Source organism: Gordonia sp. Swx-4 (genome assembly GCF_030316175.1).
GTDB lineage: Bacteria > Actinomycetota > Actinomycetes > Mycobacteriales > Mycobacteriaceae > Gordonia > Gordonia alkanivorans.
In genome coordinates this window covers 4,424,863-4,654,466 of record NZ_CP128197.1, presented here as the reverse complement: position 1 = coordinate 4,654,466, position 229,604 = coordinate 4,424,863, and the positions used below count along the sequence as shown (strand labels likewise).

General features: G+C 66.5%; 197 protein-coding genes, 17 pseudogenes and 1 riboswitch (2 of these 215 only partly in view). Of the genes and pseudogenes, 122 read left to right on the top strand and 92 right to left on the bottom strand.

All coding sequences use genetic code 11. The features are described from left to right. Both PWF70_RS21100 and PWF70_RS21095 read left to right on the top strand, forming a co-directional pair. Positions 1-511, top strand: partial view of a tyrosine-protein phosphatase gene (locus tag PWF70_RS21100; protein ID WP_006359845.1) — the 3' portion only. It extends 239 nt beyond the left edge of the window; 511 of the gene's 750 nt are visible here — the last part of the coding sequence; its start codon lies off the left edge, out of view; the stop codon is at positions 509-511. 134 nt (positions 512-645) lie between these two features. Next, on the top strand, positions 646-990 hold the full coding sequence (locus tag PWF70_RS21095) for a DUF2470 domain-containing protein (protein ID WP_230461847.1): 345 nt from the start codon (positions 646-648) through the stop codon (positions 988-990). Here the strand turns inward: PWF70_RS21095 and PWF70_RS21090 are convergent, their stop codons facing one another. The 6 genes from PWF70_RS21090 to PWF70_RS21065 form a co-directional block, all read right to left on the bottom strand. Next, the gene (locus tag PWF70_RS21090) at positions 991-2,229 is read right to left on the bottom strand and encodes an acetyl-CoA C-acetyltransferase (protein ID WP_035752876.1); all 1,239 of its coding nucleotides are present in this window, start codon (positions 2,227-2,229) and stop codon (positions 991-993) included. Beyond that, positions 2,226-3,923, bottom strand: a complete 1,698-nt coding sequence (locus PWF70_RS21085) for an AMP-binding protein (RefSeq protein WP_006359842.1) — start codon at positions 3,921-3,923, stop codon at positions 2,226-2,228. The genes PWF70_RS21090 and PWF70_RS21085 overlap by 4 nt, the downstream gene beginning before the upstream one ends. Beyond that, entirely contained in the window at positions 3,920-4,792 is an 873-nt protein-coding gene (locus tag PWF70_RS21080) for an alpha/beta fold hydrolase (protein ID WP_006359841.1), read from the bottom strand. The genes PWF70_RS21085 and PWF70_RS21080 overlap by 4 nt, the downstream gene beginning before the upstream one ends. After that, a complete protein-coding gene (locus tag PWF70_RS21075; RefSeq protein WP_006359840.1) occupies positions 4,789-5,523 on the bottom strand; it encodes a hypothetical protein in 735 nt (244 codons plus the stop codon). Before PWF70_RS21075 ends, PWF70_RS21080 begins: the two co-directional genes overlap by 4 nt. Further along, a complete protein-coding gene (locus tag PWF70_RS21070; RefSeq protein WP_006359839.1) occupies positions 5,520-6,713 on the bottom strand; it encodes an acyl-CoA dehydrogenase family protein in 1,194 nt (397 codons plus the stop codon). Before PWF70_RS21070 ends, PWF70_RS21075 begins: the two co-directional genes overlap by 4 nt. A gap of 83 nt (positions 6,714-6,796) precedes the next feature. Then, a complete protein-coding gene (locus tag PWF70_RS21065; RefSeq protein WP_035752851.1) occupies positions 6,797-7,420 on the bottom strand; it encodes a TetR/AcrR family transcriptional regulator in 624 nt (207 codons plus the stop codon). Between the two features lie 119 nt (positions 7,421-7,539). Here PWF70_RS21065 and PWF70_RS21060 point away from each other — a divergent pair, with 119 nt between their 5' ends. Together PWF70_RS21060 and PWF70_RS21055 are read left to right on the top strand one after the other, a co-directional pair. Then, the gene (locus PWF70_RS21060) at positions 7,540-8,028 is read left to right on the top strand and encodes a nuclear transport factor 2 family protein (protein ID WP_006359837.1); all 489 of its coding nucleotides are present in this window, start codon (positions 7,540-7,542) and stop codon (positions 8,026-8,028) included. A gap of 54 nt (positions 8,029-8,082) precedes the next feature. Then, complete coding sequence (locus tag PWF70_RS21055) at positions 8,083-8,895, top strand: mycofactocin-coupled SDR family oxidoreductase (RefSeq protein ID WP_006359836.1); 813 nt, start codon at positions 8,083-8,085, stop codon at positions 8,893-8,895. 15 nt (positions 8,896-8,910) lie between these two features. Here the strand turns inward: PWF70_RS21055 and PWF70_RS21050 are convergent, their stop codons facing one another. Next, complete coding sequence (locus tag PWF70_RS21050; RefSeq protein ID WP_042375221.1) at positions 8,911-9,918, bottom strand: LacI family DNA-binding transcriptional regulator; 1,008 nt, start codon at positions 9,916-9,918, stop codon at positions 8,911-8,913. A gap of 135 nt (positions 9,919-10,053) precedes the next feature. Between PWF70_RS21050 and PWF70_RS21045 the strand changes: the two genes are divergently transcribed. Together PWF70_RS21045 and PWF70_RS21040 are read left to right on the top strand one after the other, a co-directional pair. Then, complete coding sequence (locus tag PWF70_RS21045; RefSeq protein WP_286352768.1) at positions 10,054-11,226, top strand: acyl-CoA dehydrogenase family protein; 1,173 nt, start codon at positions 10,054-10,056, stop codon at positions 11,224-11,226. Continuing rightward, on the top strand, positions 11,223-12,359 hold the full coding sequence (locus PWF70_RS21040; RefSeq protein ID WP_006358184.1) for a CaiB/BaiF CoA transferase family protein: 1,137 nt from the start codon (positions 11,223-11,225) through the stop codon (positions 12,357-12,359). Before PWF70_RS21045 ends, PWF70_RS21040 begins: the two co-directional genes overlap by 4 nt. A gap of 94 nt (positions 12,360-12,453) precedes the next feature. Here PWF70_RS21040 and PWF70_RS21035 read toward each other — a convergent pair. Next, positions 12,454-12,987, bottom strand: a pseudogene (locus PWF70_RS21035) (hypothetical protein); the annotation flags it as partial. A 47-nt stretch (positions 12,988-13,034) separates the two neighbouring features. Then, positions 13,035-14,027 (bottom strand): isopenicillin N synthase family dioxygenase, encoded by a 993-nt coding sequence (locus tag PWF70_RS21030; RefSeq protein WP_006358182.1) that lies wholly within the window; start codon positions 14,025-14,027, stop codon positions 13,035-13,037. Positions 14,028-14,194: 167 nt separating this feature from the next. On the opposite strand from PWF70_RS21030, the gene PWF70_RS21025 reads away from it, so the two are divergent. Continuing rightward, a complete protein-coding gene (locus tag PWF70_RS21025; protein WP_006358181.1) occupies positions 14,195-14,878 on the top strand; it encodes a GAF and ANTAR domain-containing protein in 684 nt (227 codons plus the stop codon). Between the two features lie 24 nt (positions 14,879-14,902). Here the strand turns inward: PWF70_RS21025 and PWF70_RS21020 are convergent, their stop codons facing one another. Then, on the bottom strand, positions 14,903-15,349 hold the full coding sequence (locus tag PWF70_RS21020) for an STAS domain-containing protein (protein ID WP_006358180.1): 447 nt from the start codon (positions 15,347-15,349) through the stop codon (positions 14,903-14,905). Positions 15,350-15,769: 420 nt separating this feature from the next. On the opposite strand from PWF70_RS21020, the gene PWF70_RS21015 reads away from it, so the two are divergent. Then, on the top strand, positions 15,770-16,576 hold the full coding sequence (locus tag PWF70_RS21015; RefSeq protein WP_006358179.1) for a SigB/SigF/SigG family RNA polymerase sigma factor: 807 nt from the start codon (positions 15,770-15,772) through the stop codon (positions 16,574-16,576). A gap of 73 nt (positions 16,577-16,649) precedes the next feature. Here PWF70_RS21015 and PWF70_RS21010 read toward each other — a convergent pair whose 3' ends face one another. Beyond that, positions 16,650-17,828, bottom strand: coding sequence for a zinc-dependent alcohol dehydrogenase (locus PWF70_RS21010; RefSeq protein WP_006358178.1), 1,179 nt, complete (start codon positions 17,826-17,828; stop codon positions 16,650-16,652). A gap of 1 nt (position 17,829) precedes the next feature. Next, positions 17,830-18,264, bottom strand: coding sequence for a hypothetical protein (locus PWF70_RS21005; protein ID WP_006358177.1), 435 nt, complete (start codon positions 18,262-18,264; stop codon positions 17,830-17,832). Positions 18,265-18,562: 298 nt separating this feature from the next. On the opposite strand from PWF70_RS21005, the gene PWF70_RS21000 reads away from it, so the two are divergent. After that, positions 18,563-18,988: an anti-sigma factor gene (locus PWF70_RS21000; protein ID WP_006358176.1), complete on the top strand. Its 426-nt coding sequence runs from the start codon at positions 18,563-18,565 to the stop codon at positions 18,986-18,988. A gap of 9 nt (positions 18,989-18,997) precedes the next feature. Here the strand turns inward: PWF70_RS21000 and PWF70_RS20995 are convergent, their stop codons facing one another. The 5 genes from PWF70_RS20995 to PWF70_RS20975 form a co-directional block, all read right to left on the bottom strand. Then, positions 18,998-19,903: a glycosyltransferase family 2 protein gene (locus PWF70_RS20995; RefSeq protein WP_042375273.1), complete on the bottom strand. Its 906-nt coding sequence runs from the start codon at positions 19,901-19,903 to the stop codon at positions 18,998-19,000. After that, complete coding sequence (locus PWF70_RS20990; protein WP_006358174.1) at positions 19,900-20,877, bottom strand: hypothetical protein; 978 nt, start codon at positions 20,875-20,877, stop codon at positions 19,900-19,902. Before PWF70_RS20990 ends, PWF70_RS20995 begins: the two co-directional genes overlap by 4 nt. Further along, entirely contained in the window at positions 20,874-21,983 is a 1,110-nt protein-coding gene (locus PWF70_RS20985; protein ID WP_006358173.1) for a glycosyltransferase family 4 protein, read from the bottom strand. Before PWF70_RS20985 ends, PWF70_RS20990 begins: the two co-directional genes overlap by 4 nt. Then, complete coding sequence (locus tag PWF70_RS20980; protein WP_006358172.1) at positions 21,976-23,142, bottom strand: glycosyltransferase family protein; 1,167 nt, start codon at positions 23,140-23,142, stop codon at positions 21,976-21,978. Before PWF70_RS20980 ends, PWF70_RS20985 begins: the two co-directional genes overlap by 8 nt. A gap of 153 nt (positions 23,143-23,295) precedes the next feature. After that, positions 23,296-23,943, bottom strand: a complete 648-nt coding sequence (locus PWF70_RS20975; protein WP_006358171.1) for a PAS and ANTAR domain-containing protein — start codon at positions 23,941-23,943, stop codon at positions 23,296-23,298. A 294-nt stretch (positions 23,944-24,237) separates the two neighbouring features. Between PWF70_RS20975 and PWF70_RS20970 the strand changes: the two genes are divergently transcribed. From PWF70_RS20970 to PWF70_RS20950, 5 genes are all read left to right on the top strand, one after another. Further along, positions 24,238-25,101, top strand: coding sequence for an SDR family oxidoreductase (locus PWF70_RS20970; RefSeq protein WP_006358170.1), 864 nt, complete (start codon positions 24,238-24,240; stop codon positions 25,099-25,101). Between the two features lie 266 nt (positions 25,102-25,367). Beyond that, on the top strand, positions 25,368-26,513 hold the full coding sequence (locus PWF70_RS20965) for a CynX/NimT family MFS transporter (RefSeq protein WP_006358169.1): 1,146 nt from the start codon (positions 25,368-25,370) through the stop codon (positions 26,511-26,513). A gap of 56 nt (positions 26,514-26,569) precedes the next feature. After that, a complete protein-coding gene (locus PWF70_RS20960) occupies positions 26,570-27,922 on the top strand; it encodes a hydroxysqualene dehydroxylase (protein WP_006358168.1) in 1,353 nt (450 codons plus the stop codon). A gap of 13 nt (positions 27,923-27,935) precedes the next feature. Then, positions 27,936-28,724 (top strand): PaaI family thioesterase, encoded by a 789-nt coding sequence (locus tag PWF70_RS20955; RefSeq protein WP_006358167.1) that lies wholly within the window; start codon positions 27,936-27,938, stop codon positions 28,722-28,724. Positions 28,725-28,974: 250 nt separating this feature from the next. Beyond that, positions 28,975-29,913, top strand: a complete 939-nt coding sequence (locus PWF70_RS20950) for a phytanoyl-CoA dioxygenase family protein (RefSeq protein ID WP_006358166.1) — start codon at positions 28,975-28,977, stop codon at positions 29,911-29,913. Between the two features lie 66 nt (positions 29,914-29,979). On the opposite strand, the gene PWF70_RS20945 is transcribed toward PWF70_RS20950, so the two are convergent. The 3 genes from PWF70_RS20945 to PWF70_RS20935 are packed head-to-tail and all read right to left on the bottom strand — an operon-like array spanning position 29,980 to position 32,980. Beyond that, positions 29,980-31,119: a CoA transferase gene (locus tag PWF70_RS20945; protein ID WP_006358165.1), complete on the bottom strand. Its 1,140-nt coding sequence runs from the start codon at positions 31,117-31,119 to the stop codon at positions 29,980-29,982. A 33-nt stretch (positions 31,120-31,152) separates the two neighbouring features. Then, positions 31,153-32,172 (bottom strand): MaoC family dehydratase, encoded by a 1,020-nt coding sequence (locus PWF70_RS20940; protein ID WP_006358164.1) that lies wholly within the window; start codon positions 32,170-32,172, stop codon positions 31,153-31,155. Beyond that, a complete protein-coding gene (locus PWF70_RS20935) occupies positions 32,165-32,980 on the bottom strand; it encodes an HpcH/HpaI aldolase/citrate lyase family protein (protein WP_081790077.1) in 816 nt (271 codons plus the stop codon). The genes PWF70_RS20940 and PWF70_RS20935 overlap by 8 nt, the downstream gene beginning before the upstream one ends. A 202-nt stretch (positions 32,981-33,182) precedes the next feature. Between PWF70_RS20935 and PWF70_RS20930 the strand changes: the two genes are divergently transcribed. Then, positions 33,183-34,334 carry an acyl-CoA dehydrogenase family protein gene (locus tag PWF70_RS20930; RefSeq protein WP_042375229.1) on the top strand — a complete coding sequence of 384 codons (1,152 nt, stop codon included), beginning with the start codon at positions 33,183-33,185 and terminating at the stop codon, positions 34,332-34,334. 46 nt (positions 34,335-34,380) lie between these two features. Further along, complete coding sequence (locus PWF70_RS20925) at positions 34,381-35,124, top strand: GntR family transcriptional regulator (RefSeq protein ID WP_006358161.1); 744 nt, start codon at positions 34,381-34,383, stop codon at positions 35,122-35,124. A 72-nt stretch (positions 35,125-35,196) separates the two neighbouring features. Here PWF70_RS20925 and PWF70_RS20920 read toward each other — a convergent pair whose 3' ends face one another. After that, a complete protein-coding gene (locus tag PWF70_RS20920; protein WP_006358160.1) occupies positions 35,197-36,675 on the bottom strand; it encodes an MFS transporter in 1,479 nt (492 codons plus the stop codon). 95 nt (positions 36,676-36,770) lie between these two features. Here PWF70_RS20920 and PWF70_RS20915 point away from each other — a divergent pair, with 95 nt between their 5' ends. Next, positions 36,771-37,274, top strand: a complete 504-nt coding sequence (locus tag PWF70_RS20915) for a MarR family transcriptional regulator (RefSeq protein WP_006358159.1) — start codon at positions 36,771-36,773, stop codon at positions 37,272-37,274. Then, the gene (locus PWF70_RS20910; protein ID WP_006358158.1) at positions 37,271-38,143 is read left to right on the top strand and encodes an SDR family oxidoreductase; all 873 of its coding nucleotides are present in this window, start codon (positions 37,271-37,273) and stop codon (positions 38,141-38,143) included. The genes PWF70_RS20915 and PWF70_RS20910 overlap by 4 nt, the downstream gene beginning before the upstream one ends. A 43-nt stretch (positions 38,144-38,186) precedes the next feature. Here the strand turns inward: PWF70_RS20910 and PWF70_RS20905 are convergent, their stop codons facing one another. The 7 genes and pseudogenes from PWF70_RS20905 to PWF70_RS20875 all read right to left on the bottom strand — a co-directional run bounded on the left by PWF70_RS20905 (position 38,187) and on the right by PWF70_RS20875 (position 44,183). After that, positions 38,187-38,603, bottom strand: coding sequence for a carboxymuconolactone decarboxylase family protein (locus tag PWF70_RS20905; RefSeq protein ID WP_006358157.1), 417 nt, complete (start codon positions 38,601-38,603; stop codon positions 38,187-38,189). A 43-nt stretch (positions 38,604-38,646) separates the two neighbouring features. After that, positions 38,647-39,435: an IclR family transcriptional regulator gene (locus PWF70_RS20900; protein WP_006358156.1), complete on the bottom strand. Its 789-nt coding sequence runs from the start codon at positions 39,433-39,435 to the stop codon at positions 38,647-38,649. A 50-nt stretch (positions 39,436-39,485) separates the two neighbouring features. Further along, entirely contained in the window at positions 39,486-40,346 is an 861-nt protein-coding gene (locus tag PWF70_RS20895) for a carbon-nitrogen hydrolase family protein (protein WP_006358155.1), read from the bottom strand. Further along, positions 40,343-41,347 (bottom strand): LLM class flavin-dependent oxidoreductase, encoded by a 1,005-nt coding sequence (locus PWF70_RS20890; protein WP_006358154.1) that lies wholly within the window; start codon positions 41,345-41,347, stop codon positions 40,343-40,345. The genes PWF70_RS20895 and PWF70_RS20890 overlap by 4 nt, the downstream gene beginning before the upstream one ends. A 1-nt stretch (position 41,348) precedes the next feature. Beyond that, entirely contained in the window at positions 41,349-41,975 is a 627-nt protein-coding gene (locus tag PWF70_RS20885; RefSeq protein ID WP_269320238.1) for an amidohydrolase family protein, read from the bottom strand. After that, a pseudogene (locus PWF70_RS20880) lies at positions 41,923-42,762 on the bottom strand (amidohydrolase family protein); the annotation flags it as partial. The pseudogene PWF70_RS20880 and the gene PWF70_RS20885, both read right to left, overlap by 53 nt. A 62-nt stretch (positions 42,763-42,824) precedes the next feature. Then, entirely contained in the window at positions 42,825-44,183 is a 1,359-nt protein-coding gene (locus PWF70_RS20875; RefSeq protein ID WP_006358152.1) for an aminotransferase class III-fold pyridoxal phosphate-dependent enzyme, read from the bottom strand. 346 nt (positions 44,184-44,529) lie between these two features. Between PWF70_RS20875 and PWF70_RS20870 the strand changes: the two genes are divergently transcribed. Genes PWF70_RS20870 through PWF70_RS20860 form a run of 3 tightly spaced genes read left to right on the top strand, consistent with a single transcriptional unit; the run spans position 44,530 to position 46,933 of the window. Next, complete coding sequence (locus PWF70_RS20870; protein ID WP_006358151.1) at positions 44,530-45,372, top strand: substrate-binding periplasmic protein; 843 nt, start codon at positions 44,530-44,532, stop codon at positions 45,370-45,372. 24 nt (positions 45,373-45,396) lie between these two features. Further along, complete coding sequence (locus PWF70_RS20865) at positions 45,397-46,053, top strand: amino acid ABC transporter permease (protein ID WP_006358150.1); 657 nt, start codon at positions 45,397-45,399, stop codon at positions 46,051-46,053. Positions 46,054-46,102: 49 nt separating this feature from the next. Beyond that, complete coding sequence (locus tag PWF70_RS20860) at positions 46,103-46,933, top strand: amino acid ABC transporter ATP-binding protein (protein WP_006358149.1); 831 nt, start codon at positions 46,103-46,105, stop codon at positions 46,931-46,933. A gap of 116 nt (positions 46,934-47,049) precedes the next feature. On the opposite strand, the gene PWF70_RS20855 is transcribed toward PWF70_RS20860, so the two are convergent. Then, positions 47,050-47,922 (bottom strand): siderophore-interacting protein, encoded by an 873-nt coding sequence (locus PWF70_RS20855; RefSeq protein WP_006358148.1) that lies wholly within the window; start codon positions 47,920-47,922, stop codon positions 47,050-47,052. Positions 47,923-48,028: 106 nt separating this feature from the next. Here PWF70_RS20855 and PWF70_RS20850 point away from each other — a divergent pair, with 106 nt between their 5' ends. Together PWF70_RS20850 and PWF70_RS20845 are read left to right on the top strand one after the other, a co-directional pair. Further along, positions 48,029-49,102: an enoyl-CoA hydratase/isomerase family protein gene (locus PWF70_RS20850; RefSeq protein ID WP_006358147.1), complete on the top strand. Its 1,074-nt coding sequence runs from the start codon at positions 48,029-48,031 to the stop codon at positions 49,100-49,102. Between the two features lie 30 nt (positions 49,103-49,132). Further along, positions 49,133-49,909: an enoyl-CoA hydratase gene (locus PWF70_RS20845; protein WP_006358146.1), complete on the top strand. Its 777-nt coding sequence runs from the start codon at positions 49,133-49,135 to the stop codon at positions 49,907-49,909. A gap of 91 nt (positions 49,910-50,000) precedes the next feature. Here the strand turns inward: PWF70_RS20845 and PWF70_RS20840 are convergent, their stop codons facing one another. Continuing rightward, positions 50,001-50,891 carry a LysR substrate-binding domain-containing protein gene (locus PWF70_RS20840; protein WP_006358145.1) on the bottom strand — a complete coding sequence of 297 codons (891 nt, stop codon included), beginning with the start codon at positions 50,889-50,891 and terminating at the stop codon, positions 50,001-50,003. A gap of 90 nt (positions 50,892-50,981) precedes the next feature. On the opposite strand from PWF70_RS20840, the gene PWF70_RS20835 reads away from it, so the two are divergent. The 4 genes from PWF70_RS20835 to PWF70_RS20820 are packed head-to-tail and all read left to right on the top strand — an operon-like array spanning position 50,982 to position 54,441. Then, complete coding sequence (locus tag PWF70_RS20835; RefSeq protein ID WP_006358144.1) at positions 50,982-52,217, top strand: acetyl-CoA C-acetyltransferase; 1,236 nt, start codon at positions 50,982-50,984, stop codon at positions 52,215-52,217. Next, positions 52,214-52,999 carry a 3-oxoadipate enol-lactonase gene (pcaD, locus tag PWF70_RS20830; RefSeq protein ID WP_006358143.1) on the top strand — a complete coding sequence of 262 codons (786 nt, stop codon included), beginning with the start codon at positions 52,214-52,216 and terminating at the stop codon, positions 52,997-52,999. The genes PWF70_RS20835 and pcaD overlap by 4 nt, the downstream gene beginning before the upstream one ends. Further along, on the top strand, positions 52,996-53,778 hold the full coding sequence (locus PWF70_RS20825) for a CoA transferase subunit A (RefSeq protein WP_006358142.1): 783 nt from the start codon (positions 52,996-52,998) through the stop codon (positions 53,776-53,778). The genes pcaD and PWF70_RS20825 overlap by 4 nt, the downstream gene beginning before the upstream one ends. Positions 53,779-53,787: 9 nt before the next feature. Beyond that, entirely contained in the window at positions 53,788-54,441 is a 654-nt protein-coding gene (locus tag PWF70_RS20820; RefSeq protein ID WP_006358141.1) for a 3-oxoacid CoA-transferase subunit B, read from the top strand. A gap of 55 nt (positions 54,442-54,496) precedes the next feature. Here the strand turns inward: PWF70_RS20820 and PWF70_RS20815 are convergent, their stop codons facing one another. From PWF70_RS20815 to benA, 4 genes are read right to left on the bottom strand one after another with little or no spacing between them, the layout of a single operon-like run. Continuing rightward, positions 54,497-57,181 (bottom strand): helix-turn-helix transcriptional regulator, encoded by a 2,685-nt coding sequence (locus tag PWF70_RS20815; RefSeq protein WP_006358140.1) that lies wholly within the window; start codon positions 57,179-57,181, stop codon positions 54,497-54,499. Between the two features lie 43 nt (positions 57,182-57,224). Further along, complete coding sequence (gene benC, locus PWF70_RS20810) at positions 57,225-60,038, bottom strand: benzoate 1,2-dioxygenase electron transfer component BenC (protein ID WP_006358139.1); 2,814 nt, start codon at positions 60,036-60,038, stop codon at positions 57,225-57,227. A 54-nt stretch (positions 60,039-60,092) separates the two neighbouring features. Next, positions 60,093-60,632, bottom strand: a complete 540-nt coding sequence (gene benB / locus PWF70_RS20805) for a benzoate 1,2-dioxygenase small subunit (RefSeq protein WP_006358138.1) — start codon at positions 60,630-60,632, stop codon at positions 60,093-60,095. Positions 60,633-60,643: 11 nt separating this feature from the next. Beyond that, positions 60,644-62,038 (bottom strand): benzoate 1,2-dioxygenase large subunit, encoded by a 1,395-nt coding sequence (gene benA, locus PWF70_RS20800; protein ID WP_075863657.1) that lies wholly within the window; start codon positions 62,036-62,038, stop codon positions 60,644-60,646. Positions 62,039-62,265: 227 nt separating this feature from the next. On the opposite strand from benA, the gene PWF70_RS20795 reads away from it, so the two are divergent. The 4 genes from PWF70_RS20795 (at position 62,266) to catC (ending at position 65,524) form a co-directional block, all read left to right on the top strand. Continuing rightward, positions 62,266-63,213 carry a LysR family transcriptional regulator gene (locus PWF70_RS20795; protein WP_006358136.1) on the top strand — a complete coding sequence of 316 codons (948 nt, stop codon included), beginning with the start codon at positions 62,266-62,268 and terminating at the stop codon, positions 63,211-63,213. Further along, complete coding sequence (locus PWF70_RS20790; protein ID WP_006358135.1) at positions 63,210-64,313, top strand: mandelate racemase/muconate lactonizing enzyme family protein; 1,104 nt, start codon at positions 63,210-63,212, stop codon at positions 64,311-64,313. The genes PWF70_RS20795 and PWF70_RS20790 overlap by 4 nt, the downstream gene beginning before the upstream one ends. 63 nt (positions 64,314-64,376) lie before the next feature. Then, the gene (gene catA, locus PWF70_RS20785) at positions 64,377-65,243 is read left to right on the top strand and encodes a catechol 1,2-dioxygenase (protein ID WP_006358134.1); all 867 of its coding nucleotides are present in this window, start codon (positions 64,377-64,379) and stop codon (positions 65,241-65,243) included. Next, positions 65,243-65,524, top strand: a complete 282-nt coding sequence (gene catC, locus PWF70_RS20780; protein WP_006358133.1) for a muconolactone Delta-isomerase — start codon at positions 65,243-65,245, stop codon at positions 65,522-65,524. Before catA ends, catC begins: the two co-directional genes overlap by 1 nt. A gap of 66 nt (positions 65,525-65,590) precedes the next feature. Here the strand turns inward: catC and PWF70_RS20775 are convergent, their stop codons facing one another. Both PWF70_RS20775 and PWF70_RS20770 read right to left on the bottom strand, forming a co-directional pair. Then, positions 65,591-66,466, bottom strand: coding sequence for an alpha/beta fold hydrolase (locus tag PWF70_RS20775; RefSeq protein WP_006358132.1), 876 nt, complete (start codon positions 66,464-66,466; stop codon positions 65,591-65,593). Between the two features lie 21 nt (positions 66,467-66,487). Continuing rightward, positions 66,488-67,663: a metallophosphoesterase gene (locus PWF70_RS20770; protein WP_042378483.1), complete on the bottom strand. Its 1,176-nt coding sequence runs from the start codon at positions 67,661-67,663 to the stop codon at positions 66,488-66,490. 116 nt (positions 67,664-67,779) lie between these two features. Here PWF70_RS20770 and PWF70_RS20765 point away from each other — a divergent pair. The 17 genes and pseudogenes from PWF70_RS20765 to PWF70_RS20680 all read left to right on the top strand — a co-directional run. Beyond that, positions 67,780-68,364 (top strand): annotated as a pseudogene (locus PWF70_RS20765) (sulfurtransferase); the annotation flags it as partial. Beyond that, positions 68,276-68,500: pseudogene (locus PWF70_RS20760) on the top strand (integrase core domain-containing protein); the annotation flags it as partial. The pseudogenes PWF70_RS20765 and PWF70_RS20760, both read left to right, overlap by 89 nt. Before the next feature lie 59 nt (positions 68,501-68,559). Further along, positions 68,560-69,762, top strand: a pseudogene (locus PWF70_RS20755) (NAD(P)/FAD-dependent oxidoreductase). A gap of 134 nt (positions 69,763-69,896) precedes the next feature. Further along, on the top strand, positions 69,897-70,964 hold the full coding sequence (locus PWF70_RS20750) for a BtrH N-terminal domain-containing protein (RefSeq protein ID WP_006358127.1): 1,068 nt from the start codon (positions 69,897-69,899) through the stop codon (positions 70,962-70,964). Between the two features lie 77 nt (positions 70,965-71,041). Then, positions 71,042-71,266: pseudogene (locus PWF70_RS20745) on the top strand (ATP-binding protein); the annotation flags it as partial. Between the two features lie 406 nt (positions 71,267-71,672). After that, complete coding sequence (locus PWF70_RS20740; protein ID WP_006359633.1) at positions 71,673-72,380, top strand: MlaE family ABC transporter permease; 708 nt, start codon at positions 71,673-71,675, stop codon at positions 72,378-72,380. A gap of 10 nt (positions 72,381-72,390) precedes the next feature. Beyond that, positions 72,391-73,254: an ABC transporter permease gene (locus PWF70_RS20735; RefSeq protein ID WP_006359632.1), complete on the top strand. Its 864-nt coding sequence runs from the start codon at positions 72,391-72,393 to the stop codon at positions 73,252-73,254. 8 nt (positions 73,255-73,262) lie between these two features. After that, positions 73,263-74,297 carry an MlaD family protein gene (locus PWF70_RS20730; RefSeq protein ID WP_040004233.1) on the top strand — a complete coding sequence of 345 codons (1,035 nt, stop codon included), beginning with the start codon at positions 73,263-73,265 and terminating at the stop codon, positions 74,295-74,297. Then, on the top strand, positions 74,298-75,302 hold the full coding sequence (locus tag PWF70_RS20725; protein WP_006359630.1) for an MlaD family protein: 1,005 nt from the start codon (positions 74,298-74,300) through the stop codon (positions 75,300-75,302). After that, a pseudogene (locus PWF70_RS24155) lies at positions 75,299-76,293 on the top strand (MlaD family protein). The gene PWF70_RS20725 and the pseudogene PWF70_RS24155 overlap by 4 nt, the downstream one beginning before the upstream one ends. After that, positions 76,287-77,336, top strand: a complete 1,050-nt coding sequence (locus PWF70_RS20710) for an MlaD family protein (RefSeq protein ID WP_035756044.1) — start codon at positions 76,287-76,289, stop codon at positions 77,334-77,336. The pseudogene PWF70_RS24155 and the gene PWF70_RS20710 overlap by 7 nt, the downstream one beginning before the upstream one ends. A 32-nt stretch (positions 77,337-77,368) precedes the next feature. After that, entirely contained in the window at positions 77,369-78,373 is a 1,005-nt protein-coding gene (locus tag PWF70_RS20705; RefSeq protein ID WP_230461845.1) for an MlaD family protein, read from the top strand. Between the two features lie 211 nt (positions 78,374-78,584). Beyond that, positions 78,585-79,331, top strand: a complete 747-nt coding sequence (locus PWF70_RS20700) for an Mce/MlaD family protein (RefSeq protein WP_286352766.1) — start codon at positions 78,585-78,587, stop codon at positions 79,329-79,331. Positions 79,332-79,380: 49 nt separating this feature from the next. Continuing rightward, positions 79,381-80,067, top strand: a complete 687-nt coding sequence (locus tag PWF70_RS20695) for a hypothetical protein (RefSeq protein ID WP_231381059.1) — start codon at positions 79,381-79,383, stop codon at positions 80,065-80,067. A 460-nt stretch (positions 80,068-80,527) separates the two neighbouring features. After that, the gene (locus PWF70_RS20690; protein ID WP_004023647.1) at positions 80,528-80,809 is read left to right on the top strand and encodes a transposase; all 282 of its coding nucleotides are present in this window, start codon (positions 80,528-80,530) and stop codon (positions 80,807-80,809) included. A gap of 113 nt (positions 80,810-80,922) precedes the next feature. Further along, the gene (locus tag PWF70_RS20685) at positions 80,923-81,093 is read left to right on the top strand and encodes an IS3 family transposase (RefSeq protein ID WP_155225535.1); all 171 of its coding nucleotides are present in this window, start codon (positions 80,923-80,925) and stop codon (positions 81,091-81,093) included. Positions 81,094-81,138: 45 nt separating this feature from the next. Then, positions 81,139-81,396, top strand: a pseudogene (locus tag PWF70_RS20680) (helix-turn-helix domain-containing protein); the annotation flags it as partial. Positions 81,397-81,400: 4 nt separating this feature from the next. Here PWF70_RS20680 and PWF70_RS20675 read toward each other — a convergent pair. Further along, a protein-coding gene (locus tag PWF70_RS20675) for an IS3 family transposase (RefSeq protein ID WP_155225059.1) occupies positions 81,401-82,701 on the bottom strand; the annotation gives its coding sequence in 2 pieces (ribosomal slippage) (positions 81,401-82,428 and positions 82,428-82,701; 1,302 coding nt in all). 86 nt (positions 82,702-82,787) lie between these two features. On the opposite strand from PWF70_RS20675, the gene PWF70_RS20670 reads away from it, so the two are divergent. Together PWF70_RS20670 and PWF70_RS20665 are read left to right on the top strand one after the other, a co-directional pair. Continuing rightward, on the top strand, positions 82,788-83,801 hold the full coding sequence (locus PWF70_RS20670; RefSeq protein ID WP_502876437.1) for a Mu transposase domain-containing protein: 1,014 nt from the start codon (positions 82,788-82,790) through the stop codon (positions 83,799-83,801). A 6-nt stretch (positions 83,802-83,807) separates the two neighbouring features. After that, a complete protein-coding gene (locus tag PWF70_RS20665) occupies positions 83,808-83,957 on the top strand; it encodes a hypothetical protein (RefSeq protein WP_230461843.1) in 150 nt (49 codons plus the stop codon). Positions 83,958-83,966: 9 nt separating this feature from the next. On the opposite strand, the pseudogene PWF70_RS20660 reads toward PWF70_RS20665, so the two are convergent. Beyond that, positions 83,967-85,133, bottom strand: a pseudogene (locus tag PWF70_RS20660) (IS3 family transposase). A 360-nt stretch (positions 85,134-85,493) separates the two neighbouring features. Here PWF70_RS20660 and istA (PWF70_RS20655) point away from each other — a divergent pair. The 3 genes from istA (PWF70_RS20655) (at position 85,494) to PWF70_RS20645 (ending at position 88,385) form a co-directional block, all read left to right on the top strand. Continuing rightward, complete coding sequence (gene istA, locus PWF70_RS20655) at positions 85,494-87,005, top strand: IS21 family transposase (protein ID WP_075863973.1); 1,512 nt, start codon at positions 85,494-85,496, stop codon at positions 87,003-87,005. Then, positions 87,002-87,787 (top strand): IS21-like element helper ATPase IstB, encoded by a 786-nt coding sequence (istB, locus tag PWF70_RS20650; protein WP_006361228.1) that lies wholly within the window; start codon positions 87,002-87,004, stop codon positions 87,785-87,787. Before istA (PWF70_RS20655) ends, istB (PWF70_RS20650) begins: the two co-directional genes overlap by 4 nt. A gap of 73 nt (positions 87,788-87,860) precedes the next feature. Next, on the top strand, positions 87,861-88,385 hold the full coding sequence (locus tag PWF70_RS20645) for an integrase core domain-containing protein (protein WP_196222016.1): 525 nt from the start codon (positions 87,861-87,863) through the stop codon (positions 88,383-88,385). Between the two features lie 267 nt (positions 88,386-88,652). Here PWF70_RS20645 and PWF70_RS20640 read toward each other — a convergent pair whose 3' ends face one another. Next, positions 88,653-91,757: an MMPL/RND family transporter gene (locus tag PWF70_RS20640; RefSeq protein WP_502876449.1), complete on the bottom strand. Its 3,105-nt coding sequence runs from the start codon at positions 91,755-91,757 to the stop codon at positions 88,653-88,655. A 42-nt stretch (positions 91,758-91,799) separates the two neighbouring features. Beyond that, positions 91,800-92,141, bottom strand: coding sequence for a DUF4873 domain-containing protein (locus PWF70_RS20635; protein WP_006361213.1), 342 nt, complete (start codon positions 92,139-92,141; stop codon positions 91,800-91,802). A 133-nt stretch (positions 92,142-92,274) separates the two neighbouring features. Between PWF70_RS20635 and PWF70_RS20630 the strand changes: the two are divergent. The 6 genes and pseudogenes from PWF70_RS20630 (at position 92,275) to PWF70_RS20605 (ending at position 98,656) form a co-directional block, all read left to right on the top strand. Beyond that, positions 92,275-93,242: pseudogene (locus tag PWF70_RS20630) on the top strand (AurF N-oxygenase family protein). Positions 93,243-93,400: 158 nt separating this feature from the next. Then, positions 93,401-94,924, top strand: coding sequence for a flavin-containing monooxygenase (locus PWF70_RS20625; protein WP_006361211.1), 1,524 nt, complete (start codon positions 93,401-93,403; stop codon positions 94,922-94,924). A 39-nt stretch (positions 94,925-94,963) separates the two neighbouring features. Next, entirely contained in the window at positions 94,964-95,833 is an 870-nt protein-coding gene (locus tag PWF70_RS20620; protein ID WP_286352763.1) for an SDR family NAD(P)-dependent oxidoreductase, read from the top strand. After that, the gene (locus PWF70_RS20615) at positions 95,830-96,900 is read left to right on the top strand and encodes a ferredoxin--NADP reductase (RefSeq protein WP_035756060.1); all 1,071 of its coding nucleotides are present in this window, start codon (positions 95,830-95,832) and stop codon (positions 96,898-96,900) included. Before PWF70_RS20620 ends, PWF70_RS20615 begins: the two co-directional genes overlap by 4 nt. A gap of 4 nt (positions 96,901-96,904) precedes the next feature. After that, complete coding sequence (locus PWF70_RS20610) at positions 96,905-97,822, top strand: alpha/beta fold hydrolase (RefSeq protein ID WP_286352990.1); 918 nt, start codon at positions 96,905-96,907, stop codon at positions 97,820-97,822. A gap of 81 nt (positions 97,823-97,903) precedes the next feature. Then, complete coding sequence (locus PWF70_RS20605) at positions 97,904-98,656, top strand: TetR/AcrR family transcriptional regulator (RefSeq protein WP_035755987.1); 753 nt, start codon at positions 97,904-97,906, stop codon at positions 98,654-98,656. Positions 98,657-98,855: 199 nt separating this feature from the next. Here the strand turns inward: PWF70_RS20605 and PWF70_RS24150 are convergent, their stop codons facing one another. The 3 genes from PWF70_RS24150 to PWF70_RS20590 form a co-directional block, all read right to left on the bottom strand. Continuing rightward, a complete protein-coding gene (locus tag PWF70_RS24150) occupies positions 98,856-99,221 on the bottom strand; it encodes a DoxX-related protein (protein WP_316042977.1) in 366 nt (121 codons plus the stop codon). A 531-nt stretch (positions 99,222-99,752) separates the two neighbouring features. After that, entirely contained in the window at positions 99,753-100,667 is a 915-nt protein-coding gene (locus tag PWF70_RS20595; RefSeq protein WP_006359124.1) for a metal-dependent hydrolase, read from the bottom strand. Between the two features lie 590 nt (positions 100,668-101,257). Beyond that, positions 101,258-102,808, bottom strand: a complete 1,551-nt coding sequence (locus tag PWF70_RS20590; RefSeq protein WP_042378920.1) for a flavin-containing monooxygenase — start codon at positions 102,806-102,808, stop codon at positions 101,258-101,260. Positions 102,809-102,947: 139 nt separating this feature from the next. Here PWF70_RS20590 and PWF70_RS20585 point away from each other — a divergent pair, with 139 nt between their 5' ends. Beyond that, entirely contained in the window at positions 102,948-103,940 is a 993-nt protein-coding gene (locus tag PWF70_RS20585) for an IS481 family transposase (RefSeq protein WP_155225357.1), read from the top strand. A gap of 266 nt (positions 103,941-104,206) precedes the next feature. Here the strand turns inward: PWF70_RS20585 and PWF70_RS20580 are convergent, their stop codons facing one another. Together PWF70_RS20580 and PWF70_RS20575 are read right to left on the bottom strand one after the other, a co-directional pair. Continuing rightward, on the bottom strand, positions 104,207-105,721 hold the full coding sequence (locus tag PWF70_RS20580) for a 4Fe-4S binding protein (RefSeq protein ID WP_042378911.1): 1,515 nt from the start codon (positions 105,719-105,721) through the stop codon (positions 104,207-104,209). 31 nt (positions 105,722-105,752) lie between these two features. After that, the gene (locus PWF70_RS20575) at positions 105,753-106,793 is read right to left on the bottom strand and encodes an AurF N-oxygenase family protein (protein WP_006359127.1); all 1,041 of its coding nucleotides are present in this window, start codon (positions 106,791-106,793) and stop codon (positions 105,753-105,755) included. Between the two features lie 406 nt (positions 106,794-107,199). Between PWF70_RS20575 and PWF70_RS20570 the strand changes: the two genes are divergently transcribed. The 5 genes and pseudogenes from PWF70_RS20570 to PWF70_RS20550 form a co-directional block, all read left to right on the top strand. Further along, positions 107,200-107,694, top strand: a complete 495-nt coding sequence (locus tag PWF70_RS20570) for a MarR family winged helix-turn-helix transcriptional regulator (RefSeq protein ID WP_230461842.1) — start codon at positions 107,200-107,202, stop codon at positions 107,692-107,694. Continuing rightward, positions 107,695-109,324 (top strand): annotated as a pseudogene (locus PWF70_RS20565) (MDR family MFS transporter). A 202-nt stretch (positions 109,325-109,526) separates the two neighbouring features. After that, a pseudogene (locus PWF70_RS20560) lies at positions 109,527-109,805 on the top strand (IS3-like element ISPfr13 family transposase); the annotation flags it as partial. Positions 109,806-110,018: 213 nt separating this feature from the next. Continuing rightward, complete coding sequence (locus PWF70_RS20555; protein WP_286352762.1) at positions 110,019-111,068, top strand: IS110 family RNA-guided transposase; 1,050 nt, start codon at positions 110,019-110,021, stop codon at positions 111,066-111,068. Positions 111,069-111,082: 14 nt separating this feature from the next. After that, a pseudogene (locus PWF70_RS20550) lies at positions 111,083-112,095 on the top strand (IS3 family transposase); the annotation flags it as partial. Here the strand turns inward: PWF70_RS20550 and PWF70_RS20545 are convergent. Continuing rightward, on the bottom strand, positions 112,035-112,805 hold the full coding sequence (locus PWF70_RS20545) for an IS3 family transposase (protein ID WP_230461841.1): 771 nt from the start codon (positions 112,803-112,805) through the stop codon (positions 112,035-112,037). The pseudogene PWF70_RS20550 and the gene PWF70_RS20545 overlap by 61 nt on opposite strands. A gap of 29 nt (positions 112,806-112,834) precedes the next feature. Further along, complete coding sequence (locus PWF70_RS20540) at positions 112,835-113,116, bottom strand: transposase (RefSeq protein ID WP_004023647.1); 282 nt, start codon at positions 113,114-113,116, stop codon at positions 112,835-112,837. Between the two features lie 141 nt (positions 113,117-113,257). Here PWF70_RS20540 and PWF70_RS20535 point away from each other — a divergent pair. The 3 genes and pseudogenes from PWF70_RS20535 to istB (PWF70_RS20525) form a co-directional block, all read left to right on the top strand. Continuing rightward, positions 113,258-113,857, top strand: a pseudogene (locus tag PWF70_RS20535) (transposase); the annotation flags it as partial. 280 nt (positions 113,858-114,137) lie between these two features. Beyond that, positions 114,138-115,648, top strand: a pseudogene (gene istA, locus PWF70_RS20530) (IS21 family transposase). After that, on the top strand, positions 115,645-116,430 hold the full coding sequence (gene istB, locus PWF70_RS20525; protein ID WP_006361228.1) for an IS21-like element helper ATPase IstB: 786 nt from the start codon (positions 115,645-115,647) through the stop codon (positions 116,428-116,430). The pseudogene istA (PWF70_RS20530) and the gene istB (PWF70_RS20525) overlap by 4 nt, the downstream one beginning before the upstream one ends. Before the next feature lie 284 nt (positions 116,431-116,714). Here istB (PWF70_RS20525) and PWF70_RS20520 read toward each other — a convergent pair whose 3' ends face one another. The 3 genes and pseudogenes from PWF70_RS20520 to PWF70_RS20510 form a co-directional block, all read right to left on the bottom strand. After that, positions 116,715-117,080 (bottom strand): helix-turn-helix domain-containing protein, encoded by a 366-nt coding sequence (locus tag PWF70_RS20520; protein WP_006359780.1) that lies wholly within the window; start codon positions 117,078-117,080, stop codon positions 116,715-116,717. Next, on the bottom strand, positions 117,080-117,481 hold the full coding sequence (locus PWF70_RS20515) for a hypothetical protein (protein WP_006359781.1): 402 nt from the start codon (positions 117,479-117,481) through the stop codon (positions 117,080-117,082). Before PWF70_RS20515 ends, PWF70_RS20520 begins: the two co-directional genes overlap by 1 nt. A gap of 190 nt (positions 117,482-117,671) precedes the next feature. After that, positions 117,672-118,124 (bottom strand): annotated as a pseudogene (locus PWF70_RS20510) (HNH endonuclease); the annotation flags it as partial. Between the two features lie 262 nt (positions 118,125-118,386). Between PWF70_RS20510 and PWF70_RS20505 the strand changes: the two are divergent. Beyond that, positions 118,387-119,460, top strand: a complete 1,074-nt coding sequence (locus PWF70_RS20505) for an ADP-ribosylglycohydrolase family protein (RefSeq protein ID WP_006359783.1) — start codon at positions 118,387-118,389, stop codon at positions 119,458-119,460. 54 nt (positions 119,461-119,514) lie between these two features. Here the strand turns inward: PWF70_RS20505 and PWF70_RS20500 are convergent, their stop codons facing one another. After that, complete coding sequence (locus tag PWF70_RS20500; protein WP_006359784.1) at positions 119,515-120,222, bottom strand: type 1 glutamine amidotransferase; 708 nt, start codon at positions 120,220-120,222, stop codon at positions 119,515-119,517. Between the two features lie 58 nt (positions 120,223-120,280). On the opposite strand from PWF70_RS20500, the gene PWF70_RS20495 reads away from it, so the two are divergent. Beyond that, positions 120,281-120,640: a hypothetical protein gene (locus PWF70_RS20495; protein ID WP_006359785.1), complete on the top strand. Its 360-nt coding sequence runs from the start codon at positions 120,281-120,283 to the stop codon at positions 120,638-120,640. 103 nt (positions 120,641-120,743) lie between these two features. Continuing rightward, entirely contained in the window at positions 120,744-121,484 is a 741-nt protein-coding gene (locus PWF70_RS20490; protein ID WP_231380961.1) for a TspO-related membrane protein, read from the top strand. Here PWF70_RS20490 and PWF70_RS20485 read toward each other — a convergent pair. The 6 genes from PWF70_RS20485 to PWF70_RS20460 form a co-directional block, all read right to left on the bottom strand. Continuing rightward, positions 121,481-122,212, bottom strand: coding sequence for a mycothiol-dependent nitroreductase Rv2466c family protein (locus PWF70_RS20485; protein ID WP_035754509.1), 732 nt, complete (start codon positions 122,210-122,212; stop codon positions 121,481-121,483). The two genes, PWF70_RS20490 and PWF70_RS20485, sit on opposite strands and share 4 nt — an antisense overlap. 75 nt (positions 122,213-122,287) lie before the next feature. Further along, positions 122,288-124,528 (bottom strand): NADP-dependent isocitrate dehydrogenase, encoded by a 2,241-nt coding sequence (locus PWF70_RS20480; RefSeq protein WP_035754511.1) that lies wholly within the window; start codon positions 124,526-124,528, stop codon positions 122,288-122,290. A gap of 220 nt (positions 124,529-124,748) precedes the next feature. Then, positions 124,749-126,416 (bottom strand): SulP family inorganic anion transporter, encoded by a 1,668-nt coding sequence (locus PWF70_RS20475; protein WP_006359788.1) that lies wholly within the window; start codon positions 126,414-126,416, stop codon positions 124,749-124,751. Further along, on the bottom strand, positions 126,413-126,778 hold the full coding sequence (locus PWF70_RS20470) for an ArsR/SmtB family transcription factor (RefSeq protein ID WP_005198129.1): 366 nt from the start codon (positions 126,776-126,778) through the stop codon (positions 126,413-126,415). The genes PWF70_RS20475 and PWF70_RS20470 overlap by 4 nt, the downstream gene beginning before the upstream one ends. 151 nt (positions 126,779-126,929) lie before the next feature. Beyond that, positions 126,930-129,155, bottom strand: coding sequence for a catalase/peroxidase HPI (gene katG, locus PWF70_RS20465; protein ID WP_006359789.1), 2,226 nt, complete (start codon positions 129,153-129,155; stop codon positions 126,930-126,932). 49 nt (positions 129,156-129,204) lie between these two features. Then, positions 129,205-129,636, bottom strand: coding sequence for a Fur family transcriptional regulator (locus PWF70_RS20460; RefSeq protein ID WP_006359790.1), 432 nt, complete (start codon positions 129,634-129,636; stop codon positions 129,205-129,207). A gap of 193 nt (positions 129,637-129,829) precedes the next feature. On the opposite strand from PWF70_RS20460, the gene PWF70_RS20455 reads away from it, so the two are divergent. After that, positions 129,830-130,573: an alpha/beta fold hydrolase gene (locus tag PWF70_RS20455; RefSeq protein ID WP_035754652.1), complete on the top strand. Its 744-nt coding sequence runs from the start codon at positions 129,830-129,832 to the stop codon at positions 130,571-130,573. 33 nt (positions 130,574-130,606) lie between these two features. Here PWF70_RS20455 and PWF70_RS20450 read toward each other — a convergent pair whose 3' ends face one another. From PWF70_RS20450 to PWF70_RS20440, 3 genes are all read right to left on the bottom strand, one after another. Next, positions 130,607-131,071, bottom strand: coding sequence for a cupin domain-containing protein (locus tag PWF70_RS20450; RefSeq protein ID WP_006359792.1), 465 nt, complete (start codon positions 131,069-131,071; stop codon positions 130,607-130,609). A gap of 209 nt (positions 131,072-131,280) precedes the next feature. Further along, on the bottom strand, positions 131,281-132,297 hold the full coding sequence (locus PWF70_RS20445; RefSeq protein ID WP_035754513.1) for a hypothetical protein: 1,017 nt from the start codon (positions 132,295-132,297) through the stop codon (positions 131,281-131,283). A gap of 259 nt (positions 132,298-132,556) precedes the next feature. After that, positions 132,557-133,402, bottom strand: a complete 846-nt coding sequence (locus tag PWF70_RS20440; protein WP_005198135.1) for a 3-hydroxybutyryl-CoA dehydrogenase — start codon at positions 133,400-133,402, stop codon at positions 132,557-132,559. A gap of 203 nt (positions 133,403-133,605) precedes the next feature. Here PWF70_RS20440 and PWF70_RS20435 point away from each other — a divergent pair, with 203 nt between their 5' ends. The 3 genes from PWF70_RS20435 to PWF70_RS20425 all read left to right on the top strand — a co-directional run bounded on the left by PWF70_RS20435 (position 133,606) and on the right by PWF70_RS20425 (position 140,693). Next, positions 133,606-134,826: an alpha/beta hydrolase gene (locus tag PWF70_RS20435; RefSeq protein WP_139319402.1), complete on the top strand. Its 1,221-nt coding sequence runs from the start codon at positions 133,606-133,608 to the stop codon at positions 134,824-134,826. Positions 134,827-135,001: 175 nt separating this feature from the next. Next, positions 135,002-139,264: a non-ribosomal peptide synthetase gene (locus tag PWF70_RS20430; protein ID WP_006359795.1), complete on the top strand. Its 4,263-nt coding sequence runs from the start codon at positions 135,002-135,004 to the stop codon at positions 139,262-139,264. Between the two features lie 79 nt (positions 139,265-139,343). Further along, a complete protein-coding gene (locus PWF70_RS20425; RefSeq protein WP_230461839.1) occupies positions 139,344-140,693 on the top strand; it encodes a sensor histidine kinase in 1,350 nt (449 codons plus the stop codon). Here PWF70_RS20425 and PWF70_RS20420 read toward each other — a convergent pair. The 3 genes from PWF70_RS20420 to PWF70_RS20410 are packed head-to-tail and all read right to left on the bottom strand — an operon-like array spanning position 140,654 to position 142,830. Continuing rightward, entirely contained in the window at positions 140,654-141,343 is a 690-nt protein-coding gene (locus PWF70_RS20420; RefSeq protein ID WP_035754655.1) for a response regulator transcription factor, read from the bottom strand. The genes PWF70_RS20425 and PWF70_RS20420 overlap by 40 nt on opposite strands. Positions 141,344-141,401: 58 nt before the next feature. Next, positions 141,402-141,881 (bottom strand): DUF2231 domain-containing protein, encoded by a 480-nt coding sequence (locus PWF70_RS20415; protein ID WP_286352761.1) that lies wholly within the window; start codon positions 141,879-141,881, stop codon positions 141,402-141,404. Between the two features lie 52 nt (positions 141,882-141,933). Then, positions 141,934-142,830 carry an MBL fold metallo-hydrolase gene (locus tag PWF70_RS20410; RefSeq protein ID WP_035754517.1) on the bottom strand — a complete coding sequence of 299 codons (897 nt, stop codon included), beginning with the start codon at positions 142,828-142,830 and terminating at the stop codon, positions 141,934-141,936. Between the two features lie 92 nt (positions 142,831-142,922). Here PWF70_RS20410 and PWF70_RS20405 point away from each other — a divergent pair, with 92 nt between their 5' ends. Next, positions 142,923-143,696: a DUF427 domain-containing protein gene (locus tag PWF70_RS20405; protein WP_035754519.1), complete on the top strand. Its 774-nt coding sequence runs from the start codon at positions 142,923-142,925 to the stop codon at positions 143,694-143,696. Here PWF70_RS20405 and PWF70_RS20400 read toward each other — a convergent pair whose 3' ends face one another. Together PWF70_RS20400 and PWF70_RS20395 are read right to left on the bottom strand one after the other, a co-directional pair. After that, positions 143,697-144,296 carry a mycothiol-dependent nitroreductase Rv2466c family protein gene (locus PWF70_RS20400; protein ID WP_006359801.1) on the bottom strand — a complete coding sequence of 200 codons (600 nt, stop codon included), beginning with the start codon at positions 144,294-144,296 and terminating at the stop codon, positions 143,697-143,699. A 43-nt stretch (positions 144,297-144,339) separates the two neighbouring features. Then, positions 144,340-145,578, bottom strand: coding sequence for a cytochrome P450 (locus tag PWF70_RS20395; RefSeq protein WP_006359802.1), 1,239 nt, complete (start codon positions 145,576-145,578; stop codon positions 144,340-144,342). Positions 145,579-145,694: 116 nt separating this feature from the next. Here PWF70_RS20395 and PWF70_RS20390 point away from each other — a divergent pair, with 116 nt between their 5' ends. Next, positions 145,695-146,081: a DUF2784 domain-containing protein gene (locus tag PWF70_RS20390; protein ID WP_006359803.1), complete on the top strand. Its 387-nt coding sequence runs from the start codon at positions 145,695-145,697 to the stop codon at positions 146,079-146,081. A gap of 55 nt (positions 146,082-146,136) precedes the next feature. Here PWF70_RS20390 and PWF70_RS20385 read toward each other — a convergent pair whose 3' ends face one another. Next, a complete protein-coding gene (locus PWF70_RS20385) occupies positions 146,137-147,378 on the bottom strand; it encodes an esterase/lipase family protein (RefSeq protein WP_035754521.1) in 1,242 nt (413 codons plus the stop codon). A 407-nt stretch (positions 147,379-147,785) separates the two neighbouring features. Here PWF70_RS20385 and clpB point away from each other — a divergent pair, with 407 nt between their 5' ends. Together clpB and PWF70_RS20375 are read left to right on the top strand one after the other, a co-directional pair. Then, a complete protein-coding gene (clpB, locus tag PWF70_RS20380; RefSeq protein ID WP_006359805.1) occupies positions 147,786-150,338 on the top strand; it encodes an ATP-dependent chaperone ClpB in 2,553 nt (850 codons plus the stop codon). Positions 150,339-150,496: 158 nt separating this feature from the next. Further along, a complete protein-coding gene (locus PWF70_RS20375) occupies positions 150,497-151,588 on the top strand; it encodes a GIY-YIG nuclease family protein (RefSeq protein WP_006359806.1) in 1,092 nt (363 codons plus the stop codon). Positions 151,589-151,748: 160 nt separating this feature from the next. Here PWF70_RS20375 and sigK read toward each other — a convergent pair whose 3' ends face one another. Next, on the bottom strand, positions 151,749-152,309 hold the full coding sequence (gene sigK / locus PWF70_RS20370) for an ECF RNA polymerase sigma factor SigK (RefSeq protein ID WP_006359807.1): 561 nt from the start codon (positions 152,307-152,309) through the stop codon (positions 151,749-151,751). Positions 152,310-152,532: 223 nt separating this feature from the next. Here sigK and PWF70_RS20365 point away from each other — a divergent pair, with 223 nt between their 5' ends. The 10 genes from PWF70_RS20365 (at position 152,533) to PWF70_RS20320 (ending at position 163,467) form a co-directional block, all read left to right on the top strand. After that, a complete protein-coding gene (locus PWF70_RS20365) occupies positions 152,533-153,126 on the top strand; it encodes a DNA-3-methyladenine glycosylase I (protein WP_006359808.1) in 594 nt (197 codons plus the stop codon). A gap of 30 nt (positions 153,127-153,156) precedes the next feature. Then, on the top strand, positions 153,157-153,903 hold the full coding sequence (locus PWF70_RS20360) for a maleate cis-trans isomerase family protein (protein WP_006359809.1): 747 nt from the start codon (positions 153,157-153,159) through the stop codon (positions 153,901-153,903). Further along, positions 153,900-154,292: a PPOX class F420-dependent oxidoreductase gene (locus PWF70_RS20355; RefSeq protein WP_006359810.1), complete on the top strand. Its 393-nt coding sequence runs from the start codon at positions 153,900-153,902 to the stop codon at positions 154,290-154,292. The genes PWF70_RS20360 and PWF70_RS20355 overlap by 4 nt, the downstream gene beginning before the upstream one ends. Before the next feature lie 250 nt (positions 154,293-154,542). Continuing rightward, positions 154,543-154,641 carry a potassium-transporting ATPase subunit F gene (locus PWF70_RS20350; RefSeq protein WP_081474355.1) on the top strand — a complete coding sequence of 33 codons (99 nt, stop codon included), beginning with the start codon at positions 154,543-154,545 and terminating at the stop codon, positions 154,639-154,641. 6 nt (positions 154,642-154,647) lie between these two features. Continuing rightward, positions 154,648-156,456 (top strand): potassium-transporting ATPase subunit KdpA, encoded by a 1,809-nt coding sequence (gene kdpA / locus PWF70_RS20345; protein ID WP_286352760.1) that lies wholly within the window; start codon positions 154,648-154,650, stop codon positions 156,454-156,456. Then, positions 156,453-158,594, top strand: a complete 2,142-nt coding sequence (gene kdpB, locus PWF70_RS20340; protein ID WP_006359812.1) for a potassium-transporting ATPase subunit KdpB — start codon at positions 156,453-156,455, stop codon at positions 158,592-158,594. The genes kdpA and kdpB overlap by 4 nt, the downstream gene beginning before the upstream one ends. A 5-nt stretch (positions 158,595-158,599) precedes the next feature. After that, positions 158,600-159,235: a potassium-transporting ATPase subunit C gene (locus PWF70_RS20335; protein WP_006359813.1), complete on the top strand. Its 636-nt coding sequence runs from the start codon at positions 158,600-158,602 to the stop codon at positions 159,233-159,235. Between the two features lie 19 nt (positions 159,236-159,254). Beyond that, entirely contained in the window at positions 159,255-161,840 is a 2,586-nt protein-coding gene (locus PWF70_RS20330; protein ID WP_081474356.1) for a DUF4118 domain-containing protein, read from the top strand. Continuing rightward, entirely contained in the window at positions 161,837-162,535 is a 699-nt protein-coding gene (locus tag PWF70_RS20325) for a response regulator (protein WP_035754527.1), read from the top strand. Before PWF70_RS20330 ends, PWF70_RS20325 begins: the two co-directional genes overlap by 4 nt. Continuing rightward, positions 162,532-163,467, top strand: coding sequence for an aminoglycoside phosphotransferase family protein (locus PWF70_RS20320; RefSeq protein ID WP_035754529.1), 936 nt, complete (start codon positions 162,532-162,534; stop codon positions 163,465-163,467). The genes PWF70_RS20325 and PWF70_RS20320 overlap by 4 nt, the downstream gene beginning before the upstream one ends. Before the next feature lie 3 nt (positions 163,468-163,470). On the opposite strand, the gene PWF70_RS20315 is transcribed toward PWF70_RS20320, so the two are convergent. Then, positions 163,471-164,196, bottom strand: a complete 726-nt coding sequence (locus PWF70_RS20315) for a maleate cis-trans isomerase family protein (protein ID WP_035754657.1) — start codon at positions 164,194-164,196, stop codon at positions 163,471-163,473. Positions 164,197-164,255: 59 nt separating this feature from the next. On the opposite strand from PWF70_RS20315, the gene PWF70_RS20310 reads away from it, so the two are divergent. The 4 genes from PWF70_RS20310 to PWF70_RS20295 all read left to right on the top strand — a co-directional run bounded on the left by PWF70_RS20310 (position 164,256) and on the right by PWF70_RS20295 (position 168,490). Next, a complete protein-coding gene (locus tag PWF70_RS20310) occupies positions 164,256-165,662 on the top strand; it encodes an amidase (RefSeq protein ID WP_035754531.1) in 1,407 nt (468 codons plus the stop codon). Then, positions 165,659-166,171, top strand: coding sequence for a DUF3830 family protein (locus PWF70_RS20305; RefSeq protein WP_035754533.1), 513 nt, complete (start codon positions 165,659-165,661; stop codon positions 166,169-166,171). Before PWF70_RS20310 ends, PWF70_RS20305 begins: the two co-directional genes overlap by 4 nt. A 10-nt stretch (positions 166,172-166,181) precedes the next feature. Next, positions 166,182-166,970, top strand: a complete 789-nt coding sequence (locus tag PWF70_RS20300; protein WP_081724860.1) for a GntR family transcriptional regulator — start codon at positions 166,182-166,184, stop codon at positions 166,968-166,970. Between the two features lie 125 nt (positions 166,971-167,095). Next, entirely contained in the window at positions 167,096-168,490 is a 1,395-nt protein-coding gene (locus PWF70_RS20295) for an MFS transporter (RefSeq protein ID WP_035754538.1), read from the top strand. Here PWF70_RS20295 and PWF70_RS20290 read toward each other — a convergent pair. Genes PWF70_RS20290 through PWF70_RS20265 form a run of 6 tightly spaced genes read right to left on the bottom strand, consistent with a single transcriptional unit; the run spans position 168,487 to position 178,128 of the window. Continuing rightward, a complete protein-coding gene (locus PWF70_RS20290) occupies positions 168,487-169,698 on the bottom strand; it encodes a M20 family metallopeptidase (RefSeq protein ID WP_035754539.1) in 1,212 nt (403 codons plus the stop codon). The two genes, PWF70_RS20295 and PWF70_RS20290, sit on opposite strands and share 4 nt — an antisense overlap. Beyond that, entirely contained in the window at positions 169,695-170,945 is a 1,251-nt protein-coding gene (locus tag PWF70_RS20285; protein ID WP_035754541.1) for an aminotransferase-like domain-containing protein, read from the bottom strand. Before PWF70_RS20285 ends, PWF70_RS20290 begins: the two co-directional genes overlap by 4 nt. A gap of 48 nt (positions 170,946-170,993) precedes the next feature. Next, positions 170,994-172,187: a M24 family metallopeptidase gene (locus PWF70_RS20280; RefSeq protein WP_042378519.1), complete on the bottom strand. Its 1,194-nt coding sequence runs from the start codon at positions 172,185-172,187 to the stop codon at positions 170,994-170,996. A gap of 58 nt (positions 172,188-172,245) precedes the next feature. Continuing rightward, a complete protein-coding gene (locus PWF70_RS20275; protein WP_042378521.1) occupies positions 172,246-173,751 on the bottom strand; it encodes an NAD-dependent succinate-semialdehyde dehydrogenase in 1,506 nt (501 codons plus the stop codon). Next, entirely contained in the window at positions 173,748-176,837 is a 3,090-nt protein-coding gene (locus tag PWF70_RS20270; RefSeq protein ID WP_155225529.1) for an FAD-binding and (Fe-S)-binding domain-containing protein, read from the bottom strand. The genes PWF70_RS20275 and PWF70_RS20270 overlap by 4 nt, the downstream gene beginning before the upstream one ends. After that, entirely contained in the window at positions 176,821-178,128 is a 1,308-nt protein-coding gene (locus PWF70_RS20265; protein ID WP_006360984.1) for an aspartate aminotransferase family protein, read from the bottom strand. Before PWF70_RS20265 ends, PWF70_RS20270 begins: the two co-directional genes overlap by 17 nt. An 87-nt stretch (positions 178,129-178,215) precedes the next feature. On the opposite strand from PWF70_RS20265, the gene PWF70_RS20260 reads away from it, so the two are divergent. The 4 genes from PWF70_RS20260 to PWF70_RS20245 all read left to right on the top strand — a co-directional run bounded on the left by PWF70_RS20260 (position 178,216) and on the right by PWF70_RS20245 (position 181,546). Continuing rightward, the gene (locus tag PWF70_RS20260) at positions 178,216-179,229 is read left to right on the top strand and encodes a D-2-hydroxyacid dehydrogenase (RefSeq protein ID WP_279941109.1); all 1,014 of its coding nucleotides are present in this window, start codon (positions 178,216-178,218) and stop codon (positions 179,227-179,229) included. A gap of 37 nt (positions 179,230-179,266) precedes the next feature. Next, positions 179,267-180,187 (top strand): TtfA family protein, encoded by a 921-nt coding sequence (locus PWF70_RS20255; RefSeq protein ID WP_006360986.1) that lies wholly within the window; start codon positions 179,267-179,269, stop codon positions 180,185-180,187. 98 nt (positions 180,188-180,285) lie between these two features. Next, positions 180,286-180,867, top strand: a complete 582-nt coding sequence (pyrE, locus tag PWF70_RS20250; protein ID WP_006360987.1) for an orotate phosphoribosyltransferase — start codon at positions 180,286-180,288, stop codon at positions 180,865-180,867. Next, entirely contained in the window at positions 180,860-181,546 is a 687-nt protein-coding gene (locus PWF70_RS20245; protein WP_006360988.1) for a TrmH family RNA methyltransferase, read from the top strand. Before pyrE ends, PWF70_RS20245 begins: the two co-directional genes overlap by 8 nt. 4 nt (positions 181,547-181,550) lie before the next feature. On the opposite strand, the gene PWF70_RS20240 is transcribed toward PWF70_RS20245, so the two are convergent. Both PWF70_RS20240 and PWF70_RS20235 read right to left on the bottom strand, forming a co-directional pair. Continuing rightward, positions 181,551-182,282, bottom strand: coding sequence for a VTT domain-containing protein (locus PWF70_RS20240; protein ID WP_006360989.1), 732 nt, complete (start codon positions 182,280-182,282; stop codon positions 181,551-181,553). Between the two features lie 76 nt (positions 182,283-182,358). Next, the gene (locus tag PWF70_RS20235; protein ID WP_279941108.1) at positions 182,359-183,339 is read right to left on the bottom strand and encodes a DUF368 domain-containing protein; all 981 of its coding nucleotides are present in this window, start codon (positions 183,337-183,339) and stop codon (positions 182,359-182,361) included. Between the two features lie 186 nt (positions 183,340-183,525). On the opposite strand from PWF70_RS20235, the gene fbaA reads away from it, so the two are divergent. Continuing rightward, positions 183,526-184,563, top strand: a complete 1,038-nt coding sequence (gene fbaA / locus PWF70_RS20230) for a class II fructose-bisphosphate aldolase (protein ID WP_006360991.1) — start codon at positions 183,526-183,528, stop codon at positions 184,561-184,563. Positions 184,564-184,693: 130 nt separating this feature from the next. Here fbaA and PWF70_RS20225 read toward each other — a convergent pair whose 3' ends face one another. Next, on the bottom strand, positions 184,694-185,014 hold the full coding sequence (locus tag PWF70_RS20225) for a hypothetical protein (protein WP_006360992.1): 321 nt from the start codon (positions 185,012-185,014) through the stop codon (positions 184,694-184,696). Next, entirely contained in the window at positions 185,011-187,089 is a 2,079-nt protein-coding gene (locus PWF70_RS20220; RefSeq protein ID WP_279941107.1) for an Rv0361 family membrane protein, read from the bottom strand. Before PWF70_RS20220 ends, PWF70_RS20225 begins: the two co-directional genes overlap by 4 nt. 168 nt (positions 187,090-187,257) lie before the next feature. Between PWF70_RS20220 and PWF70_RS20215 the strand changes: the two genes are divergently transcribed. The 5 genes from PWF70_RS20215 to PWF70_RS20195 all read left to right on the top strand — a co-directional run bounded on the left by PWF70_RS20215 (position 187,258) and on the right by PWF70_RS20195 (position 192,197). Beyond that, positions 187,258-187,704, top strand: a complete 447-nt coding sequence (locus PWF70_RS20215; RefSeq protein ID WP_006360994.1) for a DUF3151 domain-containing protein — start codon at positions 187,258-187,260, stop codon at positions 187,702-187,704. A gap of 19 nt (positions 187,705-187,723) precedes the next feature. After that, positions 187,724-188,845, top strand: coding sequence for an FUSC family protein (locus tag PWF70_RS20210; RefSeq protein WP_006360995.1), 1,122 nt, complete (start codon positions 187,724-187,726; stop codon positions 188,843-188,845). A 52-nt stretch (positions 188,846-188,897) separates the two neighbouring features. After that, complete coding sequence (locus PWF70_RS20205) at positions 188,898-189,809, top strand: cation diffusion facilitator family transporter (protein WP_035754561.1); 912 nt, start codon at positions 188,898-188,900, stop codon at positions 189,807-189,809. A 48-nt stretch (positions 189,810-189,857) separates the two neighbouring features. Then, complete coding sequence (locus PWF70_RS20200) at positions 189,858-190,685, top strand: polysaccharide deacetylase family protein (RefSeq protein WP_035754563.1); 828 nt, start codon at positions 189,858-189,860, stop codon at positions 190,683-190,685. A gap of 108 nt (positions 190,686-190,793) precedes the next feature. Beyond that, positions 190,794-192,197 carry an MFS transporter gene (locus PWF70_RS20195; protein WP_035754565.1) on the top strand — a complete coding sequence of 468 codons (1,404 nt, stop codon included), beginning with the start codon at positions 190,794-190,796 and terminating at the stop codon, positions 192,195-192,197. A 12-nt stretch (positions 192,198-192,209) separates the two neighbouring features. Here PWF70_RS20195 and PWF70_RS20190 read toward each other — a convergent pair whose 3' ends face one another. Then, a complete protein-coding gene (locus PWF70_RS20190) occupies positions 192,210-192,866 on the bottom strand; it encodes an aldehyde dehydrogenase family protein (protein WP_035754567.1) in 657 nt (218 codons plus the stop codon). A gap of 91 nt (positions 192,867-192,957) precedes the next feature. On the opposite strand from PWF70_RS20190, the gene PWF70_RS20185 reads away from it, so the two are divergent. Continuing rightward, complete coding sequence (locus PWF70_RS20185; RefSeq protein WP_006361000.1) at positions 192,958-194,244, top strand: adenylosuccinate synthase; 1,287 nt, start codon at positions 192,958-192,960, stop codon at positions 194,242-194,244. Between the two features lie 308 nt (positions 194,245-194,552). On the opposite strand, the gene PWF70_RS20180 is transcribed toward PWF70_RS20185, so the two are convergent. Next, complete coding sequence (locus PWF70_RS20180) at positions 194,553-195,959, bottom strand: carotenoid oxygenase family protein (RefSeq protein ID WP_035754664.1); 1,407 nt, start codon at positions 195,957-195,959, stop codon at positions 194,553-194,555. Between the two features lie 148 nt (positions 195,960-196,107). Between PWF70_RS20180 and PWF70_RS20175 the strand changes: the two genes are divergently transcribed. Continuing rightward, positions 196,108-197,736 (top strand): adenylate/guanylate cyclase domain-containing protein, encoded by a 1,629-nt coding sequence (locus PWF70_RS20175; RefSeq protein ID WP_006361002.1) that lies wholly within the window; start codon positions 196,108-196,110, stop codon positions 197,734-197,736. 4 nt (positions 197,737-197,740) lie between these two features. On the opposite strand, the gene PWF70_RS20170 is transcribed toward PWF70_RS20175, so the two are convergent. Both PWF70_RS20170 and PWF70_RS20165 read right to left on the bottom strand, forming a co-directional pair. Continuing rightward, a complete protein-coding gene (locus tag PWF70_RS20170) occupies positions 197,741-198,133 on the bottom strand; it encodes a hypothetical protein (protein ID WP_006361003.1) in 393 nt (130 codons plus the stop codon). A 119-nt stretch (positions 198,134-198,252) separates the two neighbouring features. Then, positions 198,253-199,845, bottom strand: coding sequence for a Na+/H+ antiporter (locus tag PWF70_RS20165; protein WP_006361004.1), 1,593 nt, complete (start codon positions 199,843-199,845; stop codon positions 198,253-198,255). A gap of 44 nt (positions 199,846-199,889) precedes the next feature. Here PWF70_RS20165 and PWF70_RS20160 point away from each other — a divergent pair, with 44 nt between their 5' ends. The 4 genes and pseudogenes from PWF70_RS20160 (at position 199,890) to PWF70_RS20145 (ending at position 203,457) form a co-directional block, all read left to right on the top strand. Then, the gene (locus tag PWF70_RS20160) at positions 199,890-200,252 is read left to right on the top strand and encodes a UBP-type zinc finger domain-containing protein (RefSeq protein WP_040004425.1); all 363 of its coding nucleotides are present in this window, start codon (positions 199,890-199,892) and stop codon (positions 200,250-200,252) included. Positions 200,253-200,326: 74 nt separating this feature from the next. Then, a pseudogene (gene purT, locus PWF70_RS20155) lies at positions 200,327-202,013 on the top strand (formate-dependent phosphoribosylglycinamide formyltransferase). Between the two features lie 15 nt (positions 202,014-202,028). Further along, positions 202,029-202,508 (top strand): DUF456 domain-containing protein, encoded by a 480-nt coding sequence (locus tag PWF70_RS20150; RefSeq protein ID WP_006357054.1) that lies wholly within the window; start codon positions 202,029-202,031, stop codon positions 202,506-202,508. A gap of 46 nt (positions 202,509-202,554) precedes the next feature. Continuing rightward, a complete protein-coding gene (locus PWF70_RS20145) occupies positions 202,555-203,457 on the top strand; it encodes an LLM class flavin-dependent oxidoreductase (protein ID WP_006357053.1) in 903 nt (300 codons plus the stop codon). A 70-nt stretch (positions 203,458-203,527) separates the two neighbouring features. Here PWF70_RS20145 and PWF70_RS20140 read toward each other — a convergent pair whose 3' ends face one another. After that, positions 203,528-205,009, bottom strand: a complete 1,482-nt coding sequence (locus tag PWF70_RS20140; protein ID WP_281430803.1) for an MFS transporter — start codon at positions 205,007-205,009, stop codon at positions 203,528-203,530. A gap of 280 nt (positions 205,010-205,289) precedes the next feature. Here PWF70_RS20140 and PWF70_RS20135 point away from each other — a divergent pair, with 280 nt between their 5' ends. Both PWF70_RS20135 and PWF70_RS20130 read left to right on the top strand, forming a co-directional pair. After that, positions 205,290-206,306 (top strand): Lrp/AsnC family transcriptional regulator, encoded by a 1,017-nt coding sequence (locus PWF70_RS20135; protein ID WP_081474296.1) that lies wholly within the window; start codon positions 205,290-205,292, stop codon positions 206,304-206,306. Between the two features lie 77 nt (positions 206,307-206,383). Further along, on the top strand, positions 206,384-207,700 hold the full coding sequence (locus PWF70_RS20130) for a ClC family H(+)/Cl(-) exchange transporter (protein ID WP_006357050.1): 1,317 nt from the start codon (positions 206,384-206,386) through the stop codon (positions 207,698-207,700). Here PWF70_RS20130 and PWF70_RS20125 read toward each other — a convergent pair. The 3 genes from PWF70_RS20125 to PWF70_RS20115 are packed head-to-tail and all read right to left on the bottom strand — an operon-like array spanning position 207,697 to position 210,703. Then, positions 207,697-208,527, bottom strand: coding sequence for an ABC transporter ATP-binding protein (locus tag PWF70_RS20125; protein ID WP_006357049.1), 831 nt, complete (start codon positions 208,525-208,527; stop codon positions 207,697-207,699). The genes PWF70_RS20130 and PWF70_RS20125 overlap by 4 nt on opposite strands. After that, the gene (locus PWF70_RS20120; protein ID WP_155225525.1) at positions 208,524-209,663 is read right to left on the bottom strand and encodes a FecCD family ABC transporter permease; all 1,140 of its coding nucleotides are present in this window, start codon (positions 209,661-209,663) and stop codon (positions 208,524-208,526) included. The genes PWF70_RS20125 and PWF70_RS20120 overlap by 4 nt, the downstream gene beginning before the upstream one ends. Next, entirely contained in the window at positions 209,660-210,703 is a 1,044-nt protein-coding gene (locus PWF70_RS20115) for a FecCD family ABC transporter permease (protein ID WP_006357047.1), read from the bottom strand. Before PWF70_RS20115 ends, PWF70_RS20120 begins: the two co-directional genes overlap by 4 nt. Positions 210,704-210,876: 173 nt before the next feature. On the opposite strand from PWF70_RS20115, the gene PWF70_RS20110 reads away from it, so the two are divergent. Further along, positions 210,877-211,383, top strand: a complete 507-nt coding sequence (locus PWF70_RS20110; protein ID WP_006357046.1) for a hypothetical protein — start codon at positions 210,877-210,879, stop codon at positions 211,381-211,383. Positions 211,384-211,458: 75 nt separating this feature from the next. On the opposite strand, the gene PWF70_RS20105 is transcribed toward PWF70_RS20110, so the two are convergent. Both PWF70_RS20105 and PWF70_RS20100 read right to left on the bottom strand, forming a co-directional pair. Then, the gene (locus PWF70_RS20105) at positions 211,459-212,856 is read right to left on the bottom strand and encodes an FAD-dependent oxidoreductase (protein WP_006357045.1); all 1,398 of its coding nucleotides are present in this window, start codon (positions 212,854-212,856) and stop codon (positions 211,459-211,461) included. Between the two features lie 190 nt (positions 212,857-213,046). Beyond that, positions 213,047-214,072: an ABC transporter substrate-binding protein gene (locus tag PWF70_RS20100; RefSeq protein ID WP_035754573.1), complete on the bottom strand. Its 1,026-nt coding sequence runs from the start codon at positions 214,070-214,072 to the stop codon at positions 213,047-213,049. 134 nt (positions 214,073-214,206) lie between these two features. Here PWF70_RS20100 and PWF70_RS20095 point away from each other — a divergent pair, with 134 nt between their 5' ends. Genes PWF70_RS20095 through PWF70_RS20085 form a run of 3 tightly spaced genes read left to right on the top strand, consistent with a single transcriptional unit; the run spans position 214,207 to position 216,421 of the window. Next, positions 214,207-214,797 (top strand): Rv0361 family membrane protein, encoded by a 591-nt coding sequence (locus PWF70_RS20095; protein WP_042378017.1) that lies wholly within the window; start codon positions 214,207-214,209, stop codon positions 214,795-214,797. Continuing rightward, on the top strand, positions 214,794-215,207 hold the full coding sequence (locus tag PWF70_RS20090; protein WP_006357042.1) for a rhodanese-like domain-containing protein: 414 nt from the start codon (positions 214,794-214,796) through the stop codon (positions 215,205-215,207). Before PWF70_RS20095 ends, PWF70_RS20090 begins: the two co-directional genes overlap by 4 nt. Further along, positions 215,171-216,421 (top strand): O-succinylhomoserine sulfhydrylase, encoded by a 1,251-nt coding sequence (locus PWF70_RS20085; protein ID WP_006357041.1) that lies wholly within the window; start codon positions 215,171-215,173, stop codon positions 216,419-216,421. The genes PWF70_RS20090 and PWF70_RS20085 overlap by 37 nt, the downstream gene beginning before the upstream one ends. A gap of 32 nt (positions 216,422-216,453) precedes the next feature. On the opposite strand, the gene PWF70_RS20080 is transcribed toward PWF70_RS20085, so the two are convergent. Together PWF70_RS20080 and PWF70_RS20075 are read right to left on the bottom strand one after the other, a co-directional pair. Further along, entirely contained in the window at positions 216,454-217,989 is a 1,536-nt protein-coding gene (locus PWF70_RS20080) for an MFS transporter (RefSeq protein ID WP_035754577.1), read from the bottom strand. 101 nt (positions 217,990-218,090) lie between these two features. Next, the gene (locus PWF70_RS20075) at positions 218,091-219,170 is read right to left on the bottom strand and encodes an isochorismate synthase (protein WP_035754670.1); all 1,080 of its coding nucleotides are present in this window, start codon (positions 219,168-219,170) and stop codon (positions 218,091-218,093) included. A gap of 112 nt (positions 219,171-219,282) precedes the next feature. Beyond that, a riboswitch (SAM riboswitch) is annotated at positions 219,283-219,397 on the top strand. 17 nt (positions 219,398-219,414) lie between these two features. On the opposite strand from PWF70_RS20075, the gene PWF70_RS20070 reads away from it, so the two are divergent. Then, entirely contained in the window at positions 219,415-220,767 is a 1,353-nt protein-coding gene (locus PWF70_RS20070) for an aminotransferase class V-fold PLP-dependent enzyme (RefSeq protein ID WP_042378019.1), read from the top strand. Continuing rightward, positions 220,764-221,216, top strand: coding sequence for a hypothetical protein (locus PWF70_RS20065; protein WP_042378020.1), 453 nt, complete (start codon positions 220,764-220,766; stop codon positions 221,214-221,216). The genes PWF70_RS20070 and PWF70_RS20065 overlap by 4 nt, the downstream gene beginning before the upstream one ends. Before the next feature lie 195 nt (positions 221,217-221,411). Here PWF70_RS20065 and PWF70_RS20060 read toward each other — a convergent pair whose 3' ends face one another. Beyond that, the gene (locus tag PWF70_RS20060; RefSeq protein ID WP_006357037.1) at positions 221,412-221,924 is read right to left on the bottom strand and encodes an inorganic diphosphatase; all 513 of its coding nucleotides are present in this window, start codon (positions 221,922-221,924) and stop codon (positions 221,412-221,414) included. A gap of 188 nt (positions 221,925-222,112) precedes the next feature. Between PWF70_RS20060 and dacB the strand changes: the two genes are divergently transcribed. The 3 genes from dacB to tilS are packed head-to-tail and all read left to right on the top strand — an operon-like array spanning position 222,113 to position 225,533. Continuing rightward, entirely contained in the window at positions 222,113-223,513 is a 1,401-nt protein-coding gene (dacB, locus tag PWF70_RS20055; RefSeq protein ID WP_483154548.1) for a D-alanyl-D-alanine carboxypeptidase/D-alanyl-D-alanine endopeptidase, read from the top strand. Then, positions 223,510-224,598 (top strand): Rv3626c family coenzyme F420 biosynthesis-associated protein, encoded by a 1,089-nt coding sequence (locus PWF70_RS20050; protein ID WP_286352759.1) that lies wholly within the window; start codon positions 223,510-223,512, stop codon positions 224,596-224,598. Before dacB ends, PWF70_RS20050 begins: the two co-directional genes overlap by 4 nt. Next, on the top strand, positions 224,577-225,533 hold the full coding sequence (tilS, locus tag PWF70_RS20045) for a tRNA lysidine(34) synthetase TilS (protein ID WP_042378022.1): 957 nt from the start codon (positions 224,577-224,579) through the stop codon (positions 225,531-225,533). Before PWF70_RS20050 ends, tilS begins: the two co-directional genes overlap by 22 nt. A gap of 27 nt (positions 225,534-225,560) precedes the next feature. Here the strand turns inward: tilS and PWF70_RS20040 are convergent, their stop codons facing one another. Next, on the bottom strand, positions 225,561-226,283 hold the full coding sequence (locus PWF70_RS20040; RefSeq protein WP_196222014.1) for a DUF8020 domain-containing protein: 723 nt from the start codon (positions 226,281-226,283) through the stop codon (positions 225,561-225,563). Positions 226,284-226,599: 316 nt separating this feature from the next. Between PWF70_RS20040 and hpt the strand changes: the two genes are divergently transcribed. After that, complete coding sequence (hpt, locus tag PWF70_RS20035) at positions 226,600-227,163, top strand: hypoxanthine phosphoribosyltransferase (RefSeq protein ID WP_042378024.1); 564 nt, start codon at positions 226,600-226,602, stop codon at positions 227,161-227,163. A gap of 180 nt (positions 227,164-227,343) precedes the next feature. Then, positions 227,344-229,604, top strand: partial view of an ATP-dependent zinc metalloprotease FtsH gene (ftsH, locus tag PWF70_RS20030; protein ID WP_286352758.1) — the 5' portion only. The gene runs 151 nt beyond the window's last position; 2,261 of the gene's 2,412 nt are visible here — the first part of the coding sequence; the start codon lies at positions 227,344-227,346; the stop codon falls past the right edge of the window.

Below are 229,604 nucleotides of genomic sequence, written 5' to 3'. Positions count from 1 at the left end.
GGTGACGTGGCCGGCCGAGGTGCGGTTGGTGCACCGGCAGGTGTCCTCGGGGGCCCGCATTGACCGCCTCGCCGACACCGCGCTGACCGACATCTACACCGCCATGATGCAAACCGGCGGGGATCGGCTGACGGCGGCCCTCAACGCTTTCGACCCGGCCGGCCCGACCCTTGTCCACTGCGCGGCCGGTAAGGACCGCACGGGCGTGATCGTTGCGATCGCCGAACTCCTCGCCGGTGTCGAGGAAGCCGCGATCGTCGCCGATTATCAGCGGACCGAGCAGAACATCACCGGGGTCCTGGCGCGCCTGCAGCACCGCGACCGGGTACCGAGAGGCATGTCGCTCGATGCACCGATCCTGCGCACGCCGCGGGAGGCGATCGATCTCGTCGTCGACGCCGTGACCGGGCACCGGGGTGGCCCGTGGGGCTGGTTCGAGGCGAACGGCGGCGACGTCGGGCATTTCGAGGGCTGGGTGACGCGATTCGCGCCCGGCGCAGCACCCGGGTAGGACGATTCCGCAGTCGGCCCGTCGGGCGTCAAGGGGTGGGCGCCCGACGGGCCTGGCGGAGAAACGTCGGGGTGGTGCATTTCTCCGCGAGGCGTATGCCCGACGCTCAGCCGCGTCAAACACTCGAGATACCAATGAAGATCCAACGAATCGGAAAGCAGGTCCATATGCCCGGTCACGACGACGCACGGCCGTTCCCCGAGGACGTTGTCGCGGGAGTGCTCGCGCACATGAACGGCGACCACGCCGACGACTCGCTGGTCATCTGCAAGGCACTCGGCGAACGGCCGGATGCGATCGCTGCGGTGATGACCGGCTTCGACGACCGGGTCGCGATCTTCGACGTCACGGTCCCCGAAGGCGCCGTGGAGATGCGGTTCGAGTGGGATCGTCCCGTGAACGACCGGACCGACGTGCGGAAGGCCGTCGTGGCGATGTTCCGGGACGCGCAGGCCCGGCTCGGTATCAACCCGGCCTGATCACACCCGCTCGAAGATCGCGGTGAGCCCCTGCCCGCCGCCGATGCACATGGTCTCCAGGCCGAAACGTGCCTCACGACGGTCGAGTTCACGCAGCAGAGTCGTCAGAATCCGCACGCCCGTCGCGCCGACCGGATGACCGAGCGAGATTCCCGAACCGTTGACGTTGGTGCGCTCGAGATCGGCGTCGGTGAACTTCCACTCGCGGGTGACGGCCAGAGCCTGAGCAGCGAAGGCCTCGTTGAGTTCGATGAGGTCGATGTCGGAGAGGTCGAGGCCTGCGCGGATGAGTGCCTTGGCGGTGGACGGGACGGGGCCGATGCCCATCACCTCGGGTCCGACACCGGCGACCGCCCACGTGACCAGGCGCGCGAGGGGCTTGAGTCCGAGGCGTTCGGCGTTCGCACGCGTGGTCACCAGCGTGGCTGCGGCTCCGTCGTTCTGGCCGCTGGCGTTGCCTGCGGTGACGGTCGCGTCTGGATCGGACTTGCCCATGATCGGCCGGAGACGAGCCAGCGACTCCAGCGTGGTGTCGGCCCGGGGATGTTCGTCGCGGTCGACGATCTTGTCGTCGCCTTTGCGCTGCGGAACCGACACGGGGACGATCTCTTCCGCGAACTTGCCGCTGTCGATGGCGGCCACGGCGCGGCGATGCGATTCGGCGGCGAGCGCGTCCTGCTCCTGACGCGGGATCGAGTATTCGCGCCGAAGGTTCTCCGCGGTCTCAAGCATCCCGCCGGGAACCGGATGGTTCTTTCCGCCCGACGTGACGCGGCCACGCGCCAGGCGATCGTGCAGAGTTGCCGGCGCACCCTTGGCGCCCCACCGCATCGACTCGGTGTAATACTCTGCGCGACTCATGGATTCGACGCCACCGGCAATAACCAGGTCGGCGACCCCGGTCTGGATGCGCATCGCGGCGTCGAGAACCGCCTGCAGGCCCGAGCCGCAGCGGCGGTCGAGCTGCGATCCCGGCACGGTGATGGGGAGTCCCGCGTCGAGTGCGGCGACGCGCCCGATCGCCGGCGCCTCACCGTTCGGATAGCACTGACCGAAGATCACGTCGTCGATGCTCGACGGATCGATCTCGGTGCGTCGCAACAGCTCCGAGAGAACAGTCGCAGCCAGCTCGGTGGCGGGTACGTCGACGAACGATCCGCCGTACCGTCCCACGGGAGTGCGGAGCGGCTCACAGATGACGACGTCGTCGGCTGCGGGTGGTGGCGTGGTGACGGTCATGCGGGTGTTCCTTTGCGGTAGTCCACTTCCTGGCCGGACCATCGCTGCGCCCACTCGCGCAGTTCGACGGCCCGGATCTTGGTTCCGTTGCCGCCCAACGTGGTCGGCATCCGCTCGATGACGTGTACGGCTGCGGGCACTTTGAATGCGGCCAGGCGATCACGGCACCAGGTCTTCAACGACGAGGCGTCGAGGTCTGCGCCGTCATCGACCGGAACGACGAAGGCCACGGCCTCGGTGTAACCACCCGAACCGCTGATCCCCACGACCTTCGCGGTCTGTACGTTCTCGTGTTCGGCGAGGCGGTGCTCGATCTCGGCCGGGTCGACGAGGAAACCCCGCAGCCGCAGGACATCTCCCATGCGGCACACGTAGCGGAATCCGCCGGTGTCGAGTGCGCGTGCGAGATCGCCGCTGCGGAACCAGCCGTCCGCGGTGAACGCACGCGCGGCGGCATCCGGGTTGCCGAGATATGCGTCGACGACGTTGGGGCCGCGGAACTGCAGCTCACCCTCCTCGCCGGTGGCCAGGACACGGTCATCGAGCGGATCGACGACGCGTACCTCGATGGCGGACTCGACCGGACGGCCACCGCCGTTCCAGCGCACCGACTCCGGGTCGTCGGACGACCAGAGCAGCGCGAGGGCGAAGACCTCCGACGAGCCGAAGACGCCGGTCGTCTCGGCTTCGGCCTCGTCGCGTACCCAACGCGCGATGTCGTGGGAGCGGCCGAGGAAGTCGGCGATGCCCAGCCACCGCAACGTGGTCAAATCCGTTCGCCGGCCCTCATGCCAGGTGTCGTACAGGCGCCCGAAAAGATCGTCACCGCCGACGATGTGGGTGACACGCAGCGACTCCACCCTCTCCAGGGTGGCCGCGGCGTCGAAGACGGGCTCCATCAGGATGGCTGCGCCACCCGCGAGACCGGCCATGGCAGTGCTGAATCCGAAGACACCGGACACCGGAAGGACGCCGAGGATCACGTCGCCCTCGCGGACCCCCATGATCACGGAGTCGGCATGCGCATGCCGGACCACGGCCGAATCCCGGTGTGCGGCGAGCTTCGGTGTCCCGGTCGAGCCGGAGGTCGTGAACGCGACCGCGAGCTCGCCGGTGTCTGCGGCACGGTCGCCCGCCGAAGTCCAAGCCGTCGTCGACGGGGTCGCAGGTGCGGAAACGCCGGTGGTGTCGCCGCTTCCGGCGATCCAGGCCCCGGCGCCGAGGTCGAAGTCGGCCGCCGCTGCCCGTGGAGTCAGAGGCCCGGGAACGACCGCGATCGCCGGGACGGGGTCGGCCGTCGAGCTCGCCTCGCGCAGGGTGCCGAAGACGTCGAGTCCGTGGAACTCCGCGGGGACGGCGACCACCGCCGGTCGCGCCGAGGTGAGGATGTGCATGACCTCACCGACGTTGTACCGGGTGTTGACCCCGATGACATGCGCGCCGAGAGCTGATGCGGCGAACTGCCAGACCAGCGCGTCGGACCAGTTGGGCAGGTACACCGCCAGGCACTGGCCGCGGCGGACGCCGATGCGGGACAGCTCTTCCCGCAGCTGGTCGACACGGCGGCCGAGGTCGGCTCGGGTGAGGGTGATGACCTCGCCGCCGGCGACGTCCATCGCGACCGGACTGTCGGGGGACTCGTGGACGAGATCGGCGAGCATCCCGGCGAGCGTGGGATGGGTCGTGACGGTCATGACACGGCCTCCGGGGTGCGGGTGCCGGCCGGCAGGGATCGGAGCCAGGCGTCAGCGCGGGCACCGAAGTCGGGGAGCTCTTCCATCGGGTAGTGGCCGTACCCGGCCAGCTCGGTGAACTGCGCACGCGGACCGTCGAGTTCGTTGATCTCGTCGGCGGCGCGACGGACGGCGTCGACGCTGATCCACGGGTCGTCGGCGCCGCAGATCAGATGCAGCCCACAGGTGAGGTCGGTGAGCCGGTCGCGGACGTCGTGGCTGCCCCAGCCGATGAGGTCCGACGACGAGATCTCCGGGTCCTCGCGTTTGTGCATGAGGCCGATGAGATGTGCCTGTGCGGCGGGTACCGCCCGCCCGACGGACGCGAGACTGCCGAGGTACGTGCGCTCCGCACGCGCCGGTCCGGCCACATCCTCGAGTTCGCGTCGCAGGCCGGCGATCTTGACCCGGCCAGGCCCGGTCTCGGCGGCCATCGCGACGGCCCCGGCGAGCGGATAATCGGGCCGCGTCGCCAGTTCCAGTGTGAGTTTCCCGCCGATGGAGCAGCCGATCACAAAAGGACGCTCGATGCCCAGCTGCTGCAGGACGTCGGTCAACCAGTCCGCGTAGTCGACGAGGTTGGTGATCGGGCCCGTCGGGCAGGGTTCGGAACGGCCGTGGCCCGGCAGGTCCGGCACGACGACGCGGTACCCGCAGTCGGCGATGTCCTGTGCGGCACGGCGCCATTGGACGCCGCTCTGCCCCGCGGTGTGGATGCACAGCACGGTCGGGGTGTCGCCGTTGCATTCCCGGGGGGACGTGGAACCAGCGGTGACGATCTCGACGAACGCCAGGGCGCCTTGGATCTCGAGGTAGCGTGCCTCGATCATGAGTGCACCTCCCGTGCCAATGCGCGCGCGTTCTGGATGATCGCGTGCAACGGCTTGGTCAATCTCAGGTACTCGTAACCGTTTCCGGCGGAGGAGAACTCTCCTCGGAGAGCGCGGCGCATGAAGTCGTCCGAGTCGGACAGCAGGAGATCCACCCAGGTGGCGGGGGAGGTCTCGAAGGTGAAGGTGGCACCCAGCGGGGCGCGCCGTGTGACGTCGATGACCTGTCCCTTGTAGATGCGGAGGTGCACCTCGCGCTCGCCGCACCGCAGTCCGACGGTGCCGTCCCAGGTGGAGACCGACGAGGTGAACGCGGCGTCCCGGTGCAGGCGAGCGCGCAGTAGCTCACCCCACTCGACCGAGCAGAAGTCGAGGGAGGGCACCGACTCGGGACTGGCCTCGGTACGCCATGTCTCCGTGCCGGATTCGCGAACGCGTCCGGCGTCGTCGACCAGGCGGACCTCCCGGTCGATCCCGTCGGCACCGACTCTGGTCACCACGGTGGTCGCATGGACGTGGTCGGATTCCGCGATGGGGGCGGTTGCCGACCAGGTGATGGCGACACGTTCCGCGCACGGAACCGCGTCGGTCAGATACTCGGCGACGACCATCCCGAAAGACTGTGAACGAGAGGGGATGCGGAGTCCGTGACGGTCGAGGACATCGGCGACCAGACGGGTTCGGGTGGAGGTGCGGACTCCGACGCGGAGCGAGGCGATGGCGGTGGTCATGACCCGGCCCTGCCCAGCAGCTCGTCGGAGATGATCCGCATCTGGATCTCGCTGGTGCCCTCGAAGATCTTGGTGAGACGTGCGTCGCGCCAATGTCGTTCGACCTGGAAATCGGTGGTGTAGCCGGCGCCACCATGGATCTGGACGGCCTCACTCGTCACCCGTTCGGCCATCTCGGTGGCGACGAGCTTGCACATCGACGCCTCGAGCGAGCACCGCCGGCCGGTGTCGATGTCGGTGGCGACCGAGTACATGAGTTGCCGCGCCGCCTCGATGTCTGCGGCCATCGTGGCGATCTTGAAACGCAGGTGCTGGAAGTCCGCGAGTTCGTGGCCGAACTGCTTGCGGGTGTGCATGTAGGCGATGGAGTCCTCGAGTGCGGCGCGGGCCAGGCCGATGGCACGGGCGGCGGTGTGGGCACGCCCGACCTCCAGTCCGCTGACCGCGAGGTAGAAGCCCTTGCCCTCCTCGCCGAGCATCCGGTCGGCCGGGATGCGGAAGTCGTCGAAGGACAGTTCCCAGGTGCTCCAACCGAAGTAGCCGATCTTGCGGACCTTGGTGCCGGAGATGCCCTCGGGGAACTCGCCGCGTTCCTTCTCGACGAGGAAGGCGCTGATACCGCGGTGGGGCTTGGCCGGGTCCTTGTTCGGATCGGTGCGGGCGAACAGGACCAGGTAGTCGGCCTCGTCGGCGTAGGTGCACCACATCTTGGTGCCGTTGACGACCCACTCGTCGCCGTCGCGTGTCGCCCGGCACGAGATGTTGGCGACGTCCGACCCCGCCTCCGCCTCGGAAAGTGCATACGCGCCCAGGTATTCGCCGCGCGCCACGCGGGGCAGCATCGCGGCCTCCTGCTCAGGAGTGAAACCGCCGCCCATGCCGTTGCCGCGCGCCAGCAGGCCGGACACGCTCATCCACGCACGTGAGAGTTCCTCGGCGACAAGGCAGTACTCGAAGACTCCGAGGCCGAGGCCCCCGTACTCCTCCGGGATCATGATGCCGAAGAACCCGACCTCGGCCATCGCCTTCTTGAGCGTGTCGGGAATGGTGCCCTGGACGGGGTCGAGTTCGTTGGCAACCGGCAGGACCTGCTTCATCGCGAAGTCGCGGGCGAGGTCGCGGATCGCGATGCGCTCCTCGGTCAGGTAGCGCGGGCTGTCGGTCCGGGGCTGTGACGGCCGATGGGTCATGGCCTTCTCCTAGTGAATGCGGGCCGGAGTGATCGGGTCGGCCTGATCGCTCGTTAACGGTCGTTCACCATTTGGGCACCGGGTCAGGCCCGGGTCAATGGGTTGAGCGGGGTCCGGTATCCGACGAGGTTGAGTGCGTACTGCCCGTAGTCGTCGGCGACCTGGGTTGCGGTCCGGGGGCCGTCCGGTCGGAACCACACCGGGATGCCGGCGCACATCAGCAGTACGGCCGTAACCGCCTGATGGACTCTGTCGACGTGGAAAAGTCCCTGTTCGACCGCCCTTTCGGCGATGTCGACGAACTGCTGCTCCTGGGCGTCGCGGGACCCGACCACCCGCTTGCGATCGATCTCGCCCAGATAGCGCAGCTCCGTGTTCGCGACAAGGCACTCGCGCGGTCTCTGGGCGGTGTACAGCGCATGGGCGACGACCGCCGCGCGCCACTGTTCGGCGGGATCCTTGCCGGCCCGGCGGATCGCGTTGCGGGTCGCGGTGAACTGTTCGTCGCTCGCGGTTCGCAGGATCTCGACCAGCAGATCGGACTTGTTCTCGAAATGGTTGTAGACGTTGGCGGCGCTACAACCTGCACGATTGCCGATGGTTCGCATCGTCGCACCGTGAAAACCGGCCGTGTAGAACTCGTCGAGCGCGGCGTCGAGGATGCGGTCGCGGGATGCTGCGGTCGGCGAAGGCGATCGGGTGTTCATGTGCACAGACTAGGGCGATGCGGTTTCACCAGCAATGATGAAGGCAGGCCGCTCGATTGACCTGCCTATATCTCGCGCTTATGGTGTGGATCACGTGAACGAATGTTAATGGAGGAATCATGACCACCGAGTCCGAGCTGGCGTCGCGGCTCACCCGTCTGGAAGACATCGAGGCCATCCGCACGCTCGACGCCCGGTACTGCCGCCACCTCGACGACGGCAACTGGGACGAATTGATCGCACTGTTCACCGAAGACGGGGAGTTCGACGGCTTGTCGAACCCGCGGGGCAAGGCCGAGATGCGGGCGTTCTTCGCCGGCCTGGCCGACGGTGGCCTCACCTCGTTCTGGCACTTCATCACGAACCTCGAGATCGACATCGACGGTGACATGGCGACGGCGCGATCGTTCCTCTGGCAGCCGTGCGTTCTCGACGGCGTCGCCTCGATCGCCGCGGGCCGATACACCGACACGCTGGTCAAGCAGGACGGGCACTGGTTGTACCGGGTCAAGAAGGTCCGCTTCCACTTCTTCGGACCCCTCGCCGATGGCTGGGACGAGAACCTTTTCGCCCTCGAGTCCGCCCGCGCGGCCGCCGTCAATCCGTAGAGTCGCGCCGAGGGGGCCCGATCGGGTTCCGGCATCCGGCGGACAGGGAGTGGCATGGGACGGCTGGCAGACAAGGTCGCGTTCATCACCGGCGTTGCCCGGGGGCAGGGGCGGGCGCACGCGGTGCGAATGGCCTCGGAAGGGGCGCACATCGTCGGCGTCGACGTCGCCGGACCACTGCCGGGTGTGCCCTACGACTCGGCGACCGAGGATGATCTCGCCGAGACCCGGCGACTCGTCGAAGATCTGGGCGCCAAGGCGATTCTGACCCGGTGCGACACCCGCGATCTGGACGGACTCCGCGCGGCGGTCGGCGAGGGGGTGGAAGCACTCGGCGGACTCGACGTCGTGGTCGCCAACGCGGGGATCTGTATCCCCGAGACCTGGGACGAGGTGTCCCCGGAGAGCTTTCGCGACACCATGGACATCAACGTGACCGGCGTGTGGAACACGGTTACCGCGGCGGCTCCCCACCTCATCGACCGCGGCGGGGGATCGGTCATCCTGATCAGCTCCCTGGCGGGGAAGAAGCTGCAGCCGTTCATGGTCCACTACACGACAAGCAAACACGCCCTGGTCGGGATGTCGCGCGCCTTCGCTGCGGAGTTGGGGCAGTACGACATCCGCGTCAACACCGTGCATCCGGGTGCGGTCATCACGCCGATGGGCTCGGGCCGCATGGTCGAGCGGATCGAGGAGACCAACAAGGCCAACCCGCGCCTCGCCGGTATGGGGATGACCTTCCTGAACCAGTTCGCCGCAGAGGCGGGCGAGGTCGCGAACGCGGTGGCCTTCCTCGCGTCGGACGAGTCGAAATTCATCACCGCAGAGGAGATCTCGATCGACGGCGGCGCACAGCACTTCTAGCTGCTCCCGCGACTTCTAGGTGGTGCCGCGGACCACCAGCTCGACCGGCAGACGTCGCGACTCCACGTCACGTCCCGCCGTCAGATCCAAGAGTCCACGGACCGCGGTCTGGCCGATCTCCAGGGCGGGGGAGTGGATCGTCGTGAGCGGTACGGGAAGCTGCGCGGCGATCGGGATGTCGTTGTAGCCCACGAGTGCCAAGTCCTCGGGGATTCGCAGCCCGAGGTCGCGAGCGACGCCGAGGACGCCGACGGCGATGGTGTCGGACACCGCGAAGATCGCTCTCGGCCGGTCCGGTGCGTCGAGCAGAATCCGCCCCGCCTCGGTGCCCCCGCGCACCTCGAAACTGGACGGAACGATCCGATGGTCGGGGAGCTCGATCCCCGCCGCGGCGGTCTCGGACCGGAAGCCGGCCAGCCGATCCGTCGCCGTCGTGGCGTGGGCGGGGCCGGCGATCACCGCGAGGTCGGTGTACCCGCGATCGATCAGATGGCGTGCGGCAAGCGCGCCGCCGCGCACGTCGTCGCCGCCGACGAACGGGAGCCCGGCATCGGCGTGCCGGGTCAGCGTCATCATCGGCACGTCCCCGACGCGCAGGGACGCGATGAATTCCTTGCCCGGTCGGTGCAGCCCGCTGAGCAGGAGGCCGTCGACCTGACGTCCCACGAGCAGTTCGATGGCCGCGCGCTGGGCTTCCGGGTCGTCGGGCGGGCTGGACAGCAGCACCGAGTAGCCGGCCCGCGTCGCTTCCTCCTCGATGCCCTGATAGGTGGTGGCGACCACGCCGTCGGTCAGGCGGGTCATCACGACGCCGAGCGTGGTGGTCTTGCGGGTCCGCAGACTCGCCGCCCAGAGATTGCGCTGGTAGCCCAGCTCATCGGCGACCTCGCGAACCCGCAGTGCCGACTCCGACCAGCCGTCGGCGGGTTCGGACTGTCGCAGCACCCGAGACGCCGTCGACACGTGGACACCCGCAGCTTTCGCGATCTCCTTGAGGGTCGGCGTTCGCTGACCTCCGGCCACGCTGGTCCCCCATCCTGTCGGTAGCACTGTTGACGCTGCGCGTTCGAGCACCTACGGTAGCTCATGCAAACGTTCTCGCAAACGTTCTCGCTGAACTTGTACCATCAGTTGCAGGCCCGACCCCCGGAGGTTCCGATGTCCCGACCCAGCACCCTGGCGCAGCTCTTCGCCCTGGACTCGTTGCTCGACGCCGACGAGATCGCGATCCGCGATACCGTCCGTGACTTCGCCAATGCGCGTCTGCGGCCGCATATCGGCGACTGGTTCGAGAACGCCGAGCTGCCGGCGCGGGAGATCGCCAGGGAACTGGGCCAGATCGGTGCGCTCGGCATGCACCTGGAGGGCTACGGTTGCCCGGGCATGAGCGCGACCGCCTACGGCCTGGCCTGCCTCGAACTCGAGGCCGTGGACTCCGGTATCCGCAGCCTCGTGTCGGTGCAGGGCTCGCTCGCGATGTTCTCCATCCACCATTGGGGCTCGGAGGAGCAGAAGAACGAGTGGCTGCCGCGGATGGCTGCCGGTGAGGCGATCGGTTGCTTCGGCCTGACCGAACCCGATTTCGGCTCCAACCCGTCCGGCATGCGCACCAACGCCAAGCGTGACGGCGACGACTGGCTGCTCAACGGCACCAAGATGTGGATCACCAACGGCTCGATCGCCGACGTCGCGGTCGTCTGGGCCCAGACCGACGAGGGTATCCGCGGCTTCGTCGTCCCCACCGACACGCCTGGCTTCTCCGCGCCGGAGATCCACAAGAAGATGTCGCTGCGCGCGTCGGTGACCTCCGAGCTCGTGTTCGACAACGTCCGCTTGCCCGGTTCGGCGATGCTCCCGAAGGCCCAGGGCCTGAGCGGGCCGCTGACCGGCCTCGGCGAGGCCCGCTTCGGCATCATCTTCGGTGCGATCGGCGCTGCCCGCGATTGCCTCGAGACCGCCATCGACTACTCGCAGTCGCGCGAGGTCTTCGACAAGCCGCTCGCCGGTTACCAGATCACCCAGACCAAGATCGCCGACATGGCACTCGAGGTCGGCAAGGGGCACCTGCTGGCCTACCATCTGGGTCGTCTGAAGGACCGCGGTGAGATCCGCCCGGAGCAGATCAGCACCGGCAAGCTCAACAACACCCGCGAGGCCATCAAGATCGCCCGTGAATGCCGAACCATCTTGGGCGCCAACGGCATCACGCTCGAGTACCCGGTCATCCGGCATGCCAACAACCTCGAGTCCGTCCTCACCTACGAGGGCACCTCCGAGGTCCACCAGCTCACCATCGGCCGCGCCCTCACCGGCGAAGCCGCCTTCCGGTGAGCGAGCGCGCGGCTCTCGACGGACTCGTCGTCGCCGACTTCGGCCGGGTCCTCGCCGGGCCATACGCGACGATGCTGCTGGCAGACCTGGGTGCCGAGGTCATCAAGATCGAACGACCTGGGATCGGCGACGACACCCGGTCGTGGGGTCCGCCCTGGGTGGGCGAGGCGTCGTCGTACTTCCTGTCGGTCAATCGCAACAAGCGGTCCGTGGCGATCGACCTCTCCGATCCCGCGGGACTCGAGGAGGCACGACGCCTCGTCGATCGGGCCGACGTCGTCGTCGAGAACTTCATGCCGGGCACGATGGATCGCCTCGGACTCGGTTACGACGCCGTCGCCGATCGCCGGCCGGACATCGTCTACTGCTCGGTGACAGGATTCGGCGGGAACAACCAGCTGCCCGGTTACGACCTGCTGATCCAGGCGGTCGGCGGACTGATGAGCATCACCGGTCCCGACCCGCAGACGCCGACCAAGGTGGGCGTCGCGGTCGTCGACGTCATCACGGGATTGCATGCGGCCGTGGGCATCCTGTCCGCGTTGCGGCACCGCGACCGGACCGGGCAAGGACAGCGCATCGAGGTGAACCTGTTGTCGTCGCTGATCTCGGCGCTGGCCAACCAGTCGTCGGGCTACGTGGCGGCAGGCGTGGTTCCGACAGCGATGGGCAACCGGCATCCCAGCATCGCGCCCTACGAGGTGTTCCAGACCGCGGATCGTCCGTTCGTGCTGGCCGTCGGCAACGACCGCCAGTTCGCCGGGCTGTGCGAGGTCCTCGGACGCCCGGACCTACCCGCCGACGAGCGGTATGCGACGAACAGTGCGCGGGTGGCGAATCGGGAGAAGCTGGCGGCGATCCTGAACGAGGCGCTGTCAACGGCGAGCGCGGATCACTGGTTCGACGCACTCACCGCGCGGCGGGTGCCGTGTGGCCCGCTCAACGACATCGCCGACGCCATCGCGCTGGCCGAACGTCTCGGTCTCGATCCGGTTGTGGAGATCGACGATCCGCGCCGGGACTCACCGTTCCGATCGGTGGCCAACCCGATCCGGATGAGCGTCACTCCGCCGAGGTACCGGTCGGCACCACCGCTGCTCGACGAGCACGCCACGGTGTCGGACCTGGTCTGACTCACGCCACAAAACCCACCCTTTTGCGGTCTTTCCACCCTGACAGGACGCGGGGAGGTCTTGCCGAAAAAGGCTGGGTTTGCAGGGTTTACGGCTAGGCGGTGGCCAGCTCGCGGCTCTCGGCGAGTTCGCGGTACGCGCTCACGACGGCGTCGAGCTGGGCCTGCGAATGCCTGCCGAGCCCGCATTAGGTGGAGATCCCGAAGTCGGGCAGGAACTCCGAGACGATCGCGGCACGCTTCCGCGCGACGGTCGCGGCGTGGATGGCGTCGATCGGACGGGTCACGTGTCGCGACAGCCCATTCGCGACGGTGACGATGGCCGACGCGTCGCGCGGCAGGATGTGGCGTCCCGCGCGCGCGGCGGCCTCGGCATCCGGCGGATCACCCATGAACGGCGACGCCCCGAACTTCGAGTCGCCGTAGCACAGATGGAAGGTGAGTTCGGCGCCGTCGGGGATCCACGACGCCAGGCGTGCGATCGCCGCGAAGATCGCCTCATGCCCCGCATAAGGATTGGGGAACCAGCCCTCGACGGTGACCAGCTCGGTCGGCAGATCCCACTGGACGGCGAGGTCGGTCGCCGGGATGAGGGAGAAGAGCTTCTCGACGCTCGCCTGTAGCGCACGGGTGCACGGCGTCGAGCAGACAGTTCTGCTCAGCCCGACCGAAAGGCTCAGTACGCCGAAACAGGCTGGGACGGGATGATTCCGTGATGCAACTCGGCAACATCGGGATGGGCGCGGGTGCGCGACTTCCAGGCGTTCTCACCGTAGGTGCTGAAGATCGGGTTGTCCGGATCGGTTTCGACGCCGCGCGACGCTGTCGCCAGTTCGGGCGGGAGGTCGATGATCGGGATGACCTCATCGAGCGCGGGATTGAGGAAGAACGGGATCGAGACCCGGTCGGTCCCGGGGCGGGGTGCGCGGACCCGATGCCGGGTCGCACGGAGGTAGCCCCCGGTCGCGACCTCGAGCAGTTCGCCGATGTTGACTATGAACGCGCCCTCGACGGGCGGGACCTCCACCCAGCTGCCTGCAGCTGTCTCGACCTCCAGGCCCTCGGAGCCGGGTTCGACCAGCAGCAGGGTCAGTACTCCCGAGTCCTTGTGGGCGCCGACGCCCTGGGCGCTGTCGGCGGTCCCCGGGTAGCGAACGACCTTGATCAGGGTCGCCGGCAGTTCGGCGAACGCCGCGTCGAAGAAGGATTCCGGGGCGCCGAGCGACACCGACCAGTGCCGCAGCAACCGCAACCCGACTTCCGACAGCGCAGCACCCCAATCCTCGAAGGCGGTGCGGAAGCCGGCAGGCGACGAAGGCCAGAGATTCGGTCCCTGCAGCCTCCAGTAGCCCTCTGCGCCGGGGATGACCGCGCGTTCGGGGCCGATGTCGATCTGCTCGCGCCAATCCACCTTGCCGTTGGTCAGTTCACCACCGAGCCGCGAGTACCCGCGGAACTGTGGGCTCTGGAGCTGACTGATCTCGTTCTTGGCCTCGTCGGGCAGTGCGAAGAACTCGCGTGCCAGCCGCATGACCTCGGTGAGCGACTCGCCCGGCACCCCGTGGCCGGTCAGGTAGAAGAACCCGTGGTCGTGAGCGGCTTCCCGAAGCGCAGCACGGAAGGTCGCGGGGGCGGTGTCCGCGTCGCCGAGGTCGAGGATGGGGAGCATGGTGCAGAGCCTGCCAGAGCGTCGTACGCGGGAGGAACGTCGTTCAGGGACCGTGAAACCCCGTTCATGAGGTTTGCAGGCGCTACGTTGGTATTCGGGTCTGGGGCAGTGCGGCGGTGTCGACCCGGGCTCGCTACGTGGTCGGCCGCCTCGAGAGGAGTTCGATCGTGACCGAAGCGACCGACAATGTTCATCTCCGCATCGCGGAGCTGGCACGAGGGCTGCACGGCGACGAAGCCGACGACGAACAGGTGGCCAAGACGATCGTGGCCGGTGCGGTGGCCGAGATCCCCGGAGCCCAGTACGCCGGACTCACGGTCGCCACCGACCGGCGCTCCATCGAATCGTTCGGGGCAACCCACGAGATCGCGGAGATCCACGACCGGATCCAGGCCGATGTCGGAGAGGGGCCCTGCCTGTCGGCAGCCCTGCACGACCGGGTGGTCCGCGTCGACGATCTCCAGAACGACGAGCGGTGGCCGAAATACCGGAGCCGGGCGATGGGCGAGGTGCCGATCCGATCCGTGTTGTCGTTCCAGCTCTTCGCCAATCGCAACAAGATCGGGGCGCTCAACCTCTTCGCGGACGAACCGAATGTCTTCGACCTGCACGCCGAGGACATCGGCGTCGTGTACGCGACCCATGCCGCGCTGGCCTGGAACACCATCAAGAAGGACCAGCAGTTCAACAGCGCTCTGGCCAATCGTGACGTGATCGGGCAGGCGAAGGGCATCCTGATGGAGCGTTTCGACATCGATGCGCTGGCAGCGTTCGATCTCCTGAAGAAGCTGTCCCAGGAGTCGAACACCAAACTGGTGGAGATAGCACGGCAGATCACCCTCAAGAGGTGACCTGCCGGCGCGCTGCGTCGAGTTCTACTCGGAGACCGCGAACTCTGTTGTGCTGGGGCCGATCTCGCCTTCGGTGAGCGTGCGGCCGGCCTCGTCGACGGTCTCGAAGACGCGAACCCGGCCGGCCATCCCGCAGAGTTCGAGGGGGCGGCTGACAGTTCGTTCGCCGACCAGGACGACTGGAGTAGAGCGCTTCGCGGCATCGTCGACGAAGGTCTGCAGCAGTACGAGTCCGACCGTGCCGAAGAAGTTGACCGCGGAGAAGTCCAGGACGACGCCGTGGATACGATCGCGCGCGACGCGATCGAGCGCAGCAGCGAAGTCCGCCGCCGTCTCGCGGTCGACGCTGCCGGAAAAGCGCTGTACACAATACGATTTCGCGCAATCGAAACGTCGCGGTGACGTGCGCTCAGGGGAGCCGGTGCCGACGTCGAACGCCGAACGGAAAACGGTGGATGTGGTGAGCGGCATGAGGTGGTCTCATCTCAGTGGAAGCGTTTGCAGGGGCGATCTGTTGTGGACCGAACCCGGCGAGTGCCCGCTGGTGTTCGAGCGGAACCCAAGTTCACGATCGTCCTGAACGGAGATAAGCCGTGATGTCGCGTGAGTCGAGGGACCTTGGGTGCCCACTCGCTCTTTAGTGCGCGGCTCCGACCTGAACCGCACCCCTACCCTACGGGTCCTTCGGATGCCGAACAAGACCGACTCGGGTCACGGTAGAAAGTCGTCAAGAAATCCCGCATTGTGAGACGCCGAAAGTGGACGTGTGGCGAAGAACATGATTGTCTAGTACCTGATGCGCGTCGAGTCGCGTGCGCGGCATCAATCCATGCTAGATGGGGCAGCAGTCAGCCCATCGGTCGCAAGATCTGAACGTCTGGGTGGTGACAAATGGCGACACAACGCGCCGAGCACGACGATTACAGCGACGTCCTCCCGATACTGCGAGAGATTCGCAGTGAACGCGACGACGACCTACGTGCCAAGAAACGCGACGAAGTGATCGAGCGGTGCCTACCGCTCGCGGATCACGTCGCACGCCGGTTCTCCGATCGTGGTGAACCGGTTGATGATCTGCGCCAGGTTGCGCGGATCGGTCTCATGCATGCGGTCGACAGATTCGATGTCGATCGTGGCAACAATTTCCTCGCTTTTGCCGTCCCGACGGTCATGGGCGAGGTCAAGAGGTATTTCCGTGACAGCACGTGGTCGATCAGAGTGCCACGTCGTGCGCAGGAGGCCTCGCTCAACATCGCGAAGGCCAGCGAGGAACTCCTGCAGTCCCTCGGACGGTCGCCGCGGCCGAGCGAGATCGCCGAGCACCTCGGACTACCGGTCGGCGAGGTCATCGAAGGGATGGTCGCGCGGTCCGCATACACCGCGAGTTCCATTGACGCCGAAGCTGGTTCGTCCACGGACGGCTGGACTCTCGCGGACACGCTGGGCGACGAAGACGAGCGCCTGGACATAGTCGAGGAGTTCGTCACGCTACAGCCGGCGCTTGCTCGACTCACCGAACGCGAACGAACGATCCTCACCCTGCGGTTCTTCCGTTCGATGTCCCAGAGTGAGATCGCTCGCCAGATCGGGATCTCCCAGATGCACGTGTCGCGGCTCCTCACCCGGATCCTCGAAACTCTGCGTGAAGAGGTCGCCGACGACGAGGAGTACGAGGAGCCGCTGCTCAAGCACGCGTGAGACGCTGCCGGGCCACGTATGCGGTCACCGAGGGCCCATGCCGGGAGCACCTGGCATGGGCCCTCGATCCCGCTCAGGGCTTCAGGATGACCTTCACCATGCCGTCGGCCTTGCGCTGGAACTTGTCGTACGCCTCCGGCGCCTGATCGAGCGGTAGTTCGTGAGTGGCAAAGGTGTCCACTCCGAGCGGGTCGGCGTCGGTGAGCAGCGGGAGGATGTCGTCGGCCCACCGCTTCACGTTGGCCTGTCCCATGTGCAGCCGGATCTGCTTGTCGAACATGGTCAGCAGCGGCAGCGGGTCGGCCATACCGCCGTACACGCCCGACAGTGAGATCGTCCCGCCGCGTTTGACGATGTCGATTGCGGAGTAGAGGGCGCCGAGCCGGTCGACTCCCGCCTCCGACATGGCCTTGCGGGCAATCGGATCGGGGAGCAGCCCGACGACGGTCTGCATCGCCTTGTTCAGGGGTGACCCGTGGGCCTCCATGCCGACGGCGTCGATGACGGAGTCGGTGCCGAGGCCGCCGGTGAGGTCGCGGATCGCCTCTCCGACGTCGTCGACCTCGTCGAAGTTCACCGTCTCGATGCCGCGACCCTGTGCGCGCCGGATGCGTTCTGGCACACGGTCGACGCCGATGACCCGAGCTCCCTTGTGGGAGGCGATGCGCGCGGCCATGTCGCCGATCGGGCCGAGTCCGAGAACGGTGACCGTTCCGCCGCTGGGGATCTCGGCGTACTCGACCGCCTGCCAGGCCGTCGGTAGGACGTCGGACAGATACACGTATCGTGAGTCCGGATTCTCGGGCGGGACCTTGATGTGGGTGAATTGTGCCTGCGGCACACGGAGATACTCTGCCTGGCCCCCCGGCACCGAACCGTAGAGCTGCGAGTAGCCGAAGAGCGCCGCGCCCATGCCCTGTTCTTTCACGCGGGTCGTCGAACACTGGGTCATGAGTCCGTCGTTGCAGAATTGACATGCGCCGCACGAGATCTGGAACGGGATGACGACGCGGTCCCCGACCCGGAGGTCGCCGGTGTCCGAACCGACCTCCTCGACGATACCCATCGGCTCATGGCCGAGGATGTCGCCGGCGTTCATGAACGGGCCGAGTACTTCGTAGAGGTGTAGATCGGAACCGCAGATGTTGGTCGAAGTGACCTTGATGATGGCGTCCGTGGGTTCGATGATCTTGGGGTCGGGCACGGTCTCCACCGAGACATTGCGTTTTCCCTGCCAGGTCACTGCGCGCATTTCAGGCCTTTCCGTCGTGGTGTCGGTCTGCGGAGCGTTCGTCACGCGCTCGTTCGTGCTTGCCGGTGTGGTCGACCGGGAAGCCGTGGTAGCGCTCCTCGTACCGCTCGGCTTCCTCTGCGGTCGTCTCCGGCTGGATCGGATCCTGATGTGCGCGTTCGCCGTCGCGACCCGCACGTCGGCGTAGGAGCACTCGGCTGCCGACTAGGAGGCCGACGGCGAAAATGCCGGCGATGACTGCGCCGAGAGCGAGCCACACGGTCGCGTCCCGGTCGCTCGCCCCGGCCGCGATCGCGGTGCCGCCGAGCACCAACATGAGTCCGAGGCAGGCGAACCCGAGAAGGCCGATGGCCTTCAGGCCGCGTGACTTCCGTGCCGGTCGGCGTGCGATTGCTTCACGCGAGGCGACCTCGCGTTCCGGTGTGAGATCTGGCATAGCCGCCCCTTCGCCAGGTGGTGTGAACTCGGTTGGGATGCCGATCGGGTACCGCAGAGGCGTCCGCCTGAAACGTCAGACCCGTCCGCACCCGGCGTCGTTGCAGCTGAGAGCGCTGCAACGTAGCTGTTGGCGGTGTCGATCCGGAAGGTGCTCTGCTAACGTTGCGAGTCGTGCTGTTGGCGCATGGGGGAGTCGTGCAAATGGAAATACGCAGTTTGGACGACGTCAGCGTGGGGCATTCATGAGCGGTCCGATAAGAATCCACTCAAGACGACGTGCGAAGAAGACTCATTTGATGACCGACTCTGACGCCACATCCCAGCTGTCGATCGATGGCAGTCTGCCGACGGTCCTGCGGGTCCCGGCAGCCACCGACCGCCTTGCGTTGGTGCGTGCTCTGGTGGAGACGGCTCTGTACATCGACGACTGGTCGCTCGACGACGTGATCGACGCAAAGGTCGCGGTGGACGAGATCTGCTCGCAGATGATCTCCGCGGCCGCCGAGGAATCTTCCCTGGAGATAGTCCTGCACCTCGCCTCCAACGGGGTGGTCGGGGAGGTCCGGGGTGAACTCGTGAACGACGTCGAACTGGACGAGTCGACCTTTGGATGGCGCATCGTCCAGACCGTCACCGACACGCATTCCATCAGGTACGCCGACGCTGCGCCCGGAGAGGACGCCCGGAGGGTGACCATCGGATTCTCGAAGTTCCGGGAGTAGCCGCGATCGTCAGCCGGGTAGCGCCTCCGTAGCTGTCCGGCGCCAGTCGTCAGCGGTGTCGTCGTAGCGGATGAGGCCCATCTGCGCGAAGCCGTCCAGCCATCCCTCCATTGGCCATGAGCCCCACCGCCGGTGGAACGTCCGCGCATTGCGGAGGATGTCCTCGAGATGCTCGACGGGGGGATTCGACACCGGGTGATACTGGTGATACGCATCGGCGGCGCCGACCCAGGCGATCCGAAACCCGTTGCGCGCGGCGCACATCGCGAAGTCGGTGTCCTCGCCGCCGTAGCCGCGGTAACCGGTGTGGAATCCCCCGATCTCGAGCCAGTCGGAGACGTGAACCGCGAAGGACAGAGACCAGAACAGCGTCATCGCCGACGACAGTTGCGTCTGGCACGGACCCGGAGCGGGTCGTGCCGGATGGGGATCGAGAAAGCGGTGAAGTTCGCGCGGATCGAAGGTCGGCTGGTCATGCGGCAGGTAGGTCACGGGCCCGCAGTAGAGGAGTCGCAGTTCCGGTGTCGCGGCACAGGAACGGAGATAGCGTTCGATCATGACCGGTCCGGGGATGCAGTCGACGTCCAGGAACACCAGCAGTGTCGCGCCGGCCTCGATCGCGGTGCGGGCACCGGTGTTTCGGGCGTGGGCGAGCGGCAGCGTGCTGGGCTCGTCGCCGATGTGGACCACCCGCATCGGATGCCCCGGTGGCGCCGATTCCGTGACGACGGTGTCGACGCCGGGGTCGTTCATGGCGACGATGACGTGGACGGCGGGACGCACCGTCGAGTACTCGAATGCCTCGAGCTGACGGCGCAGATGCCGGTGGCGTCCCGACACGATGGTGATCACCGCGACGGTTTCGGAGCCGGGGCCGTCGGAGATGCCGTGATCGGAGGCCGGTCCGGTCGTCATCGGGCCACCGCTGCGACAACGCGGGCCGCGCGCTCGGCGGCGCCGGCGGTCTGCCATCGCGACCACATCGGTGCCGAGTCATCGACCGACTCCACGATGGCCCGCCAACGGTCGACGTCGGGCCACGTCGAGGCGACGAGCGCGAGCTCGGACCTCGCGAGGGTGTTCGCGGTGGCTCGCTGTTCGGCGAACGGACGATCCTCCGGCATCACGACCGCGGGGCGTCCGGCCGTGGCGGCATCCGCCACACTTCCCTGGCCTGCACCGATGACGGCGAGGCGGGCGCTGCACAGGAACGGCCACGGGTCTTCGACCCAGGTTCCGAAGGCCGGTCCGAGACCGACCACCTTCAGGTCGGGGAGTGCCTCGGCCAGGCCGGTTGCGGGATGCGATGTTCCCGGATCGCCGCCTGCGCCGGTGAGGACCAGGACGTCGGCGGCGAAGGTCGGATGGCAGACCTGCGGGCGTCCGTCGAATCGGGAGATCCCACCGGTGAAGACGGTCTTGGGGAGGTGCTCGGTCAGCCAGTCCGGCCGATACAGGTCGCCGGGCCAGGGCGCGATGATCGCGTCGGCGGCGCGGTAGGCGAGCTGGTGGGGTAGATCGTCACGCGCACCGGGCATCGCCATGACCACGACGGGCACACCCAGTAGCCGGAGGAACAGGGTGACCTCGACCGACACGTCGACGACCATCGCATCCGGCCGACGGGTCCCGACGAAGTCCGCAATCCGGGCCATCCGGTTGCGCAGCCCCGCGTCACGGCTGGGTGCCCAGTGCAGCAGTCCGCCCGCGTCGACGTCGGTGGGGGCGGGATCGGCGTCGTCCCGGTCGAGGGTGATCACCTCGCTGAAGGCGGGGTCGGTCAGTTCGGCGCTGGTCAGCGCGACGACGTCGGTCTGAAGGTGAGCGGCGATCGCGGCGGACCGGGAACAGTGTCCGCGGCCTTGGTGGTGGACGTAGTAGCCGATCATGCCGGGCACGCCTCCGCAGTCGCCGGGGTGTTCCGGCGTTCCCGGTCGTCCACCATCTCGGTGTAGATGCCGGTGTACCGGTCGATCATCGCGGTGTCGGAGCAGTGCTCCTCGGCGCGTCGGCGTACCTCGCGCCGGTCGAGGGTGAACGCCTTCTCGGCGGCCTCGGCGAGTGCGTCGACGTCGTCGCCCGGAACGAGCACGCCGGCGGTGTCGCCGACGATCTCGGGGATGCCGCCGCGGGCGAATCCGGCCACCGGTGTTCCGCAGGCGAGGGATTCGGCGACGACGAGCCCGTACGGTTCGTTCCACACCGGCGTCACGAGGGCGGCGCCGGCGGAACCGACCAGCCGGGCGAGTTCGTTCTGGTGAAGATGACCCTCGTAGCGGACGCGGTCACCGAGGAACGGGGCGACGCGGTCGCGGAAGTAATGTTCGTCGCTGATCGGTCCGGCGAGCCGCAATCGGCGGCCGGTGATGCGGGCGGCCTCGATCGCGAGATGGGCGCCCTTCTCGGGGACGAACCGGCCGAACCACACCAGGTCGTCTCCGCCGGTGCCGATCGGCCAGTGGTCCAGCTGGACACCGTTGTGCACCACCGGTATCGAGCCGAGAACATGCGACCACGCCTGTGCGGTGTGCCGGCTGACCGCGACGCACCGGGTCTCCGGTGCCAGTGCCAGCGCCGACTCGAGCCAGGGCGTGGGTGGGGTGTGCAGCGTGGTGACCATCGGCGTCTCCACCGATGGGCCCATCGCGACCGGCAGATGATGCAGGCTGTGATTGTGGATCACGTCGAAGTCGCCGGGGTTCCGGGTGAACGAGAGCATCAGCGACAGGTAGGCGTGGTGGTCTTGCAGCACCTCGATCGGCGGCATCGACACATCCGAACGAGCGGCGGCCGACGGCTCGAACAGCTCGGCGCGCAGGCGATCCGAGTCAACCGGCAGGTCGCTTCCGGCGCCGGCGAACAACGTGACCTCGTGGCCGGCCACGGTCAGCGCCCGGGTCAGGTGCCAGACATGGGCCTCGAGGCCGCCGGCGAACGGCTGCGCTATCGGGAATCTGCTGGACGCGACGACTGCGATTCGCAGCGGCTCACGCATCCAGCACTCGCGTGTAGAGGCCGGCGTGCGCCTGGGCGATCGTCGACCGTTGCGTGCGGCGGTCGCGCCACATCGCCGGTGCCGGTCGAGCGGAATATGCCTGGGAGAGTGCGGCAACCAGTGACTCCGGATCGAATCGGTCTTCGGCGAAGTCATAGGTGAAGCACTCCTGCTGCTGGTCATAGAACCCGCAGCTCGGCGCAATCACCGAGGTGCCGAGGTCGTGGCAGGCCTCCAGCCAGCCCGAGTGGGTTCCGAACCGGTAGGGCAGGACCGATGTCGAGATGTTGGCGAGGTAGTCCCACAGCTGATCGTCGGTGTAGTACTCGTGTACCAGAACCCGGGCGTACGGGTGGCGCGACAACGCGAGAGCTGTGGTGCCGAAGTCCGGGTTGTACCAGTGATTCCCGGGGACGAAGACCTCGTCGTGGAGGTTGATCTGGATCGTCATGTCCGGGTAGTCGGATGCTGCCTCCAGCAGCGTCATGATGACGGGGAGCGGGTCCATGTTGGCGCGCAAGCTCTTGGCGTGCACACCCACGATGAACTCGTCGGTCTGTGTCTCCCGCGGGACGAACCGGGCAGGCGGAACGACATGCGGATGCGGGAGCACGGTGGCGGACCGGGCCCAGCGCTGCGCGATCTGTTCGGCCGCACCCGGGGTCAGGGTGATGACCTCGTCGGCGGCCGGGACGAGGAGGTCGAGGACCTCTTCGTGGGCGCCGGGTTCCGGATGGTGCGGGTTGCGGAGGTCGTGCAGCGTGTAGACCAGCGGCTTGTTGTGCCGGTCGAGCTCGGTGAGTATGTCGGCCATCACCGACGGTTCGACGGCGTCGAAGCCGAAGTGGATGTGGAACACGTCGAATTCGTTGTGGTGCTCGGCAATCCACCGCGGATCCAGCATCAGCGGCGGCCACCAGCGACCGGGGACCTCAGCGCCGCCCGCGGGCACCGGATCGGGAAGTCGGGTCACCGACACGGAACCGGTGTCGAGAACGCTGACCGATCCGTTCACCGGTGAGAGGTGCCTCACGTAGACGTGCGACTGAGGGACGGAAGCCACCCGGATGTGTGCGGTACTCGTTCGCGTCGTCCGTGAGCTGTCCACCATCTCGAGGGTTGCCGCACCGCCGAGTTCCCCGCCAAGCCGTCCGTTCACTGTTCCATCCGTTCACTTTGTGACATGAACGGCTGTGTGCTCAACCGGGTCTGCTGGATGCGGCGTACACGCCGCAGAACTGCCGCAAATGGGCACGTCGTGTGCAGATACCCCGGTTGGGGGGTCGTGAAACCACGACGCGCCGCGCGGAACTCAGTTCTCGTTCTGGTGAGCGTTCAGGAGCAGGTGGTCGAAGGATTGGCGCACGGGATCGGGTAGCACCACGTACCTGTGCACGCCCGACACGATGTTCTTGGCCAGCTCGTTGACCTTGACGTTGGCAGTCTGGGACCGCCAGCGCATCACCTCGAAGGCGCGTTCAGGACTGACTCCGTAGGCCATCGAGATCATGCCCTTGGCCTGCTCGATCACACCTTGGTTCTCGCGGAACCGCGCGACGTGCTCGTCGACCTGGAATTTGACCGTCTCTTCGTCGTAACCGGTCAGATCGAGGTAGAAGCCCTCGGCGCCGATCGGTTGGCCGTTGTCGTCGATGATCTGCTGTGAGACCACGGCGACATGATGGACCGTGCCGGAGAGGTCGATGATGCGGTGGCGGCTGGAGAACGGCGTGCGTCGGCTCAGCATCGTCGCGACCATCTCGTCGAACGCATGGCGGTCGTCGGGGTGTTTGTGCCCGGCCAGCAGTTCGGTCGTCGGGGTGACCTCGCCCGGCTCGTAACCGTGCATCTCCGCAACCTCGTCGGACCACCACCATTCCTCGGTGTCGAAGAGGAACCGGAAGCTGCCGACATGCCGTATGCGGGAATCATCGGCAGAAATGTTGTCGATCTTTGGCACGGTCACCCCTAGGACTTCAATAAAAGGCACGCGAAAACAGCACGCCGACGGTCTCGGGCGAAATATGAGCTTACCTGGGATCCGCTGGACGCGAGAAGCGACCCGCGTCGTGCTGCGGCCAGGTGGCCCTGCTTCGAGAAATGGCAGTTCAGAGGCGTGGTTTCGGCGATCTGATCGGCTGGTAGCCAGTCAGCTCGAGCAGGAGATCCCCGACGGGAATCCCTGAACCCGATTCACGTGTGCGATGTGGAGGAGCCAGGGTTTCGACTCCGTCGCAGCGGGCAACCGACGACCATGACCGATCAGGAGAACTCCCCGCACGAAGCGAAGACCATTCCCTACCCGGGTGAGACCGGCGATATGCCCGATCGTCCGCGCGACGAGATGACCGAGTACCGCGGCCGTGATCTGCTCGCGGGTAAGACTGCGCTGATCACCGGTGGCGACTCGGGTATCGGCCGAGCGACCGCCATCGCGTTCGCCAAGGAGGGCGCCGACGTCGCGATCGCCTATCTCGAAGAGGACGAGGATGCGCGGCACACCGTCGAACTCATCGAGGCCGAAGGACGCAAGGCGCGGGCGTACCGCGGGGATCTGGGTGACCCGGGACATTGTGCCGAGGTCGTCGAGCGAACCGTTTCCGAACTCGGCGGCCTGAACATCCTGGTGAACAACGTCGCCTACCAGCAGGTGGTCGACGACTTCCTGGAGGTCGACCCCGAACAGTGGTATCGCACGTTCGACGTGAACATCCACAGCTTCTTCCACACCACCCGCGCCGCCGTGCCTCATCTGACCGGTGGCGGCGTCATCATCAACACCTCGTCGATCAACGGCTTGCGCGGCAACGACAGCCTCATCGACTACTCGGCGACCAAGGGTGCGGTCCTGGCGTTGACGTACTCCCTCGCACAGTCGCTGATGGAGAGGAAGATTCGCGTCAACTGCGTCGCGCCCGGACCGGTGTGGACCCCGCTGATCCCGGCGACGATGCCGGCTGACGCCGTCAAGGACTTCGGGACCCAGGCGCCGATGGGTCGCGCCGCACAGCCCGACGAGATAGCCCCGTCGTATGTCTTCTTCGCGGCCGATCAGCTGTCGTCGTATTACACGGGTGAGGTGCTGGCTCCGATCGGTGGCGAAACGCTCCCCGGCTGAGGAGGTTCGTCGTCAGCGAGCGGTTCGAACGGGAGGAAGGCTCGTTGTAGTTGGCCTACCGCGAGGAACATCGTCGTTCGCGGTGTCCCCTGACCGCCCATGATGTTGTCGTTGCGTGCACGCACCACCGCCGGGACGGGTCGAATGTTAGGTTGCGTAACGATGTCGGTTCCGTCTGTTCCCCGTTCCGCCGCGATCGCGCGGTCCAGGTGATTTCGTCGCGCACGACGCGCCCCCACGAGACGAACGAACGGACCACCGCCGGCGTGATCATCACCGCCGTCGGCGTGATGCTGGTGGCGGCGAACCTCCGTCCCGCCGTGGTGTCGGTGGGGCCGCTGATCGGGACCATCTCCGCCGACGCCGGATTCAGCAGCGCGGTGGCGGGTCTGCTCACCGCGCTGCCCGTCCTGTTCTTCGGCATCTCGGCCCCCGTCGCGCCGCGGCTGGCGAACCGGTTCGGCATCGAACGGGTCATCTTCGGCGCCCTGCTCGTGCTGATCCTCGGCATCGTCGTGCGCCTTGTGCCGTCGTCGATCGCCCTGTTCCTCGGGTCTGCGGTCATCGGCGCTGCCATCGGCACATGCAACGTCGTCCTGCCGGCACTCATCAAGAGGGACTTCGCGCATCGGTCGGGGTTGATGACCGGCTTCTACTCGATGACGCTCTCCGGCGGTGCAGCGGTCGCCTCGGGGGTGAGCGTCCCGATCAACGATGCGCTGGGCGGGGATTGGCGTCTCGCGCTCGCTTCCTGGGGACTTCTCACGCTGGTCGCGGTGGTCGTGTGGGTCCCGCAGCTGTCGTACGTGCACCGGGTGACCGCGGCGACCCCGACGTCGTCGTTGTTGCGGAATCCGATCGCGTGGGCGGTGACCGTCTTCATGGGCACGCAGTCGCTGATCTTCTACACCTTCGTGGCGTGGTTGCCGCAGTATCTGGTCGACGAGAACGGGATGACGCCGGTGGGGGCGGGTGCCGTCGTCGCGTCCGCACAGGTGGTGGCCCTCATCATGTCCTTGGTCGCGCCGATCGTCGCCGGACGGTTCGACGACCAGCGCGCGGTCACCTTCGTGGTGCTCGCCGTCTGTGCGATCGGCTTCATCGGACTGATCGCCACCGACGTGTGGCCGGGGTTCTGGGCGGCGTGCGTGATGGTCGGTCCGGGCGCTTCCATCAGCCTGTCCCTGCTCTTCATGGTTCTTCGCAGCACGGGATCGAAGCAGACCGGCCAGGTGTCCGGGATGGCGCAGTCGGTGGGCTACCTCGCGGCCGCGGTCGGGCCGATCCTGATCGGCCTGATCAATGACATGACCGGTTCGTGGACGGTGGCGATGGCCGTGCTCTCACTTGCCCTGGTGCCGCAGGCCGTCGCAGCCCTCGGCGCGGCCAGGAACGTCAAGATGACGTCCTGAGACGAAGGTGGAGAATCATCTCACGCCGGTGAACGCCGGCGGCTACGCTGTGGCGCATGCATTGCGTGGTCGTTGGTGGGGGACTCGCCGGTCTGGCGTCGGCGGTATGGCTCGCGGAGGCGGGGCAACGGGTGACGCTGCTCGAGCGGCGCGGTTCACTCGGTGGTCGGACCATCTCGATGCCGCTCGCCGCGGTGGACGACGTGCCCGACAACGGCCAGCACGTCTTTGCCAGCGGATACGAGCACCTCATGCGGTACCTCGAGAGTGTCGGTACACGCGAACATGTCGAATTCCCCGGCCACATGACCATGCGGATGCGGGGCGGCGCCACCCGGAGGTCGGCTTTCGGCGGACTGACCGGCCTGCGAGCGGCGCTCGGCGACCTCCCCGGCGTCACCGGGCTCGACCGACTTCGTACCGCCCTCGCCCAGGCCCGGCTGATCCGGCACGCGTTCCGGCAACCCGAATGGCTCGACGAGGTGACCGCCGACGAGTGGTTCCGTCGCATCGGCATGCCGCAGTCGGCGCGCGATGCACTCTGGGACGGCATCGTCATCGGCCTCACCGGCGACAAGACCGAGATCTCGTCGGCGAAGGTTCCGGCCGACCTGCTCGTGACCGGTGCTCGCCGTGCGATCGCGACGCGCACGCCGGTCTCCATCGGATTCCCGACCGTGGACCTCGACACCCTCTTCATCGCCGGAGCGGAAAAGCGTTTCGCCGACGCGGGCGTGGACGTCCGGCATCGCGCCGTGGTCTCGTCGATCGACGTCACCGACCGCGCCGTCACCGGGGTGACGCTCGCCGACGGGGAGAAGGTCGCGGCCGACGCCGTCATCTGCGCGGTGCCCGTGTGGAGCGTGAAGGGACTGCTCGATCAGGTCCCGGGACACGAGCGGATCTATGAAGCCGTCGATAACCTCACCCCCGTACCGATCGTGAGCGTCAACCTCTACCTCGACCGATCGATCGGGATGACCGACTGGGGCGAGATCCTTCATGGCGGAGAGGGAGTGCTGGAACAGGTCTGGGACCGCCAGCGCATGCACGGGCGGGAGCCGAAAGACAATTGGTTCTACTCGACGACGGTGTCGGCGTCGTATGACCTGATCGGCAAGACCAACGCCGAGATCACCGACATCCAGATGGACATGCTGCGCAAGTACTACCCGCAGGCCGCGGACGCACAAGTGATCCACAGCCACGTCGTCCGGATGTCCAAGTCGACGTTCGCCCAGCGCCCCGGGACCGCGGGAATCCGCCCGGACCAGCGCACCGCTGTCGACGGCCTGGCCCTCGCCGGCGACTGGACCAGGACCGACTGGACCACCACGATGGAGGGCGCCTGCCAGAGCGCATCGCGTGCCGTCGACGTGATCCTGGAGTACGCGAACTCCGAACGCTGAGTAAGTTCGTTCCATGCCGACGACTTCGTCTGTCTTCCACATCGGTGGCCCCGAGGTCATGCTGCGGATCAGTGGGCGCGCCGTGTCCGCCGAACGCGGCGAGGCCCGCATCGAGACCGGGCCGTGGCTCGCCGACCCCGCCGCCGGCGTCAACCGGGCGGCGCTTGCCGTCGCCCTCGACGACGTGACCGGATACGTGGTCGATGCGGGCAGCCCCGACGGACGCTGGCCGGTGTCCCTCGGAATCCGCATGGACTTCGTCGCCGACCCGCCCCTCGACGGGACGCCGTTGACCGTCACCGGCGAGATCGTCGCGCGTGACGAGCGGGGTGCGATGACCACGGGAACGGTGTCCGATCCGTCCGGTCGCCCGCTCGCGACGGTCGTCCAGCGCTCGCATCTCGTCGACGCCCCGACGGTCCCGGGGGCACATGCGACTGCCGAGGTCCTCGACGCGCCTGTGAGTCCGGTGCGCGAGCAGTTGGGTCTCGTGTCCACCGCCGCCGACGTGCTCACCATGGCCCCGACGGCCCTGTCGGCCAACGGCATGGGCAGCGTGCACGGTGGAATCCTCATCTGCGCTTCCGAACTCGCCGCGATGTCCTCGGTCGAGGCGAACGGGCAGCTGCGCACCACCAGCATCGACATCACCTACGTGCGTCCGTGCAATGCCGCCGACACCACCACGTTCACCTCGGAGACCCTGCATCGCGGACGAAGTCTCTCGGTCGTCCGGGTCGTGTCGGCGAATTCGTCGGGCAAGCCCTCGTCGATCGCGACCGTGGTCCTGCAACACGTCTGAGATACACCCCCCAACTCGGGGTTTCGCAAGCGGCATACCAGCATGGTTGCGGGGGACCGCATTTCCCTGGCAAGGTGCACTCATACGGCCTGATCAGGCGCGTGCAGCTGATCGCGCGCCCCGTGCAGCCGTACCGTCTCGCGGTCCGCCGTCCTGTGATGCGGACTCGCGCACAACACAATCACCTTGCCTGCCGCCGGATGTTTGTGCCCGAGCGGCCTGCCGGATGAGGGAAAGGATCGAATCGATCGTGGTAACTCAAACAGCAAACCAGAACACTCAGATCACAAAAACCGAAATCCCGAAGAACGGCGATCAGGCGCGCGGCGTCGACGTGTACCGGACCCGTCTCGCCCACCGCAGCCAGATCGAACCGCGCCCTCACAACACCGTGTGGGGCAGCATGGGGAACCCGGGACCGTTGTCGGCCCCCGAGCTGCGTCATTACGCCGACCGCGGGTACCACACCGAGAACAAGGTCCTGTCGGCCGCGGATATCGACGCATGCCTCCGCGAGGTCTCCGACATCACCGACCGTCTCGGGGAGGACGACCGGGTGATCCGCGAATCCTCCAGCGGAGACGTACGTTCGCTGTTCGCGGTTCACAAGCTCAGCGACCTCATCGCCGAGATCTGCGATCGTGATGCGATTCGCGGTGTCGCAGAACAGATCCTGGACGACGAGGTTACGATCCACCAGAGTCGGATCAACCTGAAGCCGGGCTTCGCCGGAGGACCTTTCTACTGGCACTCCGACTTCGAGACCTGGCACGCCGAGGACGGGATGCCGGCACCACGAGCACTCAGCGTCTCGCTGGCGCTCACCCCGAACCTGTCCACCAACGGCCCGTTGATGATCATCCCCGGGTCGCATCGCCGCTTCGTCAGCTGCGTCGGCGCGACTCCCGATGGTTACCACCGGGAATCACTGACCTCGTACCGGCCGCCGTTCGGCACGCCGGAAGAGGAGGATGTCGCAACCCTCGCCGACGAGCTCGGGATCGACACGATCACCGGACCGGCGGGTTCGGCGCTCTACTTCGACTCCAACTGCCTGCACGCCTCGGCCGGCAACATCACGCCGTACCCGCGGAGCAACCTCTTCGTCGTGTTCAACGCGAAGGCGAATGCCCTGCAGGAACCGTTCGGCGGCACCGCACCACGGCCGGACCACCTCGCGCACAGGTGACCTGAACACAGTGCGGGATCAGTGCCGGAAAACGGCACTGATCCCGCACTCTGTCTGTTGGGGGCGTCAGAATCCCGCCGACGATCCCAGCTCCGGGGCGGGTCCGGCGAAGTAGTGCTCACCGTCGAACCGGGCCGGGAGGCCGGCAGCGAGGTACGTGCCGATGCCCGGTTGGTACAGCTCGGTGAACAGCGGATTCTGCTGCAGCACACCTGATTCGACGACCTCGTCGAATGTTCGATAGCGCTCCGACAACACCGCGCTCTTCGACAGGGCCTCGTCGACCTCGGCGGCGGAGTGGCGTGCGAACCACGCGGCGAACAGTGGGGTGAGGACCCCACGATGGATGTACCGGTCGGCTTCGGTGGTGAAGTCGGCACCGAGGGCCTTCTCGATCGCCGCCACCGCGTCGCCGGTCTCGGTCATCGCGACCAGGTCCCGGAAGTGACGCGGGGTGAGGGCGACGAGCATGAACCGGCCGCCGTCGGCAGTGACGAAATCCGTTCCGTACGTGCCGTAGACGTCGTTCCCGGTCGCCGGCCGGCTGCCGACGCCGAGTTGCGGTTCGGTGAGGTAGCCGAGCGTTCCCGCGATCGCCAGGGCGGTGTCCTCCAGCGGCAGCGTGATCTGGGCGCCGGCGCCGGTCTGATCGCGGCGTCGGACGGCGGCGGTGATCGCAAGTGCTGCATACAAGCCGCAGGCGACATCCCACGCGGGCAGGGCATGGTTGACCACACCCGCGTAGTCGGTGGGACCGGTGATCGCCGGGAAACCCAGCGCCGCGTTGACCGTGTAGTCGACGCCGGGCGTGCCGTCGGTACGACCGAGGAGTTCCAGGGAGATGACGTCGGATCGCTTGGCCGAGAGGGTTTCGTGACTCATCCACGCCCGGCCACCGGCGTTGGTGACGAGGATGCCGCCACCGGGACCGCTCTCGGTGACGAGGTCCTGGATCAGCTTCTGTCCCTCGGGTTCCCGGAAGTTCGCGGTCACCGACTTCTTGCCGCGGTTGAGGCCGGTCCAGTAGATGGAGTTGCCGTCGTCGGTGACCGGCCAGCGGTTGGTGTCGGCCGCGCCGCCGATGGGGTCGACGCGGATCACCTCGGCGCCGAGCTGCGACAGTGTCAGACCGCACAGAGGTGATGCGACAAAGCTCGACACCTCCACGATGCGGAGACCCTTGAGGGGGCGGGTGTTGGTGCTCATGGGCGAAAGATCCTCCGGAAAGTGTGTTTCGGGTCAGGCCATCAGGACGTGGTAGCGCCAGTCGAGGACGTCGCGGTCCTCGGCTGACTGGTCGTCACCGTCGCCATGGGCGACGACCTTCGACCGGAGCCGCAGGACTCCACCGCCTCCGGCCAGCGGCGTCGCTTCCTCGACGTGGATCTCCGAACTCAGGGTGTCGCCCTCCCGGACGGGTCCGGTGTGATCGCAGGAGTCCCACGCCACCACTGTGACCAGGTTCGGCAGCGCCCGATTGGCCTGTGACAGAGCGAGTCCGATGGTGTGGCCGCCGTAGACCAGGCGTCCGCCGGCCGCCTTGCCGGCCACTCGCTCGTCGTGGTGGGTGGCCGCGATGTTCAGCGACAGGCGAGCGAGTTCCGGTGCGCTGGAGACGACGTCGGAGCTCGAACGGTAGACGCGTCCGGCCAGGTCGGGGGAGAAGTGCTGGCCGCCGACCGATGACCGGAAGGTGGCCAGATCCCAGCCGGGCAACGCCGGTTCGGCGTCGTCGCCGGGCCCGACGGTGCTCAGATCGTCGGCGTGCACGGTGCGGCCGGGGTCGGCATCCGGGGACAGCGGCAGCATCGCGCAGCGGTAGAAGTCGAGGACCGTCGCGCCGTTCTGGTCGGTGGTGATCATGTGCAGCGCGGCCAGACCGGTCGGGGCGCGGCCGGGCTTGGACTTGTTCTCCCGTAGCCCGACGACCTCGGTCACGGTGGTGAGCGTGTCGCCGATCTTCGGGTAGCTCAGGAAACGCAGCCCGCGGTAGAAGAGGTTGGCCTTGACATGGTGGGTGGCCAGCGTCGACTGCCCGATCGCGACGTCGGTGACGAGTCCGGGATGTGCGAGTGTGCCCTCGCCCAGGACGCGGCCCGCCAGATGTGCGTCCAGCGAAAGCCTCAGTCGGTCACCGAGAATCGCCTGATGGGAGGCGGCGAGACCGGAGGTGAGCGTCAGGGACGGAGCGTCGTCGAAGACCTGTCCGTGCGTCAGTTCGTCGAAGTAGGGTCCGCCGACGGCGATGGCTTCACTCATCGACTGCTCCCTTCGCGAGGACGCGGCGAGCGGAGACGGCAAGCGCCTCGTCGAGCATCCGGCCGTCGAGTTCGGCGGCACCGGCACCTGCGGCCGCAGCCTTCTCCAGCGCCTCGAGCACGCGTCGCGCATCCTCGATGGCGTCCGCGTCCGGGGTGAAGATCTCGATGGCGCTTGCCAACTGGGCCGGGTGGATCACCCAGGTGCCGTCGAAGCCGAGGTCGCGGACCCAACGCTTCGCGTCGCGGAAGGTGTCGTCGTCGGCGATGGTCAGGTGCGGGCCGTCGATCACGTCGACGCCGGCGGCGCGGGCGGCCAGCAGCACCGAGTCCTGAACCACGTGCCAGGTCTGCATCGGCAGGCCCGACGACCGGCCGAGTGACGCGCCGAGATCGGCGTAACCGATGAGGACGGCGTCGAGGCGGTCGGTTGCCCCGCAGATCGCTCCGGCATCGCGAATCCCGCGCGGGGTCTCGAGCAGGGCCTGGAGGCGGACAGCCGAATCGCCGAGCTGCTTGTCGGCCTCCTTCAGATCGTTCGGGGTGTCGGCCTTGGGGAGCACCACCGAGGTCAGGTTCGGCATCTGCGCGCACGCGGACAGGTCCTCCGCGGCCCACGGGGTGTCGATGGCGTTGATGCGCAGCGAGACCGCCCGATCGCCACCGAACTCGGCGACGAGTTCAGCAGCGGCCGCACGGGCCGAGTCCTTGTTGGCCGGGGTGACCGCGTCCTCGAGGTCGAGGACCACCTCGTCGGCGATGGAGGCCAGCGCCTTGCGTGCCTTGCGGTCGTCGGAGGCCGGAGCCACCAGAACGCCTCGTCTTCTCTGCACCATTGCTCCCAAATGATCGTGACAACCCGGCTGTCGGGTATCAAATGTGCGGCCAAAGTGTGCCGTCACGGTTGTATCAGACCTGGATGTCTGTTGGAAAGGTTGACATAGGTACGGCGGATAGACAAAATGGCCGTACAAATCAACCGGACCACGATGATCACAGGTGAGCCCCTCCATGAGCACGCTGTCAGCCGAAGAATCCTTCCTCGTCGAGACCGTTCGGTCCTTCGTCGACCGCGAGGTCAAGCCGACCGTGCAGGACGTCGAGCACGCCAATGAGTACCCCGAGAAGTGGATCGAGCAGATGAAGCAGATCGGGATCTACGGCCTGGCCGTGCCCGAGGAGTACGGCGGCTCGCCGGTGTCGATGCCCTGCTATGCGCGGGTGACCCAGGAACTCGCCCGGGGCTGGATGAGCCTCGCGGGAGCGATGGGCGGTCACACCGTTGTCGCCAAGCTGCTGACGCTGTTCGGCACCGAGGAGCAGAAGCAGAACTACCTGCCGCGGATGGCCACGGGCGAGATGCGGGCGACGATGGCGCTGACCGAGCCCGGCGGTGGTTCCGACCTGCAGGCGATGTCGACCGTGGCCAAGGAGGACGGCGACGAGCTGGTCATCAGTGGCGCGAAGACCTGGATCAGCAACGCGCGACGCTCCGGGCTCATCGCCCTGCTGTGCAAGACCGATCCGGCGGCACAGCCGCGGCATAAGGGCATCTCGATCGTCCTCGTCGAACACGGTCCCGGACTGACGGTCTCACGCGACCTGCCCAAGCTGGGCTACAAGGGCGTGGAGAGTTGTGAACTCTCCTTCGACGGGTACCGCGCACCCAAGTCGGCGATCCTCGGCACCGTGCCCGGCAAGGGTTTCGGACAGATGATGAAGGGGTTGGAGACCGGCCGCATCCAGGTCGCCTGTCGCGCACTGGGTGTGGCGACGGCCGCTCTCGAGGACTCGCTGGCCTACGCACAGCAGCGCGAATCCTTCGGCCAGCCGATCTGGAAACACCAGTCGATCGGCAACTACCTCGCCGACATGGCGACCAAGCTGACCGCGGCCCGCCAGCTCACCTGGCACGCGGCCGACCAGTACGACAAGGGCGAACGCTGCGACATGGAGGCCGGTATGGCCAAGCTGTACGCCTCCGAGGTCGCGATGGAGATCGCCCTCAACGCCGTTCGCATCCACGGCGGCTACGGTTACTCCACCGAGTTCGACGTCGAACGGTACTTCCGCGACGCACCGCTGATGATCGTCGGCGAGGGCACCAACGAGATCCAGCGCAACGTGATCGCCGCGCAGCTCGTGGCACGGGGCGGTATCTGACGGCGTCGTCTCGTCAGCGGAAGCGGTACTCGAACAGGGGAGTGGGATGAGCGAGGTCGGGCAGTCCGAGCCGGCGTACAAGGTGCTGGCCGCCGAACTGCGCTCGCACATCGCGCAGGGGCGCTACAAGGGCGGCGTCCGGCTGCCCACCGAGTCCGAGCTGTCGCAGGAGTACGGGCTGAGCAGGCAGACGGTGCGCCGGGCCTTCCTCGAACTGGTCACCGAGGGTTCGGTCTACCGCGTGCCCGGTCGAGGGACCTTCGCGACCGAGAACGCCGGTCAGTATCTTCGGCAGCTCGGTTCGATCGACGATCTGATGAACCTCTCGACCGACACCGAGATGCAGGTCCTCGAATCACCCTCGCGTCGAGTCGATCTCGAAGCGGCCGGGCGCCTGCGACTCGATACCGATGTTGTCTACCGGATCGTGTTCCAGCGATTCCACGACGGTGTGCCGTTCGTGGTCACCACCGTGTCGTGGCCCGAGTCGGTGGCCCGGCTGGTGATCGACGCGCCCGAGGTGAAGTCCGGGGCGACAAGCGATCACACGATGATCGGCCTGCTCGAACCCCACCTGCAGTATCCGATCGAGGAGTGCGCGCAGTCGATCACGGCCACCACCGCAGACGCTGACACCGCTCGGCGTCTCGGTTGTCCGGAGGGGCACGCCGTGCTGCGCGTCGACCGGCTCTACACCGACTCGCGGGGGCGGGCCGTCGAACTCGCGGTGAGCTACTTCCTCCCCGAGCACTACACGTATCGGGTGACGCTGCGCCGTAGCGGACTCTGAGGAAATGTCCGAAACACGAAGCGGCCCGGCAGTTCTCGTCGACTGCCGGGCCACTTCGCGCGGTGGGGAGGGTCAGTGCCCGGCACGCAACGGCTGCTCCTCGACGAGGCCCGAGGCCTTGCCCCTGGTGGGGATCAGCAGGGTGATCGCCACGCCGATGAAGGCTGCGGCGGCCGCGATCAGGAAGCACCAGGTGAATGTCGACTCGTCGGGAACCTCGGTGCCACCCAGCGAGATGGTTGCGCTGGCGAGGATGAGGGCCATGACGGCGGAGGCGACGGTGGTGCCCAGCGAGCGCATCAAGCCGTTCAGCCCGACGGCCGCGCCGGCCTCGGTGGGCGGCACCGAACCCATGATCAGGGTCGGCATGGCCGCGTAGCCGATGCCCACGCCGATGGCGCAGATGATCGAGGCCAGCATCAGCTTCCACGCCGCGTCCATGAGGAAGAAGGCGAAGATGTAGCCGATGCCGAGGATGCTCGCGCCGATGGCGAGGGTGAACTTGGCGCCGATCCGGTTGATCAGCAGACCCGACAGCGGGGCGAAGAACATCATCATCAGACCGCCGGGGGCCATCCACAGACCTGCGGCCAGGATCGACTGTCCCAGGCCGTATCCGGTCGCCTCGGGCAGACGGAAGAGCATCGGCAGGATGATCGACTGCGCCATCATGCCGAAGCCGATGGCGGCCGCCGCGATGTTCGTCAGCAGCACGGCGGGGCGGGCCGAGGTGCGGAGATCGACCAGCGGCTCCTTCTGGCGGAGTTCGAAGAATCCCCAGGCGACGAGAACGGCGATACCGCCGATGCCCAGGCCGAGAGTGCTGCCCGAGGTCCAGCCCCAGTCGTTGGCCTTCGACACCGCGATGAGGAAGGCGGAAAGACCTATGGCCAGGCCGATGGCGCCGGGGATGTCGAGACGTCCGCCGGCGGAGTTGTTCACGCGGGGGACCAGGACGAGGACGGCGATCACGATGAGCACGCCGAGCCCGGTGGCGACGTAGAAGAGGGCGTGCCAGTCCCAGGTCTCGACGATCCAGGCCGACAGCGGCAGGCCGATGGCGCCGCCGACGCCGAGGGTCGCCGACATCGCGGCCACGGCCATGGACGTGATGCGCGGCGGGGTGATCTCACGGATCAGGCTCATGCCGACCGGGATGAAGCCCATGGCCAGACCCTGGACGCCGCGACCGATGATCAGCGGGATCAGGGAGTCGCCGAGTGCGCAGAGCAGCGAACCCAGCGTGAGCAGTACGGCGCTGGCGAGCAGCACGCGCTGCTTGCCGAACATGTCGCCGAGGCGGCCGGCGATGGGCATCGCGACGGCTGCCGCGAGCAGGGTGGCGGTGATGACCCAGGAAGCGTTGCCGATCGAGGTCCCGAGGAGACGTGGCAGATCGGGCTGGATCGGGATGATCAGTGTCTGCATCAGCGAGGCGACGAGGCCGCCGAAGCAGAGCACCACGACGCTGCCGATGGCGCCCGCGGGTGCCTTGTCGGCCGCGACTGCGACCTGGTCGTCGGCAGGCGCCCGACCTTGTACGTGGCTCATTTTTGAGACCTCCTTCGAGGTATGCAGCATACATATGTAACGTACATAGGCAAACCGGACAGTAGATTGTCCTGGTCGAATGTGATGGAGGAGTCATGCCCGAGGACCACACGCCGTGGCAATCGCCGGTACATCGTGACCTGGCGGCTGAATTGCTGCGCATGTCCCGGCGCCGAAGTCTCGTCCATCCGTCGGTGGGACTGGAGAAGTCGGCCTTCGCCATCCTGTGGGTTCTGTCCGACGGCCGGCCGCGCACGCTTCGTGAACTGACCGAGGAACTCGAACTCGAACAATCAACGGTCAACCGTCAGGTGAATGCCGCGATCAAGCACGGCTACCTCGAGCGCTTCGAGGTCGCGGACTCGGTCTCGAAGCTGATCCGCCCGACCGAGGAGGGCCGCGAGGCCTTCAAACGTGACGGATTGCTGCGGGCGCAGCGACTCGAGCAGGTCTTCGCCGACCTCGGGCCGGGCAGTCCGGAGGGGCTCCTCCACGAATTGCGGGCATTCAACGACGCCTATGAACGGACGCAGGACCGGCACGGTGCCGGCCGGCGTGACAAGAAGAGCGAACAGAGATTCAGGAGAGGGCTGATATGACCAGTGGGGGCGGCACGTACGCGGTGACCGGATCGGCGTCGGGGATGGGTGCGGCGGTTGCCGAATCCCTCCGGGCGGAGGGGCACACGGTGATCGGCGTCGATCTGCGGGATGCAGATGTCGTCGCCGACCTGTCGACCGCGGCCGGTCGGCGCGCGGCTGCCGACGAGGTCCTCGCCAAGGCGGGCGGCAAGCTCGACGGTGCGGTCCTCGCCGCCGGTATGGGGCCGAGTAAGGGGCGCGAGCGGATGATCACCGAGGTCAACGTCCTCGGCGTCACCGACCTGCTGACCGCCTGGCGTCCCGCTCTCGCCGCGGCCGACAAGGCGAAAGTCGTTGTTTTCGGCTCTAATTCGACGACCGTGACCCCGCTGGTGCCGCGCGGTGCGGTCCGGCGCCTCATCAACGGCGACACCGCGGGCGCGACCCGGCAGATCCTCCGGCGCCGCGGTGTCACCGCGCCGGTCGCGTACGCGGCGTCGAAGGTCGCGGTCACCCAGTGGGTCCGTTGGCAGGGCACCAAGCCGGAGTGGGCGGGCGAGGGCATCCGGGTCAACGTGATCGCACCCGGCCCGGTGATGACACCCCTGCTCCAGTCGCAGCTCGACAGCCCGCAGGCCAAGAGCGTGAAGTCGTTCCCGGTGCCCGTGCGCGAATACGGGACCCCGGAGCAACTCGCCGCGTGGGTGATGATCATGCTGTCCCCGGCCGCAGACTTCATGGCCGGCACTGTCATCACCGTCGACGGTGGGACCGAGGCCCTGATGCGTACCCGGGACTGGCCCAAGCCGCTGCCGGTGCGCGGGATGCCCAAGCTGCTGTGGAAGATGTACCGCGCACCGAAGGACGGGCAGGTAGCCCAGTACTGATCGCGGTGGTCAGTACTGGGCGGGAACCTACCCGGCTCGGGCTTCAGTCGGCCTGGTCGGCGGCGTCGAGTTCGCGGAGTACACGCTCCGCGTTGCGGAAGGCCTCGAGAGCAGCTGGTACACCGACATATACGGCGGTCTGCAGGAGTGCTTCCTGGATCTCCTCGTCGGTGACCCCGTTGGCACGTGCACCGCGCACGTGCGTCGAGAACTCGGTCTGCCGGTTGAGGGCGGTCAGCATGACCAGGTTCAGCAGGCTCCGCGTTCGGCGGTCGAGGCCCTCGCGGGTCCAGATGCCGCCCCAGCAGTACTCGGTGACGAGATCCTGCATGGGCTGACCGAACTCGGTCACCGCCGACAGTGCCTTGTCCACGTAGGCGTCACCGAGGACGGTCTTGCGCATCGCCAGGCCGGCGTCGTAGAGCTCCGAATGTGGTGCGGTGGTCGAGGTCGTTGTCATGAGTAATCTCCTTGATCAAACGGTTGGGATGGGAAAAGCGTTGTCACAGAGCGGGACCCAGCTGAGTACCCGGCGGCGTCCGGGCGAGCACCCGTTCGATGTCCTGCGCGGTGTGACGGAGTTGTTCGGCGATCTCGGGAACCCGTTCCGGGGTCAGCCGATAGGCGGGGCCTCCCACCCAGATCGCGTAGGGCACGGTGCCGTTGACCCGAACCGGGCAGGCAACCGAGGCGGCCCCCGGCTCGAGCTCGTCGCGGGAGGACGCGTAACCCCGGTCCGCGGTCACCGCGAGTTCCTCGAGGAAGCCGTCAAGATCTCTCCCGCGTGAGGAATCCCGGAACTGCGGATCGGATTCGAGGTCCTGACGCACCGCCGCGGGATCACCGAGCGAGAGGAAGACCTTGCCGGTCGAGGTCGACCACGCCGGTTGCATGCGCGGCACCGCACGACGTCCGAGCCCGATGTTGTGCGGCGAGGCAGTCTGGGCGAGCACCATCACGGTGTTGGTGCCCTTGACCGCCTGGTCGAGTCCGCACGTTTCCATCGCCTGCGTGGCGAGCGTTTCCAGCAATCGGTTCACGTACGACAGCGCGGTGTCCCGGTCCGACGTCGGGCTGAGCATGAGCAGCACCGACAGGGACATGTGGAAGCGCTTCGTGTCCTCGTTGAGGACCACCCAGTCCTCGGCTGCCAGTGACAGCAGAATCCGGTGGCAGGTCGCCTTGGGGATGTCGGTGAGTCGGGCGACCCCGGACAGGCCGATGCCGTTCGGACTCGCGGCGACGGTCTGCAGGACGCGGAGAGTCTTCTGTACCAGCCCGGCATCGGCCACGGGTTCTCCTCAGATCGGTGTGATTGCAGGGGAAGCGGGAGTCGTAGGTGTCATTTGTATAGGGCAAACCGCCGATCGCGCAGGAAAGGACGGCTGAACGCTCGCTTGGCCGGGAGCTGACCCAGGTCGATGTCACCGACCACCAGCTCGTCACCACCGTTGTCCTCGGCCGTCGCCACCGTCTCCCCGTCGGGGCCGTAGATGGAGCTACCGCCGAAGTACTCCTTGGGTCCTTCGGCGCCGATGCGGTTGCTCGCCAGCACGTACATGCAGTTGAAGACCGCATGCGCCTTCAGCTCCAGGTCGAACGTCTCACGCGAGTACCCGTTGCCGGAGGCGATCGGGATGCCGAGCACGGTGGCGCCCTGTACGGCTGCGGTCCGGGCGAGTTCGGGGAAGTGCCGTTCGTAGCAGATGATCGTCGACACCGGGATACCGTCGGCGTCGACGACCTCGGGTGACTTGTCACCCGGACGGAAGTACGACTTCTCCGGGAAATTGAACGACAGCGGCAGATGCGACTTGCGGTAATCGAGGCGGCGTTCACCGCCGACGAAGACGGTCGCGGTGTTGTAGTAGACGCCGGCGGCCGCGGTCTTCTCGAAGATGGACGACACGATGGTCATCCCGTGCTCGCGCGACTTCTCCGCCACCATCGTGTTGCTGGGGCCGTCGAGCGGCTCACCGTAGACCAGGTAGTCGGGATCGACGGGCATGGGCGCCACGAAGGGGACCGAGAACAGTTCCGGCAGTTGCAGGACCTTGACCCCGCGGGCCGCCGCCTGGTCGATCAGATCGGCGACGACGGCGAGGTTGGCCTCCCGATCGGCGGTCGGCCGGAGCTGCAGGACGCCGGCGGTGACGATGCCGGGGGTGGTCTCTTCGGTGCGGGTCTTGTCGGGGGTGGTCATGCGGAAACCTTTGCGAGAGAACGGACAGTGTCAACAGGGATGGCGCCAAGCGGGAACATCACGGGCACTCGGACCCCGGCCGCGCGGTATTCGTCGATCATGTCGGCGGTCTGTGCGGTGGTGCCGTAGGCGGTGACGCGACGGACGAGGTCGTCGGGGACGAGCGGCATGGCCTTGCGGATGTCTTCCGGACGTGCCGGCCAGCCCGCGATCTCCTTGAGGCGGTCGACGAGTCCGGGTTCGACGCCGCAGTGGGAACCGATGTGCGGCTGCTGCATCAGGTACATGGTGAGGAACGCCTTGACCGCGTCCTTGGCATCTTCGGGGTTGGTGTCGTCGATCGAGCAGCAGATGATCTGGGTGATGTCGAGATCCTTGGTGAGCGTGCTGCGTTCGCGTCCGCGCTGCAGCGCGTTCACCGCCTCTCGGGTGTAGCTCGTCGGCATCAGGAAGTCGAGGTAGACGCCGTCGGCGAGCTCTCCGGACAGTTCGAGCATCTTCGGGCCGACCGGACCGGTGTAGATGGGAATGTCGACCGGCCGGTTCTCGGCGTACATCCGGTCGAAGCGGATCTTGTCCATCGAGAAGTGCTCGCCCTGGAGCGTCACCTCCTCGTTGGCGAAGAGCGACCGGCAGATCGAGATGAACTCGCGCATCGTGCCCAGCGGCTTGCGGATGGGGGCACCGACCTTCGAAGCGATCGGCTCCCACCAGGCGCCGACGCCGAGAATGATTCGGCCGGGCGCGATCTCGTCGAGCGTCTTGAACGTGACCGCAGTGAGCGCCGGATTGCGGGTCTTGTTGTTGATGACACCCGAACCGATCCGGACCTGATGGGTGCGGTCGGCGAGCAGGGACATGATGCTGATCGCGTCCCGGGTCAAGCGGCCTTCGGCCACCCACAGGCTGTCGAAGCCTGCTTCGTCGGCGACGTCGGCGATGGCCTTCGTCTCGTCCAGAGTGAAACGTTCACCGAGGTGAACTCCAAGGGGAATGGTCACATCACACCTCACAGTCGATGGGTCGGAATGATTCGGATCGGTTGGCGGGGAGAGGAATCGGTGCTCGTTCGCTCAGCGACGTCCGCGATTGGTAGCGACCGTGCCCGTACATCTCCACCAGTTCGCCGTCGCGGACGATCTGCTCTCCGCGCGAGAAGACTTGGCGCGGAGCTCCGCTGACCGACATGCCCTCGTAGAGGGTGTATCCGGCCCGGGACCGGTGTCGGTCGGCCGAGATGGTGTGCTCGGCCTGCGGATCCCAGATGACCACGTCGGCATCGGAACCGGGCGCGATGGTGCCCTTGCGGGGGTAGAGACCGAACGTTTTGGCCGGGTTGGTCGACGTCATGTCGACGAATCGGTTCAGGTCGAAACGTCCTCGCGCGACCCCCTGTTCGTAGAGAACCATGAGGCGTTCCTCGGCCCCCCGGGACTCCCGGCGGCACGTTCGGGAAGTAGCCGCGCCCCTGTGGTTTCTGCGGAGGCAGGTCCTCGGGCTGGTCCATCGTGTAGGTCGCGTGATCGGTGCCGACCGATCCCAGGACTCCGGTGGCCAGGGCGTTCCACAGCGGCTCTTGGTGCCTGCTCTCCCGGATGGGAGGCGAGCAGATGTACTTGGCCGCCTCATAATCCGCGTGTGAGTAGTCCTCGTACCCGGTCACGAGATAGTGCGGGCACGTCTCGCCGAACACGGGGCGTCCGCGATTCTGCAGGGCCTGGATCTCGTTCACGCCGTCGGCCGAGGACACGTGGACGATGAACAGCGGTGTGTCCACCCACTCGGCGATGGTCGCCGCTCGGACGATCGCCTCGCGCTCGGCGGCGGCCGGATGGCCGTGCATGTGGTGGTGCTCCTCGGTCAGGCCCTGTTCGACGAGCGCCTCGACCGCAGCATTGACCATGTGACCGTTCTCGGCGTGCACCATGGGCAGGACGCCGAGTGCTCTGGCCTCGGTGAACCCGCGGATGAGCACATCGTCGGGCACCATCAGTCCGGTGTAGGCCATGAAGAACTTCCAGCTGGTGGCACCGAACTCCTCGGTCAGGTGCCGCAACTGATCGAACGAGTCGTCAGAGTTCGCTGTCGCCGGCACCATCAGGTGGAAACCGAAATCGATCATCGAACCTTGTTCCGCGGCTTGCCGGCGACGGTGGAAGGCGTCGATCAGGCTCTCGCCGGGGAGGCCGCGGACGAAGTCCACGAACGTCGTGGTTCCGCCGGCCGCCGACGCGGCGCTGCCGGTCTTGAAGTCGTCCGCGGTTCGGGTGGTGCCCTTGAGGTTGTGGTGCTCGAAATGTGTGTGTGTGTCGATGCCACCCGGCAGGATGTAGTGCCCCTCGGCATCGATGACGCGATCTGCGGTCCACCCGTCGTCGGTGCCCAAGGCGACGATCTTGCCGTCGGCGATCAGCACGTCGGCGCGGAAGGTGTCCGCAGCGGTCACCACGTGGCCGCCACGGATGATGAGACTCCCTGTCACCGAACCACTCCCACGGCTTCGTCGGCGTGGACGAGTGCCTCGTCGAGGATCGACAGCGCGAGGTCGATCTCGTCCGCGGTGATGATCAGTGGCGGGGCGAGTCGGATGACGCTGTCCTGGCGGCCGATCCACAGACCGCGTTCCTTGGCAGCCTTCACGACGGCGAGGCCGGGGGCGGACTGCTCGGGGGTTCCCTTGAACGGGATCAGCGGCGATCCGTCGGCCCCGACGAGATCGATACCCCACATCAGGCCGAGGCCCCGAATGCCGCCGACGCTGGGATGGCGTTGCGTCAGCTCCTCCAGCCCACGCTGCAGGCGCGCGCCCTGGGTAGCCGCGTTCTCCACCACGCCTTCGGATTTCATGATCTCGATGGACGCGACGGCGCTGCCGCAGGCGAGCGGATGACCGGCGTAGGTGAGTCCTGCCGGCAGGGCGATGTCGCGGAGGACGTCACGGATGTGTGCGCCCACGATCGTGGCACCGAGCGGAACGTAGCCGGAGTTGATGCCCTTGGCGGTGGTGAGGATGTCGGGCACGACGTCGAACTGCTCGATGCCGAACCAGGTACCGAGTCGGCCGAACCCGACCATCACCTCGTCGCAGATCAAGAGGATCCCGTGCCGATCGCACACCTCGCGAATGGATTTGAGGTAACCGGGCGGGGGAACGATGGGCCCGTTTGTGCCGGTGACGGTCTCCATGATCACCGCAGCGACGCTGCCGGGGTTCTCGTACTGGAGGACCTCTTCGAGATGAGCAGCGGAGTAGCGGGGGTCGTCCACGTTTCCCCCACCCGGTACATAAGGATCGAGCATGCGCACGACACCCGGCGTGGTCAGGGGTTCCAACCCCCAGCGTCGCGAATCGCCGGTCAGTGTCATCGCTCCGGCACTGGCACCGTGGTACGAGCGGTATCGGGCCACGACCTTGTGCCGGCCGGTCACCGCACGGGCGATGGCGATGGCGGCTTCGTTGGCCGCGGCGCCGCCCGTGGTGAAGAAGCTTGAGGTGAGGTTCCCGGGGGTGAGTGCGTCGAGTTCGAGAGCCAGCCGGCTGCGCGCCTCGTTGGCGAATGTGGGTCCGATGAAGCAGGACTTGCGGGCCTGCTCGGTGATCGCCTCGACCAGCCGCGGATGTTGGTGCCCGAGATTGAGATTCACGAGCTGTGACAGGAAGTCGAGGTACCTGTTGCCGTTGCTGTCGACGAACCAACAGCCGGCGGCGTCGACGACGGTGATCGGGTCCGGGCCCGACTGCTTCGACCACGAGGTGAGCACGTGGTCGCGGTGGGCGCGGGCGATCCAGTCCGTTCCTTTCTCCGTCGAGGGCGTGAGCGTGCCGTTGCTCGTCATGGGTTCCTCCAAAGTGGGATTTGGTTCATCCAGTGAACCGGTGTCTCAGTGGGATGTGAGCAGCTTCGCCTGGCTCGGTTTCGGCCTTGTTACACAGCCGTTTCCATTCCGTTCGGAGTGAACATCACTGCCGCGCAATTACTTCTGCGGATGCTCTGACCTGCTGCGACTGGCTCGAAACCCAGTGTTCACATTCGGGCAACCTCCGCTAAACGACCGGAACGTTGACTCATTCACCGAACCGAGATCACGCTCAGTGAACCGAACCTGAGGTGGTCTTCTTCGGCTGTTCCCTCTCTCGTCCCGGTGACCCCGGGGCGATCCCTTTCGACAGAAGGACAACGCGATGAGAAAGCTGCCTTTCCGTGCCCTGGTGACCGTCTTCGGAGGCGTTCTGGCGCTCAGTGCCTGCGCGGCGACCGACGAGGGCAACGATGACGTGGTGACCGTGGCGACGTCGGCCAACTACGCGCCGTTCACCATGGTCGAGACCTCCGGGGACCTGACCGGCTACGCGATCGACATCGCGGAGGAGATGGGTGAGCGCATGGGCGCCACGGTCAAGTTCGAGAAGGTCGACTACAAGTCCCTGCTGCAGGGTGTCACCACCGGTCGCTACGACATGTCCGACGGTTCGGTGGTGTTCACCGAGGAGCGGGCGAAGCAACTCGACTACACCCACCCGGTCGCGTCCAGCGGATCGGTGGCGATGATCCGGTCCGCCGACAAGGCGAAGATCACCGGTCTCGACTCCTCGCTGGCCGGCGTGCGGATCGGCGCCGTCGACGGCAGTGTCCAGCAGCAATGGGCGCTGGCGAACAAGGCCGACCTCGGCTACTCCGATCTCGTCGCGTACGCGGGACCGTCGCAGGCGATCCTGGACCTGAAGAACGGTCGCATCGACGCGATCGTCTACGACACCATCAACGCGCTGTACTACGCCCAGAAGAACCCGGCCGACGGCGTCGCCCCGGTCGGCGATTCGGTCAACCCCTCGATCGTGGCCGCGACCACCAAGAAGGGCAACACCGATCTGCTCGACCGCGTCAACAAGGCCCTGACCGAGATGTACTCCGACGGGACCATCGGATCGCTGCAGGAGGAGTGGTTCGGTCAGGCACTCCCGACCCCGACGTCACTGGATGCGGCCGATCCGTTCCCGCTCGCGCCCACCAAGTCGGACCGGTAGTCCGCGGACCGGGTTGGTGACGACATGACATTCGACGCACAGGTATGGGGTGAGTACCTCGGTGCGCTCCTGGACAGCCTGTGGGCGACCATCTGGCTGTTCCTCGGGAGCATGGCGATCGGTACGGTCGGCGGCGCACTGCTCGCCTTGATGCGCACCACCCCGGTATGGCCGGTGCGCGCCGTATCCATCGCCTTCACCTGGGTCTTCCGTGGCCTTCCGCCGCTGGTGATCCTGTTCTTCACGTACTTCGGACTGCCGGCACTCGGTGTGGCGCTGACGCCGATGGCCGCGGGAATCCTGGGCCTCGGCCTGACCGCCGCGGCCTACACCGCGGAGATCTTCCGCAGTGGGTTGTCCGCGGTCGACCGCGGACAATGGGAGGCCGCGCAGGCCCTGGCGATGACTCCGACGCACTACATGTGGCGGGTCATCGCACCCCAGGCCTTCCGGGTCAGCATCCCGCCCTATTTCAGCAACGCCATCACCGCGCTCAAGGCGACGTCACTCGCGAGCACCATCACGGTCGCCGAGATCACCGGAACCGCGAACAGGTTGATCAGCACCACCTTTCAGCCGCTGGAGATCCTGACGATCGTCGCGATCATCTACCTGCTGCTGAACACGGTGCTGGTGTTGTTGCAGTTCCTGTTCGAGCGTGCGTTCGCACTGAAGTCATGAGCACGGTGGTCACGAGCACCGGAATCATGCGAGCCGAAGGAGTCCTGGCATGACTACACCCATCATCGAGATCTCCGGTCTCCGTAAGAGTTACGGAGACCGCGAGATCCTCCACGGCGTCGATCTCACCGTGAACCAGGGCGAGGTGGTCGCCCTGATCGGGCCGTCGGGCGCGGCGAAGACAACTCTGCTCCGTTGCCTGAACCTGCTCGAGACGCCGAGTGCGGGGGCCATCGACATCCTGGGCAAACGTGTCTCCGGACCGGATGCGAAGGGACGGCAGAAGCACCTCCGCGGACGCGAGCTCCGCGAGTTGCGTCGCGATGTGGGCATGGTATTCCAGTCCTTCAACCTCTTTCCGCACATGAGTGTGATCGAGAACGTCATGGACTCGCCGGTGAAGTCGCTGGGACAGCCGCGGGCGGAGGTACGTGCCCGAGCGATCGAACTGCTGGAGGAGGTCGGCCTCGGGGACCGAATCGACGCCTACCCCGGCCAGCTCTCCGGTGGGCAGAAGCAACGTGTGGCCATGGCGCGGACGCTCGCCATGCAACCGCGCGTGGTCCTTTTCGACGAGGTCACCTCAGCGGTCGATCCGGAGATGAAGGCCGAGATTCTGCTGGTCATGAAAAGGCTTGCCACGAAGGGGCTCACGATGATCAGCGTGACGCACGAAATGGGATTCGCCGAGCAGGTCTCCGATCGGGTCGTCTTCATGGAACAGGGGCAGATCGTCGCCCAGGGCGGCCCGGAGCTCATCGCCAAGCCGCCCACCGCGCGACTGGCCCGATTCGTCAACGCAGTCGTCGATCCGGTCGGTGTGGCGATCGCCCAGGACCAGGACCAGGACCAGGACGAGGGCCCGTCCGAACAGCGTTAGACGGCTGCCTCGTTCGCGCGGTCGGACATCGCCAGGTGGTGTCGGTCGTCGAAGCGAATGGTGAACGCCGCCAGCACAACTCCTACGACGACCACGCCGAGCGTGGCGGTTCCGCGCTAGAGTCCGACGCGCTCGAGCGCCTCGTCGAACTCCTCGGATGCTTCTTTCTCGGTCTTGCCGTCGGCGAGTGCCTGCCGGTACACCGCGAACAGTTCGGTGCTGCGTTCGGAATAGCGTCGGGTCCAGCGTTCGCTGTCCTGTCGCCAGTAGCCGATCACGTCGTAGGACTCCCGACCCCACCGCAGCTCGCTGCGCAGGTGCTTGCGGACCGCTCGTGACTCCGAGGCCTCCCCGGCGAACCAGCAGTATCCGGCGGTGTCCGGGAGGTCCAGGGTTGCGACTGTCTCGGCCAACCGGCTCGGCGTCCGTCCGTTGCCGCCGATCAGCGTGACCATCTCGACCTCGCGGTCGGGTAGGTAGGCGAGGTCGGTCGGCGACGGCACCTCGGCCACCACGGTCAGGCCGTCGGTCGACGGGAGTTCTTCGACGATCCGCGCGAGCGCGGGGAGTCCGGCGAGGTCGGCGGCCAGCACGAGTCGGCTGGTCTGGACCGGCGGAGTGAACCAGCTGCGGGCGTGCGTCATGACGACGTCGTGGCCGGGTTCGGTGCGCTGGGCCCAGGTGGTCGCCGGCCCTGCGGCGTGGATGACGAAATCGACGACGACGGTTCCCGCCACCGGGTCAGCGGCGCGGATCGAGTAGTTGCGCCCATCCGGCGCGGGAACGGTCTCGTAGTAGGCCCAGACTCCGTCCCGGCATTCCATGTCCGGCGTCGAGCGCTGCGACTCGAAAGGGAAGTAGATACCCACCGCCTCGTCGGCGACGCCGGGCAGTCCCAGGCCGGCCAGGTCATCGACGTCGAACGTCAGACGTCGCAGGTTGGGCGTCAGGTCGTCGACCCCGCGGACGCGTGCTCTCGAGTAGCCCATGAGGCCACCCTAACCTCACTACCGCCGAACACCCGGGGTCTGGCCTCTGTTACTAGGATATGCAACCATCTGTGGAGGCCTGTCGGTGTGGAGAGGAGTTTCGATCGTGTCGGAACAATCAGTGCTGGTCCCGTCTGTCCTGACGGAGGAGAACGGGTCGGCGCGGTCGCTGATCCTCAACCGTCCGAAGTCGATCAATGCGATCGATCACGAGATGGCCACCGAGATCGCGGAGCGACTCGACGAATGGGCAGGTGACGACTCGGTCGCGGCCGTCGTTCTCTACGGCGCCGGCGAGCGTGGACTGTGCGCGGGCGGCGACATCGTCGCGATCCACCGCGACGCCTCGGCGCTCAGCGGCAATCCCGACTCAACCGACATCGACGCCGAGAACTCGCCGTCGGCGAGGTTCTGGTTCGACGAGTACCGCTTGAACGCGGCGATCTCGAGCTACCCCAAGAGTTACGTCGCGATCATGGACGGCATCGTGATGGGCGGCGGTGTCGGCGTCTCCGCACACGGCAACGTGCGCATTGTGACCGACCGGACCCGTCTGGCCATGCCCGAGGTCGGCATCGGCTTCGTCCCCGATGTCGGTGGTACGCACCTGCTCTCGCGTGTTCCGGACGGACTCGGCCTGTATGCCGGCCTCACCGCGGCCCACCTCCGTGGTGCCGACGCGATCGCGATGGGGCTCGCCGACCACTTCGTCCCCTCCGAGTCGCTGCCCGCGTTCATCGAGGCCATCGGGGCCTCCGGCGTCGACGCCGCGATCGCTGAGTACGCCACCGAGGCTCCCGAGTCCGAGCTCGCCGCCCAGCGTGGGTGGATCTCCGAAGCCTTTGCCGCCGAGACCATCTCGGGGATCATCGAGCGTTGCCACGTGGTCGGTACGGAGGCGGCGACCAAGACTGCCGACACCATCGCGGCCAAGAGCCCCACTGCGCTCGCGGTCACGCTGCGGTCGCTGCGCGAGGCCGCGAACGACGCGACCCTCGAGGACACCCTGGTCCGCGAATACCGCGTCTCCCTCCGGTGCCTCCTGCATCCCGACATGGCCGAGGGCATCCGCGCACAGGTCATCGACAAGGACCGCAACCCGAGTTGGGCAGAATTCTCGGAGGCGGACGTCGACGCGTTCTTCGCGCCGCTGCCGCACGACCTGACGTTCTCTGCCTGACCGACCACCTCAACCGGAAGAAGGAAGCACGTGACCGAATACCAGACCATCCTCGTCGAACGCCGCGGCCGGGTCGGCATCATCACCCTCAACCGCCCGAAGGCGCTCAACGCCCTCAACTCCGAGCTCATGAACGAAGTGGTCGGCGTCGTCAAGGAATTCGACGTCGACGAGGCCATCGGTGCCATCGTCATCACCGGTTCCGAGAAGGCGTTCGCCGCCGGCGCGGACATCAAGGAGATGTCCACCAAGACCTACGCCGAGGTCGCGAACCAGCAGTTCTTCGGCGCCTGGGACGAGCTGGCACGCACCCGCACCCCGATCGTCGCCGCGGTCACCGGCTACGCCCTCGGCGGCGGCTGCGAACTCGCCATGCTCTGTGACTTCATCATCGCCGGCGACAACGCCGTCTTCGGTCAGCCGGAGATCAACCTCGGCGTCATCCCGGGCATCGGTGGCTCGCAGCGCCTCACCCGCGCCGTCGGCAAGGCCAAGGCGATGGACATGATCCTCACCGGCCGCAACATGAAGGTCGACGAGGCCGAGCGTGCGGGCCTCGTGTCGCGCGTCTTCCCCAAGGAAGAAGCCCTCGCCAAGGCCATCGAGATCGCCGAGGTCATCGCCTCCAAGTCGCTCATCGCGTCGGCCCTCGCCAAGGAAGCCGTCAACCGCGCCTTCGAGTCGGGCCTGACCGAGGGCGTCCGCGCCGAGCGGGGCCTCTTCTACTCGACCTTCGCCACCGACGACCAGACCGAGGGCATGGCCGCCTTCGTCGAGAAGCGGGACCCGAACTTCACGCACCGCTGATCCCTGAAACACCAGCAATCCCACCCTTTTTCGGTATTCCCACCCCCGTCGCGCACGGCGGGAATACGGAAAAAGGGTGGGATTGCGGCGTTCAGGAGAGCGTGCGCAACACCGCCACCGCCCGTTCGATGAGCGGGGTTCGACGAGCCGCCGCGTAGGCGGCCGCCAGAGCCACCTGGTCGATCGGTGCGGACAGGGGCCGGTAGACGACGCCGGCCACGCCGAGCGCCGAGGTCGGTTCGGGCACGATCGCCACTCCGAGTCCGGCCGCGACCAGAGTCACGAGCGTCGACGTCTCCTCGACCTCGTGTCGGATGCGCGGCACGAAACCCGCGCGCTCGGACGCGGCCGCCAGCACCCCGGCGAGCACCGACCGCCCCCCGCCGACGTGTGAGATGAAGTCCTCGCCGCGGAGCCGGCCGATCTCCACCGCCTCGTCCTCGGGGGTGTCGGCGAGCGGATGATCGGCGGGCAGAGCGACGATCAGCCGGTCCCGTCGGATCGATTCGACGTGGAGGCCCGGGGTCTCCACCGGCATGCGCAACAGGGCGAGGTCGATGTCGCCCGACGCCAGAGCCGCCAGCTGTTCCGATGCCAGCATCTCGCCCCGGACGCTCACGTCCACGTCGGGCAACACCTCACGCAGCGCGCGCACGAACTGGGGGAGCAGGGAGTAGGTCGCCGAACCTACGCAGCCGATCGCGAGATTGCCCTGCCGGCCGTCGGCGATGCGCTGCGCGCGACGGGCGGCGGCGTCGACCGAGTCGAGGATCGCCTCGACCTGACGCAGATAGTCCTGGCCTGCGGCGGTCAGCTCGACGCGCCGTGTGGAACGGACGAGCAGGGCCACGCCGAGTTCGTCCTCGAGCTGTTTGATCTGCTGGGAGAGCGGCGGCTGGGCGATGTGCAGCCGCTGTGCCGCCCGACCGAAGTGCAACTCCTCGGCGACCGCGCGGAAGTAGCGCAGGTGGCGTAGCTCCATGTGCTCATCGTACCGATTGATATTCCTGAGATATCAAAAACCGGCAAATGGATACTTCTCCATATAGCCGCAGGTCTCTACGCTGGACGCATGGCAACTTCGAGTACCCCGGACACCGACATCGTCATCTGTTCACCCCTGCGCACCCCGGTGGGTCGTATGGGTGGCGCACTGTCGTCCGTGCCGGTCACGCGCCTCGCCACCGATCTGCTCAAGGAGCTGACCGCGCGGACCGGGCTCGGCGAGGGCGACATCGACGACGTCATCCTGGGCCAGGGGTACGCGAGCGGGGAATCCCCTGCGCTCGGCCGGATCGCCGCACTCGACGCGGGGCTGGGTGTCGGTGTCCCGGGTATGCAGATCGACCGCCGATGCGGATCGGGCCTGCAGGCAGTGCTCACGGCGGCGTCGTCGGTGGCGACCGGCGGTGCGCGACTCGTGGTCGCCGGTGGAGCCGAGTCGATGTCGAACGTCGAGCACTACGCGCTCGGGCTCCGTTCCGGGATCAAGCAGGGCGGCGTCGAGCTGATGGATCGCCTCGACCGAGGTCGACTCACCGCCGGCGGTGAATCCCATCCGGTACCCGGCGGGATGATCGAGACCGCCGAGAATCTCCGCTCGGAGTACGGGATCTCCCGCGCCGATCAGGACGAGTACGCCGCCCGGTCGCATCACCGTGCCGTCGCGGCTCACGAGGCGGGCCGGTTCGACGACGAACTCGTCCCGGTCACCATCCCCGGCCGCCGGGGGAAACCCGACACCGTCGTCGATCGGGATGAGCATCCGCGTGCCGATGCCACCGCGGACTCGCTCGGCAAGCTGCGTCCCATCCGTCTCAAGGTCGACGCGGACGCCACGGTCACCGCGGGCAACGCGTCCGGACAGAACGACGGCGCCGCCATGTGCGTGGTGACCACCCGTGCGGAAGCGGCCCGTCGTGGACTGGAACCCCTTCTCGCCCTGCGTTCCTGGGCCGGGACCGGCTGCCAACCCGAGACGATGGGCGTCGGTCCGGTGAGCGCGACGGCAGCCGCCCTCGACCGTGCCGGCCTCACCCTCGACGAGATCGACCTGATCGAACTCAACGAGGCGTTCGCCGCACAGGTACTGGCCTGCCTCGACGAATGGAAGATCGACCCCGGTGACGAACGACTGAACCCCAACGGTTCCGGTATCTCCCTGGGTCATCCGATCGGCGCGACCGGCGCCCGCATCCTCGCGACCGCAGCCCACGAGGCGCGCCGTCGTGAGGCGCGATACGTCCTGGAGACCATGTGCATCGGCGGCGGTCAGGGTCTCGCCGCGATCTTCGAGGCCACCCGATGAGCGCCCGCGCCTCCGCCCCGGTGCAGGTACACGCCGTCGTCTCCGGACGCGCCGACGGTCCCGCGGTCGTGCTGTCGAACTCGCTCGGATCGACACATCGCATGTGGGACGCACAGCTGTCCGCACTCGAGGAGCGGTTCCGGGTCGTCCGCTACGACACCCGCGGCCACGGGCAGTCCCCGGTCCCGCAGGGGCCGTACACGATCGACGATCTCGCCGACGACGTCATCGCACTACTCGACCGCCTCGACATCGACCGTGCGCATCTCGTCGGCCTCTCGCTCGGCGGCATGACCATGATGCGCGTCGCCGCCCGGAATCCCGAGCGGGTCGACCGGCTGGCCGTACTCTGCACGGGCGCACAGCTCCCGCCGCGAGATGCGTGGCTCGACCGGGCCGCCGCGGTGCGGGCGAACGGTACCAAGGCCGTTGCCGAATCCGTCGTCCAGCGCTGGTTCACCCCGGAGTACCTGAGTACCTACGGCAGTTCACGGAAGTTCCACGAGGACATGGTGGCCGCGACCCCGGCCGAGGGTTACGCGGCATGCTGTGAGGTGATCGCCGCAATGGATCTGCGGGACGACCTGCCGTCCATCGCCGCACCGACGCTGGCCGTCGCCGGCGTCGACGACCCGGCCACTCCGCCGTCGAAGCTGCAGGAGATCGCCGACAACGTCCAGCAGGGGCGACTGCTCGTCGTGCCCGACTCGGCGCACCTGGCCAACGCCCAGCAGCCCGACATCATCAATCCCGCACTCACCGAACATCTGGAGCAGCAATGAGTTACGACAAGCGCGCCGCGTCGGCCGCGGAGGCCGTCGCCGACATCCCCGACGGCGCCAGCCTCGCCGTCGGCGGTTTCGGTCTCGCCGGTATCCCCGGCTTCCTCATCGACGCCCTCCTCGAGCAGGGCGCGAAGAACCTGACCATCGTGTCCAACAACTGTGGCGTCGACGGTGCGGGTCTCGGTCTGTTGCTGGAAGCGCGTCGCATCGACAAGGTGATCGCCTCCTACATCGGCGAGAACAAGGAGTTCGGCAGGCAGTTCCTCGCCGGCGAGGTCACCGTCGAACTCACCCCGCAGGGCACCCTGGCCGAACGTATGCGCGCAGGCGGCAGCGGGATCGGTGCGTTCTTCACCCCGACCGGGGTGGGAACACTCGTCGAAGAAGGCGGTCTGCCCTGGCGGTACAACGCCGACGGCACCATCGCCGAGGCCTCCCCGCCCAAGGAGGTCCGGACCTTCAACGGCAAGCCGATGGTCCTCGAGGAAGCCATCGTCACCGACTACGCCCTGGTGCGCGCCGCCGTCGTCGACACGGCCGGGAACTGCCGATTCCACGCTGCCGCACGTAATTTCAACCCTCCCGCGGCCATGTCGGGTCGCACGACGATCGTCGAGGCGGAGAAGGTCGTCGAAGTGGGCGAACTCGGGCCCGACGAGATCCACCTGCCCGGCATCTTCGTCAAGCGCATCGTCGAACTGACACCGGAAGAGGCCTCGCGCAAGGGAATCGAGAAGCGCACCATCCGCGAGCGCCCGACCGCTGCGACCGTATAGGAGACCACCATGACCTGGACACGGAACGAGATGGCTGCCCGCGCGGCGAAAGAGCTCACCCGCGGTGACTACGTCAACCTGGGAATCGGGCTGCCGACGCTGATCCCCGACCACATGCCCGACGACTCGGGTATCTTCCTGCACGCGGAGAACGGAATCCTCGGGGTCGGCCCCTTCCCGTACGACGACGAGGTCGATCCCGACCTGATCAACGCGGGCAAGCAGACCGTGTCGGTGCTGCCCGGCGCATCGTATTTCGACTCCGCCACCAGTTTCGCGATGATCCGAGGCGGGCACGTCGACGTGGCCGTCCTCGGTGGGATGCAGGTGGCGATGAACGGTGACCTCGCCAACTGGATGGTGCCCGGCGCGCTCGTGAAGGGGATCGGCGGCGCCATGGACCTCGTCAACGGGGCCGGCAAGGTGATCGTGCTGATGGAGCACGTCACCAAGAAGGGGGAGCCGAAGCTGCTCGAGCACTGCGCCCTGCCGCTGACCGGCCGGAGCGTGGTGAGCCGCGTCATCACCGACCTGGGCGTGTTCGACGTCGCCGGAACGGGTTTCGAGGTCGTGGAACTGGCTCCCGGTGTCGACTTCGCCACGGTCGTCGAGAAGACCGGTGCCCCGGTCACCGATCGCACCGCGGTGCACGCCGCGGTCTGAGGCAGGTACGCAGCGGTCGACCGAACCTGCGATCGAGGTCGGAGATGGCGGTCTCTCAACGGCGCGAGGCCGCCAGCTCCGACCGTGACCGCAGTCCGAGCTTCGCGTAGATCCGGGTCAGGTGGTACTGCACGGTCTTGGGCGAGATGAACAGTTCGGCAGCCACCTCACGGTTGGAGAGCCCACGCGCCACGAGCGTGGTCACCGCCTCCTCCTGCGGGGTGAGCTCGGCGACGTCTTTCGCGGCGTGGGCATTCTCGACGCGTGAGACCGCCAGGCCGCCGGCCTTCAACTCGCGGTCGCAGCGCTCCACGTAGGTCGTCGCGCCCAGCGAGACGTACAGATCGCGGGCGGTCCCGATGACGGCGTCGGCGGCGCGTCGTTTGCCTGCCCGTCGCAACGTCTGGCCGTACGCGAAATTGACCCGCGCCTGGTCGTAGCGGAGCCCGAGGCCGTCGAGGAGTTGGATGCCATCCTCGAAAGTTCGACGCGCACCGTGTATGTCGCCGGTGGCACCGAGGAACCGTCCGCGCGCGTACTTCATCCGGGCGGCCGACGAGCGGTGCCCGCGTTCCTCCGACCGTTTCTCGTAGTCCCGGAGCAGGTCGTCGGCCGCGTCGTATTGACCCTCCAGGACAAGGGCATTCCCCAGTACGTCCACCCAGGGCCACAGGCCGGGTTCGGACAGCGCGGGGACGCTCTCGGACATTGTTCTCAGCGGTGCGAGGATGCGCCGGACCTTTCCGTAATCCGCCGCGGCCTCGGCGAGCTGAGCACGTGCCAGCATGTCCGGGATGCGCATGATCTCGTAATCGCCCGCAGAGGTGGTGTTCTCGGCGACACTGCGGTGAGCTGCCTCCCAGTTGCCCCGCAGCGAATGGATCTGGCTCGCCGTCCAGTTCAGCAGCGGCGTCGTCAGCGCGATGCCACTGGAACGTGCCAGCCCATGGCCGGCTTCCACGTTGCGCATGGCCTCGTCCCAGTCGCCGGTGAGGAACTGCACCCGTGCCAGCCAGGCCACCGCCCACATCGAGATCCGCGTGGAACCGCCCAACTGTGCCATCGACACGGCGGTCTCGAGATTGGTTCGGGCGGCGTCGATCTCGTCGAGTCCCAGCTGCAACCACCCGCGACCCATGATCGCGCGCTGCGCCTGCGCGCCGTACCGGATCTGTTCGGAGACCGAATCGTACTCGGCGCGGGCGGCGTCGGGATGCCCCGACCACGCCAATCCGAGCCCACGGATGACCGCGGCCTCCACGCGGGCCGCCGACCCGCTCCCGGCCATCGTGATCGCCCGATCGGCCCAGGTCACCAACTCGGCGCCCTGGCACCGTACGAGGTTGTGCAGCACGTGGCGCTGGGCGATCAGGGCGGCCACGTCGGGTTCACGATCGACGTTGACGATGTCCCAGGCGCGGTCGAGGCGCAGCTGCGCTTCCGCCGAGCGTCCCCGCAGGATGGCCAGGTACGCCAGCGTCGCATTGCGCAGCGGTGTCTCGCGCAAGCTCTCCACCGTCGGGACCAAGGCGCCGGCACCGGTGCAATCGCCCGCGGCGAGAAGCGAATCGACCGCGAGGGTCACTCGGGTGTCGCGCTCGAGCGGATCGGGCGTGAGCCGGCCCGACTGGCGGTAGAGACCGGCGGCCTCCGCCCATGCGCCGTCGGCACCGCGCATGCGGGCGAGATCGGCCAGGTCGTCGGCGAGACCGGCATCGGCGGTCGGGGTGGCGGCCACCCGGTGATGGAGCCGGCGCGCCGGATCGACGACCACGTCGGCCGCCCGTCGGTGCGCAGCGCCCACGGCCTTCATCCCCAGGACCTCGAGGATCGCGGCGCGCACCAGGGGGGTGACGATCCGGGGCTGCACCTCGGCGGGCGTCAGCGCTCCGTCGGAGGTGACCAGTCCGGTGCGTCGCGCGTCGTCGATCGCCGCCAGCGGGTCCTCGACGCCGGCGAGGGCCAGGGCGGTCGAGAGTGGTTCGGCGACATCGAGTATCGCGAGCGCCTCGATGAGCGCGCCGGCGGGCGTGCCAGACTCCGGGAGTCGCTCGCGCACCGCACGGACGACGTGTGCGGGGGCCGGGAGTTGGGCGTCACTGCGTGCCCAGGTCCCGGCCGGTACCTCGTCGAGCAGGGCCACGATGTCTCGTGGATTGCCCGACGTGTGCCGGGTCAGTTCCGCCCGCATCGCGGGATGGAGCACGATGCCGCGCTGTCCGGCGAGATCCGCGGTGCCCTGTGCATCGACCCCCTCGAGTCGCAGCTCGTCGAAGGCCTGTCCGGCGAGGCGGGTACCGGGCCGAGCTGTCGTCACGACGACGAGGATGCGACGTGTCCGGTGCTCCCGGATCAGCGTCACCAACGCTTGGAGCGACTCTTCGTCGGCGAGGTCGGCGTCGTCGACGGCCACGAGCACCGGGACATCCGACGCCGTCGCCTCGAGTAGGGCGTCCACGAGATCGCCGGCGCGATCCGGCTCGACCTGCTGGTCCTGGAGAAGTTGACGGATCAGCGAACCCGGAGTGGCGGCCTGCCAGGGCGAGACCCGTGCCCACAACGTGGTGCCGGCGTCCGGGGACGCCAGGTGGTACTGGACGAGGTGGGTGAGGAGGGTCGACTTGCCGCAACCCGGATTCCCGGAGATGGCGATCAGTTCCGCCCCGGATACGGTGCGGAGCCGCGTCGACAACACGTCGATCTCGCGGTCCCGCCCGACACATGCGGCAGTGACCATCATCGCTCCATGGTAGGTAACCGTGGACGCCGGTGGCCTCGGGTTCCTATCCCTGGTCGCCGCCCGCGACCGGCAGGACCGTGCCGGTGATGTACGACGCCTCGTCCGACGCCAGGAAGCAGATCGCCGCGGCCTGCTCGTCGAGCGTCCCGTATCGGTTCATCAGGGACGACGCCTTGGTCTGATCGATGTGGGCCTGATACCACCGCGCCTCGGTCTCGTTCCGCGGCTCGGGGGTGCCGCGGGAGATCCGGCGGGGCGGGGCCTCGGTGCCACCGGGCGCAGCGGCCACCACGCGGACACCGGCGTCAGCGTATTCCATCGCCAGCGACGCGGTCATCGCGTTGACGGCGCCCTTGGCGGCCGAGTAGGGGATGCGATGGATTCCGCGGGTCGCGGCGGAGGAGACGTTGACGATCACCCCGCCGCCGTTGTCGATCATCGACGGCAGAACAGCTCGGCACGAGTACAGCGTGGTCATCAGGGACCGGTCGATCTCCGCCCGGATCTGTGCGTCGGTGAACTCGGTGAACGGTTTGAAGTTGATCGCCCCGCCGACGTTGTTGATCAGCACGTCGACCCGGCCGTAGGAGGCGATGGCCCGGCGGACCACCGACTCGGCGCCGTCGTAGGACTCCAGGTCCGCGATCGCCGACACCGCCCCGGGACCGGTCGACTCGAGGTCACGCGCGACCTCCTCGACGAGGTCCGACCGGTCGGCCAGGACGACCGTTCCGTCTTCGGCGCTGATCCGGCGCGCGGCCTGTTCACCGATTCCCTGTGCGGCGCCGGTGATCACCACGACCTTGCCGGCGAAGCGGCCGGGGGTGACGAAACGCGGGCGGCGCGAGGCCATCTCGTCGGCCATCGCACGACGCATCGTCTGCTTGGACCGTTCGGCATGAGCGGCGATCAGCTCCCGGGCGGCGTCGTGGTCGCCGGATTCGAAGGCCGACACGATGTCGAGATGGTCCTGTGCGCACAGCGGGTGGCACCACGTCGCGTTGCGCAGCACCTCGGTCATCCGGCCCTTCACCCCGAGGGCCTTGTAGGCCTCGAGCAGGTGGTCGTTGCCCGTGAGCGTGAACAGGTAGTCGTGGAAGGCGGCGTTGGTCTCGGTGTACTGGGCGGCATCGACGAACCGGTCCCCGTCGACGTAGGGCACGGTGGCATCGGCGAGCAACCGGTAGCCGGTCAGCTGCTTGGTGTTCAGGCGGCCGAAGGTCAGTTCCAGCGCGCCCAGTTCGAGCGCGGCACGCGCCTCGAACAGGGCGTCCGACTCGTGGATGGCCGGGTGTTCCTCGCCGATCTGATAACCCTGCGAACCGACCACGGTCGGAGCGGTGACGGGTTCGGCGGAATCGGTGTCGTCGTGCGGGGTTCCGGTGACCGGCGCGGGAGTGGGATCGGAAGCGTGTAGCTGGGTGAGGTCCGACGCCGCGAACATCTCCTGCCCGGCGATCGTGCGCACGGTCCCGGTCGCGTCCGACACCGTCGGCCGGATCGCGCCGTCATCGGGATCGAGGTCCGGGCCGCCGATCCCGCCGCGCCACATCTGTTGTCCGGCAACGCGTACGAGCGAGTCGTCGTCGGGGGTGCCGGATTGGGGTCCCGGCCGGCTGTCGAGTTCGGCAGCCGGCAGCGTCAGCTGTCCCGCGACCGCGCGGGCGTCGGATGCGAATAGGAGCTCTTCCACCGCCGCACGACCAGTCGCCGCCGCCACGACGACCGGAGCGGACTCGTCGGTCTCGGCCCCGACGACCTCGTCCTCCGCGGCGGCCGTAGGCTTGGCGGCCAGCGCGAACTTCTCGTAGTAGAAGCCGGTCGGTTCGATCCCGGCCTGCGCGACGTGCTTGCGCACGGCCTCGACCATGGGCGGCGGACCGCAGAGGTAGATCGCGACGTCGCCGTCGTAGAGATGAGCCGGTTCGATCAGGCTCATCACATAACCCTTGTTGGTCGCCGAGCTGGCCGGGTCCGAGACACAGTGGTCCCAGGTGAAGCCCGGCATCTTGTCGGCGAAGTACTCGATCTCGTCGGTCGCGACCAGGTCGGTGTCGGTGGAGACACCGTAGATCAGGTGTACCTTCCGACGGCTGTTGTCGGCGTGCAGCTTTCGCAGCATCGACAGGATCGGGGCCAGGCCGGTGCCGCCGGCCAGCAACAGCACCGGGCGGGTGGCCTCGCGAAGGAAGAACGAACCGTGCGGCCCGGTGAAGCTGATCTCCTCGCCCCGGTTGGCGCGGTCGGTCAGATACGTCGACATCGCCCCGCCCGGGGTGAGCTTGATCAGGAAGACCAGTTGGTCCTCGTGTGGCCCGTTGGCGAAGGAGTACGACCGCCGGATGGGATTCCCATCGCCGTCATCGCTACCCGGAACCTCGATGTTCACGTACTGGCCGGGAAGGAACGCCAACTGTCCGCGGTTCTCGATCCGGATCTCCAGGCGCATCGTCGACTCCGAGAGACGATCGAGCCCGACGACGGTGCCGGTGAACCTCGAGGCCTGTGTCTTCGCGACGTCCGAGGTGGCCGCGATCTGCAGCACCAGATCGGATTTCGGCTTCATGCAGCACGGCAGCGCAAAACCCTGTGCCGATTCGTCGTCGGAGAGCGCATCCTCGATGTAGGTGCCGCCGTCGTAGTCGCCGGACTCGCAGAACGCCTTACATGTTCCGCAGGCGCCGTCGCGACAGTCGAGCGGGATGTTGATGCGCTGCCGGTAGGAGGCGTCGGCGACGGTCTGATCCTCGCGGCAGGTGACGAATCGGGTGACCCCGTCCTCGAAGGACAGCGCCACCTGATGGGTGTTCGCGGTGCCGGCGGCGGCGCCGGCCTCTGCATCGGTGGTGACAGTCATGGACGGGATCCTCTTGATCGGCGTTTGGGGTGGTCGGGGCTGGTGAGGTGAAGGTCAGAAGTGGTACACGTCCACCACGTGGTGGATGTAGTCGTTCTTCAGCACGATCGTCTTGCGCCGGATCATCGGGCGTTCACCGGAGAAGTCGATGGTGTAGAACGAGGTCCCGTAGTACGGGTCGACCGTGTTGTACCGGAAATACATCGTGTGCCAATTGAATCGGACGTCGACGAGGTCGCCGCGCCGTTCGATCACCTCGACGTTGCTGATGTTGTGGCTGGTGCGCGGTTCGGGAAGTGAGGTCGCCGAGGACCTCTCGGTACGAATCCGGAACACCCGGTCCTCGAGGCCGCCCTTGTTGCCGTAGTAGATGAGCGAGATCTCGCGCTGCGGGTCCTCGGTCAGGCGATCGTTGTCGTCCCAGGCGGGCATCCAGTACACGACGTCGTCGGCATAACAGTCGAGCCACTTCTCGAACTCGCGGTCGTCGAGATAGCGCGCCTCGCGATAGAGGAACTGCTCGATCATGTTCTGCGTGATCAGTTTCCCGCCGGCGTCCGTCCCTGTTGCGGCGGTGTTCTCGGTGGTCGTCATCCCGTTCCCCTTCAGTGCTTCTCGGCTGCTGTGGTCGCGGATTCCTCTTCGGCGGCCACCGCAGCGCGCATCGTCTCGAGCCAGTAACTGTGCTGGACGGGGTAGAGGCCCTCGTCCTCGTTCTTGACTCCGGCGGAGATGACGCCGGTCATGCCCAGCGACTCGGCGACCTCGTCCGGTCCGGTCAGCCAGTGCTGCGCTCCTCGGCTCATGTCGTTCCACGGAGCAGCCTGCGCGCGGAAGGTGAGTTGGCAGGAGCGGAACTCCTCGAGATCGTCGGGGGTGGCCATGCCCGACGCGTTGAAGAAGTCCTCGTACTGGCGGATACGGTGCGCGCGTGCGGAGTCGCCGCTCTCACCCTTGGGGGCGATGCAGTAGATGGTGACCTCGGTCTTGTCCGGCGCGATCGGCCGGAAGTGACGGATCTGGGTCGAGAACTGGTCCATCAGATAGACGTTCGGGTACAGGCACAGGTTGCGCGAACCCTTCACCATGAACTCGCCCTTGGCATCGCCGTGGGTCTTCTTGAGGTCGTCCATCTTGTCCCAGAGCGGCCGATCCTGCGGATTGGCCGCCCAGGTCCACAGGCAGAGATGGCCATTGGGGTACGACCAGTAACCGCCACCGGACTTGCCCCATCCGCCGGCATCGAGTGCCCTGGTGTCGTTCTTGGACTCGCCGGTGCCGCGCCGCGAGGTGGTGGCGGCGTAGTTCCAGTGGGTCGCGGTGACGTGGTAGCCGTCGGCGCCGTTCTCCGCCTGGACCTTCCAGTTCCCGTCGTAGGTGTAGGTGGACGAACCGCGCAGCACCTCGAGGCCGTCCGGCGACTGGTCCACCAGCATGTCGATGACCAGGCGGGTGTCGCCGAGATGATCGTCGAGCGATTGCACGTCGTCGTTCAGGCTCCCGAACAGGAAGCCGCGGTAGCTGTCGAAGCGTGCGACCTTGGTGAGGTTGTGTGAGCCGTTGACGTCGAAGGTGTCGGGGTAGCCCGCGCCCTCGGGGTCCTTGACCTTCAGCAGGGTGCCGTCGTTGCGGAAGGTCCATCCGTGGAACGGGCAGGTGAGGGTCATCCGGTTGTCGGTCTTGCGGCGGCAGATCATCGCCCCGCGGTGGGCGCAGGCGTTGATGAGGCAGTGCAGCTCGCCGCTCTTGTCCCGGGTGATGACCACGGGTTGCCGGCCGATGTAGGTGGTGAAGTAGTCGCCGGGGTTGGGCACCTGACTCTCGTGGGCCAGGTAGATCCAGTTGCCCTCGAAGATGTGCTTCATCTCCAGCTCGAAGATGTCCTCGTCGGTGAAGATCCGACGGTTGGCGCGATAGACGCCGGCCTCGCGGTCGTCGACGACCGCGTCGCCGAGGACAGAGTTCACGTGGTGAAGATGTTCCGTTACGGACGCGGTCATGTGCTGTACCTCCAGATTTTGGCTGCTCGTTGCACTGTCGCACCCACGTGGTGCCGATCACACTAGGGCAATGGCCAGTCCTGACCAAGCATCCGATTGATAAACAGCTGCGATCAATGCGGTCTGCAAATGTCTTTGTCTTGTATGTATTCGACCTTTACCGTGTAATGCGTGGTCGCGGTCACACTTGATGACCGGCGACGGGGTTCTACGAGAAAAGACGAGTCATGGAGCTGAGGCACCTGCGCTACTTCGCAGCCGTCGCCGAGACCTGCCACTTCGGGCAGGCCGCGGCGACTCTGCACGTGGCCCAGCCGGCTCTGTCCTACGCCATCCGTCAGCTCGAGGCGGAACTCGACGTCACGCTGTTCGTGCGCACCACGCGCCAGGTGTCTCTGACCCCTGCGGGCGCATATCTCAAGGAGCAGGCCGAGCGCGTCCTGGCCGGCGTCGACGATGCCGTCGACGGGGTTCGGCGGATAGCGGCGGGGCGGAGCGGCCTGGTGCGTCTCGGTCTCACCGGAATCGCCGCGTTCTCTCATCTGCCCCGTATCGCTCGCATCGTCAAGCGTGAACTACCGGACGTCGACCTCGACATCCGAGCCGACATGCTGACACCGGGGCAGTGCAACGCTCTGCGCGCCGGTGCGATCGATCTCGGCATCCTCCGTCCGCCGGCGACCGGGGAAGACATCGAGTCCCGGGTGATCGACGTCGAACAGCTGGTGCTCGCCGCCTCGATCGATCACCGGCTCGCCATCGAGCCCGTGGTGTCGGTGGCGGACCTTCGAAGTGAGTCGTTCGTGATGTACGACAGCCGGGACTCGGCGGTCAATGACGCGGTGGTGAAGGCTTGTCGCGCAGCCGGATTCGTTCCCCGGCGGGCGTATCAGGCATCCGGTACCCCGGTGTTGCTCGCGCTGGTGGCCGCCGGACTCGGGGTTGCCGTCCTGCCGGCCTCCGTACGAGCCCTCCCGCTGGACGGGCTCGTCGTCCGCGACCTCGCCGACGCCGACACCGTGGAGGTCGCACTGGCCTGGAAAACCGGTGTCGAGAACCCGGTGGTCGGCGCGGTCGCCGATGTCATCGCATCCGCTTTCGCAACCGGTTCGGCCGACGCCGACCCGCGCGACCTCGACGCTCAGCTCAGTGCCCAGTTTGGAGATGAAAGATGAAGATCACCCGAGTGGACGCGATTCCATTCGCGATCCCGTACGTGAAACCGCTGAGGTTCGCCTCGGGCGAGGTGCACGTGGCCAATCACGTGCTGGTCCGTGTACACACCGACACCGGCGTGGTCGGCGTCGCGGAAGCGCCGCCTCGGCCGTTCACCTACGGAGAGACCCAGGACGGCATCATCACCGTCGTCAACACGATCTTCGCCCCGGCGATCGTCGGACTCACGCTGCTCGAACGTGAGGTGGTCGCCGCCCGGCTGGCGCGGACGATCGGCAACCCGGCTGCCAAATCAGCTGTCGACATGGCGATCTGGGATGCGTTGGGCAAGACCCTGGGGCTTCCCGTGGGCGACATGCTCGGCGGGTTCACCGACCGGTTGCGCGTCAGCCACATGCTCGGTTTCGCCGAGCCCGCGAAGATGGTCGCCGAGGCCGAGAAGATGGTCGAGACCTACGGCATCCGAACCTTCAAGGTGAAGGTCGGCAGGCACCCGGTGGGCCTCGACACCGCCGTGGTCCGGGCATTGCGCGAACGGTTCGGCGCCGAGATCGAGCTCTACGTCGACGGCAACCGCGGCTGGACCGCCGCGGAGTCGGCCCGAGCCATGAAGGAGATGTCCGACCTCGACCTGCTGTTCGCCGAAGAACTCTGCGACGCAGCCGATGTGATGGGCCGACGCTGGCTCGTGGAGCAACTCGACGTCCCGTTCATCGCCGACGAGTCGGTGCCCACGTCGGCCGACGTCACCCGGGAGATCCTCGGACGCTCCGCCACCGCGATCAGCATCAAGACCGCGCGGACCGGCTTCACCACCTCGCGCCGGACCCACCACCTCGCCGAGGGGCTCGGCATCCCGGTGGTCATGGGCAACCAGGTCGACGGTCAGGTCGGCACAGCGTGCGCGCTCGCCTTCGGCAGTGCCTTCGAACTGACCTCGCGCTACGCGGGCGAGCTGTCGAACTTCCTCGACATGAGCGACGACCTGCTGACCGAGCCCCTGCAGATCCGAGACGGCCACCTGTGTCGGTCCACGGCTCCGGGTATCGGCTTCGAGATCGACCCGGACAAACTCGAACGCTACCGAACCGACAACTGAAAACCCCGTCACCACAGATCGTTTCGTGGCAGCCCCACGAGCAAGAGTACAAGGAGAACCGACATGACCACCACCGAGCACCCGAACGAGGTCGCGACCGCTGCTGCCTCCGGCGCATCCGCCACCGAGCGTTTCCACGCCGACAAGTCGCCCTTCGAGGCAGTCAAGGACACCCCGCCGGAGCGCGTGGCCACGCTGATCAACGAGGTCCTCGCGGGGGTTCACGAGACCATCCGCAAGCACAAGGTCACCTACGACGAGTACAACGCCCTCAAGGCGTGGCTCATCAACGTCGGCGAGGACGGCGAATGGCCGCTGTTCCTCGACGTCTGGGTCGAGCACGTCGTCGAGGACGTCGCTACCGAGCACCGGGAGGGCAACAAGGGCAGCATCGAGGGTCCCTACTACGTCCCGAACGCCCCCGAGCAGGGCTCCAAGGGAGCAGTGCCGATGCGTGAGGACGAGAAGGGCGATCCGCTGTTGTGGAACGGCCAGGTCCGCTCGTGCGACGGCACCCCGCTCGCCGGCGCCAAGGTCGAGCTGTGGCACGCCGACGACGACGGTTTCTACTCGCAGTTCGCTCCCGGCATCCCGGAGTGGAACCTGCGCGCCACCTTCACCACCGACGACCAGGGCAACTTCGAGATCACCACGATTCGCCCGGCGCCGTACATGATCCCGACGGACGGCTCGTGCGGAAAGATGATCTCGGCGGCCGGTTGGCACCCGTGGCGTCCCGCCCACCTGCACCTCAAGGTGTCGGCGCCCGGCCACGAGCAGCTCACCGCGCAGCTGTACTTCCCCGGCGATGCCCACAACGACGACGACGTCGCCAGCGCGGTGAAGCCCGAGCTGATCCTCGATCCCCAGGACGACGGCAAGGGCGGCTACACGGTCGCTTACGACTTCGTCCTCGATCCGGAGAAGTGATGCTGTTCCACGTTCGGATGGACGTCAACATCCCCGACGATCTCGACCCGGACGTACGGGCAGACACCGTCGTCCGGGAGAAGGCGTACTCCCAGGATCTGCAGCGTTCCGGCAAGTGGCCGCACATCTGGCGCATCGTCGGTGAGTACTCGAACTACTCGATCTTCGACGTCGAGTCCAACGACGAGCTGCACATGCTCCTGTCGGGTCTCCCGTTGTTCCCGTACATGGACATCAAGGTGACACCGCTCGCGACGCACCCGTCGGACGTCAACGCCTGACGCAGACGCAAACCGCCCGCGACGGTCGTCGCGGGCGGTGTCGCGCCTCGTTCACGGGTTTGCGACTCACCTGCCGGTCAGCGTGGACAGCATCGCAGCCCAGTGCCGAAACGGGACAAGATGTCCTTCACCGGGGTACACGGAAAGCTCGGCATCCGGGAGTCGACCTGCGAGCCACTCTCCGACGGCGGGGATTGCCGTCGTATCGTCAGCGCCGTACCAGAGGTGAACTGGTGCGGAAACCTCGGAGAGACGAAAGTCCCAGGGGCCGACGAACGCGACGTTGTCCCACGCGATCGAATCGGGACCCTGCTTCATCGCCTCGGCGAAGGATTCGAAGAGCGCCCGACGGACCGGGGCCTCGGTGATGACCGCCGGATCGCTGGCGCCCCACATCCATTCGACCCAGGGCGCATCGGGATCGGTTCGCACGGACACCATTGCGTCGAGTAGTTCCCGGTTTCCGTCCAGGAAGATCTGGGCGGCACGTCCGGGGTCTCCCGGGAGATGGGAAAGTGCCTGGATGTCGTTGTCGTTGAGTTGCTCACGTACGCTTGGTATTTCGAGGGCGGGCCCGGGGCAGCCGGACAAACCGACACGTCGTACCCGAGCGGGTAGCGCTGCCGCTGTGGCCAGCGCGAACGGACCGCCGCCCGACCAGCCGAATACCGCGAACCGGTCCAGGTCAAGATGATCCGCCAGCGCCTCGGCATCTCGGGCGACGGCCGAGAGGCCGATGGGTGCCGGATCGGACAACCCGTATCCGGGACGATCGAAACTGACGACCCGGACGCCCCGCTGCCGGGACATCTCGTCGCCGAATGTGAGTTCGAGGCGGGAGCCCGGCGTTCCGTGGAAGTGGACGATCGTCGGTGCGCTCGCCTCACCCACTGTCCGTGCACGTACGCCTCGCCCGCCGACATCCACCGTGAACTCGGTCATCGTGCGAGCGTACGCGCAACGTCACGGTGTCGCCCGTAGCGTGAACATGGTGATCTCCGGCGGCGCGAGAACTCGCACCGGCGGATCCCACGCGCCGGCACCGCGGGTCGTGTACAGCACGGTGTTCCCGATCCGATCCAGGCCGAGGACCGAAGGCTGTTGCAACGGAACGAGATAGCGGATCGGCCACATCTGCCCACCGTGGGTGTGGCCGGAGAACTGGAGCTCGACGCCGAGGTCGGAGGCCTCGACGGCCTGCTTGGGCTGATGGGCGAGGAGCAGGACGAAGTCGTCGGGCGACGAACCCTCTAGCGCTGCAGTGAGATCCGGCTCGTACGGGTCCGGTGCGGTGGCATCGTGCACGCCGGCGAGCTGGATGGTCGCGCCGTCGACGGTCAGCGGGACCCGCGAGTTCCGCAGCGTCCGTATGCCGTATTCCTCCCACACGTCGAGCCATCTGCCGCCGTCGTCGGAGTAGTACTCGTGGTTTCCGCTGACGCCGAACACCCCGAGCGGTGCGCGGAGATCGGCGAGCGGTTCCAGGGTGTCGCGGACGTAGGGGATCGTGCCGTCGGTGAGGTCTCCGACCAGCAACACCAGATCGGGGTTCTGCGCGTTGATCTCGTCGACGACGCGCCGGGTGAACGAGGCATCGCGCGCGGGCCCGACGTGGAGGTCGGAGACCACGGCGATGCGGAGTCCGTCGAACTGCGGTGGCAGGCCGTCGAATGTCGCGCTGACCTCGGTCACCTGTGGCCGGGACGCCTCGAAGACGCCATACCCGGTGACCCCGAGCGCCACGACTACCACGGCCGCTGTCGCGATCCGCATGCGGTGCAGTCTGCGCGCGGCCGCGTCGGTCGTCTCGTCTGTCCCGGTCCGGCGTCGTCGAATCCGGCGAATGATGTTCGCCCCGAACGAGATCAGTCCGATGATCGCCAGGCCGAGGAACAGGTAGAAGACCATGCCGATCCAGATGAGGCCCACCGAGCCGATCGGCCGCGCCCACGACGGGTCCAGCGATCGGCCACTGGCGAACCCGATGACCGCCAGTGCCCACATCACGGTGAGCGCGACGTCGGCGACGCCCGACCACGGTCGGGGGAGTGCGGTGGCGCGGACGATCCGGCGGTGCAGCCAGAAGGTGATCAGACCGAAGAAGACCGCCGGAACCAGCACGGCCAGGAACAGCGCCACCAAAGGCCCCCTGTGAATCGCGGAGAGTCGTCCGCAGGTGCGGACCGCCTCATTCTCGCATCGCGGCCGACAGGCCTTCGCCGGGGTGTGGAGCGAGCGTCGATAGGCTGACCGACATGAGCGATGTACTCGTCACCCCGCTCGACCTGGCCGAGATGCTGCTCGGGACGCCGCCGGTGGTCCTCGACGTACGGTGGCAACTCGGCGACTTCGACGGTCGCGAGGCCTACCGGGACGGCCACATCCCCGGCGCGGTGTACGCCGACCTCGACACCGAACTCGCCGCACCACCGTCCGGAGCCGTCGGGGGCCGACACCCCATCCCCGCGATCGAGGACCTCCAGGCCGCCGCGCGGAGCTGGGGGATCACCGACGGCGTCCCGGTCGTGGTCTACGACGACTCGGGCAACCTGGCCGCGGCCCGTGCATGGTGGTTGCTGCGCTGGGCCGGGCTCGCCGACGTGCGACTGCTCGACGGTGGTCTCGCCGCCTGGACCGCCGAGGGCCTGCGCACGACGACCGGCGACGGCGGACGGCCCCGCGCCGGAAAGGTCACGCTGACCGGCGGGAACCTCCCGCTCGCCACGATCGACGACGTCGCATCCGGTACCGCGAGGGGGAGCCTGCGGCGACAACGCGGCGATGGAGAGTTTCTTCGCGCTTCTGCAACGCAACGTCCTCGACCGCCAGCGCTGGGACACCCGTGAACAGCTGAGGATCGCGATCGTAACCTGGATCGAACGGACCTACCACCGCCGGCGCCGCCAATCCCGCCTGGGCCGGTTGACGCCAGTCGAGTTCGAAGCAATGATCAACACCGCCGCTACCGCGGCATGACACCCCAACAGTCACCTATCCGTGCAGCAGGCCCTCCGCCTCACCCCGAAATCGAGAACATGACAATGCAGCGAACCATTATCGTCGGGGCTAGCCACGCCGGCGCCCAGCTCGCGGCCAGCCTGCGCCAGGAAAAGTGGAGCGACGAGATCGTCCTCATTGGAGACGAGTCGGCCCTGCCCTACCATCGCCCTCCGCTGTCGAAGGCCTACCTCGCGGACCGCAGCACCCTCGCCGACCTCGCGATCCGCAGCCCCGACTTCTACGCCAAGCAGCGCATCCATCTCCTCAATGCAACAGTAGAGAAGGTTGACCGCGCGGCTGGTCATGTGATCCTACATAACGGCGACGCCCTACCCTACGACAAGCTCGCGCTGTGCACCGGTGCCCGCCCTCGACGACTTCTCACCCCGGGAGCCGACCTGGCCGGGGTCTATTACCTACGCACTGCGGCCGACTGTCGCCAGGATCCGGGTGGCCGCCAGCCCCGGTTGTCACGCCGTGATCGTCGGGGGTGGCTACATCGGTCTCGAGACGGCGGCCTCGTTGCGAGCGCTGGGTCTGGAGGTCACCGTGCTCGAAGCGACCGGCCGCGTCCTCGAGCGTGTCACCGCGCCCGAGGTGTCGGCGTTCTTCGACCGGATCCATCGGGAAAAGGCGTCAACATCAGAACGGACGCGCTGGTGGAGGCCCTGTCCGGCGTCGGCAGGGTCCGGGAGGTGGCCCTGGCCGATGGTGAATCAATTCCTGCCGACCTTGTCATCGTCGGCATCGGTATTGAGCCGAACACCGATTTGGCCGCCGCCGCAGGTCTGGCCGTGGACAACGGCATCGTTATCGATGACCAAGCACGCACTAGCGCCCCCGATATCGTGGCCGCCGGTGACTGCGCCATTCACAACATGGCCCGATACGGCCGCCGCATACGCCTAGAGTCCGTGCCGAGCGCGGGCGAACAGGCCAAGGTAGCCGCTGCGACAATTTGCGGCAAACAGAGGAAAATTGCCGCGCTTCCATGGTTCTGGTCGGATCAATACCACCACAAACTCCAGATTGCCGGTCTTAATTCGGGGTATGACGAAACCGTCCTGCGCGGCGATCCGACCCGTGACGGCGACTTCACCTGCTTCTACCTGCGCGCCGGCGAACTCCTCGCCGCCGACTGCATCAACCGCCCGCGGGACTTCATGTTCAGCAAACGGGCCATCGCCCAGAAACTCCCCACCGACCGAACCAAACTGAGCTCACCAATAGCGGTATGACCCTGTACTCGCTGATTCGCGAGCACGATGAGAAGGTAATAACGGCGAGCATCAACGAAACCTTCAGCGTCGTACGCCGTCAAATACCTGCCAGCCCAACCAAACCCTGATCGACTGAGCCGTGAGGAGTACGGATGCGACGCCCAACCGTGATCGAGGACTACCCACACCGGATGGGGGGACACTGTGGTTCGGGCGCAATGCGCGATCTTCTGCACTGGCACGGTTTGGGATGGGATGGCCCACCCGATGAAGGCCTGGTGTTTGCCCTCGGTGGCGCTCTGGGACTGTCCTACCTCCGATCGAACGACCTCGTCCCACCGCTCTACCTGGTAGGACGAGGCGCCGACTTCGAGATCGATCTACCCCGCCGCCTCGGTGCACAGGTCCAAATCCTTACCACCGACGATCCCGAGGAAGGATGGTCGTGGATCCGCGACGAGATCGACGCAGGCAGGCCTAGCCTCGTTTGGGGCGACATCGCTGAGCTGCCATACCTGCGGGTCCAATTACAGATGAGTCGACACGACATCGTGATTATCGGCTACGACGAGGCCAAAGAGATCGCCTACGTCGTAGACAATGACCGCGCCGAGGTGCAACAGGTCTCACTCGAGGCGCTGGCCCGCGCGCGATCCTCGACATCATTTCCACAACCGACACGACACTGCACGTACCGCATCGCGTGGTCAAAAGAACTGCCAGACCTAGCGCAGGTGGCCGCGGAAGCGTTTCGCCAGTCCGCCGCCAGTATGCGACACCCGTCACAGCCAGGAATCGTCGACCTGACGGCACAGGCCGCAGGGGACGAAGGCCTCGCGGCGGCCGCTCAACTTGCAGCCGACATTCCGACCTGGACCGACCTCCCCGTAGACCAGCTCGAGATATTCCTGTTCAGCCTGAGCGCCTTCATCGAAAAAGCAGGAACCGGCGGAGGACTGTTCCGCCGGTTGCTCGCCGACGGATGCGCCGACATCGCACGATTAACAGGAGATCCCGCCACAGCAGATCTCGCCGTGGCCGCCGACCGTTGTGCACAGGCATGGACCGACACCGCTCGTGCGGGGGTCCAACGCGACATCGACGCGCACGCTCGCGCGGAAACAGTGGCCATGTCGGCCGGCCGTATGCCAGAGCTCGAACTGAACCTAGTCGAGTCCCTTGAGTCCGCTTCGAGCTCGCTGAGTGCAATAGCACGCTGACCTCAGTACTATTCCGCACACACCCCGGTGCGTATGGCCCTGGACTATTCTGCCCGAGCACATTGCGCACACGCGGATCCGATAATCTCTACGACCTGGTCTCCGACCGGGCAATCGCCGGCAAACCGCTGATCCTGACCAGCAACAGAGCGCCCAAAGACTGGTACCCCCTGTTTCCCAATCCGGTCGTCGCCGAATCACTGCTCGACCGGCTCATCAACACCAGCCACCAGATCCTTATGGACGGCCCGTCCTACCGCCCCCGTAAACGACCCGGACCGCCCGCCAAGAAGACCACCTGACCCCGACCGACCTGCTCAGCTACGCTGGCCCCAAGCACGCTCGAGCATGGGGAATTACCTGACGGAGACCCCTGAGGAATTACGTGACCGTCGACAAATAACGAACTCGGAGCAGACCTGCGAGCCCCGCAGAGCCACTGCCGCACATAGGGACGGGCCGGACGCGTCATCGAGGGTCAACAGGGCCGGTGTTCCGTCGTGCCGGCTGGTCAATTCGGGCAGAAGTATCCAAACCGCGAATGGGGTACTGCAAGTACCTGGTACTGTGCGAACACCCATCGCGGAGGGCTGTTCAGCAAGGTGAAGGAGAATCAGTATCGCTACGGAACTTGCTGGTCGTGCGACAGACAGTCTTGCGACCTTCGGAAACACGATTGCCCTCGCCGGCCAGGCATTACGGTGGGCCGTGCACGACATTGTCACCGGACGGTTTCCTTTCCGGGAGGTCGTTGTACAGACCTGGTTCGTCATCACCGTCACGACGTTGCCGGCGATCCTGGTGGCGATTCCGTTCGGCGTTATCGTCTCGGTGCAGGTCGGAAGTCTGACCCAGCAGGTCGGGGCCACGTCCATCGCCGGCGCCGCTGGTGGACTCGGGATCATTCAGCAGGGGGCACCGATCGTCACAGCCCTTCTGCTCGGTGGTGCGGCAGGGTCAGCCATCGCCTCTGACCTCGGCGCACGCACCGTCCGTGAAGAAATCGATGCCATGGAAACTCTTGGACTCAACCCGACCCGTCGAGTCGTCGCACCGCGGTTCGTTGCGGTTCTCATCGTCGCTCCAATGTTGTGCATGCTGATCGTGTTTACCGGTCTCGTGGCCGGCTACATCCTGAGCGTCAACGTCCAGGGCATCACGCCCGGAAGTTACGTCGCCTCGTTCGCCTCGTTCGCCTCGTCGGCGGACATCCTGGTGGCACTGATCAAGTCATTGGTGTTCGGTCTCGTGGTCGTGGCGATCGCATGTCACCGGGGTCTGTCCACGAAAGGCGGCCCGAAGGGTGTGGCCCAATCTGTCAACGCCACCGTGGTCCTGGGGGTGGTGGCGTGCTTCGTCATCAACGTGGTCATCACCCAGCTGACAATCATGTTCGTCCCGCAGACCATCGGATGACGGAGAACACGTGACCGCAGTACCATCCACCCGTTTCACTTCGGTCACTCGTCCGATCGTGCGTTCTGTGACGCCCCTCGCCGAAGTCCCCGCACAACTCGGGCACATCACCACGTTCATCATCGACACCGTCGCAGGAATTCGTCACGTCGCGACCACCTATCGACGACAGACGCTCTTGTACATACAGGAGTTTGCCTGGGGACGAGGCGCTGTTCTGGTCGGCGGGGGTACCGCAGTCGTGCTGGTCATTCTCGGAATGGCTGTCGGGGCATCTATCGGCATCCAGGGTTACGCCTCGCTGGACCTGGTGGGGATGGGGTCTCTTACCGGGTTCATCTCGTCATACGCCAACACTCGGGAGTTGGCACCGATGATCGCTGCGATCGGCTTTGCGGCCCAGGCCGGCTGTCGCCTCACTGCGGAGATCGGTTCGATGCGCATCGCCGAAGAGATCGACGCACTCGAATCGATGGCGGTGCGGCCGATTCCATACGTCGTCAGCACACGCGTGGTCGCAGCGATCACCACCATCATCCCGCTCTACATCGTGACGCTGATACTAAGTTTCGCCGCGGCCAAGCTGGTCGTCATCCTGCTACACGGCCAGTCAGGTGGCACCTACGACTTCTATTTCAATGCGTTCCTCAAACCGCAGGATCTGGCGTTCTCAGTCATCAAGGTCCTGATTTTCGTAGTTTCGGTCGTCATCATCCACAGCTACCAGGGTTTCTACGCCACCGGTGGAGCAGAAGGCGTCGGCCGCGCGTCTGGTCGAGCGATCCGCAGCAGTCTCATCGTCATTGTTGTGGAGGACATGATCTTGACCCTGCTGATGTGGGGCTTCGATTCGGGCGTCAGGATTTCGGGCTAGGGGTTGAAGTGGCTGTTTATAAAGATCCGTCAGGGCGCGCGCCCTCAATAACAAATTTGACACTGCGTGGGATTGGGGTCCTCGTCGTAGTGGTGGTTGCGGCCTATTTTCTGGTGTCAAACGCAACCGGAAAATTTGAAGATAACAAGACAGTGACGATCACCACCGACGCGATTGGTGACGGGTTGAAGGGCGGATCGGAGGTGAAGTATCGGGGCCTCACGGTGGGCAAGGTGTCCTCGGTGTCGGTGCGCGACCAAAGCACGTCTGTGAAAATTGAGCTCACCGGAGCGAACGACGACATCCGGTTGCGTCAGGGCTTGGCGGTGAATTACACGTCCGCCAGCGCGCTGGGGCCGACGGCACTGGATATTGTCGACCCCGGGCAGGGAGCGCTCATCCGTGATGGCGGCAGTGTCTATGTGAGCAAGCAGCAGTCCGAACAAACGTCGGTCTCGACCCTGATTCGAAAACTTTCCAAGCTGGTCAATGCTCTCGATCAGCCGGCGTTCAATTCTGTGGTGAAGTTTGTCGTCGACGATTCCCAAACGTTTGCCGACGCCGGCAAACTCATGTTCCAGATCGCACAGCTCACTCGGGACGTTCAACAGCGGCCAGTGGGCCAGGATTTGGCGATCGCGGCAGACGTGTCCGAGGGTGTTGCCGACTTCATGAAGCCGTTCATTCCGGGCATCCTCATAAACGTCGACATCGCTGACTTCTTCGCCACCGACGAGGCCATCAAACAGACCAAGGGCAACCTCAACGACACCGGCGAGGTCCTGTTCGGCGCACTCGGAGGACTGTTGAACAAAAACTACCCGGCGTTGAGTTCACTACTGGACGTCGGCCTCGATCTGGCGAGGCCAGTCGCCAGATCGGCCTCGGGGCTCGCGCGGACCGTTTACACCATCCCGCAGATCCTGGACAGCATCGACAAGGCCACGCCGCAGGTCGGCGAGCGAGTACAACTTCAGGTCGCCCTGGTAGTGCAGACGTCACCTGCGCTGCAGAGCGCGCTTGCAGTAGGAGGACCGAGGTAGATGAAGCTCAAGTCGTTAACTCCCACCATCATCAAGATCGTCGCGTTCGCCGCAGTCATCGGCGTTCTCACCTACGTGATCATCGCCATCCTCCAACCCAGCTCGGATGGACCGAGTTCTGAACGATCAGCGGTCTTCTCCGATGCCTCCGGGCTCAAACCTCGCGACGGTGTGCGGCTGGCTGGAGTCAAGGTCGGTTATGTGACGGCGATCGACCTGAACGGGCCCACGGCGGTCGTTCATTTCCAACTGAACGACGACATCACGATCACATCGAAAACCACCGCCGCCGTGCGTTATCAGAATCTTCTCGGACAGCGATATGTCGAATTGATCGGTGCGGCACAGGGGAAGACACAGGGGGAACTCACACAGGTGGCGCTCGACAAGACCATTCCCTCATTTGATGTGTCCACCTTGTTCAACGGATTCAAGCCGGTGTTCGACACGCTTAATGCCGACGAGATCAATGAACTGCAGTCCAATTTATTGCGCGTTGCTCAAGGTGATGGAAGGGGCATATCGCCTGTTCTGAAGCAGATCGCCAACATCACCGCCTACGGGAACCAGCGGTCTGAGATCATCACGAATATTGTGACGAGTCTCGGCCAGGTCTCCGACCAGCTCGAAGGCCGCTCGGCGGAGATGGTCGAACTCGTCGACAAGCTGGGATCGATCGTCGACGCCTTCAGCCGCGTGAGTGACCGGCTGCGAGAGTCGCTACGCGAGGTCAACCGGTCCATGTCGAAGACGGTCCTCACCGGCGAGCAACTCGAGTCAACGTACGACCAGAGTTTCGCGGCGATCTATCAGCGTCTGGCGCGAGAACCCGGGGAGTTAGAGGGTCTACTCAACGGTGCGGTGCTGCTCAAGCCCCTTATGGACTCGCTCACCGCTGCGACGACCTCCACGCCGAGCGAGGCGCAATGTTCGAAAGGTCTCCTGCCCCTGCCGGATACAGCGCAGATTGCGCTTATGGGGCAACGATTGGTGGTGTGTAAGTGAGGTTGTTCAATCGAAATCGATCGCATCACCAGCCCGAACGCAGACGCGACCTCATCGTCGCCGGTGTGGTGGTGGTGACCGTGGTGGTCGGTCTGGTCATCGCCGGGGCCGTGTATATCGCACCGCCCGGTCAAAAGGTGTACTCGGCCCATCTGGTCAACACCGGCGGGCTGGAGTCGGGTGATCAGGTGCGTATAGCGGGGATAAGACAAGGGAGGGTGTCGTCGGTGGACCTCACGGGAACGGTTATCACAGTCAAATTTCGACTCGACGACTCGGTGTCAGTCCGTTCGGATGCTACCGCAGCGGTTCGCCTGATCACGCCGATCGGCGGGCGAGTTCTCGATCTGGACCCAGGGTCAGGACCGACCGCGCTGTCGGGGGCCATCCCCTTGTTCAGACATCGAGTACCTACGACATCTCCAACACGCTCGAGACGACGACGCCGGTGTTCCGTGATGTGAACGGCGTCGATCTCCGTCAAACTGCGGCGCTGCTGCAGAATGCGTTCTCCGACGGCAACACAGACATTCCCGACGCACTGAGGAACACCAGCAGTCTGATGGACCTCCTAGAGCGACAGTACGGTCAGCTCGACAAAACGGTCGCTCTATCGGATGAATACGTCAAAGCTTTCGCCGACCAAAAACAGGTGCTAGTCGACTTTCTCCGTCAACTCAGCTTCCTGGCCAGGACGCTGGGACCTGATATCCAGAACGTCCGCGACGGGTTCGACTATCTCAGGCGTCTGTTCAAACTCCTGACGAGGCCGCTCGTGGCGTACCGCGATGGCATCGAACCGTCCGTGCAACAGTTCAAGACGCTCCTGGACAAGGTGTCGACAGAGATGCCGGGCTACTCCAATGCCCTGACACAGATCGATCAGATCACTCAGCGCCTCGGCGTCCTCCTCCAGGCGCCGGTCGGTGCGCCGGCCACCACAGAACCAGAGGTTCGTGTGTGCATTCCGAGTGGTGACGACAAATGCTGACCACCTGGGTCCGAAGACTGCTGCTCCTGATCGCCGTGGTGGTGGTGGTCATCGCTGGTATCGGGATAGGCCGGACAGCGTCCGACGACACGCGCGCCCTGTGCGCAGAGTTCACCGATGCATCGGGCCTCTTCGAAGGCAACGCAGTCGCCATGCTCGGCAAGAAGGTGGGCAGCGTCGTCGGGGTGCACCAGAATAAAGGTCAGTCCGGTGTGAGGATCGACATGCGGGTCGACAAGAGCGTGCCGCTGTCTGCCGACGTCGGCGCGACTCTGGTGTCGACATCCATCGTGACCGAACGTCAGATCGAGTTCACCAAGCCGTACTCCGGTGGAGCCCGATACGAGACGAATCAGTGCATTCCGTTGAGTAAGACGAGAACCCCGCTGGGAATCAGTCAGACGCTCGACTCGATCAGCGACTTGTCCGAGGACCTGGTCAAGGACAACGGCAGAAACACCGACGCCGTCCTGCAGTCCCTCAAGCTCGTTTCCCGCAATCTGGAAGGGACCCAGGGTGACGTGGCCGGGATCATCAAGGACTCTGCCACGCTCATCAACGACCCGGCCAAGCGGGATGGACAGGTTCGCAGGATCGTCGGGAACCTCGCAACACTGACGGGGGTGGCAGCCGAGAACGACAAAGAGGTGACCGCCCTCTTCGACAACTTCGTGGGTGCCATCAATGTCATCGTCGCGTTCGGCCAGACGTTCGGCGCGGCAGTCGAGTACGCGGGGACGTTCGTACCGATCCTCTCGCGGCTCGCAACGGATTTCGGGCCCCCAATATTCGCGATCGGTGATGCTGCCGTTCCGCTCATCGCCGGCATGGGAGAGCAGCCGGACATGGTGGCAGCGGTCGCAGCCCGCACGGCAGACCTCATCATGAAACACCCCGATGCCAAGTCGATCGTGCAGGCGTTCGCAGTGTCGCTGCCTTTGCGAAGCCTCGTCAGTGGCTGCGCCGCGCCGGTGGCAAACGGCGTCTGCGGGCCCGGCGATGCATCAAGGACGATCGCCGGGATGATGGGGGGAGGGGCCTGATGATCTCAGTCAACCGGGCACGCCTCGGACCCATGGTGATCGCACTGATGGCAGCGATGGTGTTCGTGACGTCGTGTGGGATCAACGCTGACAATCCGCCGACCATAGGAACCTCTGATGGCAACGGCTACGACATCCAGATGGAGTTCACCAGCGCACTCAATCTGCCGGCCCTCGCAAAAGTCCTCTCAGAGGGGCTCAGCGTCGGAACCGTCGAGAATGTCACGTACGAGAACGGGCATGCGGTCGTCAAAGCTCGCATCGATAACAAGACTCAGCTGCCGGCCGAATCGCGAGCCGAGCTGCGTCAGGACACTCTCCTTGGTGAGATCTACGTTTCCATCCTTCCCCCAGCCGAGCCGTCGACGGGTGCCTTGCTGCGGTCGGGTTCGGTGATCCCGCTGGCACGGACCGAGCCGGCAGCGAATGTCGAGGACGTCATGCGTGGGATGGCGAATGTTCTCGGCGGCGGTGAACTCGACAAGATCCACACCGCGATCTCGACATTGAACACCTCGTTCCCCAAGGATCCGCAGGAATTCGACGCCCTGTATCGGACAACGCTGGAGACCGTTTCGGAGGTCTCCTCGAACACTGACAAGCTCGACGTGGTGTTGAGGTCGGCTGATCGGACTCTGAAGGTGATTTTGGCTGATCCGTCGGGAATCGACCGGATGCTGGCTAAGGGCGGAACCAACTTCTATGGCCTCGGCTACTCCCTGATCGACGTCGCGTTACTCATCGCCAACTTGCGTACATTTGCTACGGCCGCGGGCAGGATCGTGGATCCGGAGTACTCACGCATCAAGGAGTCGGTGGCCGCGATCGCCCCGGTGATCGCGTCGATCGCCAACTCCGACATTTACTCGAAGTCCGTCACGGAGCAGGCAACGCGCGTCATCCGCGACAAACTCATTCCATTCGTGGGGTCGCCTGACATCAACCTCTCGGACATCTCCATCGATGGTCGGGACCTGGCGCGGCGTGACGCCGAATCGTTCATTACCGTGTTGAAATCGATCGGAATGATGCCGTGAACCGCAGCAGCAGCACGCTCATATCGATGGTGGCTTTGGCCGTCGTGTTCGTCGCAGGGCTCGGCTACCTCGTCGTCGGCGTGGCACGCGTCAACCCCACCCGCTCCGAGTACTCGTTAACCGCCTTCATCGACAGCTCAGGCGGTCTACTGGACACGTCGCCGGTGATGGTGCGGGGATACCCGTCGGAAAGGTGGCCTCCATCAACGTCGTGGATTCGGCACTTAAGGTCGAGATGGCGATCGATTCCGATCACAAGATCCCCCAGGACAGCGTGATGTCGATCCTGAATCTGTCGATCGCGGGGGAACAGTACATCAACTTCGTGCCCGGGGGCACGGCCACCGGCGGGTACTTTGACAACGGAGACGTGGTGCCCGCTGAGGCGGTGCACGTGTCGCAATCGGTGCCCCAGGTGTTGCCGAAGATGGCTGCGGTGGCAGATGGGCTCGACCCGGCTTCGATCGAGTCCATCAACAAGACCGTCGCCGAGGCCGTCGCAGGACGGCAGGGAGACCTCGACATGATCGGCGACATGATGCACCGTCTAGTCGATTTCGTCGGCAAAGATGGGTCCGTCCGGGTGACCGCGGACAACGCCGAGTTCCTGCTCGGCCTCATGTCCAATGTCGGGGACGTCCTCAGTACGGCAGCTGTGCGTACCCCTGACGCCGTGAACGGATTGGCGCGAATTCAGCGGGCGTTCATCGAGTTCACAACCACCTCGTACGACAAGTGGCCTCCCGTGTTGAAGCTTGTGGACAAGCTCAGTGGCTATATCCAGATCCTGCAGCCTGATCTGGTGACGATCACCCGGGCGGTGAAACCGGCGACAGAGAAGGTCGCGGACACATACGTCGACTTCGGATCGATCGGCGACCTCCTCGCCCGAACCTTCCCGACGTCGCGACCAGGTCGCGCCGAGGTCCCCATCACCGTGTCGCAATCACCAAGATGACGGCTTGTCCGCAAGCGACTGTCACCAGCAAGTACACAGAAGGCCCCAGATGACAAATGACGAGCAGACCAGACCGCCTACTGAGGCCACTGAGGTCGAGGGCGGCGCGGCAGCAGCGACGACGGATGGCGATCTGCTGGTGGACGAAAACGCCAAAACCGCTTCCGTAGCCGCGACGGGGGTTGACGACAGCGACGTCGACCCCCCCTCGCCGAGTGGGCGTCGCTGGTCAGTATGGCCGCGATCACGTGCTGCCGTGGTCGTTTCGGCCGTGATCGTGGTGCTCGCTGTGCTGGTCGGCGTGTTCGCCTACCTCTACCTCGAGGCCGACGACGCGAAGTCGGTATTGGAAAACGACGCCGCGCAACGGGCTGCGGCGGCGGAGGCCGCCTCGGATTACACGACCAAGTCCCTGACCTACAGCTATCAGAACACCGACGCCTTTTTTGCGGCGGTCAAGGAGAACGCAGGTGAGGCGCTCGTCAAGCGTTACGACGAGGTTCGACCGACGCTGACGCAGATCATGCAGCAGGCCCAGGTGCAGGCGTCGGGACGCGTGCTGGCCACCAGCGTCACTGGTGAAACCGACGGCGAGTACACGGTGATGGTCTTCGCGAGCCAGAAGACGCAGAACGTGCAGAACCCGCAACCGAGTGAACTGCCGACGTTGTTGAAGGTGGTCGTGTCGAAAACGGCTGGGGGCTGGCAGATCCAGGACTATGGCCCAGCTGAATAAGACTGAGACTGCCTGCTCCGCAGAAGGAGTTCCCATGAAGAACACGATGCAGGACGGTCACCTTTGACGGTGACGTCGATTCTCCGCCACGTCGCGACCGAATGACGCCGTAAGACAAGGTGATCACCTACGGGCGGAAACGAACCGGCTCGAGCCGTACTGGTCCCTTGAGGGACGATGCGGGTCAACTGACCAATGCTCTTGGGTAGCACCGGTGTTGGCGACGATGACCGTGTCGCCACTTTGCTGTGGAACCTCTTGGAGGCGCGTACGCTGCAGTTCCGTTCAAGGTGCCGTCCTGCGCACCCTGAACGTTGCGGTTGTCTCAGTGTCCGACTTGAGCTCATCGGCGAACCACGCTGAGGACCGGCGGGCCATTGGCGTGTCCCCCGTGAACCGGTCCGGGTGGTTCTAGAGTCCTGATTGCCCCGTTGAGGGCGGAGAAGGGACGATGAGGATCATGGCGGGACGGAAGCGTCACTCGGCCGAGGACATCGTGCGCAAGTTGCGCCGAGCCGATGAACTGGCGGCGGAGGGCAAGAACGGCGAGGAGATCGCCGCCGACCTCGAGGTATCGGCGGCCACCTTGTACAACTGGCGCCGCCAGTACGGCGGCATGGACGCTGATGCTGCCAAAGAGCTCAAGGAGCTGCGCGAGCAGAACGGCCGGCTCAAGCGGCTGCTCGCCGACGCCGAGTTGGAGAAAGACGCGCTGCGGGAGATCGCCAAGGGAAAATTCTGAGCCCAACCGCCAAACGCGCCGCGATCGACATGCTCAAAGACGTGAAGAGCGTGTCAGAACGTATGGCGTGCAGGGTTGTTGGGCTCTCTCGGTCTGCCTACCGCCGTGTGCCGTTGGCGCAAACTCCGGCCGACCCGGACGCTGGCCTGCGTGCACAGCTACGCACCTACGCCCGCAAGCACCCTAGGCACGGGTTCCGGCGGGCGTGGGCACACCTGCGGTTCGACGACGGCATCGAGGTGAACAAGAAGAAGGTGCACCTGTTGACGACGCCTGAAAACTGACCCCCTGACGACGGGTGAATTTTGACCCCCCGTCTTGTTAGGAGGGTGATTTCAGTGGAGCAGTGGGCGGAGATCCGCCGTTTGCATCGCAGCGAGGGTGTGCCGATCAAGGAGATCGCGCGTCGGTTGGGGGTGGCGCGAAATACGGTCCGGGCGGCGTTGGCCTCAGATACGGCCCCGAGCTACTCGCGGCCGTCGAAGGGGTCGGCGGTGGATGCGTTCGAACCGCAGATCCGCGCGTTGTTGCGGGAGTATCCGACGATGCCGGCGACGGTGATCGCACAGCGGATTGGGTGGTCGAGGTGAATCACCCTAGGTTCTGTGCCGCCTCCAATGTGGGCTGGTCCTCGGGGCCGAGGCCAGAGTAGTGGAGCGTTTCGAACTCGGTCGGGGGTATCTGGCCGATACTCGAGTGCAGCCTGCTGTTGTTGTACCAGTCGACCCAACCGGCGGTCGCGAACTCGACGTCGGAGACGGTCTTGTACGGACCGGAGTGGAAGATCGTGGTCCGGATGCACTCTGTCTTGTACAAGCCGTTCACCGACTCGGCCAGCGCGTTATCGTAGGCGTCCCCGACCGTTCCGATCGACGCGGCGATGTCTTCCAGGCGCAGACGCTCAGTCAGTGTAACCGATGTGTACTGACTACCGGCATCCGAATGATGAATCAGCTCAGCAGCTTTCACCGGATGCCCTTCCCGATTCCGCTGCCACAGTGCCATCCGAAGCGGGACCGTCACCAGCTCCACTGTCTTCGATGTCGATGCGTGCCACGCCACGATTCGGCGCGAGAACACGTCGATGATGAACACCACGTACACCCACCCAGCCCATGTCCGGCAGTACGTGAAATCGGTCACCCAGACCCGGTTGGGTTCGGCGGCACTGAACTGTCGGTTCAGCAGGTCCTCCGCGCGTACACCATCAGCGGATCTGACGGTCGTGCGGACTCCCTTGGACCTTCGAATTCCATTGTGGCCTAACACTTTCATCGCTCGATCAACGGCGCCATAGGACACCCCAGGCAGGGTTGTCCGGTGCAGATGGGCGCGCATCTTCACCCGCCCGTAGAGGCCCTCCGGAGTCATCTTCCGCCGGCCGTCGTCATCGGTGCGCCAGACGACATTGCGCACCGCCTCGACGACGTGAGCGTCGGAGACGGTCCGTGCGGCAGGTGCCCGGGTTCGCCACGCCCGGTAGGTTCGTGCGGCAACCATGCAGCCCTGCTCCCGCAAGACCCGGCAGATCGACTCGACCGCAAAACCGTTGGCGCGCATCTGATCAATGAACGCCACGATCATCGGTTGCGGGGGTCGAGTTCCCCCGCGAAGAAAGTTGTCGCCGCTTTCAAAATGGCGACGTCTTCGCGTAACTGCTTGTTCTCCGCCTTGAGTCGCTTGATCTCGGCGGACTCCTTCGAGGTGGTCCCCGCGCGGGCGCCGGCATCGACCTGTGCCTGCACTGCCCACCGACGTACCGTCTCCCCGCCGACACCGACCTGCTTGGCGATCGCTTCGGCAGCGGCAGTCAACGACGTGTACTCGCCGCCGTGCACCTCCAGCAACCGCAAGGCCCTCGAACGGACCTCCGGATCGATTTTCTTAGGCATGAGCTCATCCTTCCTGACTCAGAAGGAAGCGGCATCAAACCAGGGGTGGTTCAAGGTCGTTGACGGTCCTCAAGGATCGGGTGCGGGTGATTCGCCCGGAGTTCCGCGGGGTGGATCCCGCTGATCGGGTGATCTATCAACCCGGCGGGTGCTCGCAATGGGATCTGTGGTTCCCCGACTACCGAATCCCGGTGGGCCACAACCAGTTGTCGATGTTGCCGGTGTTGGTGATGACGTTGGCGTTCTCCCGGTACCGCTCGGCGGTGATGATCCCCTCCCGCCAGGGCGGAGACATCCTCGCCGGGATGTGGTTGCTGCTGTCGCAGCTGGGTGCGGTGACCCGCAAGCTGGTGTGGGACCGCGAATCCGCGATCGGCGGCAAGGGCAAGCCCACGGCGCTGGCGGCAGGATTCGTGGGCAGTCTGGGCACTCGACTCGAGCTGGCACCACCGTGCGATCCCGAATACAAGGGCATGGTCGAACGCAACAACCGGTTCTTCGAGACCTCATTTCTGCCGGGCCGCCATTTCGCCTCGCCAGCCGACTTCACCGCCCAGTTCGATCGTTGGCTGGCCGATTACGCCAACACCCGGGTGGTGCGCTCGATTGGTGATCGACGCCCCTGTGACGTGCTCACCGAGGACCTGGCGCAGATGGCGACGCTGCCGCCGAGCGCACCACAAGTCGGGTTGAGCACTCGGGTGCGGCTGGGCCGCGACTACTACGTGCGCGTGGCCGGCAACGACTACTCGGTGCACCCCTCAGTGATCGGCCGGTTTGTCGACATCACCGCCGATCTACACCGGGTGCGGATCGCGTGCGGCGAGGTCACCGTCGCCGACCATGACCGCAGCTGGGCCAACCACGTCACCATCGCCGACGCACAGCACGTGCGGGCGGCTAAAGAATTGCGCCGCGACTACCGCAACCAACAGCTGCAGAACCGGGCCCGCAATGCCGCGCGCGTACGCACCCACCCCGACGGCCACGAGGTGCCCATCAGAGCGCTACCCGACTACGACGACCTGTTCGGGGTGCACTTCGCCACCCCGCCACCAGGCGGACTCACACCCACCGCATCCACTATCACTGAAGGATGAAACACCATGTCTGACAATTCGATCGGCAAACATATCGAGTTCGCCGCACGGGCGTTGAAGATGCCCACCATCCGCCGCTGCTGGGCCGAGCTGGCTGAGCGGGCACGCGCCGAGAACTGGACCCACGAGCAATGGGCCTGGTGCACGGATAGGTGACAGGGTTAGTCACGCGGCCTGAGGGGCCTCGTGGTTGATGATGGTCTCGAATTCAATGGGGGTCAATCTGCCGAGGCGGTCCTGTCGTCTGCGGCGGTGGTAGGTCCGTTCGATCCAGTGCACGATGGCGGCCCGGAGCTCGTCTCTGGTGGCCCAGGATCGACGGTCGAGGACGTTGTTCTGTAGCAGCGAGAAGAAGCTCTCCATCGCCGCGTTGTCACCACACGCACCGACCCTGCCCATCGACCCGAGCATGCCGTGCCGGGTGATGGCCTTCTGCATCTTCTTCGAACGAAATTGAGACCCTCTATCGCTGTGCAGAACGCAGCCGGCCACGTCCCCTCGCCTGGCGACAGCGCTGTTCAGGGCGGCCACGGCCAGGCGGGACTTCATTCTCGAGTCGATCGAGTACCCGACGATCCGGCCCGAGTAGACGTCCTTGATCGCGCACAGGTACAGCTTGCCCTCGGCCGTCCAGTGCTCGGTGATGTCGGTCAGCCACAGCTCGTTGGGGCCGGGCGCGGTGAAGTCTCTCTTGACGAGATCGTCGTGTACAGGCGGGCCGGCCTTGCGGTGCTTGCCGCGGCCTCTCTTGCTGATGGTGCTGGTCCAGCCGCCGGCGGAGCAGATCCGCCACGCCGTCCGCCGGCACATCTTCTCGCCTGCGGCTTCGGCCTCGTCGGCGAGGTAGCGGTAGCCGAACTCCGGGTCTTCGCGGTGGGCGTCGAACAGGGCGTTGGCCCGGTACGCCTCGGCGAGCCTCGGCGTCGGTGATCGGGTTCTTGCGCCACCGGTAGTAGGGCTGGCGAGCGATCTTGAGTACCCGACACGCCACCGTGACGGGGATGCCGTCAGCGGCCAGCTCACTCACGAGCGGGTACCACCTTTTCCCGGCAGATTCGCTTGGGACAGGTACGCCGCCGCCCGGCGTAAGACCTCGTTCTCCTGTTCAAGCAGGCGCACACGCCGCTTGGCCTCGCGCAGCTCACGCGATTCGGCCGACGTGGTGCCGGGCTTGATCCCGGCCTCCACGTCGGCCTTGCGGATCCACTTGTTCAGGGTCATCGGGTGGATACCGAAGTCGGCAGCGATCTGTTCGAGAGTCACACCGTCTTCACGGTTCTGGGCGACGCGGACAACGTCGTCGCGGAACTCCTGGGGATAGGGCTTGGGCACAGCTGGCATCCTTCCAGGCCGCCCGGCAGGGCAAGCCAGATCAGATGTCACCTACTCGTGCACCAGCCCCAAATTCAACCGTCGATAAAGGGTCAGTTTTCAGCCGCCGTTGACAGCACCGGCTGTGGAAGGAGGAGGGCCTGCAAGTCCGGCGGGCGCCGCGGCGTAAACGGGCCGGGCAATCCTCGGTGCCGATTGTCCATGGCCATGAGAAAGTCCCCACTGGTGGCCAGGTCGAGGTCCCCGCTGGTGGCCAGATAAAAGTCCCCACCCTGTGTTCGTCGTGTCGACCCGGAACTGAGGGCCCAGGCGATGACGGTGAAGGTGCCAACCGATCACCATCACCGCCTGGGAGTTCCATTGAAGTCTGCGAAGGACCGTATGGACATCATTTCTGCTTACCGAGAACTCGGAAGCTATCGCGCCGCAGCCGAGGTGTGCGGCACCACCCACAAGACCGTCAAACGTGTGGTCGACCGGTTCGAGGCCGACGATCAACCACCCGATCGCAAGGAACGGGCCCGCAACTACGACACCGTCGCCGAGCTGGTCGCCGAGAGAGTCGAGCGGTCACACGGCCGGATCACCGCCAAACGTCTGCTACCAGTAGCGCGAGCGGCGGGCTATGCAGGCTCGGCCCGCAACTTCCGTCGTCTCGTCGCCCAGGAGAAAACACAGTGGCGCCGTGATCACCATCGTGGGCGTCGCCCGGCAGTGTGGGCTCCGGGTGACTACCTGGTCATCGATTGGGCCGTGATCGGCGGCCTGCACATGTTCTGCGCGGTGTTGGCGTTCTCACGCTGGCGGTTCGTTCGGTTCGCCACCAATGAAACATCCACCACCACACTCGGATTCATCGCTGAAGCCTTTGAGGAGATCGGTGGAGTACCCAACAAGGTACTCGCTGATCGGATGGGCTGCCTCAAAGGTGGAGTCGTCGCCAACGTCGTCGTACCCACCCCCTCGTATGTGCGGTTTGCCACCCACTACGGGTTCGCCCCGGATTTCTGTCACGGCGCCGATCCGGAATCGAAAGGGATCGTGGAGAACCTCTGCGGGTACGCGCAGTCAGATCTGGCGCAACCGTTGTGGACCGAAGCCAAGATCGCCGCTGGTCGTGACGACGTGCAGCTGGATGTGCACGCAGCGAACCGGGCCGCGCGGGACTGGTGTGTCGAGGTCAACACCCGCCGCCACAGCGACACACTGTGCGTGCCTGCTGAGCAACTCGATGTGGAACGAGAAGTGCTGTCGACGTTGCCATCTCTGCGGGCCCAAGTCGGCCCACCGCCGGTCACCCGAAAGGTCGATCGCCTCTCATGTATCCGGTACGCCTCGGCCCGCTACTCGGTACCCAACCGGCTCATCGGCACCACCGTGACCCTCATCCAGGACGGTGAACGGCTCCTGATCGCCGAACCCGCCTCAGGCGAGGTGATCGCCGAACATCTGCTGGCCGCACCCGGAGAGGTCGTCCTCAACGATGACCACTACGGCGGGCCACGCACACCGCCCAGTCGTGCACCACGACCCAAAACCGCAGCAGAGAAGCAGTTCTGCGCTCTCGGTGAGGTTGCTGAGCAGTTCCTGGTCGGTGCCGCCGCGATCGGTAACACCCGCCTAAGCGGTGAACTCGACGACATCCTCGGGCTCGTCACCTCCCACGGCCACGAACAGGTGCTCACCGCCCTGACCAGGGCGGTGGCATTCCGACGGTTCAAGGCCGCCGATGTGCGTTCGATCCTCGATGCCGGAGCCGGCACCCCCAACCCGCGACCGGCCGGCACAGCACTGCTCGGGCACCTGCCTACCGCGCCCACCCGCTCGCTGGATGCCTACAAGCTCGGCGCCGGCGACAAGGAGGTGTCATGACCACCACAACATCGACATCAGTTGCACCAACAGTGCCGCCACTACCGGCCGACCTCGACCAAGCGCTACGCCGATTGAAGCTCGCCTCGATCCGCCGCACCGCACCCGAGGTACTGCTCACCGCGAAAACCCAGCGATGGACACCCGAAGAAGTGCTGCGGACCCTGGTCGAAGCCGAGATCGCCGCTCGTGATGCCTCCAACATCCGCAACCGACTCAAAGCTGCCGGGTTCCCGGTCACCAAAACCCTGGAATCGTTCGACGTGGCCGCATCCTCCATCCCGGCCAACACCTTCGAATACCTATCCTCACTGGAATGGGTTCGAGCCCAACACAATCTGGCCTTGATCGGCCCAGCCGGGACTGGCAAGAGTCACACCCTGATCGGGCTGGGGATCGCCGCAGTACACGCCGGACACAAAGTGCGGTACTTCACCGCCGCCGACCTCGTGGAGACCCTGTATCGCGGACTGGCCGACAACACCGTCGGCAAAACCATCGACACCCTGCTACGCCAAGATCTGCTCATCCTCGACGAGATCGGATTCGCACCACTCGACGACACCGGCACCCAACTACTGTTCCGGCTCGTCGCCGGCGCCTACGAACGCCGCTCTCTCGCGATCGCCAGCCACTGGCCCTTCGAACAATGGGGACGATTCCTGCCCGAACACACCACCGCCGCCAGCATCCTCGACCGGCTCCTACACCACGCCACCATCGTCATCACCGACGGCGACTCCTACCGCATGACACACCGAACGGAGGTACCACCCACCTAGAACATCCCGCACAGGGTGGGGACTTTTACCTGGCCACCAGCGGGGACATCAAACTGGCCGTTGACACCCGATCGTGGCAGCGGATGCACCGAAAGTGGTGTGGGCATTGGACTTTCAATTCGACTCGACCGTGGATGGCAAGAAGGTCAAGATCGCATCAATGGTCGATGAACACACCCGGATGTCGTTGCTCAACATCGTGGATCGCTCGATCACCGCCGACCGGTTGATCGAGGAACTGGAGAAGACATTCGCGATCTGGGGTGGCCCACCCATGGTGCTACGCATGGACAATGGCCCTGAGTTCATCTCAGAAGCCCTCCAGACGTTCTGTGCAGGGTCGGTAGGCATCTCCTACATTCCGCCCGGCACGCCGTGGAACAACGGGTTCATCGAGTCGTTCAACAACCGGTTGCGCGACGAGTGCCTGAACCGCAACTGCTGGCCCACCCTGCTCGAAGCCCGGGTGGTGATCGGCGACTTCAAAGACGACCACAACCACCGGCACCGCCATTCGGCGCTGGGCTACCAGACCCCGGCCGAGTACGCTGCCCGATGCACCCACCAGCACCACCCCGTGGGCTGCGAGATCGACTGACCGACAGCTAGAAGAAACCTGGCTCTAGAACTGCCTGGACCGGTTATCGGGGACCTGCCACCATCATCACTGATAGTTTCCTGGTGCCGTTGGTGGCAACCGGTCCCGCCGAGCATCGCACCCTGGATGTGGATCTTTCGTCGATTAGTCTGGTCGCCTGCGGTGGTGCGCCGGTGCGGCAAGTCGTTAATCGAGGGATTCGCCGACAGGTTCGTGCATGCAAATCCAAGCGTGGGGGATGACGGAAACCTCGCCGCTCGCCGCCGGTCAGTCGACCGTCACCCGGTGTCGCACCCGAAGCCCGCCCTCGGTGGAATCCGGCTCACCGGCCGGGCGGTGCACCCTCCCTGGCCACCAGCTCGCCTCGCCGAACAATGCTGCCAGCGCAGGGACGACAATCGTGCGGACGAGAAAGGTGTCCAGGAGTAACCCGATACCGATGATGAAGCCGATCTGCACCATCACGTCGATCGATCCCAGCATGAGTCCGAACATGCTCGCCGCGAAGATCAAACCGGCCGAGGTGATGACCGAGCCGGTGTATGCGACGGTGCGTAGAACTCCGAGCCGGATATTGGCCGTCGATTCCTCTCTGAGCCGGGAAACCAACAGCATGTTGTAGTCGGCCCCCACTGCAACCAGGACGATAAAGGACACCAGCGGGACGGGCCACGCTATTTCATTGCCGAAAATGTGTTGCAGAACTAGGACACCGATGCCCAGAGCGGCTGCGTAGTTGAGAACGACAGTGGCCAGTAGATAGATCGGTGCGACGATCGCCCTGAGTAAGAGCATTAGGATCAGGCCGACTATCAGGAGCGTTCCGAATCCGAGTAACTTGAAATCGTACGCCAGAAGTCGTTGGATGTCGGCGTTGATCGCCGGGAACCCGGCGACAGATGCGCGCGCACCCTGCAGCGTGGTGTTCGGCATGGCGTCCTCGGCCACCTTCGACAGACTGTTCGCCAACGTCATGGCATCCGCGGTATACGGATCGTAGGCGGTCTGCACTACAAAGCGAGCAGTCTTGCCATCCGGCGAGATGAACTGGCGCGCCACTTGGCTGAACTGTTGATCCTTGAACGCGTCGGCGGGTAGGTAGAACCCCGTTGCCGAGTCAGTGTTGCCGATGTCCCGGGCGGGCGCGCGTAGCTGGGCGGCCACTTGAGACAGGCCCGCCAGCAGCTGTACGTTGCTGTCCACCAATGCGCTCACACCGCCGGACAGCTGTCGGGCCCCGTCGGCGAGCGCTCGGACGCCCGTCTGGAGCTGTGACAACCGACTGCCGAGGTCCTGGCCGTTGATCGTCTGCAGAGCGGAGTCGAGGACGTTCAATGAGCTCTGCAACTGCGCGAGGTCCGCCGTTCCCGGGCCCTCGACTCCACCGAGCTGGGTAGCGAAGTCCGCGATACGACCGAGGGACTGGTTGTCGGCCAATGCGCGGATGTCCGAGGTCTGTGTCTGCAAGGCCGAACACTGCGGGATCTGGACGCACCAGGGAGCATCGAGTGCACTCAACGCCGGTGCGACGGCGTCGGCAGCCGACTGTGCTTGTCGTGCCACTCGAGACAGCTCGGGAGCTTGTTGGGAGAATTCATCAAGTGCGGGCGCCGCAGCAGCCAGCTGATCGACGAGCGGACGATACTGGCTGAGCTGCTCGCCGGCCGACGAGGCCTGCTCGAGCAACCCCGACAGCGGCGCGAGGTTGGTGGTGACCTGCTCGTTCAGCAGAGCAAGACCGTCGGCGAGTTGTGATGACCCGGTCTTTAGTAGGTCCAGGTCGCCCTTCCGTGACTGTGCGTCATCGGTCTGTTCGGTGATACCACTACCGATCTGGTCGTTCTGCCATGACAACTCAGCCTGCTCGAGCTTCTCGCCCGTCGGGCGGGTCACCCCGATGACGCGGGTGACGCCGGGCGTCTGCGCGACGCGCGACGCCATCTGTTCAAGATCGGCCAGTCCCTGGCCGGTGCGCATGTCTTTGTTCGACTCCACCAGAAGGAATTCGGAGATGATGGTGTCTTTGGGAAAGTGCCGGTTCAGCAGCGCGTATCCCTCGTTGCTTCCGGTGTCCGGCGGCTGACCTTCCCGATCGTCATAGGTGATTGTCATGGTGGTCGCGATGAGGCCGAGAGCGATCAGTGCCACCAGGCTCACCGCGAGCAGCGGGACCGGCCGCCGGATCACCCCCGTTCCCACCCGATGCCAGTACCGTCTGGTGAGGTCACGACGAGGTAGACCCGCGCCACGCTTTGCCGCGAACGACAGCACGGGGGGCAGCAAAGTGACGGTTGCCAGGAAGCCGAAGGCGATAGAGATCGCGCACGCCGGGCCGAGCGTGTTGAACACGCTGAGTTTGGCGAACGCCATCGCTAAGAAAGCAAAGGCAACTGTCGCTGCGGACGCGAGCACCACGCGACCGATCGTTGCGGTGGCGTTCGCAATGGCCACGTCAGGGGTATCGCCCGCCCGGATGCCCTCGTGATACCGGCTTATGAGGAATACGGAGTAGTCGACTCCGGCGCCGAAGATGATTACCGTCATGAACATCGAGGTGAATTGAGACACGGGCATGCCCAATTCGCCCAGACCCGAGAGCACCCCGCGGCCCACTGCCAGGCTCATGCCGACCACCAGCAGCGGCATGAGAGCGGTGAAGATCGATCGGTAGACGATCAGCAGGATCCCGGCGATCAACAGCACCGTGGCGAGCGTGATCACGACCAGATCGGTCTCACCCACCGCGAGCTGGTCGGTGAACGTGGCAGGTGGACCGGTCACCCGAACAATTGTGTCGGTACCACTGAAGATTTCGTTCGCGGTGTCACGGACCGCTTCCACGGCGTTGGCAGCGTCCGGTCCGCCCAACGTCCCGGTGACACCGATAGGCAGATACCACGCCTTCTTGTCTTTGCTCAGCGCCTGACTCTCCGTGAGCGGGTCGCCGAGCAGGTCGCGGACTGCGATGACGTGTTCCGTGTCCGCACGCAGTGCGGTCACCAATTCGTCATACCTGGCGCGGGTGGTGTCCGAGAAACCCCTGTCGTTCTCCATGGCGACGAAGACGGTGGTCTTGGCCCCCTTCTCATTGAACGCCTCACCCATCCGGTCGAGCGTCTGAAATGACGGTACGCCCGCGGGTATCGGGTCCACCGACTGCTGTCGGATCACGGACTCCAGCTGCGGGAATAGCACCGCTAAGCCGACCGCAACCACGACCCAGACCGACGCCACGAATCCCTTGCGCCGCAGCGTGAACCAGGCGACCTTTTCCAGTTGAGCGCTGTATTCACCGGTGCCGGCAGAACGCCTTGATGGACGGTTGTGAACGATCGACGACCTGGCCACGTACGAATTTCCTCTCGGACTCATTGGATTGGGGGAACGCCCCACAGGCGGCTCCGTGCGGGTCGGTCAGCTGTGATGTTCACTCTCTGCTATCGACTCCACGTCTTCGAGCGTGGTGGGGATGTGGTACGGCGGCCTGCTCGTGCCCGTAATGCGATAGCGGTCCCAGAAATCAGGATCGCCCACGACGCACTCGGCGCGGCCCTCTGGTGTCACGAAGACAGCAACCGTGCGCCTGCCCGCGAGGAGGGCGTCGAGCGCATCATTTTTGTCGATCCTGCCGTACCAGGTGTACAAGCCGTTGAGGGGCTGGAAATAGCCTTTGATTTTCACCCGGACAGCAATCTCCTTGCCGCGGCACACCAAGGTGCCCTCGCCGGAGTAGTCGAGATCGTGGTCGTCAGACACGTAAAGCTCACTTTCTTCACATCAAGCGTTGACAAAAGAACACACTGGCAGTGACACTAGCAGTATCGGGTACCCAGAGTATCGGGTATAGAGACGAGACTCAGCTCGGCCCGGAACACAACGGAGGTGTCACATGACCGTTCAGAATGTTGAGATCAAGCCCGACGTTTCGACGGAAGGGGTGTCGCGCGTCAGTGCCCGCAAGCCCGTCGACATGCAAAGGTCTGCCGGCCGACTCCTGCGGGCGGCGGCCGAAAAGTTCTACGACGCGGAGATCGACATCGATTGGGACTCGCCCTGGGAGGAGGGAAAGTACTTCCTGCCCGAGCATCGTGTCTCGCTCTACGGCACCAAGCTGTGGGAGAAAATGAGCGATGAGCAGAAGGTGGAACTCGGGCGCCATGAAATTGTCAGCATTCTCAGCTTCGGTATCTACGCAGAGAATCTGCTCAGCTCAGCGCTGCTCCGAATGTCTGCCAAAGGTGCCCTGACAGATCAAAGGGCCCTCTACGCCCTTAACGAGATCGGCGACGAGGCACGTCACTCGACGATGTTTGCCCGGTTGATCAACAAGACGGGACTGGCGCCGTACAAGTTGCCGAAGGGATTCTTGGGCTTCGCGAAGATTCTGCATTTTGTGCCTCTCGGCCCGTCTGTATCCGGCGCGACATTGCTCATCGAAGAGATACTCGACCGCGCTCAGCGTGAGGCGATGAATGACCCGAAAATGCAGCCGCAGCTGCGCCAGCTCATGAAGATCCACGTTCTCGAAGAGGCCCGCCACATCACCTTCGCGCGGCTGGAAATGGTGGAGGGATGCAGCGTCGCGGACGCATCTCGCGCGCTTGGCATCGAGGCACGCTGGCGGTCATTGCGAACTTTGCGTACCCGTTGCTCATCAATCCGAAGGTGTACCCCGCTGTCGGAATCAACCGTCTGCGCGGGCTGTGGGCGCAGCAGACGAGCCCGAACTATCGCGTCAATTTGCAGTTCATGTCCGAGCCTATGATCCGGTTCTTCCACGAGGCCGGGATGATGGAGGGGAAATTCACGATGGCGATGTGGCGCGCAACGCGCAGCCTGCCCGACGATCTGCGCTAACACCCTCAGCCTGGCCCCCTCGGCCACTCGCCAACCCTCGACCCCACGTTCGGATGTCTCCGTTCGCGGGCTCGGGTGGATGACATTCTCACACCTGCGACGCGTTCCCGCGCCGTGCAGGTCCGTCTGCTGTATTTGATCAGGGAGCTTTTCACTCAATGCCGTCCTCCAACACCAAGCGCGCGGCGCGCGCCGCCACGGCGACAGACCCGGGAATAGCCGAGCCTATAATCACCAAGGTACTCATCATCGGCAGCGGATTTTCTGGGCTCGGTATGGCCGTGCAGCTCCGCCGGCGCGGGTATAGCGATTTCATCGTGCTGGAAAAGGCCGACTCTGTCGGTGGAACCTGGCGCGACAACACCTATCCAGGATGCGCATGCGACGTGCCGTCACTGATGTACTCCTACTCGTTCGAGAGCCGCGGTAGTTGGTCGAAGGTGTGGTCTTCGCAGCCCGAAATCGAGCAGTACCTGAAAGAGATCTCCGACAAGCGTGGTGTCACTCAGAAGATCCATTTTGGGCAGAAGTTGGTCTCCGGATACTGGAGCGAGTCCGAATCTCGGTGGCACCTGCGTACCGAGTCGGGCCGGGAGTACATCGCGCAGTACGTCGTGTCCGGTGTCGGCGCTCTGCACATCCCGAACTATCCGAACATCCCCGGAATCGATGAGTTCGCCGGCCAGGCATTCCATTCGGCAAAGTGGGACCACACGGTGGATCTCCAGGGCAAGCGGGTGGCCGTCATTGGCACCGGTGCCAGCGCGATTCAGTTCGTGCCATTCGTGCAGAAGGAGGCCGGCACACTCACGGTCTTCCAGCGAACCCCGGCTTGGGTACTTCCACGCAAGAACTTCGCGGTGCCGACGGCACTTCGGACCGTGCTCAGCAAGATCCCTATCACACGCCGCCTCGCTCGGTGGTCGGTCTACTGGGGCGCAGAGAGCCTGGCCTTCGGGCTCAACGGCCACTCCAACCTTATGCGACCAATCGAAAAAGTGGCGAAATGGAACATCGAGCGTTCTATCGCCGACCCTGAGCTACGCAGAAAGCTGATGCCGTCCTACCGCATCGGATGCAAACGCATCCTGGGATCGAACGACTACTACCCTGCACTCGCCGCGCCCAACACGACAGTGATCAGTGATCGGATTGAAAAGGTCACCGCGGATTCTATCGTCACCGCTGACGGCGTGTCACATCCTGTAGATGTGATCATTTACGCCACAGGGTTCCATGTCACAGACGGATTCGATCAACTCGCGCTCAAGGGCGCCCGGGGCGAAGACTTGCCGTCGCACTGGCACCGGACGGGCATCAACACCCACCTCGGCATCACCACCGAGGGCTTCCCGAACCTGTTCTTCCTGCTTGGACCTAACACAGGTCTTGGACACAACTCTGTGGTGTTCATGATCGAGCAGCAGATCAAGTACATCATGAAGGCCATCGACGCCGTCGACAGTCGCGGAGCGCAGCGTGTAGATGTGCGGCCCGAGGTTCAAGAACACTTCAACAAGAACATTCAGCACAAGCTCGCCAAGGGGGTATGGACCAACGGCGGGTGTACGAGCTGGTATCTGGACTCGCAGGGTGTCAACCGTACGGTGTGGCCCGGGTTCACCTGGCAGTACTGGCGAGCGACGAAGGACTTCAAGCCCGCCGAGTACGAGATCGCCTGACAACCCAGCCGTAGGTCATCGAGAAGTGAGTATTCAACAGTGAGTAGTTCGACAACAGATAACTATGCGAACCAGGTCGCAGTCGTCACGGGAGCCGCCTCAGGGATCGGCCGGTCCCTTGCCCTCCAATTGGCCGGACGCGGGGCCAGCCTTTCCTTGTCCGACGTCGACGAGGTGCATCTCGCGGAGACGGCGGCTATGTGCCGTACCGCGCATCGGGCGAAAGTCGAGACCGCCGTGTTGGACGTGGCAGATCGTGCCGCGGTCCAGGATTACGCCGAAAGCGTCCAGTCATCTTTCGGGTGCGTGAACATGGTGTTCAACAACGCCGGCGTCGCCCTCGGCGCCGACGTTGTTGACATGTCTTGGGAGGACTTTGACTGGCTGATGGGTATCAACTTCGGTGGTGTCGTCAATGGGACGAAGGCGTTCCTGCCTTATCTGATCGCCTCCGGTGATGGTCATCTGGTGAATACCTCCAGCGTCTTCGGTCTGGTCGGTATTCCCAGTCAAAGTGCTTACAACGCCGCCAAGTTCGGTGTGCGTGGCTTCACCGAAGCGCTTCGCCAAGAGATGAAGATCAGTCGGCATCCGGTCACAGTGACATGCGTTCACCCCGGCGGCGTCAAGACAAATATCGTCAATAACGCTCGGGGTGTATCCGATATGGGGGCAGATACCGCCACCATTGCCACAATGTTCAACAGCATCGCCAGGACCACTCCGGAGAAAGCGGCGTCCACCATCCTCAAGGGAATGGACAAGAAGAAGCCCCGAGTGCTGATCGGCGCAGACGCACGGGGCTTCGACTTTGTCGCACGCGTTGTGGGTCCGCGCTACCAGGACATCTCTGCGCCTATCACCCGCGCGGGCTACGCCTTCGCTCGCAAGCGGGGAATCATCAAATGACCGTCGAGCAGGAGAATCGGCCGGGCACCACCGCGCGATCGCGGACGCTGACCGTGTCGGAGGTCGTGCAAGAGACCAAGGACTCGGTGAGCATCGCCTTCGAAGTGCCTGACGAGATCGTCGACGATTTCAAGCATCTACCCGGGCAGTTCATTACGCTGAAGATCCCGTCCGACCAGACGGGCCACGTCGCACGATGCTATTCGCTGAGCAGTTCACCTCATGTCGATGACTTCCGCCTCGAGATCGGGGTGAAGCGCACCGCTGGGGGATACGCGTCAAACTGGTTGTGCGACAACGTCTCCGTCGGCATGGAAATGACCGTACTGACGCCGTCGGGAAAGTTTACCGCTAAGAGCCTCGACGTCGACATGCTTTTCTTCGCCGGCGGAAGCGGCATCACGCCGATCCTGTCGCTGGTGAAGTCGGCACTGGTGTCGGGCAGTGGGGAAGTCGTCCTGTTCTACGCGAACCTTGACGCCGATTCGATCATGTACGAGCGCCAGCTTCAGCAGATCAGATCCGAATTCCCCGAGCGGTTCACTTTGGTCGACTGGCTTGAGTCGGAGAACGGGATCCCCACATCCGAGGCTGTCGAGAAGATTATTCGTGATCACAAGGGATCGGTGATCTTCACCTGCGGCCCTTCCCCCTTCATGGATCTGGTGGAAAGGTCTGCCACCGCGTGTGGAGTGGACCATTCGGATGTACATCGGGAGGTGTTCCAGTCGCTGGCGGGTGACCCGTTCGACACCGCCACACTGCGTCGACTCAGTGACGATGAGGGTGTAGCTACCGCCACGGTTTACCTCAACGGAGAGTGCATCACCACGGAGTGGCCACGTAACACGCCGCTGCTCGATGTGCTGCTCTCACGAGGGCACAACGCCCCGTACTCGTGTCGAGAGGGCGCATGCAGCGCGTGTGTGTGCAAGCTCATCGAGGGTGATGTCGACATGGTGCAGAACAACATCCTCGTCGACGATGACATTGAGGACGGTGAGCGACTCGCGTGCCAGGCACTTCCGCTCACCGACGCTGTGACGGTGAGCTTCGATGACCTCTGACTCGATGACCTCTGACTCTTCGGGAGCTGGCCTGTTGTCGCCGCGGTCGCGGGAGGTTCTCTCTAGTGACGGCACAAGGCTGTTCGTTGAGGAGTACGGGCTGGGTGATGATGCGCCGCTGTTGGTGTTCAGCCACGGGTGGGCTTGCCAGGGTCGGTTCTGGAGACCTCAGATCGAACACTTCGCCAACACACACCGTGTGGTGGTATATGACCAACGAGGACATGGCTGGAGTGACCGGGGTCGCGCCCCCTTCTCTTCGTCGTTGCTCGGCGACGATCTCGAGGCGGTCTTGCGCGCGGTCGTCACGTCGAGTCGTAAGGCCTTGGTGTCCGGTCACAGTATGGGCGGGATGTCCATCATGGGTTGGGCTGCCGAGCACCCGGAGTCGGTGCCCCTCCTAGCCCGTGGTGCCGTCTTGGCGAGCACTGGACCCTCCCAGTTGGTTAGCCGATCGACGTTAATAAGGTCGCCACGTCGACTCCGCGCCACACTGGAGCGAGCCTTCGCAGCCGGGCTCGCCATCGCGGGACCGGAGATGCTTGACACTCGTTTCAACCGACGGTTGGTAAAATACGGGACGATGGGCCCGCACGCGTCGGCCGACGTTGTAGCGGAGTGTTCCGACATAGTGCTGCGTTGCCCCCCTGCGGTGCGGGGAATGTGGGGCAAGGTCCTGGCCTCCATTGACGTCAGCAAAGGAGTCGACTCACTTGCGGTTCCGATGACAGTGATCGTGGGCTCTGCCGACAAGTTGACACCCGAGGTTCATTCCATTGATCTCGCCGAACGCCTGCAGCAGCGCGGTCGGTTGCACGATTTCGTGGTGTTGCCGCAGATCGGTCACATGATCAACATGGAGGCACCGAACGATTTCAACGAAGCAGCGGCGCGATTGGACGCAGCCACGGTAGAAAGTTGACTCCTGAACCGTATCTATGACCGAATGCACATGAGCTGATGATCGCTTGGGGGAGGGACTTCCGGTATTGTTACTCCTAGAATGTCAGTCGTCCGCCGAGTTTCCTCCGCGCCATCTCAGGTGCAGCGCCGGGTGATGGATGCCCGTAGCACTCGTTGGGATGAACACCGAGTCGCGGTACGCGCACAGCTGGTCGACGCGGCCATCCGGATCATCGAACGCTATGGCGCAAGCGTCAGCATGGACGACATCGCTGCGGAGGCCGGCGTATCTAAGCCGAAGCTGTACCGCTACTTCGGCGACAAAGCGGGCTTGAACGGGGCGGTGGCGGCAAAACTCGGTGCGTTGATGTGGGAGTCGGCGCAAGTCACAATCTTTGCTGAGCAAGATCATGCGTCTGTTGACGATATGATTCGCTCGTCGGTCCAGTCCTACGTCGCGCTGGTTGGGAAACACCCCGTGGTCGTCAGGTTCCTTATGGCGAATCACTTGTTTCAGTACTCCGGATCGGGAGATGGCGGAGTTGCTGACCAACTGAGGTCGGTGATGGAGGCCGTCGCCGACCGGTTCACTGAAAGTCTGCAGCGTGTTCACGCAGATGCCTCGATCATTCCCTTGGCCGTGGCGTCCATTCTGGGTTCTGGACTATCGGCGACTCAGTGGTGGATCGACAACGGTCGTGAGCAAGGGGTAGACGACAAGTTCTTCGCCGCACACCTATCGGAGACAACGTGGGGAATAATCAACGGCGCGGCCGCAACCGTAGGCGTTGCCTTCTCACCTGATCTGCCATTTAGCCATCCCGGTTTCGCGTCCCGCCTCGAGATGAACTGACCCGCGTTTGCAGCTAGTTGCTGGCCCAGTGTGCCGCTGGCTCTGGATGTAATTCCGCCGCCGGCACCCCCGGTACGCAGCCATCGGACTACTCACGCCACAAGCTTTTCCCTCTTCGCCGAGGCGCCCCTGCACGTCAGCGAACTCGACGAGTAATCCTTTCATGGCACTGCATTAGAGTGAATGTCGGCGGTCACTGTCAGGCTTGCACGACTCGCCTGCCGAGGAACCCGACATATGCGACCACCCCAATCAAACCGTAAACGCGGGACCGGCTGTTGGAGAGGGCGAGGCCGATCAGGGTCTCACTTGCACCATTCGCGTAAGTCCATTCACGCGTGTTCTCGGGAAATGCAAGCTTGGTGATCGATTCAAAAGCCTGCGGAACAACAAAGTGCGCCAACCCTGTTCCCGCCATTCCCAAACCGATCAATTTCGGCAACACCGACGTCGTCGCCTTTCCGGTCTTGTAGGCGGTTTTCGCTGTCACCACCGCCGGACTCCTAGACGCAACGGCCGCAGCCACATGCGTTGCCTTCGACTTCTGCTTTTCAGCAATTTTCAATTGCCGCACCTTTCGTCGCAATCATAATCTGAGCCCAGCCGGAATTGCGGCCGATCCACACCCGACGTGACCGCTCGGGTGTCAGTAATCTAAAACCCCCCGCCCACCCCGGTGGGCTAGCCCACCACCAGCGCGATTCAGACCTCCCTTTTCAGTGCGGCCTCGTTGAATCCAGAGGAGTGAATCGCCCGGCTTGAAAAGCTCGATTAGGCGGTATCCGGCTTCTGCTGGGACCGGATTTCACGATGGTCGGTGATCGTCGGGTTCGACCAGTAGGCGGTCTCGGATTCGATGGGTGGACGTTCGATCTTGCCGCGTAGGCGGCGATGGTTGAGTCATTCGATGCTAAGTGCTCCGGCCCCGGGAAGGCCCCATAAGAGACGAAACCCTGATCCCGTCCATGCCCGACTTCAACCCTCCCGTGCCATCAGGAAATAGCCAGCCAGTGAGGTTATCTCGATCAACGAGCACCCGACGATTTCGCCGAGAAGATGGTTTCCTTGCCGTGTTGACCCGAAAGGAGGCCTCAGCTCAGCGCCGCTTGCTTGCACCAACAAGGTGGTCCGCCAAAATACCTTGGTCACCGAACAGCTCCGATCCCCAGGTCTCGAGCAAGTGCACTGTGGGGTTGTCGCTGGGATGGAACCCGCGCCGTGTGTAGGTTCCCAACTCACGCAACACATCTCGGTTTATCCACGGGTTGGTGCGCATAGCCGCCACGCTGCGTAGAACACGAGCGGGGTTGTACGTGGCGCGATCGGTGAGCATCGACGCCAGCGTGGACACGGTCACGAGCCCCAGGAACGTGATGTGGATGCCACGCATCGTGCCAATACGCAGAGCTTCACTGCCACCGATGGCTCGGTAGACGTCGAACGCCACCGCTTTGTGCTCGACCTCCTCGTAGGCGTGCCACAGCAAAAGCCCTCGCATTTCGTCCGAGGTGAGCAGACTGCGCGCCTCAGGATTCGTGAGAAGCAGAGAGGCCAGGGTCGCCGTGTAATGCTCGAGGCCTGCGGTCATGGCCAACGAATATTTATGTGGCGCATGGCGATAGATCATCGCCAACGCCCGCTTGGTGAGGCGGTCATTGAGCCTTGTGGGGTAACCCATCTCCTGGAGACGCTCGTTGATCTCTCGGTGCTCGCGTCCGTGTGTCGCCTCTTGGCCGATGAACCCGTCGACTTGAGCCCGCAACGTCGGATCGGTGATCTCATCCTTGTAGTACTTGACTGACCGGATGAAAAAGTCCTCGCCTTCGGGGAAGACGGACGACAGCATGGATACGACGTGACTCATTATCAGGTCGTCGGAGACATAGTGCCGGTTCATAGCGCCCTGCGGATAGGAGAACTTTATCCGCCGCGCACGTATGGGCGTCCCCGCCTTGGTGTCGGCCACCCCCGCGTCGTCGACGGACGAAATAGCGCGTTCGTTCCCGTTCATGCTGACCTCCGGTCGTGCCGCGAACCAGAGTATGTGTTGGCGGTCACAAGTATATCCGAGTATCGGTCTGCATGGACGTGTTGTCAATGGTCGAGCAGCCCCATTCAGCCCCGAAGTGAGTACCGCGCGGGGGGCGCTCAGGCAGGCCCCTCGGCTTTACCTACGCCCGTCCACCTACGCCCGGACCCCCGATCGGGCGATCCCGATGCCAGATCTGCACGCTGCGTTGCAGGCAATGCGCGCGGACATCGCCTGTGGAGAGGAGATCGCTTGAGGACGATCTCAGGGAGCCGCATACCGCTATCCGCGCTCGGTCGCGCCGGCGATCACCGATAAGCAGCACCACCGGTGCGATCTTGCAGTTACCGCCTCACCACACCCCGGCCCCACCCAAACAAGTGGTGGTTGCGGAGCAGCGATTGAGCGCCTGAGGATGAGTGCAGTGCAATGACGAAGCCGACGATCATCGCCAGTGCACCGATCCGCGTCGAACCCGACGGCGACCCGTCGTGAAGACGTCGTCGAAGTCCATGGGCGCAGGTTACGCACTTCCTTTAGGCTCGGGCGGGGGTTGCCTTGCGGTGTCGTCCTCAGGCGCGAATGGCGGTGCCGCTCGGGCTCGGTGTGGCCGGGCGGTCCCCGGCTCGGGCGAACCGCAGGACGTCGTCGGCGACGTCGCCGCGGAGCAGTCGACGGTCGGTGTAGTAGCTCATGGACATGACCCACGGGGCCTTCAGTCCTTGCTTTGGGAACGTGTCCAGCGATCGCTGAACGTAACCGGCAGCGAAGTCGAGCAGCGGACGGGTCTGCATCGACGGATCGGCGACCGCCCACACACTGTCGTATCCGTGAGAGTCCATGTAAGCCAGCAACTTACAGAAGTATTTACAGAGCAGGCCGATCTTTAGCGTCCAGGACGCATTCGTGTAGCCGACGGCGAGTGCGAAATTAGGTACGCCGGACAGCATCATGCCCCGATACACAACTGAGTCGGTCAACGATACGACGCGACCGTCGACGCTGAGTTCGACACCGCCGATGAGCTTCATGTTGAGGCCAGTCGCGGTGACTATGATATCTGCTTCTAGTTCTTCTCCGCTCGCGAGCAGAACACCGGTCTCGGTGAACCTGTCAATGCGGTCGGTGACGATCGACGCCTTGCCGGATCGAATGGTGCGGAACAGGTCGGAGTCGGGCACCACGCACAGCCGCTGATCCCACGGGTTGTAGGGCGGATTGAAATGAGTATCCACGGGATACCCCTTGGGAAGCTGGAACTGATTGATCTTACGGATCGCCCGGCGGGCCAGGCTAGGGAAGCGTACGGATAGATCGAAGGCCAGCCGCTGCTGGGCGACGTTCTTCTCGCGCGTGAGTGCATATCCACGCTTGTCGCCCAACACCTTCCGGAGGAAGTTCGCGATGACGTCCTCGCGTGGTAGCGGGACGATGTAGGTGGGCGTTCGCTGCAGCATCGTCACATGAGCGGCGCGCTCGGCCATCGCCGGCAACAGCGTCACCGCCGTTGCGCCGCTACCGATCACGACGACACGTTTGTCTGTGTAGTCCAGATCCTCCGGCCAGTGCTGTGGATGGACGATCTGTCCCTGAAAGCGTTCGCGCCCGGCGAAGTCCGGAGTGAAGCCCTCGTCGTAGTCGTAGTATCCGGAGCCGCAGAAGATCCAGCGCGCACTGATATGGATCCGTTCGCCGCTGTCGGCACGGTCGATGGACACCAGCCATCGCGCGTCGTCGGAGGCCCAGGACGCCGATACCACCCGGTGCTCGTACCGGATGTGATCGGACAGACCGTTCTCGTCAATCGTCTCGTGCAGATAGTCAAGGATCCGAGGGGCGTCCGCGATGGCCTGCTTGTCGGTCCACGGCTTGAACTCGTAGCCGAAGGTCTGCAAATCGGAATCCGACCGAACCCCCGGATATCGGAAGAGGTCCCACGTCCCGCCGGGAGCGCTCCGGGCTTCGACGACGGTAAACGTCTTCGCTGGGTGTTCGGTCCGCAGATACCGCGCAGCTCCGATGCCCGATATGCCGGCACCGATGATGAGGACGTCGACGCGGTCGGTGGTCGTTAAGGTCACGTGGGCTCCTTTGGTTGCTGATGCTGACACAGTGTCCAGCATGCACCGTGTCTAGCTGTACTGCCCAGGCAGGTTGGTTGAGGGATTGCGACGACACGCGGTAGTGGGTCGTTGAACAGCGAAGGTCTCCCGTCGTGAAGTGGAGCTGCTACGACACACACTTCACAACCGGGAGACCTTCGTGGTTCACGCTAACGCACCTTTGACCCCCAAGGGCCGACTACTGCTGGCCCGTCGCATCGTCGATGACGGCTGGCCCATCGTCAGGGCAGCCGAACACTTCAACGTTTCGTGGCCGACCGCCAAACGCTGGGCCACTCGCTATGTCGAGATGGGCCCAGAGGGCATGTACGACCGCTCGAGTCGTCCTCATCGCAGTCCGAACCGCACCCCCGAGCCGATCAAACGCAAGATCGTGGCCCTGCGGTGGCGTCAGCGCCTCTCACCCCAGGCGATCGGCTCCCGACTGTCGATGCCGGCCTCGACCGTGCACGCGGTGCTGGTCCGATGCCGGCTCAACCGGCTCTCCCACATCGACATCCGCACTGGGGAAGTGATCCGCCGCTACGAGCACCCTCATCCGGGCTCGATGATCCACGTCGACGTCAAGAAACTCGGCAACATCCCCGTCGGTGGCGGCTGGCGGTTCGTCGGACGCGCCAAAGGACGCAAGAATCGGCAGGCCACGCCGGGAACCCGCCGGAGCAAGCACCACAACGAACTACTCGGACATGCCTTCGTGCACACCGTCATCGACGATCACTCTCGCGTCGCCTATGCCGAGATCCATGACGACGAAACCGCTGTCACCGCAGCCGGAGTCCTTCAGCGAGCCGTGGGCTGGTTCGCGGCCCGCGGCGTCACTGTCGAACGAGTCTTGTCCGACAACGGTGGCTGCTACCGCTCAGCGTTGTGGAAGCGCACCTGCACCGAGCTCGGAGTCACGGCGAAGTACACACGCCCCTACCGGCCGCAAACCAACGGCAAGATCGAACGGTTCCACCGGACCATGGCCGCCGAATGGGCTTTCGCCCGGCACTACCGGTCCGAACAAGCCCGACGCGCAGCGTTGCCAGGATGGTTGCACACCTACAATCACCACCGGCAACACTCCGCCATCGGCCGGAACGTTCCCTTCAGCCGCTTGACCAACGTCCCTGGGCAGTACATCTAGCCACTGGTTTCACCGGGTTGGATGCACCACGTCGGCTGATCGGCGAGGTCGCGGCGGTGTTCTTTCCTCCGGAACGGGTCCGGGTCAGTGCCCAGGTTTACTTCTCGTGTTCGTGGTACGGGGCGGCACCGAGATCAAGAACGGGCCAGCGTTGTCGGGTCCAGCGTTGTCGGGTACGGACCTGAGTCGGTCCGGGATGATCTGCCACCGCACCAAATTCTCAAGGCCAAATCCTCAAGAAAGCGCCGTCCAGAGAATGCGGACCACTAGTGCAGACGTCGGCCGGATTCGAGGTCGGCGAGCAATGACGAGACGGTCTCGGCGGAGTCGGTCTTGTTGGTGCCGATGAATCCCGACGGTCCGCGTTTGATCCAGCCGGTCACGTACATTCCCGTCACCGGATCCGCTCCTGACAGCACACGGCCTTCGGCATTCGGGATGACCCCGCGTGCATCGTCGAAGGGCAGGCCCGGCACCGCGATCCCGCGATAACCGACCGAGGTCAGGATGAGTCCGGCATCGAGCACCGACGTCTCGCCCGTGGTTTCGATCCCGGCCGCGACGCCCGCATCGTCGATCACCGGACGGTTGCGGCCGATCCTCAATCCACAAGCCCGGCCATCCTGCCCGGCAATGACTTCCAGCGGCGAACTGAAGAACGCCAACCGGATTCGACGGCCCTTCGGCGCGGGACGGGCAGCGCATTCGGCGAGGAGATCGAGCTTGGCCCGCAGCGTCATGTCGAGGTCGTGCGCCGCAGGTGATGCCTTGTCGAGATCAGCCGGATCGACGGTGACGGCAACGCCGGAATCCACCAAGCCGATCATCTCGGGCAGGGTGAACGCCGCATGTAGGGGGCCGCGCCGACCCATCACGACGATCTCGCGTACGTTTGACCGCCGCAGTTCGGCCAACGCGGCCTGAGAGATCGAGGTCTCGGCGAGCGATTCGGGATCCGCCACGAGGATCCGCGCGACATCGAGGGCGACGTTGCCGTTGCCAACGACCACAGCACGTTCGGTGGAGAGATCGACGTCGAGGTCGGTAAAATCAGGATGGCCGTTGTACCAACCGACGAACGATGTGGCGCTCGAGACGCCGACGTGGTCGATGCCGGGCAGCGTGAGTGGCTTGTCGGTGGGTGCGCCGCCCGCCCAGATCACTCCCTGGTGACGCGAGCGCAGCTCGGCGAGGGTGATGTCACGCCCCACCTCGGTGTGCAGCAGGATCTCCAGGCGCGGGTTGCGGGCGATGTCGTCGAACAGTCGCATCACCTTCCGGGTGTTCAGGTGATCGGGGGCGACACCGAATCGCACCAACCCGAACGGCCGGTCGAGGCGCTCGTACATGGTGACCGAAATCTGCGGCTGACGTAGCAGTTCGTCGGCGGCGTACATCGCCGACGGCCCGGATCCGACGATGCCGATCGACACACGCTCGTCGACGGCGAGCTGATGGGGATGGCCGATGGGTGCGAGCGGCAACCGACGCGACGGGTCCACCGGAAAGCGAGCGGTCCAGTCGGCGGGGTGTTGATACTGAGCGGCGTTAACCTTGGCAAATCTTTCCTGCCCGACTGGCAGACGGTGGCTTGGAAAAATCGCACCGACGGGGCATGCGCTCACGCAAGCACCACAATCGACGCAGGTCGCGGGATCGATGTATAGCATTTCGGCGATGCCGAAATCCGGTTCTTCGGGCGTTGGATGGATGCAGTTGACGGGGCACGCGTATACGCATGACGCGTCCCCACAACACGCCTGGGTGATGACGTGGGACATGGTCTCGGTGAATACCCGCGCTCCGTGCCGCTCAGGCCGAGGTGTAGATGGGTTCGCTGCGGAAACGCGAAGGGCGACCGCTGATTCCGAGTGCACGCCACAACATGCGCGCCACCGGATTCATCAAGCCACTCTGCTCGCCGAGCATGCGGACGTCACCGAAGGTGTTTCTCAGGAACCGCTTCGATTCGGGGGACCGCCAGAAGCTGTCCTTCATGACCTCGCCGGGGATGTCGAATCGCTTGGCGAAGCTGCGCGGCGGAACGATGATGGCGTTGCACAGGACGCGCATTATGATGGGCAACATCAACGACATCATGAACCGCTGGAACCGGCCGCGCTGTGGGACCTGTTCGCGGATCAGGTGATGCGCGAAGGATATGTGGCGTGCCTCTTCGGCGACATGGAGCTGCATCACCGCCGCCATCGTTGGATGAAGGTTGGCGCGCGTGCGCAGAAAATCCTTCTGGATGTGATCGATCGGTTCTTCGCCGCCGAGCACCCCCAAGAAGAAGAGAGTAGGAAATACCGTCGACAGCAGCGGGACAAATGGCGAGATGAGGCGGAAGCCCACCTTCGCTCCCGGCACATCCATCCCAGTGCGATTGACGAACTCCTGGAACATCAGAGTGTGGTTGCACTCTTCCTTGCATTCATGCGTCGTATACCGGAATTCACGTGCCCCGTTGGGGAGCTTAAAGCTGTATTGCATGAGCCCGCGGATGAGAATTGATTCGAACTGCAGTCCGACCTTGGCAACGTTGGCCTGCCGCCACATGCCGATCTCGATCTGCTTCTCCTGCGGAAGCTGCTGATACCACGGATGTCGGCCGATTGGGTCGACCTCAGGTGAAAGGATCCACCGCGGGTCATTGTCGATGATCGCCATGTCCGGCGCGTCCCAGTCGATGTCGATGTAGGGATCGAAGTTGCGGTGGACAGACGCCGCGGACAAGTCGTCGAGAACCTGGACGTAATCGTGATCGGTACCGGTCTTGTCGTGCTCGGGCACGTACCGTGCCGGGGCGGGCTTGCGGGTGTCCGGAGAGGTTGGTGTCAATGCACTTGTCATCGTCGCTCCTTCGGGTGGCGCCGGATCGGACCACAGCGATACTTCCCTTTCCAGATTATTTCGACGACCCACTATTTGTCAACATTCGATGTCACGTTTGGGGCCGTGTGATGCCTGGTCGGCGCAGCCGCTGACGGGGGTGCCGCCGAGGTATCCGGTACGGAGCCCGTTGTGTCAGTGATGTACCTCGATGCGCTGGTGTCAAGGTCGAAGATGGTGCGCATGTACGAATAAGCACGCACACGATATTGGCCCCGACAGGGGCTGGTGGCATGTGCTGGGATCTGGATCCAGCCGTGACCAATCGAGTACAGGCAATGCTCGTTTTGGCCGGAAGTGGTGCGGGCCACACTAGTTGATTTCAGCATGCAACTTATGTAAGTTGTGTAACGCAATCATCTATTGAGTGGAGAAGGTGGTCATGGCGGTCTCAGCGCGAACAGCGATCGAGCTGATTGACGAGCTGTATCTGATGGGGCGTGCGTTCCGCGGGGCGGTGGCGGACGAGAGTCCGATCCTGCCAGGTGGTCTCGGTGTGCTCATGGCACTGGAGGCACGAGGACAGTGTCGCCAGAACGAGTTGGCATCGGATCTGTGCATCAGCCAGTCGGCGCTGAGTCGGCACGTGACCGAGTTGGTCGCCGAGGGATACGTCGCCCGCCGTCCAGATCCCGGTGACGGGCGGGCCACGCAGTTGCTGACGACGAGTGCAGGTCGCGAGCTCCTCGATCGAACGAGGGCTGCGCGTGCCGAGTCGTTACAGAACGCACTCGACGACTGGGACCAAGCAGACGCGCATGCGGCCAGCAGCGCCTTTCGCAAACTCAGAGCTTCATTGACCAGATACGCGCACCGGGCCGATCGGCCGGTACAATCTAAAATCACAGTAAAAGGGGTCTAGATGTCAAGTTCAACCGAGGCGGTGGCGAAGCCAGATCCATACGCGATTCGCACCGGGAAATCCTCGAGGCGATGGCCGGGTTGCTCGCAGCGTTGTTCACCGCTCTGCTGAGCACAACGATCGTCGCGACCGCCCTGCCGACGATCATCGCCGATCTGAAGGGGTCGCAGACGGCTTACGCCTGGGTCATCACCACCGCCTTGCTCGCCAACGCGGCGTCCACGCCGATCTGGGGCAAGCTGGCCGACATCTTCAGCAAGAAGATGCTTGTCCAAAGCTCGATCATCATCATCTTCGTGGTCGGCTCGATCATCGCCGGCGTGGCTCACAATGTGCCGATTCTCCTCGCGGCGCGCGTTGTCCAGGGCATCGGCATGGGCGGGCTCACCGCGCTGGTCGTGGCGATCATCGGCAGCATCGTGTCTCCCCGTGAGCGTGGCCGGTACTCCGGGTACATGGGCGCCACGATGGCGGTGGCTTTGTCCGGCGGACCAATTCTGGGCGGCGTCATCGTCGACAGCCCACTGGGCTGGCGCTGGTGTTTTTTCGTCTGCGTACCACTGGCAGTGATCGCGTTCTTCCTCCTCCAGAAGACCATCCGCATCAAGACCGAGCGCGCCGAGAACATCTCCATCGACTGGCTGGGAGCCACTCTGCTCACCGCAGGCGTCTCCGTGCTGTTGATCTGGGTCTCGTTCGCGGGCAAAGCCGGATACTACGACTGGGTCTCTCAGGAGTCCGCGATGTACGTCGGTGGCGGACTGCTCCTGCTGGCAGGCACCGTGCTGGTGGAATCGCGAGTCACAGCGCCGATCATCCCGCTCAAGATCGTGACCGAACGCACCACCGACTCGCCATCATCGCGTCCATCGCAGTGGGACTGGGGGTGTTCGGTTCGACGACGTTCCTGGGACAGTACTTCCAGACCGCGCGCGGTTTCTCGCCGACGATCGCCGGAGTTCTCTCGATTCCGCTTGTCATCGGAATGCTGATCGCGTCGGTGGGATCGGGGCAACTGATCACCCGATTCGGGAAGTGGAAGGTGTTCATGGTGACCGGTTCGTCCCTCCTCATCGCCGGCTTCGCACTGCTGGGGACGATCGACCACGCGACCAGTCTGTGGTGGGTGAGTATCTTCATCCTGATCGTCGGGCTCGGCACGGGCATGTTGATGCAGAACCTCGTGCTGGTGGTTCAAAACACGGTCAGCGTCCAGAACATCGGCGCGGCGTCGAGCAACGTCGCGTTCTTCCGGACCTTCGGCGGCGCAATCGGCGTCTCGGTCCTCGGGTCGGTCCTGGCCACTCGCGTGACGGATCTCTCATCGGGCGGCCTTGCTCGGCTCGGGATCACAGGTGGCTCCGCCGGCGGCAACCTCGACATCGACTCACTGCCGGACCCGGTGGAATCGATCATCCGAGTCGCTTACGGTGACGCAACAGGGCGGATCTTCCTGATCGCAGCTGCGGCAGCGGTGGTGGCGCTGATTGCCGTGTCGCTCCTGCCCAACCGGCCGCTGCGTCGGACGATCGACCTCGACTCGACACCTGACGGGACCCAATCCGAACCGTTCGGCGACTCCGAGTCAGCCGATCGAGACGACAACGATCGCGCAACCGACAAGGTCTGACCGGACGTCAACAACCGGGCATCCGTGCACACGCTGTTTCACGGGTGCCCGGTTGTCTCGTTTGAGGAGTTCCCTATTCCTAAGCTAAGTGGGTCCACTGCCATAAAATGGTAGGGATGGGGCTGGGGGTCGGAGGTTCGGAGGACCATTGAATCACCCCAGCTTTGATGCCGCTTCCTTCTGAGTCAGGAAGGATGAGCATATGCCTAAGAAAATCGATCCGGAGGTCCGTTCGAGGGCCTTACGGTTGCTGGAGGCGCACGGCGGGGAGTACACGTCGTTGACTGCCGCGGCAGAGGCGATCGCCAAGCAGGTCGGCGTCGGCGGGGAGACGGTACGTCGGTGGGCCGTACAAGCCCAGGTCGATGCCGGCGCCCGCGCGGGGACCACCTCGAAGGAGTCCGCCGAAATCAAGCGACTCAAGGCGGAGAACAAGCAGTTACGCGAAGACGTCGCCATTTTGAAAGCGGCGACAACTTTCTTCGCGTCAATGCCATCCTGAGTAGGCCCGGCGGGATTCGCTCGTTTCTTTGCTGCCCCAGCTTCTGTTGGTGGCTTATCCCGATGTGCGGTCCTGCCGGGTCCCGGACGGTCGTCCGCGTGGCTTGATAGAAGCGTGCCGCTGGTGCCCGATTGAGGCGTGCCCAACGACGACTGCCGGTACCTCGTTCACCCCATCGATCGGAGTCCTCAGTTGATCGTTATCGGAGTCGACGCCCACAAGTCCACTCATACCTTTGTCGCAGTCGACGAGGTCGGACGCAAGCTCGCAGAGCTGACCGCAAAGGCCACTACCGACGGGCACTTGTCCGCCATCGAGTGGGCCACACAATGGCCTCAGCTCCAGTTCGCGCTCGAAGACTGCCGCCACGTCACCCGCCGATTGGAGGCCGATCTGCTCAATCGCGGGCATGCTGTGGTCCGGGTCAAGACCCAACTAATGGCTTTACACCGACGCAGCGCCCGCGAGCCGGGCAAGTCCGATCCGATCGACGCACACGCCGTCGCGATGGCTGCACTGCGCGAGCCGAACCTGCCGATCGCACGTTTGGACGGCCCCGCCCGGGAAGTCAAACTGCTCAGCGATCACCGGCACGATTTGGTCTGCGAGAGAACAAAACTCATCAGCAGGCTACGCTGGCACCTGCACGAGCTCGACCCCGAACTTCACGTCCCTCTCCGAGGGATCCGGCATTACCGTGTGATGGACGAGCTCGCCGACCGGCTTACGCATTTCACCGGCGTGGTTGCCCAGATCGCTGGAGAACTCCTCAGCCGATGCCGGCAGATGACCCGCCAGATCAACGACCTCGAACGCCAGATCCGCGACCGCGTCCGGGTTCTGGCTCCGTCGTTGCTCGCAATTCCAGGCTGTGGGGTTCTTTCCGCGGCGGTCATCATCGGTGAGACTGCCGGAGCGCACCGCTTCCACTCCAAAGACGCCTACGCAAAGTTCAACGGTACGGCCCCGATCCCGGTGTGGTCGGCGCAGGAGCGGGTGCGTCTCAATCGCGGTGGCAACCGTACAGTCAACGCCGCCTTGCACGCCATCGCCATCACACAGGTCGCACGCGGCGGCCTCGGCAAAGCCTATGTGGCCAAACTGCAGGCTGCGGGCAAGACCCGACGCGAGGCGCTACGACTGCTTCGTCGCCGTATCTCCGATCGCGTGTTCCAGGTCCTGCGTGCCGATGAATCCGAACTCGGGAATACCGCAAAAGGACCGTTCGCGGTGGCGGCTTGACATAGAAGCATCGGGGAACTCGACCCCCGCAACCGATGATCGTGGCGTTCATAGACCAGATGCGCGCCAACGGTTTTGCGGTCGAGTCGATCTGCCGGGTCTTGCGGGAGCAGGGCTGCACGATTGCCGCACGAACCTACCGGGCATGGCGAACCCGGGCACCTGCCGCACGGACCGTCTCTGATGCCCACGTCGTCGATGCGGTGCGCAATGTCGTCTGGCGCACCGATGACGACGGCCGGCGGAAGATGACTCCGGAGGGCCTCTACGGGCGGGTGAAGATGCGCGCCCATCTGCACCGGACAACCCTGCCTGGGGTGTCCTATGGCGCCGTTGATCGAGCGATGAAAGTGTTAGGCCACAACGGGATTCGAAGGTCCAAGGGAGTCCGCACGACCGTCAGATCCGCTGATGGTGTACGCGCGGAGGACCTGCTGAACCGACAGTTCAGTGCCGCCGAACCCAACCGGGTCTGGGTGACCGATTTCACCTACTGCCGGACATGGGCTGGGTGGGTGTACGTGGTGTTCATCATCGACGTGTTCTCGCGCCGAATCGTGGCGTGGCACGCATCGACATCGAAGACAGTGGAGCTGGTGACGGTCCCGCTTCGGATGGCACTGTGGCAGCGGAATCGGGAAGGGCATCCGTGAAAGCTGCTGAGCTGATTCATCATTCGGATGCCGGTAGTCAGTACACATCGGTTACACTGACTGAGCGTCTGCGCCTGGAAGACATCGCCGCGTCGATCGGAACGGTCGGGGACGCCTACGATAACGCGCTGGCCGAGTCGGTGAACGGCTTGTACAAGACAGAGTGCATCCGGACCACGATCTTCCACTCCGGTCCGTACAAGACCGTCTCCGACGTCGAGTTCGCGACCGCCGGTTGGGTCGACTGGTACAACAACAGCAGGTTGCACTCGAGCATCGGCCAGATTCCCCCGACCGAGTTCGAAACGCTCCACTACTCTGGCCTCGGCCCCGAGGACCAGCCCAAATTGGAGGCGGCACAGAACCTAGGGTGATTCACCACCCGGGCTTCGAGCAGGGTGGGCCAGCAGTTGCGGTTCAGGCACTCGTCGCGCAACCGGTTGTTGAACGACTCGATGAACCCGTTGTTCCACGGCGTGCCGGGCGGAATGTAGGAGATGCCTACCGACCCTGCACAGAACGTCTGGAGGGCTTCTGAGATGAACTCAGGGCCATTGTCCATGCGTAGCCCCATGGGTGGGCCACCCCAGATCGCGAATGTCTTCTCCAGTTCCTCGATCAACCGGTCGGCGGTGATCGAGCGATCCACGATGTTGAGCAACGACATCCGGGTGTGTTCATCGACCATTGATGCGATCTTGACCTTCTTGCCATCCACGGTCGAGTCGAATTGAAAGTCCAATGCCCACACCACTTTCGGTGCATCCGCTGCCACGATCGGCACCGAGGATTGCCCGGCCCGTTTACGCCGCGGCGCCCGCCGGACTTGCAGGCCCTCCTCCTTCCACAGCCGGTGCACCTTCTTCTTGTTCACCTCGATGCCGTCGTCGAACCGCAGGTGTGCCCACGCCCGCCGGAACCCGTGCCTAGGGTGCTTGCGGGCGTAGGTGCGTAGCTGTGCACGCAGGCCAGCGTCCGGGTCGGCCGGAGTTTGCGCCAACGGCACACGGCGGTAGGCAGACCGAGAGAGCCCAACAACCCTGCACGCCATACGTTCTGACACGCTCTTCACGTCTTTGAGCATGTCGATCGCGGCGCGTTTGGCGGTTGGGCTCAGAATTTTCCCTTGGCGATCTCCCGCAGCGCGTCTTTCTCCAACTCGGCGTCGGCGAGCAGCCGCTTGAGCCGGCCGTTCTGCTCGCGCAGCTCCTTGAGCTCTTTGGCAGCATCAGCGTCCATGCCGCCGTACTGGCGGCGCCAGTTGTACAAGGTGGCCGCCGATACCTCGAGGTCGGCGGCGATCTCCTCGCCGTTCTTGCCCTCCGCCGCCAGTTCATCGGCTCGGCGCAACTTGCGCACGATGTCCTCGGCCGAGTGACGCTTCCGTCCCGCCATGATCCTCATCGTCCCTTCTCCGCCCTCAACGGGGCAATCAGGACTCTAGAACCACCCGGACCGGTTCACGGGGGACACGCCACTGACGAACGTGCGCAAGTGTGTGACGTTCTTAGCGACGAGCAGTTCACCGATTTGTCGATGTGCCAAACATATTGGCGTGCTTTTGATTCCGATATGATCCCGTGCTCGCAGAGCACGTTCTACCGGATTGCCAAGGCCGAACGGATGGTGGGAGATCGGCGTCGTGGCCGGCACAGTGGCAGCCCGTCGCGTCGAACACCGCGGGTCGCGGCAACCCGGCCAGGACAGCTGTGGTCGTGGGACGTCACCGAACTCAAAGGCCCGCAACGGCAACGATTCAAGCTGTATCTGGCGATCGATGTGTTTTCGCGATCTCCCGTCGCCTGGCGCATCGAGTACGTCGAGACCATAGCGTCAGCGGTGGACATGTTCGCCGCCGCGTTCACCACCTATGGACCGCCGCAGGTGTTGCATGCCGACAACGGTGCGATCATGCGCTCACGAGATCTGCTTGATGTGTTGGAGGCGGTCCACACCCAGGCCTCGTTCTCGCGGCCCCGGGTCAGCGATGACAACCCGTTCTCCGAATCCCTGTTCAAGACGATCAAATATGACCTGTTCTGCCCCGACCGGTTCGACAGCATCGACGACGCCCGACAGTGGACCGCGGAGTTCATGCACCGTTACGCCACTGAGCACCGCCACAGCGGGTTGGCCTGGCACACCCCGGCCTCGGTGTTCGACGGCACCGCTGCCCGACAACAGCAACACCGTCAAGCAATCCTCGACCGCAGGTACCAGGCCAACCCGTCACGCTTTCGGCATCCACCTCGTGTCCATGGCCATGAGAAAGTCCCCACTGGTGGCCAGGTCGAGGTCCCCGCTGGTGGCCAGATAAAAGTCCCCACCCTGTGTTCGTCGTGTCGACCCGGAACTGAGGGCCCAGGCGATGACGGTGAAGGTGCCAACCGATCACCATCACCGCCTGGGAGTTCCATTGAAGTCTGCGAAGGACCGTATGGACATCATTTCTGCTTACCGAGAACTCGGAAGCTATCGCGCCGCAGCCGAGGTGTGCGGCACCACCCACAAGACCGTCAAACGTGTGGTCGACCGGTTCGAGGCCGACGATCAACCACCCGATCGCAAGGAACGGGCCCGCAACTACGACACCGTCGCCGAGCTGGTCGCCGAGAGAGTCGAGCGGTCACACGGCCGGATCACCGCCAAACGTCTGCTACCAGTAGCGCGAGCGGCGGGCTATGCAGGCTCGGCCCGCAACTTCCGTCGTCTCGTCGCCCAGGAGAAAACACAGTGGCGCCGTGATCACCATCGTGGGCGTCGCCCGGCAGTGTGGGCTCCGGGTGACTACCTGGTCATCGATTGGGCCGTGATCGGCGGCCTGCACATGTTCTGCGCGGTGTTGGCGTTCTCACGCTGGCGGTTCGTTCGGTTCGCCACCAATGAAACATCCACCACCACACTCGGATTCATCGCTGAAGCCTTTGAGGAGATCGGTGGAGTACCCAACAAGGTACTCGCTGATCGGATGGGCTGCCTCAAAGGTGGAGTCGTCGCCAACGTCGTCGTACCCACCCCCTCGTATGTGCGGTTTGCCACCCACTACGGGTTCGCCCCGGATTTCTGTCACGGCGCCGATCCGGAATCGAAAGGGATCGTGGAGAACCTCTGCGGGTACGCGCAGTCAGATCTGGCGCAACCGTTGTGGACCGAAGCCAAGATCGCCGCTGGTCGTGACGACGTGCAGCTGGATGTGCACGCAGCGAACCGGGCCGCGCGGGACTGGTGTGTCGAGGTCAACACCCGCCGCCACAGCGACACACTGTGCGTGCCTGCTGAGCAACTCGATGTGGAACGAGAAGTGCTGTCGACGTTGCCATCTCTGCGGGCCCAAGTCGGCCCACCGCCGGTCACCCGAAAGGTCGATCGCCTCTCATGTATCCGGTACGCCTCGGCCCGCTACTCGGTACCCAACCGGCTCATCGGCACCACCGTGACCCTCATCCAGGACGGTGAACGGCTCCTGATCGCCGAACCCGCCTCAGGCGAGGTGATCGCCGAACATCTGCTGGCCGCACCCGGAGAGGTCGTCCTCAACGATGACCACTACGGCGGGCCACGCACACCGCCCAGTCGTGCACCACGACCCAAAACCGCAGCAGAGAAGCAGTTCTGCGCTCTCGGTGAGGTTGCTGAGCAGTTCCTGGTCGGTGCCGCCGCGATCGGTAACACCCGCCTAAGCGGTGAACTCGACGACATCCTCGGGCTCGTCACCTCCCACGGCCACGAACAGGTGCTCACCGCCCTGACCAGGGCGGTGGCATTCCGACGGTTCAAGGCCGCCGATGTGCGTTCGATCCTCGATGCCGGAGCCGGCACCCCAACCCGCGACCGGCCGGCACAGCACTGCTCGGGCACCTGCCTACCGCGCCCACCCGCTCGCTGGATGCCTACAAGCTCGGCGCCGGCGACAAGGAGGTGTCATGACCACCACAACATCGACATCAGTTGCACCAACAGTGCCGCCACTACCGGCCGACCTCGACCAAGCGCTACGCCGATTGAAGCTCGCCTCGATCCGCCGCACCGCACCCGAGGTACTGCTCACCGCGAAAACCCAGCGATGGACACCCGAAGAAGTGCTGCGGACCCTGGTCGAAGCCGAGATCGCCGCTCGTGATGCCTCCAACATCCGCAACCGACTCAAAGCTGCCGGGTTCCCGGTCACCAAAACCCTGGAATCGTTCGACGTGGCCGCATCCTCCATCCCGGCCAACACCTTCGAATACCTATCCTCACTGGAATGGGTTCGAGCCCAACACAATCTGGCCTTGATCGGCCCAGCCGGGACTGGCAAGAGTCACACCCTGATCGGGCTGGGGATCGCCGCAGTACACGCCGGACACAAAGTGCGGTACTTCACCGCCGCCGACCTCGTGGAGACCCTGTATCGCGGACTGGCCGACAACACCGTCGGCAAAACCATCGACACCCTGCTACGCCAAGATCTGCTCATCCTCGACGAGATCGGATTCGCACCACTCGACGACACCGGCACCCAACTACTGTTCCGGCTCGTCGCCGGCGCCTACGAACGCCGCTCTCTCGCGATCGCCAGCCACTGGCCCTTCGAACAATGGGGACGATTCCTGCCCGAACACACCACCGCCGCCAGCATCCTCGACCGGCTCCTACACCACGCCACCATCGTCATCACCGACGGCGACTCCTACCGCATGACACACCGAACGGAGGTACCACCCACCTAGAACATCCCGCACAGGGTGGGGACTTTTACCTGGCCACCAGCGGGGACATCAAACTGGCCGTTGACAACTCCTCGTGAGCAAACCTCGCCAGAGCAACAGCCACCTCAATGTCCGAGCGGTCCGGGAGCGTGCCACTCGCGATTCTCCGTACAAGCAGGTGGTCCATCACCCGCTTCTGGCGGACGGTGCCTTTCCACGGGTCACGGCCGGGCACCGTGCGGTCGGTCCAGAAATCGACCGACCTCATCAGCTACCGGCCGCCGATCCCGGCCTGTTCACGGCCCTCATGCCCCGTCGACCAGCTGTGCAGGCAGCGCGACCTCGACGGTGCGGTCACCGAGACGGGCGGTGATGGTGACGTCGGTGGCGCCGGCGGCGGCCAGGTAGTTGGCCAGCGTCGACAGCAACAGGTCCTCACGTGCCTCCAACCCCGACACCGCAGCCTGCTTGATACCCATCCGCTGGGCCAGCTCGGTCTGGGTCAGCTGCGCAGCCTGCCTGATCGCCGCCAACCCCATCGCATGCGCCCGGTCGGCCTGGGCCATCTCCGCGCGGATCGTCTCGACCCGCGCCGCGGTATCGGGATCGGCCAACAGCTCCGCGATCCGCTCATTGCCGCGCCGGAACGTGGCCCGCTTCTCCTCACTCATCAGCCCTCACCTCTCTCAGTCTCGGTTTGCCGTTTCCACGCCTCGATCGCGACATCCGCGCGCGGTCCGACGCTGTCGTAGAACACATCACCCATGCGCGCCTTGTCCCCGGAAAACAGGGCCACCACCACATGCGCGTCGTCGGGAAACCACACGATCAGCCGCACCGCCACACCCTCGCGATACGGGTGCGACACCCGCCACACCACATACCGCTTCGACTGCCGCACCCGCTTGAGCGTCGCCGATTCCACCACCGGCGGCTCCTCGAGGTCAGCGAGCACCTGCAACTCCGCCAGCAGCAGATCCAGCCGCAGCCGATCCACGGCATTGCCCGCCGCAGCCGACTCCTCCAGCCGGGTCAGGAAGTCGTCGAACTCGCTCGACCAGTCGATCAACACACGCTAGATATTACTCCAAAGCAATATCGCTCACAAGCGATACGGCCAGGCCTCTGGCCTACACAAGTCACGATGCCCCCGGCTCCATTCCCCACCCTGGCTACCAACCTGTCTCACGACAAGGCTGGCAGCCAGCGTGCAAAGGTGAGCGGGAACGGAACTGGTGCGCGGGGAATCGCTTACACACCGTGGACTGAGTGACGTTGGCGTGGATGTCGACGCGACTGTCATCAGTCAGGTGGTGGGACAGGGTGTCGAGGGATCGGTCGTCGCAGGCGGGGAGGCCATCCTGATCGTCGGCGATGGTGTTTCCGATCGTCTGCGCATGTTTCTGTATTTCACGCCTCGACCTTGCCCAGCGTGCCGAGGCGGTCGGCGATGCGGGCGGCGCGGGTGGCGACTGCGGGCGGGAATCCCATCTCGATCAACAGTTTCTTGGTGGTCGACCCGGCTTTTCCGCAACGCCCAGCGAGTCGAGAGTCGCTGCGTGGGTGGCGATCTGGTGGCCGGCGACGTTGCGGATCAGTCGCCAGAACTCCAACTGTGCGTACGTCGTGCGGCCGGTGGGGTCGTCGGAGGGCGCGGTGATCTCGACGAGTTGGTCGAAGTGTGCGTCGAGTGACGTGGTGTCGGTGTCGATCATGACGGCAGCCGTCCCTCTCATGGAGGTAATGCGGTTGGTTGGGACCGTCGTCGACTACTGCTGTGTCATCGAATTCCTGTGTCTTCAGTTGTACCCCGGGGGTCTGACAAACCTGCGGACCGGCTCCGCCAACCGATCTGATCGGCAAAGGGATCCCACTACGGGAAACGAGACGTAGGCCTCAATCGAACCACCGGCCTGCGAACATCGTCGACCCGTGTGAACATGGTTGGAATTACTCGGGAAAGCGCAGGTGACGCCGATGAAAGAACGGTTTGTCGGTTGCATCGTGGGGGGTGCGGTCGGCGACGCACTCGGGGGATCGGTCGAATTCATGTCGCGCTCGGCGATCATGGAGCGGTTCGGCCAGACGGGCATCACTTCCTACGCGCCGGCATACGGCGGAACCGGAACCATCACCGACGACACCCAGATGACCCTTTTCACGGCCGAGGGACTGCTGCGCGCGTGGCTACGGGATTGCGACGGCGGGATCTCGTGCTTTGCGGCGTCGACGGCCCGCGCCTACCTGCGCTGGTTCATGACACAGGGGGAGCACCCCCGGCACGGCGTGCTGCCGATGGGCGAGCGCGCCAGCTGGCTGACCGAGCACCGGGAGCTCCACAGCCAGCGCGCCCCCGGCACGACCTGCCTGAGTACGCTGCGTTCCACGACGCGGCCGGGCACTCCGGCAGACAATGACAGCAAGGGCTGCGGCGGGGTCATGCGTGCCGCGCCGGTCGGGTTGTTCGCCGCTCGCGCGGAGTGGTCAGCGATGGGAACCTTCGATCTCGGAACCGCGATCGCCGCGCTGACCCACGGGCACCCGTCGGGCTCGCTGACCGGCGGTGTCCTCGCCCTGATGGTCCGTGAGCTCGCCGAAGGTGCCCCTCTCGAGGACGCGCTCGCCGCGGCAAAGAACATCCTCCGGACCAAACCCGAGCACGAGGAGACCCTGGCCGCCGTCGAACTCGCCGAGCGGCTCGCCGGTGAAGACGTCGCGCCGGAGGAAGCGATCTCCCGACTCGGCGAGGGTTGGGTGGCCGAGGAAGCGCTCGCGATCTCGATCTATTGCGCGCTCGTCGCAGGCGATTTCGAGCAGGCCATCGTGCTCGCGGTGAACCACGACGGTGATTCGGACTCGACCGGGGCGATCACCGGCAACCTGCTCGGCGCGCGCGAAGGGGCCGGCGTCATCCCGGAACGCTGGCTCGAGCAGCTTGAACTACGCGACGTCATCACCGAGGTGGCGACCGACCTGTACGAGTTCACCGACTGGGAGCTCGACGCCCCGGGCGTCGCCGACAAGTACGTGGGACTTCAGCCGACGGGCTGATTCGAGAGTCTGAGGCCGCCGCCTTCGTGGCTCGTCGCTAACGCTCCTCGCACCTCAGGCAGCAGTGATGCTGATCCCGGCGTGCTCGAGGAATCGTTCGACGAGTCGGTCGCAGCGGGCTGCGGTCTCGGGTGCGGCAGAATCGATCTCAACGGCGAGGGCCCGGGTGTCGATCTTCCCATCGTCGCTGCCCGACCGGGCGCTTGTGAATCCCTTGCGCCACCCGGAGAAGCAGTCCGGTGTGATCTCCGGGTGGAACTGCACGCCCAGATGTGGGCCGGAGACGTAGGCCTGCACCCCCGCGTCGTTGACCGCGATCACCTCGGCGACATCGGACACGGTGATGGTGTCGTGGTGGAATTCCATCCACGGGCCCGCTTCGACCAGATCGGGACGGGTGGTGCTGACGGTGACGAATCCGTGCTCGGGACGCGTGCTCGGCGCCACCGAACCGCCGAGAGTTCGCGCGAGGATCTGGGCGCCGAAGCAGATACCGAAGATCGGGATCTGTCGGCCGACCGTGTGGGAGAGGTACCGCAGTTCGGGTTCGACCCACGGCAGTGCGGCGTCGAAGGCCGAATCCGGGGAGCCGGTCACGCATACCAGGTCGAATCCGGTTGACGGGGGCGGGGGCCCGTCCTCGACGTCGTGGATGACGACGTCGAATCCGCGGTCGACGAAGGCGGGCAGCAACGAACCGAGCACCGTTTCGCGCCACTCCGGCCGCACACCGTGAACCAGTGCGAGAACCCTGCCGCCCACTTGAACTCCTTCCGAACATCTGTGTCCGGTCAGGTTAGTCGTTCGCGCGGCCGAGAAGATGCTCGGGGCGGCCGCCGCAGCGGTCCTGTTCGCCACCTACTTCTTTGCACTCATCGTGATCCTGCTGATCTCGGCTCGCGGTCCGCTGATCCGGCACACGCGCAAGGTCCTGCCCATCGCGTTCATCACGGCGATCGTCGGCGACCTCGTGGAGGTCGTCGGCGCCTGGTACCCGCTGGTGCTGTTCCCCGGCCGGTTGATGACGGGCGCGTCGGTGGCGCTGAGCACCGGTGCGGCGGCGGCGATGATGGTCGCCGACCGAGGTGAGAAGGGCCGTGCGTTCATGGCGACCGGCTCGCTCATCGGTGCCGGTACCGGTCTCATCGCGGGGATCCTCATCGCCGTGTATCTGCCCTGACAGTTGGTGACGGTCTACGCCATCCACGCGGTCGCGATGACGATCTGTCCCGAGTTCCTGTTCGCCGGATTGCGGGCGGCACCGGACCTCCTTGCGCCGGACCATGACCCGGTTCCAGCTATCGTCGAGCCAGGGTTCGCGGACGTACCGTCGGCACGCACCGGTGATCTCGACGTGGTGGTCGAGGAGTCCCGATCCCGCGACCCCGGTGCGTACCTCGTGGGGGCGCTCGGTGTCCGTCGTCTTCGCGCTCGCAGTGGTGTGGAAAGGTGCGACGGGGACCGCAGATCCGCGGCGTCTCCTCATCGATCTCGAGATCGCCTTCGCGGGCGCGGCCATCTGGATTCTGGTGTCCGCGGCGGAGTGGACGTGGGTCACCCCGATCGTGTTGACCGTCATGACGGTGGTGCTGCTCGACGCCGCGCGCATCGCGGCGCGTCCCGCCGACGACGCGGCGCCCGGCTGGTTGCGCGTGCTCGCCCGCATCCTGGTCGGAATCTACGCCGCGTGGGCCACCGCAGCGGTGTTCCAGAACTGGGCGGCTGCGATCGGCGCCGACCTCGCCGATCCGCAGTCCCTCGGCTGGCAGCTCACGATTCTCATCGTGTGTGCTCTCTTCGGTCTCGCGGTCACCGCCGTGGTCGGTTCCGTGCTCGTCGCCTACCCGCTCACGCTGATCTGGGCGTTCCTCGGCATCCTGGCCACGGCGCAGGGCGAGACGACCGGCATCGTGGGCGTTGCCATCGCAACGATCGTCGCGCTGGTGGTCACCACGGGTGTCGTGTTCGTGTCGCGGCGTCGAGGTGCTGGTGCCGTCTCGACTCCAAAGCCGGTCCGGCACTAGTCTTCGCGGGTCCGGCGGCTGCCGGCGTGCCAGTCCTCCTGCTCGGGCGTCTCGTCGTCGGTCACGCCGAAGGCGCGGAGTTGCGGCTTCTCCCGCAGGCTTCGCTTGAGTTCGGCGAAGCCCGGGAAGCTCGCCAGGCCGATCACGTGGTCCCACAGGGTGACCGCGTCCTCGTCGCTCGGCAGGCGGCTGATGACCGGGCCGAAGAACGCCACACCGCTCGGCGGCTGGAAGTGGATGATCGGCGTTCCGACGTCGCGTCCGGTCAGGGCGAGTGCCTCGTCGGTCTCGGCCTGGATCTCCGCGTCGAAGCCGGTGTCCTCCAACGCGTCGACGTGATGGGTGGGTAACCCGAGCTCTTCCAGTACCGGGGTGAGAAAGCCGACCGTGCCGCGGTGGTCGGTGTTGTCGACCGTGTACGTGCCGGTGTGTTGCTCGAAGAACTGCGTCCCGAGGGCCGTGTAGAACGGGTCGATGGCGGCGCGGCCGTGTTCACGTCGGATGCTGGCGGCGACGCGGAGCAGCCGGAGACCGGCGGTGTGCCCGGCCTCGTACTCGGGCGGGAAATGCGCGGCGTAGTCGATGTGTGAGTTCAGCAGCCGAAGCGAGATGAACCGCCAGTCGACGCTGTAGTCGCGCTGCGCCTGGACCTTGCGAACCCATTTGCTCGTCATCCACGCGAATGGGCACACGGGATCGAAATAAAAGTTGATGTCGGCGTCGGCCATGGTGCCGACGGTAGTCACGAAAAACGCCCCGGGTGAACGGATCACCCGGGGCGTTCTCGATTCGTACGGTGAGGACTAGATGTCGAGCGAAGCGAGCGCCTCGTTGAAGGTCTTGCTCGGACGCATGACCGACGCGGTCTTGTCCCAGTCCGGGTAGTAGTAACCGCCGATGTCGACCTGCTGGCCCTGGACGGAGTTCAGCTCCTCGACGATCTTCTCCTCGTTCGCGGCGAGGGTCTCGGCCAGCGGCGCGAACTGCTTGGCCAGCTCGGTGTCCTCGGTCTGGCCGGCCAGCTCCTGGGCCCAGTACAGGGCGAGGTAGAACTGGCTGCCGCGATTGTCGAGCTCACCGGTCTTGCGCGACGGGCCCTTGTCGTTCTCGAGCAGCTTGCCGGTCGCGGCGTCGAGCGCCTTGGCCAGGATCACCGCACGCTGGTCGTCGAACTTCTTGCCCACGTCCTCGAGGCTCACCGCGAGGGCGAGGAACTCACCCAGCGAGTCCCAGCGCAGGTGGTTCTCCTCGATGAGCTGCTTGACGTGCTTCGGTGCCGAACCGCCCGCACCGGTCTCGTAGAGACCGCCGCCGGCCATCAGCGGCACGATCGACAGCATCTTCGCGCTGGTGCCGAGCTCCAGGATCGGGAAGAGGTCGGTGAGGTAATCGCGGAGGATGTTGCCGGTGGCCGAGATGGTGTCCAGGCCGCGGACGACGCGCTCGAGGGTGTACCGCATGGCGCGGACCTGCGACATGATCTGGATGTCCAGGCCCTCGGTGTCGTGCTCGGGAAGGTACTTGTGCACCTTCTTGATCAGCTCGTTCTCGTGCGGGCGGTACGGGTCGAGCCAGAACAGGACCGGCATGCCCGAGTCGCGGCAGCGGTTGACGGCCAACTTGATCCAGTCCTGGATCGGGGCGTCCTTCACGATGCAGAGACGCCAGATGTCACCCTCTTCGACGGTCTGGGTCAGCAGGACCTCACCGGTCTCGATGTCGGTGATGTTGGCGGTGCCGCCGACCGGGACCTCGAAGGTCTTGTCGTGCGAGCCGTACTCCTCGGCCTTCTGCGCCATCAGGCCGACGTTGGGAACGGTGCCCATCGTCGTGGGATCGAACTGCCCGTTGGTCTTACAGAAGTTGATCATCTCCTGGTAGATGCGGGAGAAGGTCGACTCCGGGTTGACCGCCTTGGTGTCCTTGAGGCGGCCGTCGGCGCCGTACATCTTGCCGCCGGCGCGGATCATCGCGGGCATCGACGCGTCGACGATGACGTCGCTGGGGGAGTGGAAGTTCGAGATGCCGCGGGCCGAGTCGACCATCGCCAGCTCGGGACGGTGCTCGTGGCACTTGTGCAGGTCGTCGATGATCTCCTCGCGCTGGGCGCTCGGGAGCGACTCGATCTTGCTGTAGAGATCCGACAGGCCGTTGTTGACGTTGACGCCGAGCTCGTCGAACAGTTCGCCGTGCTTCTCGAAGGCGTCGCGGTAGAAGACCTTCACCGCGTGGCCGAAGACGATGGGGTGCGAGACGCGCATCATCGTCGCCTTGACGTGGAGCGAGAACATGACGCCGGTCTTGTAGGCGTCCTCGATCTGCTCTTCGTAGAACTTGATGAGCGCCTTCTTGCTCATGAACATGCTGTCGATGACGTCGCCGTCGGTGATGTCGACCTCGGGCTTGAGAACCAGGGTCTCGCTGCCGTCGTCCGGGATGAGTTCCATCTTGACCTTGCGGTCGCCCTCGACGGTCATCGACTTCTCGCCGTGGTAGAAATCGCCCTCGCGCATGTGCGCGACGTGGGTACGCGACGCCATCGACCACTCGCCCATGCTGTGCGGGTGCTTGCGCGCGTACTCCTTCACGGCCTTCGGCGCGCGGCGATCGGAATTGCCCTCACGCAGAACCGGGTTGACCGCGCTGCCCAGGCACTTGGTGTACCGGTCGCGGATCGCCTGCTCTTCCTCGTTCTTCGGGTTGCCGGGGAATTCGGGAAGGTCGTAGCCCTTTTCCCGGAGTTCCTTGATCGCGGCGAGGAGCTGCGGCACCGAGGCACTGATGTTGGGGAGCTTGATGATGTTGGTGTCGGGATCCTGGGTGAGCTTGCCCAGTTCGCCGAGGTTGTCGGTGACTTTCTGATCTTCGGGGAGGAGATCGGAGAACTCGGCGAGGATGCGCGCTGCGACCGAGATGTCGCTGGTCTCGACTTCGATGCCGGCCGCTCCGGCGAACGTGCGCACCACCGGTAAAAACGCGTGGGTGGCGAGCATGGGGGCTTCGTCGGTCAACGTGTAGATGATGGTCGGCTTCTGGGTGCTCATGCCTGATGTTCTCGATTCTGTCTGTATTAACCGGTGTCGCCGGCGACCTTGTGAGTCAGGCTTCACCGATACCACGCTTGCGGTGTGCTTGTGTGACAACTACTCCCCGATTCTGCCCCCTGTGATCAGCCTCGCGTTCAGGGGCCTCGGGTCTTGTGGTTTGATGCCGCCGGAGACGGGTCGTCCCGGTGCTCTTGAAACCAGCGTCGATGCAGGTAGTTCACATCCTCTCGCGTTCGACGTGACTTCGCGCGTGGGCGATGGCCTCGTCGAGGGTGTCGACGAGATGGTTGTCGTGGCGCAGGGAGTCGACGACGCCGACACCTTCGAGCAGCGCGAGGTGCTCGGGTTGCACCCCCTTGATGATCACGGTGACGCCGCGCTTCTCGAGATCGGCCACGATCTCGGCGAGCGAGCGGGCGCCGGTGGCGTCGAGCATGCCGAGGTGCGACATCCGGATGATGACGACCGACACCGACTCGTTGCGGTCGGCGCCCGCGGAGATGGTGGTCGAGATCTTCTCGGCAGCGCCGAAGAACATCGCGCCGTCGAGCCGGAGCAGGGCGATGCGCTCGTCGCCGGGTTGCGCGGGACCCGGCAGCGGCTCGCGGGTCACGCTCGCCCGCTGGGCGACCTGGCGCAGCGCGAAGAACGCCGCTACGACGATGCCGATCTCGACGGCCTCGATGAGGTCGAGCGTCACGGTGATGATCGCGGTGACGACGAAGATCAGGGCGTCCGAGCGGGTCGACCGCAGGATCGCGCGGACGGTCCCGACGGATACCATGCGGAACGACGTCACCATGAGCACGCCGGCGAGCGCGGCGAGCGGGATCTCCGACACCGGGCCGGTGGCCAGGTAGACGACGCCCAGGAGCAACAGCGAGTGCACGATCGCGGCGACGCGGGTGCGGGCGCCGGACCGGACGTTGACCGCCGTGCGGGCGATCGCGCCCGTCGCGGGCATGCCGCCGAAGAGACCCGACGCGATCGACGCCAGGCCCTGCCCGGACAGCTCGCGGTCGGGTTCGTACGGGCCGGTGGGCGACATGGTCGCCGCGACCCGAGCCGAGAGCAACGACTCGATGGCCGCGAGCGCGGCGATCGCCACCGCCGCGCTGAACATCGCCCGCAGTGCCTCGGAGTCGACGTGCGGGATGGAGGGCGCGGGCAGCGACGACGGCAGTTGCCCGATCGTCGCCACGTCGAAGACATCGGTGAAGTAGACGATCAGGGTGACCGCGATGACCGCGGTGAGAGATTCGGGAATGGAAGCATGGACACGCGGCAGCACCACCATGATCACCGCGACCATCGCGACGACGGTCAGCGTGGACCAGGCCTGCGACCAGTCGGCGTGGACGACGACGTCGATCGCGGCGTTCAGGGTCCGCATGCCCGCCGGGGCTGCCGTGTTGAACGCGGCCGGCACCTGTTGCAGGAAGATGATTGCCGCGATGCCGAGGGTGAAGCCCTCGATGACCGGCCACGGGATGAATGTCACGGCGCGTCCGAGTCCGAGTACGCCTGCGATCAGCACCAGCAAGCCCGCGAGGACGGTGACCATGGCGATGCTGCTCAGGCCGTGTTCGGCGACGATCGGCGCCAGGATCACCGCCATCGCGCCGGTGGGCCCGGACACCTGGACGTGCGAGCCGCCGAAGACCGCGGCGACGAGACCGGCGACGACCGCGGTGATCAGGCCCGCGGCGGCGCCGACGCCGGAGCTGATGCCGAAGGCGAGCGCCAGGGGGAGGGCGACGATGCCCACGGTCACGCCGGCGAGGATGTCGGTCTTCCAGCTCCGGGGGAGGTCGGCGTAATCGCTGCGTCGGGGGGCGAAGCCCTTGATCCGGGCGAGCGTGCCGGTGACGGCGTCGGTACTCACCGGCGGGTCACCGGTGGAAGTGACGAGATGGCGTCGAGGTGCTCACGCTGAGCGTCGAGGGTGTCTATCAGGAACGTGCGCGCGATGACCAGGAGATCGGAGATCTTCGGGTGGGCGAGTTCGTAGAAGACGGCGTTGCCGACGCGGTTGGCGGTGACCACCCGGTGCCGCTTGAGGACGCCCAGATGCTGCGACAGCAGCGTCGGCTCGAGGTCGGTGGCGGCGAGGAGTTCACTGACCGGCGTCGGATCACCGTTGGCGCTGAGCACCTCGAGGACCCGGATGCGAGCGGGGTGCGCGAGGGCCTTGAACAAGTTGGCCTTGATCTCGTACAGCGGCTTGTCGGGGCCGGGATCGGTCACGGGTCACTCCAACGGCGGTCGGTAGGCAGGCAGTGCCAGTTGATGACTTGACGGATTGAGAAATTCATCAATCCATACTATAGCTCGTCCCTGAACACGGAAGCACCCCGCGGCCCTGGTCCGCGGGGTGCCCCCGATCGATCAGGCTGGATCAGCCCAGATCGAAACGATCGTTCTCGGCAACCTTCACCCACGCCTTGACGAAGTCGTTGACGAACTTCTCGGCGTTGTCGTCCTGAGCGTAGACCTCCGACAGCGCGCGCAGTTGCGAGTGCGAACCGAAGGACAGGTCGGCGGCGGTCGCCGTCCACTTGGTCGCGCCCGACGAGCGGTCGACGACCTCGTAGACGTTCTCGTCGGTGCCCGACTTCCACTCGTAGTCCATGCTGACGACGTTGCGGAAGAAGTCGTTGGACAGCACGCCCGGGCGATCGGTGAACACGCCGTGCTTGGAGCCGCCGTAGTTCACGTCGAGGGCACGGAGTCCGCCGATCAGCACGGTGAGCTCCGGAGCGGTGAGGCCGAGCATGTAGGCGCGCTCGAGCAGCAGCTGCTCCAGCGGGGCCTTCTCACCGCCACGGCTGTAGTTGCGGAAGCCGTCGGCCGCGGGCTCGAGCACCTCGAACGAGTCCACGTCGGTCTCCTCCTGCGAGGCGTCCGTGCGACCCGGGGTGAACGGTACGGTGACCGGGAAACCGGCGGCCTCGGCGGCCTTCTCCACGGCGGCGGCGCCACCGAGGATGATCAGATCGGCCACCGACACCTTCTTGCCGCCGGACGCCGAGTCGTTGAAGTCCTTCTGGATCTGCTCGTAGACCGGCAGGGCCTTGGCGAGTTCGCTCGGCTCGTTGACCTCCCAGTTCTTGATCGGTTCGAGACGGATGCGTGCACCGTTCGCGCCGCCGCGCTTGTCGGTGCTGCGGAAGCTCGCCGCCGACGCCCACGCGGTCTTGAGCAGCTGGGAGGGCGATAGCGCCTCGAGCAGCTTGCCCTTCAGCGACGCGATGTCGGAGTCGTCGACGAGCTCGTGGTCGACGGCCGGCACCGGGTCCTGCCAGATCTGCGGCTCGGCAACCCACGGTCCGAGGTAGCGGGTGACCGGCCCCAGGTCGCGGTGGAGCAGCTTGTACCAGGCCTTGGCGAAGGCCACCTCGAGTTCCTCGGGATGGTCGAGCCAGCGGCGGGTGATGTCGGCGTAGATCGGCGACTCGCGCAGGGCCACGTCGGTGACCAGCATCGTGGGTGCACGTCCCGGTCCGCCGAACGGATCGGGGATCGTGCCGGCTCCCGCACCGTCCTTGGCGACGTACTGCCATGCGCCTGCGGGACTCTTCTGCAGCTCCCACTCGTAGCCGTAGAGGATCTCGAGGAAGCTGTTGTCCCACTGGGTCGGCGTGTTGGTCCAGACGACCTCCAGACCCGAGGTGATGGTGTCCTCCGCCTTGCCGCTGCCGTAGCTGGACTTCCAGCCCAGGCCCTGCTGCTCGATCGGTGCGGCCTCGGGCTCGGGGCCCACGAGATCGGCGTCGCCGGCACCGTGGGTCTTGCCGAAGCTGTGGCCGCCGACGATGAGGGCTGCGGTCTCCTCGTCGTTCATCGCCATCCGGGCGAAGGTCTCCTGGATGTCGTAGGCGGCCGCGATCGGGTCCGGCTTGCCCTCGGGCCCTTCGGGATTGACGTAGATCAGGCCCATGGTGGTGGCGCCGAACGGCTTTGCCAGTTCGCGTTCACCGGAGTAGCGCTTGTCGGTGCCGAGCCACTGGTCCTCGGGGCCCCAGAAGACCTCTTCCGGCTCCCAGATGTCCTCGCGACCGAAACCGAAGCCAAAGGTCTTGAAGCCCATGGATTCCAGCGCGACGTTGCCGGCGAAGACCAGCAGGTCCGCCCACGAGAGCTTGTTGCCGTACTTCTGCTTGATCGGCCACAGCAGGCGTCGGGCCTTGTCGAGGTTGGCGTTGTCCGGCCAGCTGTTGAGCGGGGCGAAGCGCTGCGCACCCTGACCGCCGCCACCGCGGCCGTCGAAGATGCGGTAGGTGCCGGCGGCGTGCCAGCTCATGCGGATGAACAGGCCGCCGTAGTGGCCGTAGTCGGCGGGCCACCAGTCCTGCGACTGGGTCATCAGCGAGACGAGGTCGGCCTTGAGTGCCTCGACGTCGAGCTTCGCGAATTCCTTCTTGTAGTCGAAGTCCTCGCCCAGCGGGTTGGACAGCGGGGAATGCGCATGCAGGACCGACAGATCGATCTGCTCGGGCCACCAGTCCTTGTTGGTCAGCGGCGCATGCGCTTTGGGCTCCGGCGACGGGATCGCCGGGTTCTCGCTCTCGCTGTTGCTCCGGGTGTCTTCTGCGGAATTCGGTGGGCGGCTGTCGGAGGTCACGACATTCCTTTCGATGGTGGAACCGATTGGGCTGCGATCACGGGCGTGATCAAATCGGGGCTGAACTGACGCAATCCGGGCAGAGTCCCCAGTAGATGACCTCAGCTTCGTCGAGGACGAAACCGTGATCGTGGGAGGCGGTGAGGCACGGTGCCTCGCCGACCGCGCAGTCGACGTCCTCGACGGTTCCGCAAGAGCGACAGACGACGTGGTGATGGTTGTCGCCGGTGCGGAATTCGTAGAGCGACACCGAACCCGACGGTTGGATCCGCCGGATGAGACCGGTTTCGGTCAGCGCCCGCAGGACGTCGTAGACGGCCTGGCGGGACACGTTGGGCAGCGTCTGGCGAACGATGCCGTAGATGGTCTCGGTGTCGGTGTGGGGATGTTCGTCGACGGCATGCATGACCGTCACCCGTGGTTGGGTGACTCGAAGGTCCGCGGCCCGGAGTTGCTGGGCATAGTCCGATGTCGATGCCACGCGACCACCTTAGGCACACCGTCTACGCGTTCACGTCGTTTTTCTGGATCTGATCAAAACTCCGTGGGAACAGCGGATTGACGGGTCAGCTGAGAGGGAGCGTGACGCGGTCGTCGTACACGACCACGGGAGACGCAGGGCCGCTGCCGGAATGGTGACAGTAGCTGTCCTAGAGGCCTGGCAGCCTCGTGACGTGACGACGAATGAGAGCAACCCACCCATCATCCTGATCGCCGGACATTGGCTGGGGGCGTGGGCATGGGACGAGGTACTGGAACACCTGACCGCGGCGAGTCGGCGGGCCATTCCGATGACGCTTCCCGGCCTCGACGAGCAGGACTGCGGACGGGCCTCCAGGACGCTCGACGACCAGGCGAAGGCGATCGGACAGACGCTCCTCGGAGCAGGGGCATCCGAGTCCGTGCCGGTGGTGATCGTGGCGCACAGCGGGGCAAACGCGCCGGTGAGTCTGGTGCTCGATCGGCGGCCGGAACTCATACGCCGCGTGGTCTGGGTTGACAGCGGTCCCGTCGCGTCGGGGAGCGTGTTCGCCCCGGATGCGCCGGAGGATCTGGACGAGCTTTCGCTGCCGCCCTTCGATGTACTCGGGGAGCAGGCGAGCTTCGAGGGGCTGAGCACCGAAGCGCTCCAGCGATTTCGGGCCAGGGCCGTTCCGGAACCCGGGCTCGTGCTCCGGCAGCGGGTGGAGCTCACCAACGACGCGCGTCTGGCGGTCCCGACCACTCTGGTGTGCTGCTCGATCCCGAGCGCGCGGATAACGGAGCTGGCCGACGCGGGTCACCCGATGTTCGCCGAGGTGTCGAGGCTCGAGCAGGTCGACTTCGTCGACCTGCCGACCGGGCACTGGCCCATGTGGAGCCGACCCGGCGACCTGGCGCACATCATCACCGAGGCGGCGGGTCTCCCGGTCGGTTGAGTTCGGTGCGTCGGAATGCTACGGCGCGAACGTCTACGGCTGCGCGCAGGCCGGTGCGTCGGCGTCCTCCGACAACGGCTTGCCGGGCGGCATCACGTAGAGGACGTCGAGGATCACCGGAACGGTGCCGAGGTTGGTGCCCTCGTGGGTGTTGACCTTCCCGCCGGGCTCTTCGATGATCTGGCCCGCCCGGTAGACGACCGGCTTGCAGTCCGCTCCCGGGTGGGTGAGAGTGCCCTGCCGGACGAAGCCGTAGATCTGGGCGTCGTGGTAGTGCCAGCCGGTGGTGCCGCCGGGGGCGATGGTGATCTCGCGGACCTCGACGTGAGCGCCCTGGGGGATGAACGGCAGCAGTCCGGCAGGGATGTCGGTGTGGGCGAGGGTGACCGCTGAGATCCCCGACGAGGGAGTCGCATTCGCGAGGGCCGGCCCGAGGAGGCCGGGCGTGAGGAGCGTGGCCGCGGCGAGGGCGGTGATTGTTGCGGTGCGGAAGGTCATCGCGCGAGATTACGACGCGACTGGGCGCGTGAGCTGCGATTTCGACGAATCGGTCGCGATTCTTCGCTCACTTCGTCCGTTCGCGCTCACGCGATATCGATGAGCGCGAACGGATCCCGTGATCGCGACGTCAGACGCGCGCGGTGCGGACACACGACGACGGCCGCCATCCGAAAAGGATGACGGCCGTCGTGTTGTCTTGTGCCAGATCAGCTGTCGATGCCGACCAGTTCCTTGGCGAGCTCGGCGAAACGGATCTCGATGGCCGAGACCACCCGCTGGCGGTTCTTGTGGGTCTCCTCGTAGGCGAGGGTCACCCGCAGATCGGCCGGCGTGGTGAGGTCCTTGACCGCGGCCACGGCATCGCCGACGTTGAGGTCGGTGTAGCCCTCGATCGGCAGGTCCTCGGCCTCGACAGTCCCGGTGATCGCGCGGAGCTGGTGGAGTGCGTCCGCGGCACCCTTGGCGCCGTTGTCGCGGGCACTCTCCTCGACAGCCTCGAGGGCTGCGTCGCGTCCGGCGGCGACGGTCTTCGAGACAGCGGTGCCCGCGTTCTCGATGGCGTCACCGGCGCGTGAGGCGGCAACCGCGGCGTCGTCTACGGCGCTCGCGAAGCGGCTGCGTACCAGCGCGACCGGATCGGGGATCTGTCGGGCGAAGTCGGCGGTCCGGTCGATGGCCCACGAGGCGCCGTTGGCCGGTGCGGCGAGCGCACGCGCGGCGAGTCCGCTGACCCACTGGGTCGGGCCACGACGCAGTGCGGTCGGCCCGCCCAATGCTTCTTCGGCGAGAACGGTGGTCAGCCAGTCGGCCGTCGCGGTGTGGGCGACGATCAGCTTCTCGGCGAGATCGACGAGTGCCTTGTCCTCCTGACCGGTGGCGAGGGCCTTGAGGTACGTCGAACGTGCGAGGAGTCGCTGCTCGAGGGCGAGATCGTCGAGGAGTGCCTCGTCCAGCGGCTGGGCCTGCTCGACGACGGTCTTGGCCAGGGCGCCGACCCGGCCGATCACGGGACGGATCACGTCGACGAGTCCCCCGCGTTCGCGGAGGGCTTCCTCGATCGCGACGGCGCGCAGCCGGGCGTTCTCGGCGTTCTCGGCGAGCTCCTTGCGGATCGCGTCGGTCCGGGCCTGGGCCTGACGCGTCTCGGCGATCTGGATCTCGGTGTGGGTCATCGCGAGGATTGCACGAAGTTGCTGGTGGACGGTGGTGGTCGAAACAGTCATTCGGTCTCGCTCCCTTCTCATCCGCGACGGGATGTGTACGTCCAGAGTGTTGCCACGACGACCGGGTACGTAACCTCCCTCTCGATATCCGCCGCAGTGTTGATCCGAAAACTGTTATGCCACAGTCGCCTACGTGGTTGGTGAGGTGGGTCACAGCCGGGTTTCGTGCACCGGGGGAAAAGCGCGAAGACGACAAAACGCCCCCGGTCGACGCATGGTGCGTCGTCGGGGGCGTTCTGCCGGGATCGTCCCGGCTCGATCAGTAGGAGTAGAAGCCGCGTCCGGACTTGCGGCCCAGGTGACCGGCGTCGACCATGCGGCGCAGCAGTGCGGGCGGCGCGAAGTGCGGCTCGGCGAACTCGTCGTACAGCGACTCGGCGGCGGCAAGGGTGATGTCGAGGCCGATGGTGTCGACGAGGGTCAGCGGTCCCATCGGGTAGCCGCAACCGCCCTTCATTGCGGTGTCGATGTCCTCGGCCGAGGCGTAGCCGGAGTCGTACATCCGGATGGCCTGACAGAGGTATGGGATGAGCAGAGCGTTGACGATGAAGCCCGAACGGTCGCCGGCGTTGACCGGGTTCTTGCCCAGAACGTCCTTCACATAGGTGCTGACCGCTTCGGCGGTCTCCGGCGAGGTGACCAGGGTCGAGATGATCTCCACCAGCGGCATCACCGGGACCGGGTTGAAGAAGTGGACACCCACGACGCGCTCGGGACGCTTGGTCGCGGTGGCGACCTTGATGATCGGGATCGACGAGGTGTTGGTGGCCAAGATGGTGTTCTCGCCGACGGCCTCGTCGAGGCGCGCGAAGATGTCGCGCTTGAGCTGCTCGTTCTCGGGAGCGGCCTCGATGACCAGGTCGCGGTCGGCGAGGTCGGCGTAGTCGAGGCTGACGCGCAGACGGCCGAGCGCGGCGTCGGCGTCCTCCTGGCTGAGCTTGTTCTTGCTGACGGCGCGGGCCAGGGACTTCTCGACGCGCGCACGCGCGGCGTCGGCGAACTCCTGCTTGACCTCGATGATGACGACATCGCTGCCGGACTTCGCGCACACCTCCGCGATGCCAGCTCCCATGGTGCCGCCGCCGATGACGCCGATGTTCTGCACAGTAAAACCTCCGAGTCGAGTTACACGACAAACGGTAGTACGTCGGTTGGGTCCGGCGGAGTCGAGGTCACCCGCGCCCTCGGCCTGACTCGCCCCGCGGACCTGGACGATCGACCAAGCGGTTCCCGTGCGCAATCCCACGTGTTTACGATGACGGAGCGCGGGGCCGTCGGCCCCGGTGCACGCCGAGGTGGGAGTTCCGTATGAAGCGCAAGTCGGGGAATGACGTCACCAGGCCTTCGTGGCTCGTCGCTTTCGCTCCTCGCACCTCAGGCAGCTGGGGGCCGGGCGCTTTCGCTCCTCGCACCTCAGGCAGCTGGGGGCCGGGCGCTTTCGCTCCTCGCACCTCAGGCGGCAGGGCGTCGGTGGGCATCGCGATCTTCTCGGTGTTCGCCGTGGTCGTCGGCCTGCTGGGTATCGGAGCCGGTACCGCGGAGGCCCGCACGCTCGACGGCGTCCGGTACGCACAGGCGAGTCCCGGAGCGCCCTACCGGCAGACCTGGACGTCGCCACGGAATTTCGTCGCCTCGGTGTGGTCTCCGTCGATGCAGACGCAGGTCCCGCTGCTGGTACAGACCCCGGCGAACGGCCACCAGGCCGCACCGGTGATGTACATGCTGAACGGGTCGTCGGGCGGCGAGGAGAACGACGACTGGACCCACGCCACCGACGCGAACGCCTTCTACGCCAACAAGAACGTCTGGACCGTGACCCCGATCGGCGGCGCGGCGACCTACTACGCCAACTGGCGGCGCGTGGACCCGGCGGCGAACTTCCGATACCAGGTGAAGACGTCGCGACCGCTGCGCTGGGAGACGTTCCTGACCTCCGAACTGCCTGCGACGTTCGAGGGGAGGCACGGCGGATACAGCTTCGGGCGGTCGCGTGGCATCGCCGGGATCTCGATGTCCGGCAACTCGGTGATCCGCCTCGCGGAGAATCATCCCGGTCTGTACCGCGCGGTGGGTGCCTACTCGGGCTGTGCCGAGACCGCGACGCCCACCGGGCAGCTCTTGCTGAGGAATGTCGCTTTCGTTCCTTACGGAGCCGACGCGACGAACATGTACGGGCTGCCGGGCGACCCCGAATGGGCTGCGCAGGACCCCGTTGTCAACGCATACAAGCTGGCTCGTCGCACGCCGGCACTGTGGATCTCTGCGGCCACCGGCCTGCCGGGCGGGCACGACAACCCGGCCGACCGCTCGGTCCGCGGGGACGTCGGAAAGCTTGCTGCGCAGGTGACGGCCGGCGGCTTCAGCGAGGCCGCCGCCCGGAGCTGCACGGTCACCCTGGCTCAGCGGCTTGCGGCCCTTCGTATCCCGGCTGTCGTACGGTTCCCGGCGGTCGGGACCCACTCGTGGGGTTACTGGCAGGACCAGATGCACCAGTCCTGGCCCATGTTCGCCAGGGCGCTGGGGGCGTGAACTGCCTGCAGATGCGACGACAGGGCAGGCCGCGTACCTCGTACTTCAGCCGCCTTTCAACTTTCCGGGACTACGTTCGAGATGTGGACCCGGCTGAGCAGCACCGCCGACGATCGCCCGTCGAGGACCCGTCCCGGGGCGAACGGCGATGACGGCGACGCGACGTGCGTTGTGGATGTCCCAGGTCCTTCAACCGGACGTCTCTCACGTCATCGCATTCGGGCTCACCCTGCGTGGGCCGCTCGACGTCCCGCGTCTGGTCGAGACGACTCGTGCGGTACTCGAACACGTCGGGTGGGATGACGTACACATCCCGGCGGGATTCTCCCCGGCCGAGCCCACTACGCCGGATGGCGGTGTCGCCGAACCACTCCGGCGTGCGAACTCCTCACTCGAGTCGATGGTGAGTGTCGATCTCTCCCGGTCCGCTGATCCGGAAGCCGAAAGCGAGAGCCGCGCACAGCAGTTCATCGACGACGCCGACGGCGCAGACCTCACGATGCCGTTGTTCCGCAGTGAGCTGCACCGGCTGGCCGAGGATCGGCACCGATGGGTGATACGTGTCCACCACGTGCTGACCGACGGTGCCGGGGTCTTGCGGGTCATGGGTCATGTCGCCGATGTGTACGGCGGCTCGGCCTCGGCGGCCGATCTTCCGGTGTCAGACCCCGTTCAGCTGGCGGCCGACGAGGACCGGTACGCCGTGTCGCGCCGTCGGGAATCCGATGCGCAACATTGGAAATCCGTTCTCGCCGGACATGAACCGTCGTTGCTGTCTGCAGTGCCCGCGCGGATGACGTCGGAGATCACCCGCGTGACACGACGATTGACGAGTCCACGATCCGCCCGGTCGGAGGAGCTCATCGCGGCGCTGGCCGGTTTGTGCGCGCGGCTCCTCGACACTCCCGACGTGGGGCTCGCGCTCCCGGTCGCGGCGCGTACGTCGGCGGTGCGTCGAATCGCGGTGCAGCCGCTGTCGAATGTGGTGCCGCTCGCCCTGGGCGGGATCGGTGACCTCACGGCCGCGGAGTCGGTCGAAGCAGTGTCGTCGGCAGTGATCGACGTGTTGCGGCACCAGCTCTACTCGCGTGAGGACATGCTTCGTGACAGCCCGCGATCCGCCGCTGTCGGGGTGGTGGTCAACCTGTTGCCCTCGTTCTCCCCGCCGGTCGTCGACGGTCTCCACTGGTCCCTGGAGGTGATGCGGACCGGCCCGGTCGGTGACGTGGCGGTGACGATGCACCCTGCCGATCAGCTCGGGCACCGGGCGGTCACCTGGGAAGCGCCGGCGGTGAGCTTCGACGCTGCGGCACTGGACACTCTTGCCGCGCGATACGACAACTTCCTGACGGCCCTGGTTCGCGAGATCGACGACGAAGCGCCGATCCCCGACGACGCGGTCTTCCTGGAGGGGGAGTGGGATCGCTTCCGACGTCGCAACGGACCGCCGGCACCGCCTTTCAGCCCGACGGCAGCGTTGTTCGCCGACTACTGTGCAGCCGATCCGTCGGCGCCCGCGCTCGTCGACGGCGACATCGAGTGGTCACGCTCCGAGCTCGCGGAACGGGTTGGTCGCGGTGCGCGGCGGCTCGCGGCGGCGGGCGTGCGGGCAGGGGACCCGGTCGTCGTCGCCGTGGAGCGGTCGGCGGCCTCGGTGGTCGCCTTCTGGTCGGTACTGTTGGCCGGCGGCGCCTGGGTACCGCTGGGAGATCCGACGGCCCCGGAGGCGCGAACGCAGACGCTCCTCGCCCGCAGCGGAGCACGGGTCGGGGTGTGTGACCCGGGGGTGGTCGTCGACGGCGGTGTCCGCTGGGTCGACTTGACCGAAGAAGGGGACACCGCAACAACTTCCGTCGACACCCGCGAGTGGAGACCGCCGGGGCTCGACCGCGGTCCCGACGACACGGCGTACATTCTCTTCACCTCGGGTTCGACCGGGCGCCCGAAAGGTGTGGTCATGCCGCACCGCGGGATCCCCGCCCTGGTCGCCGAGATCCGGGAGTCGTATGCGCTGACCTCCCGGTCACGGGTGCTGCACGTCTCGTCCCCGACGTTCGACACCGGCTTCGTCGAGATGCTGTCCGCCGTCGCGACCGGCGCGACACTGATCGTCGCGCCGGCGTCGACCCGCGGCGGCGATCCTCTCGCCGAGCTCATTCGGCGAGCGGGCGTAACCCACATCATCATGACGCCGTCGGTACTCGACACCCTGCCGGTCGACCTCGCGGACGGGCTCACCCAGGTGATCGTCGGCGGTGAGGCCCTGCCGCCCCGACTGGTGGACAGCTGGAGTGGACGTGTGCCCATGCGGAATGCGTACGGTCCCACGGAAACCCGGTGCAGTATCAACATCTCCCGGCCACTGTCGCCGGACGGTGAGATCACCGTGGGCCCGCCGATGGTCGGGGTGACCGAGTCGGTACTGGACCGGCGCGGCCGACCTCAGCCGCCGGGCGCACTCGGCACTCTGTACTGTGCGGGAACGCAATTGGCCGACGGATACCTGGACGACCCCGAGCAGACCGCCGAGGCATTCGTCGAATGCACCATCTCCGACGATACGGTCATGTACCGAACCGGTGACATCGCCACCTGGACCGACGCCGGTGACCTGCGCATCCTCGGCCGGCGTGACGGCCAGGTCAAGTTGCGCGGTCTCCGGATTGAACTCGGCGAGATCGACGCGGCACTCATGCGCTGTGCAGGAGTCCGACGCTGCGCCACGACGTTTCGCGATCTGCCGGCGGGGATTCCCGGGATCGTGTCGTTCGTGGTCCCCGACGACACCTCCCGCCCTCCTGGTTCGCGTGCGCTTCGCCGGGAGCTGGCGCGGATGCTGCCGTCGTACATGGTGCCGACCATGGTCGTCGTCCTCGACGAGATGCCTCGTGCAGCCACCGGAAAGCTGAGTATCGCCGCGCTGCGGGACATCCCGTTGCCGGTCAACGCGCCGTCGCGGGAGGCGGCGGGCCCCCACGAAGCGCTGCTGGTGAAAGTGGTCGGGGAAGTGCTGGGAATCGAATCGGTGGACCCGATGATGGGTTTCGTGGAACAGGGCGGCGACTCGCTGGCCGTCGTGCGGGTGGCTCAGAGACTCGCAGAGGCAGGACACCCGGAGATCGGACCGAACGACGTGTTGACCGCGCCCGATCTCGCGTCCCTCGGCGAATTGATGACGGCGGCGACGACACCGGTGCGCGATGAATCGGCGGGCGACGCGACCGCCGAGCGTTCTCTGACGCCCGCCGAGCTGACCGTGGTGCGCGAGCCGGGTCACCCGTTCGCGCAACTGATCTGCGTCGCCTGGGTCCCAGCGTCATGGGCGCGGCCGGGCACACAGGAGACAACGGCGCTCATCGGCGCCCTCCTCGAACGCCACCCCGCTCTGCGCTCGGTGTATCCCGACACCGCCGCGGGCCCGGTTCGGCGGACGACGGGCCGCGACGTCGTCGACGCGGTCGTGGACCTGGCCGACGTGGTCGAGGTGCCGGATCGGGAGCGGCTGCGCGCAGAGGCGAAAGAGATGGCGGCCGGCCTCGATGTGCGGGTCGCGCCGCCGATCGCGGTGCGTCTTCTCGTCGGTTCGGACGGCGACGTCATGGCCGCGGTCGCGGTGATGCATCACATAGCGGTGGACGGGCGCTCGCTCGGGGTGCTCGCCCGCGACGCCGAGACACTGATGACGGGCGGGGCTCTGGCGCCGGAGAGTGCGTCGTTCGCGCTGGAGACCACGACGCCGCCGGGCGCCGACGAGGACGACCTCGAGCTGCACAATTTCTGGAAGGAATTGCTGGTGCAGCAGAGCGATTCGGTCTTCGAGTGGAACGGGGTCGACCCGGCGTCGCGGAGGAACGATGTCGCGGTCCGACGGCGTGTGTTGATAGACGCCGACACCTATGCCCGTTTCCGGAGCCGGGCGGCGGCCGAACACCTGACGCCGTTCGAAGCCTTCGGCGAGGTGGTGGCCACGGCATTGGCGAACATCACCGGTCAACTCCGAGTCCTGGCCGCGACAACGGTGTCGAAACGGCCCGCGGGTGCGGAGGACGTGGTGGGCAATCATGTGCTCGCGGTCATCACCCCGCTGTCGGCCGGTGATGACCGCGACGCCGCGGTCACGTTGCGACGCACCTGCATTCGAGCCGCGACGGCACCCATGGAGGACGTCCTGGATCTCGCCGGCCGAACCGTCGACGCCGACAATCTGTTTCCCGTACCCGTCCTGCTCGGCTGGACGCCGGTGATCTCGCCCCCGTCGGCAGGGGGAACCCTCTACGCGTTGCCGCCGCGTCGTACCCGGTGGCTGCTGCAGGTGGAGGGATGCCCGACGTCGGCCGGTGAACTCGAGATCGGTGTCACCGGCGCGGCTCAGGCGCTGGGGGCCGAACGGGCCGAGCGGGTGCTGGCGGAGGTCAGTGAGTGCCTACGTCGATGGTGAGATGAGTGCGACCGTGCCACAGCATGACCTGTTCGGGCTCAGATGGCGCAGTGTTCGACTGCGGCTGACGGTTGTCGGGGTGGCGACCCTCTTCGTGGCCTTGGCGGTCGCCGGCGGTCTGGTGTTGATCGTCGTCTACCGATCGCTGACGGACGCCGCCGATGAAGCGACGTCGACGCGGAGCCAGGAGATCGTCGATGCCCTCGCGCGGGGCGGTATCGGAGCGGTGCCACCGACGGAGCTGGAGCCGACCGACTCGATCGGCGTGGTGCAGGTCCTCGCCCGGGACGGGACCGTCCTCGCGGCCAGTCATGAACGGCAGCGGGTACGTCCGCTGGTGACCCCGGTCGACGCAGGAGTGCGGCGGACCGTGAACGACGCGACATTTCCGGGCGACGGCACCGAGTTCCGCGCCGTCGTCCGGGGTGTGACGACGCCGGACGGGACGGTGCTGAACGTCGTGGTCGGCGCCGGCGAAGGACACCTCCACGCGACGGTGTGGACGGTCTTCGGGGTGTTGTGCGTGGTGTTTCCGAGCATTCTCGTCGTGGCGGCCGTGACGACCTACCAGCTCGTCGGTCGCGCGTTGCGGCCGGTCGAGGCGATTCGCGCCGAGGTCGCGGAGATCTCGCGATCAGGCGTCGCGCGGCGCGTTCCGGTCGCCGACACCGACGACGAGATCGCCACCCTGGCGGTGACGATGAACGAGATGCTGGATGCGCTGGCCTTCGCTCGCGAACAACAGATCAGATTCGTCGGCGACTCCTCACATGAGCTGCGTAGTCCGCTGGTCACGATTCTGGGGTTGCTCGAACTCGCCGTCCGGACAGGTGAACCGATCGACTCCGGGACGGTGTCCACTCTTCTCCTGCCCGAGGCACACCGGTTGCGCGACCTCGTCGACGATCTTCTCCTGCTGGCGCGCGCCGACGAGTACGGACTCCGGCCGTCGCTCGACGAAGTGGATCTCGACGACATCGTCAACGACGAGGTCACCCGTCTCGATCTCACGACCGATCTCGACATCTCGGCGACCGTGCTGCCGGTCCGGGCGATCGGCGATCGTGATCAGCTCGGTCGCGTCGTACGGAATCTGTGCGACAACGCAGTTCGTCACGCCCGTTCCGCGGTTGCGGTGACGATGGCCGTCGAGCCGGATCGGGTGACGGTGAGGGTCGCCGATGACGGGCCCGGCATCCCCGCCGACGATCGTGCGCGTGTATTCGGCCGCTTCGTCCGGCTCGACGATTCACGAGATCGTCGCGGAGGTAGCGGACTCGGGCTCTCGATCGTGGACGAGATCGTTCGTGCGCATCACGGCACCGTCACCGTCTCCGACACCGACGGCGGGGGTTGCTCCATCGAGGTGTCGCTACCGCTCCGGGCGGATCAGGTCGACGGGTCACCGCCGTTGTCGGCGAGTCGGTAACCGGCGCCGCGTACCGTTTCGATGGAGCGGCAGCCGAAGGGCGTGTCGATGTGCCGTCGGAGATAGCCCACGTACACCTCCACGATGTTGTCGTCGCCGCGGTAGTGCTCGTCCCACACGGACTGCAGGATGTCGTCCTTGCTGACCACGTCGCCCTTGTGCCGCATCAGGTATTCGAGGACCGCGAACTCGCGGGCGGTCACGCGAATCGGTGTCTCCCCGCGTCGGACCTCCCGTCTCGCCGGGTCGAGGGAGAGCGAGCCGGCCTGCAGGACGGTGGGTCGTTCCGGGGCGCCGCGTCGTGCGAGCGCACGCAGTCGCGCGGACAGGACGACGAAGGAGAACGGTTTGACCATGTAGTCATCGGCGCCGAGGTCGAAGGCGTCGGCCTCGTCGTACTCGCCGTCCTTGGCGGTCAGCATGAGAACCGGCGTCCACACGCTGCGGTGCCGTAGCTCTCGGACGAGTTCGTAGCCGTTGCGCCCCGGCATCATGATGTCGCTGACGATGACGTCGTAGGTTCGGGCACAGGCGGATTCGACACCCTCCACTCCGTCGGCGGCCGTGTCGACGGCCCAGCCTTCGGCTTGCAGGGTCCGACGCAGGGTCTCGGCCGCCCGCGGATCGTCCTCGACGACCAGTACGCGCATGTGTTCCAGTATCTGCCCGGAGTCGGCGGGGTCGAGGAGATTCACACGTTCGTGCGTGTCAGGACCAGACCGACCTGGCACCGGATTCCCCGGTTCGGAACACGATGTACAGCGAACCGAGCGCCACCACGACCAGTGCGACCCCGAGAGCAACTGCCACTGCCCGCTGCGAGAGCTTGGACGACGCCGGGATTCTCGCGTGAACGGCGGTTGTCACCCGCTCGTTGTGCAGCGCCCACCAGACGACGGCGAGCGCGAACAGCGGCCCCACCCAATAGATCACCTGCTCGCCGAATCCGGCATGGCGTTCGATTGCCGCGCTGGGGCCGACCTGCTCCTCCAGTGATTCCCCGGCACTGGTGGTGAGCGGAAGGGCGATCAGCGCGACGAGAGCCACCAGGGGAGTGAGGGTCCCCAGGCGGGCGCGAGCGGCGGGCCAGCACACCGCGGCGATCGCCATGAGCGCGCTGAGCGGCACCAGCACGACGACGATGTGTACGAGCAGGGGGTGGAGAGGCAATCCGTTGATGGTGTTCACGCAGTGACGGTAGGCCCGCGATGTTGAAGGGCAGCTGAATCTGTCGGGCAGGTCACCTCCGGTGGAATGACCCGTCGTCGCTGCGCGCGACCTGTCCGTGCCGGATGAGGCGCTCGAGATGGAGCCCGGCCGTACGGCGCTCGACCGCGTTGACGAACGGCATCTGCACATGCGGCCGGTACACGAGACGGTACTCGACGATCTCGTCGAGTGGCCGGGGCCGGTCGAGGAACGCCAGCAGGCGTTCCTCACGGCGGTGGATGACGCCCTCGTACGCAGTCAGGCGTTCCCGGAAGTCCTTGGCGCCCTCCACGACTCCCTTCTGATGGAAGGTTCCGTACCAGCGGGCGTCGACCTCGCGGACGCGCGCGAGGGAGGCCAGGTAGTCGTCGACGCTGCTGCCGACGTCGCCGTACATGGGTCCGAAGGACGTGAGGTCGATGTCGGCGATGTAGAAGAAGCCCGTCGGTTCCACGAGTACACCGCAGTGTCCGCGCGTGTGGCCGGGCAGGTGGACGACCGTCGCGGTGAGGTCGCCGAGGTCGAAGACATGACCGTCGCCTACACCCTCTGCCTCCGGGAAGCCGGGCGGGAGCGCGAAGGTGTCCCCGATCTGGGCGTCGACCGCGGCGCGTTCGTCCGGCGTGAGTCCGTAGCCGTCGAGGAGGACCTGAAGTGAGCGGACTCCGCCGACCTCGTCGTGGTGCGCGTACTTGGCGGTGTCGAAGTGGCGCAGTCCGGCGATGTGGTCCTCATGGGCGTGGCTGATCATGACCGCATCCGCGCCGACGGGGTCGTGATCGACGTCGAGGGAGGGATCGAGGACCAGCGTCGCCTCGCTGCCGTGCACGACGACGGTGTTGCCGCGAGGGAACGCTCCGCCGCCGGCCGGCGCCAGCACCGTGACTTCGTCGAAGCGGGTTTCGGTGAAGCTCGGCGCAGTGGTCACCTCGTCTGCCTACCCGCGCGCCGAGCGAACTGTCAACGGTGGTCGCCGCCCGGGCCCTGGCGAATCGACACGAGCCGGAGGACCATCGGTCCATGGCCACGTCACTGGATGAAGTCACGAAGTCTCAGGTGGATCTGCTGCGGTGGACGGACATGCGCCGTCGGGTCCGAGCATTCGTCGACGGCCAGGCGGTCGTCGATTCCGCCGCCCCGATCCAGGTGTGGGAGCCACACCGGGTGGTCGGGTGCTACGCGGTACCGTCCGCCGACATCGAGGGCCTGCTCGAACACCACCGACCGACGATGCCGCCCGCCGAGCACCCGCCGATCCTGACCCCGGCGCATCCGTTCGCGCTGCACACCGCGTCGGGCGCGACGTACGACATCGTTGCCGACGGGCGGATGCTCGCCGGGGCCGCCTTCCGGCTCGACGACCCCGATCTCGCCGACTATGTGCTACTTGACTGGGACGCGTTCGACGAATGGCGTGAGGAGGAACAGACCGTCATGGGGCACGCCCATGACCCGTACCAACGGATCGATTGCCTGCCCACCAGCAGACGCGTCGTCGTACGGATCGGGGACACGGTACTGGCCGAGAGCCGGAATCCCACGCTGCTGCTGGAGACGCACCTGCCGCCGCGGCATTACATCCCGCGGCAGGATGTCCGGATGGACGTTCTCCAGCGCTCCGACACCGTCACCGTGTGCGCCTACAAAGGTCAGGCGACGTACTGGTCGGCACTCGTCGGCGACGAGATCGTCCCCGACATCGCGTGGACCTACACCGATCCGCTGCACGACGCCGAGCCCGTGCGGGACCTCATCTGCTTCTACGACGAGCGGGTCGACCTGGAGATCCGCTGATCACGAGAACGTCGGCGGACCGGCCGGTCGCTTCAACTGGGCGAAGGTCGGGGTCCCCGCGAGGGTGACGAGCGAGGAGTAGAGCGCCTCGGCCTCGTCGCCGGTCGGGAGGTCGGCGAGCACGGGACCGAAGAAGAAGGTGCCGTCGATGCCGAGGATCGGGCTGCCGCCGTCCTCACCGAGAGCATCCTGACCGCGCTGGTGGGATTCACGCACCGCGGTGTCGAACGACTCGTCGTCCATGGCGTCGGCCAGTTCGGCGGGGAGTCCTGCCGCGGTCAGCACCTCGGCGACGACACCGGGTGTCATCTCGTCGCCGGCGTGGTGGATTCGCTTGCCGAGCGCTGTGTAGAGCGGGTCGATCGCGTCTGCGCCGGCTTTCGCGGTCGCAGCTGCGATAACGCGACCCAGACGGCGAGCCGTCTCGAGTCGGCGGTGCTGTTCGTCGGAGTCGGGTTCCTCGTTCTCGTTGAGGATCGCGAGGCTCATGAGATGCCAGTCGACGTCGGCACCGTGGGCGGCCGCGCGGTCACGGAGCCATCGTGACGCCGCCCAGGCGAACGGACACACCGGATCGAAGTAGAAGTCGAAGTGGGTCATGGACGTGCGTGTACCCAGTTCGGCCGGGTTCGATGCGTGCGGCTCAGCGCAGCGAGTAGCGGATCGGCAGGTGCTTGAGTCCGCCGACGAACACGGTCGCGGCCAACTCGGGCTCGCCGGCGAACTCGATCGAGTCCAGACGTGGGATCAGTTCGCTGAACAGGCTTCTCATCTCCATCCGGGCCAGCGCTGCGCCGAGACAGAAATGCACGCCGTAACCGAAGGCCAGGTGTCTGTTCGGGAAGCGCCCGACGTCGAAGGTGAACGGGTCGTCGAAGATCTCTTCGTCCCGGTTTGCCGAAGTGTAAGCGAGATAGACGGATTCGCCCTTGCTGATGGGTACGCCACGCACCGTGGTGTCCGCGGCGGCGGTGCGCATGAACTCCTTGACCGGAGTGGTCCAACGGATCATCTCCTCGACCGCGGTTCCGATGAGGTCGGGCTCGCGGCGGAGACGGTCGAGTTCGCCGGGGTTCTCGATGAGTGCGCGCAGACCTCCGGAGATCGCGTCCTTGGTGGTGTCGTGGCCGGCGCTGGCGACGATCACGTAATAGGAGGCGGTGTCGACGTCGGAGAGAGGCTCACCGTCGATGCGGCCGTTGGCGATTGCCGACGCCAGGTCGCCGGTGGGATTCGCGCGTCGGGAGGCGGTCAGCGTGCTGAAGTAGTTGAAGAAGTCGAGCAGGGTGGCCATCCGCTCCTCGAGCGTGGCGCCGCGCTGGTACTCCTTGTCGTCGGCGCCGAACATCTCCTGGGTGAGCTGGTGCATTCGAGGGAAGTCCTCTTCGGGCAGTCCCAGCAACGACAGGATCACGTACAGCGGGAAGTGGATGGCGATGTCCTCGACGAAGTCACACTCCGGACCGATCTCAACCATCTTGTCGACGTAACGCTTCGCCAGTGCGTCCACCTGTACTTGCAACTCGCGCAACGCGTTCGGCCGGAACCAATCCTGACCGATCGCGCGCACCTTCTTGTGGTGTGGGTCGTCCATGTGGATCAGGGTGCGCAACCCGGCGCCGGACTCGAGCTGCGACCTGGCGAAGTCATCGGCCACGGCGGTTACCAGCACCGGGCGCGGTTCGCTTAGCCACAGGTTGTTGTCGCGCTCGATGTCCATGATGTCGGCGTGCTTGGTGATCGCGTAGAAGGGCCGGTACGGAGCCTTGTCGACGTAGGCGACCGGGTTGTGCGCTCGAAGGTAGGTCATCGCCGCGTGCAGTCGCGGCTCGTCGGCGTAGGCCGTCGGATCGGCGAATACGTTGGCGGCCTCGTCGGTCATGCTCGCGCTCACCGTTGGCGTCCTTCCGTCGAACGGGTGCTTCTCGCTTCGAGTGTCCGATATCGGCGGGTTCCAGATCGGCAGATTGGTGAACCCGATCGATTTACGCTGGACATATGCCTTATCGGGTCCTGGCCGACGGCATCGCGGTCCTGCATCTGATGTTCCTGCTGTACGTCATGTTCGGCGGGTTCATCGCCTGGCGGTGGCCGCGCACCATCGCGCTGCACCTGGTCGCGGTCGGGTGGGGGATGGCGTCGGTGGTCGTCGGTCTGGAGTGCCCGCTCACCGACGCCGAGAACTGGGCGCGGCGTCGGGCCGGGGAGGCCGGATTGCCGCCGACAGGATTCATCGACAACTACCTGACCGGGGTGATCTACCCGGATTCGGCACTCGGGTTGGTTCGTGGGTTGGTCGCTGCACTGGTTGTCGTGTCGTGGGTGGGGTTGTGGTGGCGAGTGCGGACCGGCTCGCGCCGTCGCAGAATCTCGACTTCGGGGTAGGGGCGCCACCTGCAACCGGCGCTAGTGGGGCGAGGTCGCGATCGTGCGGGGCGGGTCAGTCGGTGCCCGGCGGTAGCGCACGCCGAGGCCTCAACAGGGGCAGCATCCACTCGTAGACGGCGTCATCGTTGAGCAAGGTGAAGTGATGGGCGCCGCCGACGTGGAGTCCATCATCGATCTCGAATCCGAGGTGTCGCCTCCGATCTCGACCGCCGCCGCTGTTCGTCATCACCAATCCGTCGCCGACGATGCGGCCGAAGGGGTGGTCGGGTCGCCGGGTCACGGTCGCTGTCACGTAAAGGTGTCGCGCCCCCTGCATGAGCGGCGGATAGTCGACGGCCGGCTGCCTAAAGGCGTCGGGATCGGTGTCGCGCCAATGATCTTCGGCGATCGCCCCGTGGAAGAGATCGCGAACGCCGGCACTGCGACGACCGAGGAGAGTGCCGAACGGGCGGCTGGTCGGCCGCAGGCGCAGGGCAGCAGTCGCCCAGTGAACCCCTCGTGCCAACGGTGCGCCGAGGTGCGGCGTCCCGAGGCATACGGTCTGTCGAACCAGCTTGGGCCAGTACGGGTCGACGGCCTGATGGCACGCACTGCGGATCACCAGGCCGCCCATCGAGTGGCCGATGAGGGTCAGGTCGGTCACCGGTACCGGCCACGACAACACGAGATCGTCGAGTAGCTGGGCGAGACGGCGGCCGTTGTCACTGATGTGTAGTCCCGAGTTGTACCGGATCATGACCTCGGTGCTGCCGAGGTCATCGGCGAGGCGCGCGCCGTAAGTGGGCTTGCCTCCGCGCTCCCACGCGAACTCGGTCTCCATGAGCCCGTGCAGAAACACCGTGAGGTGTCCGGTGGCCCGGGGGAAGGCCGTGGCCAGGTCGCCCGGGGTGATCGGAACGACGGCGCCGTCGACCCGGACGGCGATCTCCGGAGCCAGCGGTGACCGCTCGGCGGTCAGTTGATCACCGATCAACCCGTCGAGGATGCCGATGGCCGTGGCGCCCCGCTTGGTCTCGGACGGAACGCCGGAGTTGTGAACCGTCAGCGACTCGGCGAGGTCGCCGGCCACGTCGACGGTCGATGTGATCGCCGAGTAGACGGACGTGCTGATCGCGTCATGTATCACCTGGGCCGGACGGACCCTCGTTCCCCACGCCACGCGCAGACCGGCGAACACGGTGTCGGCGACGGATGAGTGGACGGCCGCGATGCCCGAGACCGCTTTGTTCAGCTCGTCGCGGCCCAGTGCCGCCAGTGCCGGCAGTTCGCGGGCGGGGGCGGAATCCACAGACATGATTTCAGTGTACGTGTGTCCACTGAAAGCTGGGTCCGGAACGCCGCGGTTTCGGTCACCCGGGACGGTTGAACGGACTGCTGCTCATCCATCCGGCGACGACGGCAAGGCGGGTGAGGCGCGTGCGAGTTCTCCGGGCTCATCCGACTCGATCGTTCTGGCGGTCAGTCCGGGGCGCGACCCACGAATGCGATGGCCTGACATCCCCCGCGGCGCAAAAGCGCGACCTCGACGACACCCGCGCTACTTCCGGCTAGCGCTTCGGGCGGGAAGCGGCGACTCTGGTAGGAGTGGCGCAGATCACAAAATAGAAAGCCATGAGCGGAATGGACTCAACTTTGTTGGCGTTGCATCCTCCGTATGGCTCATACTTGAGCCTGTTGGACTAAAGAGAAAGGTGCACGCGAGTGGACAGCTTCACCCCCACCACGAAGACACAGCAGGCATTGAGCGCTGCTGTGCAGGCGGCGGCCAGTGCTGGCAACCCCGACGTGCGACCGGCCCACATCCTGGTGGCGTTGCTCGATCAGTCCGACGGCATCGCGTCGCCGCTGCTCAAGGCAGTGGGCGTTGACCCGTCGAACATTCGTGCGCAGGCCCAGATGCTGGTCGACCGCATGCCGACGGTGGCCCAGGCCAGTGCCACCCCCCAGCTCTCCCGCGAATCGATCGCGGCGGTCAGCGCAGCTCAGCAACTGGCCGGTGAGCTCGGCGACGAGTACGTCTCGACCGAGCACATCGTCGTCGGTCTGGCGACCGGTGACTCCGATGTCGCCAAGTTGCTGCACAACGCCGGAGCAACCCCGCAGGCCCTGCGCGATGCGTTCGTCGCAGTCCGCGGGAGCAGGCGTGTCACGAGCGAGGACCCGGAGTCGACGTACCAGGCACTCGAGAAGTACTCGACCGACCTGACGGCAGCCGCCCGCGAGGGCAAACTCGACCCGGTCATCGGACGTGACACCGAGATCCGTCGCGTCGTGCAGGTGCTGAGCCGACGGACCAAGAACAACCCGGTCCTCATCGGTGAGCCCGGTGTCGGCAAGACCGCGATCGTCGAGGGCCTCGCCCAGCGTGTCGTCGCCGGTGACGTGCCCGAATCGCTGCGGAACAAGACCGTCATCTCGCTCGACATGGGTTCGATGGTCGCCGGCGCGAAGTATCGCGGTGAGTTCGAGGAGCGGCTGAAGGCCGTGCTCGACGAGATCAAGAACTCCGACGGCCAGATCATCACCTTCATCGATGAGCTGCACACCATCGTCGGAGCCGGTGCGACAGGCGATTCCGCGATGGATGCCGGCAACATGATCAAGCCGATGCTCGCCCGCGGTGAGCTGCGGCTGGTCGGTGCCACGACCCTCGAGGAATACCGCAAGTACATCGAGAAGGACGCCGCGCTCGAGCGTCGCTTCCAGCAGGTGTACGTCGGCGAACCGTCGGTCGAGGACGCCATCGGCATCCTGCGCGGCCTCAAGGACCGGTACGAGTTGCACCACGGTGTGCGCATCACCGACTCCGCATTGGTCGCCGCCGCAACGCTTTCCGATCGTTACATCACCTCGCGCTTCCTGCCCGACAAGGCCATCGACCTCGTCGACGAGGCGGCGTCGCGGCTGCGCATGGAGATCGACTCGCGCCCCGTCGAGATCGACGAGGTCGAGCGCATCGTCCGCCGGCTCGAGGTCGAAGAGGTTGCGCTGCAGAAGGAAACCGACGCGGCGTCGAAGGAACGGCTCGAGAAGTTGCGCGCCGAACTGGCCGATCAGAAGGAGAAGCTCAACGAGCTGTCCGCACGGTGGCAGTCGGAGAAGACGGCCATCGACGCGGTCCGCGACCTCAAGGAAGAGCTGGATCGTCTCCGAGGAGAAGCCGAACGCGCCGAGCGCGACGGTGACCTCGGACGCGCCGCCGAGCTCCGGTACGGCCGAATCCCGGGTCTCGAGAAGGAACTCGAGGCCGCGCTGGAGAAGACCGGTACCGATCCCGGTCAGGACGTGATGTTGCAGGAGGAGGTCGGACCCGACGACGTGGCGCAGGTCGTGTCGGCGTGGACCGGAATCCCGGCCGGACGCATGCTCGAAGGTGAGACCGCCAAGCTGCTGCGCATGGAGGACGAGCTGGGTAGGCGCGTCATCGGGCAGAAGGCTGCGGTCGAGGCCGTCTCCGACGCGGTGCGTCGTGCCCGAGCCGGTGTCGCCGACCCGAACCGGCCGCTGGGTTCGTTCATGTTCCTCGGCCCGACCGGCGTCGGCAAGACCGAGCTGGCCAAGGCGCTCGCCGAGTTCTTGTTCGACGACGAGCGGGCGATGGTCCGTATCGACATGAGCGAGTATGGCGAGAAGCACAGCGTCGCAAGGCTCGTCGGTGCTCCACCCGGCTACGTCGGGTACGAGGCCGGTGGCCAGCTGACCGAAGCGGTGCGGCGTCGGCCGTACACGGTGGTCCTGTTCGACGAGATCGAGAAGGCCCACCCGGACGTGTTCGACGTGCTGCTGCAGGTGCTCGACGAAGGTCGACTCACCGACGGCCAGGGACGGACGGTGGACTTCCGCAACACCATCCTGATCCTGACCTCGAACCTCGGCGCCGGTGGCGACAAGGACCAGGTCATGATGGCGGTGCGCTCGGCGTTCAAGCCCGAGTTCATCAACCGCCTCGACGATGTGGTCATCTTCGACGCCCTGAGCCCCGAAGAGCTGGTGTCGATCGTCGACATCCAGCTCGGACAGCTCAAGAAGCGGCTGGCCCAGCGTCGCCTCGACCTCGAGGTCTCGCCCAAGGCCAAGGAATGGCTGGGCGCACGTGGATTCGATCCGCAGTACGGTGCCCGTCCGCTCCGCCGCCTGGTGCAGCAGTCCATCGGCGACCAGCTCGCCAAGCAGCTGCTCTCCGGCGACATCCGAGACGGCGACGTCGTTCCGGTGAACGTCAGTGCAGACGGCGAGTCACTGGTTCTCGGCTGATCACGAGTGACACGACCAGGGGCCCATCCTTCGGGGTGGGCCCCTTCGTCGTCTGCGGCGGGTGGCGCGGACCGGTCTGGTAGTGGCGACGCGTCGGTGGGGGCGAGTCGACCGCTCGCAACCCCGCGCGTCCTGGCATCATCGCGGACATGAGCAGGATGGACGCCGTCGAGTTGCCGGCCACCGCGCTCGTCGAATTCCTCGAGTCGGCGGCATTCGCGGAGATGCTCGACCCCGAGGACGAGCGTTCCGCGTCACGGGATGCGCGGTCGCGGAGGGCCGAGGTCGTCGACGTCGTGAATGCGATCGACACCAACGCGGGCCGACGGTTCGTCGACCGTGAGCGTGCCGGCGAGGTGATCATCGGCGGTCTGCGCGGAGGCGGTCTCGGGGTGCGGCCGTCTGTAGTCGACGCGGTCCTCGATCTCCTGCGGCCGGTCGGGGTCGCGGCGCCGGGCGCCCCGAACCCCGTGCCCCTCGAAGTCCAGTCCGTACTCGGCGTCTACATCTACGCATTGGTCGATCCGCGTGATGCATCCGTGTTCTACGTGGGTGCGGGTCGCGGCAACCGGGTCCACCAGCACGCCCGCGCGGCGCTGGCCGGTGTCACGCCGGATGCCGGGGAGGTGGTGGGGGACGCCGAGTCGCCGGCGGTCTGGACTGCGACCGAGGAGCGCATCCGGGACATCGATGCCGACGGATTCGGCGTGGAGCACTGGATTCTCCGCCACGGCGACGACGTCGTCGATTCCGCTGAGATGTTGGCGGCGTATGTCCAGCAGTTCACGGTCGAGTTCGCCGGCCTGGCACGACTCCCGCTGACGAACAGTGCGTCGAGCGGCGCGATCCAACTGGACGAGATGGTGCTGCAGCACGCGGCGCCGCTCGCACCTCCGCTGCCCGAGCCGTGCGTGCTGGTGAAGGTCGACGATTCCGCCCGACCAGACGCCGGTGCCGAGCAGATCTATGAGTGGGCGCGCAGTGGATGGCGGGCCGGACCACATCGCACGGTGCCCGATCTCCCGGTCCTGGTGTTCGCCGACGACATCGTCCGCGCGGTGCACCGCGTCGATTACTGGGAGGCGTATCGGGATGCCGACGGCAACCTCGACCCGAAACGGTGGGTCTACACCGGCTCGCCGGATGCCGAGCTGGAGGCGCGGTACGTCGGTACGAGTCTGCGCGAGGTGCGCGAGCGTCGCGGCGGGAAGTGGAACCACAACGGATGGCACCCGTACGGACAGGTGTGACCGGTCCCGGTGACCGGCTCCTCGACGAGAAACGCCCCTGAGGACAACCCTCCAGAGGTTCGCGGACGACACTGTGTCGCCGGCGGTCCCGTGGAGGGGGTGTTTCAGGGGCGTTTCTCAGGGGTGCTTTACAAGGGGGGGCGAGCGAGGCGGCGGAACCCTAGCCGGTGGCAGCCAAGCCCGGCACGGTCTGACGCAGCCGGATGAGACCGTCGCGAATACGTGACTTGACCGTGGGAAGCGCGACCCCGAGGTGCTCGGCGACCTCGCGGTAGGTGAGTCCGTGGAAGTAGGCCAGTTCGATGGCCTGGCGCTGGATGGGGGTGAGGCTCTCGAGGCCGGTGTGGATCAGGCGAGCGATCTCTCGTCGCTCCACCGACTCACTGACCTCGTCGATCTCTCGGCTCGTGTCGGCGATGCCGTAGGCGACGGTGCGTCGGGTCGCGGCGGACTCCGACCGAACGCGGTCGACGGCCCGGCGGTGAGCCAGGGTCAGAATCCAGGAGAGTGCCGAACCGGAGCGGGGGTCGTAGGTCTCGGCGTTGCGCCAGACGGCCAGGAAGGTCTCCTGCGTCGCTTCCTCGCTGTAACCGGGATCGCGCAACACGCGGAGTGTCATGCCGTACACCCGGTCACAGGTTGCGTCGTAGAACTGGGCGAAAGCGTCCATGTCCCCGGTCGCCACGCGGGCAAGGAGGTTGTTCAGGTCGGATTCATGCATCACGAAACTCCTTGGCGCAGATGTGTTGTCTCGCTTCCGAAGCGGGATTCGGCGTCGGTGCCGGAGTGCTCTCGGTGCGATGTGACCAACGCTATGCGGGCAGCGGCGAGAAGTGACCATCGAGAGACACAACGGGATGCTTTCGCAATCTTTGGTAACGGAACGATAACGGCGGCCATCTGTCGTAGCCGTGCCGTAGCCTCCTCGCCACGAAGGGAGACGTATGTCCGCAGACACGATAGAGGGACCAGACGGTCGGCTGCGTTGCTTCTGGGCGGGCCGCGAGCCGGAAACCGCCTATCACGACACCGAATGGGGATTCCCGACCACCGACGATACGTCGTTGTTCGAGCGGGTGTGCCTCGAAGGCTTCCAGTCGGGCCTCAGCTGGCGCACGATCCTGATGAAACGGGAGAACTTCCGCGCGGCCTTCGCCGGCTTCGACGTGGAGAAGGTCGCGCGCTACACCGACGCCGACGTCACGCGCCTGCTGGACGACGCGGGCATCATCCGGCATCGCGGAAAGATCGAAGCGGCGGTCAACAACGCGCAGCGGGCCGTCGAGCTCATCGACGAGTTCGGCTCGCTCGAGTCGTACTTCTGGGGATATGCGCCCGCCGATGATCACGTGCCGAACTCGATGACGACGTCACCCGAGTCGGTCGCGATGTCGAAAGACCTCAAGAAGCGCGGATGGCGTTTCGTGGGGCCGACCACGATGTTCGCCCTCATGCAGGCGACCGGGATCGTCAACGACCACGCCTACGAATGCGTCATTCGGGACGAGGTGGCCGCGGCACTTCGGCAGCGATTGTAGACAATCACACAATGTGCCATCATCCGGAGCATGAACGCCCAGATCGGCATCGGGATGGTGTGCCCGTTCGACATGGCTCTCGACCGGGAGTTGTGGCGCTGGATGCCGGACTCGGTCTCGCTGTACTTCACGCGGACCGGTTACATCGATGCTCCCGTCGACGTCGAACTGTGCCGCGATCTGAACAATCACGCGGAGATCTCGGCAGCGGTCAGGGCAGTCTCGTCGGTCGGGCCGCGAACGTTCGGTTACGCGTGTGCATCGGGCAGCTTCGTCTACGGGATGGCGGGCGCGGTGGAGATCTCCAACTGCATGCTCGCCGCGGGCGCGGAGCGCGCGGTCACGACGTCAGAGGCCTTGATCCGGGCGCTGGACATGCTGAACGTGGGGACGCTCGCCGTCGCCACGCCGTACACAGCCGCGCTCACCGGACTCCTCTGCGACTTCCTCGCGGAGTCCGGCAGGAGCGTCGTGGCCCAGGCCGGTCTCGGTCGCGATCGCGAGATCTGGACCATCCCGTACCGCGTGACCGCGGATCTCATCCGCGCCGCGAATCATCCCGATGCCGACGCCGTCTTCGTCTCCTGTACCAACCTGTGGACCTACGACATCCTGGCCGACCTGGAGGCGGAGCTCGGCAAGCCGGTTCTCTCCGCCAACCAGGTGACCGCGTGGGCGACGCTGTGCGACGCCGGCGTGTTCGGCGGCGAGATCACCCCGGTGGGCTGGCCGACAACCCATGCGCAATCGCTGTTCGCCCGTAGCATTGCCGCATGACCTCTGACGCCGCGACGTTCGGCGAGGCGGGTACCGCCAAGTACGTGAACCTGACGACCTATCGCAAGGACGGCACTCCGGTCGCGACACCGGTGTGGGCGGTACTCGACGGAGCCCGATTGCTCGTGTGGACCGAAACCGAAGCATGGAAGGTCAAGCGGATCAGGCGGAATCCGAAGGTCCTGGTCCAGGCCACGGATGCGCGGGGCAAGAAGCTGTCCGGCGAGCCGGTCGCCGGCACCGCGGTTGTGCTCGACGCCGAGGGCACCGCACACGTTCGCAAGAAGCTCGGCGAGAAGTACGGGCTGCTCGCGCGGGTACTGATCTTCGCCAGCAAGGTGCGTCGTGGAGAAAGCGGCACCATCGGGATCGCGATCACGGCGACATAGCGGGACCCCCGGTCAGTACGACCGGTGACAAGGGGTCGTCAAGAACTGCCGGCGGCCCGTAAGAACGGCGTTAAGAACTCTCCGGTGCCCCGCGGGGCGCGTGATCCTTCGGTGTGCCCACCGCACGGTGGGCCATCGGTGCGATCAGAGAGTGAGTCATCGTGGCGGATGTGCTGTTCCTGCTGCTTGCCATCGCAGGGTTCGGTCTGTGCGTACTTGCCGTTCGCGGCCTCGATCTGCGGATCAAGTCGTGACCGCGGCCGGGGTGACCAACGTCGTACTCCTCGTGCTCGCGGCGGCGGCGATGGTGTACCTTCTCCTGGCTCTCGTGTTCCCGGAGAGGTTCTGAGAAACGATGGGCACAGTTGCTGCCGGCCTCCTGCAGTTCGGAGCGCTCATCGTGATCCTGGTCGCCGTCTACGTGCCGCTGGGCGACCACATGGCGCGTGTGTACACCGGGCAACGAGACCTCGGCGTCGAGCGCATCCTCTATCGACTGGCCCGTGTCGATCCGCGTAGGCAACAGTCCTGGTTGGGGTATGACCTTGCCGTACTGGGGTTCTCGGCGGTCTGCTTCGCGGTCCTCTACGCGGTCCAGAGGCTCCAGGGAATCCTCCCGTTCTCCGACGGCAAGGCCGGCGTCTCGCCGGCAACGGCGTTCAACACCGCGATCTCCTTCGTCACCAACACCAACTGGCAGTCGTACTCACCTGAGCTCGTGATGACCAACCTGACCCAGATGGCAGGACTGGCGGTGCAGAACTTCGTCTCCGCGGCGGTCGGGATGGCCGTCGCCATCGCGCTCGTCCGCGGGATCGTCAACCGTGGGGCCACCGGCGAGATCGGGAACTTCTGGGTTGATCTCGTGCGCGGCGTGGTCCGGATTCTGTTGCCGCTGAGCATCATCGTGGCGACGCTGCTGCTGAGTCAGGGGGTCGTGCAGTCCTGGCACAGCGGATTCACGTGGACGACGCTCGACGGTGCGGAGGTGCACAGTGTGGTCGGTCCGTTCGCTTCGCAGGAGGCGATCAAGGAACTCGGCACCAACGGCGGCGGGACGTTGTCGGCGAACTCGGCGCACCCGTTCTCCAATCCCACACCGTTCTCGAATCTGGTCGAGATCTTCGCGCTGCTGGTGATCCCGGTCTGCCTCACCCGGACCTACGGGACCCTCGTCCGAGACCGGCGCCAGGGACTGACTCTTCTCGCCGTGATGGCGGGGATCTGGGCGATCATGCTTACCGTCGTATGGATCTTCGAGAGTCATGCGTCCGGGTCGGCAGCTCGGGCGGCGGGCGCCATGATGGAAGGCAAAGAGGTGCGCTTCGGGATTCCGGGTTCGGCGCTGTTCGCGGTGTCGACGACCGGGACCTCTACCGGTGCAGTCAATGCCGCGCACGACAGCTTCTCCGCGGCCGGCGGGGGTGCGGTCCTGTGGAACATGCTTCTCGGCGAGGTCGCGCCCGGTGGGGTCGGTTCGGGACTGTACGGAATCCTGATGATGGCGGTGATCACCGTCTTCGTCGGCGGGCTACTGGTCGGCAGGTCGCCGACGTTCCTCGGCAAGCGGATCGGACAGCCGGAGATGACCATGGCGGCGCTCTATGTCCTCGTCATGCCGGCACTCGTGCTGGCCGGCACGGCGATCTCGGTGATCCTGGCGTCGACCACGGAGGCGCAGGGGAACGGAGGCGAGCCGGGAACACCCGGTGCGATCCACGGTTTCGGTGAGGTGCTCTACGCCTACGCGTCGGCGGCCAACAACAACGGCAGTGCCTTCGGTGGGCTCGCGGTGACCGGTGACTGGTTCCAGTCCTCTCTGGGCATGGCGATGCTGCTGGGTCGGTTCGTGCCGATCGTGCTCGTGCTCGCACTCGCGGGCCTTCTCGCCCGGCAGCGTCCGCGCGGCACGGCCGACGAGGGCGCAGCCGAGAGCACCGGCATCATCGGTGCCCGCCCGACCGGACCGGTGGGACCCGGTCACGGGCGCGCCGTCCTGGAGGCCGCGTCGGCCCGTCCGGTGGCACGACCGGAGGTTCTCTCCGCCCTGCCCACCCACGGTCTTCTCTACGGAACGCTGCTCATGGCGACCATCGTGCTGGTCGCCGGACTCACCTTCTTCCCGGCCATGGCGCTGGGACCCATCGCGGAGGCGCTGCTGTGACCACACCCCTGATCGACACCGCCCCGGACGCCTCCCACGCCGAACCTGCCGCGGGCGACGAGCCGGAACTGTTGTCCCGCGGCGCTTTCGACGTCCGCTCGCTCGTGACGTCGATGCCGATGGCCCTGCGAAAGCTGAACCCTCGCGATCAGGCCCGCAACCCGGTGATGTTCGTGGTGTTCCTCGGCGCTGTCGTCACCACCGCCCTGGCGGTCCTTCGTCCGTCCTGGTTCGCCTGGACCGTGGCGGCCTGGTTGTGGTTCACCGTCGTGTTCGCCGCTCTCGCCGAGGCGGTCGCCGAGGGGAGAGGGCGGGCGCAGGCCGAGAGTCTGCGAAAGATCAAGCGTGACACCGTGGCCCGTCGACTACGAGCTGACGGTGGCTTCGACGAGGTCCTCGGTGGTGCGCTGCGGGTCGGCGACCTCATCGTCGTGGAGGCGGGCGAGGTCATCGCCGGCGACGGAGATGTGGTCGACGGCATCGCGACCGTCGACGAGTCGGCGATCACCGGCGAATCGGCTCCCGTCGTGCGGGAATCCGGGGGAGACCGGTCCGCGGTCACCGGCGGCACCGTCGTCCTCTCCGACCGGATCGTCGTCAAGATCACGACGGCACCGGGTGAGACCTTCGTCGACCGCATGATCGCGCTGGTCGAAGGCGCGGACCGCAAGAAGACGCCCAACGAGATCGCGCTCGACATCCTGTTGACGAGCCTGACGATCATCTTCCTGCTGGCGGTGGTGGCGATCGGGCCCATGCAGGAGTACGCCGGCCGGTCGCCGGATCCCGTCGAGTTGATCGCACTGCTGGTGTGCCTCATCCCGACCACCATCGGCGCCCTGCTCAGCTCGATCGGAATCGCGGGGATGGATCGGCTCGTCCAGCGCAACGTACTTGCGATGTCCGGCCGGGCGGTGGAGGCCGCCGGCGACATCGACACCTTGCTGATGGACAAGACCGGGACAATCACCTACGGCAACCGCCGGGCCACCGCCCTGCACCCGGCGCCGGGCGTGTCCGTCGACGAACTGGCGCGGGTGGCCTCGGAGTGCAGTCTCGCCGACGACACTCCCGAGGGACGGAGCATCGTCGAACTGTGCCGGACCTCGTACGGGGTGGAACCGGTCGCGGAGGCCCCGACCGTCGGCTCGACGCGCCGCGAGGTGGTCGCCTTCACCGCCCAGACCCGCATGAGCGGCGTCGACCTGCACGGGGCCGACCTGCACGACGCCGACGCGGTGGTCGTGTACCGCAAGGGAGCTGCCGACGCACTCGGACGGTGGGTCGCCGAGTCGGCGGGAACCGTGGAACCGGCGGTCCTCGCGGACGTGGAGCGCATTTCCACCGACGGCGGTACACCGCTCCTGGTCGGCGTGCACGAGGCGGGCCGGCCCGCCCGCGTGCTCGGAGTGATCGCGTTGTCCGACGTCGTGAAGCCGGGGATGACCGCGCGATTCGCCCAGTTGCGCTCGATGGGTATCCGCACGGTCATGGTCACCGGCGACAACCCGCTCACCGCCCGTGCCATCGCGGCCGAGGCCGGGGTCGACGACTTCGTCGCCGAGGCCACCCCCGAGGAGAAGCTCGCACTCATCCGTTCCGAGCAGCAGGCCGGGCGCCTCGTCGCGATGACCGGGGATGGAACCAACGACGCACCCGCGCTCGCGCAGGCCGACGTCGGGCTGGCGATGAACACGGGGACCTCGGCGGCCAAGGAGGCCGGCAACATGGTCGACCTCGACTCCGACCCGACCAAGCTCATCGAGGTGGTCGCGATCGGCAAGCAGCTGCTCATCACCCGCGGGGCTCTCACCACCTTCTCGCTCGCCAACGACCTCGCGAAGTACTTCGCGATCCTCCCGGCGATGTTCGCCGCGGTCCATCCGCAGCTCGAGGCCCTCAACGTCATGGGTCTGCATTCGGCGGAGTCGGCCATGGTCTCCGCGGTGATCTTCAATGCGCTGATCATCGTCGCGCTCATCCCGCTCTCGTTGCGGGGAGTGCGTTACCGCCCGTCGTCGGCATCGAAGCTGTTGGGCCGCAACCTGATCGTGTACGGGCTCGGCGGGGTGGTCGCACCCTTCGTCGGCATCTGGCTGATCGATCTCGTCGTCCGTTTCGTTCCGGGAATGGGGTGAGCACGATGACCACGATCGCGACCGGTCTCCTCCGGCAGTGCGGCGCCGCACTGGGGATGCTCCTCGGACTGACACTCATCCTCGGGTTCGCCTATCCCGCCGCGGTGTGGGCGATCTCGCGGGTGGACTCGTCGAGTGCGGAGGGCTCACGTCTGGTCGACGCCTCCGGGTGTGCGGTGGGCTCCTCGCTCATCGGAGTCGATCCGCAGGTCGAGGCCGGCGGACCGGACCCGTACCTCCACGCGCGTGTCCTCGGTGCCGAGGGCGCGCCGATGGCCACCGGCGATCCGTCCGCATCGTCGGCGAGCAATCAGGGGCCGAACAGCGTCATCCTCCTCGACAACGTCGAGGCCCGGCGTGCGCTGATCGCCGAGCGGGAAGGAGTGTCACCGCAGGCGGTTCCGGCCGATGCCGTCACCGGATCGGGGTCGGGACTCGACCCCCACATCAGTCCGGCATATGCCGCACTTCAGGTGCCGCGACTGGCACGCGAGAACCGTCGCCCGCCGGAGGAGATACGGTCGCTGATCGCCGCCCACACCCAGGGCAGACAGTGGGGGTTCCTCGGTGAGCCGCGGGTCGACGTCCTCGAGGTGAACCTGGCGCTCGGTCACGGGCCGGCCACGTGTCACACCCGTTGACCGGCGATAGAATCGGCGGATGACCTCAGCGGCGGGACCGGCGACGACGCGGGTCACGAGGCCTCAGGCGGCGTCGCGCCGACGCTCGGAAGGTCGCGGCACGTTGCAGGTGTTCCTCGGATGCGCACCCGGCGTCGGGAAGACCTACGAGATGCTGGCGCAGGCCCGGAACCTCAGGGACGAGGGTGCAGACGTGGTGGTCGCGGTCGTCGAATCGCATGGGCGGCCCGCGACCGCGGCCCTCGTCGAGGGTCTGGAGGTGATCCCCAGGATCGCCCTCCCGTATCGGGGGGCGACATTCGACGAGATGGACCTCGACGCCGTCCTGGCGCGCCATCCTCAGGTGGTGCTGGTCGACGAACTCGCCCACACCAACACTCCGGGATCGCGAAATGCCAAGCGGTGGCAGGATATCGAGGAACTCCGTGACGCCGGTATCGACGTCTGCTCGACCGTGAACATCCAGCACCTCGCCAGCCTGAACGACGTCGTCGCCCAGATCACCGGTGTCGTGCAGAGGGAGACGGTGCCCGACGACGTCGTTCGCGGCGCCGATCAGATCGAACTCGTCGACATCGACCCACAGGCGCTACGGCAGCGACTGTCCGCGGGCAAGGTCTACCCGTACAGTCGGGTCGACGGGGCTCTGGGCAACTACTTCCGGCAGGGCAACCTCACCGCGCTGCGCGAGTTGGCCCTGTTGTGGCTGGCCGACCAGGTCGACGACAAACTCGCCGATTATCGTGCGGCACACTCGATCACCGACACCTGGGAAGCACGCGAACGAGTCGTGGTGGCGATCACCGGCGGGCCGGAGTCGCCCACCCTGTTGCGTCGGGCCAGTCGTATCGCGTCGCGATCGAGCGCGGAACTGCTGGCCGTACACGTGGTCCGCGGGGACGGGCTCAGTGATCGCGGCGTCGATCTCACCGCACTCCGAGAGCTCGCCGCCGGTTTCGGCGCACGGATCCACACGGTGGTCGGTGACGACATCCCGGCCACGCTGCTCGTGTTCGCGCGCGGGGTCAATGCCACCCAATTGGTTCTGGGTACGTCCCGTCGACCGCGTTGGCAACGGATCTTCGACGAAGGTGTCGGGGCGACGGTCGTGAGCGGTAGCGGGCGCATCGACGTGCACATGGTCACGCACGAGGAGACGCCCCGCCGACACCGGCTCGACATCCGTGACACCAGGTTCCATCGACCGCTGAGCTGGGTCCTCGCGGTGGTCGTACCGCTGGTGGCGACCGGTGTGCTGCGGTTGCTCGATCCCTGGCTCGGGTTCACCAGTCAGTCGGCGCTGTTCTTCGTGTCGGTGCTCGCGGTGTCGATGCTCGGAGGCATCGCGCCCGCGGCGTTGTCGGCGGTGGTCTCCGGCCTTCTGCTGAACTACTTCTTCACCGATCCCCGGTTCACCTTCACCATCGATCAACCGGACAACCTGATCACCATCCTGGTGATGCTGCTCATCGCGATCGCCGTGGCCGCCCTGGTCGATTCGGCGACGGTACGGCGTGCTCAGGCGCAGGAGGCCACCCGCGAGGCGGAACTGCTGGCGATGTTCTCCAGCGTCGTGCTCGGCGGCGCCGATGTCCCGGGCCTGCTCGAACGGTTACGTGAGACCTACGACCAGACGGCCGTCGCACTGGTCCGACGCACGTCGAAGACCACTCGGACGGTGGAGGCCTGGGTCGGCGACTGCCCGCTGAACGGTCCGGATGACGCGGACACGACGTGTTCGGTACCGGGTGGGCAGTTCGAGTTGCTGCTCCGCGGGCCGAGACTCGGCGCGCGGGACCGGCGGGTGCTGGCCGCCGTGGCCGGGCAGGCAGCAGGTGCCGTCGAGCGGCACGCCCTGGAGGTCGAGGCGGCCTCTGCCGAGGCGCTGGCCCGAACCGATGAACTCCGGCGCGCGTTGCTGTCCGCGGTCGGCCACGATCTCCGCACACCGCTCGCGGCGGCGAAGGCCGCGGTGTCCAGTCTTCGTAGCGACGACGTCACCTTCAGCCCCGACGACACCGCGGAACTGCTGGCAACGGTCGACGAGTCGGTCGACCATCTGGCGGGTCTCGTCGGCAACCTGCTCGACTCCTCTCGGCTCGCCGCAGGGGCGGTGCGACCCCAGATGCAGCACACGTTCCTGCCCGAGGTCGTGCACCGCGCCGCCGCCGAGGTGCAACGGCTCAACCCGGACCTCGTTCTGACCATCGAGCTCGGCCAGGCGTGGGCGTACACCGACCCCGGTCTACTGGAACGCGCGCTCGCGAATCTCGTCGACAACGCCCACCGGCACGGCGGATCCGAGGTCGAGATCACCGTCAGCGGAACCGGTGATGACCCGCCGCGCTGCGTGATTCGCGTCGTCGACCACGGGCCCGGATTGCCCACGACCGACCGTGAACAGGTGTTCGCGGCCTTCCATCAGGGCGGCGACACTGCGGGGGCGTCGTCCGGGGTGGGGCTCGGCTTGTCCGTGGCCCACGGGTTCATCTCGGCGATGGGAGGAGAACTGTCCGCCGGGGACACTCCCGGTGGCGGAGCCACCCTGGTCGTGGACCTGCCCACAGTGGCTGACCTTCCGCGATCGGAGGAGGGGAGCCGATGAACGCCGACAAGAGTCGCGTCCTCGTGGTCGACGACGAGCCCCAGTTGCTGCGCGCGCTGCGGATCAATCTGAACGCGCGCGGTTTCGCGGTGTCCACGGCGGCAACCGGCGCGGCAGCCCTGTCGGCTGTTGCGCGGTTCAACCCGCACGTCGTCGTCCTGGACCTCGGACTTCCCGACATCGACGGGTTGACGGTCCTCGAGGGTCTGCGCGGATGGACGTCCGTCCCGGTCATCGTGCTCTCGGCGCGGACCGACGCGGCGGACAAGGTGGTGGCGCTGGACTCCGGTGCCGACGACTACGTCACCAAACCCTTTGGGATGGAGGAGTTCCTGGCCCGGTTGCGGGCAGCCCTGCGGCGGGGCGCCGCGTCGGGGGTGACTGCGGAGTCGCCGGTGGTGGACGCCGGCGCGTTCGTCGTCGACCTCGCGGCGAAACAGGTGACCCGCGAGCAGGAGCCGGTCCATCTCACTCCGACGGAGTGGGGAATCCTGGAGATGCTGGTCCGCCACGAAGGGAAGCTGGTGTCCCAGAGCGACATCCTGAACTCGGTCTGGGGTCCCGGCTATCTCGGGCAGAGCAACTATCTTCGCGTCTACCTCGCGAGTCTCCGACGGAAACTCGAGGAAGATCCGGCACACCCGCGCCACCTGATCACGGAGGCGGGGATGGGCTACCGATTCGTGCGTGCATGATCGGCCCAGCCGACATCCCTGCGGGTCTGGCGGAGCAGTCCACGCTGGGGCCCGCCTGGCAGGACTGGCTTCGCCGGCTGCCCGCAACCGCGTCGGGGCTTCTCGACGCCTGGGAGCTCCGCCGCGACGGGGAGGAACTGTGGCACGGCTTCGAGTCGCTGGTGATCCCGGTGATCGACCGGAACGGACAGCGTGCGGTCTTGAAGGTCGCCTTCGACGGCGACGACGAGGGCGCCCAGGAAGCACTCGGACTGCAGCACTGGGCCGGACGCGGTGCGGTGCGGATGCTGCGTGCCGACCCGCGGCTGCGCGCGCTGCTCCTCGAACGACTGGGGCGGACGGACCTCACGACGGTCGAGGACGACGAGGCCTGCCGCGTGGTCGCGGAACTGTATGGCGTCCTGCACATACCGGCGCCCGGACGGATGACGCCTCTGACCACGCATCTGGAGCACTGGCTGGCGGGGCTGGCCCGTATGTCCCGCGACGCTCCGGTGCCGAGACGGTTTGTCGAACAGGCACTTTCACTCGGCCGGAACTTTCTCTCCGATGAGTCGACGGTGGGTGTCGTCGTTCACGGCGACCTGCACCACGAGAACGTACTGTTGGCGCCGTCCGCCGGCCGACGTTGGCTCGCGATCGACCCGAGCCCGATGTCGGGCGACCCGCACTACGAGCCCGCGCCGATGCTGTGGAATCTCCTCGACCGCCGAAGGGGTGACCCGCGGTACGTGATCCGCTCCCGTTTCCACAGCATCGTCGACGCCGCCGGACTCGACCCGGACCGGGCGCGCGACTGGGTGATCGTGCGGATGATCCTCAACGCGCACTGGGCGACCGAGGATGCGGAGAACGCCTCGCGTGCCCTTACCGTAAGTGATCGCGAGTGGATCACCACCTGTATCACGGTGGCCAAGGCGGTCATCGACTGACCGTCAGCGAGTGAAGAGGGTTCCCAATTCCGGTATGAACGAGTTGATCCCGGCGAGACGCAACCCCTGCCACGCGGTGACCTGATTGGCGGTCAGGACCGGCTTCGCGAACTTCTCCTCGAGTCCGGTGATCCACATCGCGGTGTGCAGGGCGGTGTCGGGGATGAGGAGCGCCTCTGCGTCGGGGTGGTCCGCGGCCGCGATCATGTCGAAAAGGCCGTCTCCGTCCAGGATTCCGGCTTCGGAGGCGGTCCCGATGTCGTTGGCGCGCAGCGAGACCACCTCGATGCCGCCGTCGCCGAGGAAACCGATGAACCGTGAGGCCAGGGGATCGGGGTAGGTTGCGGCGATCGCGACCCGGGACAGTCCGAGGTGGTGACACGCCTCGACGAAGGCCAGCGAGGTCGACGACGCGGGAAGGCCGGCGAGGGCCGCGACGTCGGCCACCTGACGTCGGGCGCCGTCGAGGCCGTAGACGAAACTCCCGGAGGTGCAGGCCCACATCACCGACGCCGGTTGATCGGCCTGGGCTCGTCGCAGCCCCTCGGCGAGGCGGTGCTGTTCGCCGACCGCGGCCATGGCGTCGACGGTGTGGTCATCGGACTCGATCTCGGTGATGGTCACCGGCAGGCGGACGTCGGTGCCTGCGGCCACGAGCACGGACGCGATGAGCTCGTAGTCGTCTTCGGCAGCGTGACCGGGATAGAGCATCGCGACGGTGGTTGTCACCCGCACACCTCCAAGGTAGATTGTCAACAATCTACCAACTGCGACAGACTAGAGGGCGCATGTCGGAAACAGCACGGTGGCTCAGCGCCATCGAACTGGCCGACGCCTACCGGACCGGTGAGCTGACGCCGGAGGCGGTGGCCGTCGAACTGCTCGACGCCGTCGACCAGGTCGACCCTTCCGTCAACGCATTCTGCCTCGTGGATCGGGACGCGACCCTCGCCGCCGCCCGGGAGGCCGGCGAACGTTTCAGGGCGGGCACTCCGCTGGGGCCGCTCGACGGGGTGCCGGTCAGCATCAAGGACCTGCTGCTCACCGGCGGCTGGCCCACCCTGCGCGGGTCGCTGATGATCGAGTCGGATCAGATGGCGTGGGACACCGACGCCCCCGCGGTCGCGCGACTCCGCGAGGCCGGCGCGGTGATGCTGGGCAAGGTCACCACACCGGAATTCGGGTGGAAGGGCGTCACCGACAGCCCGCGTACCGGCATCACCCGCAACCCGTGGAACGCACTGCGGACGTCCGGAGGATCGAGTGGTGGTTCTGCCGCGGCCCTGGCGGCCGGACTCGGTCCGCTGTCGGTGGGAACCGACGGCGGGGGATCGATCCGGATACCGGCCGCCTACTGCGGGGTGGTCGGATTCAAGGCCACTCTCGGCCGGGTCCCGATGTATCCGCCGAGTCCGTTCGCGCCGGTCGCGCACGTCGGGCCGATGACCAGGACGGTCGGCGACTGCGCGCTGCTCCTCGACGTCCTCAGTGGGCACGATCCGCGGGACTGGTCGGCGCTGGCGACGCCCACCGAGAGCGCCGCCGCCGCCATCGCCGACGTCCGGGACCTCTCCGATCTGCGTATCGGGTACAGTTCCGACCTCGGCTTCGGCTCGAATGATCCTGGGATACAGTCCAATACGGACCGCGTGGTATCGGTGCTCGAACAGCTCGGGGCGACGGTGGAGAAGGTGGACCTCGGCTGGGAAGACCCGGCGTGGGCGTATCACATCATCTGGTTCGCCGGAGCCGACGTGGTGGTGCGAGGGCTCGGCCCGGGCGCGCAGGAGAAGGTCGACCCGCTGCTCCTCGAGGCGCTCGAACGACACCGAGACTTCACCGCGGACGACGTCGTCAGCGCGAACGCGCTGCGCATGGAGATGGGAACCACGATGGGTCTCTTCCACGAGGAGTTCGACCTGCTCGTCACCCCCTCGATGCCCACCGTGGCCTTCGAGGCGGGACGCACCGTTCCCGAAGGATCGGCATCGCCGGACTGGACGTCCTGGACGCCGTACAGCTATCCGTTCAATCTCACCGGGCAGCCCGCGATCACGGTACCCAGCGGATTCGTCGACGGTCTGCCGACCGGCGCTCAGTTCGTCGCTGCGCGACACCGGGATACGACCGTGCTGCGGGTCGCGGCGGCGTACGAGGCGGCCGCCGGCTTCACGATGTTGGGAGACCGTCCGTGACCGGCCGTGCCGAACGATTCATCACCGTGACACTCGAGAAGCGGGGGGTGACGGCGGTGGCGCGGATGCTCGACGCCGAGGCGCCGCGGACGGCGGCAGCGGTCTGGGATGCGCTGCCGCTGGGTGGCCAGGTGTTCCACGGCAAGTTCGCGCGCAACGAGATCTACACGCTGCTACCGGCATTCGCGCCGGTGGAGCCGGGTCCCGAGAACACTACCATCACGCCGATTCCCGGCGACCTGTGCTACTTCACCTTCGACGGTGTTTTGGACAACCCCGCATATGGGTACGATCCCACATCCGCACCGGCCGAACACCGGCTGCTCATCGACCTCGCAGTCTTCTACGGAAGAAACAACCTGCTGGTCAACGGCGATGTCGGCTGGGTACCGGGGAACGTGTTCGCCACCATCACGGAGGGCCTGGAAGACTTTGCGGCGGCTTGCAACGACATCTGGATGGGCGGCGCGCGGGGGGAAACGCTCACCTATGCGAGCTTCGAGCGGTAAGAAAGAAGGAATGACGGTGGCGATCACAGTGGATGGGGACGGCCCGGGCGTGGACGGCCCGGGGGGTCGGCGCGCCGCTTCTCACCAGGGAAAACGAGGCGGCTCGACGCGCCGTCGAGTGCTCACGCCACTGGTGCAGGAGTCGACACCGGCGATCATCGCGCGTAAGTTGCACAATGCCATTGCGAACGGCGACTTCCCACCCGGGTCGCAGTTGACGGAGTCCGGTCTCGCCGCAGACCTGGGCGTCAGCCGCGGCCCGCTGCGTGAGGCGATGCAACGTCTCACCGCGGAGGGTCTGCTGGTCAGCCATCGCAACCGGGGCCTGTTCGTCGTCTCGATGGAGAGAGACGACATCCGCGACATGTACGTCGCGCGCACGGCGGTGGAACGTGCTGCCGTGCAACAGGTCATCGCGCACAGCGAATCGGAGGCGGTGGCCGCGCTGGACGAGGCGGTGGAGGCCATGCGCGTGTTCGGCGACGAGCCGAACGGTGCCGGGATGGCCGAGGCGGACATGGGATTTCACCAGACGCTGGTGGAACTCGCGGAAAGCCGGCGCCTTTCGCGTCTCCACGAGACGATTCTCGTGGAAACACGAATGTGCTTGCGAGCCATGCGAGGAACATATTCATCGGGAAAGGAACGGATCGACGAACACCAGGCGTTGGTGGACGCCATAGCTGCGGGGGATTCTGCCAAGGCAGATGCGCTGATGATCGAGCACATGGCCGACGGGCTGCGCCGATTGATCGGTGACGGCGACGACGCCGGTGATGTCCCCGGGTCCGGGAGCTGATCGCTCGCGGTTCGAATGTCCACGGATGGTCGAGCAGGCTGCCGTCCGTGCACAAAGGCCCACCAACGCCGGAGATGACCTAGCGAGGGGCGAGTCACGGCCTCGATGACATTCAGGAAGCGCAGATGAGCGACACGACACCAGCGGATACTTATGAGCAGCTCGCACCGGACCCGGAGTCACCCGAGGGACGGAAACTCCTCCGCAAGGCCATCGGTGCCTCGGCGATCGGAAACGCCACCGAATGGTACGACTACGGCGTCTACGCCGCGGCCTCGGTCTATCTGACCCAAGCCTTCTTCCCAGGTGAGTTCGGAACCATCGGCACCATGCTGGGTTTCGCGGTCTCCTTCGTGCTCCGCCCCCTCGGTGGCATGATCTGGGGGCCGATCGGCGACCGTATCGGCCGCAAATCTGTTCTGGCCATGACGATCCTGCTGATCTCGGGCGCCACCGCGCTGATCGGCCTACTGCCCACGCACGCGTCGATCGGTGTATGGGCACCCATCCTGTTGATCCTGCTCCGCGTCATCCAGGGTTTCTCGACCGGTGGTGAATACGGTGGCGCGGCAACGTTCATGGCCGAGTACGCGCCGGACAACAAGCGCGGCAAGTACGGCTCCTTCCTCGAGTTCGGCACGCTCGCCGGCTTCTGCGGCGGTACCGCATTCGTTCTGCTCCTGCAGCTAGGCCTCACCGACTCGCAGATGGACCAGTGGGGTTGGCGTATCCCGTTCCTGCTCGCGCTGCCCATGGGTCTGATCGGGTTGTACCTGCGCTCGCAGATGGATGACACCCCCGTCTTCCAGGAGCTGGAGCGGGAGGACGAGATCAAGGGTTCGGCGTGGACCCGGTTCAAGGATCTGCTCGTCAACTACCGGCGACCGATCCTGACGATGTTCGGCATGGTCATCGCACTCAACGTCGCCAACTACACGCTGTTGGCGTATCAGCCGACCTACCTGCAGAACACCATCAACCTGTCCGAGACCTCGGCGAGCGTCGTCAACCTGATCGGGCAGCTCGTGATGATGCTGCTCATCCCGTTCTTCGGCTGGTGGTCGGATTCGACCGGGCGCAAACCCATGTGGTGGGGATCGCTGATCGGCCTGTTCGTCCTCGCGCTCCCGCTGTACTGGCTCATGGGGCAGGGATTCGTCTGGGCGATAGTGGCATTCGTGATCCTCGGAGCGCTCTACATCCCGCAGCTGGCCACCATCTCGGCGACCTTCCCGGCCATGTTCCCGACGCAGGTGCGATATGCGGGCTTCGCGATCTCCTACAACGTCGCGACCGCTGCGTTCGGCGGTACCGCGCCGCTGGTCAACGATGCCGTCGTCGAGAACACCGACTGGAACCTCTTCCCGGCGGTGTACATGATGGGGGCCTGCGCCATCGGCATGGTCGCGCTGCTGTTCCTGAAGGAGACCGCGGGCTGCTCGCTCCGCGGCACCGAGATCCCCAGCAAGGAGAACGACTTCCACGAGCTGCAGAAGAAGCCGGCGGAGTCGAGGGTCTAGGCCAGCAACCTCAGCCCGGCGAGCGTGTACGCCTTTGCCGCAGTGACGAGATCTGCGATGGCGACCGACTCGTCGGGCTGATGTGCGTCGGTGTTGATGTTGCCGGGGCCCAACACGATCGACGGGATGCCGAGGTCGCGGCTGACGAAACCGCCGTCGCACGCAGCGCTCCAGCCGCCCACCGAGGTCGCGGTGCCGGAGTCGGTGACCGCACCGACTGCTGCGGTGACGAGCGGGTGATCGGCGGCGGTCGCGAAACCCGGCATCTCCATGGTGACGCGGACATCGACGGTGATGCCGTCGGTGTCGATTGCCCTGTCGCGGATAGCTTTTCGGAGGTCCCCGGCGACCGCATGCGGGTCCTCGAAGGGCATCAGGCGCCGGTCGATACCGAGCGAGCATGTCGGTGCGACGACCGAGATGCCCTGTCCGCCTTGGATGGTGCCGACGTTCCAGGTGCCGCAGCCGAGCAGGTCGTCGAGCGTCTCGTGAAGGTGCTCGTGGTCGGCGCGGATGAAATCGACGATCGCGGCCGCGGCGTTGATGGCACTGCGCCCGTCGGCCGGTCGGCCGGAATGCGCGGCGCGGCCGGTCACCTCGATCTCGATGTACGACGCACCGCGGCAGCCGCGGACGATCTGCATGTCGGTGGGTTCGGCGACGATACAGCCGAGGAATTCGGAGTCGGCGGGACGGCCGACGAAGTCGCGCACGCCGATGCCGTGCTCCTCCTCGTCGACCGTGCACACCAGGCGCACGGGGCCCGAGAGTCCGACGCCGAAGTCGCGTGCCCGCGACAGCACGCTCATGGCTGCCACGACGGACGCGATCCCGCCCTTCATGTCGGTGGTGCCGCGTCCGTAGAGCCGGCCGTCGCGAGTCCGCACGGTGTACGGGTCGGCGGTCCAGTTCGGGCCGGCCGGCACGACGTCGGAATGGCCGAGGAACATCAGTCCCGGGCCGTCGCCGCCGGGGAGAGTGGCGATCAGGTTCGGGCGCTCGGCGGCCACCTCGTAGGTGTCGACAGCGAACCCCAGCGCGCGACACGCCTTTTCCAGGATCTCGACGGCGGCGCCCTCGGTGCCACCCGGGTTCTCGCTCGGTGCCTCCACCAGCGCGGTCGTGAGCGCGGTGACAGCGGCCTCGTCGATCAGATCGACGAGCGACTGCTCGGCCGGACTCAGCTCAGGTACGTGTTCACCGCTCACCGTGCCATCTTCTCAAGACTGGACGTGAGGCGTCGAATACCTTCGTCGATCCGGTCCGGCGTGCTCGACGCGAAGCACAGGCGCATCGAGTTGCGGAACCGGCCACCCGGCGACAGCGCCGGACCGGGGATGAAGGCGACGCCGTCGGCCAGGGCGATCTCGAACAGCTCCCGGGTGTCGATCTCGGCGAACTCCTCACGCAGCGTGACCCACAGGAAGAAGCCGCCCTCCGGGTTGGTGGTGACCACGCGGTCGCCGAGGTGGCGGGCGATGGAGTCGAGCATGGCGTCCTTGCGCTCGCGGTACAGCGAGCGGATGCCGGCGAGGTGGTCCTCGAGGCCACCGCGCGCGATGTACTCGGCCACGATGTGCTGGTTGGGCACGTTGGTGCAAGTGTCCATGGCCTGCTTGCCGTTGATGAGCAGCTGCCGCAACGACGGATCGGCGTCGACCCAGCCGACGCGCCAGCCGGGAGCCAGGATCTTGGAGAAGGTCCGCACCGAGAAGATCAGCGGATCGCCGGGACTCATCGTCTGGAAGGTCGGGATGTCGGTTCCCGCGAAGCGCAGCAGACCGTACGGATCGTCGTCGATGACGACCGAACCCCACGTGTGGGCCAGGCGCAACAGCTCGCGGCGTCGTTCCTCCGACATCGTGACGCCGGACGGGTTCTGGAACGTGGGGATCGTGTAGATCGCCTTGGGGGTCTTGTGGGTGCGCGCCACCAGATCGGCGAGCAGATCGACCTGCATGCCGTCGTCATCGACCGGTACCTCGAGCAGCTGTGCGCCGTAGGACAGCGCGGTCGCGCTGCCGTTGGTGTAGGTCGGGGACTCGACGATGACCAGGTCGCCGGGATCGACGAACAGTTTGCAGGCGAGGTCGAGGCCCTGCATGCCGCCGGTGGTGATCACCAGGCGGTCGTGGGTCGACGGGTCGGGCGTGGTGGCGAGATAGTCGACGAGCAGCTGTAGCAGCCGCGGTTCCCCTTCGGTGGCACCGTAGGTGAACGACGTGTGGTCGAGGATCTCGCCGGCGATCTGACGGAACTCGTCGGCCGGGACGGCCTCGTCGGCAGGTGAACCCATCGCGAAGCGCACGATGTCGTGGGACTGAGCGGCCAGCAGGGAGGTCGACGAGTCGATCATCGACCCGACCAGGTCCTTCGTCCGCCCGGCCAGAGGCAGCGTGGGGCCGGAATGCCGTAGGTCGTTCACGGGTTCGGTGGCGGTGTGGGTGGTGGTCATTCTGGTCACCTCATTCCTTCTCTGGAGTGGATTGCGTTGTGCTCGACACTATTTCTGGATCAATTCCCGCGGGAACGACGTGAGGCACTCGACGCCGGTGGGGCTCACCCGCACCGATTCGGAGAGCTCGAAACCGTAGTTCTCCATCCACATCCCGCAGACGATGTGGAAGGTCATGTTGGTCTCGAGGACGGTCTCGTCCTCGGAGCGGATGCTGATGGTGCGCTCACCCCAGTCCGGCGGGTACCCGATGCCGATCGAATACCCCAGGCGCGAGGGCTTTTCGAGTCCGTACTTGGCCAGGGTCCAGTTCCAGGTGGAGGCGAGTTCGCGCGTCGCCACCCCCGGCTTGATCGCCTCGAGGACGTTGTTCAGTCCCTCGGCGGTGGCCTTCGCGACATAGTCGAGGTCTTTGTTCGGGGTACCCAGCGACACCGTCCGCGCGAGCGGACAGTGGTACCGGTTGTGCGCGCCGGTCAGTTCGATGACCACCGCCTCGTCCTCGACGAAAGTTCCCTGATGCCAGGTGAGATGGGGTGTGTCGGCCGCCGCGCCGGTCGGCATCATCGGCACGATCGCCGGGTAGTCGCCGCCGAAATCCGGTGTCCCGGTGATCTGTGCCTGCGAGATCGCCGCCGCCGCATCGCATTGCCGCACACCGACGTCGATGGTGTCGATCGCCGCGCGCATGGCCTCCGAGCACACCATCCCGGCCTGACGCATCAGCTGGACCTCGGCCTCGGACTTGACCGACCGCACCCAGTTGACGAGTTCGAAGTTGTCGACGAGCTTCCACTCCGGGATCGCATTGTGCAATGCGCGATAGGCCTTGGGAGAGAAGAAGTGCGAGTCCATCTCCAGGCCGACCGAACCGCCGCGCGAGGCGGGCGCGATGGCGTGCCGCTGGCGGAGCGACCACGCGACCCAGTCGAAGGGATGCACGTGCGGCCGGTGCACGTAGCTCTCCGGGTACCCGACGATCTGCTCGTCGGGCAACCACGTCGTGCGGTGCGCGCCACGGGCATCCATCTCCCGGGCGTAGAAGACCATCTCGCCCTCGATCGGGACGAACAGCATCTGCGGGGTGTAGAACGACCACGCGTTGTACCCGATCAGATAGAAGATGTTGGCCGGGTCGGTGACGATGATCGCCGACAACCCCTGACGGTCCATGAGTTCACGAACCCTCGTCAGGCGCTGTTCGTACTCGCTGTCGGTGAACAGCTGAGTACCGAGGTACATGGGCTTGCTGCTCCTTGCTCACACGTCGGTGGTTCGGCGGGATGTTCTTTTCGCGTCCTCAGCGGCGGATCGGCGTCGCCGTGTACTTCATGTCGAGGAACTCCTCGATGCCCACGCGGCCGCCCTCACGGCCGAGGCCGGACTCCTTGACCCCGCCGAACGGAGCGGCCGGATTCGACACGATGCCCGTGTTGACCCCGACCATACCGGCTTCCAGCGCTCCCGACAGGCGAGCGCAACGGTCGACGTCCTGGCTGAAGAAGTAGGCGACCAGACCCCATGCGGTGTCGTTGGCGAGAGAGATCACCTCGTCGTCGGCGGCCGGGTCGAGGGGATTGCCGGCGTCGCCGAACGGGATGATCGCCGCGACCGGACCGAAGATCTCGTTGCGCACCAGATCGGCGTCGAGGCCGACGCCGGTCAGCACCGTTGGCGGGTAGAAGTAACCGGGACCCTCGGGCGCCACACCGCCGCAGGCCACCGTGGCGCCCTTGGACACCGCGTCGTCGACGAGCGAGGAGACCTTCGCGACGGCCTTGGGCTCGACGAGCGGACCGACCTGCGTTCCCTCGGCGGCGCCGTCGCCGACCTTCAGTGCGGCCATCTTCGCCGTGAATTGCTCGGTGAACTCGTCGATCACGCTGCGGTGCACGAAGATCCGGTTGGCCGCGGTGCAGGCCTGACCGGTGTTGCGCATCTTGGCCAGCATGAGTCCGTCCACCGCGCGGGAGATGTCGGCGTCGGCGCACACGATGAACGGGGCGTTGCCGCCGAGCTCCATCGAGGTGCGCATCACGGTTCCGGCGGCCTGCCGCAGCAACGTCTTGCCGACCTCGGTCGATCCGGTGAAGCTGACCTTGCGGGCGAGCCCGCTGTCCATCCACTCGGTGACCACCGTCGACGGATTCGTGGTGGTCACGACGTTCAGTACGCCGGCAGGCAGGCCCGCCTCGACGAGGATGTCGGCGAGGAGAAGTGTGGTCAGCGGGGTGAGCTCGGCGGGCTTGAGAACCATCGTGCAGCCGGCCGCGACGGCGGGCCCGATCTTGCGGGTTCCCATGGCCAGCGGGAAGTTCCACGGTGTTATCAGGATGCACGGGCCGACCGGCTGCCTGCTCACCACGATGCGGTGGCCACCGTCTCCGGTGGTGGTGTGGTCACCGCCGATGCGCACGGCCTCCTCGGCGAACCACCGGAAGAACTCGGCGCCGTAGGCGACCTCACCTTTGGCCTCGGCCAGCGGCTTGCCCATCTCGGCGGTCATCACCGAGGCGATCTCGTCGACCCGGCTCATGATGATCTCGTATGCGCGGTAGAGGATCTCGCTGCGGCTGCGCGGGGACGTGGCAGCCCACTCGGCCTGATGCGCGGCCGCGGTCTCGAGTGCGCGCCGGGCGTCGGTCGCGTCGGCGTCGGCCACCTGTGCGAGCACCTCGCCGGTCGCGGGATTGAGCACGTCGAAACGGTCGCCGGCGGCGGCCGGAACCCATTCACCGTCGATGAACAGGTCGGTGTGGACCGACGAGATGGCGTCGGGGACCTGGGTGGTGGCGATGGCCGTCATGATCGGGCTCTCCTCGGTTGATCGGGGGTGGGTCGGGGTCGGGTTGTGGAGGTGAGAAGTTCGGCGAGGTGGACCCCGCGGATCTCGCGTGCGTCGGTCAAGTCGTCGTCGACCATAGCGAGGTGTTCGACCGCCATCGCGCAGCTGAATCCGTCGGTGACGACGGGGCGATGCGGGTTGTCGCGCAACGCGGGTGCGAGTCCGTTCTCCGCGACGGCCATGCTGACCTCGTAGTGGCCCTTCTCGAAGCCGAAGTTACCTGCCACACCGCAACATCCGTCGGCGGAGTGCACGGTGACGCCGAGTGCTTCGAGAGCCGCGGTGCCGGTGCGGGCGCCGAAGACCGCGTACTCGTGGCAGTGGGTCTGGAGGGTCACCTCGTCCGGGAGCGGCGGCGGCCGCCATCCCGCGTCGAGCAGGGTCGGGAGGTGGGCGGCGAAGCTGCGTACGCGTGCGGCTACGCGACGTGCGCTGTCGGTGGGGACGAGTTCGGGCAGGTCCTTGGCCAGTGCAGCAGCGCAACTGGGCTCGGGCACCACGATGGGACGGTCGGTGCCGTCGTCGAGGTTCGCGGCGGTGCGTCGAAGTGTCCTGCGCGCCTTGCCCAGTTGACCGGTGGAGATCCAGGTGAGGGCGCAGCAGTTCTCCGACGTACAACCGACCTGCTCGCCCGTCGCGCCCAAGACCTCCGCGGCGGCGGCGGCCACCTGCGGGCGGAAAGCGCGGGTGAACGAATCGACGAACAGGATGATCTGCGAGGTCGGGGACACCGGGGCGAGCCCGTCCAGATGCGCCTTGCGGGTGCGTCGGGCCGCGAACGCCGGCATCGTCCGGCGAGGGTCGAGGCCGCCGGCGCGGGCGGCCAGGCCGCTGATCTTCGAGGACAGGGCGCGATTGATCAGCGGCGCAGCGGTTCCGGCCGCTGTCAGCCACGCCGGCATCCAGCCCAGGGAGTAGTGCGACAGCGGGCGGAGACGGCGACGGTAGTGATGGTCGAGGAATTCCGACTTGTAGGTGGCCATGTCGACGCCGGTCGGGCAGTCCGTCGAACATGCCTTGCAGGACAGGCACAGTTCGAGGGCCTCGGCGACCTCGGGTGACCGCCAGCCGTCGTCGACCGATGGGGCGGTGCGCACCATGTCCTGGAGGACCCGGGCCCGACCCCGCGTCGAATCCTTCTCGTCGCGGGTCGCCCGGTAGCTCGGGCACATGACGCCACCGGTGTCGGCGCGGCACCGGCCGACACCGATGCAGCCCTGGACCGCGTGGACGAAGGGATCAAGGAGCGGGAGTTCGCGAGAACCGCCCCTGACATCCGCCCCGGAGGGAGCCGCCGCCGACGTATTGTCATCGGCGCCGCTGCTGAGGGCGGATTTCGGGGGCGTATCCCGGGAGCCGTGGCCGTGGCCGTGGCCGAGGTCGAAGGCGGTCGGCCAGGTGCGGCGCGGGACGTCGGCCAGGGCGAGGTCGGCCGTGATCGACGGCGGGTCGACGATGCTGCCCGGGTTGAGGTTGCCCGCCGGGTCCCAGATCGACTTGAACCGAGCGAAGGCCGCCATCATGGCCGGTGCGTACATGATCGGCAGCAGTGCCGAGCGCGCCCGCCCGTCGCCGTGCTCGCCCGACAGTGAACCACCATGACGCACAACGAGTTCCGCGGCTCCGATGCAGAAGTGCTCCATCACGGCGCGACCCTCGGGGGTGCGCAGGTCGAAGGTGATGCGGACGTGCATGCAGCCGGCGCCGAAGTGGCCGTACATCACACCTGTGAGGCGGTGGTGGTCGAGGAGTTCGGCGAAGTCGTCGAGGTAGTCGGCCAGTCGCTCGGGGGCGACCGCCGCGTCCTCCCAGCCGGGCCAGGATTCGTAGTTGCCGCCGACACTCTCGTCGTCGGGGTCGGCCAGACGCGACGACAGTCCGGCGCCGTCCTCGCGGACGCGCCACAATGCCTTGCGCCGAACCGGGTCGTCGACGACGGTGGCGCCGATCATCCGGCCCTGCGCACGAAGGTGGTCGAGGAGTCGCTCGGCGGTCGCCGGAACGTCGGATTCGCCCTGTGCTCCGGCACTCTCGGAGTCGACGTCGATGAACAACCAGGCGGATCCCTCGGGAAGTCCGGCGACAGTGTCCCGGCCGCGGCGCGCGGCCATGGTGGCGACGATCTTGCGGTCGATGCCCTCGATGGCCGACGGCGCGAACGGGAGGATCGCGGGGACGTCGCGGGCGGCGTCGGCGGGGGAGTGGTAGCCGACGCAGAGCAGGAGCTGGGAGGTCGCGACCGGGACGAGGCGCACCTTCGCAGACACCACGATCGCGCAGGTCCCCTCGCTCCCGACGAGTGCGCGGGCGACGTCGAATCCGTTCTCGGGCAACAGCCGTGCGAGGTGATACCCCGAGACCTGGCGAGGGATGGTCTCCAGTTCGGTGCGCAGGATCGCGAGGTTGTCCGACGCGAGTTTCCGCAACTCGTCGGTGATCTCGGCGGCCCGCGCCACGGCCTGCCGGTCGCGGGGATCGGTGGCGTACAACCCGTCGCGCGTCGCGGTGAGCAGCAGCCCGTCGGCGGTGACGAGGTGCAGTTCGATCACGTGGTCGCTGGTGCGTCCGTATCGAACGGAGTGATTTCCGCAGGCGTCGTTGCCGATTGCCCCGCCGAGGGTTGCCCGTGACGCCGACGACGGGTCCGGGGCAAAGGTCAGCCGTCCTTCCGTCGCTGCACGAGCCCGCGCCGCCAGAGTGGTGAGCACGATGCCCGAACCCGCTACGGCGCTCGAGTTCTCGGCATCGACCGACAGCACCTGATCCAGGTGACGGGACAGGTCGATGACCACTCCGTCGCCGATGGCGTTGCCCGCCATCGAGGTCCCGCCGCCGCGCACGATCACCCGGACGCCGATGGCGTGACATCGCGCGACGATCGTCGCGACCTCGCGCGCAGACCGCGGGAAGGTCACGGCCCGCGGCGGGATGCGGTAATTCGAGGCGTCGTAGGAGTATTCGGCCAGACGGCGGGGCGAGGCGTCGGCATCGATGCCGAGGTCGGCGAGCTCGTCTGCGATGTCCACCGGCCTAACCCAGTGCGGCATGCAGCGCCGCGCCGAACCGCGCGACACCGAGGTCGATCTCGTCGGCGGTCACCACCAGCGCCGGGATGAGGCGGACGACGTTGGCCGACGGCCCGCAGGTCAGCGTCAACAGGCCCTGTTCCGTGGTGGCCTGCTGCACCGCGACGGCGGCCGGGGCGTCGGGCACCCGGTTGCCGGCGGCATCGGTGGAGACGAACTCGATGCCGGCCATCAGGCCGAGGCCCCGGACGTCGCCGACGCCCGGGAACGGCGCGCACACCTCGCGAAGCCCCGCGAGCAGTTGCTCTCCGCGCACGCGGGCGTTCTCCACGAGTCCCTCGGCCTCGATGACCTCGAGAGTCGCGACCGCGGCTGCGGCGGCCACGGCGTTGCCACCGTAGGTTCCGCCCTGCGATCCCGGCCACGCCTTGCTCATCAGCTCGGTCGACGCGGCGATCGCCGAGATCGGGAAGCCCGACGCCAGACCCTTTGCGGTGACGATGATGTCCGGGGTCAGGCCCTCGGCGTGCTGGTGGCCCCAGAATCTGCCGGTGCGACCGAACCCGGCCTGCACCTCGTCGAGGATGAGCAGGATGCCGTGGCGGTCGGCGCGCTCGCGCAGGCCCTGGAGGAATCGGGGCGGCGTCGGCAGGTAGCCGCCGTCGCCGAGGACGGGCTCGATGAGGAACGCGGCGGTGTCGTTGGGTGCGACGCGCGACTGCAGGAGGTAGTCGAGCTCCCGCAGCGCGAAGTCGACCGCGGTGTCGGTGTCCCAGCCGTAGCGGAAGGCGTAGGGGAACGGTGCCATGTGCACGCCGCCCATCAGCGGGGAGAAGCCGGCCGAGAAGCGGGTGCCCGCGGTGGTGAGGCTTGCGGCCGCGACGGTGCGGCCGTGGAATCCGCCCTGGAAGACGATGATGTTCGGCTTCGCGGTCGCCATGCGGGCAAGGCGGATCGCGGCCTCGACGGCCTCCGAACCCGAGTTGGCGTAGAAGACGGAGTCCAGGCCGGCCGGCAGGACCGCACCGAGTCGTTCGGTCAGCTCGAGCAGCGGCGGGTGCATGACGGTCGTGTACTGGGCGTGGATCACCTTGGCGCACTGGGCCTGCGCGGCCTCGACCACGTGCGGGTGGCAGTGGCCGGTGCTGGTGACGCCGATGCCGGTGGTGAAGTCGAGGTAGTCGCGGCCGTCGGTGCCGTGGATCCAGGACCCCAGCGCATGGTCGACGACGACCGGCGTCGCCTGCTTGAGCGCAGGACTGAGTGAGGCCGTCTGGTGGATGCGGGTGGGGGAGTCAACGCCGGCAGTCATGGGTACACCGTGACGCTAGATCGTACGATTGTCAACAATGTGACAGTCGGCGGTGCTCAGGGGTTGTTCTCGGGCTACGGTGGCCGCATGAGCACCCGACGTCCGGTCCTCGCGCTCCTCGGTGCCCCAGGTGTCGCGCCGCCATCGAACCTCGATCAGCTCGCCGAACTCGCCGAGATACGCCATTGCGTCGCAGACGATCTCGCGGATGCGCTGCCGGGTGCGGACGCGTTGGTGTTGTGGGACTTCTTCTCTCGGGCGCTCGCCGACAACTGGGGTGAGACGACCGCGTCGCTGAGGTGGGTGCACGTCTGCGCGGCAGGTGTCGACTCGCTGCTGTTCGACGAGCTGAAGACCTCCGATGTGGTGGTGACCAACGCGCACGGCGTGTTCGACCGGCCCATCGCCGAGTTCGTCCTCGCCTCGATCCTCGCCCGGGACAAGCGGTTACACGAGTCGATGGCCCTGCAGCGCGATCACGTGTGGAAGCATCGGGAAACCGTCGGCACGTCGCGTACCTCGGCCCTCGTCATCGGGACCGGCGGAATCGGCCGAGCCACCGCGCGGCTACTCCGTGCCGTGGGGATGCACGTCGTCGGCGGCGGGCGAACCGCGCGGGAGTCCGACCCCGACTTCGGCCGGGTCGTCGCCACCGCCGAACTCGCCGAGCATGTCGGCGACTTCGACAACGTCGTCACCATCGCGCCGCTGACCCCACAGACCGCCGGGATGATCGACGCGGAGGTGCTCGCCGCGATGAAACCGGGCGCGCATCTGATCAACGTCGGCCGCGGCGAACTCGTCGACGAGCCGGCGCTGATCGACGCGCTGCGGTCGGGGCGCCTCGGTGCGGCCTCGCTCGACGTGTTCGCGACCGAACCGCTGCCCGCCGACAACGAGCTGTGGGATCTGCCCGGCGTCGCGATCTCGGCGCACATGAGCGGCGACGCGCTCGGCTGGCGCGAGGCGCTGTCGGAACAGATCCTCGAGAACCTGCGCCGATACGTCGGTCTGGACGACACCGCGGACGGTGCCGTCGTCGCCGAGACGCTGGTCAACGTCGTCGACAAGGAACGCGGCTACCTAACCGGAGGCGGATGACGTCGTCGCGGCGCGGCCGATAGTAGGCTGTAGCGCGATGACCACCGTCTATTTCCTGATCGCCGCCGTGGCACTCGCGGGTGCGGGCGTCCTGTTGTGGCTCGACCGGCAGCGGTCGAGCGTCGCGCGGCACCAGCGTGCGATCTGGGGGGATGAGCACGAGTTCAAGTTCCGCGAGACGGACACCAAGCTGCGCAAGGTGTTCCGTCGGGCGACGATGAACGTCCCCGATCACGTCGAGGTCCGCGACGTCGCCTACGGCCGCTACGGCGGCGTGGAGACCGTTGTCTTCGATCTCGCCGAGACCGCGACCGTGATCGCCGTCCGCCGATCCTCGCCCTCGCCCGTCGTCGTCGACCTGCGTCACGAGGATGTGCTCGCGCCCGCCGAGGAGGACGTCGAGCTCCTCGGTGCGATGGGGCCGCGGGTCATGTTCTCCAACAACCTCGACGTCGCCCGGCGCGTGTGCGACCGGCGCATGGTCGCCCTGGCCAACAAGGCCCCGGCGTTCGTCGAGGTGCTGTGGAACGAGGGCAACTGGGCGCTCGGTTCGCTTCCGCTGACCAATGATCCCGCGACGCTCAACACCGGCCTCGAAGTGGTTCGACGCTTCGCCGACCTGCTGCGCGTTCTCCCGCCGGTGCGTGAACCCGAGGACTCGCCCGACCCACGCGATCCGCACGGACCCACGCGCGCCGAGCTCGCCGACGAGAAGACCGAGTCGATGCGCGACAAGCGTCGCCGGCAGGCCGCGGCGGCTCCCGCCACAGAGGCTTCCCCGGCCGCCAAGCCGAGTGCCCCGCCGGTCCGTAAGCCGCCGCCGGCGACCGGTACCTCGTCGACGACGGGCCGGGGCATGGCCCCGATGCCGGTCCGCGGGTCCGCGACGCGCAAACCCGAGGACTCGCCGCGTCGGCCCGAGGACACCGGCGAGCGGTCGAATCGCCACCGCAGCTGACCCGACAGGGCTGATCCGAACGGTGTCGCGGACACCGTAGGGTAATCGTCATCCAGTGCACCGGCCGACAGCCGGAGAGTTCGAGAGTGAGTGGTCGCATGTCCTCGTCAAGCCCGGTTTCCGACGGCACGCCGCCCCCGGTCGACCCAGCGGCGCGGGCGCGACTCGCCGAACTGGTCCGCGAACTCGCCGTCGTGCACGGCAAGGTGACACTCTCCTCCGGTAAGGAGGCCGACTACTACGTCGACCTGCGCCGCGCGACCCTGCATCACGAGGCCTCCCGCCTGATCGGCACGCTCATGCGCGAGCTGACCGCCGACTGGGAGTACGTCGCCGTGGGTGGTCTGACGCTCGGCGCCGACCCGGTCGCGACGTCGATCATGCACGCCGACGGTCGCGACATCGACGCCTTCGTGGTGCGCAAGGCCGCAAAAGCCCACGGCATGCAGCGTCGAATCGAGGGCCCGGACATCGTCGGCCGCAGCGTGCTCGTCGTCGAGGACACCAGCACGACGGGCGCCTCGCCGTCGACCGCAGTGGAGGCCGTGCGTGAGATCGGCGGCAACGTCGTCGGTGTCGCCACCGTCGTCGACCGTGCGACCGGCGCGGACGCGGTCATCACCGGGCTGGGCGTGCCCTACCGCTCACTGCTCGGGCTGAGCGATCTCGGCCTTGCCTGACGCACCCGATCCAGACGCCGGGGTCGCCGGTCCCACCGAGTGGGTGACGGGACCGCCGGTCGGTGTGGGCCCCTGGTCGGTCGAACACCCCGGTGAGCCGACCCCGGACGACGACCACCTCGACCCCGAACTGCTCGCGACCGGCGACACCCGAAACGTCGTCGACGCGTACCGGTACTGGAAGCGCGAGGAGATCGTCGCCGACATCGACACGCGCCGGCACCCGCTGCACGTCGCCATCGAGAACTTCGCCCACGACGCCAACATCGGCACCGTCGTGCGTACCGCGAACGCGTTCGCCGTCGCGGCGGTCCACATCGTCGGACGACGCCGCTGGAACCGTCGCGGCGCGATGGTCACCGACCGCTACCAGCACCTGATGCACCACGACACGGTCGGCGATCTGCTCGACTGGGCGCGCGGAGAAGGTCTGTCCGTCGTCGCGGTGGACAACACTCCGGGATCGCGTCCGCTGGAGACCGTGGAACTTCCGCGCGAATGCGTGCTGCTGTTCGGTCAGGAAGGTCCGGGCGTGAGCGACGACGCGCAACGTCAGGCCGACATGACGGTGTCGATCGCGCAGTTCGGGTCGACCCGCAGCATCAACGCCGGAGTGGCTGCCGGGATCGCCATGCACGCGTGGATCCGGCAGCACGCCGATCTGGATCAGGCCTGGTAGACGACTACTCGGCCGGGGGAGTGGGGGCCGGATCCTTCGAGGGGGCCAGCGGCTCCTCCTCGACGGGACGCTTGCGAGCCCGCAGGATGCGCTTGCCGATCTCCGAGATGATCGGGAGCACCGACACGAAGACGATGAGCAGGAAGATGTAGTCGACGTTGTCGCGGATGAACGCGATCTGTCCGAGGAAGTAGCCGAGCAGGGTCACGCCCGCGCCCCAGGCCACCGCGCCGACGATGTTGTAGGTCAGGAAGACGGGGTACCGCATCCGGGCGGCGCCCGCGACGAGCGGCGCGTAGGTACGGACGATCGGGACGAAGCGGGCCAGGATGATCGTGACCGGGCCGTGCTTCTCGAAGAACTCGTGGGCCTCGTCGATGTAGACCTGTTTGAGGACCTTCGCGTTCGGTGTGAACAGCGTGTACCCGAGTTTCTTGCCGATCCAGTACCCGACCTGGTCACCGAGGAATGCGGCGATCGGGATGGTCACCAGCAGCACCCACAGCGGCGCGAACGGCTCGATGTCGGCCGACTTCGCGGCGACGATCAGGCCCGCGGTGAACAGCAGGGAATCGCCCGGGAGCAGCGGGAACAGCAGGCCCGACTCGATGAACACCACCAAGAGCAGACCCGCCAGCATCCAGGTGCCGAACGAGTTGAGGAGGTTGACCGGATCCAGGAATCCCGGCAGAAGTGCCAGGTTGGTGGTCGTGGTGGCAAGTGCTGAGTCGATCACGGGAACCCAGAGTACCTGCGCGGGCGAGGAGGGTGGAATCGCGCGGGAACGGCGTCGGTGCGCCGCCCGGGAGCGATCAGCCCGCAGCCCCGGCGGGCCGGCCGTTCGACGAGCCGAGTCTGCGTTGGACGAGCGCCACCGCGCCGACGATCGCGGCACCCAGGACGAACATGCCCAACGCCCCCGGCCAGTCGTCGCCGATGGGCATCGGCGCACCGTCCGCCGGGTCCTGCCATGGCCACAGGGCTCGTAGCGAACCCAGCAGCAGGCCGGCGGCGCCGACCATCGCCAGGCTGTGGTGTGTGCGCAGCAGCCACTCGAGAGCCTGGACGAACGAGGCGAGGCCCACGACGGCGCCGGCGGCGAAAACCCCCAGATACATGAGGTCGCGGTCGTCGACGGCGGCCAGCGTCGGTGCGTAGAGACCGATCACGAGCAAGAAGAACGAACCCGAGACGCCCGGCAGGACGAGTGCGCAGACCGCGACCGACGCTGCGAAGAAGACCGCCACGAGCGGCGGATCGGACACCTCGGACCGCGGCAGCGACGTCAGCACGAACACGAGTACGGCCATCATCACGAACGTCAGGACGGCGGACAGTTTCGACGAGGTGGTCGTGAACGTACCGCGCGGGATCTCCTGGAACGGGATGGCCACCGACACCGCGATCATGCCGATGAACAGAGCCCGGGAGTACACCGGCTGCTCGGTGACGAATCCCTCCATCACGCCGGCGATCGAGAACACCGCGATCGCCATTCCCGCCAGAACCGGGACCATTAGCCACCAGTCGACCCGGTTGGCATCGTCGGATCGGACGCCCCGCAGGCAACGTGCCGGGAACGTCGTCGCCGCCTTCGCCGTCGCGATGAGCCGGTCGTATATGCCGGTGATCAGGGCAACGGTGCCGCCGGAGACTCCCGGGATGGTCTCGGCCACGCCGATGAGGGCACCGCGGCCCACATCTGAGGCCACGGTGACCGCCGACGGTCGGGGGGACGGGTTGTCAGCGGGCGGGGAGTCGTCGGACCGGACCGGAGAACGTGAGGCTGCCACACCGAGATCCTATCGATGTCTCTCGGTGCAGGTCCGGGCCCGAATGGTGGGCGCACCGGCCGGTGTGGCACCTGCCATACTGAGGGAAGTCCGGCCGCGGGAAGTCCGGCTGCTCGCCACGGCGCATCAACCGTGGGCGAGAGAACCCGAACACCAGAGCACATCAACACCCTGGAGGATTCGTCGATGCCCATTGCAACCCCGGAGCAGTACGCCGAGATGTTCGACAAGGCGAAGAAGGGTGGTTACGCATTCCCCGCGATCAACTGCACCTCGTCGTCGACCATCAACGCCGCGATCAAGGGCTTCGCCGACGCCGGCAGTGACGGCATCATCCAGTTCTCGACCGGTGGTGCCGAGTTCGGTTCGGGCCAGGGCGTCAAGGACATGGTGACCGGTGCCGTGGCACTCGCCGAGTTCGCACACGTCGTCGCCGCCAAGTACGACGTCCTCATCGGCCTGCACACCGACCACTGCCCCAAGGACAAGCTGGACACCTACGTGCGTCCGCTGCTGCAGATCTCGCAGGAGCGCGTCGACGCCGGCCGCAACCCGCTGTTCCAGTCGCACATGTGGGACGGCAGTGCCGTGCCGCTCGACGAGAACCTGGAGATCGCCAAGGAGCTCCTCGCCAAGGCGGGCGCGGCCAACATCATCCTGGAGATCGAGATCGGCGTGGTCGGCGGTGAAGAGGACGGCGTCGAGAACGAGATCAACGACAAGCTGTTCACCACCCCCGAGGACTTCGAGAAGACCATCGAGGCACTGGGCGCCAGCGACTCGGGCAACCGCTACCTGCTCGCCGCCACCTTCGGCAACGTCCACGGCGTCTACAAGCCGGGCAACGTCAAGCTGCGTCCCGACGTGCTGAACACCGGCCAGGAGGTCGCCGCCAAGAAGCTGGGTCTGGCCGATGGTGCCAAGCCCTTCGACTTCGTCTTCCACGGCGGCTCGGGCTCGCTGAAGAGCGAGATCGACGAGGCGCTCAGCTACGGCGTGGTGAAGATGAACGTCGACACCGACACCCAGTACGCCTACACCCGTCCGGTCGCCGGCCACATGTTCGGCAACTACGACGGCGTCCTCAAGGTCGACGGCGACGTGGGCAACAAGAAGGTCTACGACCCGCGCAGCTGGTCGAAGAAGGCCGAGGCCAGCATGAGTGAGCGCGTCGTCGAGGCGTGCAACGACCTCAAGTCGAACGGCAAGTCGCTGACCGCCTGATCGTCTGACACAAGTTCTGCCCGCACCCCCGCGAGGGTGCGGGCAGAACTGTTTTCGAGCCCTGGTCGGACTCGACGTGGGGTCGTCCGGCGGTGACCTCACGCCGGGGAGGTGGAACGGCCGCAGCGCGTCAGGAGGTGAGCAAACCGACCATCACCGCCACCGCCAGCGCGATCATCACGAGCGCGGAGACGAGGACCGCGGGATCGGTGCGTGAACCGGACCCCGAGCCGGCGCGTGCACCGGTGCTCCGGGGATGCGTGGGCCGGATACGCCGCGACGGACCGCTCGACACGGGCGGAGGTGTGGGGCGCCGAGGGGTGAAATAGGCGGGGACATCCGACGGCCGATCCCGCTGTTCCGGCGGGCCGTCATACCGGACCGCATCCGGGACATGCTGCGGCGGCGGGGGTGTGGTCGACGGGGGACCCCACCCCTGACCGCCGGTCACGTGGGGTTGCACACCTTCCAGTCATCACCCTCGCGCTGCAGGTTCAGCGTCACCGTCTCGGGGGCGTCCGGGGCACTCGTGTGTACCGCGACGACCTCCACCACGGCCAGCTCGCCGCCCTCGACCACTCGGACGGCGTTGATCGCCTGGGTCTGGACGAGCTCGTTGCGTGCCTTCTGTGCGTCGTAGGTCTTCTGGTAGGCGGCGTCGTCGAAGTCCTCGTAGAAGGCATGGAGCTCGCCACACGTGACCGAACGCAGGGTCTCGAGGTCGCCCTCGTACAGCGCGGTCGTGTAGTCGAGCGCCACCTCGGCGGCCTCGTCGGCCGGCGGGGTCGCCGTCATGTTCTGGTAGGCGAAGATGCCGCCGATGACCGCCGCGATCACCACGAGGATCGCGGCGACGGCGATCAGCGGGCCCATGCCGCGCTTCTTGGTGGTCCTGGTCGGCCTGCTGCCGGGGATGACCTGCGGCTGTTGTGTCGTGGTCGTCCACTCGCCGGTCGACGGCGCGGTGACCGCGGGCTCGGGGACGGTGTCGGTGCGCTCATCCGGCGTCGCAGCCTTCGCGCCGGCTGCGGCTGCTGCATCTGCAGCGGCTGCTGCCGGAATCACCTTCGTGGTGGCATCGGAGTCGTCGGCCGGCTCGTTTTCCGGCGTGGCCGTCGCGGGGTCGTCCTCGCCCTTCGCCAGCGATATCGCCTCGGTCGGGGCGTCGGCGGCCGGTGCCTCGTCGTCGGTCGCGGTGGCGCCTGCGTCTCCGGCCCCGGCCTCTTCGACTTCGGCGCCCCCGGACTCCGCACCCTCGGACTCCGCACCCTCGGGTTCGGTCGGCTCGTGCTCCGCTTCGGGTTCCTCTGCCTCGACCCCGTCAGTGGCGTCGGAGGGCTCCTCGGTCGCGATGGCGGCCTCGTCGGCGGGCTCGGCAGCCTGTTCGGCTTCGGCGTCGGTGTCCTCGGCCTCGCCTGCCGCAGGGGCGGATTCGGCCTCGCCGTCGGCGACGGAATCCTCGGACTCGGCTTCCGCGCCGGCCCGGTCGGTGACATCCTCGCCCGTGGTCTCGTCGTCGTCGCCGGCCACGGCAGCACCGGCGGCTGACGCACCCACGGCGCCCGCCGCGACGGCGGCAGCAGCTGCGCCCGCCCCGGACTCGTCGGTGACGTCGGGCTCGGCGGCTTCGGCGGTTTCCGACTCGGCGTCAGCCGAGTCCGACTCGACCGCGTCCGAGTCCGTGCCCGGCTCCTCGGCATCCGCCGGCTCGGCGGCCTCGTCCAGCGCCGAAGGCTCATCGGCCACCGGCTCGGTGGCTTCCTCGGCCGGCTCGGGCGCCGCAGAGGTCGCGTCGATGTCGTCGAGATCTTCGAGTTCGCTCGGGTCGGGGAGATCCTCGCGGCGGATCACGGTGGTCTTGGAGTCGCTCGGACCCAGGCGGGCGGGCTTGCTCTCCGGCTCGGCCGGGGTTTTTTCGGCGTCGGATGTGTCGGCATCGGGAGTGTCCGCGGCGTCGGTGCCGAGGGGATCGATCGAGTCCAGATCCTCGAGATCCTCCAGCGACGGCAGGTTGTCCCGGCTGATGATCTGGGTCGCACCGTCGATCCCGCGCCCGCCCTTCGGCTTCGGAGCCTTGGCCGAGGCCTTCTTCGCGGGGGTCTGGGCGTCAGAAGCGTCGGTGCCGGTGTCTGCCGCGTCGTCGGCTCTGTTCTCGGCGGTGTCGTTCTGGGTGGGATCGTCCACGGCTGGCTCGTGGCCCTCTCTGCTGGTGCTCTGGTTCTCGGCGTCGTCGCCGGTCGGAACAGTATCCGGGGTGATGTCCGCGATGTCCGGACGAGATCGGGAATTCTGGCCGGATTTCGTTGCGGGTGGCCTCGACGGGGCGGTGCCCGGTGTGTCGCCGGGGCCTGCGTCGGATCGGCCGGTGAGCTCCCGACCCGCGTCCGCGCCACCAGGAGCGGACGCAGCGGGCCCGGCGCCGGCGCCCGGTCGGCCGCTCCGCCGTGAGCGACGTTCGTCCCGGGCCTGGCGCAGCGTCGAAAGTGCTTTGGTGACAGCAGCTCTCGGCTTGTCGGATCGAGCCATCGACTGATCACCCCGCATTCTGCCCATCGCATGGTTTCGGTCCGGCCACCGAGTAGCTCGGCGACAGGACCGATTGCGCCATTCACCCTAGCGAATCGTCGGCAGGTCCAGCACTACGGCGTTCGGTCGATGCGGTCACAGGAGCGGGCTCGATGCTTGAATGGGTACATGACGTCTTTCGGAGATCTCCTCGGCCCGCAGCCGGTTCTGCTCACCGGCGACGACGACGCCGAGTCGGACCTGCTCAACGGGGCCGTCCCGGCCGAGGTCGCGGCCGCCCATCCCACCGCCTCCATCGCCTGGGCGTATCTCGCCGAGGCGGCGCTCGCAGCCTCGACCGCAGCCGGCGAGGCCGGCGACACCGGTGCCGTCATCGCCGCCTACGCCTACGCACGGACCGGCTACCACCGCGGGCTCGACCAGCTGCGTCGTCACGGATGGAAGGGCTTCGGTCCCGTTCCGTGGAGCCACGAACCCAACCGCGGATTCCTGCGATGCGTCGGTGCCCTCGCCCGGGCCGCGGAACTGATCGGCGAAGAGGACGAGCACCTGCGTTGCCTCGACCTCCTCAACGACAGCGATCCCAGGGCGGCCACCGAGCTCGGCCTGGTCTGACAGACCCGCGACTCGTCGAATGTCGGCAGCCGCGAGCGACTCGTTCCCGCGCAGGGTCTACGACTCCCTGCCCGGTGCGCTGAAACGACGCCTCCGTCGACTCCGGGTCTCCCTGGTTCCGATCGTCCAGTGCGCACTCGCCGCGGGCCTCGCGTGGTGGATCGCGATGCACGTGTTCGATCACCCGGACCCGTTCTTCGCGCCGATCGCCGCGGTGATCTCACTCGGGTTGGGCCTCGGGCGGCGCTGGCGCAGGTCGGTCGAACTCGTCGGCGGTGTCGCGATCGGCATCCTCGTCGGCGATCTCTTCATCGGTGCTGTCGGAGAGGGTGCCTGGCAGATCATCGTGGTGGTCGTGCTGGCGATGGCACTCGCCGTGCTGCTCGACGACGGCCCGCTGATCCCGATGCAGGCGGCGTCGTCGGCCGTCCTGGTCGCGACACTCCTGCCGCCCGGCGGCGTCGCCGGATTCCACCGGGCCATCGACGCGTTGATCGGTGGGCTCGTCGGAATCCTGGTGGGCGCACTCTTTCCCGTGAATCCCGCGGCACGGGCGCGCGAGGATGCCGCGGGGGTACTCGTCACGGTTCGTGATGCGGCGCGGTCGGTCGCCGCGGGTTTGCGTAGCGGAGATGCGGAGACGATCGCCGCCGCGCTCGAATCCGCACGCGGTACCCAGTCGGCGATCAACATGATGCGGGCCGACATGTCCGGGGGCAGAGAGGTCACCCGGATCTCCCCGTTGTACTGGAGTTCTCGAACCCGCCTGGACCGGCTGGTCGCCACGGCCGATCCCATCGACAATGCGGTCCGCAACCTGCGGATCATCGCGCGGCGATCGCTCGCCATCACCCAGCGCGGGGAGACGGTGCAACCGGCGCTGATCGACATCATCGACGACATCGGGGGCGCCTTCGAGGTCCTGCGGGCGATGATGATGGCCGATCCCGGCGACGATCCCGATCCGGTGGAGGCGGCCCGCGTCGTCCGGTCCATCGTCCGCAAGGCGCGCATCGAGCTGGCCGCGAACAGCGATCTCTCCGAGGCCGCGTTGCTCGCGGAGATCCGCTCCCTCCTCGTCGACCTGCTGATGATCGCCGGGCTGCGGCGCTCCTCGGCGCTGGCGACCCTGCGGAGCTGACGCGCGCCGGTGTTGCCTCATATGCAGACTTCTGCATATATTGACCGCCATCATGGGTCATTCACACTCGCATTCCCACACCCCCGGGACAGGCGTCGCGGGGGAGCGGCGGCTGTGGCCGATGGTGCTGGCGGTCGCGCTCATCGGCGGATTCTTCGTCGTGGAGCTCGTCACCGGCATCCTGGTCAACTCGCTCGCGCTGATCGCCGACGCGGGGCACATGCTCACCGACGTCGTCGCACTGATCATGGGCCTGATCGCGCTGCTGCTGGGTCGCCACGGCCGCACCACCGACGCCCGTAGCTTCGGCTGGCATCGTGCCGAGGTGTTCACGGCCGTCGCCAATGCGGTCCTGCTCATCGGGGTCGCGGCGTTCGTCCTGATCGAGGCCATCGAACGAATCGGCAACGATCCCCAGGTCCCCGGGCTGACGCTGATCATCGTGGCGCTGCTGGGCCTGGCGGTGAACCTCGTCGTGATGCTTCTGCTCCGTGCCGACGCGAAAGAGTCCATCGCCGTCCGCGGCGCCTACCTCGAGGTCCTGGCCGACGCCGTCGGCAGCGTCGGGGTCCTGATCGCCGGCATCGTCGCGCTGACCACCGGCTGGGGCTATGCCGACATCGTGGTCGCGGTCCTCATCGCCCTGTGGGTGGTGCCGCGTGCGCTCCGGCTCGCGATCGACGCGCTGCGAATCCTCAACCAACAGGCGCCGGCGCACATCGACGTCGAGTCCCTGCGCTCCGATCTCGCCGGAATCCCCACCGTCGACGATGTCCACGACCTGCACGTCTGGACGCTGACCACCGGCATGGACGTCGCCACCGTGCACCTGGGCAGCACCCGGCCCAACTCCGAGGTGCTGCCCGCCGCGCAGGCGGTCCTGGCGCGCCACGGGCTCGAGCACGCGACGGTTCAGGTGGACAACGACGATCAGGGACGATGTCGTGACGAGATGACGTGGTGAGCCCGCGTCGATGAGCCGAAAATGTCGGTTATGCCTTAAATTCGCCGCATGGAACGACGCGACTTCCTCGCGATACTCGCGGCCGGCACGGTGGGGGCCCTGACCGCGAGCACTATGACGGGGTGCGCCTCGCCGGTCCCGGCCGCCGAGATCACGCCCTCGACCCCGCCCACACCGACCACCCCGTCAGTACCCACTTCGATCGCGCCGTCGCTGTCACCGGCAGGTTTGCTGCCCCCGGCGATGGGCACGCGCCACCCGCTGCCCGCCGCACCGATCACCGGTCTGCCGGGCAGGGGCAGGCACATCGCCCTCACGGTCGACGACGGTGCCAGCTCCGAGGTCATCGGCGCCTACGTGAGGTTCGCCCAGGACACCGGCGCTCGATTCACCTTCTTCGTCACCGGATCGTTCGACGGCTGGACCGACCACCGCGCGGAACTGCGGCCGCTCGTCGAATCCGGGCAGATCCAGCTCGGCAATCACACCTGGACGCATCCGGCGCTCACCGAGCTCTCGGCGAAGGGCATCGCCGACGAACTCGGCCGGACCAAGCGGTTCCTGAAGAACCAGTACGGCGTCGACGGCACGCCGTACTACCGGCCGCCCTTCGGCTATCACAACGCGTCGGTCGACGCCGTGGCCGCCGACCTCGGCTACACGATGCCCACACTCTGGTACGGCTCGCTCTCGGACTCCGGGCTGATCACCGAGAAGTACCTCGTGCAGTGCGCGCGCAAGTACTTCCGGCCGCAGACCGTCGTGATCGGCCACGCCAACCACGATCCCGTCACCAAGGTCTATCCGAAGCTCGTCGACATCATCCGTCAGCGAAAGCTGCGCATGGTGACCCTCGACGACTACTTCGCGTCCTGACTCCGCGGAACGGCACACGCCGTCGGCGCGCAAGTGGGCGGCGGTTTTCGCTCACGCTGATTCGTAGTCGACGAGGCACGGCACGTCGCCGATACCGTGGGGCCGGTCATGGCCTCTTCTCTGCAGACCTCCGCGTCCCCGACGGCTCACGAGACCGACGCCGAGCGCCGCAAGCGACTCCGCACGGTCGTGGCCGCGAGTCTCCTCGGCACCACGGTCGAGTGGTACGACTTCTTTCTCTACGCGACCGCCGCGAGCCTGGTGTTCAACCAGTTGTTCTTCCCGGACCAGAGTTCCTTCGTCGGGACCCTGCTGTCGTTCGCGACCTTCGCGGTCGGCTTCGTCGTCCGGCCGATCGGTGGTGTGATCTTCGGGCACATCGGCGACCGGATCGGCCGCAAGAGAACCCTCGCGATCACGATGGTCATGATGGGCATCGCGACTGCGCTCATGGGTGTGCTGCCGACCGCGGAGGCCGTGGGGGTCGTCGCCCCGATCCTCCTTCTCCTGCTGCGCGTCGTGCAGGGCTTCGCGCTGGGCGGCGAGTGGGCCGGGGCCGTGCTGCTCGCGGTCGAGCACAGTCCCGATCGCAAGCGGGGGCTGTTCGGCAGCATCCCGCAGATCGGACTCGCCCTCGGTCTCGCACTCGGCACGGGTGTGTTCGCCCTGCTCCAGGTCGCGCTCGACGACGACGCGTTCCTGACGTACGGCTGGCGCATCGCCTTCCTCGTGAGCATCGTGCTCGTGGTCATCGGATTCGTGGTGCGGCTCAAGGTCGACGAGACGCCGGCCTTCGCCGAGGTCGCCGAACTCGCGCAGAAGTCGACGGCGCCGATCCGGGAGGTCGTGCTCCCGCCGAACACCCGCAACACCGTGCTGGGGCTGCTCGCACGCTGGGGTGAGGGGTCGGCGTTCAACACGTGGGGCGTGTTCGCGATCGCCTACGCGACCAGCGAACTCGACATGGAGAAGGTCCCGGTCCTGGTGGCCGTGACCATCGCCTCGCTCGTGATGGCGGTGCTCCTCCCGGTCTCCGGGAAGCTCACCGACCGGTACGGCGCCAAACCGGTCTACCTCGCCGGCATGACCGCCTACGGGCTGTCGGTCTATCCGGTGTTCGCCCTGTTCGGCACCGAGAACCTGGTCTGGTTCACCGTCGCGCTCGTGATCGTGTTCGGCGTGATCCACGCCCTCTTCTACGGCGCGCAGGGCACGCTGTTCGCGAGTCTGTACCCGACCCGGGTCCGCTACACCGGTTTGTCGGTGGTCTACCAGTTCTCCGGCATCTACGCCTCGGGCCTGACCCCGCTGATCCTGACCGCACTGATCGGTGCAGCCTCCGGGTCGCCGTGGCTGGCCGCCGGCTATCTCGCGCTCACCGCGGTCATCAGCGTCGTGGCGACGTCGCTCATCCGTCGCGAAGACCTGCACCTGACGACCGGCAAGGACGCCCAGATCGAGGCCGCCGGCAACCAGACCACCCCGACGCCGGCGCCGATCCCGGTCGGCTGACGGGGTTTTCGTTCAGGGGCGGACGAGTAGCAGATCGGTGACGTGGCGGTAGAACGTCGACCGCTTCAGCACGCGTTCGTTCACCACGCCCTCACGTTCGACCACGATGTTGGTGCCGCCGGTCTGCACCGCGCGGCCGGCGAACCACTTGCCCGGCAGCAGGAATCGCTCGACCTGGGCGCGCAGGCCGGGGGCGTCGAGCGTGGGTTCGATGAGCACCGAACGGACTTCGCCATCGAAGAGCCGTTCGCTGTCGACGTAGGACTCGCCGTGTAGCTTGGCGCCCTCGGCGCCGAGGTGGCGCGCGCTGCCGAAGATGACCGTCGCGGCGTCGTCGCGGATGAGGGGAACCGGACTCGCGGTGCCGTTCTCGGCGAGCTCACGCGCGGCCGGCCCATGCGGAAGGCGGTATCGGCGTGTCGCCGCGGTCGCCTCCGCCGAGACGTACGCCACTTCCACGTCGAGCCGCTCGGAGGTCATGAGGGCGGCGACCACCTGATCCAGGAAGGTGTCGGCCTCCTCGGCGAGGGTGGGTGCGAAGCGTTCGGCCACACGAGGTTCGACGATGAGGCGCGTGACGGCGGAATCGGACAGGGCGTCGGCCACGGCGGCGCGGATCGCCTTCTTGTCGTCGGCGCGACCGGCTTGGGTGATCAGGGCGAAAGACACGCGGATAGGGTATCGGGGGCGTGAACACAGTAGTGTTGGTGAGGTTTGTTCTGATCAGTTCAAGCGCGCCACACGAAGGAGTACCTGAATCATGGCCGCGATCGTGCTTATCGGCGCCCAGTGGGGCGACGAGGGCAAAGGGAAGGCCACCGACCTGCTCGGCGGCCAGATCAACTGGGTTGTGCGGTATCAGGGCGGCAACAACGCCGGCCACACCGTCGTACTCCCGTCCGGTGAGACCTTCGCCCTGCACCTCATCCCGTCCGGCATCCTGACCCCCGGCGTGCAGAACGTGATCGGCAACGGCGTCGTCGTCGACCCGGGTGTGCTGCTCACCGAACTCGGCGGACTCGAGGACCGCGACGTCGACACCACCGGTCTGCTGATCTCGGCCGACGCCCACCTCCTGATGCCGTACCACGTGGCCATCGACAAGGTCACCGAGCGCTTCCTCGGCAACAAGAAGATCGGCACCACGGGTCGCGGCATCGGCCCCTGCTACCAGGACAAGATCGCCCGCGTGGGTGTGCGCGTCGCCGATGTGCTCGACGAGAAGATCCTCACGCAGAAGGTCGAGGCTGCCCTCGAGCTGAAGAACCAGATCCTGGTCAAGATCTACAACCGCAAGGCCCTCGACCCGGCGCAGGTCGTCGACGAGGTCCTCGGTCAGGCCGAAGGCTTCAAACATCGCATCGCCGACACCCGCCTGCTTCTCAACCAGGCCCTCGAGCGCGGCGAGACCGTGCTCCTCGAGGGTTCGCAGGGCACGCTGCTCGATGTCGACCACGGCACCTACCCGTACGTGACCTCGTCGAACCCGACCGCCGGCGGCGCCGCCGTGGGCGCGGGCATCGGCCCCAACAAGATCACCACGGTCCTCGGCATCCTGAAGGCCTACACCACGCGCGTCGGCTCGGGCCCGTTCCCGACCGAGCTGTTCGACGAGTGGGGTGCCTACCTGGCGAAGACCGGCGGCGAGGTCGGCGTCACCACCGGCCGCGCGCGCCGTTGCGGCTGGTTCGACGCCGTGATCGCCCGCTACGCCACCCGCGTCAACGGCATCACCGACTACTTCCTCACCAAGCTCGACGTGCTGTCCAGCATCGACACGATCCCGATCTGCGTCGCCTACGAGGTGGACGGCGAGCGCATCGAGGACATGCCGATGACCCAGACCGGGTTCCACCACGCCAAGCCCATCTATGAGGAGATGCCCGGCTGGTGGGAGGACATCTCCCAGTGCAAGACCTTCGAGGAACTGCCGCCGAACGCGCAGAACTACATCCTTCGGCTCGAAGAGCTCTCCGGCGCCCACATCTCGTGTATCGGCGTCGGTCCGGGGCGCGAGCAGACGATCGTGCGTCGCGCGATCGTCTGACCTGTCGCTTCCTGATCCGAAAGAGCGCAACGCACCCAGCTCCTCTGCCTGATGGGAAAGAGCGCGACGCACCCAGGCCCGCTGCCTGAGGTGCGAGGAGCGCAAGCGACCTGCCTCGAAGGCCCGGTGAGACACCGTCGCTCACCCAACCACCGGTCGACGTCAACCCGACCTGCAGACTTCGATCGACGTCTGCCGGTCGAGTTGAGGTTCGGGGGTCAGGTAGCGGAGCCGGGTGCTCGCGTTCTTTCGGGATCAGGAAGCAACCCATCCGATCCCTGAGGAGCCCCGGAGCTTGCGAAGGGGCGTCACGAAGGGTCCGGCAGCCACGCCCCGTGCAGTCCGGCGGGAACGCGGATCGGTAGGTCCACGGTGGCGATCGGGCCGTCCTGCGGCGCGTCGGCGCTGAGCAGGTAGAAGTGCGAGGTCATATCGGTCGGGTCGGTGCCGATGGCACCCCAGTAGTCGCGTTCGGCGCCCGGGATGTAGATCGGTTCACCGATCGCGGCACCCGGGGTCCAGACCGTCTCCGTCCCGGCTGCGAGGTCGTGGAACCACAGGCTGTCGAGATCACCGCTGTCTCTGGGGCCCTTCGCGACGCTGGCGATGCGGTGATGTTCCCGCGTCAGCATCCGGTCGTCGATGCGCGGGAACTCCATGTCCGGTTCGGAGCTGTTCAGGACGGTCTTGGTGATCCCGGCGTCGGGACGGATCACCGCTCGCGTCAGGGACGACGCCGCTGGTGTGGGCTGGTCGGAGAACCCGCCGGGGTAGGTCCATTCCACGTAGTCGACGGTGACCGAACCGTCGGGATTGTCGAAGGCGTTGGCGAAGTGCCAGACCCAGAACGGGTCGGCGTCGATCCAGCGCACCGCCGTGCCGTCCCGCGGGATCAGCGCGATGCGGGTCCCGCGCCGGGGTTGCCACGACAACAACGACCCGCCGCTCATCACCGACTCGATATCGAAGATCAGCGGGCACACGAACAGCACGACGTATCGGCTGGTCAGTGCCATGTCGTGGATCATGATCGGGGCGTCGACGCCGTCGACCGGGGTCGGTGTGCGGATCGCCCGGCCGTCCGGGCCGACGACGGCCCAGGTCAGGTACGGCGCCTCGAGTACGTAGTTGAACAGCACCATCTCCCCGGTCGACGGATCGATCTTCGGGTGCGCGGTGCTGCCGACGAACATCGCACCGTCACAGTCGGTGCGGGCCAGCGTCGCGAGATCCTCGGGAGCGAGCTGATAGGGCCGGTCGGCCTCGGCCATCGCCAGCAGCCGCCCGCCGTGCCGCACGATGTTGATGTCGGGCAGCTCGCGGGTCGTCCCCGCCAGCTCGTCGCCGACCTCCGCCGCCGACGGTGTGTAACCGTCGGTGATGCCCGACCAGATGGCATGTCCGGCAGCCTCTTCCGTGAGCACCATCGGGGTGCGGACGAAGCGGTTGCGATACGACGCGCGGCCGCCGTCGAGGCTGATGCGATGCACCATCGCGTCCCCGTCGATCGGATAGACATACGAACCGATCGGGTCGAAGCGCATGTTGGGCCCGTTGCGCAGGTAGCTGCCCCGCAGGTCGGCCGGGATCTCGCCGCTCACCGGTAGGTCGACGGCGTCCACCTCGTCGCGCTGCGGGGCGAAGACGCCGGTGAGGAACGGGTTGCGGGACATGTCGACCGGAGCAGGGCGGGTCGGGACATCGGATGCGGTCATGGCGCTGCTTTCGGCGAGCCGTGGATGACGATGATCTCGGTTCAGGTTAGGGCGTTGACGCAGGTCGCGTCCGTCGATCGTCCGGTTCGTCCCGAATCGGCGGGGCCAGAGACGGGCGATCGACGCGGTCGTCGTGATTAGCTTGGGCATGCGTTCGAGGCGGGGGAGCCGCGACTACGGGTCGATTCTGCTCGGCTCGGTCGAGGAGAGCGGGGTCAAGCAGCGTGTCCGTATCCAGACGCTGCTGACGTCCTCGATCGTGGTGGCGAACATCTTCGGCGCGGTCGTCGCGACCGCCCTGGCCGCCGTGGGCATCCCGCAACCGACGGTCTTCACCGCCGAACTGTGGTGGGTGAACTACATCGCCGTACCCGTGTACATCCTCGGCGCGTTCGTGATCGGGATCGGTTGGGGCACCCTGGTGGGCGTCCGGAACCTCCGGTGGGCCATCCGGGACGAGGCCCCGACCAAGCGCGACGCACGCCGGACGATGCGCCTGCCGTGGCGGCTGTCGCTGGTGCAGGGCCTGCTCTGGGCGGGCGCCACGGTGATGCTGACGATCATGTACGGCGTCGTCGACCCGCAGCTGATCCCCAAGACGCTCTTCGTCGTCGGCATGAGCGGCGTCGTGGTGGTGGGGATCTCCTACCTCTTCATCGACTTCACCCTGCGGCCCATTGTGGCCGAACTGATCTCGGCCGGATTCCACCGCCGTAAGCGCACCGGTGTGAAGTCACGGGCGGTGGTGTCGTGGATGGTCGGTTCGGCGATCCCGATCATCGGCATCCTGCTGGTCGTGGCGTTCGGGGTGGGGCGCGACGAGACGTCCAAGCTCGATCTCTTCATCGGGGTGACGGTCCTGGGCCTCACCGCCCTGTTCACCGGTCTTCTGCTGACCCTGCTCTCGTCGATGAGCATCACCGGGCCGATCGGCTCGGTGCGTTCCGGGATGAACCGCGTGACCTCCGGCGATCTCGAGAACGCCGACCTCGTCGTCTACGACGGCACCGAACTCGGTGACCTGCAGGTGGGTTTCAACTCGATGGTGTCTGGGCTGCGCGAACGGGAACGGATGCGCGACCTGTTCGGGCGTCACGTCGGCCGCGAGGTCGCGGAAGCGGCGTTGTCGTCGGACCCCGAACTCGGCGGTACCGAGCGGGTGGCCGCCGCCCTCTTCGTCGACGTGATCGGCTCGACGACCCTTGCCGCGCAACGCCGTCCGACCGAGGTCGTGGAGATCCTCAACAAGTTCTTCGCCGTCATCGTCCGGGCCGTCGAGGACAAGGACGGGCTCGTCAACAAGTTCGAGGGCGACGCGGTCCTGGCGATCTTCGGCGCACCCATCGAACTCGACGACCCGGCCGGCGCGGCACTCGCGGCCGCGCGGCGCATCGTCGCCGACCTCGCGGTCGAGGTGCCCGAACTGTCCGCGGGGGTCGGGGTGAGTTACGGGACCGTCGTTGCCGGAAACGTCGGCGCCATCGAACGTTTCGAGTACACGGTGATCGGCGACCCGGTGAACGAGAGTGCGCGGCTATCCGAACTCGCCAAACGCGACCCGTCGAGTCCGCTGGCATCGGGGCGCGCGGTCGAGGCCGCCGACCCCGCCGAGGCCCGTCGCTGGACGCAGCAGGAGACCCTGCCGTTGCGCGGCCGGACGGCCGAGACGGTTGTCTACGCGGCCGCCGCGGGGGAGGACACGGCGACCGCGGAGAAGACGACCGGGAAGAAGACGGCGGCCAGGGAGAAAGCGACCGCGGAGACCGAGACCGGTTAGGTGCTCAGATGGCGTCTTCGGAGCTGATGAGGATGCCGTCGGGGCCGACGATGCTCAGGCCGAGCCCGTCGAAGACCGAGTACTTGTACCCGTTGTTGTAGGCGACGTAGTAGTAACGGCCGCTGCCGTTCTCCTGCTCGAACACCCCGGAGACGGGGATGCACAGGGTGTTGCCGGAGCTGCGTGCGACGCCACGGTATTCGAGGTCACCGTTGCCCCACTGGCAGATGGTCGCCGCCGACTTCGCGGTCACGACCGAGGTGACGGTGTACTGATCGGCGTCGCACGACGGTGTGACCGGGGCCGCGGTGGCCGTGGAGGTGCCGACGGCGAGTGCGCCGGCGGCGAGGACGAGTGTTGCGCCGGCCGTAATCAGGCGGATGTGCGTTGCTGTCATGAGAACCGAAGCTAGAGCAGAGTTTTCGTCTGCAACATGGGTAGAACTCCCCGCCATCGTTCGGACGGATGACCCTTCGATACGCCCTCCGCAGGCTCCGGGCTGCTCACGGAGCAGAGTCAGACGCCGCGGTCGCCCTGTCCCTCGGCGAAGTCCAGGCGGCGCAGTGCGATTCGGAGGACCTCGTCGTCGATGCGGCCGGCGTCGCGTTCGGCGATGAAGACCTTGCGTTGCAGGTGCAGGAGTTCGGTGCGGATCCGGGAGCCGGCGGCGGTGGGGCTCTCGCCGATCGTCTCGGGGCCACGGCCGAGTTCCTCCCACGCCACATCGCGCTGAGAGGTGATCCACTTGCGCATGAGGACCACCTGCATCCGCCTGGGATCGTCGTCGGCGAGGCCGGCGGCGATCTCCTCGAGTCGATGCTCCGCCTCCCGTGAGGCCCGGTCCTGGGCGGCGGCGTAGGCGAGACGATCCTGCGCGCGCTCGTCGCCGGTGACGCCGAGCTTCCGGATCACCCAGGGCAGGGTGGTGCCCTGGATCAGGAGGGTGCCGACCACGACCACGAACGTCAGGAGCAGGATCTCGGCGCGCGCCGGGAAGGGTTCGCCGGATTGGGTCGTCAACGGGATGCCGAAGGCGGCGGCGAGCGAGACCACTCCGCGCATCCCCGCCCAGGAGACGACGAAGACGGAGGCCGGCGTCGGGCGCGGATCGGGGCCGAGTCTTCCGCGGAAGATGACACCCGGCAAGTAGGCCGCCGGGTAGACCCAGAGGAACCGGATGACGATCGTGGCGGTGAGCACCGCGGCCGCGTCGATGGCGACCTGAACCCACGATTCACCTTCGACACCCTCGATGATGAACGGCATCTGGACGCCGATGAGCAGGAAGACGAACGATTCGAGGATGACGTCGATGGACTTGCGCACCGCTTCGTCCTGGAGTCGGGTGGCATAGCCGAGGCGGACCGAACGCTGACCGAGGAACAGTCCGGCGGTGACCACGCCGATCACGCCCGAGCAGTGCAGTTGTTCCGCGACGAAATAGGTGGCGAACGGCACCATGATCCCGATCGCGGTCTCCATCGGAGGGTCGGTCAACCAGATCCGCACCCACGAGACGGCCACGCCGAAGAGGAGCCCGACCACGAGTCCGCCGACCGCCGCGACGGCGAAGGTCAGCAAGCCCTCGCTCAGTGAGGCGGTCAGGCCGATGGCGGCGGCGAGGGCGATCCGGAACGCGGTCAGCGCCGTGGCGTCGTTGAGGAGACTCTCCCCGCCGAGGAGCGTCATGACCGGCCGCGGGAGTCCGAGGCGACGGCCGATCGCCTGCGCCGACACCGCGTCCGGAGGAGCGACCACGGCTCCGAGCACGAGTGCCGCGGACAGTGGGAGGTTGGGGACGGTCAGATGGGCCACGAACCCGACGACGACCGTCGTCACGAGTGGCAGACCCACGGCGAGTGCCGCGATCCCTCGCCAGCGTGCTCGGATCGCCTGGTAGGAGCTCTCCTGGGCGGCGGAGTACAGGAGCGGCGGCAGGATGAGGAAGAGCACGAGTTCGGGGTTCAGCTCGGGCGTCGGCAGACCGGGAATCCAGCCGATGGCCAGGCCGACGGTGACCAGGATCAGTGGCGAGGACAGCCCATGGCGACGGCAGAGTGCGGCGACCGCCAACGCGACGACCGCGATGACCAGAAGCGATGCACTCATCCGAGCGACTGTAATCGCGACAGGCGCCGTTGATAATGGTGAACATGCAGATCTTCCGTCGATCCTCGTCCCGCGGCGACGCCTCGTCGGGGCCGGCACCCGACGCCGACGACGCGTCGGTTCCGTCCGCGCGCTGCCCCGAGCTGGCCGCGGTCGCGGGTGAATCGATACCCGTGCCGGAACCCGCGGCGGGCGAGAAGCTCGGCTGCGAGGGCTGCGTGGCGATCGGGGAGGATCATTGGGCGCACCTGCGGATGTGCCTGCGATGCGGGTACATCGGGTGCTGCGACTCCAGTCCGCGCCGGCATGCGACCGCGCACTTCCACGACACCTCCCATCCGGTCATGCGGTCCGCCGAACCAGGCGAGAGCTGGAGGTGGTGTTACGTGCACGAGGTCATCGGTTGAGAGCCGCACCACGACACCGCGCAACCGGGTGTCACCGTGGCCGAACCCGGACCGACGACAAGTAGGATTTGGGAATGACGTCGAACAGCGAGAGCGCGACCAGCGCGGATCAGCCGGCGCCGACGATCGGCCCGCCGGATGTCATCGGCACGCCGCTGAGTCCGACGGCGACCAAGGTGATGGTGCTCGGTGCGGGCGAACTCGGCAAAGAGGTCGTGATCGCGTTCCAGCGTCTCGGCGTCGAGGTCGTCGCCGTGGATCGCTACGCCAACGCGCCCGGCCAGCAGGTCGCGCACCACGCGGAGGTCATCGACATGACCGACCCGGAGGCGCTGCTCGCCGTCATCGACAAGCACCGGCCCGCCTATGTGGTGCCGGAGATCGAGGCCATCGCGACGGAGGCCCTCGTCGATGTCGCCGAGCGGGGCCTCGCCGAGGTCATCCCGACCGCGAGTGCCGTCGTCGCCACGATGAACCGCGAGGGCATCCGACGCCTCGCCGACGAGGAACTCGGCCTCCCGACGTCTCCGTATCTCTTCGCCGACACCCTCGAGGAACTGACGGTCGCCGCCCGGCAGATCGGCTTCCCGTGCGTCGTGAAGCCGGTGATGTCCTCCTCCGGCAAAGGGCAGTCGGTCCTGCGCGGACCCGACGACGTCGCGTCGGCGTGGGAGACCGCGAACACCGGCGGCCGCGTTCAGGGCAACCGCGTCATCGTCGAGGGATTCATCGAATTCGACTATGAGATAACGCTTCTCACGGTGCGCGCGATCGACCCGCGAACCGGGTTGCTGACGTCGCACTTCTGTGCCCCCATCGGTCACCGGCAGATCAACGGCGACTACGTCGAGAGCTGGCAGCCGCACGAGATGAGTCCGGATGCGCACGCCTCCGCGACGTCGATCGCGGCCCGCATCGCCACCGCGCTCGGTGACGGAAAGCTCGCCGGCCGTGGCGTTTTCGGCGTCGAATTGTTTGTCCAGGGTGACGACGTCTACTTCTCCGAGGTGAGTCCGCGTCCGCACGACACCGGTCTCGTCACCATGGCGACCCAGCGGCTGTCGGAGTTCGAGATGCACGCCCGCGCGATCCTCGGCCTGCCCGTCGACGTCACCCTTGCGTCGCCCGGCGCGTCTGCGGTGATCTACGGACAGCTCGACCAGCCCGCCATCGGATTCGAGAACGTCGCCGCGGCACTCGCGGTGCCCGAGACCGACATCCGCCTGTTCGGCAAGCCCGAGAGCTTCCATCGCCGGCGCATGGGTGTGGTCACCGCGACCGCCGACGACGTGCCCGCCGCCCGCGAGCGCGCCGTGCGTGCGGCCTCGCTGGTCTTGCCCGTGCCGGGTCGGGCCGCCGTCCGCAAGGCGACGGTTCTGCCGCCGCCGGCCCCGCCCGCACCGCCGCGCCGTCCCGGCCCCCAGCCCGGACACGCCGGCCCGCCGCCCGGGCCCGTCGGTCCTCCGCCGGGGTCGCCGGACCCCGCCCGGTCGTCCCGTCCCGCCGCCCGGTCGTCCCGTCCCGCCACCCGGCCGGCCGGTACCGCCGCCCGGCCCGCGTCCGGCTCCCCGACCCGCCGGCGGTTCCGCCGGACCCGGAGGTCCCGGAGGTCAGCGGCCGATCGCACCTCCCGGGGCACCCCGTCCCGCAGGTCCTCCCCGTCCGGCGGCCCCGGGACAGTCCCCGGTCATGGCGTCGCTGGTGAAGACCGGCGATCCCGCCGACGAGCCGGCCCCCCGGTCGCCCGTCGCGGGCGAGTGACCGGGCGTCGAACAGGTGCCGCTCTGGGGTGAGCTGCTTGTCGCGGCCGTCATCTTCGTCGGTCTGGTCGGGATCGTCGTCCCGATCCTGCCGGGAACGCTGCTGATCGCCTCCGCGCTCCTCGTCTGGGCGATCGTCGTGGGCGGTTGGGCCTGGTCGGTGTTCGCCGCGGCCCTCCTCGCGCTCGTGGTCGGCGAGGTGATCAAATACCTCGTCGCCGGAAAGTCGTTGCGCACGGACGGTATTCCGAACCGGACCGTCGTGGTCGGCGGTCTCGTCGGGATCGTCGGTTTCTTCGTCGTGCCCGTGATCGGTCTGCTGCTCGGCTTCGTCGTGGGTGCGGTGGCCGCCGAACTCGTGCGTACCCAGAGTCTCGAGTTGGCTTGGCGCGGCGCGGTGGCCGCACTCAAGGCGGCGGCCAAGACGATCGGCATCGAACTGCTCTTCGCGCTCGTCGCCACCAGCATCTGGACGGGTGGCGCATTCGTCTGGTGAGGCCCGTTCTCCGAGAACGGGATACGCGCGACCTCCGCGTGCCAGAATGGCGCCTGTGCGCATCGGGATGACGATGCCCGTGATGGAGCCGGACCTCGACGCAGGAACGCTCCACTCATGGGCCACCACCATTGACGACGGCCCGTTCAGCTCCCTGTGCTGGGGTGAGCGGATAGCGTTCGACAACCCCGAATGCCTGACGTTCCTCGGTGCGGCAGCCGCGTGGACCCGGCGCGTGCCGTTGGTGATGACCGTCGTCGTGCCCCAGCTGCACGACCCGGTCATGCTCGCGAAGGCGCTGGCCACCGGAGACATGCTGTCGGAGGGCCGGCTCACCGTGGCGCTCGGGGTCGGCGGCCGACACGAGGATTACCGGGCCGTCCGCGCCGACCCGTCCACCCAGACCATGCGGCAGCTCGCCGAACGTGCCGAGACGATGAAACGGGTCTGGGCGGGCGAGAAGCTGACCGAGTCGGTGCTTCCGGTCGGACCGCTGCCGCATCGCAAGGGCGGTCCGTCGCTGCACGTCGGGACCACCGGGCCCAAGACGATCCGCAGCGCCGTCGACTGGGCCGACGGCATCGCCGGGGTCACCCTCGATCTCGACGCGTCGAAGCAGAACGAACTGTTCGACGTCGCGCGTTCGGCATGGGCCGAAGCCGGGCGTCCCGCACCGCATCTCGCGACGTCGTTCTGGTTCGCCATCGGCGAGGGCGACGCACCTCGGGCGCAGGTGACCCGGCACCTGCACCACTACATGAACTGGATTCCGACGGAGTTCGTCGACGCCATCGCACCCACAACGGGGTGGTCGGGTACCGAGGCCGAACTCGGGGAGGTGCTGCGCCGCTTCGCCGACGTCGGCACCGACGAAGTGCAGCTCATCCCGACGAGTTCGGACCCCGACCAGCTCCGACGCGCGGCGGACGTCGCCGCAGCGTTCACCTGATCTCCCCCGAAAACGACATTGCGGCAGTTGATTCCGGAATCCGGAACCAGCTGCCGCAAGTCCTCGGTGATCAGTGGGAGGCGTCTGCCCCGGGCTTGAGCATCACCAGGCACAGCACGGCGGCTGCCGCAGTGAGGATGCCCGAGAAGATCAGGCACAGCTGCATACCGTCGAGGAAGGCGTCGCCCACGGCGTTCATGACAGTCGGGGTGTCCGCGCCGAGATCGAGACCTGTCACCGCACCGAGGCCCTGACCGTCCACCGCGTCGACGACGCGCTCGCGCATCTCGCCGTCGACACCCGCGTCGGCGAGCTGCCCGGGCAGCGAGTCCACCGCGCCCGCGGTGAGCAGGGCGCCGAGGACGGCCGGACCGAGCGCGCCGCCGACCTGACGGAAGGCGTTGTTGCCGGCCGCCGCCATGCCCGCAAGCCGATAGGGCACCGCGGAGACCGCGGTCGCGGTCATCGGGGCCATCACGAAGCCCATACCCAGGCCGAGGACGACCAGGCGCCACCCGATCGCGGCGAACGAGGTGCCGGCATCGATGGTGAGCAGCGCGAACTGCGCCGCCGCGACCGCGGCCAGACCGCCGCCGATCAGGAAACGCGCCTGAACCTGGTGCATCATCTTGCCCGCGAGCGCACCCACGATCATGGATGCGCCGTTCATCAGCGCGAGGCGCCAGCCGGCCTCGATGGTGCCGAGCTGCTGCACCATGCCGAAGTACATGCTGAGCACGAAGATGAAGCCGATCAGCGACAGGAAGCTGATCATCGCGATCAGCGTGGTGACGGTGAAGGCGCGGCTGCGGAACAGTGCGAGGTCGAGCATCGGGCTGTCCGAACGGCGCTCGACCGCAACGAAGGCCGCACCTGAGAGAACCGCGATGATCAGGGCGGTGATCACGCGGGGGTCGCCCGGTCCGTTGACGCCGGCCTCGATCACGCCGAAGACCAGTGCGGTGACCGCGACGGCCGCGGTCACCTGACCGGGCCAGTCGAGACGTCGGGTGTGCGGGGCACGCGACTCCGGAAGCGCCGTCAGGGCGATCGCGAAGGCGGCGACGGCGAACGGGATGGGCAGCACGTAGATGAAGCGCCAGCCCATGTTCTCGGCCACCGGTCCGGCGATCAGCGGACCCACGGTGAGCGCCAGCATCAGCGACGAGGCCCAGATGCCGATGAACTTTCCGCGTTCACGGAAGTCGGGGACCGCGTGGCTGATGAGCGCAAGGGTCGTCGGCAGCAGCGCGGCGGCACCGGTGCCCGCCAGGGCCTGTCCGACCCACACGAACTCGATCGACTGCGCGGAGAGCGCGACGACGGCACCAAGGGTGGACAGCACGAGACCGGTCAGATAGACCTTGCGGCGGCCGTGGACGTCGCCGAAGACGCCGGCGGTCAGGATGAATGCCGCCATCGGCAGCACGAAGGCGTCCTGCACCCAGGACAGCTGCGCTGTCGATGCGCCGAGGGCGTTGCCGATCGCCGGCAGGCTGACCGCGACGCTGGTGATGGGCAGGTAGGCCACGAAGACGCCGAGGCAGGCCATCACGATGGTGGCCGTCCGGTGCTCCGGGGGAGCGGGAAGGGTGGTGGACGTGGTGGTCACGCACTCTCGCTTTCGATGTCGGGGGTGACCGGGCACGGCCCGGTGATCGGACGCGACCACGGGTCGTCGTCTCGGGAGGGGCCTCGGCGATGCGATGGTTGCCGCGCGATGAAGCGCAGAACCCAATTGTCCGGTGCACGTGTACAAAAACGGCAGCCGGATCACTCTGTGCGGAACATTTGTCGGTTGAGGTAATGATCACGCGTAGTATTCCTCCATGATGGACGACACCGACGGAACAATCCTCCGCGCTCTCCAGGTCTATCCGCGGGCATCGTTCCGCCTGCTCGGCGAGGTCGCCGGGATCTCCGAGCAGACCGCGGCGAGGCGGTATCAGGCCCTGCGTCGCGCCGGGGTGACCAGAGTCGTCGGCGTCGTCCGGCCGGCGGTGCGTGGCGATGCGGAGTGGGTGGTGCGCGTTCGGTGCCGTCCGGACCGGCTGGAACCGCTCGCCGCGTCCCTCGCTCGGCGCCGAGATGTGGTCTTCGCCTACGTCGTCTCCGGCGGAACCGAGATCGTCTGCATCGTCCGGGCACCGATCGTGGCCGTCGGCGACGATGCGCTGCTGGCGGCGCTGCCGTCGCGTGCGGCGGTCCTCGACCTTCGCGTCGATCTCCTGTTGCACGCATTCAACCCGGGTTCGGCGTCGAAGTGGACCGGTTTCGGCGGGTGCCTGCCGGAGGAGTCCCGGGCGCTGGTGGCCGCGGCGGCCTCCGGTGCCGCCGGTGTCGAGGAGGAGGCGGTCGACGGCGGGGCCGTCGAGAACGCGCGCCTGACCGACGACGACGCGCCGCTCATCGCCGCGCTGACACAGGACGGCCGTCTGCCGCATCGGGAGCTGGCACGTGTCTGCGGGTGGACGGTGGGGCGTGTGCGTCGACGGTTGCGGACGCTGGAGCAGGGCGGCGCACTGCAGTACGACGTCGAGATCCTGCCCGAGCGACTGGGTTTCGATCTGAGTGCCACACTGTGGCTCGAGGTGTCGCCGGGCGCGATCGATGCGGTGGGTGAGGCGGTCGCCGCGCACGACGAGGTGGCGTTCGCGGCCGCGATCAGCGGCGAACACAACCTCATGGTCTCGGTGATCTGCCGGAACGCCGACGATTTCTACCGCTATCTGCGCACCAGAATCGGTGCGATGGAAGGGATTCTTGGCTACTCGGTCAGCATCCGTGTCCGGCGGCTGAAGCAGAACGCGTCACTCGTGGTGCAGGGGCGGCTGATTCAGCCCGTCTGACCCCGATTGGCCTCGGTGACACGAATCTGCCGTTCGGAAGTACCGGCTGGGGGCGTGGTGCACGGTAACTTCCTTCTGTGACCTCGCCGACGACCGACAACCAGGGCCTGGTGCGGTTGTGCGTGCTCGCTGTCCTCGCCGGCTGCGTGACCGGCGTCCTCGGCGGGGCTTTCCGGTGGTGCCTCGACCATCTCAACCGGTGGCGGTTCGAGATGCTGGACTGGGCGGACGGTCTCGGCGCCCCGGGATGGTTCATCCCGGTCGCGGTGACAGCCGCGGGCGCGGCCTTCGGGGCGCTCGTCTCGCACCTGGTGCCGACCGCGGCGGGTAGCGGCATCCAGCATGTGGAGGCCGTCGAACGTGGTGAGGCGGAGCCGGCGCCGCTACGTGTCATCCCCGCACGATTCTTCGGTGGACTGGCCGCGATCGGTTCGGGTCTCATCCTCGGGCGAGAGGGCCCGACCGTGCACATGGGTGCCGCCGTCGGCTCCGAGACCGGACGCCGTGCCGGACTCGACCAATTCGACCTCCGCGTCATGCAGACCTCCCTCAGCGGGGCCGGCCTCGCGGTCGCCTTCACCGCGCCGGTGGGTGGCGCGCTCTTCGCGCTCGAGGAGGTGACGCACTCATTCCGGCTGCGGGTGGTCATACCGACCATCCTCGCAGTCGCTGCTGCGGTGGCCTGCGGTCACGTGATCCTCGGCGACCGGCCCGACTTCCTCGTCGGCGTGGTGGCCCCACCCTCGATCACCCTGCTGCCGGTGTTCGTGGTCTTCGGTCTGCTCAGTGGCCTCGTCGGGATCGCCTACGGGAGAGCGGTTCTCGGCGCGATCCAGGGGGTACGCGGGATCACCCGCGTCCCGGCGATCGCGAAGGCCGCGATCATCGGTGCGATCGTCGGCGGGCTGATGGCCGTCGACACCGATGCCGCCGGGGGCGGAGACAACCTGGCGCAACAGATCTTCGACGGCTCGGTGGTCCTGCCGGTGGTCGCCGCACTGTTCATCGTTCGGTTCGTCGCCGGACCGCTGTCCTATGCCGCGGGCACACCGGGAGGTCTGTTCGCCCCGATGCTCGCGCTCGGTGCGCTGTGGGGTGTCCTGTTCGCCGCGGGCCTCGACGCCGTGATCCCGCAACCGGATTCGACGCTGCGCGACGCCCTGGTGCTCGCGGGCATGGCCGCACTGTTCGGTGCGGTGGTCCGGGCGCCGCTCACCGGCATGGTCGTCGTGATGGAGATGAGCGCGACGACGACGGTGGCGGTCCCCATGCTCGCCGCGACCGCGGCGGCCGTGCTCGTGGCACATCTCTCCGGGACCCCGCCCGTCTACGACTCGCTGCGCGAACAGATGCTCGCCAACGACGCTTCCCGCGAACGGGATTCGGGCGCCTAGAAGGTACGCGTGTGCGCGCCGAGCGGCACGATCAGCGGTCCGCCCGAGATCGGGTCCGTCATCACATGTGCCCGCAGGCCGAAGGCTTCGTCGAGCATCGCGGCGTCGATGACCTGGGCCGGGGCGCCCGTGGTGACGATGGCGCCGTTCTTCATGACCACCAGTGAATCGCTGTAGCGGGCCGCGAGATTGAGGTCGTGAAGGACCATGACCACGGTCTTGCCGTGATCGTCGCGGAGACGACGGACCAGGTCGAGGACGTCGATCGAGTGTGCGAGGTCGAGGTAGGTGGTCGGCTCGTCGAGCAGGATGAGGTCGGTGCCCTGCGCGAGCGTGAGTGCGATCCAGACCCGCTGGCGCTGACCGCCGGAGAGCGCGTCGAGGGTACGGTCGGCGAGTTCGAGGGTGTCGGTCATCTCCATCGCCTCGGCCACCGCGGCCTCGTCGGCGGCGGTTGCCTGCTGGTACCACCGCTGATGCGGATGCCGGCCCCGCCCGACCAGGTCGGCGACGGTGAGACCCTCGGGCGCCACCGGGTTCTGGGGCAGGATCGCCAGGGTCCGGGCGACCTGCTTGGGCCGCACGTGCGCGATGTCCTCGCCGTCGAGGAACACGGTGCCCGCCTTTGGCGGCAGCAACCGGGCGAGGCATCGCAGGAGCGTCGACTTGCCGCAGCCGTTGGAGCCGATGATGGTCGTGACCCGGCCGTCGGGGATGTCGATGTCGAGACCGTCGATCACCACTCGCTGGTCGTAGCCGACGGTGAGTCCGCTGCCGCGAAGCCGGGCCGTCGTCTGCGGGGCGTTCTCGGTGGGGGAGATGGTCATACGGTCGCCTTCCGGGACATCGCGATCATCAGGTAGATGAGGAACGGTCCGCCGATCGCGGCGGTGACTATGCCCACGGGTAGGCCGCCGGGCAGCACAGTGCGGCACAACAGATCTCCGCCGAGCACGAGGGACGCACCGACCAGGCCGGACAACAACGGCGTCGGAACCGCGGTGCGGGCCAGCCGCAGCGCGATCTGTGGGGCGAGCAACGCGACGAAGGCGATCGGTCCGGCGGCGGACACGCACAGCGCACTGACCAGGACCGCGGTCAGCAGCAGTGTCGTGGACACCGCGCCGGTCCGGACGCCGAGTCCGCGTGCGAGATCCGGTCCGAGGCTGAGCATGCCGATCTGCCGCGAGAACACGACGATCACCACGATCCCGAAGACGACCCCACCGACCACCGGCCAGACATTGGACCAGCCCACGTTGGCGACCGAGCCGACCAGCCACACCTGGGCACGCCCGACGTCGCGAATGTCGGCACGGGTGAGCAGGAAGTTGGTCAGCGCCTGCAACATCCAGGTCATGCCGACGCCGATCAGCACGAGGCGGAACGGGTTGATGCCGCTGTTCGCCTTGCGGCCGGGCCAGGCGAGCACGTACATGAGCGCCGCGGTCAGGAGGGCGCCGATCATCGCCGACGCCGGGACGCCGAGGTCGCCGAACCAGCTGCCCCAGCTCGTGGTCGAGAAGGCGATTGCCGCGACCGCCGCCGCACTCGCACCGGCGGTGATGCCGAGGATGTCCGGGGTGGCGAGGGGGTTCTGGGAGATCAGCTGGGTGATGGAGCCGGAGAACCCGAGCCCGATGCCCACCAGCAGGCCGACGAGGGCCCGGGGGAGCGCGACGTCGAAGACGACGACGTTCTCGATGCGGGTGCCGCCGCCCAGCAGGATGCGCGCGACGTCGATCGGGGTGAGAGGGAAGTCGCTGACGCCGACGCCGGTCAGGAACAGCACCACCGCGAGTGCCGCCGAGACGAGCGCGACGACCAGCATGCGCGGACGCACGACGAACGACACCGGCTCGATCGCGAGGCGGTAGCCCCCGGGATGCGGGGCGACGCTGCGGGTACGTGCTGCGAGGCCACGAGCACGGGGCTCGGGCGTCTTCACGTCGGAGGAGTTCATACGGTTGCCAACCTCTGCCGACGGACCAGGAAGATCAGGAACGGAGCGCCGACCAGGGCCAGCATGACGCCCACCTGGACCTCACCCGGACGCGCGACGACGCGGCCGAGGATGTCGCAGCCGACGAGGAGTATCCCGCCGAGCAGTGCCGAGTACGGAATGATCCAGCGATAGTCGGCGCCGACGAACGCACGCGCGATGTGCGGTACCACCAGTCCGAGGAACACGATGGGCCCGCAGGCCGCGGTGGCGGCGCCGATCAGCAGAGTGATCGTCAGGATGCCGAGCGCGCGGATGAGGATCACCCGCGAGCCCAGGGCCTTGGTCATGTCGTCACCGAGGCTCAGGACATTCAGGAAGAAACCGCTCGCCAGCGCGAACACGAGTCCGACGCTGATGAACGGCAGGCTCGCCCAGAACACGTCGATGCCACGGCCGGCGGTCGAACCGACGCTCCAGAATCGCCACTGGTCGAGCGAGTTGGTGTCGACGAGCACGATCGATGATGTGATCGCGGTGAGCATCGCCGTCAGTCCCGTTCCCGCGAGGATCAGGGTCAGCGGACTCGAGCCGCTCAGTGCCGACAGCCCGAAGACGACGGTCGCGGCGATGATCGCGCCGAGCAGTCCGAAGAACATGAAGGCGACGGGGCTGGTGATCCCGAGCAGGTAGATCCCGGCCACGACCGCGCACGCGGCTCCGGCGTTGACGCCGAGCATGCCGGGATCGGCGATGGGGTTGCGCGTGTGTCCCTGGGTGATGGCACCGGCGGCGCCGACGGCCAGACCGGCGAACAATCCGAGCAGGGTTCGCGGGACGCGGAGATCCCAGACGATGCCGTCGACGTCGGTGTCCTTGGTGATCTCCGGCAGCCGGAGATCGAGGAGGGCGGCCCAGACCTCGGTGATCCCGGCGGCGAAACTCGTCCACACCTCGTCGAGCGGGACGGGGCGGGTACCGAACAGCACGGAGGCCACGACCAGCCCCACCAGAGCCGCGACCAGCACGGGAATGCCGAGAACACGAAGGGAGCGGCGCACGAAGGGTTACCTTACCAACGCTGGTCGGCGACTCTCGCGGCGCGGCACCGTGGATGTCGTTCGGGTAACGAAAGACCGCACCGGAGTTAGTGGAGGCTGTGTCTTCGGTAACACTGCGATGAGCTCGGATCGATATGCCCAGTGTTTCGAGGGTTCTGAAAACAGGAGGATCGATGAAGTCATTCAAACGGGCCGTTGTCGGAGTGTTGGCTGCGGGAAGCATCGCGGCGGGCACACTCGTGGGTGCCGCGCCCGCGCAGGCCGCCGTCCCCAACCTGCAGATGACGGGTGGGGTCTACTGCCAGTTCGGAGCCCCGGGTACCCCGTGGAACCAGGCGTGGAGCATGACCCGGTTCATGCGTGTCACGGCGCGTGACGGCGATTTCCGCAACGTCACCCTGCAGGAGAGCGGCGGCGCGACGAAGTTCAAGCCGCTGCTGAAGAAGAACGAATCCCTGCTGATCAAGACCACCTGGTTCGGCTGCTTCCCGTCGTCGATCTCCGGGTACGCGATCTCCGACTACGCCGAGAACCTGACCGACAACGTCGGCTTCTGGTGGAACGTGCGACGCATCGACAACCCGTTCGACCGGTTCGGCACGGGCTCGTCCGCGTCGGCGTCCGCGCTGACCGGCGGCGGCAACACGGTCAAGGGAGTGCCCACCATCCCCGGGCGCTGAGTCCGTAGAGAACAGACGACGAGGGGCGACCGGTGAGAACCGGTCGCCCCTCGTCGTCGATCTCCAGAGGTCGTCTCAGGCCGACGGCCGCGCCACCTTGTGGGGCTCCGACGCGGCGAGCATGTCCTCACGCTCGACGACCTTCACGCGCTCGCGGCCCTCGGCGGCACCGAGTGCGCGCTCATGCTCGTCGAGGCGGTACCAACCGTCCCACGTGGTGAACGGGATGTTCTTCGACTCGAGCAGCTCGATGATGGCGTCCTCGGCCGGAGCGGCGGGCTCGAGCAGCTTCTCGGCCTCCATGTCCTTGAGGATGCAGTCGACGGTCTCGTTGGCGTCGCCCTTGGTGTGGCCGATGAGACCGACCGGACCACGCTTGACCCAGCCGGTGGTGTAGACGCCGGTGAGCTGCTCACCCTCGTCGAACACGCGTCCGGCCTCGTTGGGGATGACCCCCGCCTGCGAGTCGAAGGGGATGCCGGGCAGGTTGTCCGACAGGTAGCCGACCGCACGGTAGACCGCTCCGACCTCCCAGTCGGTGATCTTGCCGGTGGGCTTGACGTTGCCGGTGCCGTCGAGCTGGGTGCGCTCGGTGCGCAGGCCGACGACCTTGCCGTCCTCGCCGAGGATCTCGGTGGGGCTCTCGAAGAAGTGCAGGAAGAGCTTGTGGATCGCACCCTGCTTGGGCTCGCGGATCGCGTAGTTCTCGATGATCGTCGCGACCTGGTCGGTGATCTTCGAGCCGCGGCGGGCGACGGTCGAACCCTCGTCGTAGTCGATGTCCTCGGGATTGACGATGACCTCGATGTTCGGCGAGTGGTCGAGCTCCTTGAGCTCGAGCGGGGTGAACTTGGCCTGCGCCGGTCCGCGGCGACCGAAGACGTGCACCTCGATGGCCTTGTTGGCCTTGAGACCCTCGTAGACGTTGGCCGGGATCTCGGTGGGCAGCAGCTCGTCGCCGGTCTTGGCGAGAACGCGCGCCACGTCGAGGGCGACGTTGCCGACGCCGATGACGGCTACCTTCTCCTGCTCGAGCGGCCAGGTGCGCGGGAAGTCGGGGTGGCCGTCGTACCAGGCGACGAACTGCGCGGCGCCGTAGCTGCCCTCGAGGTCGATGCCCGGGATGTCGAGCGCGCGGTCGTCGGTGGCGCCGGTGGAGAAGATGATCGCGTCGTAGTGCGACTTCAGCTCGTCGAGCGAGATGTCGGTGCCGTAGTCGACGTTGCCGAGCAGGCGGACCTGCGGCTTGTCGAGCACCTTGTGCAGCGCGGTGATGATGCCCTTGATGCGCGGGTGATCAGGCGCGACGCCGTAACGGATCAGACCGAACGGGGCCGGCATACGCTCGTAGAGGTCGATGCTGACGCCGCGATCCTTCACGGTGTCGGACTTCATCAACGCGTCGGCGGCGTAGATCCCGGCGGGACCCGCACCGACGATCGCAACCCGAAGCGGGCGGCTGTTCTCGCTCATGGAGTAGGTGTCTTCCGTTGCTCGGCGCGCCCCGCCACAGGAACCGGATCCGAAACCCTTGATTCTGGTGTCGACACGCTTGGATAAGGCCTATCCCTTCTACGGTAGGCGCTTGGTGTCCACTCCCAAAATTAGCTGTGAGGTAATCCTCACTTCTCGACGTCATCGCGATGACGCGGTGCGACGCGCGTCAGCGTGAGCCGGCAGCTTCGGCGAGGGGTCCGACGGCCTGATCGGCCACCCACGGGATCGTCAGCAGGGTCGGCACCGACATGGCACTGCCGACCTCCTGCGGCAGGTAGGCGACCCGTCCCGAACGCGCCACCTCGAGCCGGGTGAACGCCGGGTTCGACCGCAGCTTGTCGTTCGAACCCTCCCAGTCGACGGCGACGACGATGTCGGCCGCGTCGAGCCGGTCGAGGCTCTCGGCCGGTAGTTCGCCGTAGAACCCGCTGGTGATCGTGTCGCGGAGGACCGGCGGGAACGTGAGGCCGTAGCCCGCGACGGTCTGCGCCCGGCCGTCTTCGGGTCCGTACACCGAGACCCCGCCGGTCGGGCTCGCGGTCACCACGACGGCGGTCTTGCCCGCGAACTGCGGATTCTTCGCCCTGATGCCCGCGAGGAACGCCTCGGTCTCGGCGATCTTGCGCCGGGCGAGGTCGGGTTGCCCGATCGCGGTGCCGATCTGGATGGTCTGCGCATTCCACGGCACCTGCCACGGCTTGTACTGGGCGGGGCGGAGGATGGTGGGTGCGGTCTTGGTGAGCAGGTCGAACTGGTCGCGGGTGGGATCGGCGCCGACGGCGGTGATCAGGTCGGGGCTCGTGGCGAGCGCCTTGGGGATCTCGTTCCCGAGAGCTGCCGAAGTATTGGCGAGGACCACCGGTTGCGAGTCGCCGATCAGGTCGGCGTTCCACGGCGCGGTCGCCTGGTCGGGATCGGCGAACGGGGCGATCGTCGTCGGCATGACGCCGAGGGCGAGCAGCGTGTCGCCGTCACCCACGCCCAGCGCGGCGATCCGCGTGGGTGCCTTCTCCACGACCGCCGGGGCGTAGGCCTGCTGAACGGTGACGGGAATCGAGCCGGTCTCGGGAGCCGGGACGGACGCGGAATCGTCGGCGACCTTCTCCTCGGGAGCGGCGCAGGAGCTCACCACGAGGGCCGCCGCGGTCGCCGCGAGCACGATTCCGGACAGTCGATGGGGAAGCGGACGCATGTGGTTCCTCGTCGGTCGGCGTTAGGTTAGGCCCACCTTACCGAGCGCGGATCAGGTGCCCGCGCGATTCGACGCGATGGCGGCCGGAGAATCCGGACGGAGGTCACACCCGGCCTGTCGTTACACTTCGCGCCATGGCCAAAGCTGCAGGCGGGGGCCCCGACAAGCCCTCCGGTAAGGGTGCCGCATCCGGGAACACCTCTCGGGGCGCCGCGTCCTCGAAGAAGTCTGCCCTCGGCAAGGCGACATCGAACGACGACGTCGACGCCGCCCTCGTCGAGGAAGGGCCGCCGAACTGGAAGAACGCGTGGCCGTTCTTCGTGGCGGCAGGTGTCGTCGCGCTCCTCGTGCTGGGGATCGTGCTCTCGAGCATCTCGCGGCCGCCCGAGGAACGCGTCAGCGACGACGCGCGTGTCCAGTACGCCATCAACGACCTCTACACGGCGAAGAACGGCCCGAACTACGCCGAATATCGCGCCAACACCTGCGATGCCGACCTGGACAAAACCGGTTTCCCCTCCGAGGCGCAGTTCGTCGCGGAGAACCAGGCGTCGCTGGACCAGAACGGCCGCATCGAGATCCCCGAGATCACCGACCTGGTGGTCGACGGTGACCGGGCGACCGCCAAGGTCCATTGGCACTATAAGGACAAGGCCGATGCCAAGCAGGTCGTGGAGACGATCGTGGTGCGCGAGAACGGCGAATGGAAGGTGTGCTCCTCATGACCTATGCCGGCGACCTGACCCCGCGGGAAGCGTGGGAGAAGCTCGAGAACAATCCCGACGCGGTCCTCGTCGACTGTCGGACGCAGGCCGAATGGTCCTTCGTCGGCGTCCCCGACCTCGAGGTGCTCGGCAAGCGGACAATCTTCGCCGAGTGGACGACGTTCCCCGAGGGGCGCCGGAACGAGCAGTTCGTCGAACAGTTGCGCGGCGCCGGGGTCACCGATGACCACGAGGTCATCTTCCTCTGCCGCTCGGGGCACCGCTCGATCGGTGCGGCCGAGGCGGCGACCGCCGACGGAATCGGCAAGGCCTACAACGTGGTCGACGGGTTCGAGGGTGCCCTCGACGAGAACGACCATCGAGGTGCGTCGGGATGGCGCGCCGAGAATCTGCCGTGGAGGCAATCGTGAGTCCTGATTTGTCCGTGGGTCGTGAACTGCCGGAGGGTCTTTCACCCGACACCATCGCCGTCCGCGGTGGCCTCGCCCGCTCCGGCTTCTACGAGACCACCGAGGCGCTGTACCTGACCAGCGGATACGTCTACGACTCCGCCGAGGCCGCCGAGCGCGCCTTCACCGGCGAGGACCAGCGGTTCGTCTACTCCCGGTACGGCAATCCGACGGTCCACATGTTCCAGGAGCGGCTGCGTCAGCTCGAAGGTGCCGAGGCCTGCTTCGCGACGGCCAGCGGCATGGCCGCGGTGTTCGTCGCGCTCGGCGCCCTGCTCAAGGCCGGCGACCGGCTCGTCGCCGCCCGCAGCTTGTTCGGCTCGTGCTTCGTGGTGTGCAACGAGATCCTGCCGCGCTGGGGTGTCGAGACCGAGTTCGTCGACGGCGAAGACCTCGAACAGTGGGAGCGTGCACTGTCGAAGCCGGCCGACGCCGTCTTCTTCGAGACCCCGTCCAATCCGATGCAGACGCTCGTCGACGTCGCCAAGGTGTCCGAACTGGCGCATGCCGCGGGCGCGAAGGTGGTGCTGGACAACGTCTTCGCGACCCCGCTGCTGCAGCGCGGCCTCGATCTCGGTGCCGACGTCATCGTCTACTCGGGTACCAAGCACATCGACGGCCAGGGTCGCGTCATGGGCGGTGCCGTCCTCGGCACCAAGGAGTACATCGAGGGCCCGGTGCAGCAGCTGATGCGCCACACCGGCCCGGCGCTGAGCCCGTTCAACGCTTGGACCCTGCTGAAGGGCCTGGAGACCATGCGCCTTCGTGTCGACGCCTCGGTGGCCTCGGCGCTGCGCATCGCCGGGTTCCTGGAAGCCGACCCGCGGGTCCGCTGGGTGAAATACCCGTTCCTGCAGTCGCATCCGCAGTTCGAGCTGGCCAAGAGCCAGATGTCCGGTGGCGGCACCGTGGTGACCTTCGAGCTCAACGACCACGACGGCATCGACGGCAAGAAGCGCGCCTTCGAGGTCCTCAACGCGCTGCAGGTCATCGACATCTCCAACAACCTCGGTGACTCCAAGTCGCTGATCACCCACCCGGCCACCACCACGCACCGCGCGATGGGGCCCGAGGGGCGTGCCGCGATCGGTCTCAGTGACGCGGTCGTGCGCCTGTCGGTCGGGCTGGAGGGCATCGACGACCTGCTCGCGGATCTGGATCAGGCGCTCGGCTGAGCCCGCGCACGAGGCTCTCCTGCCCATGCCCATCAGGCCGCCCGGGCGGGACGCTCATGACGGAACCTGAGTGCGGCCAGCGCGACCGCGATGGGCAGGACACTGACGGTCAGCATGGTGAGTCGCACGGCGTCGGAGAAGTCCGCTCCGAGGTCGAGGCCGCCCACTTGCTGTAGCAGGTTCGGGTCGTATCCGACGCCACCCGGGCTCCGCGCCACTGCGCTACGCGCGGCGTCGACGGCCTCTTGTCCCTGTGTCACCGTCAGGCCCCGTTGTTCGCTGTCGGCGAGCCATTCACGCTCGAAGAACACATTCAGGAGGAGCAGGTACACGGTGGGCCCGAACGCGTAGCCCGTCATCCCGAAGGCCGTCTGCACCGAGGCCACTGTTCCGGACTGCCCACTCGGCGCATGCGAGAGCACCGTCTCCGACACGGATGTGGAACTCACCATCGACCCGAGGTTGTACAGCCATACGGACATCACGAGCAGCCAGAGCGCCATGATCGGGCTGACCGTGCCGGCCATCAGCAGCCCGGCGGCCGCCATGGTCGCGAGACCGGCGACCATCACCGGTCTCGGCGAGAACTTCTCCATCAGACTCCCGGACATGATCAGGGCGCCGGCGATCAGCAGCGAGCCGGGAAGGAACAACAGTCCGACCGTCTGCGGTGACAGCGCGAGCACCTTGCTGCCGTACTGCCCCAGGACGATGCTGAGCCCCGCGATCAGGAAGTTGAGTGTGAAGGCGGCGGCGAGCGCCACCGTGAACGTCCGGTTGCCGAACAGCGACAGGTCCAGCGCCGGTTCGGGGGTGCGCCGTTCGTGGCGGACGAAGAGCACCGCGCCGACGACGCTGACGAGTAGCGGCAGCCAGGCCTGGGGCCGGAGGACACCGTTCTGGGCGGCCGCGAGTCCGATGACGAGGGTCAGGAGTGCCACCCCGATCAGGACGATGCCGATCACGTCCAGCTTCGCACGCTCCTGACGTGGCGACTCCGGAACGAACTTCGCCGTCAGCAGCATCGAGACCACGGCAAGCAGTGGTGCGACCAGGAACACGAACCGCCAGCCGAGACCCGTCACGGCCCAGCCCGTCAGAGCGGGGAGCGCCCCGCAGAGAACCATCTCGATGGCGACGAAGATGCCGATGGCCTTCGGTCGCTGCTCTTCGGTCACCGATGTTTTGAGGAGGGCCAGCGATACCCCGAGCAGGGCCGCCATGCCCAGGCCCGCCGCGACGCGCATCGCCAGGAGAAAGCCATACCCGGGCGAAAGCATGGCGAGCACATCGGCGACGGCGACCACGGCCAGTCCGGACATCAGGAGTCGTCGGAGTCCGATCGAGTCGCCGAGATTCCCCGCGCCGAGGACGGACGCGGCCATGACCAGCGTCGACATTCCACCCAGCACTCCGACAGCAGCGGGCGGGACGTCGAGTTCCCGGCTCACCTGCGGCAGATTCAGGCTCAGCACCAGCGGATCGACGGCCGTGATCGTGAAGGCCAGGGACAGCGCGAAGATGATCGGCAGAATGCTCTTCCGGGTTGTCGACCGCTCCGCAGGCATCCGCTACGCCTCCCTGGCCCCTTCGCCCCGACGTTCATCGACCATAACGCCGACCTTCGTGGTCGGAGGCGAGATCGCGGGAGGGCGTGCTCACCGGAGGGTCAGTTCACGATGTCCGCGAGGGGGGTGCCGAGCGCGTTGAACACGGTCCGTAGTTTGAACTGCGTCTCGTCGAGTTCCGCCTGCGGGTCGGAGTGTTCGACGATGCCGCCGCCCGCCCAGGTGCGCAGACTCCGACCGTCGGCGGCGAGTTCGGCGCACCGGATGGCGACCATCCATTCGCCGTCGCCCGCGGCGTCGCACCACCCGACCGCGCCTGCGTAGAAGCCACGATCTCCCTCTACGTCTCGAATGATCTGTGCGGCAACGTCACTGGGGGTGCCGCACACTGCGGGGGTGGGTCCGAGGAGTAGTGCGAGGTCGAGTGCGGTGGTCGCCGGGTCGCGCAGCGTCGCGCGGATCGGGGTGGCCAGATGCCACATCTCGCCGGTCGACTCGAGCTGTGGGGTCGACGGCGCGTCGACGTCGTCGCAGAGATGTCCCAGGCGCTCGCGCAGATGATCGACGACGAAGGCGTGCTCGGCGAGGTCCTTTGTCGAGGCGGCCAGTTCGGCGGCGGTCGCACGGTCGACGACCGGGTCGGCGGATCGTGGTGCCGAACCCGCGTAGGGATGACAGGTCACCGTCGATCCCGACTTGCGCAGCAGTGCTTCGGGACTCGCGCCGAGCAACCACGAGCCCGAACCCGTCGCGGCGCCGAGGTCGACCGCGAAGGCGTTGTGGTCGGCGTTGCCGCCGGCGAGTGCGTCGAGGAATTCCGCCGGGCGGATCTGTTCGTCGAGCACCAGGTCGACGCTGCGTGCGAGCACGACCTTCCCGACGTCGCCGGCGACGATGCGCTTGACCGCATGTGCGATGCGCTCGCGGTGCTCATCCCGGGCCGGGTGGCTCACGGTCGACACCGCTCGCCGTGACAGCGGCCCGGTCCCGGGCAGCGGTGCTTCGCCGGTCCGGAGCCGGACGGGGGCGACCAGCGCCGCGGGGTCGCGGAGGTCGAAGGGGATCGCCCCGGTCAACGCCCCGACCTCGCCCGCCCGCAGTGCGGCGGATGCCTCGTCGACGTCGGTGAACGACCGGACCACCCCTTCGCCCCGCACGGTGCCGTGCGGGCGCGACAACACGAAGACCTCACTCGATGCCACGACAGCCAGGGTACAGGTAAGCCTGTCCTAACTAGGAATCACGGTGAATCTAAATTGACACCCTTCGCCGGGATCCGCGAACCTTGTCGCAGGTCATGAGTGCCAGTGACAAGCCCCGGCTCGCTGGTCGGCAACCCTCCTCCACGGTGGGGTGCTCCGGGTGACGACCTGGCTGCGGTCGAACCCGAACGCGGCAAGTGTGGATTCTCGAGGAGTTCTTGTCATGACCGCTGTGCTTTCGGCACCCGTCACAACCGTCCGCCCGACCCGTGCCGTGGTGTCCGCCGCCATCGCCGACCGGGCACCCTTCATCCCCGCGCTGGCGCCGGTCGTCGGCGCGGATGCGCAGGTTCCCGTCGCCGCCGGACACCGCGTCGGCTACGCCAATCTCGACTACGCGGCGAGTGCCCCGGCGCTGGCGTCGGTCGCCGCGCAGGTCGCCGGGGCCCTCGGCGAGTACGCGAGCGTGCACCGCGGCGCCGGCCACCTCTCGCAGGTCACCACCCGCCGGTACGAAGCCGCCCGAGATACCGTGCGCGGCTTCGTCCGCGGCCGCGTCGACGACTCCGTCGTCTTCACCCGCAACACCACCGACGCGATCAACCTCGCCGCCCGCATCACGCCCGGCGACGTCGTGGTCCTCGACATCGAGCACCACGCCAACCTGTTGCCGTGGTGTGCGCCGAAGGACGGTCGCAACCGGGCTCGCGTGGTCACCGCCCGCGCCACGATCGAGGACACCCTCGTCGCGATCGAGGCGGAGCTCGCGTCCGAGCCGGCGTCGCTGCTCGCGGTGACCGCCGCGTCGAACGTCACCGGTGAGGTCCTCCCGATCAGCAGGCTGGCCTCGATCGCCCATCGCCACGGCGCACGCATCCTGGTCGACGCGGCGCAGCTCGTCGCACATCGCCCCATCTCGATCGTCAGCCACGGTATCGACTATCTGGCGTTCTCCGGTCACAAGGCCTACGCCCCGTTCGGCGCCGGCGTCCTGATCGGACGCTCCGACTGGTTCGACGCCGCCGACCCGTACCTCGCCGGCGGTGGAGCGACCGCCGACGTCGACCTGCGCGGTGACGAGAACTCGGCCGGGACCACCTGGCACACCGGGGCCGCCCGCCACGAGGCCGGCTCGCCGAACGTGCTCGGCGCCGTGTCGATCGCCGAGGCGTGCGCCGCACTCGCCGAGTTGGGTCCGGAGGCCATCGGCCTCCACGAGCTCGAGCTCGGTGAGCGGCTCGACGCCGGTCTCGCTCGCATCGACGGTGTCCGGCCGCTGCAGATCTTCACCGACTCGACCGACCGCGTCGGCATCGCCGGCTTCACGATCGACGGCTTCGCGCCGCGGGCCGTCGCCGAATATCTGAGCAGCGAGCACGGAATCGGTGTGCGGGACGGCAAGTTCTGCGCCCACCCGTTGCTCAAGCGGCTCGGTCATCCCGAGGGTGCCGTCCGCGCCAGCTTCGGTGCGGGCACCACCTCCGACGACGTCGACCGCCTGCTCAACGCACTCGGCGCACTCAGCGCTGGAACGACCACCGCCCGACCAGAACTCGACGAGGGGTACCCCGCATGACCGTCCACATCGACACTCCGCGCACCGCCGTCACCATCGGCCGTCCCGGCTTCCAGGTCGCGATCGCGGGAGATGCTGTCGCACAGACCTTCCCGATCGTCGTGCGTCGCGAGACCCTGCGGGACGCCCAACGGGCGCGCGCGCTGCTGCGGGCCGGCACCCACGACCAGGCGAACTTCGTCGTGGCCCTCGAGATCGAGGTCGCGATCGCGCCGCACGCGGCATCGGCACGCGCCGCCGTCGAGCAGGCCGGAGTCGCCGCCGACAGCTCGGAGACCATCCGCTACATCGGCACGACCCACGGCCTGATCACGCTGCTGCGTGACATCTACGCGGCCGAGGTCGCCGACGCGGTGATCCTGGTCCCGATCGACGGTTCGGCCACCGACAGCCGAATCCGCGAGCAGGTGCTCCCGGTCTTCGCCGAGGCGCGTCACCGGGTCGCCTAATCCATCAAGGCTTGCTGCGCTCTCGTGTCGTGGGGCATGTCGAGCATCTGACTGGCGAACCTCATCTCGACTGACAGACGTCGATCGACGTCTGTCAGTCGAGATGACAACGACCCGTGGTCGGGCTTGCCGCAAACGCCGACCGCCGACGACAGCGTGTGTCGTCGGCGGTCGTGAATGACTGCTCGGGTGGCGTCAGCCGCGCGAGGGCTCGTTGGCCTCGTCGGGGTGAGCGGCGAGACGGTCGATGGCCTCCTGGGCGACCTTCTCGGCAGCCTCCCGGCCGACCCAACCACCGGGCTGGACCTCCTTGCCGGGCTCGAGGTCCTTGTAGTGCTCGAAGAAGTGGCTGATCGGGCCCAGCTCGTACTCCGACACGTCGGAGATGTCCTTGATGTGGTCCCAGCGCACGTCGCCGGCGGGCACGCACAGCAGCTTGTCGTCGCCGCCGGCCTCGTCGGTCATCGTGTACATGCCGACGATGCGGGCGCGCACGATGATGCCGGGGAAGACCGACTCGGGCAGCAGGACCATCGCGTCGAGCGGGTCGCCGTCCTCACCGAGGGTGCCGTCGATGTAGCCGTAGTCGGCGGGGTAGCCCATCGAGGTGTACAGGTAGCGGTCGAGGTAGACCTTGCCCGTCTCGTGGTCGACCTCGTACTTGTTACGGCCACCTTTGGGGATCTCGATGGTCACATCGAATTCCACTGTTCCTCCTGGCAGTTGCGAATCGGGGGGTGTGATCGCCGGACGGCCAGATGGCCGCGCGTCGCAACAACGATACTGTTAGTCCGACGACCTCGGACTTCGTACCCCAGAAGTTCGCGGGTATATCAGGTGCCAGGTCGCATTACCCGACATAACGGTCAGAGCTGTGCGAGAGATCCGGAGGCTTCGTGGGCGCAACCACCAGACCCGCAGGTCGTGATGGCAGGCCACGCAGTCGCAAACTCCTCTGGTGGACGATCGTCGCCGTCGTGGTCCTCGCGCTGGTATCGACCGCTGCGGTGGTCGTGGCACTCCGTCTGGACAGGGAGGCCGAGCTGCCGCCGGGGATCCCGCCGCAGCCCGCCGCGATCTCCCTCGACCCGCAGATCGACCCCGTCGCCGCCACCGCTCCGGCCCCGACGCCGGCCGGTGTGTCCCGGGCGATCGCCCCCGCTCTGCGGAATCCGGCGCTCGGCGTCCTGAGCGGCATGATCTCGGACTCGCTGACCGGCGAGGTGCTGTGGTCGCGCAACCCCACCCGTCCGCGCATCCCGGCGTCGAACGACAAGGTTCTCTCGGCCGCGGCCTTCCTCGAGGCCATGCCGCACGACGCGCGCCTGACCACGACGGTCGTCGCCGGGTCGAACGGACAGGTGATCCTCAAGGGCGCCGGCGATCCGACCCTGACGGCGCAGCCCGCCGGTGCCGACACCTTCTACAGCGAACCCGCCCGGATCGCCGACCTCGCCGAGCAGATCAAACAAGCCGGCATCCCGGTCACCTCGGTGGCGGTGGACCTGAGCGCCTTCTCCGGCCCGACGATGGACCGGACCTGGGACCGTCGGGACATCCAGGGCGGCGACATCGCGCCGATCGAGTCGCTGATGGTCGACGGCGCCCGCCTCGAACCGCTCGACGAGTACTCGCCGCGGTCCGCGACGCCCGGGATCATGGCCGGTGAGGCACTGGCCGCGGCGCTCGGCGTCGACGCGCCGGTCGCCGAGGCGTCCGCACCCGCCGGCGACCGCGTCGTGGCGAAGGTCGAGTCCGCACCGCTGGTGACCCGGGTCAACGACATGCTCCGCTACAGCGACAACGTGCTCGCCGAGACGCTGTCGGTCGAACTGGCGGTGCATCGCGGCGGACCCGCGACCCTCGCCGCCGGTGTCGACGCGGTCGAGGAGGTCCTGTCGACCACCTTCCCCGATCAGTGGACGGGCACCACGCTGGCCGACGCCTCGGGCATCTCCTACGCCAACCGCACGACGCCCGCGCTGCTCGACGCGGTGATGACCGCGGCGAGCGGACCCTCGCATCCCAAGCTGCGACCGATGCTCGACGGTCTGCCGATCGCCGCCGGTACGGGCACCCTCGCCGACCGGTTCCCGGTCGCCACCACACCCGGTGCCGGATGGGTGCGAGCGAAGACAGGAACACTCACCGGCGTCAGTTCGTTGACGGGCATAGTCCAAACGATCGATGGCCGCGTGCTGTCGTTCGCCCTCATGTCCGGCGGCACCTCGCCGGCGGACGCGAGACCCGCCCTGGACTTCGTGGTGGGTCAACTCAGAGAGTGCGGGTGCCGATGAGCATGGCAGGAACCGACAGCAAGGCAGCGGTCGAGCCGGTGGGTGAGGACACCCGTCTGAGCATCGGGTCGCAGATCGACTGGCCGCTCGCCGCGTCGACGGCGAAACGGCTCGTCCGACCCGGCCCCAAGACCACGGCCTACACCTACGAAGCCGCGCAGGCCGAGCTCGCCGACGCCGCGACGCGTGCGGAGGCTCCGGTCCGCGAGGTCACCGGTCTCGCCGACGGACTCCGCATCCCGACGACCCGAATCCTCGACCGCTCGGGCTGGATCGACGCGGCCTCCGTCTCGATGCGATCGATGCTGGGGTCCGACGCCGGAGTCGGATCGTCAGGCCTCGCCGCCAAGTTCGGCGGTGTACAGGCCGGGGGGCTGCTGGCCTTCCTCTCCACGGCCATCCTCGGCCAGTACGACCCGTTGACGCCGGACCCGGAGACCGGTGAACCCGGCGTGCTGATGGTCGTGACACCCAACATCATCAACGTCGAACGCCAGCTCAAGGTGGTGCCTTCGGACTTCCGCCTGTGGGTGTGCTTACACGAGGTGACGCACCGTGTGCAGTTCTCGGCCAACCCGTGGCTGCGCGACTACATGCAGGACAACGTCGCCGTGCTCACCTCCGAGACCGGTGAGTCGACCACCGAGATCGTCACGCGGATGACCAAGGCGCTCAAGGGCTCCGAACCCCGCGAGAAGGGCATCATCGGCGCGATGCAGCTGCTGCAGAGCCCCGAGCAGTTCGACGCCTTCCAGCGGATGATGGTTCTCGGCACCCTGCTCGAGGGTCACGCCGACCACGTGATGGACGCCGTCGGCCCGGCCCACGTCCCGTCCGTCGCCCGTATCCGCACGGCCTTCGACAAGCGCCGCAAGGCGCCGCAGAACCCGGTGCAGCGCATCATCCGCGCTCTCATCGGTATGGACGCCAAGATCGCGCAATACGTCCGCGGCAAGGCCTTCGTCGACGAGGTGGTCGAGACCGTCGGCATGGAGCGGTTCAACACGGTGTGGACCTCGCCCGAGACGATGCCGCTGCCGGACGAGATCGACACGCCGCAGGCATGGATTCGACGCGTGCTGTGACGCGGGTGGTCGCGGATTTCTCGACCACCGTTCTCGACGACCCGCACGCCGCCGTCTGTGTCGGGCTCTCCGGCGGTGCGGACTCGCTCGCCCTCACGGCGACGGCCGTCCGCGCGGGACTCGACGTCACCGCGCTGGTCGTCGACCACGGTCTGCAGGAGGGTTCGGGCCACGTCGCGGCCCGAGCCGCCGAGACGGCACGCGAACTCGGTGCCGCCGCCCGCGTGCTCGAGGTCAGGGTCGGGACCCGCGGGGGACTCGAGGCCGCGGCCCGCGATGCGCGATATGCGGCGCTCGACGTGGCCCGGGACGGTCGTCCGGTCCTCCTCGCGCACACCGCCGACGATCAGGCCGAGACCGTACTGCTCGGCCTCGCACGAGGTTCCGGGGCACGATCGATCGCCGGTATGCGGGCGTGGAAGGGCCCCTGGGGGCGGCCGTTGTTGCGTGTCCGCCGGATGCAGACGCTGGCGGTGTGTACCGAACTCGGGCTGGCGGTGCACCATGACCCGCACAACCGCGACCCGCGGTTCACCCGCGTGCGACTGCGTGCCGAGGTGATCCCGCTGCTCGACGACGTGGTCCGCGGAGGCGTCGTGGATGCGCTGGGCCGCACCGCAGACGCGCTGCAGGACGACAACGACGCCCTCGATGCCTGGGCGGAGACGGTGTGGGGAAGTGTCCGAACCGTCGACGGACTCGACGTCGCACCGCTGCTGGACGTGCCGAGGGCGGTGCGGACCAGGGTGATCCGTCGCTGGTTGCTCGGAGTGGGGGCGACCGAGCCGACGCAACGGGTGATCGCCGCGGTCGATCGGCTCGTCGTGGAATCCGGAACGGGGCGCGCCCAGGTGGCGATCGGCGGCGACCCGGGCGTGCGCACGGTCGTGGAACGTGGTGGTCAAATGCTGACGGTCCGCCTCACCGAGAGGTGAGACGGACCGCCAGGAGAGAACTGCGACCTACCGCTTGGGCGGCGTGAACGGCGAGTTGATCGTGTTGAAGTAGTGGATTCCGGCTCCGATCAGCGTGCCGCCTCCTCCGATCACGAGACCGACGAGGCCGCCGACGGCAGCTGCGGGGGCGACGCCGACGAGACAACCGACGACCGGCGCGGCGATTCCGAAGACGAGGCAAGCGAGCCCTCCGCCGACGATTGCACCGACGATCGTGCCGACCAGCGACGAGATCGACGTGCCCGCACTCAGTTGCTGCTGGAAGCGGACCAATGCCTGATCGTCGCGCTCCTGACGGGTCTGAGGCGCTGCAACCTGGTGTCGTGCAAAACCACGCACTCTTTCGACGTCCGCCGGATTGACCTGCACGGACCGCGCGTTGTTACGCGACGGAATGAGCGTCACCTTGTTACCGGCCTGACGTGCGTCGATCGGGAACTGACGGTCCTCCAAGCGATATGCAAGAGGCATACGGAACAGCTCCGCGCCGTTGCGACCGCGAATGGTCAGCGAACCGTTATCGGTGCTCGCGGACGCATTGTGCAGCGTGAGGGTCAGCGACGACTGATTCCAGGTTGCGTCGTAGGTCGCCGGCCCGACCTGCTTGGGGGCGGCCTGCGCGGTCCCGGCGAAGGCCGTGATCACAACAGTGGCAAGCGATATGGCAACGGCGACCAATGTGCGCGTGGACTTGCGCGACAAGGCCCCGTCCTGTCGTTCAGTTGACATGAAGGAATTCTTTCCATGAAGGGGAGTTCCCCGAGGAAGGGAATGGGGGAACTGTGATCGATCATATTCACAGGTCGAATTGCCCCTGCTACCCACGGTGCTGGCGGGTTCATCAACGTTCACAAACCCGGCAAAACAATTGTGAAAAAAAGTTTCGCTAGGGGCTGATGTTAAAGTTCGTTATCTGACTGTTATACAAGCAAACAACTCGGCGGTCAAAATTGGTCCGAACGGTCTACTCGCTACTCGCGAGTAATTTCCGGCGGCGGTCCCACCCGTCGGCCATGTGACCCGCGAAACATGACAAGCTGTAAAGGTGCAGTCCGCTGACCCCTACGCCGCTGACATCGACGCTGTTCTGATCACCGAGGAGCAGATCAAGCAGCGCACCGTCGAACTAGCCCACTCCGTCGCCTCTCGGTACACCGCCATCGAGGACGACCTGGTCCTGATCGGGGTACTCAAGGGAGCGGTCATGTTCATGACCGATTTCGCGCGCGCCCTGCCGATCCCGTCGCAGCTGGAGTTCATGGCGGTGTCGAGCTACGGCTCGTCGACCTCATCGTCCGGCGTCGTGCGGATCCTCAAGGACCTCGACCGCGACATCGAGGGCCGCGACGTCCTGATCGTCGAGGACATCATCGACTCGGGTCTCACCCTGTCGTGGCTGATGAAGAACCTCGCCACGCGTTCGCCCCGCAGTCTCGAGGTGTGCACGCTGCTCCGTAAGCCCGAGGCCGTCCGGTCGCCGGTTCGTGTCGCCGACGTCGGCTTCGACATCCCGAACGAGTTCGTCGTCGGGTACGGACTCGACTACGCCGAGCGTTACCGGGACCTGCCCTACATCGGGCGCCTCAAGCCCGCGGTCTACAGCAGCTGATCCGTGAGACCCGAACCCGCCACGACCTGCGCGCCGTCGCGGTGATCCTGCGACGGGAACGGTTTCACCAGCATGATCGTTGACCGGTAGCCTCAATGTGTACGTCGATGGGAAGGACATGGGAACGAAGTGGGCGCCGGGACTCGATCCCGCTCGCCGGTCGAACCCCCACCAACTGGCATGAACCGTAAGACAGTCTTCCGCAACCTCGCCATCCTGGCGCTCGTCCTGCTCGCCCTGTGGGGCTGGAGCGTGATGAGCGACTCCGACCGCGAGTACCGGGGCGTCGACACCTCCGTCGCGCTGGAGCAGCTGAACAAGAAGAACACCAAGTTCATCAGCATCGACGACCGCGAGCAGCAGCTGCGCATCGAGCTCAACTCGCCGATCAAGGTCGACGACGCCGACGCGGACAAGATCAGCACCAAGTACCCCGCGCAGGCCGGCGAACAGATCTTCGACGCGGTCCAGGAGACCGGCACGAAGTACACGACGAACGTCAACGAGCAGTCGGTGCTCTGGCAGATCCTCATCTTCGTCCTGCCGATGATCCTGCTGTTCGGTCTGTTCTTCTTCGTGATGAGCCGCATGCAGGGCGGTGGCCGCGGTGGCGTCATGGGCTTCGGCAAGTCGAAGGCCAAGCAGCTCAGCAAGGACATGCCGAAGACGACCTTCGCCGATGTCGCCGGCGCCGACGAGGCCGTCGAGGAGCTCTACGAGATCAAGGACTTCCTCCAGAACCCGGCCCGCTACCAGGCGCTGGGCGCGAAGATCCCGCGCGGCGTGCTGCTGTTCGGCCCGCCTGGTACGGGCAAGACCCTCCTGGCGCGTGCGGTCGCCGGCGAGGCCGGGGTCCCGTTCTTCACCATCTCCGGCTCCGACTTCGTCGAGATGTTCGTCGGTGTCGGCGCGTCCCGGGTGCGAGACCTGTTCGAGCAGGCCAAGAACAACAGTCCGTGCATCATCTTCGTCGACGAGATCGACGCCGTCGGCCGGCAGCGCGGTGCCGGCCTCGGCGGTGGGCACGACGAGCGCGAGCAGACTCTGAACCAGTTGCTCGTCGAGATGGACGGCTTCGGTGACCGGTCGGGCGTCATCCTGATCGCGGCGACCAACCGTCCCGACATCCTCGACCCGGCGCTGCTGCGCCCCGGTCGCTTCGACCGTCAGATCCCGGTCGGCAACCCCGACATGGCCGGGCGCCGCGCGATCCTCAAGGTGCACGCCAAGGGCAAGCCGATCGACTCGGACGCCGACCTCGACGGTCTGGCCAAGCGCACGCCGGGCATGTCCGGTGCCGATCTGGCGAACGTCGTCAACGAGGCCGCCCTGCTCACCGCGCGAGAGAACAAACAGACCATCACCGCCGAGGCGCTCGAAGAAGCCGTCGACCGGGTCATCGGCGGACCGCGGCGCAAAGGCCGGATCATCAGCGAGCACGAACGCAAGGTCGTGGCGTACCACGAGGGCGGGCACACCCTGGCCGCGTGGGCGATGCCAGACCTGGACCCGATCTACAAGGTCACGATCCTCGCGCGCGGTCGCACCGGCGGTCACGCCCTCGCCGTGCCCGAGCAGGACAAGGACCTGATGACGCGGTCGGAGATGATCGCGCGTCTGGTGATGGCCATGGGTGGCCGCGCCGCCGAGGAACTCGTCTTCCACGAGCCGACGACCGGCGCGTCGTCGGACATCGACCAGGCCACCAAGATCGCCCGCGCGATGGTCACCGAATACGGCATGAGCGCGAAGCTGGGTGCCGTGCGGTACGGCCAGGACCAGGGTGATCCGTTCCTGGGCCGCTCGATGGGTGCTCAGTCGGCCTACTCGGCGGAGATCGCCAGTGAGATCGACGACGAGGTCCGTCGTCTCATCGAGGCGGCGCACACCGAGGCGTGGGCCATCCTCACCGAGTACCGGGACACCCTCGACGTGCTCGCGACCGAGCTCCTCGAGAAGGAGACGCTGACCCGCAAGGACCTGGAGAAGATATTCTCCGACGTCGTCAAGCGCCCGCGGATCACCGCGTTCAACGATTTCGGCGAGCGGACCCCGAGCGACAAGCCGCCGGTGAAGACGCCGGGCGAGCTCGCCATCGAGCGCGGTGAGCCGTGGCCCCCGCCGGAAGCGGCGAAGATCCCCGAGCCCGTCGGTGCGGGCTACCCGGGTGGCTCGCAGGTTCCGGGTCAGGTCCCGAACTACCCGCCGGTCTACCCGGAGCCGGGTGCCCAGGGCGGACCGGTCCCGCCTGCATCGGGGAGCCCGAACCCCCAGTACCCGAATCCCCAGTACCCGGATCCTCAGTACCCCGACCCCCAGTACCCGGGTGCGCAGAATCCTGCTCCCCGGTATCCGAATCCCCAGTACCCGAACCCGGGTCAGTCGGCTCCGCCGCCCGGTGGTCCGTACACCGGCGGCACCCGCCCGGATTACGGTGCGCC

Excerpts from the sequence above, each read along its gene's own strand:
- PWF70_RS21095 (WP_230461847.1), top strand. The coding sequence starts at position 646 with ATGAAGATCCAACGAATCGGAAAGCAGGTCCATATGCCCGGTCACGAC.
- PWF70_RS21090 (WP_035752876.1), bottom strand. The coding sequence starts at position 2,229 with ATGACCGTCACCACGCCACCACCCGCAGCCGACGACGTCGTCATCTGT.
- PWF70_RS21085 (WP_006359842.1), bottom strand. The coding sequence starts at position 3,923 with ATGACCGTCACGACCCATCCCACGCTCGCCGGGATGCTCGCCGATCTC.
- PWF70_RS21080 (WP_006359841.1), bottom strand. The coding sequence starts at position 4,792 with ATGATCGAGGCACGCTACCTCGAGATCCAAGGCGCCCTGGCGTTCGTC.
- PWF70_RS21075 (WP_006359840.1), bottom strand. The coding sequence starts at position 5,523 with ATGACCACCGCCATCGCCTCGCTCCGCGTCGGAGTCCGCACCTCCACC.
- PWF70_RS21070 (WP_006359839.1), bottom strand. The coding sequence starts at position 6,713 with ATGACCCATCGGCCGTCACAGCCCCGGACCGACAGCCCGCGCTACCTG.
- PWF70_RS21065 (WP_035752851.1), bottom strand. The coding sequence starts at position 7,420 with ATGAACACCCGATCGCCTTCGCCGACCGCAGCATCCCGCGACCGCATC.
- PWF70_RS21060 (WP_006359837.1), top strand. The coding sequence starts at position 7,540 with ATGACCACCGAGTCCGAGCTGGCGTCGCGGCTCACCCGTCTGGAAGAC.
- PWF70_RS21055 (WP_006359836.1), top strand. The coding sequence starts at position 8,083 with ATGGGACGGCTGGCAGACAAGGTCGCGTTCATCACCGGCGTTGCCCGG.
- PWF70_RS21045 (WP_286352768.1), top strand. The coding sequence starts at position 10,054 with ATGTCCCGACCCAGCACCCTGGCGCAGCTCTTCGCCCTGGACTCGTTG.
- PWF70_RS21030 (WP_006358182.1), bottom strand. The coding sequence starts at position 14,027 with ATGCTCCCCATCCTCGACCTCGGCGACGCGGACACCGCCCCCGCGACC.
- PWF70_RS21020 (WP_006358180.1), bottom strand. The coding sequence starts at position 15,349 with ATGCCGCTCACCACATCCACCGTTTTCCGTTCGGCGTTCGACGTCGGC.
- PWF70_RS21015 (WP_006358179.1), top strand. The coding sequence starts at position 15,770 with ATGGCGACACAACGCGCCGAGCACGACGATTACAGCGACGTCCTCCCG.
- PWF70_RS21010 (WP_006358178.1), bottom strand. The coding sequence starts at position 17,828 with ATGCGCGCAGTGACCTGGCAGGGAAAACGCAATGTCTCGGTGGAGACC.
- PWF70_RS21005 (WP_006358177.1), bottom strand. The coding sequence starts at position 18,264 with ATGCCAGATCTCACACCGGAACGCGAGGTCGCCTCGCGTGAAGCAATC.
- PWF70_RS21000 (WP_006358176.1), top strand. The coding sequence starts at position 18,563 with ATGACCGACTCTGACGCCACATCCCAGCTGTCGATCGATGGCAGTCTG.
- PWF70_RS20995 (WP_042375273.1), bottom strand. The coding sequence starts at position 19,903 with ATGACGACCGGACCGGCCTCCGATCACGGCATCTCCGACGGCCCCGGC.
- PWF70_RS20990 (WP_006358174.1), bottom strand. The coding sequence starts at position 20,877 with ATGATCGGCTACTACGTCCACCACCAAGGCCGCGGACACTGTTCCCGG.
- PWF70_RS20985 (WP_006358173.1), bottom strand. The coding sequence starts at position 21,983 with ATGCGTGAGCCGCTGCGAATCGCAGTCGTCGCGTCCAGCAGATTCCCG.
- PWF70_RS20970 (WP_006358170.1), top strand. The coding sequence starts at position 24,238 with ATGACCGATCAGGAGAACTCCCCGCACGAAGCGAAGACCATTCCCTAC.
- PWF70_RS20960 (WP_006358168.1), top strand. The coding sequence starts at position 26,570 with ATGCATTGCGTGGTCGTTGGTGGGGGACTCGCCGGTCTGGCGTCGGCG.
- PWF70_RS20955 (WP_006358167.1), top strand. The coding sequence starts at position 27,936 with ATGCCGACGACTTCGTCTGTCTTCCACATCGGTGGCCCCGAGGTCATG.
- PWF70_RS20945 (WP_006358165.1), bottom strand. The coding sequence starts at position 31,119 with ATGAGCACCAACACCCGCCCCCTCAAGGGTCTCCGCATCGTGGAGGTG.
- PWF70_RS20940 (WP_006358164.1), bottom strand. The coding sequence starts at position 32,172 with ATGAGTGAAGCCATCGCCGTCGGCGGACCCTACTTCGACGAACTGACG.
- PWF70_RS20930 (WP_042375229.1), top strand. The coding sequence starts at position 33,183 with ATGAGCACGCTGTCAGCCGAAGAATCCTTCCTCGTCGAGACCGTTCGG.
- PWF70_RS20925 (WP_006358161.1), top strand. The coding sequence starts at position 34,381 with ATGAGCGAGGTCGGGCAGTCCGAGCCGGCGTACAAGGTGCTGGCCGCC.
- PWF70_RS20920 (WP_006358160.1), bottom strand. The coding sequence starts at position 36,675 with ATGAGCCACGTACAAGGTCGGGCGCCTGCCGACGACCAGGTCGCAGTC.
- PWF70_RS20915 (WP_006358159.1), top strand. The coding sequence starts at position 36,771 with ATGCCCGAGGACCACACGCCGTGGCAATCGCCGGTACATCGTGACCTG.
- PWF70_RS20910 (WP_006358158.1), top strand. The coding sequence starts at position 37,271 with ATGACCAGTGGGGGCGGCACGTACGCGGTGACCGGATCGGCGTCGGGG.
- PWF70_RS20905 (WP_006358157.1), bottom strand. The coding sequence starts at position 38,603 with ATGACAACGACCTCGACCACCGCACCACATTCGGAGCTCTACGACGCC.
- PWF70_RS20895 (WP_006358155.1), bottom strand. The coding sequence starts at position 40,346 with ATGACCACCCCCGACAAGACCCGCACCGAAGAGACCACCCCCGGCATC.
- PWF70_RS20885 (WP_269320238.1), bottom strand. The coding sequence starts at position 41,975 with ATGAGGCGGCCAAGTACATCTGCTCGCCTCCCATCCGGGAGAGCAGGC.
- PWF70_RS20875 (WP_006358152.1), bottom strand. The coding sequence starts at position 44,183 with ATGACGAGCAACGGCACGCTCACGCCCTCGACGGAGAAAGGAACGGAC.
- PWF70_RS20870 (WP_006358151.1), top strand. The coding sequence starts at position 44,530 with ATGAGAAAGCTGCCTTTCCGTGCCCTGGTGACCGTCTTCGGAGGCGTT.
- PWF70_RS20865 (WP_006358150.1), top strand. The coding sequence starts at position 45,397 with ATGACATTCGACGCACAGGTATGGGGTGAGTACCTCGGTGCGCTCCTG.
- PWF70_RS20860 (WP_006358149.1), top strand. The coding sequence starts at position 46,103 with ATGACTACACCCATCATCGAGATCTCCGGTCTCCGTAAGAGTTACGGA.
- PWF70_RS20855 (WP_006358148.1), bottom strand. The coding sequence starts at position 47,922 with ATGGGCTACTCGAGAGCACGCGTCCGCGGGGTCGACGACCTGACGCCC.
- PWF70_RS20840 (WP_006358145.1), bottom strand. The coding sequence starts at position 50,891 with ATGGAGCTACGCCACCTGCGCTACTTCCGCGCGGTCGCCGAGGAGTTG.
- PWF70_RS20835 (WP_006358144.1), top strand. The coding sequence starts at position 50,982 with ATGGCAACTTCGAGTACCCCGGACACCGACATCGTCATCTGTTCACCC.
- pcaD (WP_006358143.1), top strand. The coding sequence starts at position 52,214 with ATGAGCGCCCGCGCCTCCGCCCCGGTGCAGGTACACGCCGTCGTCTCC.
- PWF70_RS20825 (WP_006358142.1), top strand. The coding sequence starts at position 52,996 with ATGAGTTACGACAAGCGCGCCGCGTCGGCCGCGGAGGCCGTCGCCGAC.
- PWF70_RS20820 (WP_006358141.1), top strand. The coding sequence starts at position 53,788 with ATGACCTGGACACGGAACGAGATGGCTGCCCGCGCGGCGAAAGAGCTC.
- PWF70_RS20815 (WP_006358140.1), bottom strand. The coding sequence starts at position 57,181 with ATGATGGTCACTGCCGCATGTGTCGGGCGGGACCGCGAGATCGACGTG.
- benC (WP_006358139.1), bottom strand. The coding sequence starts at position 60,038 with ATGACTGTCACCACCGATGCAGAGGCCGGCGCCGCCGCCGGCACCGCG.
- benB (WP_006358138.1), bottom strand. The coding sequence starts at position 60,632 with ATGACGACCACCGAGAACACCGCCGCAACAGGGACGGACGCCGGCGGG.
- benA (WP_075863657.1), bottom strand. The coding sequence starts at position 62,038 with ATGACCGCGTCCGTAACGGAACATCTTCACCACGTGAACTCTGTCCTC.
- PWF70_RS20795 (WP_006358136.1), top strand. The coding sequence starts at position 62,266 with ATGGAGCTGAGGCACCTGCGCTACTTCGCAGCCGTCGCCGAGACCTGC.
- PWF70_RS20790 (WP_006358135.1), top strand. The coding sequence starts at position 63,210 with ATGAAGATCACCCGAGTGGACGCGATTCCATTCGCGATCCCGTACGTG.
- catA (WP_006358134.1), top strand. The coding sequence starts at position 64,377 with ATGACCACCACCGAGCACCCGAACGAGGTCGCGACCGCTGCTGCCTCC.
- catC (WP_006358133.1), top strand. The coding sequence starts at position 65,243 with ATGCTGTTCCACGTTCGGATGGACGTCAACATCCCCGACGATCTCGAC.
- PWF70_RS20775 (WP_006358132.1), bottom strand. The coding sequence starts at position 66,466 with ATGACCGAGTTCACGGTGGATGTCGGCGGGCGAGGCGTACGTGCACGG.
- PWF70_RS20750 (WP_006358127.1), top strand. The coding sequence starts at position 69,897 with ATGCGACGCCCAACCGTGATCGAGGACTACCCACACCGGATGGGGGGA.
- PWF70_RS20725 (WP_006359630.1), top strand. The coding sequence starts at position 74,298 with ATGAAGCTCAAGTCGTTAACTCCCACCATCATCAAGATCGTCGCGTTC.
- PWF70_RS20710 (WP_035756044.1), top strand. The coding sequence starts at position 76,287 with ATGCTGACCACCTGGGTCCGAAGACTGCTGCTCCTGATCGCCGTGGTG.
- PWF70_RS20705 (WP_230461845.1), top strand. The coding sequence starts at position 77,369 with ATGGTGATCGCACTGATGGCAGCGATGGTGTTCGTGACGTCGTGTGGG.
- PWF70_RS20695 (WP_231381059.1), top strand. The coding sequence starts at position 79,381 with ATGACAAATGACGAGCAGACCAGACCGCCTACTGAGGCCACTGAGGTC.
- PWF70_RS20690 (WP_004023647.1), top strand. The coding sequence starts at position 80,528 with ATGGCGGGACGGAAGCGTCACTCGGCCGAGGACATCGTGCGCAAGTTG.
- PWF70_RS20665 (WP_230461843.1), top strand. The coding sequence starts at position 83,808 with ATGTCTGACAATTCGATCGGCAAACATATCGAGTTCGCCGCACGGGCG.
- istB (WP_006361228.1), top strand. The coding sequence starts at position 87,002 with ATGACCACCACAACATCGACATCAGTTGCACCAACAGTGCCGCCACTA.
- PWF70_RS20640 (WP_502876449.1), bottom strand. The coding sequence starts at position 91,757 with ATGAGTCCGAGAGGAAATTCGTACGTGGCCAGGTCGTCGATCGTTCAC.
- PWF70_RS20625 (WP_006361211.1), top strand. The coding sequence starts at position 93,401 with ATGCCGTCCTCCAACACCAAGCGCGCGGCGCGCGCCGCCACGGCGACA.
- PWF70_RS20615 (WP_035756060.1), top strand. The coding sequence starts at position 95,830 with ATGACCGTCGAGCAGGAGAATCGGCCGGGCACCACCGCGCGATCGCGG.
- PWF70_RS20610 (WP_286352990.1), top strand. The coding sequence starts at position 96,905 with ATGACCTCTGACTCTTCGGGAGCTGGCCTGTTGTCGCCGCGGTCGCGG.
- PWF70_RS20605 (WP_035755987.1), top strand. The coding sequence starts at position 97,904 with ATGTCAGTCGTCCGCCGAGTTTCCTCCGCGCCATCTCAGGTGCAGCGC.
- PWF70_RS20595 (WP_006359124.1), bottom strand. The coding sequence starts at position 100,667 with ATGAACGGGAACGAACGCGCTATTTCGTCCGTCGACGACGCGGGGGTG.
- PWF70_RS20590 (WP_042378920.1), bottom strand. The coding sequence starts at position 102,808 with ATGCTGGACACTGTGTCAGCATCAGCAACCAAAGGAGCCCACGTGACC.
- PWF70_RS20580 (WP_042378911.1), bottom strand. The coding sequence starts at position 105,721 with ATGTCCCACGTCATCACCCAGGCGTGTTGTGGGGACGCGTCATGCGTA.
- PWF70_RS20575 (WP_006359127.1), bottom strand. The coding sequence starts at position 106,793 with ATGACAAGTGCATTGACACCAACCTCTCCGGACACCCGCAAGCCCGCC.
- PWF70_RS20545 (WP_230461841.1), bottom strand. The coding sequence starts at position 112,805 with ATGCTCAAAGACGTGAAGAGCGTGTCAGAACGTATGGCGTGCAGGGTT.
- PWF70_RS20540 (WP_004023647.1), bottom strand. The coding sequence starts at position 113,116 with ATGGCGGGACGGAAGCGTCACTCGGCCGAGGACATCGTGCGCAAGTTG.
- istB (WP_006361228.1), top strand. The coding sequence starts at position 115,645 with ATGACCACCACAACATCGACATCAGTTGCACCAACAGTGCCGCCACTA.
- PWF70_RS20520 (WP_006359780.1), bottom strand. The coding sequence starts at position 117,080 with ATGAGTGAGGAGAAGCGGGCCACGTTCCGGCGCGGCAATGAGCGGATC.
- PWF70_RS20505 (WP_006359783.1), top strand. The coding sequence starts at position 118,387 with ATGAAAGAACGGTTTGTCGGTTGCATCGTGGGGGGTGCGGTCGGCGAC.
- PWF70_RS20495 (WP_006359785.1), top strand. The coding sequence starts at position 120,281 with ATGCTCGGGGCGGCCGCCGCAGCGGTCCTGTTCGCCACCTACTTCTTT.
- PWF70_RS20490 (WP_231380961.1), top strand. The coding sequence starts at position 120,744 with ATGACCCGGTTCCAGCTATCGTCGAGCCAGGGTTCGCGGACGTACCGT.
- PWF70_RS20485 (WP_035754509.1), bottom strand. The coding sequence starts at position 122,212 with ATGGCCGACGCCGACATCAACTTTTATTTCGATCCCGTGTGCCCATTC.
- PWF70_RS20480 (WP_035754511.1), bottom strand. The coding sequence starts at position 124,528 with ATGAGCACCCAGAAGCCGACCATCATCTACACGTTGACCGACGAAGCC.
- PWF70_RS20450 (WP_006359792.1), bottom strand. The coding sequence starts at position 131,071 with ATGACCTTCCGCACCGCAACAATCACCGCCCTCGCCGCGGCCACGCTC.
- PWF70_RS20445 (WP_035754513.1), bottom strand. The coding sequence starts at position 132,297 with ATGACTGTTTCGACCACCACCGTCCACCAGCAACTTCGTGCAATCCTC.
- PWF70_RS20435 (WP_139319402.1), top strand. The coding sequence starts at position 133,606 with ATGAAGCGCAAGTCGGGGAATGACGTCACCAGGCCTTCGTGGCTCGTC.
- PWF70_RS20430 (WP_006359795.1), top strand. The coding sequence starts at position 135,002 with ATGTCCCAGGTCCTTCAACCGGACGTCTCTCACGTCATCGCATTCGGG.
- PWF70_RS20420 (WP_035754655.1), bottom strand. The coding sequence starts at position 141,343 with ATGCGCGTACTGGTCGTCGAGGACGATCCGCGGGCGGCCGAGACCCTG.
- PWF70_RS20405 (WP_035754519.1), top strand. The coding sequence starts at position 142,923 with ATGGCCACGTCACTGGATGAAGTCACGAAGTCTCAGGTGGATCTGCTG.
- PWF70_RS20400 (WP_006359801.1), bottom strand. The coding sequence starts at position 144,296 with ATGACCCACTTCGACTTCTACTTCGATCCGGTGTGTCCGTTCGCCTGG.
- PWF70_RS20395 (WP_006359802.1), bottom strand. The coding sequence starts at position 145,578 with ATGACCGACGAGGCCGCCAACGTATTCGCCGATCCGACGGCCTACGCC.
- PWF70_RS20390 (WP_006359803.1), top strand. The coding sequence starts at position 145,695 with ATGCCTTATCGGGTCCTGGCCGACGGCATCGCGGTCCTGCATCTGATG.
- PWF70_RS20385 (WP_035754521.1), bottom strand. The coding sequence starts at position 147,378 with ATGTCTGTGGATTCCGCCCCCGCCCGCGAACTGCCGGCACTGGCGGCA.
- PWF70_RS20375 (WP_006359806.1), top strand. The coding sequence starts at position 150,497 with ATGGACGCCGTCGAGTTGCCGGCCACCGCGCTCGTCGAATTCCTCGAG.
- sigK (WP_006359807.1), bottom strand. The coding sequence starts at position 152,309 with ATGCATGAATCCGACCTGAACAACCTCCTTGCCCGCGTGGCGACCGGG.
- PWF70_RS20365 (WP_006359808.1), top strand. The coding sequence starts at position 152,533 with ATGTCCGCAGACACGATAGAGGGACCAGACGGTCGGCTGCGTTGCTTC.
- PWF70_RS20360 (WP_006359809.1), top strand. The coding sequence starts at position 153,157 with ATGAACGCCCAGATCGGCATCGGGATGGTGTGCCCGTTCGACATGGCT.
- PWF70_RS20355 (WP_006359810.1), top strand. The coding sequence starts at position 153,900 with ATGACCTCTGACGCCGCGACGTTCGGCGAGGCGGGTACCGCCAAGTAC.
- kdpA (WP_286352760.1), top strand. The coding sequence starts at position 154,648 with ATGGGCACAGTTGCTGCCGGCCTCCTGCAGTTCGGAGCGCTCATCGTG.
- PWF70_RS20335 (WP_006359813.1), top strand. The coding sequence starts at position 158,600 with ATGACCACGATCGCGACCGGTCTCCTCCGGCAGTGCGGCGCCGCACTG.
- PWF70_RS20330 (WP_081474356.1), top strand. The coding sequence starts at position 159,255 with ATGACCTCAGCGGCGGGACCGGCGACGACGCGGGTCACGAGGCCTCAG.
- PWF70_RS20325 (WP_035754527.1), top strand. The coding sequence starts at position 161,837 with ATGAACGCCGACAAGAGTCGCGTCCTCGTGGTCGACGACGAGCCCCAG.
- PWF70_RS20320 (WP_035754529.1), top strand. The coding sequence starts at position 162,532 with ATGATCGGCCCAGCCGACATCCCTGCGGGTCTGGCGGAGCAGTCCACG.
- PWF70_RS20310 (WP_035754531.1), top strand. The coding sequence starts at position 164,256 with ATGTCGGAAACAGCACGGTGGCTCAGCGCCATCGAACTGGCCGACGCC.
- PWF70_RS20300 (WP_081724860.1), top strand. The coding sequence starts at position 166,182 with ATGACGGTGGCGATCACAGTGGATGGGGACGGCCCGGGCGTGGACGGC.
- PWF70_RS20295 (WP_035754538.1), top strand. The coding sequence starts at position 167,096 with ATGAGCGACACGACACCAGCGGATACTTATGAGCAGCTCGCACCGGAC.
- PWF70_RS20285 (WP_035754541.1), bottom strand. The coding sequence starts at position 170,945 with ATGACCACCACCCACACCGCCACCGAACCCGTGAACGACCTACGGCAT.
- PWF70_RS20280 (WP_042378519.1), bottom strand. The coding sequence starts at position 172,187 with ATGTACCTCGGTACTCAGCTGTTCACCGACAGCGAGTACGAACAGCGC.
- PWF70_RS20275 (WP_042378521.1), bottom strand. The coding sequence starts at position 173,751 with ATGACGGCCATCGCCACCACCCAGGTCCCCGACGCCATCTCGTCGGTC.
- PWF70_RS20270 (WP_155225529.1), bottom strand. The coding sequence starts at position 176,837 with ATGCCGCACTGGGTTAGGCCGGTGGACATCGCAGACGAGCTCGCCGAC.
- PWF70_RS20265 (WP_006360984.1), bottom strand. The coding sequence starts at position 178,128 with ATGACTGCCGGCGTTGACTCCCCCACCCGCATCCACCAGACGGCCTCA.
- PWF70_RS20260 (WP_279941109.1), top strand. The coding sequence starts at position 178,216 with ATGAGCACCCGACGTCCGGTCCTCGCGCTCCTCGGTGCCCCAGGTGTC.
- PWF70_RS20255 (WP_006360986.1), top strand. The coding sequence starts at position 179,267 with ATGACCACCGTCTATTTCCTGATCGCCGCCGTGGCACTCGCGGGTGCG.
- pyrE (WP_006360987.1), top strand. The coding sequence starts at position 180,286 with ATGTCCTCGTCAAGCCCGGTTTCCGACGGCACGCCGCCCCCGGTCGAC.
- fbaA (WP_006360991.1), top strand. The coding sequence starts at position 183,526 with ATGCCCATTGCAACCCCGGAGCAGTACGCCGAGATGTTCGACAAGGCG.
- PWF70_RS20220 (WP_279941107.1), bottom strand. The coding sequence starts at position 187,089 with ATGGCTCGATCCGACAAGCCGAGAGCTGCTGTCACCAAAGCACTTTCG.
- PWF70_RS20215 (WP_006360994.1), top strand. The coding sequence starts at position 187,258 with ATGACGTCTTTCGGAGATCTCCTCGGCCCGCAGCCGGTTCTGCTCACC.
- PWF70_RS20210 (WP_006360995.1), top strand. The coding sequence starts at position 187,724 with ATGTCGGCAGCCGCGAGCGACTCGTTCCCGCGCAGGGTCTACGACTCC.
- PWF70_RS20205 (WP_035754561.1), top strand. The coding sequence starts at position 188,898 with ATGGGTCATTCACACTCGCATTCCCACACCCCCGGGACAGGCGTCGCG.
- PWF70_RS20200 (WP_035754563.1), top strand. The coding sequence starts at position 189,858 with ATGGAACGACGCGACTTCCTCGCGATACTCGCGGCCGGCACGGTGGGG.
- PWF70_RS20195 (WP_035754565.1), top strand. The coding sequence starts at position 190,794 with ATGGCCTCTTCTCTGCAGACCTCCGCGTCCCCGACGGCTCACGAGACC.
- PWF70_RS20185 (WP_006361000.1), top strand. The coding sequence starts at position 192,958 with ATGGCCGCGATCGTGCTTATCGGCGCCCAGTGGGGCGACGAGGGCAAA.
- PWF70_RS20180 (WP_035754664.1), bottom strand. The coding sequence starts at position 195,959 with ATGACCGCATCCGATGTCCCGACCCGCCCTGCTCCGGTCGACATGTCC.
- PWF70_RS20175 (WP_006361002.1), top strand. The coding sequence starts at position 196,108 with ATGCGTTCGAGGCGGGGGAGCCGCGACTACGGGTCGATTCTGCTCGGC.
- PWF70_RS20170 (WP_006361003.1), bottom strand. The coding sequence starts at position 198,133 with ATGACAGCAACGCACATCCGCCTGATTACGGCCGGCGCAACACTCGTC.
- PWF70_RS20165 (WP_006361004.1), bottom strand. The coding sequence starts at position 199,845 with ATGAGTGCATCGCTTCTGGTCATCGCGGTCGTCGCGTTGGCGGTCGCC.
- PWF70_RS20160 (WP_040004425.1), top strand. The coding sequence starts at position 199,890 with ATGCAGATCTTCCGTCGATCCTCGTCCCGCGGCGACGCCTCGTCGGGG.
- PWF70_RS20145 (WP_006357053.1), top strand. The coding sequence starts at position 202,555 with ATGGCGCCTGTGCGCATCGGGATGACGATGCCCGTGATGGAGCCGGAC.
- PWF70_RS20140 (WP_281430803.1), bottom strand. The coding sequence starts at position 205,009 with ATGGCCTGCCTCGGCGTCTTCGTGGCCTACCTGCCCATCACCAGCGTC.
- PWF70_RS20135 (WP_081474296.1), top strand. The coding sequence starts at position 205,290 with ATGGACGACACCGACGGAACAATCCTCCGCGCTCTCCAGGTCTATCCG.
- PWF70_RS20125 (WP_006357049.1), bottom strand. The coding sequence starts at position 208,527 with ATGACCATCTCCCCCACCGAGAACGCCCCGCAGACGACGGCCCGGCTT.
- PWF70_RS20120 (WP_155225525.1), bottom strand. The coding sequence starts at position 209,663 with ATGAACTCCTCCGACGTGAAGACGCCCGAGCCCCGTGCTCGTGGCCTC.
- PWF70_RS20110 (WP_006357046.1), top strand. The coding sequence starts at position 210,877 with ATGAAGTCATTCAAACGGGCCGTTGTCGGAGTGTTGGCTGCGGGAAGC.
- PWF70_RS20105 (WP_006357045.1), bottom strand. The coding sequence starts at position 212,856 with ATGAGCGAGAACAGCCGCCCGCTTCGGGTTGCGATCGTCGGTGCGGGT.
- PWF70_RS20100 (WP_035754573.1), bottom strand. The coding sequence starts at position 214,072 with ATGCGTCCGCTTCCCCATCGACTGTCCGGAATCGTGCTCGCGGCGACC.
- PWF70_RS20095 (WP_042378017.1), top strand. The coding sequence starts at position 214,207 with ATGGCCAAAGCTGCAGGCGGGGGCCCCGACAAGCCCTCCGGTAAGGGT.
- PWF70_RS20090 (WP_006357042.1), top strand. The coding sequence starts at position 214,794 with ATGACCTATGCCGGCGACCTGACCCCGCGGGAAGCGTGGGAGAAGCTC.
- PWF70_RS20085 (WP_006357041.1), top strand. The coding sequence starts at position 215,171 with ATGGCGCGCCGAGAATCTGCCGTGGAGGCAATCGTGAGTCCTGATTTG.
- PWF70_RS20080 (WP_035754577.1), bottom strand. The coding sequence starts at position 217,989 with ATGCCTGCGGAGCGGTCGACAACCCGGAAGAGCATTCTGCCGATCATC.
- PWF70_RS20070 (WP_042378019.1), top strand. The coding sequence starts at position 219,415 with ATGACCGCTGTGCTTTCGGCACCCGTCACAACCGTCCGCCCGACCCGT.
- PWF70_RS20065 (WP_042378020.1), top strand. The coding sequence starts at position 220,764 with ATGACCGTCCACATCGACACTCCGCGCACCGCCGTCACCATCGGCCGT.
- PWF70_RS20050 (WP_286352759.1), top strand. The coding sequence starts at position 223,510 with ATGAGCATGGCAGGAACCGACAGCAAGGCAGCGGTCGAGCCGGTGGGT.
- tilS (WP_042378022.1), top strand. The coding sequence starts at position 224,577 with ATGGATTCGACGCGTGCTGTGACGCGGGTGGTCGCGGATTTCTCGACC.
- PWF70_RS20040 (WP_196222014.1), bottom strand. The coding sequence starts at position 226,283 with ATGTCAACTGAACGACAGGACGGGGCCTTGTCGCGCAAGTCCACGCGC.